This is a genomic window from Catellatospora vulcania (assembly GCF_009720385.1).
Classification (GTDB): domain Bacteria; phylum Actinomycetota; class Actinomycetes; order Mycobacteriales; family Micromonosporaceae; genus Catellatospora; species Catellatospora vulcania.
In genome coordinates this window covers 1,308,224-1,525,352 of sequence record NZ_WARX01000001.1, presented here as the reverse complement: position 1 = coordinate 1,525,352, position 217,129 = coordinate 1,308,224, and the positions used below count along the sequence as shown (strand labels likewise).

147 protein-coding genes and 2 pseudogenes (1 of these 149 only partly in view) are annotated in these 217,129 nt (G+C 72.1%); 66 read left to right on the top strand and 83 right to left on the bottom strand.

The genetic code is table 11. The annotated features are described in order from the left end of the window. Positions 1-1,256, bottom strand: a 1,256-nt coding sequence (locus F6W97_RS25850) for an extracellular solute-binding protein (protein WP_155372971.1), incomplete at its 3' end; no start/stop codon positions are given. Positions 1,257-1,525: 269 nt separating this feature from the next. On the opposite strand from F6W97_RS25850, the gene F6W97_RS25845 reads away from it, so the two are divergent. The 4 genes from F6W97_RS25845 (at position 1,526) to F6W97_RS25830 (ending at position 6,876) form a co-directional block, all read left to right on the top strand. Next, positions 1,526-3,151 (top strand): glycoside hydrolase family 43 protein, encoded by a 1,626-nt coding sequence (locus tag F6W97_RS25845; protein ID WP_155372970.1) that lies wholly within the window; start codon positions 1,526-1,528, stop codon positions 3,149-3,151. A gap of 324 nt (positions 3,152-3,475) precedes the next feature. Further along, the gene (locus F6W97_RS25840; protein WP_155372969.1) at positions 3,476-4,663 is read left to right on the top strand and encodes an endo-1,4-beta-xylanase; all 1,188 of its coding nucleotides are present in this window, start codon (positions 3,476-3,478) and stop codon (positions 4,661-4,663) included. A 597-nt stretch (positions 4,664-5,260) separates the two neighbouring features. After that, on the top strand, positions 5,261-5,851 hold the full coding sequence (locus F6W97_RS25835; RefSeq protein WP_155372968.1) for a polysaccharide deacetylase family protein: 591 nt from the start codon (positions 5,261-5,263) through the stop codon (positions 5,849-5,851). A gap of 134 nt (positions 5,852-5,985) precedes the next feature. Further along, positions 5,986-6,876, top strand: a complete 891-nt coding sequence (locus F6W97_RS25830) for an alpha/beta fold hydrolase (protein ID WP_155372967.1) — start codon at positions 5,986-5,988, stop codon at positions 6,874-6,876. 5 nt (positions 6,877-6,881) lie between these two features. Here F6W97_RS25830 and fxsT (F6W97_RS25825) read toward each other — a convergent pair whose 3' ends face one another. After that, the gene (gene fxsT / locus F6W97_RS25825; RefSeq protein ID WP_155372966.1) at positions 6,882-9,623 is read right to left on the bottom strand and encodes an FxSxx-COOH system tetratricopeptide repeat protein; all 2,742 of its coding nucleotides are present in this window, start codon (positions 9,621-9,623) and stop codon (positions 6,882-6,884) included. 224 nt (positions 9,624-9,847) lie between these two features. Here fxsT (F6W97_RS25825) and fxsT (F6W97_RS25820) point away from each other — a divergent pair, with 224 nt between their 5' ends. Continuing rightward, complete coding sequence (fxsT, locus tag F6W97_RS25820; RefSeq protein ID WP_196279312.1) at positions 9,848-13,006, top strand: FxSxx-COOH system tetratricopeptide repeat protein; 3,159 nt, start codon at positions 9,848-9,850, stop codon at positions 13,004-13,006. 55 nt (positions 13,007-13,061) lie between these two features. On the opposite strand, the gene F6W97_RS25815 is transcribed toward fxsT (F6W97_RS25820), so the two are convergent. From F6W97_RS25815 to fxsT (F6W97_RS25795), 5 genes are all read right to left on the bottom strand, one after another. Next, positions 13,062-14,393, bottom strand: a complete 1,332-nt coding sequence (locus tag F6W97_RS25815; RefSeq protein WP_155372964.1) for an HEXXH motif domain-containing protein — start codon at positions 14,391-14,393, stop codon at positions 13,062-13,064. Further along, positions 14,390-15,646 (bottom strand): FxsB family cyclophane-forming radical SAM/SPASM peptide maturase, encoded by a 1,257-nt coding sequence (locus F6W97_RS25810; RefSeq protein ID WP_230686958.1) that lies wholly within the window; start codon positions 15,644-15,646, stop codon positions 14,390-14,392. Before F6W97_RS25810 ends, F6W97_RS25815 begins: the two co-directional genes overlap by 4 nt. Continuing rightward, on the bottom strand, positions 15,643-15,834 hold the full coding sequence (locus F6W97_RS25805; RefSeq protein WP_155372963.1) for a hypothetical protein: 192 nt from the start codon (positions 15,832-15,834) through the stop codon (positions 15,643-15,645). Before F6W97_RS25805 ends, F6W97_RS25810 begins: the two co-directional genes overlap by 4 nt. A gap of 282 nt (positions 15,835-16,116) precedes the next feature. Further along, positions 16,117-16,326, bottom strand: a complete 210-nt coding sequence (locus tag F6W97_RS25800) for a hypothetical protein (protein WP_155372962.1) — start codon at positions 16,324-16,326, stop codon at positions 16,117-16,119. Between the two features lie 225 nt (positions 16,327-16,551). Beyond that, positions 16,552-19,353 (bottom strand): FxSxx-COOH system tetratricopeptide repeat protein, encoded by a 2,802-nt coding sequence (gene fxsT / locus F6W97_RS25795; RefSeq protein WP_155372961.1) that lies wholly within the window; start codon positions 19,351-19,353, stop codon positions 16,552-16,554. Positions 19,354-19,593: 240 nt separating this feature from the next. On the opposite strand from fxsT (F6W97_RS25795), the gene F6W97_RS25790 reads away from it, so the two are divergent. Then, a complete protein-coding gene (locus F6W97_RS25790) occupies positions 19,594-20,457 on the top strand; it encodes a hypothetical protein (protein ID WP_155372960.1) in 864 nt (287 codons plus the stop codon). Further along, the gene (locus F6W97_RS25785) at positions 20,454-25,745 is read left to right on the top strand and encodes an NACHT domain-containing protein (RefSeq protein ID WP_155372959.1); all 5,292 of its coding nucleotides are present in this window, start codon (positions 20,454-20,456) and stop codon (positions 25,743-25,745) included. Before F6W97_RS25790 ends, F6W97_RS25785 begins: the two co-directional genes overlap by 4 nt. 48 nt (positions 25,746-25,793) lie before the next feature. Here the strand turns inward: F6W97_RS25785 and F6W97_RS25780 are convergent, their stop codons facing one another. Continuing rightward, positions 25,794-26,078, bottom strand: coding sequence for a hypothetical protein (locus F6W97_RS25780; protein WP_155372958.1), 285 nt, complete (start codon positions 26,076-26,078; stop codon positions 25,794-25,796). A gap of 258 nt (positions 26,079-26,336) precedes the next feature. Between F6W97_RS25780 and F6W97_RS25775 the strand changes: the two genes are divergently transcribed. The 6 genes from F6W97_RS25775 to F6W97_RS25750 all read left to right on the top strand — a co-directional run bounded on the left by F6W97_RS25775 (position 26,337) and on the right by F6W97_RS25750 (position 32,788). Beyond that, positions 26,337-28,985, top strand: a complete 2,649-nt coding sequence (locus F6W97_RS25775; RefSeq protein ID WP_155372957.1) for a tetratricopeptide repeat protein — start codon at positions 26,337-26,339, stop codon at positions 28,983-28,985. 511 nt (positions 28,986-29,496) lie between these two features. Further along, positions 29,497-29,832, top strand: a complete 336-nt coding sequence (locus F6W97_RS25770; protein ID WP_155372956.1) for a hypothetical protein — start codon at positions 29,497-29,499, stop codon at positions 29,830-29,832. 13 nt (positions 29,833-29,845) lie between these two features. Further along, on the top strand, positions 29,846-30,388 hold the full coding sequence (locus F6W97_RS25765) for a sigma-70 family RNA polymerase sigma factor (RefSeq protein ID WP_155372955.1): 543 nt from the start codon (positions 29,846-29,848) through the stop codon (positions 30,386-30,388). 108 nt (positions 30,389-30,496) lie between these two features. Further along, a complete protein-coding gene (locus F6W97_RS25760; protein ID WP_196279311.1) occupies positions 30,497-31,621 on the top strand; it encodes a sensor histidine kinase in 1,125 nt (374 codons plus the stop codon). Next, on the top strand, positions 31,618-32,280 hold the full coding sequence (locus tag F6W97_RS25755; RefSeq protein WP_155372954.1) for a response regulator: 663 nt from the start codon (positions 31,618-31,620) through the stop codon (positions 32,278-32,280). Before F6W97_RS25760 ends, F6W97_RS25755 begins: the two co-directional genes overlap by 4 nt. A gap of 79 nt (positions 32,281-32,359) precedes the next feature. After that, entirely contained in the window at positions 32,360-32,788 is a 429-nt protein-coding gene (locus F6W97_RS25750; RefSeq protein ID WP_155372953.1) for a hypothetical protein, read from the top strand. A gap of 60 nt (positions 32,789-32,848) precedes the next feature. On the opposite strand, the gene F6W97_RS40230 is transcribed toward F6W97_RS25750, so the two are convergent. The 5 genes from F6W97_RS40230 to F6W97_RS25725 all read right to left on the bottom strand — a co-directional run bounded on the left by F6W97_RS40230 (position 32,849) and on the right by F6W97_RS25725 (position 41,208). Then, positions 32,849-35,551, bottom strand: coding sequence for a metallopeptidase domain-containing protein (locus F6W97_RS40230; protein ID WP_196279310.1), 2,703 nt, complete (start codon positions 35,549-35,551; stop codon positions 32,849-32,851). A gap of 284 nt (positions 35,552-35,835) precedes the next feature. Continuing rightward, a complete protein-coding gene (locus F6W97_RS25740) occupies positions 35,836-37,872 on the bottom strand; it encodes a beta-galactosidase (protein ID WP_230686957.1) in 2,037 nt (678 codons plus the stop codon). A 124-nt stretch (positions 37,873-37,996) separates the two neighbouring features. Next, positions 37,997-39,337, bottom strand: coding sequence for an extracellular solute-binding protein (locus F6W97_RS25735; RefSeq protein ID WP_155372952.1), 1,341 nt, complete (start codon positions 39,335-39,337; stop codon positions 37,997-37,999). Between the two features lie 57 nt (positions 39,338-39,394). Continuing rightward, positions 39,395-40,279 (bottom strand): carbohydrate ABC transporter permease, encoded by an 885-nt coding sequence (locus F6W97_RS25730; RefSeq protein ID WP_155372951.1) that lies wholly within the window; start codon positions 40,277-40,279, stop codon positions 39,395-39,397. 2 nt (positions 40,280-40,281) lie between these two features. Continuing rightward, a complete protein-coding gene (locus F6W97_RS25725) occupies positions 40,282-41,208 on the bottom strand; it encodes a carbohydrate ABC transporter permease (RefSeq protein WP_155372950.1) in 927 nt (308 codons plus the stop codon). A 247-nt stretch (positions 41,209-41,455) separates the two neighbouring features. Here F6W97_RS25725 and F6W97_RS25720 point away from each other — a divergent pair, with 247 nt between their 5' ends. The 6 genes from F6W97_RS25720 (at position 41,456) to F6W97_RS25695 (ending at position 47,024) form a co-directional block, all read left to right on the top strand. After that, a complete protein-coding gene (locus F6W97_RS25720; RefSeq protein WP_155372949.1) occupies positions 41,456-42,478 on the top strand; it encodes a LacI family DNA-binding transcriptional regulator in 1,023 nt (340 codons plus the stop codon). A gap of 178 nt (positions 42,479-42,656) precedes the next feature. After that, the gene (locus tag F6W97_RS25715; RefSeq protein WP_230686956.1) at positions 42,657-43,529 is read left to right on the top strand and encodes an alpha/beta hydrolase family protein; all 873 of its coding nucleotides are present in this window, start codon (positions 42,657-42,659) and stop codon (positions 43,527-43,529) included. Positions 43,530-43,628: 99 nt separating this feature from the next. Further along, positions 43,629-44,513: an exodeoxyribonuclease III gene (locus F6W97_RS25710; RefSeq protein ID WP_155372948.1), complete on the top strand. Its 885-nt coding sequence runs from the start codon at positions 43,629-43,631 to the stop codon at positions 44,511-44,513. Between the two features lie 38 nt (positions 44,514-44,551). Continuing rightward, a complete protein-coding gene (locus tag F6W97_RS25705; protein WP_155373130.1) occupies positions 44,552-45,379 on the top strand; it encodes a DUF72 domain-containing protein in 828 nt (275 codons plus the stop codon). A 35-nt stretch (positions 45,380-45,414) separates the two neighbouring features. After that, the gene (locus tag F6W97_RS25700; protein WP_155372947.1) at positions 45,415-45,846 is read left to right on the top strand and encodes an SRPBCC family protein; all 432 of its coding nucleotides are present in this window, start codon (positions 45,415-45,417) and stop codon (positions 45,844-45,846) included. A gap of 92 nt (positions 45,847-45,938) precedes the next feature. Beyond that, positions 45,939-47,024, top strand: a complete 1,086-nt coding sequence (locus F6W97_RS25695) for a DNA alkylation repair protein (RefSeq protein WP_155372946.1) — start codon at positions 45,939-45,941, stop codon at positions 47,022-47,024. Between the two features lie 209 nt (positions 47,025-47,233). Here F6W97_RS25695 and F6W97_RS25690 read toward each other — a convergent pair whose 3' ends face one another. Further along, positions 47,234-47,722, bottom strand: coding sequence for a hypothetical protein (locus F6W97_RS25690; RefSeq protein WP_155372945.1), 489 nt, complete (start codon positions 47,720-47,722; stop codon positions 47,234-47,236). A gap of 110 nt (positions 47,723-47,832) precedes the next feature. Beyond that, on the bottom strand, positions 47,833-48,288 hold the full coding sequence (locus F6W97_RS25685; protein ID WP_155372944.1) for a hypothetical protein: 456 nt from the start codon (positions 48,286-48,288) through the stop codon (positions 47,833-47,835). 364 nt (positions 48,289-48,652) lie between these two features. Here F6W97_RS25685 and F6W97_RS25680 point away from each other — a divergent pair, with 364 nt between their 5' ends. Continuing rightward, entirely contained in the window at positions 48,653-49,303 is a 651-nt protein-coding gene (locus F6W97_RS25680) for a TetR/AcrR family transcriptional regulator (protein ID WP_407924600.1), read from the top strand. 147 nt (positions 49,304-49,450) lie between these two features. Here F6W97_RS25680 and F6W97_RS25675 read toward each other — a convergent pair whose 3' ends face one another. After that, entirely contained in the window at positions 49,451-50,788 is a 1,338-nt protein-coding gene (locus F6W97_RS25675) for a TolB family protein (RefSeq protein ID WP_155372942.1), read from the bottom strand. Next, entirely contained in the window at positions 50,781-51,269 is a 489-nt protein-coding gene (locus tag F6W97_RS25670) for a sigma-70 family RNA polymerase sigma factor (RefSeq protein ID WP_230686955.1), read from the bottom strand. Before F6W97_RS25670 ends, F6W97_RS25675 begins: the two co-directional genes overlap by 8 nt. Positions 51,270-51,406: 137 nt before the next feature. Here F6W97_RS25670 and F6W97_RS25665 point away from each other — a divergent pair, with 137 nt between their 5' ends. Further along, positions 51,407-52,396: an NAD(P)-dependent alcohol dehydrogenase gene (locus tag F6W97_RS25665; RefSeq protein ID WP_155372940.1), complete on the top strand. Its 990-nt coding sequence runs from the start codon at positions 51,407-51,409 to the stop codon at positions 52,394-52,396. 47 nt (positions 52,397-52,443) lie between these two features. Here the strand turns inward: F6W97_RS25665 and F6W97_RS25660 are convergent, their stop codons facing one another. Then, positions 52,444-53,451: a winged helix-turn-helix domain-containing protein gene (locus F6W97_RS25660; protein WP_155372939.1), complete on the bottom strand. Its 1,008-nt coding sequence runs from the start codon at positions 53,449-53,451 to the stop codon at positions 52,444-52,446. Positions 53,452-53,636: 185 nt separating this feature from the next. On the opposite strand from F6W97_RS25660, the gene F6W97_RS25655 reads away from it, so the two are divergent. From F6W97_RS25655 to F6W97_RS25625, 7 genes are all read left to right on the top strand, one after another. Next, the gene (locus tag F6W97_RS25655; protein WP_230686954.1) at positions 53,637-55,043 is read left to right on the top strand and encodes a family 43 glycosylhydrolase; all 1,407 of its coding nucleotides are present in this window, start codon (positions 53,637-53,639) and stop codon (positions 55,041-55,043) included. Between the two features lie 135 nt (positions 55,044-55,178). After that, complete coding sequence (locus tag F6W97_RS25650; RefSeq protein WP_155372937.1) at positions 55,179-56,015, top strand: ABC transporter ATP-binding protein; 837 nt, start codon at positions 55,179-55,181, stop codon at positions 56,013-56,015. Further along, complete coding sequence (locus tag F6W97_RS25645; protein ID WP_155372936.1) at positions 56,012-56,833, top strand: ABC transporter permease; 822 nt, start codon at positions 56,012-56,014, stop codon at positions 56,831-56,833. Before F6W97_RS25650 ends, F6W97_RS25645 begins: the two co-directional genes overlap by 4 nt. Continuing rightward, complete coding sequence (locus F6W97_RS25640; RefSeq protein WP_155372935.1) at positions 56,830-58,044, top strand: sensor histidine kinase; 1,215 nt, start codon at positions 56,830-56,832, stop codon at positions 58,042-58,044. The genes F6W97_RS25645 and F6W97_RS25640 overlap by 4 nt, the downstream gene beginning before the upstream one ends. Further along, on the top strand, positions 58,041-58,661 hold the full coding sequence (locus tag F6W97_RS25635; RefSeq protein WP_155372934.1) for a response regulator: 621 nt from the start codon (positions 58,041-58,043) through the stop codon (positions 58,659-58,661). Before F6W97_RS25640 ends, F6W97_RS25635 begins: the two co-directional genes overlap by 4 nt. Before the next feature lie 77 nt (positions 58,662-58,738). Continuing rightward, entirely contained in the window at positions 58,739-60,061 is a 1,323-nt protein-coding gene (locus tag F6W97_RS25630) for a sensor histidine kinase (protein WP_155372933.1), read from the top strand. Next, a complete protein-coding gene (locus F6W97_RS25625) occupies positions 60,049-60,714 on the top strand; it encodes a response regulator transcription factor (protein ID WP_196279309.1) in 666 nt (221 codons plus the stop codon). Before F6W97_RS25630 ends, F6W97_RS25625 begins: the two co-directional genes overlap by 13 nt. 87 nt (positions 60,715-60,801) lie before the next feature. Here the strand turns inward: F6W97_RS25625 and F6W97_RS25620 are convergent, their stop codons facing one another. The 7 genes from F6W97_RS25620 to F6W97_RS25590 form a co-directional block, all read right to left on the bottom strand. Next, on the bottom strand, positions 60,802-61,377 hold the full coding sequence (locus F6W97_RS25620; protein WP_155372931.1) for a hypothetical protein: 576 nt from the start codon (positions 61,375-61,377) through the stop codon (positions 60,802-60,804). Between the two features lie 355 nt (positions 61,378-61,732). Next, a complete protein-coding gene (locus F6W97_RS25615) occupies positions 61,733-62,365 on the bottom strand; it encodes a DUF624 domain-containing protein (RefSeq protein WP_155372930.1) in 633 nt (210 codons plus the stop codon). 6 nt (positions 62,366-62,371) lie between these two features. Continuing rightward, positions 62,372-63,235 carry a carbohydrate ABC transporter permease gene (locus F6W97_RS25610; RefSeq protein WP_155372929.1) on the bottom strand — a complete coding sequence of 288 codons (864 nt, stop codon included), beginning with the start codon at positions 63,233-63,235 and terminating at the stop codon, positions 62,372-62,374. Further along, positions 63,232-64,173 (bottom strand): carbohydrate ABC transporter permease, encoded by a 942-nt coding sequence (locus F6W97_RS25605; protein WP_155372928.1) that lies wholly within the window; start codon positions 64,171-64,173, stop codon positions 63,232-63,234. The genes F6W97_RS25610 and F6W97_RS25605 overlap by 4 nt, the downstream gene beginning before the upstream one ends. A gap of 61 nt (positions 64,174-64,234) precedes the next feature. Then, complete coding sequence (locus F6W97_RS25600) at positions 64,235-65,500, bottom strand: ABC transporter substrate-binding protein (protein WP_230686953.1); 1,266 nt, start codon at positions 65,498-65,500, stop codon at positions 64,235-64,237. A gap of 27 nt (positions 65,501-65,527) precedes the next feature. Further along, complete coding sequence (locus tag F6W97_RS25595) at positions 65,528-67,636, bottom strand: DUF2264 domain-containing protein (protein ID WP_155372927.1); 2,109 nt, start codon at positions 67,634-67,636, stop codon at positions 65,528-65,530. Next, positions 67,633-68,643: a hydroxyacid dehydrogenase gene (locus F6W97_RS25590; RefSeq protein WP_155372926.1), complete on the bottom strand. Its 1,011-nt coding sequence runs from the start codon at positions 68,641-68,643 to the stop codon at positions 67,633-67,635. Before F6W97_RS25590 ends, F6W97_RS25595 begins: the two co-directional genes overlap by 4 nt. Before the next feature lie 331 nt (positions 68,644-68,974). Here F6W97_RS25590 and F6W97_RS25585 point away from each other — a divergent pair, with 331 nt between their 5' ends. Together F6W97_RS25585 and F6W97_RS25580 are read left to right on the top strand one after the other, a co-directional pair. Beyond that, complete coding sequence (locus tag F6W97_RS25585) at positions 68,975-70,102, top strand: substrate-binding domain-containing protein (protein WP_155372925.1); 1,128 nt, start codon at positions 68,975-68,977, stop codon at positions 70,100-70,102. 2 nt (positions 70,103-70,104) lie between these two features. Further along, a complete protein-coding gene (locus tag F6W97_RS25580; RefSeq protein WP_155372924.1) occupies positions 70,105-71,772 on the top strand; it encodes a heparinase II/III family protein in 1,668 nt (555 codons plus the stop codon). On the opposite strand, the gene F6W97_RS25575 is transcribed toward F6W97_RS25580, so the two are convergent. Continuing rightward, positions 71,740-72,510 (bottom strand): phosphatase PAP2 family protein, encoded by a 771-nt coding sequence (locus tag F6W97_RS25575; RefSeq protein ID WP_155372923.1) that lies wholly within the window; start codon positions 72,508-72,510, stop codon positions 71,740-71,742. The genes F6W97_RS25580 and F6W97_RS25575 overlap by 33 nt on opposite strands. A gap of 120 nt (positions 72,511-72,630) precedes the next feature. On the opposite strand from F6W97_RS25575, the gene F6W97_RS25570 reads away from it, so the two are divergent. Further along, the gene (locus F6W97_RS25570) at positions 72,631-74,601 is read left to right on the top strand and encodes an FAD-dependent oxidoreductase (protein ID WP_155372922.1); all 1,971 of its coding nucleotides are present in this window, start codon (positions 72,631-72,633) and stop codon (positions 74,599-74,601) included. Positions 74,602-74,728: 127 nt separating this feature from the next. After that, positions 74,729-76,129 (top strand): carboxylesterase family protein, encoded by a 1,401-nt coding sequence (locus tag F6W97_RS25565; RefSeq protein WP_196279307.1) that lies wholly within the window; start codon positions 74,729-74,731, stop codon positions 76,127-76,129. Here F6W97_RS25565 and F6W97_RS25560 read toward each other — a convergent pair. The 3 genes from F6W97_RS25560 to F6W97_RS25550 form a co-directional block, all read right to left on the bottom strand. Further along, the gene (locus F6W97_RS25560) at positions 76,126-78,276 is read right to left on the bottom strand and encodes a CRISPR-associated endonuclease Cas3'' (RefSeq protein ID WP_155372920.1); all 2,151 of its coding nucleotides are present in this window, start codon (positions 78,274-78,276) and stop codon (positions 76,126-76,128) included. The genes F6W97_RS25565 and F6W97_RS25560 overlap by 4 nt on opposite strands. 90 nt (positions 78,277-78,366) lie before the next feature. Beyond that, positions 78,367-79,008 (bottom strand): M23 family metallopeptidase, encoded by a 642-nt coding sequence (locus F6W97_RS25555; protein ID WP_155372919.1) that lies wholly within the window; start codon positions 79,006-79,008, stop codon positions 78,367-78,369. A 128-nt stretch (positions 79,009-79,136) separates the two neighbouring features. Then, a complete protein-coding gene (locus tag F6W97_RS25550; RefSeq protein ID WP_155372918.1) occupies positions 79,137-80,531 on the bottom strand; it encodes a cellulase family glycosylhydrolase in 1,395 nt (464 codons plus the stop codon). Between the two features lie 166 nt (positions 80,532-80,697). Here F6W97_RS25550 and F6W97_RS25545 point away from each other — a divergent pair, with 166 nt between their 5' ends. The 3 genes from F6W97_RS25545 (at position 80,698) to F6W97_RS25535 (ending at position 82,465) form a co-directional block, all read left to right on the top strand. Then, positions 80,698-81,084 carry a VOC family protein gene (locus F6W97_RS25545; RefSeq protein ID WP_155372917.1) on the top strand — a complete coding sequence of 129 codons (387 nt, stop codon included), beginning with the start codon at positions 80,698-80,700 and terminating at the stop codon, positions 81,082-81,084. Positions 81,085-81,165: 81 nt separating this feature from the next. Then, on the top strand, positions 81,166-81,585 hold the full coding sequence (locus F6W97_RS25540; RefSeq protein ID WP_230686952.1) for a PadR family transcriptional regulator: 420 nt from the start codon (positions 81,166-81,168) through the stop codon (positions 81,583-81,585). Continuing rightward, positions 81,575-82,465 carry a permease prefix domain 1-containing protein gene (locus tag F6W97_RS25535; RefSeq protein WP_155372916.1) on the top strand — a complete coding sequence of 297 codons (891 nt, stop codon included), beginning with the start codon at positions 81,575-81,577 and terminating at the stop codon, positions 82,463-82,465. Before F6W97_RS25540 ends, F6W97_RS25535 begins: the two co-directional genes overlap by 11 nt. A gap of 73 nt (positions 82,466-82,538) precedes the next feature. Here the strand turns inward: F6W97_RS25535 and F6W97_RS25530 are convergent, their stop codons facing one another. Both F6W97_RS25530 and F6W97_RS25525 read right to left on the bottom strand, forming a co-directional pair. After that, the gene (locus tag F6W97_RS25530) at positions 82,539-82,970 is read right to left on the bottom strand and encodes a glutaredoxin domain-containing protein (RefSeq protein ID WP_155372915.1); all 432 of its coding nucleotides are present in this window, start codon (positions 82,968-82,970) and stop codon (positions 82,539-82,541) included. Between the two features lie 164 nt (positions 82,971-83,134). Next, positions 83,135-84,616 (bottom strand): MFS transporter, encoded by a 1,482-nt coding sequence (locus F6W97_RS25525; protein ID WP_230686951.1) that lies wholly within the window; start codon positions 84,614-84,616, stop codon positions 83,135-83,137. A 198-nt stretch (positions 84,617-84,814) separates the two neighbouring features. Between F6W97_RS25525 and F6W97_RS25520 the strand changes: the two genes are divergently transcribed. From F6W97_RS25520 to F6W97_RS25510, 3 genes are all read left to right on the top strand, one after another. After that, on the top strand, positions 84,815-85,333 hold the full coding sequence (locus F6W97_RS25520) for a TetR-like C-terminal domain-containing protein (protein WP_155372914.1): 519 nt from the start codon (positions 84,815-84,817) through the stop codon (positions 85,331-85,333). A gap of 102 nt (positions 85,334-85,435) precedes the next feature. Next, positions 85,436-86,647 (top strand): FAD-dependent oxidoreductase, encoded by a 1,212-nt coding sequence (locus F6W97_RS25515; RefSeq protein WP_155372913.1) that lies wholly within the window; start codon positions 85,436-85,438, stop codon positions 86,645-86,647. Positions 86,648-86,820: 173 nt separating this feature from the next. After that, positions 86,821-87,189 carry a VOC family protein gene (locus F6W97_RS25510; protein ID WP_155372912.1) on the top strand — a complete coding sequence of 123 codons (369 nt, stop codon included), beginning with the start codon at positions 86,821-86,823 and terminating at the stop codon, positions 87,187-87,189. 85 nt (positions 87,190-87,274) lie between these two features. Here F6W97_RS25510 and F6W97_RS25505 read toward each other — a convergent pair whose 3' ends face one another. Both F6W97_RS25505 and F6W97_RS25500 read right to left on the bottom strand, forming a co-directional pair. After that, on the bottom strand, positions 87,275-87,592 hold the full coding sequence (locus F6W97_RS25505; protein WP_230686950.1) for a DUF427 domain-containing protein: 318 nt from the start codon (positions 87,590-87,592) through the stop codon (positions 87,275-87,277). Between the two features lie 2 nt (positions 87,593-87,594). Then, on the bottom strand, positions 87,595-89,082 hold the full coding sequence (locus F6W97_RS25500) for a class I adenylate-forming enzyme family protein (protein WP_155372911.1): 1,488 nt from the start codon (positions 89,080-89,082) through the stop codon (positions 87,595-87,597). A 153-nt stretch (positions 89,083-89,235) separates the two neighbouring features. On the opposite strand from F6W97_RS25500, the gene F6W97_RS25495 reads away from it, so the two are divergent. Further along, positions 89,236-89,634 (top strand): DUF3224 domain-containing protein, encoded by a 399-nt coding sequence (locus F6W97_RS25495; protein WP_196279306.1) that lies wholly within the window; start codon positions 89,236-89,238, stop codon positions 89,632-89,634. Positions 89,635-89,644: 10 nt separating this feature from the next. Here F6W97_RS25495 and F6W97_RS25490 read toward each other — a convergent pair whose 3' ends face one another. From F6W97_RS25490 to F6W97_RS25405, 18 genes are all read right to left on the bottom strand, one after another. Then, positions 89,645-90,436, bottom strand: a complete 792-nt coding sequence (locus F6W97_RS25490) for a thioesterase II family protein (RefSeq protein WP_155372909.1) — start codon at positions 90,434-90,436, stop codon at positions 89,645-89,647. Between the two features lie 2 nt (positions 90,437-90,438). Next, the gene (locus F6W97_RS25485) at positions 90,439-91,707 is read right to left on the bottom strand and encodes a beta-ketoacyl synthase N-terminal-like domain-containing protein (protein ID WP_155372908.1); all 1,269 of its coding nucleotides are present in this window, start codon (positions 91,705-91,707) and stop codon (positions 90,439-90,441) included. Further along, positions 91,704-91,946 (bottom strand): phosphopantetheine-binding protein, encoded by a 243-nt coding sequence (locus F6W97_RS25480; protein ID WP_155372907.1) that lies wholly within the window; start codon positions 91,944-91,946, stop codon positions 91,704-91,706. The genes F6W97_RS25485 and F6W97_RS25480 overlap by 4 nt, the downstream gene beginning before the upstream one ends. 9 nt (positions 91,947-91,955) lie before the next feature. After that, complete coding sequence (locus F6W97_RS25475) at positions 91,956-93,197, bottom strand: hydroxymethylglutaryl-CoA synthase family protein (protein WP_155372906.1); 1,242 nt, start codon at positions 93,195-93,197, stop codon at positions 91,956-91,958. After that, complete coding sequence (locus tag F6W97_RS25470; protein WP_155372905.1) at positions 93,194-93,457, bottom strand: phosphopantetheine-binding protein; 264 nt, start codon at positions 93,455-93,457, stop codon at positions 93,194-93,196. Before F6W97_RS25470 ends, F6W97_RS25475 begins: the two co-directional genes overlap by 4 nt. Beyond that, the gene (locus F6W97_RS25465; protein ID WP_155372904.1) at positions 93,441-94,421 is read right to left on the bottom strand and encodes an LnmK family bifunctional acyltransferase/decarboxylase; all 981 of its coding nucleotides are present in this window, start codon (positions 94,419-94,421) and stop codon (positions 93,441-93,443) included. The genes F6W97_RS25470 and F6W97_RS25465 overlap by 17 nt, the downstream gene beginning before the upstream one ends. Further along, a complete protein-coding gene (locus tag F6W97_RS25460) occupies positions 94,418-115,816 on the bottom strand; it encodes an SDR family NAD(P)-dependent oxidoreductase (RefSeq protein ID WP_155372903.1) in 21,399 nt (7,132 codons plus the stop codon). The genes F6W97_RS25465 and F6W97_RS25460 overlap by 4 nt, the downstream gene beginning before the upstream one ends. Next, complete coding sequence (locus F6W97_RS25455; protein ID WP_155372902.1) at positions 115,813-128,670, bottom strand: non-ribosomal peptide synthetase; 12,858 nt, start codon at positions 128,668-128,670, stop codon at positions 115,813-115,815. The genes F6W97_RS25460 and F6W97_RS25455 overlap by 4 nt, the downstream gene beginning before the upstream one ends. A 24-nt stretch (positions 128,671-128,694) precedes the next feature. Next, the gene (locus tag F6W97_RS25450) at positions 128,695-129,876 is read right to left on the bottom strand and encodes an alpha/beta fold hydrolase (protein WP_155372901.1); all 1,182 of its coding nucleotides are present in this window, start codon (positions 129,874-129,876) and stop codon (positions 128,695-128,697) included. Positions 129,877-129,889: 13 nt separating this feature from the next. Further along, positions 129,890-130,840, bottom strand: coding sequence for a chlorinating enzyme (locus F6W97_RS25445; RefSeq protein WP_155372900.1), 951 nt, complete (start codon positions 130,838-130,840; stop codon positions 129,890-129,892). 27 nt (positions 130,841-130,867) lie between these two features. After that, positions 130,868-132,649 (bottom strand): amino acid adenylation domain-containing protein, encoded by a 1,782-nt coding sequence (locus F6W97_RS25440; RefSeq protein WP_155372899.1) that lies wholly within the window; start codon positions 132,647-132,649, stop codon positions 130,868-130,870. 71 nt (positions 132,650-132,720) lie between these two features. Beyond that, positions 132,721-133,677 carry a DUF6039 family protein gene (locus F6W97_RS25435; protein WP_155372898.1) on the bottom strand — a complete coding sequence of 319 codons (957 nt, stop codon included), beginning with the start codon at positions 133,675-133,677 and terminating at the stop codon, positions 132,721-132,723. A gap of 154 nt (positions 133,678-133,831) precedes the next feature. Next, positions 133,832-136,243 (bottom strand): ACP S-malonyltransferase, encoded by a 2,412-nt coding sequence (gene fabD, locus F6W97_RS25430; RefSeq protein ID WP_230686949.1) that lies wholly within the window; start codon positions 136,241-136,243, stop codon positions 133,832-133,834. A 2-nt stretch (positions 136,244-136,245) separates the two neighbouring features. Further along, complete coding sequence (locus tag F6W97_RS25425) at positions 136,246-137,016, bottom strand: enoyl-CoA hydratase-related protein (RefSeq protein WP_155372897.1); 771 nt, start codon at positions 137,014-137,016, stop codon at positions 136,246-136,248. 2 nt (positions 137,017-137,018) lie between these two features. Next, entirely contained in the window at positions 137,019-138,230 is a 1,212-nt protein-coding gene (locus F6W97_RS25420; protein WP_230686948.1) for a hydroxymethylglutaryl-CoA synthase family protein, read from the bottom strand. Between the two features lie 21 nt (positions 138,231-138,251). After that, positions 138,252-139,151: a DUF6039 family protein gene (locus F6W97_RS25415; RefSeq protein ID WP_155372895.1), complete on the bottom strand. Its 900-nt coding sequence runs from the start codon at positions 139,149-139,151 to the stop codon at positions 138,252-138,254. A gap of 73 nt (positions 139,152-139,224) precedes the next feature. Further along, positions 139,225-140,541, bottom strand: a complete 1,317-nt coding sequence (locus tag F6W97_RS25410) for a cation:proton antiporter (RefSeq protein ID WP_155372894.1) — start codon at positions 140,539-140,541, stop codon at positions 139,225-139,227. Between the two features lie 89 nt (positions 140,542-140,630). Then, entirely contained in the window at positions 140,631-141,353 is a 723-nt protein-coding gene (locus F6W97_RS25405; RefSeq protein ID WP_155372893.1) for a Crp/Fnr family transcriptional regulator, read from the bottom strand. A gap of 388 nt (positions 141,354-141,741) precedes the next feature. Here F6W97_RS25405 and F6W97_RS25400 point away from each other — a divergent pair, with 388 nt between their 5' ends. Beyond that, positions 141,742-143,004: a cytochrome P450 family protein gene (locus F6W97_RS25400; protein ID WP_155372892.1), complete on the top strand. Its 1,263-nt coding sequence runs from the start codon at positions 141,742-141,744 to the stop codon at positions 143,002-143,004. Positions 143,005-143,185: 181 nt separating this feature from the next. On the opposite strand, the gene F6W97_RS25395 is transcribed toward F6W97_RS25400, so the two are convergent. Next, positions 143,186-143,854 carry a Crp/Fnr family transcriptional regulator gene (locus F6W97_RS25395; RefSeq protein ID WP_196279305.1) on the bottom strand — a complete coding sequence of 223 codons (669 nt, stop codon included), beginning with the start codon at positions 143,852-143,854 and terminating at the stop codon, positions 143,186-143,188. 248 nt (positions 143,855-144,102) lie between these two features. On the opposite strand from F6W97_RS25395, the gene F6W97_RS25390 reads away from it, so the two are divergent. Beyond that, a complete protein-coding gene (locus F6W97_RS25390) occupies positions 144,103-144,984 on the top strand; it encodes a sucrase ferredoxin (RefSeq protein WP_155372890.1) in 882 nt (293 codons plus the stop codon). Here F6W97_RS25390 and F6W97_RS25385 read toward each other — a convergent pair. From F6W97_RS25385 to F6W97_RS25365, 5 genes are all read right to left on the bottom strand, one after another. Beyond that, a complete protein-coding gene (locus F6W97_RS25385) occupies positions 144,956-146,527 on the bottom strand; it encodes an ABC transporter ATP-binding protein (protein ID WP_155372889.1) in 1,572 nt (523 codons plus the stop codon). The two genes, F6W97_RS25390 and F6W97_RS25385, sit on opposite strands and share 29 nt — an antisense overlap. Then, positions 146,524-147,315, bottom strand: a complete 792-nt coding sequence (locus F6W97_RS25380) for an ABC transporter permease (protein WP_230686947.1) — start codon at positions 147,313-147,315, stop codon at positions 146,524-146,526. Before F6W97_RS25380 ends, F6W97_RS25385 begins: the two co-directional genes overlap by 4 nt. 11 nt (positions 147,316-147,326) lie before the next feature. After that, a complete protein-coding gene (locus F6W97_RS25375; RefSeq protein ID WP_155372887.1) occupies positions 147,327-148,283 on the bottom strand; it encodes an ABC transporter permease in 957 nt (318 codons plus the stop codon). Continuing rightward, a complete protein-coding gene (locus F6W97_RS25370; protein WP_155372886.1) occupies positions 148,280-149,803 on the bottom strand; it encodes an ABC transporter substrate-binding protein in 1,524 nt (507 codons plus the stop codon). The genes F6W97_RS25375 and F6W97_RS25370 overlap by 4 nt, the downstream gene beginning before the upstream one ends. A gap of 220 nt (positions 149,804-150,023) precedes the next feature. Beyond that, positions 150,024-150,449: a DUF3224 domain-containing protein gene (locus tag F6W97_RS25365; protein ID WP_230686946.1), complete on the bottom strand. Its 426-nt coding sequence runs from the start codon at positions 150,447-150,449 to the stop codon at positions 150,024-150,026. Between the two features lie 189 nt (positions 150,450-150,638). On the opposite strand from F6W97_RS25365, the gene F6W97_RS25360 reads away from it, so the two are divergent. After that, positions 150,639-151,430 (top strand): class I SAM-dependent methyltransferase, encoded by a 792-nt coding sequence (locus tag F6W97_RS25360; protein WP_196279304.1) that lies wholly within the window; start codon positions 150,639-150,641, stop codon positions 151,428-151,430. Positions 151,431-151,564: 134 nt separating this feature from the next. Further along, positions 151,565-152,023, top strand: a pseudogene (locus F6W97_RS40925) (SigE family RNA polymerase sigma factor); the annotation flags it as partial. Between the two features lie 1,295 nt (positions 152,024-153,318). On the opposite strand, the gene F6W97_RS25350 reads toward F6W97_RS40925, so the two are convergent. Continuing rightward, positions 153,319-154,716, bottom strand: coding sequence for an alpha,alpha-trehalose-phosphate synthase (UDP-forming) (locus tag F6W97_RS25350; RefSeq protein WP_155372884.1), 1,398 nt, complete (start codon positions 154,714-154,716; stop codon positions 153,319-153,321). Positions 154,717-155,129: 413 nt separating this feature from the next. On the opposite strand from F6W97_RS25350, the gene F6W97_RS25345 reads away from it, so the two are divergent. Both F6W97_RS25345 and F6W97_RS25340 read left to right on the top strand, forming a co-directional pair. Beyond that, positions 155,130-156,935, top strand: a complete 1,806-nt coding sequence (locus F6W97_RS25345; RefSeq protein ID WP_155372883.1) for a glycoside hydrolase family 3 protein — start codon at positions 155,130-155,132, stop codon at positions 156,933-156,935. A 9-nt stretch (positions 156,936-156,944) separates the two neighbouring features. Then, positions 156,945-158,231: an exo-beta-N-acetylmuramidase NamZ family protein gene (locus tag F6W97_RS25340; protein ID WP_230686945.1), complete on the top strand. Its 1,287-nt coding sequence runs from the start codon at positions 156,945-156,947 to the stop codon at positions 158,229-158,231. Between the two features lie 45 nt (positions 158,232-158,276). On the opposite strand, the gene F6W97_RS25335 is transcribed toward F6W97_RS25340, so the two are convergent. Continuing rightward, a complete protein-coding gene (locus F6W97_RS25335) occupies positions 158,277-158,852 on the bottom strand; it encodes a hypothetical protein (protein ID WP_155372882.1) in 576 nt (191 codons plus the stop codon). Positions 158,853-158,975: 123 nt separating this feature from the next. Further along, the gene (locus tag F6W97_RS25330; RefSeq protein WP_230686944.1) at positions 158,976-159,791 is read right to left on the bottom strand and encodes an alpha/beta hydrolase; all 816 of its coding nucleotides are present in this window, start codon (positions 159,789-159,791) and stop codon (positions 158,976-158,978) included. A gap of 162 nt (positions 159,792-159,953) precedes the next feature. Here F6W97_RS25330 and F6W97_RS25325 point away from each other — a divergent pair, with 162 nt between their 5' ends. Next, positions 159,954-160,379, top strand: a complete 426-nt coding sequence (locus F6W97_RS25325; RefSeq protein ID WP_155372880.1) for a hypothetical protein — start codon at positions 159,954-159,956, stop codon at positions 160,377-160,379. A gap of 251 nt (positions 160,380-160,630) precedes the next feature. Next, complete coding sequence (locus F6W97_RS25320) at positions 160,631-162,028, top strand: MDR family MFS transporter (protein ID WP_230686943.1); 1,398 nt, start codon at positions 160,631-160,633, stop codon at positions 162,026-162,028. A gap of 138 nt (positions 162,029-162,166) precedes the next feature. On the opposite strand, the gene F6W97_RS25315 is transcribed toward F6W97_RS25320, so the two are convergent. Further along, the gene (locus F6W97_RS25315; protein ID WP_155372878.1) at positions 162,167-162,316 is read right to left on the bottom strand and encodes a hypothetical protein; all 150 of its coding nucleotides are present in this window, start codon (positions 162,314-162,316) and stop codon (positions 162,167-162,169) included. Between the two features lie 286 nt (positions 162,317-162,602). Here F6W97_RS25315 and F6W97_RS25310 point away from each other — a divergent pair, with 286 nt between their 5' ends. Beyond that, the gene (locus F6W97_RS25310; RefSeq protein ID WP_155372877.1) at positions 162,603-164,459 is read left to right on the top strand and encodes a LamG-like jellyroll fold domain-containing protein; all 1,857 of its coding nucleotides are present in this window, start codon (positions 162,603-162,605) and stop codon (positions 164,457-164,459) included. A 56-nt stretch (positions 164,460-164,515) separates the two neighbouring features. Here F6W97_RS25310 and F6W97_RS25305 read toward each other — a convergent pair whose 3' ends face one another. Next, positions 164,516-164,662: a hypothetical protein gene (locus F6W97_RS25305; protein ID WP_155372876.1), complete on the bottom strand. Its 147-nt coding sequence runs from the start codon at positions 164,660-164,662 to the stop codon at positions 164,516-164,518. 364 nt (positions 164,663-165,026) lie between these two features. Between F6W97_RS25305 and F6W97_RS25300 the strand changes: the two genes are divergently transcribed. Continuing rightward, positions 165,027-165,914 carry a LysR family transcriptional regulator gene (locus F6W97_RS25300; protein ID WP_155372875.1) on the top strand — a complete coding sequence of 296 codons (888 nt, stop codon included), beginning with the start codon at positions 165,027-165,029 and terminating at the stop codon, positions 165,912-165,914. A 42-nt stretch (positions 165,915-165,956) separates the two neighbouring features. On the opposite strand, the gene F6W97_RS25295 is transcribed toward F6W97_RS25300, so the two are convergent. Then, positions 165,957-167,120, bottom strand: a complete 1,164-nt coding sequence (locus F6W97_RS25295; RefSeq protein ID WP_155372874.1) for a glycoside hydrolase family 12 protein — start codon at positions 167,118-167,120, stop codon at positions 165,957-165,959. A gap of 483 nt (positions 167,121-167,603) precedes the next feature. On the opposite strand from F6W97_RS25295, the gene F6W97_RS41445 reads away from it, so the two are divergent. Further along, positions 167,604-169,541: a glycoside hydrolase family 11 protein gene (locus F6W97_RS41445; RefSeq protein WP_155372873.1), complete on the top strand. Its 1,938-nt coding sequence runs from the start codon at positions 167,604-167,606 to the stop codon at positions 169,539-169,541. A 79-nt stretch (positions 169,542-169,620) separates the two neighbouring features. Here F6W97_RS41445 and F6W97_RS25285 read toward each other — a convergent pair whose 3' ends face one another. Then, positions 169,621-172,212, bottom strand: a complete 2,592-nt coding sequence (locus F6W97_RS25285; protein ID WP_155372872.1) for a cellulase family glycosylhydrolase — start codon at positions 172,210-172,212, stop codon at positions 169,621-169,623. A 118-nt stretch (positions 172,213-172,330) separates the two neighbouring features. Next, positions 172,331-172,570, bottom strand: coding sequence for a hypothetical protein (locus F6W97_RS25280; protein WP_155372871.1), 240 nt, complete (start codon positions 172,568-172,570; stop codon positions 172,331-172,333). A gap of 390 nt (positions 172,571-172,960) precedes the next feature. Between F6W97_RS25280 and F6W97_RS25275 the strand changes: the two genes are divergently transcribed. The 4 genes from F6W97_RS25275 (at position 172,961) to F6W97_RS25260 (ending at position 179,290) form a co-directional block, all read left to right on the top strand. After that, positions 172,961-173,788, top strand: a complete 828-nt coding sequence (locus F6W97_RS25275) for a DUF1295 domain-containing protein (protein ID WP_155372870.1) — start codon at positions 172,961-172,963, stop codon at positions 173,786-173,788. Between the two features lie 91 nt (positions 173,789-173,879). Then, positions 173,880-175,751 carry an AfsR/SARP family transcriptional regulator gene (locus tag F6W97_RS25270; RefSeq protein WP_155372869.1) on the top strand — a complete coding sequence of 624 codons (1,872 nt, stop codon included), beginning with the start codon at positions 173,880-173,882 and terminating at the stop codon, positions 175,749-175,751. A 164-nt stretch (positions 175,752-175,915) separates the two neighbouring features. Then, on the top strand, positions 175,916-176,431 hold the full coding sequence (locus tag F6W97_RS25265) for a sigma-70 family RNA polymerase sigma factor (protein WP_230686942.1): 516 nt from the start codon (positions 175,916-175,918) through the stop codon (positions 176,429-176,431). A gap of 132 nt (positions 176,432-176,563) precedes the next feature. Then, positions 176,564-179,290, top strand: a complete 2,727-nt coding sequence (locus F6W97_RS25260; RefSeq protein ID WP_155372868.1) for an AfsR/SARP family transcriptional regulator — start codon at positions 176,564-176,566, stop codon at positions 179,288-179,290. A 44-nt stretch (positions 179,291-179,334) separates the two neighbouring features. Here F6W97_RS25260 and F6W97_RS25255 read toward each other — a convergent pair whose 3' ends face one another. Then, positions 179,335-182,664 carry a S8 family peptidase gene (locus F6W97_RS25255; protein WP_155372867.1) on the bottom strand — a complete coding sequence of 1,110 codons (3,330 nt, stop codon included), beginning with the start codon at positions 182,662-182,664 and terminating at the stop codon, positions 179,335-179,337. A gap of 81 nt (positions 182,665-182,745) precedes the next feature. Further along, a complete protein-coding gene (locus F6W97_RS41440) occupies positions 182,746-184,344 on the bottom strand; it encodes an acyltransferase (RefSeq protein ID WP_330164985.1) in 1,599 nt (532 codons plus the stop codon). A gap of 172 nt (positions 184,345-184,516) precedes the next feature. On the opposite strand from F6W97_RS41440, the gene F6W97_RS25245 reads away from it, so the two are divergent. From F6W97_RS25245 to F6W97_RS25225, 5 genes are all read left to right on the top strand, one after another. Then, positions 184,517-186,766 (top strand): tetratricopeptide repeat protein, encoded by a 2,250-nt coding sequence (locus F6W97_RS25245; protein WP_155372865.1) that lies wholly within the window; start codon positions 184,517-184,519, stop codon positions 186,764-186,766. After that, positions 186,690-187,439 (top strand): hypothetical protein, encoded by a 750-nt coding sequence (locus tag F6W97_RS40900; RefSeq protein WP_230686992.1) that lies wholly within the window; start codon positions 186,690-186,692, stop codon positions 187,437-187,439. Before F6W97_RS25245 ends, F6W97_RS40900 begins: the two co-directional genes overlap by 77 nt. A gap of 59 nt (positions 187,440-187,498) precedes the next feature. Next, positions 187,499-187,891 (top strand): VOC family protein, encoded by a 393-nt coding sequence (locus F6W97_RS25235; protein WP_155372864.1) that lies wholly within the window; start codon positions 187,499-187,501, stop codon positions 187,889-187,891. A 121-nt stretch (positions 187,892-188,012) separates the two neighbouring features. Next, positions 188,013-188,519, top strand: a complete 507-nt coding sequence (locus tag F6W97_RS25230; protein ID WP_155372863.1) for an NUDIX hydrolase — start codon at positions 188,013-188,015, stop codon at positions 188,517-188,519. Positions 188,520-188,922: 403 nt separating this feature from the next. Then, positions 188,923-189,726 (top strand): class I SAM-dependent methyltransferase, encoded by an 804-nt coding sequence (locus tag F6W97_RS25225; RefSeq protein WP_155372862.1) that lies wholly within the window; start codon positions 188,923-188,925, stop codon positions 189,724-189,726. Positions 189,727-189,846: 120 nt separating this feature from the next. On the opposite strand, the gene F6W97_RS25220 is transcribed toward F6W97_RS25225, so the two are convergent. The 6 genes and pseudogenes from F6W97_RS25220 to F6W97_RS40895 all read right to left on the bottom strand — a co-directional run bounded on the left by F6W97_RS25220 (position 189,847) and on the right by F6W97_RS40895 (position 195,694). After that, the gene (locus F6W97_RS25220; protein ID WP_230686941.1) at positions 189,847-190,110 is read right to left on the bottom strand and encodes a YciI family protein; all 264 of its coding nucleotides are present in this window, start codon (positions 190,108-190,110) and stop codon (positions 189,847-189,849) included. Positions 190,111-190,207: 97 nt separating this feature from the next. Continuing rightward, positions 190,208-191,137, bottom strand: coding sequence for a ceramidase domain-containing protein (locus tag F6W97_RS25215; RefSeq protein ID WP_196279302.1), 930 nt, complete (start codon positions 191,135-191,137; stop codon positions 190,208-190,210). Positions 191,138-191,341: 204 nt separating this feature from the next. Then, positions 191,342-191,506, bottom strand: a pseudogene (locus F6W97_RS25210) (helix-turn-helix domain-containing protein); the annotation flags it as partial. A gap of 260 nt (positions 191,507-191,766) precedes the next feature. Beyond that, complete coding sequence (locus F6W97_RS25205; RefSeq protein WP_330164984.1) at positions 191,767-192,795, bottom strand: enediyne biosynthesis protein; 1,029 nt, start codon at positions 192,793-192,795, stop codon at positions 191,767-191,769. Continuing rightward, positions 192,792-194,750 (bottom strand): CRTAC1 family protein, encoded by a 1,959-nt coding sequence (locus F6W97_RS25200; protein ID WP_155372859.1) that lies wholly within the window; start codon positions 194,748-194,750, stop codon positions 192,792-192,794. The genes F6W97_RS25205 and F6W97_RS25200 overlap by 4 nt, the downstream gene beginning before the upstream one ends. A 281-nt stretch (positions 194,751-195,031) precedes the next feature. Continuing rightward, positions 195,032-195,694, bottom strand: a complete 663-nt coding sequence (locus F6W97_RS40895) for a MerR family transcriptional regulator (protein ID WP_230686940.1) — start codon at positions 195,692-195,694, stop codon at positions 195,032-195,034. A 754-nt stretch (positions 195,695-196,448) separates the two neighbouring features. Between F6W97_RS40895 and F6W97_RS25190 the strand changes: the two genes are divergently transcribed. Beyond that, positions 196,449-197,219: a helix-turn-helix domain-containing protein gene (locus tag F6W97_RS25190; RefSeq protein WP_155372858.1), complete on the top strand. Its 771-nt coding sequence runs from the start codon at positions 196,449-196,451 to the stop codon at positions 197,217-197,219. Positions 197,220-197,355: 136 nt separating this feature from the next. Here F6W97_RS25190 and F6W97_RS25185 read toward each other — a convergent pair whose 3' ends face one another. The 9 genes from F6W97_RS25185 to F6W97_RS25145 all read right to left on the bottom strand — a co-directional run bounded on the left by F6W97_RS25185 (position 197,356) and on the right by F6W97_RS25145 (position 210,095). After that, positions 197,356-198,717, bottom strand: coding sequence for a cytochrome P450 (locus F6W97_RS25185; RefSeq protein ID WP_155372857.1), 1,362 nt, complete (start codon positions 198,715-198,717; stop codon positions 197,356-197,358). Continuing rightward, entirely contained in the window at positions 198,714-199,235 is a 522-nt protein-coding gene (locus F6W97_RS25180) for a flavin reductase family protein (RefSeq protein ID WP_155373119.1), read from the bottom strand. The genes F6W97_RS25185 and F6W97_RS25180 overlap by 4 nt, the downstream gene beginning before the upstream one ends. Before the next feature lie 27 nt (positions 199,236-199,262). Next, positions 199,263-199,703, bottom strand: a complete 441-nt coding sequence (locus F6W97_RS25175) for an acyl-CoA thioesterase (protein WP_155372856.1) — start codon at positions 199,701-199,703, stop codon at positions 199,263-199,265. Continuing rightward, positions 199,703-205,477, bottom strand: coding sequence for a type I polyketide synthase (locus F6W97_RS25170; RefSeq protein WP_155372855.1), 5,775 nt, complete (start codon positions 205,475-205,477; stop codon positions 199,703-199,705). The genes F6W97_RS25175 and F6W97_RS25170 overlap by 1 nt, the downstream gene beginning before the upstream one ends. A 44-nt stretch (positions 205,478-205,521) precedes the next feature. After that, the gene (locus F6W97_RS25165; RefSeq protein WP_155372854.1) at positions 205,522-206,493 is read right to left on the bottom strand and encodes a DUF1702 family protein; all 972 of its coding nucleotides are present in this window, start codon (positions 206,491-206,493) and stop codon (positions 205,522-205,524) included. A 147-nt stretch (positions 206,494-206,640) separates the two neighbouring features. Then, on the bottom strand, positions 206,641-207,636 hold the full coding sequence (locus F6W97_RS25160; RefSeq protein WP_155372853.1) for a DUF1702 family protein: 996 nt from the start codon (positions 207,634-207,636) through the stop codon (positions 206,641-206,643). Between the two features lie 133 nt (positions 207,637-207,769). Beyond that, positions 207,770-208,354, bottom strand: a complete 585-nt coding sequence (locus F6W97_RS25155) for a copper resistance protein CopC (RefSeq protein WP_196279301.1) — start codon at positions 208,352-208,354, stop codon at positions 207,770-207,772. Further along, complete coding sequence (locus F6W97_RS25150; protein ID WP_330164983.1) at positions 208,351-208,923, bottom strand: hypothetical protein; 573 nt, start codon at positions 208,921-208,923, stop codon at positions 208,351-208,353. Before F6W97_RS25150 ends, F6W97_RS25155 begins: the two co-directional genes overlap by 4 nt. A gap of 110 nt (positions 208,924-209,033) precedes the next feature. After that, positions 209,034-210,095 carry a carboxymuconolactone decarboxylase family protein gene (locus tag F6W97_RS25145; protein ID WP_155372851.1) on the bottom strand — a complete coding sequence of 354 codons (1,062 nt, stop codon included), beginning with the start codon at positions 210,093-210,095 and terminating at the stop codon, positions 209,034-209,036. Positions 210,096-210,491: 396 nt separating this feature from the next. Here F6W97_RS25145 and F6W97_RS25140 point away from each other — a divergent pair, with 396 nt between their 5' ends. The 5 genes from F6W97_RS25140 to F6W97_RS25120 all read left to right on the top strand — a co-directional run bounded on the left by F6W97_RS25140 (position 210,492) and on the right by F6W97_RS25120 (position 216,125). Next, positions 210,492-211,022 carry a DUF5987 family protein gene (locus tag F6W97_RS25140; protein ID WP_155373117.1) on the top strand — a complete coding sequence of 177 codons (531 nt, stop codon included), beginning with the start codon at positions 210,492-210,494 and terminating at the stop codon, positions 211,020-211,022. Beyond that, positions 211,019-212,650: an FAD-dependent oxidoreductase gene (locus F6W97_RS25135; RefSeq protein WP_155372850.1), complete on the top strand. Its 1,632-nt coding sequence runs from the start codon at positions 211,019-211,021 to the stop codon at positions 212,648-212,650. Before F6W97_RS25140 ends, F6W97_RS25135 begins: the two co-directional genes overlap by 4 nt. 71 nt (positions 212,651-212,721) lie before the next feature. After that, positions 212,722-213,774: a carboxymuconolactone decarboxylase family protein gene (locus F6W97_RS25130; protein ID WP_155372849.1), complete on the top strand. Its 1,053-nt coding sequence runs from the start codon at positions 212,722-212,724 to the stop codon at positions 213,772-213,774. Then, complete coding sequence (locus F6W97_RS25125) at positions 213,771-215,249, top strand: DHA2 family efflux MFS transporter permease subunit (RefSeq protein ID WP_196279300.1); 1,479 nt, start codon at positions 213,771-213,773, stop codon at positions 215,247-215,249. The genes F6W97_RS25130 and F6W97_RS25125 overlap by 4 nt, the downstream gene beginning before the upstream one ends. 84 nt (positions 215,250-215,333) lie before the next feature. Then, positions 215,334-216,125 carry a TIGR03084 family metal-binding protein gene (locus F6W97_RS25120; RefSeq protein ID WP_155372848.1) on the top strand — a complete coding sequence of 264 codons (792 nt, stop codon included), beginning with the start codon at positions 215,334-215,336 and terminating at the stop codon, positions 216,123-216,125. Between the two features lie 260 nt (positions 216,126-216,385). On the opposite strand, the gene F6W97_RS25115 is transcribed toward F6W97_RS25120, so the two are convergent. Next, a complete protein-coding gene (locus F6W97_RS25115; RefSeq protein WP_155372847.1) occupies positions 216,386-216,808 on the bottom strand; it encodes an SgcJ/EcaC family oxidoreductase in 423 nt (140 codons plus the stop codon). Between the two features lie 201 nt (positions 216,809-217,009). Between F6W97_RS25115 and F6W97_RS25110 the strand changes: the two genes are divergently transcribed. Next, positions 217,010-217,129, top strand: partial view of a hypothetical protein gene (locus tag F6W97_RS25110; protein ID WP_155372846.1) — the 5' portion only. It continues 186 nt past the right edge of the window; 120 of the gene's 306 nt are visible here — the first part of the coding sequence; the start codon lies at positions 217,010-217,012; its stop codon lies beyond the right edge, outside the window.

The following is a 217,129-nucleotide window of genomic DNA, read 5'->3' as shown; positions in this document are numbered from 1 at the left end:
ATCTGCTCCGGGGACTTCGAACCGGCGACCAGCTCGGCGACACTGTCGTTGACCTGCTGGCCGACGGCCGGCGGATACGCCTGGTCCAGATACAACTGGAACCCCGTCGCGCTGGCCAGACTCGCCGCGACGACCTTGCTGTTCGGATCCTTGATCGCGTCCGCGGCATCCTTGACCGTCGGCAGCACCGCACCCGTCGCCGCCGACTTACGCTGATTCGCGACGTCCAGCAGCACCTTCAGGAAGTCCACCGTCGAGGCCGGGGCGTTCTTGCCGACCACGAAACCGTTGCCGCCACCGAACGCCTCCGCCACGGTCCCCTTGCCGCCCTCGACCGCCGGGAACGCGAAGTAACCCAGCTTGTCACCCAGGCCCTTCTTGCTCGTCGAGCTCGACGCCTGCACCGACGGAGCCCACTGCCCCATCAACTCCAACGCCGCCCCGCCGTTGCCCATCGTCGCCGCCTGACCATCGGGCGACCCGTACTCCGCCCCCAGGAAACCCTTCTGGAACGGCTGCAGATCCACCAGCTCCTTCAACCGCGCACCCGCGGCGATGAAGTCCGGCGTGTCGAAGTTGTTGTCCTTCGCCGCCTGCTGAAGCGCTCCCAGACCACCGATGCGCATAGCCAGGTACGCCCAGTAGAAATGCCCTGGCCACTTCTCCTTGCCCGCCAGCGCGATCGGCACGATGCCCTTGCTCTTGATCGTCGACACCGTCGTCAGCAACTCAGCCCACGTCGTCGGCGTCGCCGTGACCCCCGCCTTGGCGAAAAGGTCCTTGTTGTACCAGAACCCGACCATGCCCACGTCGAACGGAACCCCGTAGACCTTCCCGTCGATCGTGAACGGCTGCAGCGACGCCGGCAGCAGGCTGCCGATCCACGGCTGCACATCGGCCGTGATGTCCTTCAGCAGACCCGCGTCGACCTGCTGCTTGAGCACGCCGCCGCCCCACGACTGGAACAGGTCCGGCGGCGAGCCCGCCTGCGTGGCGGTGGTCAGCTTCGCCTTGAACGCCTCGTTCTCCAGCGGCTGGATCACGACCTTCACGTTCGTGTGCGCGGTCTCGTACTCCTTGGCCATCGCCGCCCACACGGGCAGCATCGGCTCGGTGTTCTGAATGTGCCACCAGTTGATCGTCTGAGGGCCGTCCGGCGTGCTCGGTTCATCGCTGCCGCAGGCGCTCAGCAGGTACGCGCCGGCGCCGGCGCCCGCGATGCCGAGCAGCGTTCTGCGGGAGAGGTGCGCTGTCATGTGCCATCCCTTCGAGGACTTACCAGGTGCTCGGGTGCCGATCAGGTCGGCGGGAGGTGCGGAAACGCGGCTCCGAAACTTTCAGTACGCAGCCGGTATTTTCAAGTGATGGCGGGCACGTTACGACGTGGGTACGTACGGGGTCAAGGGGCTGTCGCATCTCGACTTGAACCGTTACGGTGGGCGGGATTTCTGATCGTTCCGGCCGAGAGTTTTCGGAACTTCGCCGGAAGACGGCACAGTGCCAGCCCGAACACAAGGAGCCGAACATGTCGACCGAGATCGCAGACGTGGCCACCGCCGCCCGGTCGATCCGCAACCCGATCCTGCCCGGGTTCCACCCCGACCCCTCGATCCTGCGCGTCGCCGACGACTACTACCTGGCCACCTCGACCTTCGAGTGGTACCCGGGCGTACGCGTGCACCACTCCCGCGACCTCGTCCACTGGCGCGCCCTCGGCGGCATCGTCACCGAACGCCGCCTGCTCGACCTACGCGGCTGCGGCGACTCCAACGGCGTCTGGGCGCCCGACCTCACCTGGCACGACGGCCAGTTCCACCTCGTCTACAGCGACGTCGCCAGCTTCGCCAGCGGCTACTGGGACCCCCAGAACTACCTCACCACCGCCCCCGACATCACCGGCCCCTGGTCCGACCCGGTCGTGCTGCACTCACACGGGTTCGACGCCTCGCTGTTCCACGACGAGGACGGGACCAGCTGGCTCCTGGCGATGAGCGCCGACTGGCGGCCCGGCCGCGACCGCTTCGGCGGCATCGAGATCCAGCGCTACGACCGGGACAAGCGGCAGCTCGTCGGCAACGCGCAGATCATCTTCACCGGCACCGAGGCCGGCCTGACCGAGGGCCCGCACCTCTACCGCCACGACGGCTGGTACTGGCTGGTCACCGCCGAGGGCGGCACGAGCTGGGAACACCAGGTCACCGTCGCCCGGTCACGCAACCTGCACGGGCCGTACGAGGTCGACCCGATCGGGCCGCTGCTGACCTCGGTCGGGCGTCCGGACCTGGCACTGCAGAAGGCCGGACACGGCAGCCTGGTGCAGACCCAGCACGGCGACTGGTACCTCGCCCACCTGGTCGGCCGCCCCTACACCCCGCTGGGCAACTGCGTGCTCGGCCGCGAGACCGCCATCCAGAAAGTCGACTGGACACCCGGCGGCTGGCCCAGCATCCCCGGCGGCGTCCCCGCCGACGAGATCACCGCACCCGGCCTGCCCGAACACCCGTGGCCCGCCGAACCCGCCACCGACCACTTCGACGCACCCCAGCTGGCCACCTCGTGGTCGACCCTGCGCCGCCCAGCCGGCCCCGACTGGATCGACCTGCGTACCCGGCCCTCGCACCTGCGCATCCGCGGCGGACAGTCCCCGGTCGGCAAGCAGACTCCCAGCCTGGTCGCCCGCCGCGTCGGCGCGACCCACTGCTCGCTGGACACCGTCGTCGAGTTCGACCCCGCCGACCACCGGCACCTCGCCGGGATCACCGCCTACTACAACACCCTGAACTGGTACTACCTCTATCTGACCCGGGCCGACGACGGCAGGGCGGTGCTGGAGCTGCTCAGCTCGGACAGCGGCCGGCGCACGGTGTACCCGGACCTCACCGTGGACGTCAGCGCGGCGGGCCGGGTCGGCCTGCGTGCGGAGTTCGACGGGCCCGCGGTGCGGTTCTCCTACGACCTCGGCGACGGCTGGCGGCAGCTGCCCGTCGAGCTGGACGCGACGATCCTGTCCGACGAGCATGCCGCTCTGATCATCGACGGCGAGCCGGCCGCCTGGGGCTTCACCGGCGCGTTCCTCGGCCTGTGGGTGCAGGACCTCGGCAACGACGGCGCGTACGCCGACTACGACCACGCCACCTACCTGGAGCACTGACCGACCGTCGCACCGATCGGGGCCGGCTGACGACCCGGCCTCGATCGAGCCGCGCCTCGGGCGAAACTTTCGATACCGAGCTGCGCGGATTCAACGCCGCACCAAGGCATTTCCGGAAGTTCCGCTAGTTGACGGTCCACAATGCCCATCGTAATGTTTCGGCGTAGTAACGGAAATTGATCCGCAACTACCGCGACGCTCGCGCTCGGGCTCTGACCCGCCCTACGGCCGGCGCTCGGCCGCTCACGGCGTCATCCGCACCAACGCAAACTCCCGTGCCTCTTTCGTCGACCCCGTCGACCGCCCACCACGGAAGGAACGCTTATGAAACTCAGACGTTGGATCGCCACCGGCGCCGTCGCCGTCGCGACCGTCGGCGCGCTCAACACCCTGCCCGCGTCGGCCGGCCAGCCGTACAACCCCGCCGACCAGAGCCTGCGCAACCTCGGGCTGCGCCACGACCTGTACATCGGCACCGCGGTCGACATGGCGGCCCTGAACGACGCCGCCGACCCGCGCTACCGCGAACTCGTCGCCTCGGAGTTCAACACGGTGACCGCGGAGAACGTGATGAAGTGGGAGAGCCTGGAGCCCACCCGCGGCACCTACGACTGGGGCCCGGCCGACGAACTGATCGCCTTCGCCAAGCAGCACAACCAGCGGGTACGCGGGCACGTGCTGGTGTGGCAGAACCAGCTGCCCGGCTGGCTCACCACCGGCGTGAACGACGGCTCCATCAGCACCGAGCAGTTGCGCGACATCCTGCGCAACCACATCACCAACGTGGTGAAGCACTTCAAGGGCAAGATCTGGCAGTGGGACGTCGTCAACGAGGCCGTCAGCGACCCGTGGGACACCCCGTCGACGCTGCACTACAAGGGGTTCTGGGCGCAGCACCTGGGGCCGGACTACATCGCCGACGCGTTCCGCTGGGCGCGCGCCGCCGACCCGAAGGCGCTGCTGTTCTACAACGACTACAACATCGAGGCCTTCGGCTCCGGTGACCCGGCCAACGACAAGACCCAGTTCGTGTACGACATGGCCAAGGCGCTGCTGGCGCAGCGGGTGCCGATCGACGGCGTGGGCAGCCAGGGCCACCTGGGCACGCAGTACGGCAACTACGACACCCTGCAGGTCGCGGCGGCGCTGAAGAAGTTCTCCGGCCTGGGGCTGGCGACCGCGTTCACCGAGGTCGACGTGCGCAGCCAAATCACCGATGCGGTGCAGAACGGCGACTCCAACGAGATCAACCCGCGGCTGCAGGCATCGGCGGCGAACTACAGCGTGCTGCTGCAGGCCTGCCTGGCCGACCGGCACTGCCTGTCGTTCACGGTGTGGGGTTTCACCGACAAGTACTCGTGGGTGCCGAACTGGTTCGGCAACGAGGGCCTGGCCAACATCTACGACGAGAACTACCAGCCCAAGCGGGCGTACAACCTGATGAAGGCCGATCTGATCTACACCGGCCCGCCGTACGTGCTGCCGCGCGTCCCGCAGAAGCCGCGTAAGTAGGAACGCTTCAGCCCTTGCGGCCCGGCGGTCTGGTTTCCAGGCCGACCGGGCCTTTCGTCGCTGATGCCCGCACGTGGGTGGGGCCGGGCGGCGCGACGCAGGCGGGCGGCCCTACACCGCCCGCCGCCGTCGTGTCCTCGCACCGCCCGGCGACACCGGGCCCCTCGGCACGGCCCGGCCCGCGGCCCAGGCCGCCGACCTGCCGCCCCGGTCGCGCCCGGAGACACCCCGGCGCAACCCCGTGCGGTCGCCACCGCCGGTCACAGCGCCTCCTCCAACGCGCCGGGACCTCGGCAGACGGCCGACACCTGGCCACAGCACCCGCAGTATTTTCCGCGACACCGACCGTCGTCAATGACTTTCGGAAATTATCGGACCCGGCGTCCCGGTCGGACGGTCCCCACTTCGACCTTCTCCCCTACCGGGAACCGTGGCCGCGGCCCACCGGTGGCGATCCACGCCCGCCGATAGTTTTCCGGAAATCGTTGACGACGCGTAAGCAGCCCGCTGAGAATAAGATCTGTGATGGTCGGAAACGTTTCCATCTGACCAGCGAATTGTTTCCCTCCCGCCGCCCGACCCGGAGAGAGCACCGCCATCATCGACACCGCACGCGGCGACGGCAACGTCGTCAGCTTCACCTTCGACGACGGCCCCAACCCGGCCGACACCCCGCGCCTGCTCGACGTGCTGCGCAGGCACCAGGTCAAGGCCGTGTTCTGCCTGCAGGGCGACCAGGTCGAGCAGCACCCCGAGGTGGTGCGCAGCATCGCCGCCGCCGGTCACCCACTGTGCAACCACAGCATGCACCACGACGACATGAGTGCCTGGACGCCCGAGCAGATCGCCGCGGACCTGCGCGAGACCAACGCCGCCATCCGCCGGGCGGTGCCGCGTGCGCGCATCCCGTACTTCCGCGCGCCGTTCGGGGCGTGGGGCCGGACCCCGGCCGTGGCGGCCGCGCTGGGCATGCAACCGCTGGGCTGGCGGCTGGCGATCGCCGACTGGGAGACCCCCGGCGCCGACGAGCTGATCCGCCGCCTGGAAGAGGGCATCACCCCCGGCGCGGTGGTGCTCATGCACGACGGCGGCGGCGACCGCAGCCAGACCGTCGACGCCGTCGACCGCGTCATCCCGACCCTGAAGTCCCGCCACTACCGCTTCGCCCTGCCCGAGACCGGCCGCTGACGGAGATCGCAGTCTCGGGTCAGATTCCGGGGCCGAACCGCAGGTTCCGATCCCGAGACAGCGATCTTCGACCAGTCCATCGGCCGCGGTCGATAGCGGCGGGGCGGGGAAGTACCCTCGATGCGGGGGGTGTCATGCCGAACACGCGTCGAGCGACTTCACGGCTGGTGCCGTCGCCGCGGGGTGGGGTGCTGTCGGTGGAGGTGTCGGGCGCGCCCGACGGGCATCCGGTGTTTCTCATGCACGGCACCCCGGGCAGCCGCAGCGGGCCACGGCCGCGCAGCATCGTGCTGTACCGGATGGGGGTGCGGCTGGTCTCCTACGACCGGCCGGGTTACGGCGGGTCGAGCCGGATGCCGGGTCGCCGGGTCGCCGACGCGGCCGACGACGTGGCGGCCATCGCCGACGCGCTGGAGCTGGGCCGGTTCGGGGTCATCGGCCGGTCCGGCGGCGGGCCGCACGCGCTGGCCTGCGCGGCGCTGCTGGCCGACCGGGTCACCCGGGCCGCCGCGCTGGTCGGCATCGCGCCGCCGGACGCGCCCGGCCTGGCCTGGTTCGACGGCATGGCGCAGTCGAACACGAACGACTACGACATGGCCGACCGGGACGTGGCGCTGTTCACCGAGCGGCTGCTGGCGCGGGCGGACCGGGCCAGGCGTGACCCGGAGAGCCTGATGGCGGGCCTGCGGGCCGAGCTGACGCACTCGGATCTGCGGGTCATCGACGACACGGCGATGCGGCGGCTGATCACCGACACGTACGCCGAGGCGATGCGGTTCGGCGGCCACGGCTGGGTCGACGATGCGCTGGCGTTCCGTCGTGAGTGGGGCTTCCAGCTGTCCGACGTGTCCGGCGAGGTGCTGCTGTGGCACGGCGCCGACGACGCGTTCTCGCCGGTCGGGCACACGGAGTGGCTGGCGTCGCGGATCGCGCACGCGCGGGTGCAGGTGCAGGCGGACACGGCGCACTTCGGCGCGGTCGAGATCCTGCCGCAGGCGCTGGCCTGGGTGACCGCCGGGCCGTGACCGGCTCAGCCGGGGAACTGGTCGTGGTGCAGGGCCGCGGTGTGCTCGCGCAGGTGCCTGAGCTGGCTGCGCAGTGCGGCGCGCGAAGCGGGGTCGGTGGTGTGGTCCAGCGCCCGGGTCCACAGCTCGTCGAGCCGGCGGGCCAGGGTCCGGCTCTCGCCGGTGTCGCCGCGCAGTTGCAGGTAGCGCAGCCGGTGCAGGAGCAGCTGCCGGACGGACTGGTCGCGGCACTCGGCCGCGCCCGAGGCGTCCAGGTGCGGCCACAGCGCGGCGTATGCGGTCCAGGAGCGCGGGTCGTCGACCTCGGCGCGCGGCCGGGTCGCGGCGAGCACCATGTGGGCGTGGTGGCGGTAGGCCGCGAGGTCGGCTTCGGTCATCCGGGACCGGATCACCCGTTGCAGGACCGGGTGCATGAGCACCCGTGCGCCGCCCGCGTCCTGGCCGCGTACGTCGAGGCGGACCAGGGCGAGGCGGTTGACGGTCTGCAGGAGTTTGCCGCGTTTCCAGCGGTCGGTGACGGCGGGGTCGACTTCGGCGAGGGTGCCGGCGAGCGCGTCGCTGTACACGACGTGCAGTGGGATCTCGGGGGCCAGCACGGCGCAGATCTCGATCAGGCGGTATGCGGCGGGGGTCTCGTCGCGCAGCCGGCGCAGTGACGCGTCCCAGGTCAGGTGCAGGTCGGGGCCGAGGCGGCCGGGTTCGACGAGCAGGTCGGCGGGCGGGCGTCCGGTGTCGGCGAGCCAGATGCCGGCGGCGGCGACGGCGGCGGGCAGGTCGGCGACGGAGGCGGCCAGTTGCACGGCTTCGGAGTCGCGGATGGTCGGCAGCCGGTGGCGCAGCTGGGCGATGCTCTCGACGCGGTCGAAGAGGCCGACTTCGAGCAGGTCGGCGTGTTCGGCCCAGCCGGGATTGCGGGAGGTGACCACGACGTGGCCGGTGCCGCGGGGCAGCAGGCCGACGACGGCGTCGATGTCGTCGGCGCCGTCGATGACGATGAGCCAGTGGCGGTACATGCGGCCGCGTTCGAGGGCAGCCAGCGCCGCCCGGGCGGTGGCGGCGGAGGTGGCCCGGGCGGCGACGGCCAGGTGCGGGGCGAGGGCGGCGAGCTGGTCGGTGACGTCGGCGGTGGCGTCGATCCACCAGGCGAGGTCGTAGGCGCCGGCGTAGCGGTGGGCGTACTCGACGGCGAGCTGGGTCTTGCCGATGCCGCCCATACCCTGCACGGCCACCCGCGCGCCGGCGGGCAGCAGGGTCGCGTCGTCGTGGTCGCGCAGCCTGGTGCGCAGCAGGCGCAGGTCGTCGTCGCGGCCGGTGAACCCGGGGTCGCGGGCCGGCATGCGGAACATCATGGGGGGCAGGCCGGGGAAGCGTACCGGGGGGTTCGATCCGTCCAGGACGCTGCCGGCGTGGCCGAGCAGCGTGAGCAGGTTCGTGCTGGCGGTGACGACGTCGTCGCCGTCGACGCGGACGCTGTGCGCGGCGTCGAAGGCGGGCACGTCGGCTACGTCGGCGACGTACACGGCCAGCGGCGGGTTCGCGGCGGGGGTGCGCTCGTCGCGGGTCATCCGGGCCAGGGTCGCGGCGTTGGCGGCGGAGACGATGGTCAGCCGCCGTCCGTGGGCGCGGGCGGCCGGGTTCGCGGGGTGCGGGTCGGCGACGGCCAGGCCGGCGGCGTGGCAGAGCGCGGCGACCCATTCGGCCCACACCGCGTCGGTGGCGTCGTAGTGCAGGGTCACCTCGGTGACGGCGGGGTCGGGGGTGCGCACGAAACGGGCTGCGGTGCGCCGCCGCAGGCCCTCGTCCATGATCGGAGCGCCGGTGACCGCGCCGCGGGTGATGTGGGCGACCAGTTCCGAGTACGCGGCGAGCAGGGTGCCGGGCAGGCCGGGCGGGTCGGCGAGCGCGGCGAGGACCTCTTCGAACGCGTACGCGGGCCGGTAGGGCACTTCGACGGCGGTCCAGTACCGGCGGCGCTGCGCCTCGGTCATGTTCGCGGGCAGCCCGGCCATGCGGCGCATCGCGACGGTCCGCCCGGCCTGGGCCTGGGCGGGCTGGGTGGTGTCGACGTGCATGGGGACCGGCAGGATCCGGATGGACCGGTTGCGGTAGCGGGTCGAGATCTCCTGGGCGAGCACGGCGGCGCCGTTGATCGCCTGGTCGGCGAAGGTGAAGCAGTTGACCAGGGTGTCGGGCAGGTGCGCGGTGCAGATGTCGGCGAGTTCGGTCAGCCCGGTGCGGCTGTCGACCAGGACGTAGTCGTAGTGGCGGCGCATGTCCTCGCGTAGCGCGTCGAAGAACCGGCCGCCGTGGCGGCGTTCGTAGAAGTCGTCCCAGTCGAGGTCGCCGAGCTGGGTGGCGTAGTCGCGGTTCTGTCGGCCCGCGGACAGGAAGTGCACGCTGCCGCCGCCGGGAAACGTCCAGCGCAGCGGGGTCGCGTAGCGTTCGACCTGGGCGTAGTGGGCGTACCAGGACGGCTCGTGGGGTTCGTCGGGGGTGGTGGCGTGGTCGAACTCGCGGATCAGGTCGATGACCCCGCCGAGCGAGGACAGCCTGCTCACATCGAGGAACGGGTGGAAGAACCGGTGCAGGCCGGGCGACTCGAGGTCCCAGTCGGCGGCGAGCACACGCTTGCCGGCCGCGCCCAGGATCCAGGCCACATTGGCCACCGCCATGGTGCGCCCGGTGCCGCCCTTGAAGGAGTAGAACGTGACGATCTCACCGCGTCGCGCCTCGGCGCCGTTCTGCACGGACGGCCCCCCTCATATGTTATATGTATCGATTAAAGCATCCCTGGGGAGCCCTTTCGTCCTGTCGTTCTACCGACCACCCGACAGGTGCGATTCACCGGTTCCGATGTTTTGTTCGTCGGTCGCGGTCGGATAGGATCCGCTACGGGTGTCGGTTCACAGCTGAAATGAGTGCCATGGCCGAAACGGTGGGAACCCGAGGCACGCTCGAAAACCTCGTGGAAATGCTCGTACGCGTGCCCGAACTCGCCGATCCCAACGTCCGCGATCAGCTCATCGAGCAGATGCGGCTGGAACTGCGGCGGACGTTGCGGGTCAAGCGCTTCGACGATGTGCGCCACGAGATGTCCAGCCTGGTCAACACGTCCGCGGCCTGCTCCGGCGGGCTCCGGGTGCTGGCCCGCATCGTGGCCGATCAGCACGTCGGCGACACGTCGGCGATCCAGGCCGCGGTCGCCGAGCTGAGCCCGGGCCTGCTGTCCGGACCGGACCGCGACCACCTGCGCAGCCTGCTGTCGAACCTCGCCGCCAACCAGGTCGCCGAAGCCGTCGACGGCCTCGGCGGCGCCGAGCAGCTGTACTCGATGCGCACCTGGCGCGACACGGCCGGCGCCATCCGGATCATGGAGGGCCTGCCGATCCCCGAGGACGGCGTGCCCCAGGTGCTGGCGTTCGCCAGCCGGCTGTCGGAGCTGCTGACCGGTCCGATCGCCGACGGCCTGCGCACGTGGGTGGACACCGTCGCCGGCGGCCTGGGCGTCGACCTCGCGGAGCTGGTGCTGCTGCGCGGCGGCGCGGGCCCGCTGGCCGGCCCGCCCGCGTTCACCCCGCCCTCGCCGCGCACGCCGAGTTCCCGGCGTTCGGAGACCCGGGTGGTCGGCGGCGGCGTGCCGATCCGCAACCGTAACTTCACCGGCCGCAACGAGCTGCTGGACCAGCTGTCCGACGTGCTCAGCAGCGGCGCGCAGGCGGCCGTGCTGCCGCCGACGATCCACGGCCTCGGCGGTGTCGGCAAGACGCAGCTGGTCGTCGAATACCTCTACCGCCACCTGGACGACTACGAGGTGGTGTGGTGGATCCCCGCCGAGCGCACCGCGACCGTGCTCGGCGCGCTGACCCAGCTCGCCGAGACGCTGCGCCTGACCGTGACCGAGGACCGGCAGCAGACCGCCCGCACCGTGCTCGACGCGCTCGCCGGCCTGCGCGTGCCGTGGCTGCTCGTGTATGACAACGCCGACGACCCAGACGCGCTCAAGCCGCTGCTGCCCGCGACCGGCGGCCACGTCATCGTGACGACCCGCAACCCGGAGTGGGGTACGGTCGGCCGGCCCATCGAGGTCAACGTGTTCCCGCGCGAGGAGAGCATCCAGATGCTCGAGGGCCGCGGCCTGCACATGCGTCCGGGCGAGGCGAACGCGCTGGCGGAGAAGCTCGGTGACCTGCCGCTGGCGCTGGAGCAGGCGGCGCTGTGGTGCCGGTCGACGGCGATGCCGGTGAGCGAGTACATCGAGCTGCTGGACAGCCACAGCCGCACCGACCTGCTGTCGGAGTCCAAGCCCTACGGCTACCCGGTGACCGTGACCGCGTTCGTCACGCTGGCCAGCGAGACGCTGCGGGAGACGGCCCCGGCCAGCGCGCAGCTGTTCGAGCTGCTGTCGTTCCTGTCCGGTGAGCCGGTGTCGCAGAGCCTGCTCAGCCGGGGCCGGTCCGCCGACGTGACCGAGCCGCTGCGCAGCACCCTCAACGATCCGGTCAAGCTCAGCCGCGTGGTGCGCGACCTGAACAACCGGGGTCTGGCCAAGGTCGACCCGGCGCAGCGCATCCAGGTGCACCGCCTGGTCCAGGACATTCTGCGCGACATCCTGCCGCCCGACCGGGCCAAGGACACGCTGCGCAACACCCAGCGGCTGCTCGCCGAGGCCAACCCCGGCGACCCCGACGAGCTGGGCGGCCTGGACGTGCAGGCGGAGCTGGGCCCGCACCTCGACCGCGCGCAGATGATCTATTCCGAGGACGAGGGCGCGATCAAGACGGTGCTGGACCACACCCGGTACCTCTGGCTGATCGGCGACTACGAGAACAGCCTGCGGCTGGCCACCGAGGCGGCCGAGCACTGGTCCAAGCCCAGCGACGACCCGGGGCTGGGCCCGAACGGCCTGTCGACGCTGCGGGCCCGCAGCATGATGGCCAACGCGCTGCGCGTGCTCGGCAAGGCCACCGAGGCGGCCGACCTGGCCGGCGAAACCTACGACCGGATGTGCGCCAGCCCGCGCCTGGGCGAGATGCACGAATTCACCCTCATCCACGCGAACCAGGTCGGCTGGGACATGCGTATCGCCGGCCGCTACAACGACGCGCTGGAGTTCGACACGGCGTCGCTGGAGCGCCACCGGCGGGTGTTCAACGCGACCGAGGCCTACACCCTGCGGGCGCAGGCCAACCTCGCCGTCGACCTGCGGATGATCGGCGACTTCGCCAAGGCCTTCGAACAGGACCGGGAGATCGCCAACCACTGGGAGGACACCGGCGGCACCGACCCGCGCGCCCTGGCGGCCTACATCAACCAGGCCCGTAACTACTACGGCCTGGGCGCCTACCGGGCGGGTCTGGACTGGATCCAGCAGTGGCGCGAGCCGCTGGCCGAGGCGCTGGGCGCGGGCAGCAGCCAGGTGCTGCTGGCCGAGCGCACGTACGCGATCCTGCTGCGCAAGCTCGGCTACCTCGACGACGCCCGGTGGATCCTGCGCGAGCACTTCGAACGCGCCCTGTCCCGGTTCGGCGACACGCACGAGTTCACCAACGCCGCCGCGGTCAGCTACGCCAACGTGCTGCGCCAGGTCGGCGGCACGTACGAGGCGGCGCAGCTACTTGACGAGGCGATGGCGCGCTACAACGAGTACTTCGGCGAGCGTCACCCGCTGACGCTGGCCGCGAAGGTCAACCAGGCCATCCTGATGCGCACGATGAACGAGCGGGACCAGGCGCGCGCCCTCGGCGAGTCCTGCTACACCGACTTCAGCGAGGTGCTCGGGCCCAACCACCCGTACACGCTGTGCGCGGGCGTGTCGTTCGCGACCGACCTCGCACTGGCCGGTGAGCACGCCGCGGCGTGCGAGCTGTCGGAGAAGATGTACGAGGTCAGCCAGATGCTCTCCGGTGGCGGCCACGAGGCCCGCAACGGTGCCGAGCACCCGTATCTGCTGATGCGCGGGATCAACTTCGCCCACGATCTGCGTGCCGTGGGCCGCACCGCCGAAGCGGACCGGCTGCGGCGCACGTCGCTGCAGGCGCTGCGTGAGTCGCTGGGCGCGACCCACCCCGAGGTGGAGGCGATCGAACGCGACGAGCGCACCGAGGGCGACATCGAACCGCCCCCGACCTGAGCAACGCCGGGCCGGCAGCCCGCCACCGTCACGGCGGCGGGCTGCCGGCGTGCGGTCATCCGGCTACGAGCTGTTTGTTGCGGTCGAGCCACTGGCGGTGCGAGTCGCTCAGCGCCTCCTCGGCCGCGGCGACCACGGCCGCGTCCAGCGGCTCGGCCAGCAGTTCGTCCGTGCGCTCACGCAGCCCGGCGACCAGCCGCAGCCCGGCGTCGGTGAGCGCCCCGGACGCCTCCACCGCGCCCAGCCCCCGCTCCACCTGCAGCCGCGCCTCGGCGAACCGGGCACTGGCCAGGTCGGACAGCCCGTCCTCGGCGCGCAGCGCCCGCCAGGAGTCGGCGACGCCGACGAACGCGTAGACGCCCTGCAGCAGCCCGGCCAGCGGGCGCGGGTCGGTGCGCCACGGCGCGAAGAACCGGCGGGTGTCAGCGGGGTCGCTCATCGGGGCGAGGTCGAGCATGCCGCTGAGCTTGGAATGCTGGAATTCGTGCACCATCGTGACGACGAGGTCGGCCGCGGAGCCGGGACGGGTCAGCCCGAACGCGCCGAACGCGTACTTGACGGTGGCACTGCGTGCCGAGTGCGGGTCGGTCTGCGCCAGCGGCACCAGGACCTGCAACCCGGCGGCCAGTTCCGCGGCCCGGCCGGGCATCCGGCGCGCCAGCATCGCCCACGCCTGCGCGAACACCGTCTGCCAGTGGGCGACCTCCGTGTCGTCGAGCCGGCCGGCGGGCGGCGCGTGGTGGCCGTGGCGGTACGGGTCGACGTCGTCGAGGGCGATGCCGGGCGCGCCTGCCGCCGCCAGCCGGTGGACGGGCAGCCACCCGGGCACGGGCGCACCGGCGGTGTGCTGCGTCCAGGCCGTCCCGGTGGGTGCGAACCCGCCGGGCAGCGGCACCTGACGGTCTTCGGCGGCGACGGTGAGCCGGCCACCGTCGGCGATCAGCCGCGCGCTCGCCGCGTCGCCGACCGCCAGCGCGCCGAGCCCGGGCACGGACACCATGCCGTCGCGCACCGGGACCGGCAGGTCCGCGGGCACGCCGGCGGCCGCGGCGGCGACCGCGGCGATGCCGCACAGCTGCCCGAAGTCGGAGGCGGCCGCCACGCCGCGCTCGGTGGCACGGACCACGATGCCGGTCCACGAGCCGACCAGCGGCGCGCCCACGACATGGGCGAACCGGTCCGGCGCGGCGCGGCGGGCCCGTTCCAGGGTGTCGGCGACGGCGTCGCGCTCGGCGGTGCTGCCCGGCCAATGGCGCAGCAGGTGCCCGATGAGCAGCAGGTGGCGGCTGAGCTGCGCGGCCCGCAACGCGGTGATGGCCTGCGGGCCGCCGTCACCGCGGGCGAGCGCCGCGAACTGGTCCGGGTCGAACTCGTGGAACGTCGTCATCGTTTCTCCGAAGCGGCAGCGCGTTGCAGGTCCGCCGCGACGCGCGCGGACACGTGGTCGATCAGCCGGCGCATGTCGTCGCAGTACACCGACGGGTTCAGGAAGCCCTCGCCGGGGCGGTAGCGGTGGGCGTAGTGGCCACCGCCGCAGACGCGCACGACCGGGCAGGACAGGCAGGCGCCGGACAGGGCCTGCGGGCCGAGCTGGCGGGCGGCCACACCGGCGTCGTCGAACACCGCGTCGAGTTCGTCGCGGCGCACGTCCAGGCCGGTGGCGGCGGCGCCGGGGTAGGCGGACTTGAGCGCGTCGACCTGTTCCAGGGCCCCGTCGGACTCCACCACCAGCATGCCGGCCGGGCTGAGGCCGACCTGCTCGGAGCCGCTCGCGCCGCCCAGCAGCAGGGCCAGGATGTCGTCGAACAGCCGGATCCGGACCGGTTCGCTGCGGCCGTACCAGCGGTCGAACACGGCGATCAGCCAGTCGGCGTACGGGGTCGCGCCGGGGCGGGCGTGGGTCGGCGGTTCGCCCCAGTTCGCGTGCGGGAGCAGGAAGTCGATCATCGGTGGCTCGAACGCGGACAGCGTCTCGAAGGTGCGCACCGGGTCCGTGTCGGGTGACACGGTGGTCAGGATCCCGGCGTACGCGGGCCGGTTGGCGGGTTCGCGCAGCAGGTCCAGGGCACGGGCGACGGCGGCGAAGCTGCCCCGGCCGGCGTGGGTGCGCCGGTGCCGGTCGTGGTCCTCGGCCGTGCCGTCCACGCTGACCCCGACCGCGATGCGCAGGTCGACCAGGCGGCTCACCACGGGCCGGGTGAGCAGCACGCCGTTGGTCTGCATGCCGACCCGGGTCTCGGTGCCCTCGGGCATCCGGGCGCGCAGGTGGCCGACGAGCCGCTCGATGCGGTCGAGCCGGAACAGCAGCGGCTCGCCGCCGTGCAGGATCACCTGGACGCGGCGCAGGCCGTGCGTGGTGGCGTGGCGGGCCAGGTTGTCGACCGCGGCCTGCCAGATCTCGTCGGCCATGACCGCCGGCCGGTCGCGCCAGGTCTGGTCGGTCGACTCGTAGACGTAGCAGTAGTCGCAGGCGAGATTGCACCGCTGGTGGATCTTGAGGATGAGGTCGCGGATCGGAGTGGGCCGCCAGCCGGCGGCGCGCAGCCGCTCCGGATCGAGCTCGGCGTACGGCCACGGCGCGGCCGCGCGCTGTGCCTGCCGCAGCGTCGCCGCAGCGCCGCCGACCGACAGCACGGTCACGAGGTGAACGACTGGAAGGCCGAGATGATCCCGTCCGGGTCGTCCAGCGCGCTGATCACCCGGCGGGCCGCCCTCGCGAGGGCGTCGTCACCACCTTGGATCGCATCAAGCAGGGGACGATCCGAAAGATCCACCAGCGGCGACCAGACGGCGACCGGAGGCTCGGAGATCGTTTCAGCCTTGACCATTACGGTTCCCATCGACCTTGCCGCACGGCAGGCACGCCGCGCGGACGGCTTCGCGTGCCAGACGGCGCGCCCAGCACCAAATTAATCATCCGGGCGCGATGCGGGCAGCTGCCTGGCGCGGGTTTGGCAAAGTTTGGCGATCATTTAGGGTCATCTGGGTTGCAAAAAGGCTAGATGGCCAAATCGGGCCAGCGGGTCAGATCGACGTACGATGCTGCCCGCCGAGCGGGTGCGGCCCGTGACGACGACCGCACCTGCTCGGACGACGGCGTCGCGGTGACGTCAGCTCGTCATGCTCAATGCCTCCAGCACGGTCATGACGACGGTGCGGAACCCGCCGGCGAGAGCGGTGACGAGGGTGGCCAGGGCGAGGATAACGGCCGCGAGGCCCGCCAGAGTCCAGCGCTGGCTCACATTACGCCGGGAACGTCGTGGAGTGCTCTCTTGCCGCGGCTGGCGATGCCGCGTCGGCACGGGCGGTACGGTGCTCACCAGGGTCCTTTCGCTTGAGGAGCGGAGGACGTGGATCTGCTTGCGACAGCGATGCCACGTCGTCCTGCCATGTCGCGGTTCGACATGTGAAGCTCCAACTGCGACAGAGTGGAACACGACCGTCTAGTCGAACGCCTGCCCCTGGCACGGGTTTGGCAAGGTTTGGCGATCATTCAGGTTCATCTAGGTGACAAAAAGGCCAGCCGGACAAATCACGCCGGCAGGTCAGATCGGAATCGGGTCGAGATCGCATTCGACACGTGAGCCACGCGCCCAGCGGGCGACGAACTCGTGCTCGCCGAGCAGCTCCTGCCAGCCGGCGAGCATCTGTTCACGCAGCTCGTCGTCGGGTCTGCCGACCGCGATCAGGTCCAGGGCCAGGTTGGTGCCCGCCGCGAGCGTCTCCGGGTGCTGGGGGCCGCGCACCTTCGCGGCGGTCGCGTACGCCGCCTGGGACGCCTTCACCGCCCCGGCCCGGTCACCGGTCAGCGACAGATCGGTCGCGTGGTTGACAGCCGCCGCGATCGAGTACGGGTGATCCGCGCCCAGCATCACGTTGAGCTGATCCGCGGCGTGGCGTCCGGTCTCCCGCGCGGCCGACCAGAGCCCGCGGGCGCGTTGCACGGCGGCGAGGTTCACCCGGGCCACCGCGGTCAGCGGGTGATCGTCGGAGAGCTTGTCCCGGTAGATCTCGACGGCGTTCATGACCAGCCGCTCCGCCCGGGACGTGACACCGGCGTCCCGCAGCGCGTTGGCGTAGCTGACCGTCACCGACAGCAGGTGGGCGTCGGAGCCGTCGAGCATCTCGCCGCAGCGCACGTACAGCTCGGCCAGCTCGTCGAGCGCCTGCGGCCAGCCCAGGCGGCGCCTGGCCACCGCGGCCGTCCGGCGCGCGGCCAGCATGCCCAGGTCGCCGTCGCCGAGCAGGCGGCTGCCCAGCGGCAGGTAACGGTCCAGCAGCTCCAGGGCCTGGTCGTAGCGGCCGAGCCCGGCCTGGTCCTCGGCCAGCGCGAACGCGACCCGCACCGTGGCGGCGGTGTCATCGGCCTCCAGCCGGTGGAAGTCGCGCAGGTCCAGGTCCGCGGCCTCGGAGTAGGCGCCGGCGTGGCGCAGGCTGGCGGTGAGCCGGCGGCGGCTGTCCGCGGTGCGCGCGTGCCCTGCGCCGAGGGCGTCGCGGGACCGGTCGTAGTTCTCCCGGCTGGCCGTCACGGCCCGCGCGTAGTCGCCGGCCACGAGCAGGTCGGTGGCGGCGCCTGCCACGGCGGCGAGGGTCAGCTCGTGATCGGCCCCGTGCGCCGGGCTGGCCTGCAACCGGCGTACGACATCCTCGGCCAGGGTTCTGGCCTGCGCGTACTGCCCCAGCCCGCGCAGCGTGCCGGCCAGCTCCACCTGCACCGACAGGACCAGTTCGTGGTCCGGGCCGAGGAAGCCGGGCTGCTGCCAAGCCGCGACGGCCTGGCGGGCCAGGTCCGCGGCCCCGGTCAGGTCGCCGTCGAGGGCCCGGAACCGGATCTGGTCGGCGATCAGCCGCTGCGCGTCAGGGTTGGCGGACTCGACGAGCCGGGACGGCTGCACGTGCCGGCCGATCTCCCGGTACTCACCGGCCGGGGCGACCCCCGGCGGGCCGAGGCCGGCTCGGGCCAGGATCTCGTGCACCTGATGGCGGGCGTGCGCATCGGCGTCGGCCGGCAGGATACTGCGCAGCGCCTGCCGGGCCAGCTGCGTCATCTCGACCTGGAGCTCACCCAGCCGGATCAGGCCGTAGTTGGCCAGCGCGCGCAGCGCCCGGCGCAGCTCGACCCGGTTGCGCAACGTCGCGCCCAGCGGCGACGCCATGCCCGCCCCGGCCCGCTGCAGCAGCGCGATCGGCACCGGGGCCGGACCGAACCAGCCGAACAGGTCGCACACCTCCCGGTGCTCGGCGCTCAGTTCCTGCCGCGCGACGGTCAGCGCGGTGACGACCGGCTCCGACGGTGCGTACTGCGACTGCAGCGCGGCCGGGTCGCCCAGCGCCGCGATGTCCAGGGCCAGCGGCAGCCGGCCGACCAGCCCGATGATGTCGGCGATCTCCGCGTCGGTGATGCCGGGCCGCCGCCGGGAGAGGAACTCGCTGGCCTCGTCCGGCGCGAAGTCGAGCACCTCGACCTCGAGCATCGTGGTGTCGTACGGCAGCTCGCGGTCGGTGGTCGTCAGGATCACGTGGCCGCCGCCGGTCGGCAGCAGGTCGCGGATCGCCCGCTCCTGGTCGCCGTTCACGTCGTCGAAGATCAGCAGGTGCGGCACCTCGGGAGAGCCCAGGTAGCGGCGCAGCTCGGCCAGCGACCGGTCGCCCGGGGAGCCGTTGCCCAGCCCCAGCCGCGCGGCGAGCTCCGCCATGCCCGCCCGCGCCTGGTCGACGTCGTCGCAGCGCACCCACCACACGATCGGGTAGCTCTCGCCGTAGCGGTGCGCGTACTCGGTGGCCAGCTGGGTCTTGCCGGCCCCGCTGACCCCGTGCAGCACGACCGTCGTGTGCGCGTGCTGCTCGAACGCGGTGCGGATGCGGGCCAGGGCGGCCCGTCGGCCGGTGAAGAAGGACGAGTTGCGGCCGGGCAGGCTCTGCACCGGCCAGGACACGGCCGAGTCGGGTCGGGGCGACGGCGGTGGTACGCCGCGCCCGGCGCGTGAGTTCGGCACCGTGGTCGTCTCCCCCGCACGAGTCGGTCGCTGGCTGTCCCCCTGCGCGCGGACCCACAGTGATTGGAACTCGGCGACCAATTCGGTCTCGTTCCGCTGGGCCCGGGTGCGCTTGTTGAGATCGACGATAATCGAGTGATACTTCGGCCACGAGAGCAAGTAGGCGCCGCGTAGCGCGGCACGGTAGGTCTCGTGTGAGACGACCTCCAGCGACCGGTCGTGATAGATGCTGGTGCTGACCATTCGTGCGGACGGGCAACCGGCGCGCAGATAGAGCTCGTGCAGGGCGTCTACCAGGTCACGGAAGGGTCCCAGCGGGACGGCGTCCAAACTGGGTCTGCTGATCTGCACGTGGCGGCTCCGCGCGGAAGACGGCCAGCCGAGGGTTGACGGTGGCGGAATTGAAGGTGGCGGAACACGGAGACGCCATGCGGGCCCCCGGCGAGCATATCGACGGAGGACCGGCTCGCGCCATCGACACGCGCCATGCTCAGCCGCACCCCGCGAGCGGGTGAACCACCTTGACAACGTCGCGTTCCCGACAGTCGCGGGCGGCGGCGCGATGTTGTCCCCGATCGATAGGTTTGACCGATGGCGCGGGTAGCAGCGGTACACGGCATCCTCAACACGTACGCCAGCCGGCCGCAGATGGCCGAACGCTGGATCCCCGCGCTGCAGGGCGGGCTGGACAACGCCGTCCAGGCCGGCCGGAGCCCCGCCGTCGGGCTGGCCGACTCCGAAGTGGCCTGTGTGTTCTACGGCGACGTGTTCCGGCCGCCGGGAAAGCGCCTCAGCGGCGACATCCCGCCGCTGACGGCCGACGATGTGGACTCCGGCCCCGAGGCCGACCTGCTGATGCAGTGGTGGGCGGCGGCGGCGCGGGTGGACCCCGGGGTGGTCGCCCCGGACGCGCGGACCCTGGGCCCGCGGAACTCGGCCCGCAAGGCGCTGCTGGCGCTGGCCGGCGCACGGTTCCTGGCCCAGGCGTCGGAGCGCCTGCTCGTGTGGTGGCTCAAGCAGGTCACGGCCTATTTCACCGACCCGGCCGTGCGCGCGGCGGCCCAGGAGCGGTTCGCGGCCGCGATCGGTGAGGACACCCGCGTGGTGGTGGCCCACTCGCTGGGCTCGGTCGTGGCGTACGAGGCGCTCTGCGCCCATCCCGAATGGCCGGTCACCGACCTGGTGACGCTCGGCTCGCCGCTGGGCGTGCCGCACCTGGTGACCCACCGCCTGCAGCCGTCGACGGCCGCCTGGCCCGAGGTCGAGCGCTGGGTGAACATCACCGATTCGGGTGACTTCGTGGCCCTGCAGCCGGTGCTGCGCACCGTGTACGGCGACCGCGTCCGCGACCTGGAGATCAGCAACGGGATGGCGGCCCACCAGGTGGAGCGCTACCTGTCCGATCGCGAGACCGGCGCGGCCGTGGCCGCGGGACTGCTCGCCGGCCGCCCGTGAACGGGCCGGAGGACCGCTCGGCGGTGCGGCGGTACTTCATCGGCGCGGCGACGACCGAGTACGCCCCCTCGACCAACCTCATCGACCTGCCCGAACTCGTCGCCGAGCTGCAACGCGCCACCGACCTGTTCACCGGCCTGGACTACCAGGTCGTGCAGGACTTCGGGGTGAACCTGAGCGCGGTGGAGTTCACCGGGCGGCTGCGGGCCTTCCTGCGCAGTCCCGAGCGCCGCGCCGACGACATGATCGCCGTCTACTACACCGGGCACGGCGAGGTCGCGGCGTCCAAGACCGATCTACTGCTGCCGATGGCCGATGCCACGGCCGACCGGTCGTTCAGCTTCCTGCGTGCCGGTGACCTGACCGGCCGGGTGCTCGACAGCGACACGCCCGGCGAGATGGTCGGCCAGCGGCTGCTGTTCGTGCTCGACACCTGCTACGCCGGCGCGGCAGGCGGTGCGCTGGCGGCCGGCGCGGTGGGGTTCGTCGAGCGGCTGCGGCGCACGGCCGGCGGCCCCGCCATCGCGGTGATCGTCTCGACCCGCGACTACCAGCAGGCGGGTGTCGGCACGTTCACCCAGGCACTGGCCCGCTCGGTTCAGGAACGGGCGATCGCCGGCCACGAGGTGCCGTTCCTCCCGCTGGAGCCGCTGATCACCCAGGTGAACGCGGAACTGGCCGACGCGGCGGCAGGCGGGGCCGTCAGCCAGCAGGCCCGCCTGTTCTACTTCGGGGAGCGGTCCGGGGAGTTCTTCCCGAACCGGCAGTACAGCCGGTGGTACTCCGACCTCGACGTGCGCACCCGCGAGCTGCGGCTGCAGCAGGAGGCACGCCGGACCGACCGGGAGCGGACCGCCCGCATCGGGCAGGGCCTGGACCCGCTGTCCGACCGTGACGACCTGTGGCTGTTCACCGGCCGTCACGCGGCACTGCGGCGGGCTTCGGCCTGGCTCGCCGACGCCGACCCGCCGACGCTGGTGATCACCGGCGATCCGGGTTCGGGCAAGTCGGCGCTGCTGGCACGGTTGGACACGCTGGCCGACCCGGGCCGCAGCGCCCGGGTGCCCGACGTGCACGTGCTGCCGCCGGACACCGTCCCCCCGCGGGAGTCGATCGACCGGTTCATCCACGCCCGCGGGCTGACCCCGGTGGGCCTGCTCGCCGGGCTCGCCGAAGCCTGCGGCATCGACGACATCGCCGCCGTCGACTCGCCGGGCAAGCTCATCGCGCAGCTGCGCAACCGGACCGAGCCCGTCGTCGTCGTCATCGACGGCGTCGACGAGGCCGCCGGCGAGCTCGGCGACACCACGGTCACCGGCATCGCGATGGTCGAGCAGGTGCTCGCGCCGCTGGTCAGAACAGCCCGCCGGACCCCGCTGCGCCTGCTGATCGGCACCCGCCGGCACCTGATCGGCCCGCTGGGCACGCCGGTCGACGTCATCAACCTCGACCGGGCCCGCTACGCCGACCAGCCCAGCCTGCACCAGTACGTGCACTCGTGCCTGACCCGGCTGGTCGAAGCGTCGCCGTACGCGGGGCAGCGGACCGAGTACCTCGGCGCGGTCGTCGACGCCGTCGCCGCCGCGGCCGGCGACTCCTTCCTCGTCGCCCTGATCACCGCTCGCAGCCTGGCACTGCGGGGCGAGCTGGTGGCCGATCCGTACGACGCGGCCTGGCAGGCCTCGCTGCCGCGGGAGGCCGCCGGCGCGATGCGCGGCGACCTCGACGAACGCCTCGGCGACGAGGCCGCCAAGGCTCGGGACCTGCTGCTGCCGCTGGCGTACGCGCAGGCGTCCGGGCTGCCGTGGGAGGACCTGTGGCCGCGCCTGGTCACCCGGCTGACCGGCCGCCCGTGCAGCAACCGCGACCTGGACTGGCTGTTCGAGAAGGCCGGCTACTACATCATCGAGTCGCGGCTGGGCAACAGCTCCGTGTACCGCCTCTACCATGCGGCCCTCGCCGAGCATCTGCTCATCGAACGTCAGGGCAGCGTCGGCGACGGCAGGGGGTCCGGGCTGCGCGACAGCGGCGACGTCAAGGCCGACGCCGCGGCGATCGCCAGGGCCGACCACCGGGCGATCTTCGACCTGCTCGTCGACCGGGTTCCGCGACGGCCGGACGGCACCAGGGACTGGGCCATGGCCCACCCGTACACGGCGGCCGCGATCGCGGGCCATGCCGCCCAGGCCGACTGTCTGGACGCGCTGCTCGCCGAGCCGCGGCTGCTCACCGACACCCAGGCCGAGCCGCTGCTGACCGCGCTGCACCGGGTCCGGACACCGCAGGCGCGGGCGACCGCCGACGCCTACCAGCGGGCGGTCGCCCGGATGCAGGCCCACCCGGCTGAGCGAGCCGCCTATCTGCAGCTCGCTGCCCGGTGCGCGCGGGCCCCGCACCTGGCCGACGACATCACCGCCAGCGGCCTGCCGCTGCCGTGGACCACGCACTGGGCTTCGTGGCGGATGCATCCGCCGCACCAGACGCTGACCCGGCACCGCGGCCCGGTCACCGCGGTCGCGCTCGGCGACGTCGCCGGCCGGGCGGTCGTCGCGTCGGCCAGCGGTGACCGCAAGCTGTGCCTGTGGAACGCCACCACCGGGCGACCGATCGGCGAGCCGCTCGTCGGGCACACCGACTGGGTCACCGCGGTCGCGTTCGGACAGCTGGACGGCAGGACCGTCGTGGTTTCCGGCGGCCGGGACGGCACCGTGCGGCGCTGGGACGCGGCGACCGCGCTTCCCCTGCCCGGACGCCCCTTCCGGCATCGCGGGCCGGTGCGCACCGTCGCCTTCGGACAGTTGTTCGACCGGGCCGTCATCGTGTCCGGTGGCGAGGACGACCTGGTCATGGTCTGGGACGCGGCCACCGGCGAAGTCCTGGGCCGGCCCCTGGCGGGGCACACCGGCGGCGTGTACGCGGTGGCGGTCGGCGACGTGCGCGGGCAGGGTGTCGTGGCGACGGCCTGCACGGACGGCCTGGTGCGGCTGTGGGACCCGGCCACCGGCAGCCTGTTCGACACCCCGTACAGCGGCCACTCGGGCCGGGTGAAGGCCGTCGCGTTCGGGCGGCTCGGCGACGACGCGATCGTGGTCTCCGGTGGTGAGGACCGGACCGTGCAGGTGTGGTCGGCCGAGACCGGGCGGCTCGTCACCGACCCGTACACCGGGCACGTCGACCATGTGAACGCGGTGGCCTTCGGCCGCCGCGGGTCGCAGCCGGTCGTGGTGTCCGGCGGCAACGACCGGACCGTGCAGGTGTCCGACGTGGTCACCGGCCGCCAGATCGGGGTCCGGCTCACGGGTCACAACGACTGGGTGTCGTCGGTGGCGTTCGGCACCCGCGACGGTCGGCCGGTGATCGTGTCAGGCGGCGAGGACGACACGGTGCGCCTGTGGGACGCGGCGTCCGGCGAGCCGGTCGGCGAACCGTTCACCGGGCATGCCGACACGGTCGACGCCGTCGCGTTCGGCGACCTGGCCGGGCAGCCGATCGTCGTCTCCGGCGGCGGCGACCGCACGGTGCGGCTGTGGGACGCGGCGTCCGGCCAGCCGTTCCGCGCGCCGCTGACCGGGCACACCGGCGCGGTCACCGCGGTGGCGTTCGGGGCCGTCGACGGGCAGCCGGTGGTGGCGTCGGGCGGCGACGACCAGACCATCCGGTTGTGGGACGCCGCGTCCGGCAAGCCGGTCGGCGAGCCGGCCACCGACACCGGCCCGGTCAGGTCACTGGCGCTGGGCGCCGTCGACGGCAGGACCGTGGTGGCCTCCGGCGGCGCGGACGAGACCGTCCGGTTGTGGGACGCCGCGTCCGGGCGCGCGGCAGCACCGCCGCTGCTCGGGCACGAGGGGGCCGTGAACACGGTGGCGTTCGGCGACCTCGACGGCCGTCCGGTGATCGCCTCCGGCGGCGGCGACCGCACGGTGCGGCTGTGGGACGCGGCCTCCGGCCTGCCGGTGGGCGAGCCGCTGACCGGGCACAGGGATGCGGTCACCGCGGTGGCGTTCGGGGCCGTCGACGGGCAGCCCGTGGTGGCCTCCGGCAGCGACGACGAGACCGTGCGCGTCTGGTACGCCGACTCCGGCGAACCCGTCGGCGCTGCGGCCACCGGCGCCGGCGCGATCCGGTCGGTGGCTTTCGGGCAGCTCGGCCGCCAGCCGATCGTCATCGCCGGCGGTGCGGACGCCCGCGTCAGGGTCAGTGACGCCGTCACCGGGGAGACCGTCGGCACCCTGTACGCGACCCCCGGCGGGGTGCGGTCGGTGGCGTTCGGGCGGCTCGGCCGCCAGCCGATCGTCATCGCGGGCGGCGCCGACCGTGCCCTGCGGGCCTGGGACGCGGCCACCGGCCAGGTCGTCGCGGCCCCGTTCGCCGGGCATCTGAGCCCGGTCACCGCGATCGCGTTCGGCCGCCTCGACGGGGCCCTGGTCGTCGCGTCGGGCAGCACCGACCACACGGTACGGCTGTGGGACGCGGCGACCGGGCGTCCCCTGGCCGCCCCGTTCACCGGGCACGCGGACGGGGTCCGGTCGGTCGTGTTCGGGCAGGTCGAAGGTCGGACGGTCATCGTGTCGGCGGGTGACGACCGCACGGTGCGCACCTGGGACGCCGCCACCGGCGAGCCTTTCGGCGAGCCGTTCACCGGCCATCGCAGCTGGGTCAACTCGGTCGCGTTCGGGCGGCTGGACGGGCGGCCGGTGATCGTGTCCGGCAGCAACGACCACAAGGTGCAGATCTGGGACGCGCAGACCCAGGAGCTGTGCTGTGCGCCCATCGACGCCCACCACGGTTACGTCAGGTCGGTCGCGTTCGCGTCCCTGCACGGCCGCCCGGTGGTGGTGTCCGGAGGCGACGACCACGTCGTGCGGCTGTGGGACGCGCGCACGGGCGAGCCCGTCGGCGAGCCGCTCACCGGACACACCGCCCATGTCAACGCGGTGGCGGTGGGTGAGGCCGGCGACTGCCTGCTGGTGGTGTCCGCGGGCAACGACGGCACCGTACGGACCTGGGAGGCCGCCACCGGCGAGCCGGCCGGCGCGCCGTTCACCGGCCACGAGGGCTGGGTGCACGCCGCCGCGATCGACCGGCACGGGGATCGCACGGTGGTGGTCAGCGGCGGCGCCGATCAGACGCTGTGGGTGCGGGCCGCGCCGGGCGAGACCGACACCCAACCGGCCGGCGGCACCCGCATCCGGCTCAACGCGACGGTGAACTGCGTGGCCGTACGCGACGCGACGCATGTGGTCGTCGGCACGGAACTGGGCATCGTCAGCCTGCGGCTGCCCGGTTGAGCGCCGGGGCCCTCGCCGCCACGAGGGCCCCGCCCCGTCCCCCCTGGTTCAGTTGCCGGCGGCCCGGCGGCGCTTGCGCTCGTCCTGCAGGATCTGCTTGGCCTCCTGGCGGCTGAGCCCGAGTTCGGACAGCAGCTGCCGCTGCGGGATGACCAGCAGCGCGCCGATGCCGACGCCGAGCGCCGTGCCGCACGCCGGGGACATCGTCACGTTGTTGGCGATGAGCAGGAAGAGCACCCCGATCATCCCCACGCAGAAGACCCAGAGCGAGATCTTCAGGTTGCGGTTCGACCGGACCAGCCGGTCGAGGTCCTTCTGACTCAGCGTGCGCATGGTCACCGATGCCTTCCACTCGCGAACCCGCCTGGCTGTCCGGGGCCGTGCCCCGGCGCGCCGACGCTAACCGGACGCCGCCGGTGCCCGCTGCGGCCGCCGTGTCGATACGCCGACGAATGACCTGGTCAGCACGGGCATTCCGAGGCTGCCGACGGGTCCCCGGTGCGGGCCGGTGCGGTGACCGGCGCGGGCCGACCGTCCACATCGGTACGCCTAGAATCAGGCCGACGGCGGACACGGGAGGTCGCGGGCACGATGGCGGAACGGTCGCACGATCAGGACGGCGCGCCCCGGACCGCGTTCACGGCCGCGCTGGCACAGCTGCGCCGCCGCCTGCCCGACGCCTCCGACGAGGTGCTGGCCCGCCGGGCGAGCAACGTCGCGCTGCCGTCCGGGCGGCGCATCGCCGTCAACGCCCGCCGGCTCGGCGAGTGGCTCAACGGCCGCTCCGTGCCCCGCGACTTCGAACAGGTCCACGCGCTCGTGCAGGCCGTCGAGACGGCCACCGGCGGGTCGGCGACGGGCCAGTCGCTGCAGCGGTGGCGGCAGCTGTGGCGGGCCGCGCACGAGCAGCGCACCACCGTACGCCCCGCCGCGGCCGCGGGCCCGGTGGCGGAACTGGTGGTCGGCCGCCCGCCCAGCGACGCCGCCTCGCTGCGCGAGCGCCCGGAGCTGGCCGCGGCCATCGACGACGCGCTGCGCGACGACACGGTGCGCCAGGTGCTGCTGACAGGGCCGGGCGGGTCGGGCAAGTCGCAGCTCGCGGCGGCGGCGTTTCATCGGGCGCGCGGCTGCGGGGGCCTGTTCGCGTGGGTGTCTGCGTCGTCGCGGCAGTCGCTGCTGGCCGGATACGCCCGTGTCTGGCGGGCGGTCGCGGGCGGGATGCTGGACTCCCCCGCCGCCGCAGGCGGCCGTGCGGCGCACCCGGACGGCTACGGCCACGACGAGGAGACGCAGGCCGACCTGCTGGTCGCGTGGCTGCGCTCGACGCCGCAGCCGTGGCTGGTGGTGCTCGACGACGCCGACGACCCGGCGGACCTGGACGGGCTGTGGCCGATCGGCGAGCACGGCCGCAGCATCGTGACGACCCGCCGCCGCGACGCGCTGGTGCTGCGCCCTGCGGCGCGCGTCGTGCAGGTGGGCATGTTCAGCGGCGCGGAATCGGTGGACTATCTGCGTAATCGCCTGTCGCTGGATCCGGCGGCCGGGCAGGGCGAGCCGCCGCCCGACGGCGAGCTGGCCGGCCTGGCGGCCGCGCTGGGACACTTCCCGCTCGCGCTGTCGCAGGCCGCGGCGTTCCTCATCGACACCGGCACCGGCGTGCCGGCGTACCGGCGGATGCTCGACGACGAACGGGAGCGGCTCGCCGACCTGTTCCCGCCCACGTCGCCCGCCGACGGCCACGACCGTACGGTGGCCAGCACCTGGCAGCTTGCCGCGCAGCGCGCCGCCGCGCTGGCCAAGCCGGGCGCCGCGGCCCGGATGCTGGAGCTGGTGGCGCTGCTGGCCCCGGTCGGGGTGCCGCAGGACCTGCTGCTGACCGGCGCGGCTCGGGCCCGGGTCGGCGCGGACCGGCGTGAGGCGCTGGCGGCGCTGCGTGCGCTGCACCGGCTCAGCCTGCTCACCCACGACACGTCGACGGTGGCGATGCACGCCCTGGTGCAGCGGGCGGTCCGGGAGTCCGTCCCGGACACCGAGCTGCCCGCGCTGGCCCGCGCCGCCGCGGACGCCCTGGACGAGGCATGGGCGGTCCCGGACCACAGCCTGCCGGTGGCCGCGCTCTACGACAGCCTGCTGGCGCTGCGCCGGGCGGTCGGCGAACACCTGTGGCACCAGCGCATGCATCCGGTGCTGCGGCGGCTCGCCGAGCACCTGATGGCGTTGGGCCGGACCGGCGCGGCCCGCGACGCCGCGGACGAGCTGCTCGCGCAGGCCCGTGAGAGGCTCGGCGGCGAGCACCGCGATGTGATCTTCCTGGCCGCGCAGCGGGCCCAGGCCGTCGGCGAGCTCGGCGACCCCGCGGCGGCGCTCACCGAGCTGACCGTCCTGCAGCGCGATGCCGAGCGGCTGCTCGGCGCGGACGATCCGGACACGCTGTGGATTCGGCAGCGTGCGGCGCTGCAGCCGTTCGAGCTGGGCGCGCCCGCGGCGACGCTGGCGGAGATGGTGCCGCTGCACGCGCAGGCCGCGGCCGTGCTCGGCGACGATCATCCGCTGACGCTGTCGACGCGGCGGTACGTCGCGCTGTGCCGGGGAATGTCGGGCGACCCCGCCGGAGCCCGGGAATGGTTCACGGCGCTGGCGGACGAGCTGGCTCAGCGGCGCGGCCCGTCCCATCCGGACACCCTCAGCACGCTGTCTGATCTGGGGCGGTGGATCGGCGAGACCGGGGACGCGGATCTGGCCGTCGACACGTACCAGCGGGCGGTGGAGGGGCTGGTCGCGGTACACGGGCCGCTGCACCACGACACGCTGACCGCCCGGCACAACCTGGCGTACTGGCGCGGCCTGGCGGGGCAGCCGGCTGCGGCCGTCGAGGAGTTCGGCGTGGCCACGCAGGACGCCGAACGGGCGCTCGGGCCGCGGCACCCGACCACGCTGACGTTCCGCACCAACCTGGCCTACTGGACCGGCCTGGCCGACGATCCGGCGGCGGGCATGGCGGCCCTGGCAGAGCTGCAGACGGTCGTCGAGGAGGTGTTCGGGCACGCCCATCCGCGGGCGATGCGCGCCCGGCAGCTGCACGCGCAACTGCGCCACCGCGGCGGCGACGTGGCGGGCGCGGTCGGTGAGCTGACCGGGGTGCTGGCCGACATGCGGGCCGTACAGAGCGACGACCACCTGCGTACCGGCGAGGCCGCGCAGCTGCTGGCGTCGTGGACAACCCGGCCGCACTCATCATGAGTCGTGTAGGCCTGGTGTGGCCGATGTGGACCAGACGGTTCAGGTAAGGGAAGTCATGAGGTGGTGACAGCCGAAACCTTGACTGGGCCCGCCGACCGAAAGCACTTTGGTCGAGTGAAGCCGACGGGCCCTCCCGAGACACGGCCTGAACCGCGCCCGCATAGCGACGACCTGGAGCCATTCCCGGTCGCCGACGTTCAAGAGTCGCCCAGAGGCTGAGATTCGTGCAATCAATCCGTCATGCTTCATCTCACACCTCCTAGCGGGCGGCTGCGAACGTCTACACCGACAAGTCGCACGAGCAGCCCGATCCGTGCAAGAGACGGTCGGATTTTCTTGAGGCGTTTCCGCTCGTGTCGACTTGATGTCGGCTGGCCCCTGATCTTGCTTACTTCGCTAGCATGTGTCCACTGTCGAAGACTGGGTCCGCCGACGAAAGCTTTTGGTCGAGTGAAGAAGGCGCCCTCCCGAGACAGGTCCTGTCAGCCGACGAGAAGGGCCCGACCCTCCGATGCCCGACCCCACCGGGAGTGAGAGCACGCGCGCGCCTCGAGCCGCCCGTGCCTCAGCCAAGAAGATCACCGCCGGCACGGCGGCCGACACCGCGCCAGAACCGCCCGCCGACGCAGATCCTCGGCACAAGGGCGTGACGCTGGTGGCCGGCGGTGCTCTCAGCACCGTTTTGACGTCCTCGGCCGCCCAAGCCTTTGACATGATCCCCCAGAACCTTCAGCCAGAGGTCAACGGCGCGTCGGCAGTCGTGGCCGCCGCCGCGCTCGCGTACATCATCCGTCGCTTGATCCCGCGCAAGGGCTCCGTCGGGATCAACTGGGACTTCAGCAAGTAGGCGGGCGGAAGTCATGAACCGCCACGACGCCGCCGGCGCCATGTCGATCACCGATGTGGCGCTGGCGCGCGTGGAAGAAGATCACGAGTTCGCCGATTTCTACCGCACCGAGTTCCGTAACTTGGTGCTGTTCACACGATTCGTATCCGGAGTCGATCTCCACGATGCCGTGGACATCGCCCAAGAGGCCATGATCGCGCTGCATGGCAATTGGGAAAAGATCGAGTCCCCGGTGGCGTTCGTACGCAAAGTCGCCTCTCGAAGAGCATCCGACTCGCGACGTCGGTCCCGCCGGCAGGTCTTGGTGTCACCCACCGACGTCGTGCTCGACCAATTCCAGGAGATCGATCCCTACACAACGGATGTCGATGAGGTCCGTCAGCTCATCCGGCAACTTCCGGAACAGCAGCGGATGGTATTCGCCCTGCATCTGCGCAGCTACCCGACAGCCGACATGGCTGCGATTCTCCACCTGAAGGAAGCGACCGTACGGTCCACGCTGCGTCACGCGCGGGAGCGGCTGAGGCTGCTCCTGGCCATCCGAGACCAAGCGTGACACATCCATGAACGTGGGTGGTGATCCAGCGATGCTTGATCGACGGACGGACCACGCCGGCCCGCCGTCGTCATTGACCCGGTGCGAGGGACCGGCCACAGTGGAAGCGTGCACCAGGCCCTCCATGCGCTGACCGTGGCCGCGTACCTGACGCTGGTCGCCGGGGCCGCCGTGGCGGAGCCTCCGGTCAGCATGCCGCACCATCCGGTCGCCGCGGTGGTGCTGGGCGCGGTCTACGCCGCGGCGGCCACCGCCGGTTTCGCCCGGGTGCGGCATACGTCGCGGCGGGGCCTGCGCATCGCCTACATCGTGGTCCAGCTGCTGCTGGGTTATGCCGTGTTCGTGACGTCCGGCGCGATGGTCGGGGCGATCCTGCTGCTGCTGGTGCTGGTGAGCCAGAGCGTGCTGCTGCTGCCGCTGCGCGGCGCGCTGGTGGTCGGCGGTCTGGTCCCGTTCGCGCATCTGGGCATGGAGTGGCGGGCCGGGCTGCGCGAAGGGCTGGGCATGCTCGCCGCGGCCGCGTTCGCCGCGGTGCTGACCCACCTGATCATGCGCGAGCAGCAGGCCCGCCAGGAGCTGATCCGCGCCCACGAGCAGCTGCGCGAGTATTCGCAGCAGGTCGAGACCCTGGCGGTGGCGCAGGAGCGCAACCGGGTCGCCCGCGACATCCACGACGGGCTCGGACACTCGCTGACCGTGGTGCAGATGCAGGTCAAGGCGGCACGGGCGGTGCTGGGCACGGACCCGGGCCGGGCCGACGCCGTGCTCGCCAAGGCACAGGTCCAGGCCGAGGAGGCCCTCGCCGAGGTACGCCGGTCGGTGAGCGCGATGCGTGATCCGCGGCCGCGGGCGCCGCTGGCCGAGGCGCTGGCCGAGCTGGCCGAGCAGTCCTCGGCGTCCGGCGTGCCGACCAGCCTCGACATCGCCGGCCAGGCCCGTCCGCTGGTCACCGCGGCGCAGGAGTCGCTCTACCGGGCGGCCCAGGAGGGGCTGACCAACGTCCGCAAACATGCGCGGGCGACCCGGGCCGAGCTGGTCCTCGATTACACCCTTCCGGCCGCCGTGCGGCTGGAGGTCCGCGACGACGGCACCGGTTTGGCGGACGAAACCGGCGACTCGCCCGGATACGGGCTGCTGGGGGTACGCGAACGCGCCGCGCACGCCGGCGGCCGGATGAGCATCGAGTCCGTGCCCGGTCAGGGCGCGACGCTGTGCGTGGAGGTGCCCGGGTGAGCCGGGGGCCGGTGCGGGTGCTGCTCGCCGACGACCAGTCGCTGTTCCGCGAGGCCCTGGCCGTGCTGCTCGGCGTGCACGACGACATCGTGGTGGTCGGCGAGGCCGGCGACGGCGCGCAGGCGCTGGATCGCGCGGCCGAACTGCGGCCCGACGTGGTGCTGATGGACCTGCGCATGCCGGTCCTGGACGGGGTGGCGGCCACCCGGCGGATGCGGGTGGAGCACCCGGGGGTGCGGGTCATCGCGCTGACCACGTTCGACGACGACGAGGACGTCTTCGCGGCGCTGCGCGCCGGGGCGCTGGGCTACCTGCTCAAGGACGCGTCGTCGGCGCAGCTGGTGGCGGCGATCCACGCTGCCGCCCGCGACGAGGCGGTGCTGCAGCCGTCGGTGGCGGCGAAGGTGGTCGCCCGGTTCGCCCGGCTGCCCGACGAGGATCGGACCGACCGGCCGCAGCCGCTGGTGGTGCCGCTGTCCGAGCGGGAGCTGGAGGTGCTGCGCCTGCTCGCCGAGGGCCGGTCCAACCGGGAGATCGCGGCGGCGCTGTTCCTGGCCGAAGGGACGGTGAAGAACCACGTGAGCGGGGTGCTGGCCAAACTCGACGCCCGCGACCGAACCCAGGCGGCGCTACGGGCCCGTGCCCTCAGGCTGCTCTGAACCGGCATGACCGGTCATGACCGGTGACCGTGACTTCTGGCACCTGTGTACACGGATCCGCCGGTTCAGGATGGCTGGCATGACGACTTCCACGCCCGGCTCGACCCCCTCCGCCGACCACGCGCCCGAACGGTCGACCACCCGCAAGAACCTGCGCTTCGCCCTGCATTTCGGCGAGATGGTCGTCGCCATGTTCGTCGGGATGCTCGCGCTGGGCCCGCTGTGGTCGCTGGCCTGGCCGGGCCTGTCCGACCTGACGGTCGCGAGCGTGCTGGTGATGGCGACGAACATGACCATCGGCATGGCCGCGTGGATGCGGTTCCGGCGGCACGGCTGGGTGAGCATCGCCGAGATGTCCGCGGCGATGTACCTGCCGTTCCTGGTCCTGCTGGTGCCCTATGCGTTCGGCGCGATCTCCGGCGAGGCCCTGATGATGGGCGGCCACCTGCTGATGCTGCCGGCGATGCTGGCCGCCATGCTGGGGCGCCGTCACGAGTACCGGCACTGACCGGCCCGGCCCGCCGGCGCCCCGTGGAGGGCGCCGGCGGGCCGGTCCGGTGCGGCGGTGCTACTGGACGCCGAGGTTGCCGTTGTCCAGCGTCACCACACCCGACTCGTACGGCGTCGGTGTGCCCGCTGTGGTGATGCGCAGCGAGAACGTGTCGTGGCCCTTGCCGGGATTGCCGCCGTCGACGACGGTGCCCCGCAGGGTGGCGGGACTGCCGCCGAAGCGCCCCGCCGCCTGGAAGACCGCCCGGTCACCGACGACGACGAGCCAGCTGATCGTGTCTGCGTCGAAGCGCTGCGATCCCCGGTCGACGCGGATCGACCCGTTCGGGGTGGTGCCCTGATACCGGATCGAGGAGGTCATCCGGAGCGCGGTGCCCGCCGAGTCGTCTCCCCTGCCGGTGCCGGAGACCTGTCCGGCCGGGTTGAACAGGATCAGCTCGGCGTCGACGGCGGGGCCGGTGAAGTACTCACCGGCGACCTCGGCGTGCAGCGCCCAGACGTCGGCGGCGACCGTCGCCAGCACGACCTCGGCCCGCCCGGTGGCGTCGAACGTCACGTCGAACGACCGGCTGCCGGTCGTCAGCGTCGGGGACAGCGTGAGGTGGGCTGCGGCCCGGCTGAGGTCAGCCGGGTGGCCGTCGGCTTCCTGGGTGGCCTGCAGCGTCAGCTTCGCGCCGCTCCCGGCCGCCTGGACGAGGCCGGTCACCGCGACGACGAGGTTCTCGCGGTCGACGGTCAGCGTCGCCTCGGTGGCCGCGGCCTCGTACCGCCCGTCCGCGGAAGTCTGCACCAGCACCGGGTAGCCGCCAGGGAGCTGGTCGGCGAGCCAGGTGGCTCTGGCCACGCCGTCGGGGCCGGTGGTCGCCGTGCGCACCTGGCCGGCGACGGTGAAGTCGACCTGCCGGCCCGCGACCGGCGCGCCGGTGATGCGGTCGCGGACGACGGCGGACAGCGCCGCCGGGTCGGAGTGGTCCACGGACGTGTCGCCGGTGTAGGAGATGTCCAGCTGCCGCTTCACGACGTCGACGAGGAACTGGTAGTCGGTCGTGATGTCGGTGTCGGTGGTGCTGCGCCCGCGGGCGAACAGCGAGTGCTGGCCTACCCGTTCCCCGTCGGGAACGGTGACCTTGATCGTGGCGGTGGCCTGCTGCCCCGCCGCAAGCGTCATCCGCTGCGTGGTGGCCGTCCAGGTGGATGGCACGAGTTCGGTGAAGTCGAAGGTGTCGGTGGCCTCACCGGTGTTGCGCACCGTGAACGACAGGTCGGTGGGGTTCCCGATCGTCAGCGTCGGCCGGGGCGCGTTGCCGCGCGCGTCGGCCGGGTCGACGAGCACACCCGGCCCGCGGACGTCGAGGTACACCTGCGACCACCAGATGTTGGCCGAAGTGCCGGCGAAGAACGGCCGGCCGATGGCGCGGACGGCGACCTTGGCGGGGGTGCCGTCGGCCCACGGCCGATCCATCGTGCGCTGCGGGGTGCGGGTGTCGCCCGGGTCCCACGCGTCGACGTCGCTGCCGCCGTCGCAGGCCACCGACGTCTCCGCCGGGTCCTCGTCGACACGGCCGTCCCCGTCGTTGTCCATGCTGTCGACCGGGTCCTCGTCGACGCGGCCGTCGACGTCCTCGTCGACGCAGCCCGGGGTGCGCACCCCGTCCGGGCGCAGCAGCTCCACGCCGCGTACGTGCTCCTGGTTGCTGCGCACGTTGCGCTCGTCGACGCGGAACACGACGACGCCGCTGTCCGGGACGCTCTGGTCGTAGGTGCCCGCCCTGGGCGTTCTGGCTTCGATGAGGAAGTAGTCGTCGGTGCCGCGCTCATGGTCGTAGATCAGGTACGTGGTGGCGATGCTGAGGTCCGACACGGTGACGTAGCGGTCCGAGGTGACCACGACCGGTTTCTGCCCGCCCAGGTGCATCTTCGTCCACTGGTTCGGCTCGTACCACAGTTCGCCTCCCGAGCAGGTCGGTCCGGCGAGGTCCCAGCTGCCGACGCCGAAGCCGTAGTGGTCGTAGAGGTCGTACAGCTGATGGCCGAGTTCGTGGGCGAGCGTGATGCGGTTGGTCGCCGTGCCGCTGTCGGCGGTGCGGAAGCCGATCGTCTTGCCGTCGAGCTTGCCCCCGGCGGCGACCTCCCGGGTCTGCCCGCAGTTGTCGGTGCCGGGCCGGGACGTGAAGATCGTGGCCACACCGAGTTCGGTGTCCTCGACGGTGCCGTCGCGGTCGGTGTCGTACCGGGCGAAGTCGACGAACGGGTCGGCGAGGTCGATCATCTTGCGCCGCCGCTGCGCCGGGTCCTGCGCGATGCCCGGCCCGGACGCGCCCAGGTCGACGACCACGACGCCGTTGTCGGCGTCGCCGAAGGACTCGACGGCGGGCACCATCACCCCGAGGTCGTGCTGGAGGTAGTAGTCGGCGACGTTGCCGAAGGTGAACAGCGGGAAGTACTTGGCCTCGATGTCGGCCTCGGTGACGTTGGTCAGGTCGTTGAACGTCGCGTAGACGATCAGCACCGGGATCAGCGTGTCGCCCCGGTCGTGGAACAGCGGGGCGTGCGGGCTGCCCGGGTGGCTGAAGTCGGGCAGCGGGAACGGGTAGTCGGCCGCGGCGGCACGGGCCGGCGGCGCGAACGGCAGCAGCCCGCCGAGCACGACGAGCACCAGCGCCAGCGCGCCGAGCAGGCGGGCGCGCACCCGTCCGGGTGCGCGGAGCCGGCTGCTCCTACGTGGATCTCGTAGGGACGGGGCCAATGGGAATGCTGCCATGACGGCTCCTAAGCGCAATGAAAGGCATCGACCACAGCGGAGTGGACATCACCACGATCCGGTCGCAGCGCGCGCTCGCAACAGGATCCGCAACAACGAGACAGACGGATATCTGCACGTCGGAGGGAACACGAAGCTTACGGAGCCGCCAAGCTGGGACGTCAACACTCACTGCGCAAAGGTGGCCGATCCGGTTCCACCGAAAGAGTTCCACGTTCACCGAAAGAGCGGGACCGCCCGCAGGCGGTCCCGCTCCATCCGATGTCGCCGGTGGTCGGCTGCGCTCAGCCCAGCCGTAGGACGGCCACTCCCCTTGCCTCCAGCGACAGCTCGCCGTGCGGTCCGCGGGTGCCGACGAGCGGCTCCCCGGGCAGGTCGGCGACGGTGACGGGCTGGTCGGTGCGGTTGACGAGGAACGCGAAGCGCTCCGCGCCGCGGCGGCGCACGGTCAGCTCGACGCCGCCGCGTACGCCGGCCGGCAGCTCACTGGTCACGCCCGCGGCCGCGGCCAGCCCGTCGAGCACGGCGGTGACGCCCTGCGCCCCCAGCCGGGTCGACACGTAGGCGGCCGAGCCTGCGCCGACGGTGCGGCGGGTGACGGCCGGGTGCCCGGCGTGCTCACCGGTGGCGTAGCGCGACAGCACGGCGGTGTCGGGGCCGGTGACCTGGACCCGCTCGGTCCACAGGGTGGCGGACAGGTCGCCGTCGAGGGTCACGGACTCGGTGTCCAGCAGCGGCGCGAACTCCTCGACGCGTACGCCGAGCAGGTCGCGCAGCGCACCCGGGTGCCCGCCGAGCCAGACGTGGTCGTGCTCGTCGACGATGCCGGAGAAGTACGTCGTCACCAGGTGCCCACCGGATTCGACGTAGCCGCGCAGCTCCTTGGCGACCGGCTCGCCGACCATGTGCAGCATCGGCGCGACGACCAGGCGGTAGCCGTCCAGCGCCGTGCCCAGCGGCACCACATCGGCGCGGATGCCCAGGTTCAGGAACGCGGTGTACCAGTCCAGGGCCTCCTGCCGGTAGCGCAGGCGGTCGGTGGGGTGCGAGTCGGCCTCGGCGGCCCACCACGAGTCCCAGTGGAAGACGATCGCGGCGGGCGCCTGCTCGCGGGTCGCCCCGGCGACCGGGGCGAGGTCGCGCAGGGTCGCGCCCAGTGCGGCGGCGGAGCGGAACACGTCGCTGTCGGGGCCGGCGTGCGGGACCATACCGGAGTGGTACTTCTCCGCCCCCGCCTTCGACTGCCGCCACTGGAAGAAGCAGACCGCGTCGGCGCCGTGCGCGACGTGGGTGAGCGAGTCGCGGGCCAGCTCGCCGGGCTTCTTGGCGACGTTGACCGGCTGCCAGTTGACGGCGCTGGTGGAGTGCTCCATCAGGAACCACGGCCGGCCGCCGGCGATGTTGCCGGTCAGGTTGGCCGAGAACGACAGCTCGTCGGACGCCTGCGGACCGGGCTCGACGTAGTGGTCGTTGGAGACGAAGTCGATTTCGGCGGCCCAGGCGGCGTAGTCCATGCCCTTGGTGCCACCCATGATCATGAAGTTGGTGGTGACGGGCACGTCCGGGGTGCGCCGGTGCAGGATGTCTCGCTCGGCCCGCAGGTAGTCGCGCAGTGCGTCGGAGGAGAAGCGCTTGAAGTCCAGCTGCTGGGTCGGGTTGGGGTGGGTGGTGGCCAGGCGCGGCGGCAGGATCTGCGCCCAGTCGCTGTACTCCTGCGACCAGAACGCCGTGCCCCAGGCGTGGTTGAGCGCGTCCAGGGTGGCGTACCGCGCGCGCAGCCAGTCCCGGAAGGCGCGTGCCGCGTCGTCGGAGTAGTCGTAGATGTTGTGGCAGCCCAGCTCGTTGGACAGGTGCCAGGCGGTGAGCGCCGGGTGGTCGGCGTAGCGGCCGGCCATCTTCTCGACCAGGACCAGGGCGTGCTCGCGGAACACCGGTGAGGTGGGTCGCCAGTGCTGGCGGCCGCCGGGCCAGAGGGTCTCGCCGCGCTCGTTGACCGGCAGGATCTCCGGGTGTTTCGCGGTCAGCCACGGCGGCGGCGAGGCGGTGGCGGTGGCCAGGTCGACGGCGATGCCGTTGTCGTACAGCAGGCCCATGGCCTCGTCGAGCCAGTCGAAGCGCCAGGTGTGCTCGGCGGGCTGCAGCCGCGCCCAGGAGAAGATGCCGAGCGAGACGATGTTGACCCCGGCTTCGCGCATGAGGCGTACGTCGTCGCGCCACACCTCACGGGGCCACTGCTCGGGGTTGTAGTCGGCGCCGTAGGCGATGCCGGGCGCCACGTTGTCGGGCCGGCGCAGCCACAACGGGCGGGCGGGGTGGGTCACGGAGGTGCTCCTTGCGAGGTTGTGCGATCGGGCCAGGGCCGCGCCGCGGACGGTCGGGGTGGCCGCCCGCGGCGCGGGGTACGTCGCGGGCGGGATCGTGTCCCGCCCGCGGCGCGGGCTACGGTCAGCCGACCGTGAAGCCCTGGTCCTTGCCGTACTTGGCGGACGCCTCCTGCCAGGCCTTGAGGCCGTCGGTCAGCGGCTTGTCGGTCACGTACGCCTGGCCGACGGTGTCGTTGAAGATGCTGTTGGCGTACACCTGGAAGGGCAGGTACGACCAGCCGGGCACGACGTCGGCGGCCGACTTCGCGAAGATCTCGTTGGCCTTCTGGCCGCCGAAGTACGGGAACTCCTTGCCGAGGAACGCCGCGGACTTCAGCTCGGCGTTGGTGGCGGGGAACGCCCCGTTGTCGACGCGGATCTGCACGCCCTCACCGGCGGTGGCGTACTTGAGGAACGCGTAGGCCAGGGCGTTGTTGGCGCCGGCCTTCGGGATGGCCAGCGAGCTGCCGCCGTTCTCGGCCGCGGCGTTGGCGCCGGCGGTCCACTGCGGCATGGGCGCGACGCGCCACTTGCCCTTGGCGCCGGGCACGCCGGACTCCAGGTTGGCGGGCATCCACGCGCCGATGACCAGCGTCGCGATGCTGCCGTCGCCGAGGCCCTTGTACCAGCCGTCGCTCCACGAGCCGACCGGCGCGAGCAGCTTGTTACTGATCATCGTCTGCCAGGTGGCGGCGAACTTGGCGGAGCCCTCGTCGGCCAGGTTGATCTTCACGTTGGTGCCGTCGACGGCGAACGGCTTGCCGCCGGCCTGCCAGATCAGGCTGGTGGTGAAGCCGGCGTCACCGGTGTCGTTGGTGATGTAGGCCTTCGGGTCGGCGGCGTGCAGCTTCTTGGCCGCCGCGGCGTACTCGTCCCACGTGGTCGGCACTTCGATCTTGTGCTTGTCGAAGACCTCCTTGTTGTAGAACAGCGCCATCGGGCCGGAGTCCATCGGCAGGCCGAAGGTGCCGCCGCCGGTCTTCACCGACGACCACGGGCCGGGGGTGAAGGTGCCGTCGAGCGAGCCGGAGCCGAACGCGGCCAGGTCGGTCAGCGACTTGCCGAGGGCGAACTGCGGCAGGGCGTAGTACTCGATCTGCGCGACGTCCGGCACGCCGGAGCCGGCCGCGACCGCGTTCTGCAGCGCGGTGTACTGGTCGTTGCCGGTGCCGGCGTTGACCAGGTTGACCTTGACCTTGGGGTACTTGGCCTCGAAGGCCGTGACGACCTGCTTGAGGGTCGGCTCCCAGGCCCAGACGGTGATCGAGCCGCCCTTGTCGAGCGCGGCCTGCACCTGGTCGGCGGAGACCGGAGTGGTCGTGTCGCCGCCGTCGTCGGAGCCGCAGGCGGCCAGGGCCGCGGTCGTGATCGCGGCCGTGGCGAGCGCCGCTGTGCGCAGGAACGCGCGTCGGTTGGTGAACATCGGTGTCCTCTCAAACGGGGGTGTAGCGCATTTCATGAGCGGTGAGGTCGGTGGGCGTCAGTCCTTGACGCCGCCGGCGGCCAGGCCGGACTGCCAGTAGCGCTGCAGGAACAGGAAGGCGGCCAGCAGCGGCAGGATGGTCAGCAGCGAGCCGGTGATCACGAGGTGGAAGATGGCCTGCCCGCCGGCGGTGGCGGCCTGGTCGTTCCACGCGTTGAGGCCCAGGGTCAGCGGGTACCAGTCCGGGTCCTTGAGCATGATCAGCGGCAGGAAGTAGTTGTTCCAGGTCGCGACCATGGTGAACAGCGCGACCGTGACGATGCCGGGGGCGAGCAGCGGCATGCAGATGCGGAAGAAGGTGCGCAGCTCGCCCGCGCCGTCGACCCGGGCAGCCTCCAGCAGCTCGCCGGGGATGGCGCTCGCCGCGAAGGTCCACATCAGGTAGAGCCCGAACGGTGAGATGAGCGACGGGATGATCACGGCCCAGGGTGTGTTGGTCAGCCCGAGCTTGGAGAACATCAGGAAGGTCGGCACGGCCAGGGCGGTGCCCGGCACCGCGACCGCGCCGATGACGACGGCGAACACGCCGCGCTTGCCGGGGAAGTCGAACTTCGCCAGCGCATATCCGCCCAGGGTGGCCAGCGCGGTCGCGCCGCCCGCGCCCAGCACCACGTAGAGCAGGGTGTTGAGCAGCCACCGGACGAACACGCCGTCGTCGTAGGTGAGCGTGTCGCGGATGTTGCGGAACAGCGCGAAGTCGTCGTCGAACCACAGCCCGAACGAGGTGAACAGGCCTTCCTGGGTCTTGCTGGCGTTGATGAGCAGCCAGACCAGGGGCACCAAGCTGTAGATCAGCATGAGCGCGGTGAGCGCGGTCAGCAGCGGGCTGCGCTTGGGCTTGCTGCGGCGCACGGCGTTGCGGGGGTTCGTCTGCGTCGTCATGGCTACCTGTCCTTCCGCGTGCCACGCAGCTGGACGGCGTAGGCGACGATCATGGTGAGGATGCCCATGACGATCGCAACGGTCGCGGAGTAGTTGTACTGCTGACCGGAGAACGACAGCGAGTACGCGTACATGTTCGGGGTGAAGTACGTGGTGATCGCGTTGGGCGCGAGGCTCTGCAGGATGCTGGGCTCGTTGAACAGCTGGAAGCTGCCGATGATCGAGAAGATCGTCGCGATGAGCAGCGCGCCCTTGATCGCCGGGAGCTTGACCGAGCGGATGACCTGCAGCTGGCTCGCGCCGTCGAGTTCGGCGGCCTCGTACAGCGACTTGGGCACGACCTGCAGCGCGCTGTAGAAGATCAGCATGTTGTAGCCGACGAACTCCCAGGTGACGATGTTGCCGATGGAGGCGAGCACCAGGTCCGGGGACAGCGGGTCGGGCAGCGCGACGCCGAAGGTGTCGTTGATGTTGCCGACCAGGCCGAACCGGGAGCCGTACATGAAACCCCACATCAGCGTCGCGACGACGGCGGGCACGGCGTAGGGCATGAACACGGCGACCCGGAAGAACGCCTTGCCGTAGAGCCGGCCGCTGTCGATGGCCAAAGCGATCAGCAGCGCGAGGAACAGCATGATCGGCACCTGGACGAGCAGGAACAGCGTCACCCGCCAGGTCGCCGACCAGAACTGCGGGTCGGTGAAGACCTGCTGGTAGTTGTCCAGGCCGACGAAGCTGGTGCCGCCGATGAGCCGGGTCCGGAACACGCTCAGGTAGATCGCGTAGGCGATGGGGGCGACGAAGACGAAGGCGAACACGGCCATGAACGGGCCGACGAACGCCCAGCCGGTCCAGGACCGGCGGCGACGCGCGGGTCTCCGGTCGGCTTGGCCGGTGCGCGAGATGGTCGGAGGGGCAAGCACCGTCATGTCTCCTCCTTCCGACGAGTTTCAAGAATGGCTGGTCAGACCAGATGTTTACGCAAACATAGCGCTGTCGCCACCGCCACTCCGATCATGCACAAAAGGGAATGGTTCGATCACGCTGCGTAATGTTTACGTAAACATCAGCCCGGTGATAGTGTCACCGACGCCGAACAGGCGTCAAGAAGCGGTTTCGGATTCGTTACACGAAGCACTCGACGCCCCGGCGAACACCGCATGAAGGGAGCACGCGATGAGCCGCCCGAAGGCGCCCCGGGTGTCGATGGCCGACGTGGCCCGGCTCGCCGGCGTCTCCTCGCAGACGGTCTCCCGCGTGGCCAACGGTCACCCCAGCGTCGTCGGCAGCACCCGCCAGCAGGTCCTCGCCGCGATGAAGGAGCTGCACTACCGCCCCAACAGCGCCGCCCGCGCGCTCAAGAGCGGCCAGTTCCGCACCATCGGCGTGATCCTGTTCACCCTGTCCAGCACCGGCAACAGCCGCACCCTGGAGGCCATCGCCACCCATGCGGCGCTGCAGGGGTACGCCATCACGCTCATCCCCGTCGCGATGCCCACCCAGGACAGCGTGCTCGGCGCGTTCACCCGCCTCGGCGAACTCGCCGTCGACGGCGTGATCGTGATCATGGAGGTGCACCTGCTCGACGCGGCGACCGTGACCCTGCCGCCGAACGTGCAGGTGGTCGTCGTCGACTCCGACGCCGGCGACCGGTACACCGTCGTCGACACCGACCAGGCCGACGGCGCCCGCCAGGCGGTCGAGCACCTGCTCGCCCTCGGCCACCGCACGGTGTGGCACGTCACCGGGCCCGAGGAGTCCTTCGCCAGCGACCGGCGCGCCCAGGCCTGGCGCGACACCCTGACCGCCGCCGGGCGCGAGATCCCCCCGCCGCAACGCGGCGACTGGTCGGCCGAATCCGGCTACCGGGCCGGGCTCGCCCTGGCCGACGAACCCGGCTGCACCGCGATCTTCGCGGCCAACGACCAGATGGCCCTCGGCGTGCTGCGCGCCCTGCACGAACGCGGCCGCGCCGTGCCCGCCGACGTCAGCGTCGTCGGCTTCGACGACATCCCCGACGCGACCTCCTTCATCCCGCCGCTGACCACCGTGCACCAGGACTTCGCCGAGGTCGGCCGCCGCTGCGTGGAAGGCGTCCTGCGCCAGATCGAGCGCGGCGAGACCGAACACGGCACCGCGCTGGTGCCGACCCGCCTGGTGGTGCGAGCCAGCACCGCCCCGCCAATCGACGGCCGGTAATTGCGCCGATCTGCCGCTTTACCCGCATCGCCGGGCTGCCACCGGTTCGACCGGTGATTCTGCCGATGCCCGTTCCGTTAACATCGATGAAACTGACTCCACTGCTCGATCGACCAGCCGCCCGTCCCCCGCAGCACCGCTGCTGGGCAGCTGGTTCCTCACCGTCAGGAGTGGAACAGTGCAGCAATCCATCTCGTCCCCCCGCCGGCGGATCACCCGCCTGATCGCCACCACCTTCCTCGCCACCGCGATGGCCGCCGGAACCGCTCTGGGCACCGGCGCCCCCGCGTACGCCGACGAGATCGGACAGGCGCCCACCTCGTCCAACATCACCGGCAACGGCAGCTTCTCCGTGTCCACCTACAACATCTCCAGCCTCGTCACCGGCTTCGGCGGCGGCGTGGCGTACTACCCGAGCACCGCCGGGCGCTACCCGGTCGTCGCGGTCTCCCCCGGCTTCACCGCCCGCTGGTCCAGCATCAGCTGGATCGGCCCGCGCCTGGCCTCGTGGGGCTTCGTCGTCGTCGGCATCGAGACCAACAGCGTCTACGACCAGCCCGCCAGCCGCGGCAGCCAGCTGCTCGCCGCGCTGAACTGGGCCGTGAACTCCGCCCCGAGCGTCATCACCTCCCGCGCCGACGGCAGCCGCCGCGGCGTGGCCGGCCACTCCATGGGCGGCGGCGGCACCCTGGAGGCCCTCGCGGCCGACACCACCGGCAACGTCAAGGCCGGCGTGCCGCTCGCACCGTGGAACTCCGACAAGACCTGGAACAACGTCACCGAGCCCGTGCAGATCATCGGCGGCGAGAGCGACACCGTCGCCGGAGTCAGCTCGCACTCCATCCCGTTCTACAACTCCCTCGGCGGGTCCAAGAGCTACGTCGAGCTGAACGGCGCCAGCCACTTCTTCCCGCAGACCACCAACGCGACCACGTCGCGGGCCCTGGTCTCCTGGTTCAAGCGCTGGCTCAACCAGGACGCCCGCTTCACGCCGTTCACCTGCGGCTACAGCGGCACGGCGGTGTCGGACTTCCGCACCAACGCCTGCTGAAACACCTCCACGGACACGCGGCGGGGCTGGTCCCCGCCGCGTTTTCCGTGCACCCACCACCGAGACCGCCGCCGCCGTGGCGCGTATATCGTGGATCCAATGCGGGTGACGACCTGGAATGTGAACTCCGTCAAGCAGCGGCTGCCCCGGCTCCTGCCGTGGCTGGACCAGCGCCGGCCCGACGTGCTCTGCCTGCAGGAGACCAAACTCGCCGACGCCGCCTTCGCCGAGCTGCTGAGCAAGGAGCTCACCGACCGCGGCTACGAGTACGCGGCCCACGGCGAGGCGCGCTGGAACGGGGTCGCCATCCTGTCCCGAGTCGGACTCGACGACGTCGTGGTCGGCATGCCCGGCGGCCCCGGCTTCCCCCACCCCGAGGCCCGGATCGTGTCGGCGACCTGCGGCGGGGTCCGCGTGCACTCGGTGTACGTGCCGAACGGCCGCACCCCGGACTCCGACCACTACCAGTACAAACTTGCCTGGCTGGCCGCGCTGCGCGACACCGTCGCCGCCGGACCCGACGCCGTGATCGTCGCCGGTGACATCAACATCGCCCCGGCCGACGCCGACGTGTTCGACCCGGCCGCGTTCGCCGGCCAGACCCACGTGACCCCGCCGGAACGCGCCGCGCTCGCCGACCTCCAGGCGGCCGGGCTACACGACGTCGTCCGCGACCACTGGCCCGACAAGCGGATCTTCTCCTACTGGGACTACCGCGCCGGCATGTTCCACCAGGACCTCGGCATGCGCATCGACCTCGTGCTCGCCTCCGCGCCGGTCGCCGGGCGGGTCAAGGCCGCCTGGGTGGACCGGCACGCCCGCAAGGGCACCGGGCCCAGCGACCACGCCCCCGTCATCGTCGACCTCGACGAGGCCCCCGACGGCGACATCGGCCCTGTCGTGCCGCCGCCGTCCGCGCCCGCCGCCCGGCGCGGCAAGGCCCGCCTGCCCCAGGCCGGACCGGCCACCCCGGACGACAAGTGACCGGCCCGGACATCCCGCGCCTGCACGTCGGCTGCGCGATGTGGAGCCTCAAGGCCTGGCAGGGACGGTTCCTGCCGCAGCCGGGCACGGCCGAGGAGCGCCTGCGGGCGTACGCCGGCTGGTGCAACGCGGTCGAGGGCAACACGACGTTCTACGCGACCCCGGCACGGGCCACCGTGGTCTCCTGGGCGCAGCAGACCGACCCGGACTTCCGGTTCGTGCTCAAGCTGCCCAAGCCGATCACCCACGAGCGCCGCCTCGTCGACGCCGACGCCGAGCTGCGCGCGTTCCTCGACGCCATCGAACCGCTCGGCCCGCGTACCCACGCCCTCTGGCTGCAACTGCCGGGCTCGTTCACCCCGGCCGACGTACCCGTGCTGGCCGCCTTCCTGCGCCGCCTGCCCGCCGAACACCGGTACGCCGTGGAAGTGCGCCACCGCGCGTTCTTCGACGACGACCGCTCCGCGCGGCTGCTCGAAGACGTGCTCACCGCGGCCGACGCCGAATGGGTGCCGTTCGACACCGTCGCGTTCTTCCGTTCCCCGCCGACCAGCGACGCCGAACGCGACGCCTGGACCAAGAAGCCCCGCATGCCGCACCGCTCCCGCGCGCTCACCGACCGGCCGATCATCCGCTACCTGGGCCGCGACGACACCACCGCGACGGTCGAGGGCTGGCAGCCCTGGGTCGCCACGGTCGCCGGCTGGCTGCGCGAGGGCCGCACGCCGACGGTGTTCCTCCACACCCCCGACAACGCCGACGCGCCCGAACTCGCCCGCCGCTTCCACGACGAGGTCCGCGCCCGGGTGCCGCAACTGCGGCCGCTGCCCGAGCCCGCGCCGGTCGAGCCGCTGACCCTGTTCTGATCCGGCCCATCCCTACCGGTCGGTAGAGTGCGCGGATGCGCCATCTGATCAGCGAGAGCCGGACCGTCGCCGCCACGCCCGCGGAGATCTTTGAGCTGCTCGCCGACCCCGCTCAGCATCCGCTCATCGACGGGTCGGGTTCGGTGCTCGCCGCCCGCGGTGCCCCCCGGCGGCTGGCGCTGGGCATGAAGTTCGGCATGGACATGCACATGGGCGTCGACTACCCGATCCTCAACACGGTCGTCGAGTTCGAGGAGGGCCGGTTGATCGCCTGGCGGCACTTCAACGGCCACCGGTGGCGCTGGCGGCTGGAACCGGCCGCCGACGGGCACACCCTGGTCACCGAGGAGTTCGACTGGTCGACCGCACGCAGCCCGCTGCTGATCAGCCTCAGCTGGTTCCCGCGCCGCAACCGCCGCGCGATCAGCGCCAGCCTCGACCGCCTCGCCGACCGTTTCCGCCCGTGACGTCCGTGCCGCGAGTCTGAGCATGTCAGAGGCTTACGGTCTACTGATCACACCGGCTGCGCCGCCGGCCGCGACGATGAGGAGAGACCGCGATGGCTGACTTGAAAGACCAGATCAACGAAGTCAGCCTGGACCGTCTGGCCGCGGCGATCACGCGCGTACACCCGGCGTTCCCGGCCCGCGAGTTCACCGCCGCCGCCCACGCCGGCCTGGGCGACCTCCCCCTCAAGCAGCGCGTGTCGGTCGTGTCCGCGCAGCTCGCCGCGCACCTGCCGCAGCCGTTCCCAGTCGCCGCGCACGTGCTGCGCGACACCGTCGCGGCGACCCCGCTGGACATGTGGAGCGCCTGGCCGGCCACCGACTACGTCGCCGTGCACGGGCTCGGCCACCCCGACGACGCGCTGGCCACCCTCGCCGCGCTCACCCCGCACGCCACCGCCGAGTTCGCGATCCGCCCCTACCTGGCCGCACACCCCGAACGCACCCTCGCCCAGCTGCACGACTGGGCCGTCGACCCCGACCAGCACCTGCGCCGCCTCGCCTCGGAGGGTTCCCGGCCCCGGCTGCCGTGGGCCTCGCGGGTGCCGATGCTTGCCGACCCGCAGGTCACCCTCCCGGTCCTCGACCGCTTGCACGACGACCCCGAACTCTACGTACGGCGCTCGGTCGCCAACCACCTCAACGACATCACCAAGGACCACCCCGACGTGGCGCTGGCCACGGCCCGGCGCTGGGCCGCCGGCGGCGGCGACGGCACCGCGTGGGTGATCCGCCATGCGCTGCGCTCGCTGGTCAAGCAGGGCCACCCGGAGGCGCTGGGGCTGCTCGGCTTCGACCACGGCGCGAACGTCGCCGTCACCGGCTTCACCGTCACCCCGGGCTCGCTGCCCATCGGCGGGCAGGTCACCATCGCGTTCACGCTCACCGCGGACACGACCGTGCGGGCGGCCGTCGACTACGTCGTGCACCACGCCGGGGCGCGCGGACCCCGCGGCCCGAAGGTGTTCAAGCTGACCACCGCGACCCTCGAACCCGGACTCCCCCGCCAGGTCACCCGTCGCCACACGTTCCAGCACGTCAGCGTGCGCCAGCTGTATCCCGGGCCGCACCGCATCGACATCCAGGTCAACGGCCGCGTCCTGGCCGGTACCGAGATCGTGCTGCACGACGGGCACTGATGGCTTCCGCTGCGAGCGCGAGGCCGCGCGCGACGGATCGGGCCCGGGGTTCCGCGAGGACCCCGGGCCCGATCTCCCACCCTGGCGGGACCTACCGCCGGGCCCACCACCGGCTGCACACCCCGAGCAGCACGGCGGCGACACCGGAGATAACCAGGGACACCACATCCGGGCCGGTGACCGGGAGCCGGTCGGGGGCCCGCGACCGATCACCGGACAGCTTGAAACGTCACGTCCCAGTACGTCGTCCAGGTCATGCCCTGGCATTTCATGGGGGCGTTGCCGAGTTTCACGCCGTCGACGATCGTGAGGTCGGTACTGCCGTTCTTCTCCAGGGTCGGCAACCCCGGCAGCTGTCCCTGGGTGGTGACGACGAACGCCTTGCACGTGTCCACGTCGGCCTGGGCCACACCCCCGATCGCCACGGCGCCCGGTGTGATCGAGGTGACCTGTGCTCGCACATTGGCGTTGGGGTTGGCGATCGTCAACTGCACATGTGACGCCTCGTTGGGCAGCAGTGGTGAGCTGAGCTGCTGGCCGGACACGGTGATCGCGGTGACGGTCTCGGCGCCGCCGCTCGCTCCGGCGATGACGGTGCTGCCGAAGACCGCCCAGGCGGCCGTGGCCACGCCGACGGTGCCGAGTGCGGCGACGGCGACGAGGACGCCGGTGCGGTTGGTGCTCTTCTGGTGCTTCACGGTGTCCTCCTGGACAGGGTGGATCGACCGGCGCATCCCTGCGATGCGGCGGGCAGGCGGTGTCGGATGTGGTGCGGTGCCGCGGGCGTGGCCGCCGCGGTGACGGTGGGCTACGGCTCGGGCGTGGTGACGGCCGGCATCTCGATGCCGGGTTCCGGCTCGGGCGGTGGCGGCGGCGCGGGCGATGACGGACTCGCCGACGGCGACAGCGACGGCGTGACCTGCGTCGAGGGGGCCGGCTCGGCGGAGTCCGGCTGCTCAGCTGCGTCCGGCGTGGAGGCGGCCGGGGCGGGGCTGTCGGGAACAGGCGAGATCGTCGCGCTCGGGTCGGCGTGCCGCTCGGGATCAGCGCTGCCGGAAGCCCGCGCCCCGGGAGTGGTCGTCGGGGTGGCGCTGGGGGCCGGTGACGGTGCCGGCCACTGTCCGGTGTGACCGCTGACCGCGGCCTGGGCTTTGCCCAGCCAGGCGGAGGCGGCAGCCGCACCGGCGCCGGTGGCGATCACCGCGGCGGCGGCGAGCGCGCCTGCTGTGGCGAGCGCGCGCCGGGTCGGCGACGGGACGGTCACGTTCGGTTCCTCCTGGGTAGGTGGGCGGGGCTGGTCGGCGGTGGGCACCGGCTGCGGCCACGCGGACTACCTTGCCGTATTCGCTGCGGAGGGGGACATAGAGAACACGGTGCGTTACGGCTGTCCAGTGAGGTGCTGGTCAGCGCCGTTGTCCGCCAACCGACAACCGGGCGAATTACCCAGAAAGGGTGAACAGCTCATAACAGAGTGATCTGGTCGATCGTTACGCGTCGTTGCGCCGGGCCGGCGGTCGGCAGAGCTTCGCGCGACCAGGCGCACGTAGCCTTGCCTGTACGATGACCTGCGAGTGAAGGGCTTGATGTCGTTGGCCACCCGAAGCAAGCGCACCGAGTCACGACCTGCGTTGAGCCGGGACCGTGTGCTGCGGGCGGCGGTCGACATCGCCGACGAGGGCGGCATCGCCGCCGTGACCATGCGCCGTCTCGCCGAGAGCCTGGGCGCCGAGGCGATGTCGCTCTACCACCACGTGGCCAACAAGGAACAGGTGCTCGACGGCGTGGTCGACGTCATCGCGGCCGAGATCAACGACGCCGTCGGCCGGCTCACGCTGCCGACCCGGGGCAAGGCCTGGAAGGCCGCGGCACGCGCACGCATCCTGACCGCGCGGCAGATCCTGCTGCGGCACCCGTGGGCGCCCGCGGTGTTCGAGTCGCGGACCACGACCAGCCCCGCGGTGCTGGTGTACTACGACGGGCTGGTCGGCATCATGCGTGACGGCGGGTTCTCCAACGACCTGGCCCATCATGCGATGCACGCGCTCGGCAGCCGGGCACTGGGCTTCAGCCAGGAGCTGTTCACCCCGGGCGACGGGCCGGCGACGGGTGAGCCCGATCCGGTGCTGGCGAGCATGGCCGCGCGGCTGCCGAATCTCGTCGGCATGCTGGCCGAGGTCATGCACGATGATCCTGATTCGACGCTGGGCTGGTGCGACGACCAGTCGGAGTTCGAGTTCGGGCTCGATCTGCTCCTGGACGGCCTGGACCGGCGGCGCTGACCGCCGGAACCCGGTCGAGCGCACCGTGTTCGAGCCCGCCGACCATGGCCGCCCGCTGCCCGCGCCCGCCCATGGCCCACGAGTCGGCCATGCGCGGCGGCGTGACCCCGCAGGTCCCCGACCACGCGGCTGGCCGGGCGGGTCAGGTCATGCCGTGACCTCGCTCGTTGCCGTGCGCCGCCGCCGGCGCAGTACTAGCACCGCACCGGCCAGCACGACAAGCGTGGCCGTGACGACCCGTGCCCACACCGGCCAGGGACCGCGCTCGGGGCCGGCTCCGGTCGGCGCGGCATCCCCGGCGAGGGCGGCGGCCAGTTCCAGGACCGTGACACGGCTGAACCAGCCCTCGTCGGCCGTGCTGAGCGTCGTCACCTGTCCGTCGAACGGCGCGGCCAGCACCCGCCCGGTCGCGCCCTCGGCGAGCCAGGACGGGGCGTAGAGGATCGGGGTGCTCGCGGACCGCCAGGCCAGGGCCTCATCGACCGGCTGGGGCAGCCGCGTCTCCCGAAGAACGGCACCGTCGGTCGCCGAGACCAGGCGCAGCCGAGCGTCCGCCGTATCAGGCTGGGTCACCAGCAGCGATCCGTCAGGCGCACATCCGGCCAGGCGCCATGCAGCAGGCACCGGCACGGTCCGCTTCGCCGAGCCGTCGATCGGATAGAGAGTGAACCCGGGCTCCTCGTCGTCGCGGACGCCGGCCACGACCGCCCGGCCGTCGCCGGTGAAGCAGTAGTGCTCGCCCACGGCCGACGGCACCTGGCTGACCGTGGCGAGGGCACCGGTCGCCAGATCCAGGACGACAAGGTCGGCGAGGCCGCCGGGTTCCGTCTCGTAGATGTCGCGGGTGGCCCCGGGCACGGCGAGCAGGGCCAGGGTCCTGCCGTCCGGTGACCAGCCGAGCAGGCGGTAGGCCGACGGCCGGGCCAGCGGATAGTCGTGGCGTCGTCCGGTGACCAGATCCAGCACGGCGATGTCGGTGGCGCCGCCGTGGGGGTCGCCGATCGCGACGAGGCGTCCGTCCGGGGCGAGCCTGGTCTGGGCGTGGACCCACTCGCCGTCGGCCGCGAGCGCGCCGCGCTGCTCTGCCAGGTCGAGCCGGCGGTAGGTCCGGCCGTCCGCCGCGATCACCACGACCTGGCTGCTGCCCCAGGTCGTACCGAGGTTGCCCTGATGCAGCACCGCCATGGCGGGCTGCCCGAGCGGTGCGTCCGACACTGTCGCGGTGAGCAGCGAAAGCCCGGCGATCTCGTCTGGCAGGAACACCTCGTCGCTGCCCGCCGCGGGCCGGTGCGGGGTCCCGCCGGGTTGCGGCAGCGTGATGGCGAAGATCGCCACCACCACTGCGAGAGCCGCGACGGCAGGCACCGCGTACCGGCGAAGCCAGGGAAGGCGCACGGTGACGGCGGGCCGGGGCGGCAGGGCGACGTCGGGCTCGTCGGCGATGGCGCGGATCGCGGCGCGCAGCCGCTGTTCGAGGTCAGTCACCGAGCACCTCTTTCATCTTGGTGAGCGACCGGTGCAGCAGTGACTTGACGGTGCCGGGGCGGCAGGCGAGTGCGGCGGCGACCTGAGCCTCGGGCAGGTCCAGGTAGTAGCGCAGGAACACCGCCGCGCGCTGGCGCGGGGTCAGCTGCCGCAGCGCGGCTCGCACGGCCGCGATGTCGGCCTGGGCGGGGGCGTCGGATGCCGGGGGCGCCAGAGCCGGAGCCGCGGCGTGCCGGCGTTCCAGGATCCGCCGCCGTACCCATGACGTGCATCGCGACAGCACGGCGCGGCGCAGGTACGCGGCTGGTTCGCGTACCTGCTCGCGGCGGATGCCCTCGAGCCGGAACCAGTCGGCGAAGACGTCCTGGACCACGTCCTCGGCGGCGGCGAGGCTGCCCGTGGTCACGTACGCGAGGCGTACCAGCCCCGGGTACTCGTGGGCGTACACATCACCGGGGGCACGCTGGCGTACCTCATCCACCTGCACATCCTGCCTGGCGCACGAGAAGGCGGATCGGTTCCACCCCAACCGAACCAGGGGATCCCCCTGATTGACCGCCTTACAACGTAAGGCTACCTTACAACGTAAGGCTTACAACGTAAGGTCAGGAGACCTCGATGAAGGCGTACGTGCTCCACTCCTACGGACCACCCGAGAACCTGCAGCTCACCGACGTCGACGAGCCCGCACCCGGGGCCGGTGAGGTGCTCGTGCGGGTCCGCGCCACGTCGATCAACCCCTACGACTGGCACCACCTGCGCGGCGAGCCGGTCGTCGCCCGATTCATGGGAGGCGGTTTCGGCAAGCGCCGGCCGAGCCACCCGATCCTGGGCTGCGACGTCGCCGGCGAGGTCGTGGCGGTCGGGCCCGGCGTCACCCGGTTCCGGACCGGCGACGAGGTCTACGCGCTCGTGAAGCGCGGCGCGTTCGCGCAGTACACCTGCATCGCCGAGGACCACCTGGCCGCCAAACCGCGCCGCCTGTCCTTCGAGCAGGCGGCCGCGGTGCCGATGGCTGCGGTGACCGCGCTGGTCGCGATCCGCGACGACGCCAAGGTCCAACCCGGACAGCGGGTCCTCGTCAACGGGGCCTCAGGCGGCGTCGGAACGTTCGCCGTGCAGCTGGCGCGCGCGGCAGGCGCGGCGGTCACCGGCGTGTGCAGCAGCCGCAACGTGGACCTCGTCCGGTCCTCCGGCGCGGCCCACGTGATCGACTACACCGCGCAGGACTTCACCCGTGTCGCCCGCGACTTCGACGCCCTCGTCGACATCGCCGGCAGCCCGCCGGTCCGGGCCGCCCGGCGCGTGCTGCGCCCGGCAGGCGTCTACGTCATCGTCGGCGGCGACGCCGGACGCTGGTTCAGGCCCGTCGACCACATGGTCGCCGCCGCGGCGACCGGCAGACTGACCTCCCAGCGCACGGCCCTCACCTCAACCCCGATCGGCCCGGCCAGCGCCCGCGACCTGGTCGAGCTGACCGCGCTGTTCGACAGCGGCGCCGTCGAACCCGTCGTCGACCGCTCGTTCCCTTTCACCGAGCTGCCGGATGCGGTCCGCTACGTCGAGACAGGACGGGCACGCGGCAAGGTGGTGGTCACCGTCGAGTGATTCCGGGCCGCCAGGTGCCGCGCCCGCTGCCCCGGCGGGGCGTCGCCTCACCAGGACTGCGGCGGGCCGGGGCGTCCGGTGAGCAGCGCGCGGCCCAGCGGAGTCACCACGTGCAGCATGTGCCGGCCGTACGGGCGGGTCCGCAGCAGGCCCGCCCGCCGCAGCGTCGTGGCGTGCTCGCTGGCGCTGGACAGGGAGATCCGTACCCGGCGGGCGAGGTCGGTGGTGGTGCAGCCGTGCGGGTGCGACTGCACGACGCGCAGCACCGCGGCGCGGGTGCTGCCCAGCAGCGCGACCAGCTCGCCGCCGGGAGGCGGAGTCCGCTCGGCGTCCCGATCGGGATCGTGGTCTATCGGGTACACCAGCACCGGCGGCCGGTCGGCCGCCCGCAGGGTCACAGGTGTGCCGCGGCAGAAGAACGACGGCAGCAGCACCAGCCCGCGGCCGGCGAGGTGGATGTCGCGGTCGTCGGGGTAGGCGACGTGCAGGGTGGGCGGGTCCCACCGGATCGTCGGATGCAGCGTGGCCAGCATCCGGTCGACTCCCCCGTCGACCAGGAACCGCGCCCCTCGCGCGCGTGCGCCCGCGACCTGCCCCGAGATCAGCTCCCAGTAGGTGGCGAGCACCGCCTCGAAGTAGGCGCGCATCGCGTCCGTCAGCGCGGTCATCGCGGCGCGGTCGCCGTCGGCGAGGCGTTGCGCCCGGTCGCGGGGGCAGTGCTGCGGCCGGACCTGGCGCAGGTCCGTGCGCAGGTGGTCGACCGGTGTCGCGAGGACCTCGTCGAGGCAGGCGTCGAGGCCGGTGTCGGCGTCGTGCAGGCCGCGCGTCGGGGTCAGGAAGTCGGGCGAGTAGCCGGTGGGAGGGGCCAGGCTGAGCATGGCCCGCATCTCGGGGGTGAGCCGCATGATCGCGCGCCGGCGCCATGGTCCGAGGGCGGGCGGCTCGTGGCCGCTGGTCAGCGCGTGCTGGCTCAGCAGGGATTCCCACAGCGGGTCGGCGCCTGAGGCGAGCCGCAGCGAGCCCAGGTCTGCGGCGGTGAAGTGTAAACGCAGCATGGTCAGGCCTCCGCTGCGCGGACTCTACCGGAGAAGGGCATTACGGGCAATCAGTGATGCACATGTGACGATAAGTTCCGGCGCCGGAGCACGCTTCGGCCCTGCCCGAAGCGACTGGCACAGCCCGGCGGGCCGGTCGCATGCTCTGTCGCATCCGCGCCACCTTCCCGACGGGAGCTGACCCGATGCGACGCCTGGCTGTGCTGTGCATGATGCTCGTACTGCTCTTACCCGCCGCGCCCGCGCTGGCCGCGGGCACGTTCACCAATCCCCTCAACGGCAGCGCGGACCCGACGCTGACGTTCGTCAACGGCAACTACTACCTCGCCACGACGCTCGGGGACCGGATCGGGATCTGGAAGTCGCCGACGCTGGCGGGGCTGGCCACCTCCGGCGAGCACACGGTGTGGCGCGACAGCGACCCGAGCCGCAACCAGCAGATGTGGGCCCCGGGCCTGTACCGCTTCGGGCAGCGCTGGTACGTCTACTACACGGCCAGCAACGGCGTCGACGCCAACCACCGCACCTACGTGATCGAGTCCGACGGCGACGACCCGCTGGGCCCGTACCACTTCAAGGCGCGCATCGCCGACCACGGCGAGTACGCCATCGACGGCGAGCCGTTCGTGCACAACGGGCAGATGTACTTCGCGTGGAGCGGCCCCGGCCGCGGCATGGGCGGCCCGGCGCAGATCTACCTGCAGCGCATGGACTCACCGTGGTCGACGACCGGTTCCCGGATGGCGCTGCCGGCCAGCGGCGGCTGCACCGAGGTGCGCGAGGGCGCGGTCGGGCTGCGCGGCAACGGGCGGCTGTTCCTGGTCTACTCGACCTGCGACACCGGCAAGCCCGACTACCAACTATGGATGAAGTCCATCGCCGACGGCGCCGACCCCCTGGTGCCGGGCAACTGGGTGCAGCACGCGGGCCCGGTGTTCTGGCGCAACGACGCCGCGGGCGTGTTCGGGCCAGGCCACAACGGGTTCTTCAAGTCCCCGGACGGAACCGAGGACTGGATCGTCTACCACGGCAAGACCACCTCGGCGTACACCTACGCGGGCCGCACCACCCGCGCACAGAAGATCACCTGGAACGGGGACGGAACCCCGAACTTCGGCCGCCCGTACGCGCTGGGCACGCCGCTGACGCCGCCGTCGGGCGACCCGGACAACCCGTCCACGGCCTGGTCGGCGATCGTCGACAACACCACCGAGGGCCGGTTCACCGCGAGCGCGAACTGGGGTGTGTCGTCGTACTCGGTGCAGCGCTACGGGGCCGACTACCGGTTCGCCGACCCGGTGTCGGCCAGTGACGCGGCCTGGTACAGGTTCGCGATCCCGGAAACCGGCACGTACCGGGTCGACGCGTGGTGGCCGTCGCTGTCGGGCTACAGCACGAAAGCGCCGTACGTCGTCGTCACCGCGAGCGGCAACCAGACGGTGAACGTCGACCAGCGGTTCAACGGCGGCTCGTGGCGCACCCTGGGCACGTTCACGCTGACCGCCGGGGACGAGAACAAGGTCGGCGTCAGCCGCTGGACCAACGGCACCGGCCTGGTCATCGCCGACGCGATACGCATCACCCGGGTCTAGCGCACGGCACGGCTTCCGGCCCTGGGACGGTGAGGCGTCCCGGGGCCGTCGCCGTCGTGTCCGTCGACCGGTGGACAGCCGGATTCCATCGCGCGGTCGTCCCGGGGGCGGTGGTCCGAAAGCGACGATCGACGTATGGCAGTCATCGAAGTCCACGGACTCCGCAAACGGTACGGGCGGCATCAGGCCGTCGACGGCATCGACCTCACCGTCGAGCGTGGCGAGGTGTTCGGGCTCCTGGGCCCCAACGGCGCGGGCAAGAGCACCACGGTGGAGATCCTGGAGGGGTACCGCCCCCGTGACGGCGGGGACGTGCTGGTGCTCGGCGAGGACCCGGGCACGGCGGGCCGGCGCTGGCGCGCCCGGATCGGGGTCGTGCTGCAGCAGGCGAACGACAGCGCGGGGCTCACCGTGCGCGAGGTCGTGCGGCACGTCGCCGGTTTCTACCCGGCGCCGCGCGACCCGGACGCCGTCATCGAGCTGTGCGGCCTGTCGGACAAGGCCGACGCGAAGCTGCGCACGCTGTCGGGCGGCCAGCGCCGCCGGGTCGACGTGGCGCTGGGCATCGTCGGCGGCCCGGAGCTGCTGTTCCTCGACGAGCCGACCACCGGGTTCGATCCGCAGGCGCGGCGGCAGTTCTGGTCGCTGATCCGCAGTCTCGCCGCCGAGGGCACCACCATCGTGCTCACCAGCCACTACCTCGACGAGGTGGAGGCCCTGGCCGGGCGGCTCGTCGTGCTGGCCGGTGGCCGGATCGTGGCCTCGGGCACGCCGCAGACGATCGGCGGGCGGACCGAGGAGTCGACGGTGAGCTGGCGCGACGCCGACGGCACGCACCAGGTCTCGGTCGCCGACCCGGCCGTGCTGCTGGGCGAACTGACCGGCCGCGACGACCCGCATCTCACCGACCTGCGGGTGCAGCGCCGCAGCCTCGAAGACGTCTACCTCGACCTGATCGGAGAATCCCGGTGACGACCCTGACCGTCCCCCTGCCCTCGACCCTGCGCACCGGACTGTCACGCGGCGTCGTCGAGGTCAAGCAGTTCTTCCGCGAGCGCGACGCGGTGGTGTTCACCTTCGCACTGCCCTCCTGCATCCTGATCATGCTCGGGTTCATCTTCGACGAGCCCCTGGACGGGTACGCCGACGTGCACGTCAGCCAGGTCTTCGCCGCTGGGATGATCGCGTACGGGATCGTGTCGACCGCGTTCATCAGCATCGGTGTCGGCATCAGCGGTGACCGCGACGACGGCACGCTAAAGCGGCTGCGGGCGACGCCCGCGACCGCCGGGGCGTACCTCATCGGCAAGGTCGTCCTGGTGACCGTGACCACGCTGGCGGAGATCACGCTGATGCTCGCGGTCGGGGTGGTGCTGTTCGACCTGCGGCTGCCGACCGACGCGGGACGCTGGCTGACCTTCGGGTGGCTGCTGGCCCTGTCGATCGTCGCCTGCACGCTGCTGGGCATCGCGGCCAGCTCGCTGGCCCGTTCGGCCCGCAGCGCCCCGGCGGTGCTGAACCTGCCGGTGCTGGCGCTGCAGTTCTCGTCCGGCATCTTCGTCAGCATCGCCGCGCTGCCGGCGGCGATGACCGCAGTATCGTCATTGTTCCCTGTGAAGTGGATGGGGCAGGGTTTCCGGTCGGTGTTCCTGCCCGACGGGCTGGCGGCGCAGGAGGTGGCGGGACAGTGGGAGCACGGCAGGACGGCACTGGTGCTGGCGGCGTGGTGCGCGCTCGGCCTGGTGCTGTGCCTGGCGACGTTCCGCTGGACCGACCGGCGCACCCGGTGACGTCCCCGACGCACGGCCCGGCGGTCGGCCCGACCGCCAAGCCGTGCCCGTCCCGGCGGTGGCTGTGGCGCTGGGACATCTACCTGGTCACCTGCCTCGCCGTCGTGGCCGTGTCGGTGGCCCGGCACACCGAGATCGGCGCCGCGGCGCGGACCGTCGGCGTTTCCTGCATCGTGCTCATGGCACTGGGCTGGGCCGTCGGGCGGCGCACCGCACCCGACGACGGCGACCACGGCCATGAGACGGCCGCCGGCCGCTGGTTCGTCGCCTTCATCATCGTGCTGTTCGTCGTGGCGGTGGCGGCCGACGCGATGAGCTCGTTCGCACTGTTCGCGCTGTGCCCGATGGTGTTCCTGTGCCTGTCGCAGCGGCCGGCGCTGCTGGCGGTGGCGGTGCTGAACCTGGCCCCGCTGCCGATCTACGCGCTGCGTGGGGCCGACCTGGCGGCCATGCGTACCGGCATCGCCATCGGGGTGCTGGGCCTGACGTTCTCGGCACTGATCGGCACCACCATCGACCGTGTCACGAGCCAGAACGCCGAACGAGGCCGGCTCATCGAGGACCTGGAGGCCAGCCGGGCCGAGGTCGCCGCGCTGTCGCACGAGGCCGGTGCCGCCGCGGAGCGGGCCCGGCTCGCCGCCGACATCCACGACACCCTCGCCCAAGGCTTCACCAGCATCGTCACGCTGCTGCAGGCGGCCGAGTCCGAGCTGGACACCGACCGGGCCGCGGCCGACCGGCACCTCGCGCTCGCGGTCCGCACCGCCCGCGACAACCTCGCCGAGGCCCGGGCGATGGTCACCGTGCTCACCCCGGCCGAGCTGCGGACCGCGACACTGGCCGAGGTGGCGGCCCGGCAGGTCGCCCGGCTTGCCGACGACACCGGCGCGGCCACCAGCTGCACCGTCGAGAACCTGCCGGCGGGCCTGCCCACGGCCGTCGAGGTGGTGCTGATACGGGCGCTGCAGGAGTCGCTGGCCAACATCCGCAAGCACGCGGGCGCGGCCACGGTCACCGTGGACCTGATCGGCGCCGGCGACGCGGTCGTGCTCACCGTCTCCGACGACGGCGCGGGCTTCGACCCGGCGACCGCCACGGGCGGCTACGGCCTGCGCGGCATCCTGGCCCGGGTCGAGCAGGTGGCCGGGAAACTGACCGTCCGCTCGGCACCCGGCCTCGGCACCACCCTCACCCTGGAGCTGCCCGCATGATCACGGTACTGCTGGTCGACGACCACCCGGTCGTACGCGACGGGCTGCGCGGCATGCTCAACGCCGAGCCCGACATCGACGTGGTCGGGCAGGCCGGCTCCGGTGCCGAAGCGGTCGTCGTGGCCCGGTCGCTGCGGCCCGCCGTGATCCTCATGGACCTGCGGATGCCGGGCGGCGACGGAGCGACCGCGACCGGGCTGATCCGGGCCGAGCTGCGCGACACCCACGTGGTCGTGCTCACCACCTACGACACCGACGCCGACATCCTGCGCGCGGTGGAGGCCGGCGCGTCCAAATACCTGCTCAAGGACGCCACCCGGGCGGAGCTGACCGCCGCGGTGCGCGCCGCCAGCCGAGGCGAGACGGTGCTCGCGCCCTCGGTCGCCGGGCGGCTGATCCGGCAGGTCCGCACCGGCCCGACGCAGCAGCAGCTGTCGGCGCGGGAGGTCGAGGTCCTCGGGCTCGTCGCGCAGGGCAGCACCAACGCCGACATCGGCCGGCAGCTGCACATCAGCGAGGCCACGGTGAAGACGCACCTGCTGCGCACGTTCGCCAAGCTCGACGTGTCCGACCGCACCGCCGCGGTGACCAAGGCGATGGCCCGCGGCCTGCTGTGACAGGTATGCCTGGCACTACCTCCGATCCGCCCCCTGGACGGCTGGGCCGGGCCGCCGCCGCTGGCTAGCGTGTTCACATGCCCTCTGAGCAGCCACATCACCTCCTCGCCGCCCTCGCCTCACGCCGCTACCTGATCTCAGAGTGGCCCTGGCGAGCCCTGTTCTACGTCCTGACCGCACTGCCCGTCGTCGGCGTCGCCGCGCTGCTCCTGTCGCCGGTCACGGTGCCGGGCGCAGCTCTAATCGTGCAGGCCACCAAGGGCTACCCAGGCGTCCCGTTCCTGCTGGCGGTCGCGGGGCTCGCCACGATCGGGCTGGCCGCGGTCGGCCCGCTGCTGGCGGCCCCGTTCGCCGCGCTGGAACGCCGCCGTCTGGCCATCGCCGACCCGCGCCCCGTCGAACCGGCGGCCCGGGTGAGCAGCGCGGCCTCCTGGTTCAGCGCCCGCTACGCCGAGCCCGCCGCCTGGCGCGAGCTGCTGTACCTGATGCTGCTGGCCACGGTCGCGCCGCTCGCGTACGGCGCGCTGGCCTTCGCCGCGTTGGTCGTCGGCACGCTGGTGATCAGTCCACTGCTGATACCCAGAAGTGTCGACGGCGCGATGTCCGCGATCAGCCTGGGTCCGTGGCAGGTGACGTCCTTGGCGGAGGCGATCCCGTTCGTGCTCCTGGGCCTGGCCCTGCTGCCCGTGCTGGCGTACCTGACCGGCCTGCTCGCCGCCGCCCACGCCGCGACCGCACGGGCGCTGCTCGGCGGCGGCGGGCAGGCCGAGCTGCGGGAGGTGGCCCGCTCGCGGACCAGGCTCGTCGACGCGTTCGACGCCGAGCGCCGCCGCATCGAACGCGACCTGCACGACGGCGCGCAGCACCGGCTGACCAGCCTCACCCTGCAGCTCGGCGTCGCCCGGCTGGACCTGCCCGACGACACGCCCGCCGCGGCGGCCCTGGACCGGGCGCACGCCGAGGCCAAGGACCTGATGGTGCTGCTGCGCGATCTCGTGCACGGCATCAGCCCGCAGACACTGGCCGACCTCGGCCTGCCCGCCGCACTGCGCGACCTGGCCGACCGCAGCCCGCTCGACGTCGCGGTGACCGTCGAGCCCGGCGTGGCCGACCGCTACCCGTCGCGGCTGGAGAACACCGCGTACTTCGCCGCCTCCGAGGCGCTGGGCAACGTCGCCAAACACGCCGGGGCCGCGACGGCCGCGGTGCGGCTCGCCCACCACGGCGACACGCTGGTCGTCGAGGTCCACGACGACGGTGCGGGCGGGGCCGATCCGGCTCGCGGCACGGGCCTGACCGGTCTGGCCGACCGGGTCGCGGCGGTGGGCGGGCGGCTGCTGCTGTCCAGCCCGGCCGGGGGCCCTACGCTCGTACGCGTGGAGCTGCCGTGTCTGCCGTGACCAGGGTCGTGCTGGCCGAGGACGGCGTGCTGCTGCGCGAAGGCCTGGCCGGGGTGCTGGAGCGCTTCGGGTTCGCGGTGGTGGCGGCGGTCGGTGACGCCGGCGCGCTGCTCGACGCCGTCGCGGCCGAGGACCCGGATCTCGTGATCACCGACATCCGGATGCCGCCCGGGTTCACCGACGAGGGGCTGCGGGCCGCGCTGGCGCTGCGGGCCGCGGATCCGGGCCGGGCGGTCGTCGTGCTCAGCCAGTACGTGCAGGCCGAGTACGCGGCGCGGCTGCTCGACAGCGGTGACGGGCGGCGGGTCGGCTACCTGCTCAAGGACCGGATCGTCGACATCGCGGACTTCGTCGGGGCGCTGCGCTCGGTGCTCGGCGGCGGCACCGTGATCGACCCGGACGTGGTGCGGCGGCTGCTGGCCCATCGCCGCGACCCGGTCGCCGAGCTGTCACCGCGTGAGCGGGAGGTGCTGGCGCTGGTCGCCGAAGGCCACTCGAACGCCGCGATAGCGCGGCGGCTCACGGTCACCGAGGCGGCCGTCGGCAAGCACGTCGGCAACATCCTCGCCAAGCTCGGGCTCCCCCCGACCGACGACACGAACCGGCGGGTGCTGGCCGTGCTCGCCTACCTCCGGTCCAACCCGCAGCTCTGAACCGACCCGGCTGCCTGCGTCGACAGCCCTCTGGTGAACCGGGTCTCCCGCGAGGGGCGGCGGGCTTGGCGGTGACATCACCGGGCGTCAGGCCGGCGGTGCGCCAGAAGCTCGGGCCTGCGCCTCGCGTCGCCGGCGGGACGCGGCGCGGTGTCGCAGGCGCCGCTGCTTCGCGGTCGTCGCCGGCGGATCGGGTGGCGGCGTCACCCACTGCCAGAACGCCCAGCACGCGAGGCCGAGCATGAACAGGCCTGCCGCCAGCGAGAGCGGCCAGTCGGAGTCGATCGGGTACGCGTATGCCGCGTCCGGTCCGGTGACCTGCGACGGGAACTCTCGATCGGCCGGGGCCGCGGCAGTCTGGTCCTGCTCGAATGCCGGCACCAGTTCCACCTTGTCGATGACAAGCGTGCCGTCCGCCGAGCGGAAGCGGCCCGCGCAGATCCAGTCACCGCCTTTGCGGCCGTCGTGGCGTTCGCAACTGGTGACCAGCAGGGTGCCGTCGACACCGGACACACTCGCACGCATCGCGTCGATCCCGGAGCGCAGCGGGAAGGAGGCGCAGAGCACGACGAACCCGACCCAGAGCGCACCAAGCACGTTCCGCCAACCCAACTCGGCGACGTGGGCGGCGCGGACGCGCAGCGCCTCCTTGACATCGATCACCCGCAGACCATAACCACGGGGTGCCACCCCTGAGTCACGTCATCGTTCCTGCCGCTTGACGACCCACATGCGATACAGGACGTGGAAGCCGACCTAGTCGGCGAGATTGCGGACGATGTCGACCGTCATACGCAGGCACATGGCGGCCCAGTCGACGAGGTGACCCTGGTAGCCGGCGTCGGCTTGGCCGCAGACCGGGTAGAAGGACACTGTGGGGCCTTCGGGAGGGCTTGGCGTAGACAACCAAAGCGATACATGAAGGCCCCACCTTCGTCAGCCCGAAACGCCGAAACGGGCTGATGTTCGGCCACACCTCAGCCGTCGCCCGCGTCGCTGGCATCGCTTCGACGGGCCCTTAGCGCGTGGCGGTGAGGTGGCGGGTGTTGGCCCAGACCGCGTAGAGAGCGGGGGCGGGCAGCAGGAACAGCCCGATCGCCGGTTTGGCTACGATCGCGGCGGCGAGCACGCCCAGGATCGCGAGGTTGGCCAGGCTCAGGTACCAGTGCCGGATCGACAGGTAGGCACAGCCGAGCAGAGCCCGCCGCGACAGGCGGGCGTCGACGGCCAGCAGTGCGGTCGCCGTGACGACGACCAGGGCGATGAGCAGCGCGAGCATCGGGGTGACCGCGCCGAACGGGCCGCCGAGGGCGAGCTGGAAGTCGGCCGCGAGCACGATCACGGCAGCGGATGCGGCACCCGCGACCGCCAGCGCCCGGCCGAACGACGTCCGGTACGCGGCCCAGAAGGCCCGGCTGACGCCGTGCTCGCCGTCGGACAGTTGGCGGAACGCGGCGAACGCGGCGGCGACCGCGGGTCCGCAGAGCGCCGACAGTGCGGTGTAGAACGGCCAGGCCTGTAGCGGGCTGCCGCCGACGGTGAGTGCGGCGAGCAGTGGCAGGCAGGCCGCGACCAGGCACAGGTTGATCTTCAGGCCGGCGTACACGGTGCCGAAGACGGTGTCGTAGGGCAGCCGGGCGAGCAGTCGCATGTCAGCTCACCCCTTCATGCCGGAGGAGGCGATGCCCTGGATGAAGTGGCGCTGGCCGAGCAGGAAGATGATCGTGATGGGCAGCACGGACAGCACCGACCCGGTCATGATCATCGCGTAGTCGGCGTCGAACTGGCCGACGAACGAGCGCAGGCCGAGCTGGATCGTCCACAGGTCGTTGCTGGTCAGGTAGATGAACGGCCCCATGTAGTCGTTCCAGGTGTTGACGAAGGTGAGCAGGGCCAGACTCGCCAGGGCCGGTTTCGACAGCGGCAAGATGATCCGCGCCCAGATGCCGTACTCGGACAGCCCGTCGACGCGGGCCGCTTCGCACAGCTCGTCGGGGATGGTCAGGTAGTACTGGCGCATCAGGAAGACGCCGAACGCGCCGAAGGCCTGCAGCAGGATCAGCGACCAGAACGTGTCGGTCAGCTCGGCCTTCTGCATCATGATGTACTGCGGGATCATGTACGCCTGCCAGGGCACGGCGATGGTCGCGATGTACATCAGGAACAGCGTGTCACGGCCCCGGAAGCGGACCTTGGCGAACCCGTACGCGGCGAAGCTGCCGGTCAGCACCTGCAGGAACGTGATGACCAGGCTCAGGAACACGGTGTTGCCGAGGTAGGTCGCCAGCGGCACCCGGGTCCAGATGTCGGCGAAGTTGTGCCACTGGAAGTCCTTGGGGATCCACTGGATCGGGATGGTGAACACGTCGTTGTTACGTTTGAGCGACGCGCTGACCATCCACAGGAACGGCACCAGGATCAGCAGCGCGGCCAGGGTCAGCGCCACGTACAGGGCGACCCGGCGGACGATGGCGAGCGGGCCGCGGGCCCGCGGGGCCGCGGCCGTGTCGACGGTGCTCATCGGCGCTCCCTTCGGCTGTTGAACCAGAACTGGACGAGGGTGAACACCAGCACGAGCAGGAACAGCACCAGCGAGATCGCCGAGGCGTAGCCGAACTCGCCCTCGATGATGCCGCGGCGGTAGATCTGCTGGGACAGCACCAGCGTGGCGCGGCCGGGGCCGCCGTCGGTCATGACGACGACGAGGTCGAAGACCTTGAAGCTCTGCACTGTCAGCAGGATGAGCACGAGGAAGGTGACCGGCCGCAGGCCGGGCAGGGTGACCGCGCGGAATCGCTGCCACGTGCTCGCGCCGTCGACCTTGGCGGCCTCGTACTGCTCGACCGGGATGGCCTGCAGCCCGGCCAGGAACAGCACCATGTAGTAGCCCATGTCGCGCCACACGCTGGTCAGGATGATCGCGGGCATGGCCCAGGTGGTGCTCGTGGTCCACCCGGGCGGGCTGTCGACGCCGAGGAACTGCAGGAACTGGTTGACCGGCCCGAACTGCGGGTTGAACAGCATGTTCCACACCACGGCGACGGCGACCATCGAGGTGATGTACGGGAAGAACGCCGCGGCGCGGAAGAAGCCGACGCCGGCGATCTTGCGGTTGAGCAGCAGGGCCAGGCCGAGCGCGGCGAGCATGGTCAGCGGCACGTGGCCGAGGGCGTAGAAGGCCGTGTTGCGCAGCGCGATTTTGGTGGATTCGTCGTTGAGTAGCCGCTGGAAGTTGTCCAGGCCGACCCACTCGGGCGGGTTGTAGGAGTCCCACTCCATGAACGACAGGGCGAACGCGGCGATCACCGGCACGAGGGTGAGCACGGCGAAGCCGAGGAAGTTCGGCAGGATGAAGCTCCAGCCGATGAGCGTGTTGCGCCGGGCGCGCCGTCGGTCGCGCGCCCGCGGCGAAGGGGCTGCGCTCGCGGTCGCCGGCGTCGCGGTGAGCAGGTCTGCCATCTCGTCCTCCCGGGTGCCGCGGGGACGGCCGGGCGGCCGTCCCCGCGTACCTGCGCGTGGGTCAGTTGACCTCGGTCTTGACGCGGGACTCCATCTCCTTGATCGCGTCGTCGAGCGACTTCTGCTTGGTCATGATGAGCTGGTGTTCCTCGTTGAGGATCGTGTCGATCTTCGCGGTCTTGTCGCTGACCGGCATCTCGGGGTTCACCTTGTCCGGGGTGAACGCCTTCTTCGACAGCTCGTCGGTGGGCATGCCTGGCAGCGCGAAGTACTGCTTGCTGATCTCGTCGCTCTGGTAGGCCGGGACCACGCCGATGCCGGTGATGGCCTTGGCGCCCGCCAGCGAGCTGGCGAACTCGACGAACTTCTGCGCCGCGTCGGCGTGCTTGGCCTTCTTGTTCACCGCGAAGGCGGTCGGCGCGCCGAACGTGGTGACGCCGGTCGCGCCGGGGCGCTGCGGCATCGGGGCGATGGCCCAGTCCGCGTCGGTGGTGCCCTTCTTCTTCTCCGACAGGATCTTCGCGATGTACCAGGTGCCCATCGGCAGCATCGCGGTCTTGCCGGATTCGAACATCGAGGCGTAGCCGGTCTTCTGGGTGACCGCGGTGCCGAAGTCGAGGGTGGCCCCGGCCTCCTGCAGCGCCAGCGCGGTCTTGTACTGGTCGGCGAAGAACTTGTAGTCGCCGGCGAGCTGGTCGCCGCCGGTCTGCGCGGCCGAGATGGCCTGCACGACCGAGCGCCAGGTGTGCTGGTAGGCGCCGTAGACCTTCTTGTCGCCGGTGCCCGTGGTCAGCTTCTTGGCCACCTCGACGTACTGGTCCCAGGTCAGGTTCGTCGGGTAGGGCTGCCCGGCGGCGTCGAACATCTTCTTGTTGTAGTACAGGACCCAGAAGTCCTGCCGGTAGGGCAGCGCGTAGTACTTGTCGCCGTCCTGCTTGTACTGGTCGAGCCCGGCGAGTTTCTGGCCCTCGGCCGACGTCGCCAGCGAGGTGACGTCCTTGAGCTGGCCACGGCCGGAGAAGCGCACGTAGTCGGCCAGCGTCTTCATGGTGATGACGTCGGTGGTGTCACCGCCGGCGAGCATCGTGGTGACCTTGGTCGGGTAGTCGGCGGCGAGGATGTCGACCGGCTTGATGGTGATGTCCGGGTTCGCCTGGTGGAAGGCGTCGAACAGGGTCTGGAACTCGGGCGTGGAGGCGAGGTTCCACACGGCCACGGTGAGCTCGACGGGGCCGCTCTCGGCGTCGTCGTCACCGGAGCCGCACGCGGCCAGCGGCAGGGCGACTGCCATCGCCAGGCCGACCGCCAGCATCTTCCTTCTCTTCACGAACGTTCCTTCCTAAAGGACGGCCGCTTACGCGGCGGAGGATCTGTTCTGTGCGTGGTGGTGCGGGCCGGTCGGCGGCGCGGGCAGCGCCGCCGTCGTGGTGGCCTGGTCGGGCCACGTGACCCGGACGACCGGCGCGTCCTCGGGTCCCGAGATCTGGGCCAGCGGCGCACGCGCGCCGCCGTTGAGCGCGAACGCGGCCACCTGCCAGCCGGTGTCACCCGGCCTGGTCTGCAGCCATGGGATGGCGGTCCACTCGGCCAGCGGGGTCGCGTCGTGCACGGTGTGCACTCCGGCGACGTCGAGGCCGTGCAGCCCGACCGCGGTCGAGGTGAGCGTGGTGCCGACGGCTTCGGCGACAGGCTGGCCGGGTGCCTCGACCTGCGGCGCGGGCAGACCCGGCGCCCGGAAGTCGACATCGCCCGGCGCGGCCGGATCCGTCTCCCGGGCGGCGGCGCCGGCGACCGGGCTCGACAGGTCGGCGGCGGCTGCGACCGGGACCGGCCAGCCGCCGACACGAAGCGCCGTGACCTGGTCCCAGCCGGGCGCACCGGCGGGGTCGACGTGGATCAGCCGGACCTCCCATGCGCCGCGCACCACCGACACGGTGGTGACGGTGGCCGCGTCGACGGCGTCGCCCGGCAGGCCGGAGCCGTGGTCGGGGGCGTTGCGGTCCGGTTTGACCCAGCGGCAGCGGGCACGCGAGGCCAGCACGGCGGCGTCCCCGTCGAGGGCCCGTACGTCCAGGGTGGTGAAGCCGCTGCGGTGAGTGGCTTCGCCGTGCGCGTCGAGCAGCACCACGGACTGGTCGAGCGGGGAGTCCCAGCCGTCGTCGTCCATCGCCGGGGCGGTCGCGGTCGAGTAGGCCAGCCGCGCGTACAGCGGTGAGTCGGTGCTGCGGTCACCGGGCCGGGCGTGGTCGGTGCCGTGGTTGTAGACCCGCACCACCCCGTCGGCCGCGGTCGCCGACAGCGCCCAGCCGGGCGCGGTCAGCACGGCGAGCTGGTCGGCCTGCTCGACGGGCAGCGGCTGCTCGACGGCGGTCCACACCGGATGCTCGGCGGGCAGGGCCAACCCGAGCAGGCCCTTGGACGCCCAGTACGGCGAGCCCGTGCCGGAATAGCGCTGGGCGATGCGCCGCCACGGGTGATGCCAGCCCAGGTTGAGCAGCCCGTCGGCGTCGGGTGCGCCGCGGTCGGTGAAGTGCTTGACGATCCCGGACGCGGCCCGGCGCAGCAGCCCTGGAGCGAGCGCGTCGCTGCCCGCCAGCGCGCCGGCCCAGAACGGGGCGGCGGCCGCGAAGCGGTAGGTCAGGCTGCGGCCCTGGATCAGCGGCGAGCCGTCCGCGCCGACCAGCCGCACCGCGTCGAGCAGGTAGCGGTCCAGGCGCCGGGTGTATTCGGGCAGCAGCGGCGCGGCCTGCGCCTGCGCGCCGGTCATCCGGCTCCACAGGATCGGGTACAGGTGCAGCGCCCAGCCCGCGTAGTGGTCGTAGCTGCGCTCGGCCCCGTCGCAGTACCAGCCGCCGTCGCGGGCGAACGACTCGTGCATGGCCAGGTCGGCGGCCATGTCGTCGGGTGACCACGGGCCGCCGACGGAGGCGAGGAACTGCTCGACGACGATGCGGAACCAGACCCAGTTCGTCTGCGGGTAGGTGTGGTCGCCGACGACCTGGGCCAGGTAGTCGACGACCCGTTCCTGCACGGCCGGGTCGAGGTTGTCCCACAGCCACGGTCGGGTCATGTCCAGGATCAGCGCGATCGACGCGGCCTCGACCTTGGCCTGGCCGTGCTCGCGGGGCGTGACCCAGCGCTCGGAGCAGGCCGGGTCGGTGCCCGCGGCGATGCCACCCGCGTAGCGTTCGAGCAGGTTGGCCGGGTCGTTGCCGTGCTCGCCCACGACGCGGAACCCGGCGAGCAGGAACGTGCGGGCGAAGCCTTCGAGGCCGTCGACGGCGGCGCCGTACCCGCCGGGCACGCCGGGCGGCGTGATCAGCGCGCCCGTGGGCGAGGCGTGCCGCCAGGCCGAGTCGAGCAGGTGGTCGCCCAGCGCCGCCCATTCGGCGCGGGTCCAGCCGGTATGAGGAGAGATGCTCGTGCCCCCGGCGAGACCGTTCCGGCTGCTGTGCTCGCTCATGCGATCACCTCCATGGCCTCGCTGGTGACGGCATCGAGCGGGGGTTGGCCGTGCACGAGGCGGTCGAGTTCGTCGAGGGCCTGCGCGCTCAGGCGGCGGGTCTCCGAGCCGAGAGACCCCGCGATGTGCGGCGTGATCATGACGTTGGGCAGCTGGGCCAGCAGCGATCCGGCGGGCAGCGGCTCAGGGTCGGTGACGTCGAGGATGGCGTTGAGCCGGCCGGTGGCGCACTCGCGCTCCAGCGCCGCGGTGTCGATCACCGCGCCGCGGGCGGTGTTGATGACGGTCGCGCCGTCGGGCATCAGCGCCAGCTCCCGGGCTCCGAGGGTGTGCCGGGTCTGCGGCAGTTCGGGCAGGTGCAGGGAGACGATGTCGGCGTTGGCCAGCAGCTCGTCGAGTTCGACGAGGCGGCCGCCGGCGGCGGCGACGGCGGCCGGGTCGGCGTAGGGGTCGGTGACGAGCACCTGCGCGGTGTCGAGGGTCTGCAGGCGCTCGACGACGCGGCGTCCGATGCGGGAGAACCCGACGATGCCGATGGTGCGCCCGTAGTTGGACAGGTCCTCGCGGTGGTGCACGGCGTCCCAGTCGGCCGGGCGCAGCCGTGACTCGGCGGCCAGCACGTGGGCCTTCTTACCGGCGAACACGATCGCGGCGAGGGTGTACTCGGCGACCGGGGTCGCGTTGGCCTCGGCGGCGCTGGTGACGAGGATGCCGCGCCGCCAGATCTCGTCGGAGACGAGGTTGCGCACGCTGCCGGCGCAGTGCAGCACGGCGCGCAGCCGGGGTGCGGCGGCCAGCCGGTCCGGGGTCAACGTCGGGGCGCCCCAGGAGGTGAGCAGCACCTCGGTGTCGGCGAGCCGGGCCCGGGTGTGCGGGTCGTCGAGGTCGTCCGTCCAGATCGGGTCGCCGAGGTCGGCGAGCGCCCGCAGCCGTTGCAGCTCCTGTGGCCCGAATTGGAGCCGGAACGGTTCGGGCCCCATCACGAGCAGTGCCTGCGGACGGTACATGCGGTGGCCTCTCCCCAGGTTCCCAAGAGCCTTGCTGATATGTTTGTTTATGTTCGTTCGAACAGTGCGATGAGTAGACCAGCCTGGAAACTGCACGACAAGTGCCCGTTACGAAGTCGTAACATGGAACGCGTAGACCTGCGCTTTTCTTTGTGAACGAATATCTTCGTTTGAAGCGCGAGAAGGGGACGACGGTGCGACCATCCCGCCATCGATGCCCGTCCGGGCCGGTCAAGTCCGTCCGGACGGCGGCATGCCGCGTGCCGTGCCACGGCCCGCGTCCGTGCACAATCGAGCCCGACGCGCGCGACACCACCGTGGAGGCACATCCGTGACCCTGTCCGAGCCCCCGCTGCTGCCGGACCAGCGCCGCGAGCGGCTCCTGGCCGACCTGCACGCCCACGGCACGCTGCGGGTCAGCGAGATCGCCCGCGCGCTCGGCGTCACCACCGTCACCGTGCGCCGCGACATCGCCCAGCTCGCCGACGAAGGCGCGATCGAAAGAGTGCACGGCGGCATCCGGCTGCCCCGTAACGGCGAAGGGCAGCCGCACTTCAGCGTCGCCGTCGAGGAGCCGGGCCGGTCCGCCGGCACCGACGAGGCGTCATTGCCCGCTGTGGGCATGGTCGTGCCGTCACTGGACTACTACTGGCCGGAGATCGTCCGCGGCGCCCGCGACGCCGCGCCCGACGCCGGGGTCCGCATCGTGCTGCGCGGATCGTCCTACGACGACGTCGCCGACGTGCGCCGCCAGACCGCGTGGCTGCTGGAGACCGCCGGCATCCAGGGCCTGCTCATCGCACCGCCCACCCTCGGCGACGAGGCCGCGCAGCTCATCGACTGGCTGGCCGCGCTGGACATCCCGGTGGTGTTCATCGAGCGCACCGCCACCGTCGGCCTCTACCAGGAACACGTCGAGTCCGTGTCCACCGACCACGCTTTCGGGGCGAGCCTGGCCGTGCGGCACCTCGCCGCGCGCGGTCACCGCCGGGTCGGGTTCCTGGCCTCGGCCAGCAGCCCGCACACGCCCGCGGTGCGGCGCGGCTGGCAGCAGACCACCGCCGCGATCGGACTCGAACTCGACGCCCCCGAGCTGATCAGCCCCGATCACCGCGACCCCCGCTGGGACGCCGAGATCGACCGCGGCATCGACGCCTGGCTCGCCGCCGGCACCACGGCGCTGCTGGCCCACTCCGACCGGGAGGCGATCTCGCTGGTCGCCCGGTGCGAGGAGCGCGGCGTCCACGTCCCCGGCGACCTGGCCGTGGTCGCGTTCGACGACGAGGTCGCGGGGCTGGCCGACCCCGCGCTGAGCGCGATCCGTCCGGCGAAGTACACCATCGGCGAGAGCGCGATGCAGCTGCTGTCCAAGCGCCTGCTGGATCCGGGCCGGCCCGTGCACCGGGTGCTGATCAGCCCACAGCTGATCGTGCGCGACTCCAGCGGCACGCGCGGCTGACGATGCCCGACGTCGCGTTCCCCCGCCCGGCGGGCGAGCTGGCCTCGCTGCTGCGCGACATCCGTGCCGCAGCCGCCGACGACGCCATGCCGGAGCTCACCTACACCGCGTACCGGGACTACTTCGACACCGGCAACCGCATCCGGTACGAGCGGCGCTACTTCGGCCGCCGCGCCCGGCTCGCCGCCCGCGCCGCCCAAGCGCTGCTCGACCCGGACACCGACCTCGGGCCGCTGTCGGACACGCTGTGGTCGGTCTGCGACGAGCACACCTGGGCGCTGCCCGCGCACGTGCGCCACAGCGCCGACCAGGACCGCGGGCCTGAGCAGTGCCTGGACCTGTTCGCCGCCGAGACCGCGCACACCCTCGCCGAGACCGTCGCCGGGCTGGGCGACCGGCTCGACCGGCGCGTCGCCGACCGGGTCCGCGCCGAGGTGGACCGCCGCGTGTTCGTGCCGTACACCGACGCCCGGCCGCTGAACTGGGAGGGCTACGCCAACAACTGGGAGGCGGTGTGCGCGGGCGCGGCCGGCATGGCGGCCCTGGCGCTGCTGCGCGACTCCCCCGCCGACGCCTCCCGGCTGGCCGCGATGCTGGACCGCAGCCGCCGGGCCATGGACCGCTACCTGTCCGGGTTCGGCGACGACGGCGGCTGCGCGGAGGGCGTGGACTACTGGGTCTACGGCTTCGGCTACTTCGTCTACTTCGCCGAGGCGCTGCGCGAGCACACCGGCGAGGACCTGCTCGACCGCCCGAAGGTAGCCCAGATCGCGGCGTTCCCGCACCGGGTGGCGCTGGGCGGGGGCGCGTACGCCCCGTTCTCGGACGCCTCGGAGCGGCCGTGGCTGCCCGCGGGGCTGCTCACCCGCCTGGCCGAGCGGTTCGGGACCCCGCCCGCGCAGGTCGTGCCGTCGTTGCACGACGACCACTGCTACCGGTGGGGGCACCTGTCGCGCACCCTGGCCTGGTTCCGGCCCGCCGCGCCGGCCGCGCTCGCCGAGACGACGAGCCACCTGCCGGATCTGGCCTGGGTGGTCCACCGGGGCCGGTTCGCGTTCGCCGCCAAGGGCGGCCACAACGACGAGCCGCACAACCACAACGACCTCGGCCACTTCGTACTGCACACCCGTGGTGAGAGCGTGCTGGACGACCTCGGCGCGGGCGAGTACACCGCTGGCTACTTCGGACCCGGCCGCTACGAGTACCTGCACCCGTCGGCGCGCGGCCACTCCGTACCCGTGATCGACGGCCAGGTCCAGCTGCCGGGTGCGGACCGGGCGGCGAAGGTCCTGGACTACCGCGACGACGGCGACACGGTCCACTTCGATCTCGACCTGACCTCGGCGTACCAGGTCGCCGGGCTGAGGTCGCTGGTCCGGCGCTTCCGCTGGCGGCCGGACGGGCGGCTCGAACTGACCGACGAGATCGACGCCGAGCGGGAGCTGACCGTCGAAGAGGTCTTCGTCAGCCGCCGGGAGCCGACGCTGACCACCGGGTCGGTGGGCTGGGGCGGCCTGGTCACCCTCTCGCACAGCTGCCCGCAGGCGTCGGTCGAGCAAGTGGTCGCCTCCGATCACCAGGCGCGGCCCGACCGGGTATACCGGCTGAGCTGCACCACCGTGGCTCCGGCCGGGCGATCAAGTCACCGGTTCGTGTTCGAGGTCAGCTGAGCGCGGCTGCCGCTGCTCCGTCGTCGGCCTGCGGCGAGCCGTCCACCTGGTGAGCTGGATCGCGATGGCGACGACGGCCGTTCCGGCCACGATGTCCAGGACGTAGTGGTGACCGGTCGCGAGCACGACGAACGCGGTCGCCAGGGGAAACAGCCAGCACAGCACCGCGGCGCGGGGCCTGTTCCGGCGCAGCGCCGACCACACGGCGTACGCGCACCAGGTCGTCCAGGCGATGTGCATGCTCGGCATCGCCGCGAGCAGGTTCACGCCCGGGCGGGGGACGCGGGAGGCGGCGCTGTAGAGGATGTCGTGGTTCGCCATGTAGTCGACGATGCCGTTCAGGGCGAACCGTGGTGGCGCCTCGGGGTAGAGCCACACGAGGGGCAGGTCGAGCAGCGTCGTCACCACGAGGACGGTGCGCAGCTGCCGGTAGCGCCCCGGCCGGGCGACGTACAGCCAGATCAGGATGATCGGCACCGCGATGAGGCAGAGCCGGTAGAAGTAGCCCGTGAGGTGGATCACGGCAGGATGGGCCTGCATCGTGTGGTTGAGCGGGTACTCGACCGCGATGTGCAGGGCCTGTTCCAGGCGTTGGACCAGCCGGGCGTTGCCCGTCGCCGCCGGTTCGCCGCGATCCACCGCGGCTCGCGCCAGCCCGAACAGGAGATATCCCGCGACGAGCAGCGGCGCCTCGAAGTACCACCTGGGACGCTCTCGCTGCACACGGGACGGATTCATGGCCGGTGATGCTACGCCGCGCCTCGGGCACCCCGGTACGGGACGGGCAGCGGCAGGTGTGGTTGTTCTGCCCCTTTTCTGCCTCTATCGCGGCGGGCCCACCTACCCGACAATCTCCGTATGTCTGAGCAAAACGGGCAACACCTCCCGATCGGTCCGCCAGGGCCCGGCACCGGCCCGACCCGCGTGCTGGTGATCGGGGCCGGGATCGCCGGACTGGCGGCGGCGCAGGCGCTGCGCGGGCTCGGCCATCCCGTCACGGTCCTGGAAGCCCGCGACCGCGTCGGCGGCCGCATCTGGACCGACGCCGACGGCGTCGACCTGGGCGCGCACTGGATCCACGGCACCGACGGCAACCCGATCACCGAGCTGGTCGAACGGCTGGAGATCCCCTACAGCTACGTGGGCGGCGACAGCTCCTACACCGGCGGCTTCGACAACCTCGACCTGTTCGGCGCAGATCGGCGGCTCACCAGCCAGGCCGCGAAGAACCGCACCCTGGAACTCGCCGACAGCGTGCTGCACGAACTCGAACAGCGCGCCGAGCAGGCCCGCAGGCACGGACACCCGGACGTGTCGGTCGCCGATGCCGTCGGGCAGATCCTCGCCGCCCGCGCCTTCGCCCCCGAGGACGAGCACGCCGTGCGCTACCACTTGAACGTGGTGCTGCGCGAGGACGTCGCCGAGGACGCCGGGCGGCTGTCGCTGAAATTCTGGGAGGACGGCTACCTGGTGTACGGGCACGGCGACAGCGTCCTGCACCGCGGCTACCAGTCGGTCGTGGACGCCCTCGCCGACGGCCTGGACATCCGGCTGAACCACGTCGTGACGCGGATCGAGACCGGCGACGGACCCGTGCGGGTGGTCACCGACCAGGGCGCCTACGAAGCCGACCGGGTGCTGGTCACCCTGCCGCTCGGGGTCCTCAAGTCCGGGGCCGTGGCCTTCGACCCGCCGCTGCCCGAACACAAGCAGTCGGCGATCGAGCGACTCGGCTTCGGCACCCTTAACAAGATCGCCCTGCATTTCCCGGAGCCGTTCTGGCCGCTGGAGCAGTACGCCTTCGGCTACCTGTGCCGCGACACCGACCGCTACCCGACGGTCGTGATCAGCATGTGGAAGTCGCACGGCAGGCCGATCCTGGTGATGCTGCTGGGCGGCTCGCTCGGCCGCGAGCTGGAGACCTGGTCCGACGAGCAGGTCGCCGACTACAGCGCCACCGTCGTGCAGGACCTGTTCGGCCCCGACGTGCCCGCCCCCGAGCACATCTCCCGCACCGGCTGGACCGCCAACCCGTACGCCCGCGGCTCCTACACCTGCATCGGCGTCGACGCCTCGGGCAAGGACATCGGCGTGCTCGCCGAACCGGTCGGCGGGCGCATGTTCTTCGCGGGCGAGGCCACCAACGGCCACCACTGGGGCTGCGTGCACAGCGCCTACGAGTCGGGGCTGCGCGAGGCCGCCCGGATCAGCGGCGACACCTCCCTCTACACCGCGCCGAGCGCCGAGACCCCGCGCCGCCAGCGCCGCGACATCGACCGCATGAAGCGTTTCGCGCGGATGCGGATGAGCCACATCGACGACCGCGACCTGCGCGAGCGGGTGGCGTGCCTGCGCGAGGGCGTCGACCCGTACGGGGTGCGCCTGTTCGCACCGCTGGTGGAGGCCGAGCTGGAGACCCTGGCCTCGATGTTCGACGAACTGTCCTTCGCCCCGGGCGAGGCCGTGTGCCGCGAGGACGACTCCGCCCACGGCATCTACCTGATCGCCGCCGGGCAGGTCGAGGTCGACTTCGGCGGTGTCTACGAGCGCGCGACGATGACCCGTGGCGCTCTGCTGGGCGCGCACGACCTGTTCTTCAGCGCCCGCACCGCCACCGTCACCGCGGTCGGCGACGTGGAGCTCTACTACCTCGACCACTACCGGTACAAGACGTTCCTGTACGCGTTCCCCGACGTCATGATGCTGATGATCTCGGATCTGGTCACCCGCTGGGAGCAGCTGGAGAACGCGCTGGGCGCGGCGGCGCTGCCCGGCGCGCAGCTGCTGCCCGGGCAGCAGCGTGACGGCGAGGCGATCACCGCGGGCTGACCCGACGGGCACCCCGCCGAGGTGCATCCACCGGTGTCTCCGGAATATCGTGAGGTCGTCGCGTCATGCGCGGACTCGCCCCGTCCGGCCGTCGACGCAGACCGCCGAACGAAAGGCCAGATCGCCCGTGCCACCCCAGTCCCCCGCTCCCGGTGGTGAAACGACCGCAGCCGACCCGGCCGCGCCGGAGGTGCTGGTCACCGTCCGCGGCGGCACGCTGCGCGGGCGGCGAGAGGACGGGCTGACGGTGTTGCGCGGCGTGCGGTACGCCACCGCGGCGCGGTTCTGCCCGGCGGTGCCCGAACCGGCCTGGCCGGGCGTGCGTGACGCGGTCGAGCACGGCGGGGTCAGCCCGCAGCCGCAGGCCCGGCCCGGTTCGGCGGGCGGGCGGCCCGAGATCGGCGTGCAGTCCGAGGACTGCCTGAACCTGACGATCGTCACCCCGGCGGCCGACGGGGCGCAGCGGCCGGTCATCGTCTGGCTGCACGGCGGCTCGTACCGTTCCGGCGCCGGGTCCTGGGACCGCTACCGGACCGACCGGCTCGCCCGCGAGGGCGACGTCGTCGTGGTCAGCGTCAACTCCCGGCTCGGGGCGCTGGGCTACCTGGCCGCGCCCGGCGTCTCCCCCGGCAATCTGGGCCTGCTGGATCAGATCGAGGCCCTGCGCTGGGTCCGCGACAACGCCGCCGACCTCGGCGGCGACCCCGGCAACGTGACGCTGGTCGGGCAGTCGTCCGGCGCCCACTCGATCGCCTGCCTGCTCGGCGTGGCGCGGGCACGGCCGCTGTTCCGCCGGGTCGTGCTGCAGAGCCCGCCGCTCGGACTGGGGCTGGGCGGTGCCGCCGACACCGGGCGGTTGGGCGAACGCTTCCTCGCCCGGCTCGGTGGCGATCCGCTGGCGGCTTCGCTGGAGCAGGTGCTCGCGGCGCAGCAGGCGGCCGAACGGGACGTGTCCGGACGCGGGTTCACCCCGGCGTACGGGCCGGTGGCCGGCGCGGATCCGCTGCCCGACGCGGCCGGCTGGCTGGCCGCGTGCCGGGCGGGCGCCCAGGACCTCGAGGTGGTGCTCGGCACCACCCGGCGCGAGATGGCGTACTTCCTGGCCGGCGGCCCGATCTCCCGGCGGGTGCCGTTGGTCGGGCGCGTCGTCGAGAACGGGGTCATCGGCATGGTGACCTGGACGGCTTTCACCCGGCCGACGCGGCGGTTCGCCAGGCTGCTGGCCGGGGCCGGGGCCCGGGTCTTCGCGTACGGCATCGACGGCCCGCCTTCGGCGTCGCCGTACCGGGCCGGGCACTGCAGCGACCTGCCGTGGCTGTTCGGCGACGAGGCCGCGTGGGCGCAGACACCGATGCTGACCGGTCAGACCTGGCAGGACGTGACCGAGCACGGCAGCGGGCTGCGTTCGGCGTGGCTGTCGTTCGCCGCCGACGGCGCGGCCGCGTTGACCGCGCAGGGCTGGACGCCGTACGCGGGCAGGCGCACGACCGTCCGGCGGTTCGGCCCCCGTCGGCGGGACGCGCCCTAGGCCGGTCCACCGCGCTGGATCTCGTCCTGCCCGCCCGGCCCTGGAGGCTGGGAATCGTCACCGACGCCCTGGCCGGGTTCGCCGTCACCCGGTGGGACCGGGCCGTCGTGGCGGGCGCTGGACCGCCAGTCGGCGACGCGGACCAGGGTCTCGAGGTAGGCGAGCCGGAAGGGACCGAGGCCGTCGCGGAGGGTCTTGGCCCGTTCGGTCCACGGGCCGGTCGTGAAGATGTCGGTCTGCAGGGAGCGGGCGGGGAAGCGCTCGCCGGTGGACAGTTCGATCGGCGGGGTGCGGTCGCCGTCGCGCACGCCCATGAGCAAGGGCGCCTCCTCCCCCGCCGGGCGCACGGTGATCCGCACCTTGCCGTGGTGTGCCGCGACCAGGTAGTTGATCAGCGGCTGTCCGTCCGGCAGGATCAGCGCGCTGACCAGCTCGTGCCTGAAGTGCGGCCGGCGGGAGCGGCCCGTGTTGTAGGGGGCTGCGGACTTGGCCAGCAGGCCGTCCGGGAAGTCGCCGCCGCCTGCGCGCAGCATCTCCTGGAAGACCTCGTGGCATTTGCCGAGGTCGTGGTAACGGGCCGCGCGGGCCACGGCCTCCCGCTGCTCGGCGGGCAGGCCCGGCAGGGCGTCGAGGAGCAGGCGCGCCTCCTCCTCGGTCTCCATGAGGTGCTGGTCGAGGCTGACCCACCTGGTGCAGGCGAAGGTCTGCGTGCCGGGAGGCGGGGCCAGGGCCGTCACCGGGGTGCGGCTTTCCGGGGCCCAGCCTTCGTCCGGCAGGTAGCCGCCGTGTTCGGCCTGCAGCAACACGGTCGCGCCGGGCTGGAAGTCCCCGGCCGCCGCGGGCCGCCAGTGGCCGTCCCACCGGTCCCGCACCCAGGCGTGGTCGCGCTGCCGCAGGTCGGCGAGCGGGACCTGGCAGAGCTCGTCGCGGCCGGGGCCGGGTTGCTCGTCGGAGGGTTCGCCGTCGCGCCAGGCGACCATCATCGTGAGGTCGGCGGCGTCGCAGATCCAGCGGCTGACGTCCGGGTCGGGCTCGGCGGTGTCGAACAGCTCCAGCAGGTCGCGCAGGCGCAGGACCGGACGGTGCGGGGTGTCCGGGCGGACCGGCGGCCTGTCGGGTGCGAGCAGCCAGCGTGCCGCGTCAGGATCTCCGCCGCTCGGCGGCTCGCACCAGAGCAGGTCCCCGCCTTCGGGGTGCTCGCCGTAGCGGTTGCAGCGCCCTGCCCGCTGCACGATCGCGCTCACGGGGGCGAGCTCCGTCAGGAGCGTGCGGCTGGAGACGTCGATCCCGGCCTCCAGCGCCTGCGCCGAGACGACGATACGGTCGTGCCCGGTCTCGCCGAGCTCCGAAAGCAGACGCCGGCGGTCCGCGGCCCGGAACCGCGGGTGGATCAGCAGGACGTCCCGTCCCGTGTCGCGCAGCGCCGTGTACAGCGCCCGCGCCCGCTCCACCGTGTTGAGCACGGCGATGGTCTGGGTGCCGGGGACATGCGCGGCCGTCAGCGCGTCGACGAGCCCGTCGAGGTAGTGCGCGGGGTCGACGTCCAGCCGGGTGATCCGCCGGACCGAGGCGAGAGACGCATCCGACGACATCCACATCGTACTGGTCGGCGAGGGCGTGCCGACCTCGTCGCGCAGCCGCTGGAGCTCGACGGTCACCGGCAGCGCGGGGCCGAGCAGGTCCATCTCGTCGAAGACCCACTGGGTGTCGGTGTGCAGCAGCGCGTACGAGACGGGGGCCAGCTCGGTCGCGTCGCCGAATCCGCGCATCAGGGCGCGGCTCAGCACCAGGTCATGGGTGCCCACGAGAATCGCCGTGCGCTCGGGATGACGCCGCCATCGGCCGTCGGTGATCTGGTGCAGGCCGACCTCGTCGGCGTAGCCGAGCCTGCCCAGCCACTGCCCGATCCGATCGTGCAGCTGATCGGGCAGGCTGTGCTGCGGCAGCACGTACACCAGCCTGCGCGGCGTGCTCTCCGGCGCGGCGACCAGCCGCCGGTAGAGCCAGGGCAGCACGCCCGCGACGCTCTTACCCGCCCCCGTCGGTGCGCTGAGCCGTTCGGGCAGCCCGTCGGCGGCCAGCAGCGCCTGGTACGGGTGGGGAGCGTGACCTGTCGCGGTGCGCATGAAACCCTCGAACCCGTCCACGATCCGCACCCTACCGTTCGGGATCGGCGGCTTCCGGGAGTGAATGCCTGCCCGCGAAGCGGTCGATGAGCAACGGTCCCGGCCGGTCGGCTACCGCTTCCTGCCGACGCAGTTGTTGCTGGTACGCAGGACGGTGTACTCCTTGTCGTCGTGCGTGATGCCGGAGGCCGCGCCGTCGAAGAAGCTCTCCACGGTCTCCAGGCCGCGGCGCTGCTCGTAGTGCAGGTGCGCCGCTCCCGAGTCGCCGGTGCTGCCGACCTTGCCGATCTGCTGGCCCTGCTCGACGCGCTGGCCCTGCTCGACCATCGGCGGTTCGAGCAGGTGCATGTACACCGTCGTCCACCGGCCGCCGTGATCGATCTTGACCCAGTAGCCGCCGCCGCTACCTCGCGGGCCCTGCGGGTTCTGCGGCGTCCGCCCGCCCAGCTCGCCGTTGATCCCGGCCTCGACGACCGTCCCGCCGTAGGACGCGAGCACGGGATGCCCCCAGGACTGCCCGGACATCGGGAACATGTCGACGTCGTCCGCCCCGTGGCCGGGATAGGTGCCCAGCTGCCACTTCTCGCCGCACGCGGCGGGCAGCTGGAACAGGGGGCGGGGTCCGGCCGGCCAGAGCCACAGTGCGGCGGCGGCCACGACGGCGACGGCCGCGAGGATGCCGAGCGTGCGCAGTACGCGGGTACGGCGGCTGCGGCCGCGAAGGCGCTTGCTGCTGCGGTAGACGGTCGGCACGGACCGAGCATGGCAGGTAGTGGCAAGGCCTGGTCCGGGCGGCCGTGGCGACGGCGGGCAAGCCTGCGTGGTACGCCGCCTCGTGCGGTCGAGGGCCGGACGGTGACCGCCCGGCCCTCGACCGGCGATCAGCTCGCGGTGCAGGACACCGCGGGAACGGCGTTCGTGCCGTTCCACGAGCCGAGGAACCCGAAGTTGGTGCTCGCCCCGGCGGACAGGCTGCCGTTGTAGCTGACGTTGCGGGCGGTCACCGCCGATCCGCTGCTGGTCACCGTGGCGCTCCAGGCCTGGGTGACGGTCTGGCCGTTGGCGTACGTCCAGGTCACGGTCCAGCTGGTGATCGCCGCGCTGCCCGCGGTCACCTTCACGTCGGCCTGGAAGCCGCCGGGCCATTGGCCCGTGATCGCGTACACGGCGGTGCAGCCGCGCCCGCCCGGCGACGGCGACGCGCTGGGCGACGGCGAGGAGCTCGGCCGCGGGGACGCGCTCGGCGAGGTGCTGGGCGACGCCGACGGGCGCGGCGACGCGGAGGCACTCGGTGAGGGCGTGCCACCGAAGATCGTGGCCTCCTTGGCGGTGGCCTTGATGCCGTTGGCGCCGTTGAACAGCCGCAGACCCCAGGTGGTGAGCTGGGTGGGGTCGAAGTTGACCGTCATGTCCAGGTACGGGTCGTTGTTGCCGGCCCAGGACCAGCCGAGGTAGCCCAGGCCGCGGGCGTTGGCCTCGGCGATCAGGGTCTGGTCGTCGACGTTGTTCGGCGACTGCTGCCAGCCGAACTCACCGATGACCAGCGGCCAGCCGTTGTTCTGGAACCGGTCGAGGTAGTCGCGGATCGCCGTGGCGGTGTTGAACACGTCGTACATGTGGATCGACAGCACGGTGTTGCGGGACGTGTCGGCGTTCAGCACCGTCTGGGCGTTGTCGCGCATGACGTACTGCCAGTCCTGGCCCCAGTTCGGCGCGTCGACCATGAGCAGGTGCTGGAACCCGTTGGTGCGCATCTTCTGGATGGCCGCGACGGTGGCCGCGGTCCACTGTCCGGCGTTGGTGTTGCCGATCGGCTCGTTGCCGATGTTGATGACGACGTAGTTCTCCTGGCCGACCAGCGCGCTCTTCTGGCTGATCCAGTAGTTGACGGCCTCGTCGAGGGTGGCGGCCGCGCCGTCCTCGCCGTACCCGGTGGTGTCGTGCACCTCCAGGACACAGATCAGCCGGTTCTGCTTGCACAGGGAGATGACGTTGGCGACGTCGTTGGACGGGCCCCAGCGCTTGCCGCTGCCCAGCACCACCCGGACGGTGTTGGCGCCGGCGGCCTTGATGTTGGCGAACGAGCTGGTCTGGCCGGTGAACCAGACGTGCTCGTGGTTGACCCCGCGCATGATGAAGTTCTGGCCGTTGGCCTCGACGATGTTGCGGCCGCTGATGTGCAGGCCGACGGCCGCCTCAGCGGGGCTGACGGCGACGAGGATGGACGCGGCGGTGGCCAGCACGGCGACACCGACGGATGTGAGCAGTCTTTTCATGACCTACCTCTGGAGGAGGCCCCAAGGACAGGGGCGGATCGCGTCATGCCCGCAGGCACGTGTGCCTGATCGCTGATCGCTGCCCTGACTCATCCGCGCGTCGGTCAGCGTATGCGCATTCGTCGGTACGTGCAACTAATGTGGCGTATCGCGGGATGATCGGTTCATGGATGTGCTCAGCAGCCGGATCCTGCTCCGGCCGTCGGACCCGGCGGCGTCGCGTCGCTTCTACCGGGAGGTGCTCGGGCTGGCGGTGTACCGCGAGTTCGGGCCGCCCGACGATCCCGGCCTGGTCTTCTTCCTCGGCCAGGGCCTGCTCGAGGTGTCCGGCCGCGCCGACGGCGGACCCGCCGGCCCGATCCGCATCTGGTTGCAGGTCCGTGACCTGCGGGCCGAGCATGAGCGCCTGGCGGCGCTGGGCGTGACGATCGCCCGCGAGCCGCGGCGTGAGCCGTGGGGCCTGGACGAGATGTGGATCGAGGATCCGGACGGCGTGGCCATCGTGCTCGTCGAGATCCCGGACGACCACCCGCTGCGGCGGGACCTGCGGTGATGTGACGCCAGGGACCGACCGTCCGGCGACCCCGGGACGACCCTTGCCAACTCAAGTACTTTATCTGTTACAGTACTCGACGTGCCCGAGATATCTGACAGCGATACCTTTCTGGCGAGCGACGCCTTCGCCGCCGACCTCCTGCGTGGGCATACCGACACGATCGTGTTGGCGGTCCTGAGCCGGGGCGAGAGCTACGGCTTCGAGATCTTCAAAACGATCCGGGATGCCACCGGCGGCGCCTACGAGATCAAGGAGGCGACGCTCTACGCGAGCTACCGCCGCCTGCTCAAGGACGGCCTCGTCGAGGCCTACTGGGGCGACGAGACCCAGGGCGGCCGCCGCAAGTACTACCGCATCACCGATGCCGGACGTGCCGTGTACGACGACAACGTGGGCGCCTGGGAGATCACCCGGGGCCTCATCGACACCCTGCTCAAGCTCGGCAAACCTGCCCGCACGGGCACCACGCGACCCAAAGGCGGCAGCAATGACCGATGACAGCCTGGCGATCCACCGCCTCCTCGACGAGGCGTTCGCCGGAATCGAGATGACCCCGGAGGCCCGCGATCTCAAGGAGGAGATGCGCGCCAACCTCGTCGCCCGGATGGCCGAACTCGAACAGTCCGGCGTCAGCAGCGCCGTCTCCGCGCAGCGCGCGATGGCCGAGCTGGGTGACATCCGCTCGATCGTGGCCGACGCCGCCGCGGCGCCGTCCACGGCCGCATGGCTCGACCAGCGGGTCCGGCCACGGCCCGGCTACGTCGTACGGACGCTGCTGCTGTCACTGCTGGCGGCGGCCGCACTGGGCGTGCTCGTGTGGTCCGTGTTCGACACGGCGGCGCTGGACTGGCAGCCGGTCGCCATCGCGGTGCTGGCGGTCGCCGGCGGCGTCATCGTGACCGACGCGCTGCGGCAGGAGACGACATCCAGCTATCCCCTGCCGACCGGTCGTGCGATCGGCTACGGCGTGGCCACGACAGTGGGCCTGGCCGGAGCCGGGTGCGTGGCCGCCGCCAGTCCCGAGTGGCCGGTGGGGCTGCTGGTCGCCGCCGGTGTCCTGCTGATCGCCTCTGCCGTCGCCTTCACCTACCTGGGCGTGACCCAAACCAACCGCCACAAGCCGTGGATGGTCCGGTTGCAGCGCGAGCACCAGGAGATGGGTGACGTGTTCGCGGGCGACCCGGCCGCCGCCGCCCGGTTCGGCATCTACACCGTGGTCGTGTGGACCGTCTCCTCCGCCGCCTTCCTCCTGCTCAGCTTCACCATAGGCTGGACCTGGTCGTGGTTGACCTTCCTCGTCGGCTTCGCCGTCTGGATGGTTTTGCTCGCCCGGATGCAGTTCCTCCCCCCGAAGGGCTCCGATCCCCACAAGTCCTGACACGGCGCCGAACTCCGGCCGGGTGCACCAGCACTCGGCCGGTTCACTCTTCAGGTGCTCAGCGGGCTTCGCATCATCCGATCAGCTGCCGGCGCAGCCAGCCCGGGTCCGGATTGACGTGCGGCTGCCCGGCGACCACGACGGTCGGCACCGTCTCATCGCCGCCGGTCACGGCCCGCACCGCCGCCGCGCCGTCCGGGTCGCGCCAGATGTCGACCCAGTGGGCACGACTCGCAGCGCTGCCCAGGCGGACCCGCAGGCGCAGGCAGAACTGGCAACCGGGCCGCCAGTAGACGATCGGCCTGCCGTCGGCCGCGCTGCGTCGCCGCGCCTCGGCCGCACTGATCGACCGGGGGAAGATCAGTGGCGACAGCGCCACGCCGAGCAGGACGAAGACCAGTCCCAGGGCCACTCCGGCACCGCCCGACCCGGTGCTCACCTGCTTCAGCGCCATCGCGAGCCCGATGAGCAGGAACAGGATCGGGAGCATCCATCTGCGGGCCATGCGGCCACGGTAGCCGCGGCGGACCAGCGCGGTCCCCGCGCCTGCCGCAGCGGCCCCACTCGACGTCCGTCCCGGCTCCGGCCGGTCCTCCTCGTCGACCGCGTCGTCGCGGCCGCACACCGGCCCGGTGGGCTGGTGTGCGGCCGCGCGGTCGCCCTGCCCGACTACACGGGCTGGGCGGCCTCCGCCTCGTGGACCTCGGCCGGAGCGGCCGGGGCTCCCGCCGCCGGGGGAACGGCGGGACGGACGACCAGGACGGCTATCAGGAAAGCCACCGCGGCGAAGATCGCGGCGACGAGGAAGGCGGTCGGGGTGCCCTCGGTCAGCACCGCGATCGGGTCGCCGGACACGTCACGGACGGCGAACCCGTATGCGGTGACCAGGATCGACAGGCCGAGCGAGCCGCCGACCTGCTGCATGGCGTTGAGGACGCCGGAGGCGGCGCCCGCCTCGTGCTGCTCCACACCGGACACGCCGATCATCGTCAGCGGCACGAACAGCAGGCCGGTGCCGATGCCGAACAGCAGCAGCGGGCCGAGGATGGCCTGCAGGTAGGTGCTGTCGGCCGAGATCGTCGACAGCCAGCCGAGGGCGACCGTGTTCAGCGCCAGGCCCGCCACCAGGGGCGTCTTCTGCCCGATCTTGGGCAGCAGCTTCGAGGTCATGCCGACGACCACGACGATGGAGATGCTGACCGGCAGGAACGCCAGACCTGCCTGCAGCGGGCCGTAGTTCAGCACGTTCTGCATGAACATCGTCAGGAAGAAGAACAGGCCCATCAGCGCGCCGGTCAGCGCCAGCGCGATGACGTAGATCGCGGCCCGGTTGCGGTCGGCGAACATGCGCAGCGGCGTGATCGGCTGTTCGATGATCCGCTCGATGATGACGAACAGGATCAGCATGACCACCGCCACCACGAACGAGGTGACGGCCACCGAGTCGCCCCAGCCGCCGGACGCGACCCGGGTGAAGCCGTAGACCAGCGCGACCATGCCCACTGTGGACGTGATGGCGCCGAGGATGTCGAACCGGCCGCGCTGGCGCTCCGTCTCGGCGATGCACAGCGGCGCCAGCAGCGCCAGCCCGATGGCCAGCGGCACGTTGACGAACATGACCCACCGCCACGAGAGCCACTCGGTGAGCACGCCGCCCAGCAGCAGGCCGATGGCGCCACCCGCGCCGGACACGGCCGCGAACACGCCGAAGGCACGATTGATCTCACGCTCACCCTGGAAGCTGGTGGCGATGAGCGACAGCGCGGCCGGCGCGACGATCGCGGCGCCGACGCCCTGCAGCGAGCGCGCCACGAGCAGCCACTCCGAGGACGAGGCCAGCCCGCCGATCAGCGAGCCGATGCCGAAAACCACCAAACCGGTGACGAAAACCCGACGCCGGCCCAGGATGTCGCCGGCCCGGCCGGCCAGCAGCAGCAGGCCACCGAACGAGAGCGTATAGGCGTTGACCACCCAGGACAGCTCTGCCGTCGAGAATCCCAGCGACCGCTGCACGCTCGGCAAGGCAACGTTGACGATTGTGGCGTCGAGAACCACCATGAGCTGTGCCAACGCGATGACGGTCAGCGCCAGCCCGCTGCGGCGCGGGCGGCTTGGGGAGGTTGGTGCAGCAGATACCGAACTGGTCATCATGCATCCTTGTCAGGGGATTGAGTCCGTATAGTGCACTGTTCGGCCACGACTGTAGGTGTTCTGAGTAGTGAACGCAAGTGTTCACTATCGTGTTGAGGAAGGAGAATTGTGGACGACGGCGGTCAAGACAAGCAGCCGGCGCCGACGGCGGTGCGGCGTCGCCGAGGGGACGCACTGGAGTCGGCCATCTTCCAGGCCGTGATCGACCAGTTACGGGCAGTCGGATACGCGGGGCTCACCATGGAGCGCGTCGCCGCTGCCGCCCAGACCGGCAAGGCGGCGCTGTACCGGCGCTGGTCGGACAAGGCCGACCTGGTCGTGGAGACCATCGACCACATGCTGCCGGCCGCGGAGGACCTGCCGGACCTCGGCAACGTGCGCGACGACATGGTCGAGCTGATGCGCGCCAAGGCGGCGGTGCTCAACTCGCCGGTGGGGCGTGCCGTGCAGAGCCTGCTCGCCGAGATCGACCGTGACCAGCCGCTGGTCAAGTTGGTCGACGAGCGCGTGTTCAAGCCGCGCCGCAACATGTTCCAGCTGGTCTTCGACCGGGCGGTGGGACGCGGCGAGGTGCACCCGGCGCACCTGAGCCCGCTGGTCGCCGAGGTCGGACCCGCCATGCTCATGTACCGCTTCCTGGGTGATTCCAGCCCGGTGCCCGACCAGTTCCTCGTGTCCGTCGTGGACGGTGTGCTGATCCCGTTGATCCGTCGGTAGATCGCTCAATTGTGTGCGGCGCCCTCCGCCGCCGCTGCGTACGGTGCTGATGACCCGGCGCGCGGACGCGCCTGTCCGGCGCGGCGCAGCGAGGTGGAGACGATGGATTACGACGTGATCGTCGTGGGCGCGCGGTGCGCGGGTTCGCCCACCGCGATGTTGTTCGCCAGGCTCGGCTACCGGGTGCTGCTGCTCGAACGCTCGGCCTTTCCCTCTGACAAGATCTCCACGCTCTACATCCAGCAACCGGGTGTGGCGCGGCTGAAGCGGTGGGGTGTGCTCGACGCGGTCGTGGCGACCGGCTGCCCCGAGCTCGACCACGTGGTCTACGAACTGGACGAGGTGCGCGTCGAGGGCTGCGCGGCGGCCGTCGACGGTGTCTCGTCGGCCTACGCCCCGCGGCGGCACCTGCTCGACCAGATCCTGGCCGAGGCGGCCGTGGCGGCGGGCGCGGAGCTGCAGGAACGATGCGCGGTCACCGGCCTGCTCCGCGGCGGAGACCGGGTGACGGGCGTGCGCTACACCCTGCCGTCGGGCAAGGAGGCGACGGCGCGGGCGTGGCTGGTCGTCGGCGCCGACGGCATGCGCTCCACCGTCGCCACGCTGGTCGACGCCCCGAAAACCGTCGAGCATCCGCGTCTGACCTGCGCCTACTACACGTTCTGGCACGGCCTGAAGACCTACTTCGAGCTGTACGAGGGCGACGAGGGCTGGGTCTCCGCGGTGCCCACCAATGACGCGGTGCTGGTCTCGGCGTATTTCACGCAGGACCGCTTCGACGAGGTCCGCGGCGACGCCCAGGGGGCCTACCTGCGCAGCGTCGAGGTCAACGCGCCGGCGCTGTTCGCGCAGATGCGCGCGGGCGAGCAGGTGGAGCGGCTGCGCGGCACGGGCGACCAGCAGAACTTCTTCCGCCAGGCGGCGGGACCGGGCTGGGCGCTGGTCGGCGACGCGGGCCACCACAAGGACTCCATCACCGCGCGCGGCATCGGCGACGCGTTCCTGCAGGCGGATCTGCTGACCGGCCACGTCGGCGACCGGCTGGGCGACGAGGAGCACCTGGCGCAGGCGCTGGCGTCCTATGCCGAGGAGCGGGACCGGCTGCTGACCGACAGCTACCGCGCGACCCTGCTGGTCGCGCAGGCCGACGCCCGACCGCAGCGCAAGGCGCTGCTGCGCGCGGTGAGCACGAGCCCGGATCTGACGCAGCGCTATTTCGACACGGTGGCGGGGGTGCGCCCGGTCTCCGAGCTGTACACCCCGGAGCTGCGGGCGCTGCTGAGCCCGGCGGCCGAGTCGACGCCGTCGCGCTGACGCAGCCGTGCGCAGGTCGTGCGTGGACCTGCGCACGCTGCCGAAACGCTTGATATACACCATTATGTGATACCCGTACGATTTGAGATCATCCGGGTGTTTTAGGATGCTTGTTGGGTATGGACTGAACAGTCCGGCTTTTCAGCAGGCTTCGATCTGGAGGAACCGACCGCATGCCTACGACCAAGCTCCACGCAGTGACATTGGACTGCGCCGACCCGGCACAGCTGGCCGAGTTCTACCAGCACCTCACCGGCCTGAAGATCTCCTACAGCTCCGACAGCTTCGCCGGCCTGGAGGCCGACGGCGGGCCGGCCATCGGTTTCCAGAAGGTGGCGGACTACCAGGCCCCGCAGTGGCCCGGCCAGGACGTGCCGCAGCAGTTCCACCTGGACTTCGCCGTGGACAACCTGGACGAGACCGAGGCACTCGTGCTCGAGCACGGCGCCAAGAAGGCACCGGAGCAGCCGGGCGGCGAGCGCTGGACCGTCTACCTGGACCCGGCGGGCCACCCGTTCTGCCTGTTCCCCGCCAAGAGCTGAGCCACGGCGCGGACCGACCGCGCGACGACGTACGGGCTCGGCTGCGCGGTATGACCGCGCAGCCGAGCCCGTACGTCTGCGGAAGTCATGCGGATTGTTCGGCGGGCAGCACGCGGACCTCGACGTCCTTCCAGAACGCGACCCGCTCGCGGACCGACTCCGCCGCCGCCGACGGGTCCGGGTAGAACCAGACCGCGTCCTCGGTGCGGGCCTCGCCGAGTTCCAGGTGGTAGTACGACGCGGTGCCCTTCCAGGGGCACACCGTGTGCGTGGCCGAGGGACGCAGCACGTCCTCGCGCAGGCAGCCGCGCGGGAAGTAGTGATTGCCCTCCACCACCACGGTGTCGTCGGACTCGGCTATGACCTGGCCCTGCCAAACGGCCTGCACCCTGTTACCCCGCACGGTCAGTTCTCCTCCTGCTCGATCAGCTGCTTGCGCAGCTCGTTCTTGAGCACCTTGCCGGTGACCCCGCGCGGCAGGCTGTCCACCACGAAGACATGTGAGGGCACCTGCTCCGGGCGCAGCCGCTCGGCCAGGAACGACGACACCCGCGGCAGCGCCTCGCCGTCGCTGAGCACCACCGCCGCCGCGATCGTCTGGCCCCGGTCGGCGTCCCCCCAGGGCAGGACCGCCGCCTGGGTGACCGCCGGGTGCTCGTAGAGCGCGGACTCGATCTCGACCGAGGACAGCCTGCGCCCGCCCACGTGCAGCACGTCGCTGCCGCGGTCGAAGAGGTAAAGGTATCCCTCGGCGTCGGTGTGGCCGAAGTCGCCGGTGCGGATCCAGCCGTCCACGTTGGTCTGCTTGGCCCGCTCGGTGTCCAGGTAGAGGCGCCGGGGGGCTTCCGAGCGCAGCCAGATCTCCCCCACCTCGCCGACCGGGACCGGCTCGCCGTGCTCGTCGGCGACCCGCAGCTGGGTGCCGGGCGCGGGGCGGCCCAGTGTCGCGGGCCGGGCCGGGTCGAAGGTGTTGACGATGACGGCGGGCACCGCCTCGGACTGCGCGTACGCGGTGTTGAGCTGCGCGCCGGGGAAGACCTTCAGCAGCGCCAGCGACACCGTCGGCGGCATGGGCGCCGAGGCGATCCCGATGCGCTCGACGCAGCCGACGTCGAAGTGCTCGTCGAGCCGTGCCGCGATCATCTGCATCGCGATCCAGGGGGTGAGCATGATGGAGCCGATCCGGTAGCGGTCGATCAGCTCACCCATCCGCACGACGTCGTCGAGGCGGCACACGACGACCTCCGCCGTCGCGGTCAGGGCCACGATCGCGACGGTGGTCGCGCTCGACGTGGTGCCCAGCGGCATGGGCGCGAGCAGCGGCGTCGGGTTGGTGAACTGCTGCAGACCTGCGGGCCCGCGCCCGAACGTGAGGGTGCCGTGCGGATTCGTGAAGCCCTTCGCGGGCCCGGTGGTGCCGGAGGTGTAGAGGATGTCGGCGATGTCGTGCAGCCCGATCTCCACCGAGACCGGTGTCTCGTCGCCGCTGTCGATCTCGGCGACGGTCACCGACCAGCCGCCGAAGCCTTCGGGTGTGGCCTGGTCGCCGCCGCGGATCAGCCGCCGCGAGTCGCACTCGTCGAGCCGCCGGCGGATCTCCTGGGCGGGCATGCCGTCGTTGAGGTGGACCGCGGTGGCTCCGGCGCTGAGCACCGCCAGGTAGGCCACCGCGTAGTCGATCCAGTCCATGCCACCGAAGAGCAGGCCGACCCGTTCGCCTCGGCCGACACCGTTCGCCAGCAAGGTGTGCACGGTGCGGGTGACGCGCCGCTGCCATTGTCCGTAGGTGATCGTATCCTGGCCATCGACGTTGATCGCCACCCGATCCGGGTATCCGTCCGCGCGGAAGCGGAGCAGATCGGTGACGATGGGCTGGGACGTGGTCTCACTCATGCGCGCTCCTCGACGACACGGAAGTTACACGGTATAAACCCGCTATCGACACAACCGCTCACTATTGAGCGTCATGGCCCTGAACATCCTCTTAGACTCCGACGTTGACACCTGGCCGCTGCGGGCCCGCTGCGGCCTGAAAGGAGACACGCAGTGAGCAAGGTAGCCGTCGCCCTGTGGGACCAGGACGCCTGGGACGAGCACAACTACTTCGAGCCGGCCGAAGGGCACCCGCTGATCCGGGCAGACGTCAAGCGGACCCTGCACGGTGACATCGAGGGCACCAGCGAGGCCATCCTGCTCTGCTGCCGCCCCGACGCGAAGTCCGCCGGCTACGTCGCCAACGAGCACGTCGCGGCCACCATCGCGGGCCGCCGCGGCACGTTCGTCCTGCAGCACGTGGCGGCCATGGGCGGCGAGACGCCGCACCGGCTCGGGTTCATCGTGCCCAACTCCGGCACCGGCGAGCTGGCCGGCCTGCGCGGCAGCTGCACCTTCGGGCACGACGAGCAGGGCAGGAACACGCTGCGGCTCGACTACGACCTCGACTAACAGGTCCGGTTCAGCCGCGCGGCGGCGGGCTGGGCACCAGCTCGCCGCCGGCCGCGGAGCCGCTGCGGACCCCCAGGTCGTCGCAGATCGCGCGCAGCAGCGCCGCCGGGTCGGTCTTGAGGTAGAAGTGGTCGCCGGGGAACACCCGGCTGCGGAACCCGCCGGTGGTGACCTGCGACCACGCCAGGATCTCCGGCAGGTCGGCCTCAGGGTCGGCGTCGCCGACGGAGGCCGAGATCGGGCAGGTCAGCCGGGGGCCGGGCAGCGGAACGTAGGTGTCGTTGAGCTCGAAGTCGCCGCGCAGCCCCGGCAGGAAGATCTTCAGCAGGTCACGCTGGGCCAGCACCTCGGCGGGCGTGCCGTTCATGGCGGCGACCGCCGTCAGGAACTCGTCGTCGCTCAGGTCGGCGTAGGACGGCCGGCGGGCGGGCAGGTGCGGTGCGCGCCGCGCTGACACGAACAGCCGGACCGGGGCCGGGGCGCCTTCGAGCTGGCAGCGGCGCGCCAGCTCGTAGGCGACGACGGCGCCCATGCTGTGCCCGAACAGCGCGAAGGGCCGGTCCAGGTGCGGCCGCAGCTGCTCGAACAGCGGCCCGACCAGCTGCTCCATGCGTACGTAGGGCAGCTCGTGGATGCGGCTCTCCCGGCCGGGCAGCACGATCGAACACGCCTCCACCTCGGATCCGAGCAGGTCACGCCAGGGCCGGAACATCACCCCGCCGCCGCCGGCGTGCGGCACGCAGAACAGCCTGACCCGCGCCGAGTCCAGGCTGGGCTCGGGCACCACCCATGCGCCGCGCATGCTCACGCCACCTCCCCCGCGAAGACCACAGCCGAGTGCAGCCCGCCGAACCCGAAACCGTTGGACAGTGCCAGGCCGATGCGGGCCGGTTCGGCCTGCCGGCCGGCGAACCGCAACTCGCCGGTCAGCGGCATGCCCAGGTGCGGGTTCGGGTGCACGAAGCCGTGCGTCATCTGCACGACCGTGGCGACCGCCTCGACCGCGCCGGCCCCGCACAGGCAGTGCCCGGTGAGCGCCTTGGTGGCGTTGACCCACGCGCCGCTGTCGCGGCCCAGCACCCGCCGCAGCGCGGCGGCCTCGACCTCGTCACCCAGGCGCGACGCCGTGCCGTGCGTGTTGACGTAGTCGAGCTGCTCCGGCCGTGCGCCGGCACGCGCGAGTGCGGTGGACATCACCGCCACCTCGACCTCCTCGCTCGGGTCGGCCAGGCTGTTGGCCGACAGGGCCATCGCCTCGCCGGCCACCCGGGCCAGCGGGCGCACCCCGCGGGCGCGGGCCGACGGCTCCGCCTCCAGCAGCAGCGCCGCGGTGCCCTCCCCGGCGACGAAGCCGCGCCGGGTCGTGTCGAACGGGCGGCACAGCACGTCGTCGTCGGGTGCGGCAGCGGGGTCGGCCATCGCGCCCAGCGCCAGGTAACTCTGCCGGTCCACCGGTGACAGCTCGGTCATCGCCCCGACGACCAGGCAGGCGCGCGCCGCCCCGCTGCGGACCATGCGGGCGCCGTGGATGACGGCGAGGTTGCCGCTGGCCGCCGCGCCGCCGACGGTGTACCCCTCCCCCGTGATCGCCAGGATCTCGCTGAGCACCCCGACGTGGTCGGTGTCCTGCACGTGCAGGGCGAACCTGCCGGGCACCGCGACGGGGTCGCCGCGGAAACGTTCGGCCATCCGGTACGCCGCCGCGCCGGTGACGTTGTTGCCGCCCACCACGACCCCGACCTGGCTACCGGGCAGGTCCGCGGCAGGCAGGCCGGCACCGGTCCACGCCTGCAGCGCCGCGGCCACGGCCGCCTGGACGGCGGGCAGCGAGCGCCCGGCCTTGCGCAGCGCCCGCCTGCTCAGCTCCTGCGGCAGGCCGGGCACGGCGCCGACCGCATGGGCGAAGTCGAATCCGGCCAGGGGCGCGCTGACCTGGCCGTCCTGGCGGCGGATGCCGGTGCGGCCCGCGCGCAGCGACGCGGCGAACGGCTCGACGCCGACGCCGATCGAGCACGCCACGCCGATGCCGGTCACCACGACCGGGACGCCCGCGCCGTTGGCGGCCGCGCTCACGCCGTGTGCCGGGCGAGCAGCCGTACCAGCGAGCGGATGTCGCCGGCCTCCTGGAACTCCATGACCGGCACGTGGATGCCCATGTCCGACATGGTCATCGTGACGACCTCGGCCCGGTCGATGCTGTTGCAGCCCAGGTCGGTCAGCGTCGCGTCCATGGTGATCTCGTCGGCGTCCAGTTCCGGGATCACGGTGCTGAGGTTGCCGCGCACCATCGCGAAGATGTCGTTCTGTTCCATGTCCGGCTCCTAAACCCACTCGTACTTGCGATGGAAGGCTTCGACGCCGCGCAGCGCCAGCAGCGGCCCCCGCTCGGCGCTCGCCTCGAAGAAGCGCTTGTACCGGGCGATCTCGACCTCGCGGTCGGGCACCGGCACGAGGCACTGCTTGTTCTCCTCGAGCATTTCGGCGTACTCGGCGAAGGTCAGCGGCAGGCGGGCGGCCAGGTGCTCGGCGATGCGCATGCGCGCCAGTTCGTCGCGCGAACCCTGGTCGATCAGCCCGCTGAAGAACTCCGACGCGCAGCCCGAGCCGTAGGAGAACATCCCGACCCTGGCCCCGTCGGTGTAGGGCGCGTTGTCGATGAGGCTGCACAGCGCCAGGTAGACGGCTCCGGAGCACAGGTTGCCGACCAGGCTCGGATAGCGCAGCGACGGCATCACCCGGGCCGCGAAGTCGGCGTCGACCTCCTCGACCGAGGCCCGTGCCTGCTCGCGCATCAGCTTGCGGTGCCCGGCCTTGACCAGCCCGGCGAACGGCGTGTGCAGCGCCAGGTAATCGAACGTCGTGGCGAAGTCGACGTCGTCGACCTTGGTGCGGTAGTCGGCGAACGTCTGCGACAGGCAGTCGAGGTAGGCGAACAGGGAGGCGTCGACGTCGGCGATGTCGAAGTCGGGACCGGGCCGGGCCGAGTCCAGCGTCTCGTAGCTGTACGTGCCGAACGCGCCCAGGTCGAAGGCCATCACCCGGGGCTGGTCGCTGATCAGCATCGCCGCGGCGCCGTGGCCGGTGGCCGGTTCGGCGTACCCGGCCCGTGCGTCGACCATGGCCACGTCCGTCGCGATGACCAGCGCCCTGGCTCCGGGCGACACGCCGGAGGACACGTACGCGGCGGCCAGCTGCACCGCCGCGGTGGCCGCGTAGCAGGCCTGCTTGGCCTCGAACACGCGGCAGTGCCGGCTGAGCCCGAGCAGGTCGTGCACGTAGGAGCTGATGGACTTGCTGTAGTCGACGCCCGACTCGCTGGACGTGATCAGGATTTCGATGCTGTCGCGTTCGGCGTCGCCGAGCCCGCGGACGATGGGCAGCGCCGCGTTGACGGCGTTGGTCACCGGGTCCTCGCAGGGCAGCGCGATCGACCGCGACTCCATCATCAGGTGGTCGAGCCGCTGCCGGTCCAGGCCCCTGCCGTCGAACAGGGCCGGCACGGGCAGCTGGGCCAGCCCGCAGAAGACGTTGATCGCTTCGATGCCGATGCCGGTCAGGCTCATCGCCGCTTCCTCTCCCGTACGAAGTCGATCAGTGCGCCGATGTCGGGTATCGCGCTGAAGCTGCTCATCGGCTCGTTCAGGCCGCACCGCTCGATGAGCAGCATGATGATCTCGACGCGGTCGACCGAGTCCGCGCCGAGATCCATCAGGTGGATGTCCTCACGGATCTGATCGGGCGTGACCAGCGGCAGGATGGCCGTGATCGTCTCGGTGACCAGGATGGCGATCTTCTCCCGGTCCGGTTCAGCGACGTTCGACATGGCTGCCCTCCGAGCGGATGTGAAGCGTGCAAACCGCCAGGACCCGGTCGGTGGCGCTGTCCTCGATCACGGCGTTGAACATCTCCTCGGCCGGGTCGTGCTCGGCCCGCCACGAGCGCATCGTGATCCGCAACCGGGTGTCCACATCGGCGTTACCGAGGTAGCACAGCTTCTGGTCGTGAACCACCCGGTCCAGGAACGACCGGTCACTGCGGCCAAGCTCGCGCCACAGCCCGAGCAGCGCGCCGTCGACGATGGAGAAATAGGACGCGAAGTACAGCAGCCCGACGCCGTTGACGTCACGGGAGATGTCGATCCGGTAGTCGGTGCGGTGCTCGCCGACCACCTCGCGCCAGCCGGGCTGCTGCGGGTCGTGGAAGGTCAGCTGCTGCCGGGCCCGGCTGTAGACCAGGCGCGGAGAGTACTGCGCCGGCAGTTGCGGCAGGTGCTCGTGCCGGAACCCGACCGGGGCCGCGGCGACCAGGCCCTCGTTGCTGCCGTCCCGGCCGCGCGAGACCCAGCGGTTGAAGTTCTGCACGTACAGGCAGTCGGCGCGAGGCGCGTCGTAGAACTCGTACGGTTCGAAGCCCGCGTCCGGGTCGGCCTCGTAGTCGGGCCCGACCTGGCGCAGCCGGTGCAGGGTGAGCACCGACTCGCTGCCGAACCCGAAGACGCGGGAGACGACCTCGACCCGGTGCCCGAAGCTCAGCGAGCGCGGGTGCAGGGCGTCGCCCGCCCGGACGTGGAAGTAGTAGAACGACAGGTAGGTCGGCTGCCCGGCGGCGTTGTACGCGTTGAACGCGTCGGCCTCGCACAGCTCGCTGACCGTCTCCCAGGTCCAGTCGCCGAGCTGGCCGTAGAACAGCGAGTTGTGCCCGCACATGCCGGGCTTGATCGTGACCAGTCGGCATACCGACCCGTCGGCCGACCGCCACACCTGCGGATGGATCAACGTAGTGGTCATGCGCGGGGCTCCGTCTCCTCGTGCTCGGCCAGGTAGGCGGCGATCAGCTCGTTGAGCGTGTCGGGGTCGGTCAGCATCGGGAAGTGGCCCGCCTCGATCTGCTCGAAGCGCGCGTGCGGAATGCTGCCGTGCAGCAGGTGGGCTGTCTTCATCGGGATCACGGTGTCGTGGCGGCCCTGGATGATCAGGGTGGGTACGGCGATGTCGGCCAGCCGGGACAGCAGGTTGGGCTGCCCGGCGAAGACGTCCAGGTAGCGCAGCCCGGTCTGCGGGTCCATGCTTTCGCAGCGCAGCAGCTGCTGCTCCAGGTGCCGCCGGCGGTCCTCGTCGAGGTTGGTCGACCCCGCCGCGGCGAGCCGGTCGAAGTCCTCGCGCATCACGACGTCGAGTCGGTTGACCTCGTTGGAGCGGTTGCCCGACTTGTAGGAGCTGCAGATCAGCGTCAGCGAGGCGGTCTCCTGCGGGTAGCGCAGCGCGAACGCCTGCGCGGTCAGCCCGCCGAACGACGCGCCGCCCACGTGCACCGGCCAGCTGACGCCGAGTTCGCGCAGCGCGGCGTGGTGCATCTCGGCCAGCCCGTTGAGGGTCAGGTCGGCCGAGGCGTTGGTGGCGCCGACGCCCGGGGCGTGCACGACGACCACCTGGCAGTGCTGCGCGAGTCCGGCGAACTGCTCGGCGAACAGTCCCGCCCCGATGTTGAACGGGTGCACCAGCAGCAGGGTCGGTCCGGCGCCCGCGGTGAAGACCTCGACCTCGCCCGGGTACGGGTCGTGGCCCGACAGGCGCAGCAGGCGCCGCTGGACCCGGGCGCCGGATTCGGCCAGCACCGCCTCGTTGTCGTCGCGGGCCCGCGCGCCCTCGCGCAGCGCGTTTCGGATGTCACGGGGCACGACGTGGGCCGGGTGGTAGACCGCGGTGGCGGGCGGCGCGGACGGGTCGACGGGGATCAGCTCGACCGGGTCGTCGGCCCGGTGCCAGGCGGCCACGATGCGTTTGCCGATCCGCCGGCCGTCGCCCGGTGCCGTGCCCACCGGGACGGCGAGCCGGACCAGGGCGTGCCTGCCCGCGGCCAGGTGCGGGCCGCCGCGTACGCCGGTCTGGGTGTAGAGCCAGGCCAGGAAGGACGGCACCGGATGCTCCATGGCGGCGAAGCGGGGCATCCGGGCCACGTCGAGCAGCACGCAGTGCCCGCCCGGGGACCCGACGACCGGCAGGCCGTCGGCCGCGAGCTGGACGTACAGCGACTTGACGGTCGCCATGCGCTTGCCGACCTGGGCGGCGACCGCGTCCGCGTCGGCCAGCACGGTCGCGATCAGGGCCCGTCCGGCGCGGTTGACCAGGTGGCCCTTCGTGCTGGTGTGTTCGCGCAGCCGGTCGGCCAGCGCCTGGCCTCGCGCGGCGACCAGGCCGCCGAAGTCGAGGCCGAAGTCCTTGGACAGGCTCATCGTGACCGCGTCGGCGGTGGCCAGCAGGTCGCCGACGACCTTCCACACGCCGCGGCCCTGCTGGCCGCGCTCGTTGGCGACGATGAACGCGGCGTTCTCCACGACGCGGGTGGCGTCCAGGACCAGCGGCACACCGGCCTCGCGCAGCACGCCGGCGACCTCGCGCAGGTTGCGCAGTGAGACCGGGTGCCCGCCGTGGGCGTTGTTGCTCAGCTCCAGGCACACCATCGACACCTGGCCCGGTCGCTGCGCCAGCGCCGAACGCAGCTGCGCCACGTCGAGGTCGTGGAAGACCTCGTCCTCGGCCGGGGGTTCCTGGTTCAGCGCGACGGGCTGGAAGCCGGATTCGGCCAGGCTCATCAGCCAGGTGGGGAACAGCCCGTTGTGCAGCACGGTCGCCGGTGGCGCGGGCCAGCTCTGGCACAGCAGGTGTTCGGCGGTCCGCCCCGACGGCGTCGGGACGACCTGGGCGAAGTCCAGCCAGGCCGGGGCCGGCGGGGCGGTCGCCGGGCCATGCCCGTTCAGTTGCGCCATGCGCTGCGCCACAGCCGGGGTGGACAGCTCCGCCCAGGAGTCGGTGATCAGGTCGTACTCCACCGCGTCCGCGGCCAGGGTGACGGGGTTGTGACCGGCTGCGGCGAGCACCGCCGACCGGCCGGCGACATCCGCCGTAACCGGCGGCGCGGAGGTGCCGGAAGCCGAAGCCGTGCGACCGGAGACCGCCGAGGCGGCCGGCGACGGCGCGGCGGCCAGGGCGAGGGTCGACGGCGCGGCGACCGCGCGGGTCGGGGCTGCGGAAGCCGGGACCGGCGACGTGGCGGCGGGTGAGGATGTCGCCGCCCCGGGCGCGACGACGGCGGTGACCGGCGCGGAGCCCAGCTCCTCCGGCACCACCGTGCCGAGGTCGGGGTTGGCGATCATCAGGATGATGTCGGCGACCGGGGTGGCCCGGTCGTCGTCGGGCTGGCAGAGGTAGATCGGCAGGTTGGTCGGCCGGAACTTGTTCTTGAACTGGAAGTTGCCCTCCCCGAACACGCCTACCGAACGCAGCTCCGACATGCCCTGCGCCACCTCCGGGGCGGCGTTGGGCGACTCGACCGTCTGCACGCCGAAGCTCGCCCCGAAGCTGAACATCTCCACGCCCTCGGCCAGCAGCTGCTCGATGATCCGCACGATCGCGAACTCGAGCCCGCCCAGCGGCGCCTCCTCGGGATAGAACTCCAGGTCCAGCAGGTACGCCGGTTCGGAGGGCAGCTTCGTGACGATGATCGCGCTGCACAGCGTGTCGTCGACGTGGGTCAGGAACATGCGGTGGCGGGCCGCCAGCCGCCCCTGGCCGAGTTCGGCGGCCACGACCGCCACGTACGGGTTGACCATCTGCTTCGAGTCGCCCCAGCGGCCCATCAGCTCGACGATCTGCGCGTCGGTCTGCGGCGAGGCGCCCACGGCGTACTCCTCGACGCGGCACGCACCCGACGACTGGAACTTGCCCACCATGTAGCGCAGCCGCTGCATACGGCTGCCGGACAGGGTGAACGAGCCCAGGTCCTCCAGCCGCTGGATCGCGCCGAACGGCGTGGCGGTGTAGTCGACGCCCGCCACCTGCTCGATACGTTCCATCGACAGGAAGTTGGGCCGCAGCCGGTGCCGGTCGGCGTAGGCGACGTACTGCTCGACCAGGACGGGCAGGTATTCGCGCGAGCCGACGTAGCTCCAGGCGAACAGGACGTCGTCGCGCCGGGAGAAGTTGAAGTAGCCCTCCCGTTCGGCCCCGAGGAATATCAGCGGGGCGATGTCGCGTCCGGCCAGGCCGCCTTCCTTGGCCCAGCGGCTGTCCAGGGTCGCGACCAGTTCGGCCAGCTCCGGATACTCCGGCAGGCTGCGTTTGCGCACGATGGCGCACCCGCCCGCGGGCGGTGGGGCCGCCGGGGTGAGCGCGACGCCGTCGGCGCTGCCCGCCGAGCCGGCCTCGGCCAGGTCGGCGGCCTCGGCCAGGCGGGCCACCGCGCCGGACCCGTACTGCTCGATCAGGTGACCGGCCAGCTGCGGCATCGTCGGGTGGTCGAACAGCAGCGTCTTGCGCAACGCGCCGAACCGCTTCTCCAGCACGCTCACGCTGCGCAGCATGTCGAACGAGGTCAGCCCGCCGTCGGCGAGACCGGCGTCGGCGGGCAGCGCCCGGCCGGCCACCGTGGACAGCAGCCTGGCCAGGTGCGCCTGCGCCGCGGCGTGATCGCCCCCGGTCGTGGGCCCGGCGACGGGGGCCGCCGCGGGTGCGGCCGGGGCAGGACGCACGGCGGGTGCGGGCGGCGGGGTGAGGGCAGGTGTGGGCAGCGCCTCGGCGGCCGGTGCAGGCTCCGGCACGGCGGGCGCCGGGTCGGGTACGGCAGGTGCGGCCTGCGGCGAGGCGGCGATCGCGGCCAGCACCTCCCTGGTGAGCTCGGCGACGGTGTCGAAGTCGTACAGCTCCGAGGCCTTCAGCTCCAGCCCGTAGGCGGTGTTGATGCGGCGTACCAGTTCCATGCGGAAGATCGAGTCCAGGCCGATGCCGGTGAAGGAGCTGGTCGGCGTGATCGATTCGGCGGGGAGATCGAGCACCTCGGCCAGGCTGTCCCGGATCAGGCCGTCGACCTCGGCCGCGCCGGCCGCACCGCCGCGAGCGTCGGCGTCGGGCTCCCGATGGCTCGCCGGTGCCGTAGCGGGCGCGGTGGTCTGCGGCTGCTCGGGTGCTGTCGGCGTGGTTTCGCCGCCGGCTTCGCGGGGCGGCGACGCGGCGCTGCCTGGCCGCGCTGCCAGGGTGAGACCGCCTCGGCCGCGCGCCGGGGCCGCGGCCAGCCGGATCTTCTCGCCTGCCGGGCGGCGACGGTCGGTGACCTGCGTGCCCCCGGCTGCCGCAGATCCCGGTGACGGGAGTGCCGCAGCCGCGGACGGCCCGGTCACGGCCGCGGACGGCTGGACCGCAGCCTCCTTGGCGACGGTCGCCGCAGCGACAGGGGCCGGAGCGACAGCGGCCTGAGCAGTCGCCGCCTGAGCAACGGAAGCCTGAGCAGCAGGAGCCTGAGCGACGGCGGCCTGGGCCGCGGGCACCTTGAACCAGTGGCGCACCTTGGTGAACGGGACGCCGGGCAGCGACATGAGCCGCGGACGCTGGTCTGCCCAGAGCAGCTCCCATTCCACCAGCGCGCCGTTGACCCACGCCTCGGCGAGGTCGGCGGCGTCGGCGTCGGGTTCGGCCGGTGGGGCCGCCTCGTCGGCGGTAGCCTGCAGGAAGAGCGTGTCGCCGCCGGGCAGGTCACGCGCCGCCGCCGACAGCGCCTCGACCAGCCGCTGCGCGTCGGGGGCGAGCACGGCCAGCCGCTCACGGTAGGCCTCACGACCGGTCTGCAGGGTGTACGCGATGCGGCTCAGGTCGGCGTCCGGGTTGTCCTTCACGAACCCGGCCAGGTTCGCCGCGTAGCCGCGCAGCGTGTCCAGGCGGGGAGCGGACAGCACGAACAGGTGCGACGCGACCGACGGCGTCGCGGGCGTCGCGGGCCCGTCGACCGGCGGGGCGGCGTAGTCCTCCAGCACCACGTGCGCGTTGGAGCCGCCGAATCCGAACGAGCTCACCCCGGCCCGGCGTACCCGGACGCCGTGCTCGGTCGCTCCGGTCCACGCACCGCCCTGGTTTTGAATGAAGAACGGCGTGCCCTCCAGCCGCAGGTACGGGTTGAGCTCCTGGAAGTGCAGCATGGGCGGCAACTGCTCGTGCTTGAGGCACAGCAGCACCTTGAGCACCCCGGCGATGCCCGCCGCGGACTCCAGGTGGCCGACGTTCGTCTTCACCGAGCCCAGCCCGATGTGCGGCCGCTGCGGCCTGGCCAGCCCGGCGGTGGTGTACAGGTGGTCGAAGGCGCGCTTGAGCCCCTCGACCTCGACCGGGTCGCCCAGCGACGTGCCGGTGCCGTGCGTCTCGATGTAGGTGACGGTGCTCGGGTCGACCCCGGCCCGCTCGTACGCCTGGATCAGCACCTGCGACTGGGCTTCGGGATTCGGGGCGGTCAGCGAGGTGGAGCGCCCGCCGTGGTTGACCGCGCTGGCCCGCAGCACCGCATAGACGGCGTCGCCGTCACGTTCGGCGTGGTCGAGCCGCTTGAGCAGCACCGCCCCGGCGCCCTCGCCGCGTACGTAACCGTCGGCGGACTTGTCGAACGTCTTGCACCGCCCGTCGGCGGCCAGCATGCCCGACTTCACGAACGCGACGAACAGACCCGGGCTGAGGGTGACGTTGACGCCGCCCGCGATGGCCAGGTCGCAGTCGCCGTCGAGGATGGCGCGGGCGGCACGGTGGATCGCCACCAGGGCGCTGGAACAGGCGGTGTCCATCGCCTCGCTGGGCCCGCGCAGGTCCAGCAGGCGCGACACGCGGTTGGCCAGGATCGAGTGGGACAGCCCGGTCGCGGTGTGCGCCTGCACGTCGACCCCGTTGCGGTGCAGCAGGTCGAGGTAGTCCGAGGTGGACACGCCCGCGAACAGGCCGGTGCGGCTGCCCGCCAGCGCGCTGGGGCGGTATCCGGCGTCCTCCACGGCCCGCCAGGTGACCTCCAGGAACAGCCGCTGCTGCGGGTCCATCAGGGCGGCCTCGGCGGCGGAGATGCCGAAGAACGCGGCGTCGAAGTCCGCCACGCCGTCGACGAAGCCGCCACTGACGTCCCGGGTCCTGGTGTCGGACAGCAGATCGTGGCGATCGGCGGGCACCGGCCGGACGAGGTGGTCACCGGCCATCAGGTGCTGCCAGAACTCGTCGAGGTCGGCCGAGCCCGGCAGCAGCCCGGCCATCCCGATCACGGCGATGGGCGTGGTGCCGTGGTCACGGACCCGGACGGCCGGTGCGGCGGCGGGCTCGGTCACCGCGGCCGGCACGACCTCGGCAACCGGCACGGCGATCGGCGTCACCTCCGCAACCGGCACGGCGATCGGCGTCACCTCGGCAACCGCCGCGACGGGCGCGGCGGCCGCAACCGCCGGGGTGACCTCCGGTGCGTGGTGCTCGCACAGGTAGCGGGCGAACGCCTCCAGGTTCGGGCACTCGAACAGCACGGTCGGCAGCAGGGCCAGTCCGTAGCTGTCGTTGACGGCGTTGACGAGCTGCGTCAGCGAGATGGAGTCGAACCCCTGCTCGAACAGCTCCGCCCGCAGGTCCACTTCGGCCGGCTCGACCAGCAGGAAACCCGCGGCGATGCGCCGCAGTTCAGCTTCGACGGCGGCCCGGGTCTGCGGCTCGCCGCTCACCGTCACCGCCGGTACGGGTGCCGGTACGGGCGGCGGGGCCGCCTGCTCGCCTGCGCCCTCGACGGCCAGCAGCACCGGCTCGGCACTGGCGACCGCCTGGCAGAACACGCGCAGCGCCAGCTCGGTGCGCATGGGCACCATGTTCCAGCGCTGGGCGAACATGCGCCGGGTTCCCTCGTCGACCGCCATGCCGCCGTCCTGCCACAGCGGCCAGCCGATCGACACCGTCCGGCCGTGCCGGAGGCCCTGGGCGACCCGCTGTTGCCGGTCGACGGCGAGCTGGTTGAGGAACGCGTTGGCGTACGCGTAGTCGGCCTGGCCGATGTTGCCCGTCTCGCCGACGATCGACGAGAACAGCACGAAGAAGTCCAGCGGGGACTCGCCGACGGCCTCGTCGAGCAGCAGGGCTCCGGTGAGTTTCGGCGCGAGCACCTGCTCGATGTCGGCGCGGTCCTTGCGCGCGGCCAGGCCGTCGCGCAGCACCCCGGCCGCGTGGACGATGCCGTGGATCGGGCCGTGGCGTTCGGTGGTCCGGGCGACGAGCTGCCGCACCTGTGCCGGGTCGGTGATGTCGGCCTGCGCCCAGTGCACCTGGACGCCGTCGCCGGTCAGCCGGTCCATGCGGGTGCGGGCCTGCTCGCCGGGCCCGCTCCGGCTGACCAGTACGAGGTCGAGGGGCCCGGCGTTGCGGGCGAGGAACTCGGCGACGTGCAGGCCGAGCGCCCCGGTGCCGCCGGTGACGAGGTAGGTGCCACCCGGCCGCATCGGCAGCTCGCCGGGTTCGCCGGTGGTACGCGGCGTGAACTGTTCCAGTGTGCGGAGCAGGCGGTCGCCGTCGCGGTAGGCGATCTCGGTGATCGCGGACCCGGTGTCGGACAGCTCGACGGCGACGGCGGCGGCCAGGTCGTCCGGGCTGGGTGCCGCGACCCGCAGCACGGTGCCGCGCAAGCCGCTGTGCTCCAGGGCGAGGGTCTTCATGAGCCCGCTCATCGCCGCGTGCTGTGGCTGGGCATGCCCGCCGTGCTCGGCGCAGGCGAACACCGCCCGCAGCGGTGTGGCCGGGCCGCGTGACAGCAGCGCGGTGGCCGACCACAGGAACGGGTAGAAACCGGTGTCCAGGGCCCGGTCCAGGCCGGCGGCGTCCAGCGGGGCGGTCGCGGGCAGGTGGACGATCGCGTCGGGCACGATCCCCTGCGCCTGCCACTGCTCCACCAGCCGCCGGTGGTCCTCGCGGCTACTCGCCGGTGCGGGCAGGACCCGTACGTCGTGTTCGGTCAGCCGCTTGGTCAGCGCGGTGATCAGGGCGGGGTCGTCGCCGTAGACGGCTACCGTGCGCGGCAGCGCGCCGCCCTTGGCCAGGGGCGCTCGTTCCCATCCGGGACGCAGGTAGCGGCAGGAGGTCGGCGCGCCGGTGTCGCGGCGGGCGGCCCGCAGCGCCGGGGCGACCCGTACCGCCGCCGACCGGACCAGGATCTGCCCGTCGTCGCCGACGAGTAGCACGTCGAAGAACCGGCTGCCGTCGGGAGCGTGGCCTGCCGCCTCGCGTACCAGGGCCCAGCACGGTCCGGCTGCCGGCTCGTACGCGGTGATCTTCTCGCATCCGACAGGCAGGTAAGTCCCCTCCCCCGCGACGACGGCCGCGATGACCTGCAGGGCTCCGTCGGCCAGTGCCGGGTCGAACAGGGCTCCGGCGGCGGGCGCGACCGGGGCCAGCCGCGCCAGCGCCTCGCCGTCGCCGCGCCACAGCTCGCGTACCACGCGCATGCCCGGCCCGTAGTCCAGACCGCCGCGGGCGAAGCCGGTGTAGAAGGCCTCGACGTCGGCGGCTATGGCGCACCGCCGCCGCGCCGCGGCCAGGTCGGCCCGTTCGGCTGGGGCCGCGGTCGCGGACGCCACCCGTCCCCGGGCCACCACGGTGTGCTGCGCGTCGTCCGCCTGGACCTCGAACGACGTGCCCGGCCCGGCGTGGGTGAGCGTCACGGTCGCCGCCACGGCGGTGCCGTCGAGGATCATCGGGGCGGGCCATGACACGTCCTGCAGCGTGATCGGGCCGCCTGCGCCTTGGTAGGCGGCGCCCACCAGGTCCAGGGCGGCGACGCCGGGCAGCCAGCGGGCGCCGCCGACGCGGTGGTCGCTCAGGTGCGGGCCCGTGCCGAGAGCCACCCGCACCTGCTGCTCGGCCGGTGCGTTCGCCTGCTGCGGTGCCGATGCCAGTGCCGGTGCCGGTGCCGAGGTGAAGGCCGGTGCCGTGGTCGCGTCGTCGTCGAGCCAGTAGCGGCGGCGGTCGAACGGGTACGCCGGCAGCGCCACCCGGCGCGGGCGGGGCTGCGGCCACCAGCCGCTCCAGTCGACCTTCACCCCGGCGACCCAGATCCTGGCCAGCTTGGCCAGCTGCCGGCGGGCCAGCAGCGAGCCGACGAAGTCGACGCCGTCGTCGCCGGACAGCAGGGACCGGCTGGCCTCGTCGCGGCCCACGGTTCCGCCGACGACCTGCGCGACGTCCTCGCCCCGGGCGTAGGCGCGCAGGCGGTCGCGCAGCTCGCCGACGTCGGTGGCGAGCACCGCGACCCGTTCGGCCATGTCCTTGCGCCCGACCTGGCTGGTGTATGCCAGCCGGCGCAGGTCCACATCGGCGGTGGGCCGGTCGAGCAGGTCAGCGACGTCGGCGGCGGACTGCCTGAGCTGCTCGGGGGTGCGGGCGGAGAGCAGGAACAGCTGTTCTTCGCCCGCGCGGTCGGTGTCGGCGTCGTCTGGCCGCATGTATTCCTCCAGCATCACGTGGGCGTTGGCGCCGCCCGCGCCGAACGAGCTGACTCCGGCGCGGCGCGGCAGCGGCCGTCCCGTGCGATCGGTCGGCTGCGGCCAGGCCGCGAGTTCGCGCGGCGGGTAGAACGGCGAGTCGCCGAAGTCGATCCGCGGGTTGAGCGTCTGCAGGTTCACGCAGGGGGTGACCGTCGCGTGGTGCAGGTGCAGCAGCGCCCGGGTGAACCCGGCGATGCCGGCCGCGCCCTCCAGGTGCCCGATGTTGGCCTTGACCGACGACACGGCGCACCGTTCGGGCGCGTCCCCGAGGTCGTCGAAGGCCCGGATCAGGCTGGACACCTCGATCGGGTCGCCGAGGCTGGTGCCGGTGCCGTGCGCCTCGATGTAGCCGACGGACCGGGGCTCCACCCCGGACCGGCGTACGGCCTCGGCGATGAGCTCGGCCTGGGCGTTGGGGTTGGGCACGGTGTACCCGCCGGTCTTGCCGCCGGCGTTGACGAGGCTGCCCTTGATCACGGCGATGATGTCGTCGCCGTCGCGCTCGGCGTCGGCCAGCGGCTTGAGCAGCACAGCCCCGACGCCTTCGCCGGGGACGAACCCGTCGGCGCGTTCGTCGAACACCTTGCAGGCGCCGTCGGCCGACAGCATGTTCAGGCCGGACAGGGCGACGTGGTGCGACGGGTGCAGCACCAGGTTGACGCCGCCCGCGATGGCCATCCGGCACTCGCCGCGGCGCAGGCTCTCGCAGGCCAGGTGGATGGCGGTGAGCGACGACGAGCACGCCGAGTCGACGGCGAAGCTCGGGCCGCGCAGGTCGAAGTGGTACGACACGCGGTTGGCCACCGACCAGTAGGCCGAGTGCGCCCCGGCGAGCTTGCCCCTGGCCCAGCCCGCGGCGGCCATCCGACCGTACGAGCCGTACATGACCCCGGCGAACACGCCGGTCATCGGCTCATGGGTGGTGTCGCCGAGATATCCGGCCCGGTCGAGCAGGTTCCAGCAGTTCTCCAGGAACAGCCGCTCCTGCGGGTCGATGTCGGCGGCGTCGCGGGGCAGGATCTGGAAGAACGGCGCGTCGAACTGGTCGACGCCGTCCATGAAGCCCGCCCACTTGCTGCAGCTGCGCTGCGGCGTGCCCTTCTGCGGGTCGTAGTGGGGACGCCAGTCCCACCGGTCCGGCGGGACCTCCCGGATGCTGGCGACGCCCCCGGACAGGTTGGCCCAGAACTCGTCGATGTCCGCCGCGCCCGGGTAGCGGCCGCTCACGCCGATGACGGCGATGTCGCCGCCGGTCGTCTCCCGTGGTTTCTCCACGACCCGGACCGGCCCGGCCGCCGCGACGGGCGTCGCCTCCTGCGGCGCGACGGGTCCCAGCACCGCGGCCAACCGCGCCGACCGGGTACGGGCCAGGTGCCCGGCCAGCTGCGCGATGGTGAGTTGCTCGAACAGCAGCGTCGCCGGCAGCTCGCCCAGATCCTGCTCCAGCCGGTACACGATGTTCTGGCTGAGCAGCGAGTCGACGCCGTAGACGTCGAACGTCGACTCGTCGTCCAGTTCGGATGCGGAGAACCTGAGCACCTCGGCGAAGATCCGCCGTACGTACGCGCGTGCCGCCGCGTCGCCGACCTCGCCGGTGTGCCCGCCGGCCGCCGCTCGCGGCTGCGCGACCGGTACCGGCTGCGCGGCCGGTGCGGGTTGACTGTCACCGGGACGGTCGAAGACGCCCAGGCGTGCCAGGCCGGACCGGTCTGCCTTGATCACGACTGCCTGCCCGAGCCGCCGGGCGAGCACCTGTTCGAAGGCCGCCATGGCCTCGGCCGGTTCGAGCGAGTCGACACCGAACTGTCCCATCCGCTGCTTGTGGTGGTCCTGGGCGGCCAGGCCGACGCTGCCCCAGTAGCCCCAGTTGACGGCCACCGCCGGCACGCCCCGCGCACGCAGGTGGTGGGCGTAGGCGTCCTGGAAGGTGCTGGCCGCCGCGTAGTTGGCCTGACCGGCCGCGTCCGTGAACGACACCGCCGAGGAGAACAGCGCCAGGAAGTCGAGCGGTTCGTCGCGCAGGGCCTGCGCGAACGCGGCCGTCCCGGCGGCCTTGGGCCCGTACACCGCGCCGAACGTGTCGGCGCCCAGGTTGGCCAGCGTCCTGTCCCGCAGCACACCCGCCGCATGCACAGCGCCGTTGACGGGTCCAAACCTGGCGCGGGCCGCCTCGACGGCTCGGCGCAGCTGCTCGAGGTCCACGGCATCGGCCTGTAGGTAGATCGCCTCGCCGCCCAGGGCGTGCAGCTCGTCGAGTCGCTGCTGCACCTCGGCGTCCAGCGGCCGGCGGCCGATGAGCGCGAGGCGGGCGGCGGCGGTGCGGGCCAGGTGGCGGCCCACGGCCATGCCCAGCCCGCCGGTGCCGCCGAGGATGACGTAGCAGCCGCCCCGCCGCCACAGCGACCCGTCCCCGGGTGCCGGTCCATCCAGAGGTGCCAGGCCGTTCAGGGATGCCAGGCCGTTCGAGGCCGACGGGCCGTCCGCGGGCAGCGGGCCGTTCGAGGTCGGCGGGCCGTCCGCGGGCAGCGGGCTCAGGCCGCGTGTCCAGCGGTGGCCGTCGCGCAGCGCGACCAGGCGGGTGTCGGCCGGCTCGGCGTACAGCGCGGCGGCGAGTTCGGACGCACTCCACGGCTGCGACCCGACGTCGACGCAGCCGACGGACCAGCGTGGCAGCTCGGCGGCGATGCTGGCGCACAGGCCGAGCACCCCTGCCGCGTGCGGCTGTGCCGCCTCCCCCTCGGCGACCGTGACGGCGCCGGCGATCACGGCCTTGAGGGTGACCGAGCGGTGCGCCCCGTCCCGGGCGAGCAGCCGCCGCACCAGGCTGAGCAGCGCCGCCGCGCTCTGGTCGTCCTCCGGCGGGCCGACCGGGCCGGTCTCGCACAGGAAGTAGGCGATGTCCGGCACGTCGCCGTCGGGGCCCAGGTCGGCGTCGGACCCGTGGTAGGCGACCGCGACCGCGTCCGGGCCGTGTGCGGCCGCCAACGCGTCGGCGAGCGCCTGCCCGCCCGGCGGGTGCCAGATCACGGCGCGGCCCCGTGCGCCGTCGGCGGTCACGGTCGGGAGCTGACGCCACTGCGGCACGTACAGCAGGCTCGCCGGGTCGCGCGGCGCGGGCAGCGGGCGCAGTGCCACGCCGTCGAGCCGTACGCACACCCGCCCGTCGGCGTCGCAGGCGGTGACCGTGTACGTGCCCTCGGCGTCACGGCGCACGTGGGCGTAGCGGGCCTGCGCCGGGGCGCGTTGCACGGTGACGGCGGCGACCGCGAACGGCACCAGGGTCTCGGCGCGCTCCTGCGCGGTCAGCGCGGCGATGACCTGCAGGGCCGCGTCCAGCTGTGCCGTGTCACGGACCCAGGGGTCGGCCGGGGCGGGCGCGTCCAGGACGCCGAGCGCCTCGCCGTCGCCGACCAGCACGTGCTGGATGCGCCGCAGCGCGGGCCCGTAGGACAGCCCGGCGGCGGTAAGGGAGTCGTACAGCTGTCGGCCGTCGCGGCGGGCCGGGCAGCGTGCGGTGAGCTTCCCGAGGTCGACGGTCTCGGCGGGGGCGTCGGCGGCCTGGCGCAGCGAGCCGCGTACCAGCGGTTCGGTCTCGCCCTGGATGGTCAGGTCGAACGGCCAGACGCCGTCCGGGCCGGGCTTTCCGCCCAGCACGAGCGCGCGGGGGCGGGTCAGCTCGCACGGCCGCAGCCAGCGCACGCCGGTCAGCCGCAGCGGACCGGCGATCCCGCGTGCGGCGGCGGCGTCGATCGCCAGCGCCACGCTCGCCATGCCGGGCAGCAGCGGGGTGCCGCCCATGACGTGGTCGGCGGCCAGCACGTGATCGGGGCCGATGCGCCGGGGCTGCGCCGAGCCCGGTGCCTGCACCCGGTGGTGCTCGCGGGCGAACGGGTAGGGCGGCAGCGGGATGCGGCGACCGCCCGCGACGTGCGGGGTCCAGTCCGGGGAGTCGCCGCGCAGGTATGCCTGGGCCAGCGCCGCCAGCTCCGGAGTCGCCGTCGGGACGAGGTTCGCGGCTTGCCCGGCGGCCAGCGCACGCAGCTGGGTGACCAGCTCGTCGCGGTCGGCGGCGAGCAGCGCGGCGCGGGCCGACAGGTGGGTCCGGCCGATGCTGAGGGTGTAGGCGATGTCGCGCAGGCGGTGCTCGCCGGCGGCGACGGCGGCGGCGAGCGCGGCGGCGACGGCGGGCAGTTCCTGCTCGGTGCGGGCCGAGACCGGCAGCAGGAACAGGTCCGGCCCGGCCTGCTCGACCGGTGCGCGCTCCGGTGCTTCGGCGAGCACGACGTGGCAGTTGGTGCCGCTGAAGCCGAAGCTGCTGACCGCCCCGACCCGGGCCCCGCCCGGTCCGGCCGCCCACGGCTGCAGTTCGCGTACGACGAACAGCGGGCTGTCGGCCAGGTCGAGTTTCGGGTTGGCGGCGTCGAAGCCGGGCAGCGGGGGCAGCTGGCGGTGGCGCAGCGCCAGCACCGTCTTGATCAGTCCGGCGATCCCGGCGGCGGTGGTGGTGTGGCCGATGTTCGCCTTCGCCGACCCCAGGCCGCAGAACGCCCGCCGGCTCGCCGTGCCGAGCACCTCGTTGAGGGCCTTGACCTCGATCGGGTCGCCGAGGTGGGTGCCCGTGCCGTGTGCTTCGAGGTAGCCGAGGTCGTCTGCGGCGATACCCGCCCGCTGGTGCACCTCGTGCAGCAGCCGGGCCTGCGACGCCGCGCTCGGCGCGGTGATGCCGTTGGTGCGGCCGTCGCCGTTGACGCCGCTGGCCCTGATCACGGCGTGTACGTGGTCGCCGTCGGCCAGCGCGCGGCGCAGGCTCTTGAGCACGACGACCCCGACGCCCTCGCCGAGCACGATGCCGTCGGCGCTGTCGCTGAACGGCGCGGACCGGCCGGTCGGCGAGAGCATCCCCACCCGGCTCGTCCACACCTGCATCTGCGGGGTGTTCATCAGCGCCACCCCGCCCGCCAGGGCCAGGTCGCACTCGCCGGAGCGGATCGCCTGGCAGGCCAGGTGGACGGCGACCAGCGACGACGAGCACGCGGTGTCGACGGTCATGGTGGGTCCACGCAGGTCGAGCAGGTACGCGATGCGCGCGGCGAGGATGGCGACGTTGTTGCCGAGGAACGCCTGGCCGGTGTCGCCCAGGCCCGCCTCGCGCAGCAGGTACGAGTAGTCCCCGGCGCTGGCTCCGACGTAGACGCCGGTGCGCGGCGCGGCGCCGGTCACGGCGTAGCCCGCGTCCTCCAGCGCGGCCCAGGCCTGCTGCAGGAACTGCCGCTGCTGCGGGTCCATGGCCTCGGCTTCGACCGGTGACATGTGGAAGAACCGGGGGTCGAACAGGTCCACGTCCGACAGCAGCGCGGCCCATTTGCTGTACGACCGGTCCTCGGCGCGGCGGTCGGGGTCGAAGTAGCTCGACCGCTCCCAGCGGGCGTCGGGCACCTCGGTGACACTGCACCGGCCCTCGGCGATGTTCGCCCAGTACTGGTCGAGGTCGTCGGCGTCGGGGAACCGCCCGGCCATGCCGATCACGGCGATCGGCTCGTCGGTCACGGCGGAGGGTGCACGGTCGGCGCGCACGTCGGCGGGCGCGGTGACGGCCACGGGTGCGACGGCGTGCACCGGCCGGGCCGCGGGCGTGCCCAGCGGCCGCAGCGCCACCATCCCAGGCGGTGCGGCGGCCGGCGTCGGAAGCGCGGCACGTTCCGGCTGGGCCGGCCCGGCGACGGCCCGCAGCGCGACGGCGACGGGCGGAGCCGGTTCGGCAACGGCCGGGCGCGCCGTGGCGCCGACCGGCATCGGCTCGGCGACGACCGGCGGCGCAGCGCTGACGGGTGGCATCGGCTCGGCGGCGGTCGGCGGCGCAGCGGCGACAGTGTCGACCGGTGGCATGGGGGCGGTGGCGTCGGCGTGGGCGAGTGCCGACGCGTGCAGCAAGCCGGCCTGGGCGTGGATGTCCTGCGCGTGCTCGGCCAGGCGCGGGATCGTCGGGTGGTCGTAGACGGCCACCGAGTCGATGTCGAGGCCGAAGCGGCGGTTCAGGTCGCGGACGATCTCGACCGCGCCGATGGAGTCCACGCCCATCTCGTTGAAGCTCAGCTTGGCGTCGATCTCGCCCGGCTCGGCGTAGAGGATCGCGCACAGGGAAGCGACGATGGTGCGCCGCAGGTCCTCGTCGGCCAGCGCGGGACGCTGCGCAGGCACGGGAGGGGCCGCCGTCACGGCGACGGCTGCGGGCCGTGGTGCCCGGTCGGCGGCGGGCACCACCACCGGCTGCGGCTGCGGCTGCGGGTGCGGCTGCGGCTGCGGCTGCGGCTGCGGCTGCGGGGAGTCGAAGTCGCGTACCTTGCGGAAGTGCTCCTGCACCCGCTGCATGGACTCGTCGCCGAGCACCTGCTCGTGCATCCGCGCCTCGCGCCGCACGATGTCGGGCAGCTGCGCGAGCAGCCTGCCGGCCAGCTCCTGTTTCAGTACGGCGACCGCGGCGGCGGGCTTGTCGGCGATGGACTTGGCGAGGTCCAGCGCCGTGGCCAGCACCTGGTCGGCGGGCACGACGGGCACGGTCGCGCCGCGCCGGGCGAGCTCGTCGCCCGCGTAGCTGCGGCCGGTCAGGAACATCTCGGTGGCCAGCGAGCGGCCGAACCGGTTCTCGAGGATGTGGGTGGCGCCCATGCCGGGGGTGAAGCCGTAGGTCATGAAGTTCGCGCCGTAGCTGCCGTCGGCGGACAGCACCACCAGGTCGGCGTACAGCCCGAAGGCCAGGCCGCCGCCTGAGGCGCGCCCGCGCAGGGCCGCGATCACCGGCCGGGTGCAGCGCAGCAGGCCCTCGTAGACGAAGGGCGTGTCGGTGAACCGGGTCTCCCGGGCGGCCAGCTGCTCCAGCGCCTGCGGCGTCGCGCCGAGGCTGAACACGGTCTCGGTGCCGGTCAGCACGACGGCCCGGATGTCGGCGCGGGTCTCGATCTCGGCGAAGGTCGCCTCCAGCCCGTGCATCAGGCCCGCGCTGAACATGCTGTCCCGCAGCGTGACCAGGGCGATGCCGTGCTGCAGCAGGCTGAGTTCGACCTCGGTGCCGTGGTACGGCTCGACGGCGCGCGCGATGGCCGGGGCGGCGGGCTCGGCCGGGGCCGGGGTGGCAGCCGCGAGCCGGGCCGGGGCGGCGGTGTCGGCGGGGGCCGGGGTGGCGGCCACGAGCCGGGCCGGGGCGGCGATGTCGGCACCGGCCCGCCAGGCGCCGAGCCAGTAGCGCTCCTCGCGCATCGGCGGCGTGGGCAGCGGCAGCCGCCGCCGGCCGTGCCCGGCCGGGTAGCACTGCGCCCAGGGCACGTCGGCCCCGGCCGCCCACGCGGCGGCGAGTTCGTCGAGCCTGCCCTGCTGCCACAGCCGCAGGCAGTCCTGCGGTGTCGCCGTCGCCGGGGCGGCGGCCCGCCAGTGCCGCCCCGGCGCGGGTGCTTCGCCGCCCAGGAAGGCGGTCAGCCCTTGGCACAGCTGCGGCAGGTCGGTGACCACCAGCGCCATGCGCGTGTTCAGCTGGGTACGCCCGACCTGCAGGGTGTAGGCCAGGTCGACCGGTGACGGGCCGGCGTCGGCCGAGGCCACCTGCCGGGCGAGTTCGGCGATCGAGACGCCCAGCGGCGGGGTGACGCCGGCGGTGGGCTGGTTCGCCCGCACGGTCTGCCAGATGGCGGCCAGCCCGGCCAGGTCCACGCCCAGGTCGGCGAGTGTCTCGGCCGGGTCGACGGCGTCCGCGGGCACGCCGAGCACGTCGGCGGTCGCGCTGACGATCTGGTGGCGTACCTCGGCCTCGGCGCTCGGCCCGGCGCCGTCCACCGCGGCCAGCAACTGCGAGGCGTAGCGGCGCAGCGTGTCGTCGTCGCGGGCCGACAGGACGACCACGGCCGGGCCCGTCTGCGGCACGGGCGCGGGGTTGCGGAACTCCTCGACGACGACGTGGGCGTTGGCGCCGCCCGCGCCGAAGGCGCTGATCCCGGCCAGGCGGGTGCGGCCGTCGGCAGGCTCCGGCCAGGCCCGCAGTTCGTGCTGGATGGCGAACGGGGTTCCGGCGAGGTCGATGTTCGGGTTCAGCTCAGCGGCATGCAGCGACGGCACCAGCTGCGCGTGGTGCAGCTGCAGCAGTGTCTTGGTCAGGCCCGCGACACCGGCGGCGCTCTCCAGGTGGCCGATGTTGGACTTCACCGACCCGATCGCACACGATCCGGGCAGGGCCTGCCCGTTGAGTTCGAAGGCCTTGCGCAGGCCGTCGATCTCGATGGGGTCGCCGAGCGCGGTTCCGGTGCCGTGCGCCTCGATGTAGCCGATGCTGCTGGGATTGATGCCGGCCAGGTCGAGCGCGCCGCGTACGAGCGCCGCCTGGGACACCGGGCTGGGCACGGTGAACCCGCTGGTGCGGCCGGTGTGGTTGACGCAGGTCGCTCTGATGATCCCGTAGATGTGGTCGCCGTCGGCGCGCGCCCGCGACAGTGGCTTGAGCAGCACCGCGCCGACCCCTTCGCCCGGCACGTAGCCGCTGCCGCCCTTGCCGAAGCTGCGGCAGCGTCCGTCCTCGGACAGGAAGCGGCCCTGCGCGAGCTGCAGGTACTTCTGCGGGTGCACGCTGACGTTCACACCGCCCGCCAGCGCCATGTCGCACTCGCCGCGGCGCAGGCTCTCCACCGCCAGGTGCACGGCCGTCAGCGACGAGGAGCAGGCCGTGTCGACGGCCATGCTGGGCCCGGTCAGGTTCAGCGTGTAGGAGACCCGGTTGGCGATGGCGGCGTGCATCGCGGTGGGCAGCACGCCGTCGGCGGCGCTGTCGACCAGCTGGTAGTGGTTCCACATGACGCCGACGAACACCCCGACGGCGGTCTGCGCCAGCTGCGCGGAGGGGTAGCCGGCCGACTCCAGCGTCTGCCAGCAGGTCCGCAGGTACAGCCGCTCCTGCGGGTCCATGCGTTCGGCGTCGCGGCGGGAGATGCCGAAGTACGTCGGGTCGAACCGGTCCACGCCGTCGAGGAAGCCGCCCCAGCGGCTGTAGGTCTTGCCCGCCTGGTCCTGCCCGGGGTCGAAGATCGCGTCGTGGTCCCAGCGGTCGGCGGGGACCTCGGTGATGCAGTCACGGCCTTCCTTCAGGTTCTCCCAGAACGCGACCAGGTCCGGGGCCTGCGGATACTGTCCGGCCATGCCGATGACCGCGATGGCGTCGGCGGGTTCGCGCGGATCCAGCCCGGCGGTGACGCGGGCGGCGGCCGCGGCCGGCACGGCTGCCGGGTGAGACGCCGCCTGCGCAGCGGTGTCGGGATCGGGTTCACTGCGCACGTCGAACTGCTCGGCGACCCGCTCCGGATCGCCGTGCACGACGACGACGCGCTGGTGCCCGGAGTCGAGGGCCCGCGCGAACAGGTCCAGACCCGCCCCGCTGGGCAGCGGGCTCATGCCGCGTACCCGGATCGCGTGGTCGACGACGTCGCGCGTCACCTGCATTCCCCCGTCGGCCCACAGCGGCCAGGCGATGGACAGGCTGCGCCCGGCGCGGTCCCCGCGGGCGGCGCGGGCGGCCATGAAGTGGTCCAGATAGGCGTTGGCGTACGCGTAGTCGCACTGTCCCGGGTTGCCGGTCGTCCCGGCCAGCGACGAGAAAGCGGCGAAGAAGTCCAGCTCGTCGCCTGCCGTGGCCTCGTCCAGGTGCGCGACGCCGTGCACCTTGGGGCCGAGCACGGTGCGGATCTCGGCGGGCTGCTTGCCGGTGAAGAGTCCGTCGTGCACGGTGCCGGCGCAGTGGATCACACCGTTGATCACGCCGAACGCGTCGCGGGCGTGGGCCACCAGCTCGGTGACGTCTTCGCGGCGGCGTACGTCGGCGGGCAGGTACCGCACGTCCGCGCCGAGGTCCGCCCACTGCCGCAGCTGTTCCTGCAGCGCCGGGGTGGCCTGCGCCCGGCCGGTGAGGATCAGGCGGGCGCGGTGGGTGCGGGCCAGGTGGTCGGCGAGCAGCCGGCCGAGCCCGCCGGCGCCGCCGGTGATCAGGTAGACGCCGCCGTCGCGCAGCAGCCGTCCGGCGCCGAGCGCGGCCGGGGCGTGCCGGCGTACCCGCCGTGTAGCGCCGTCGTAGTCGACCTCGGGTTCGTTCGCGCGGTCGGCGATCTCCTCGATGATCGCTGCGGCTGCCTGCGTGGCGGAGGTGTCCGCGGGCAGGCCGACGCTGCGGCAGCGCAGCATCGGCAGTTCGGCGGTGACGGTGCGGGCCAGCGCCGCGACGGCGGCGTGGGCCGGTGACGTGCCACGGTGGAGGAACAGCGCGGCCTGGGGGCGGACCTCGCGCAGGTCACCGGCGGCGGCGCAGACGGCCCAGGCGGTCAGTGCGGCCGTCTCGGGGTCGCCGTCGGCGTCGAGCATGCCCGCGTACACGATCGTCCATTGCCTGTCGCCGGACAGGTCGACGCCGGCGAGCAGCCGGGCGAGCTGCTGCCGGCCGGTGTCCCCGGCCGACGCGCCGTGCCAGGTGAGGCCGTGCAGCAGGCCGCCGGCGGCCTCGACCCGCTGCCGCAGCTCCCGCTGCAGCTGGTCCGGGGCGTCGAGCAGGATCACGGCGGGGGCCGACGTGGGGTCCGGGGCGGGAGCCTGGGCCCACGTCGGCCGCAGACAGACCGCGGTGTGCGAGGGCGGCACCTCGGCCGGCTGCTCGCCGCCGGTCCCGTCGTCGCCGCCGGGCGGTGTGGCGGGCGGCCGGAATTCGCCGTAGGTCTCGAACAGGTGCCGGGTCAGGGCTTCGATGGTGGGGTGTTCGAACAGCAGGGTGGGGTACAGCGTCGCGCCGACCACCTCTTCCAGCTCCCGGCTGACGCCGAGCATCGCCACCGACGACAGCCCCATGTCGTAGAAGCCCGCCCTGGTGTCGACCGCGCCCGGCGTGGTGTCGAGCACCACGGCGATCCGCTGCGTGAGCCAGTCCTGGTAGCCCGCGGCCGGGGCGGTGCCGTTGAGGACCGCACCGGTCGGCTGCGGCGACGGCGCAGCGGGCACGGCCGCGGGTCGCACCTCGCGCAGCAGCTCCCGGATCAGTTCGGGCTGGCGGATCCGCTTGCAGGTCAGGCGCGCGAACTCGGCGACGTACCGGCCGTGCTCGTCGTACAGGGCGAAGTCGCTGTGGTACAGCTCCCCGGACGCAGTGAGCGTCTCGGTGCCCGAGACGTGCACGTAGAACCGGCCCCGCAGCGGTCCCACGGCACGGAAGCGCTCGATGAACATCGGGATGTAGGGCTCGGCGGTCGCGACCGGGGCCTGCCCGTAGGCGGCGATCGTGGCGGCGTCGAGCTTGGCCGGGTGCAGGTGGAACGCCGCGGCGTCGGCGCTCGTCTCCTCCTGCGCCAGCTCGGCCAGCAGGTAGGCGTCGCCGATGTGCAGCGGCCCCTGGCAGCGCATCGCCGGGCCGTGCACGATGTGCCGCGACCGGGTGTGGGCGTACATGTCGGCCATCGCCCGGCGCCGGACCGCGCCGGAGGTCAGGCCGGCGACGTCCAGCGGCGGCGGCACCGGTGCAACGGCCGGGGCCAGCGAGGCCCGGAAGTTCTCGCGCCACGGCGAGCACGGTTCGCCGTCGCGCAGCCAGCGGCTCTCGCCGAGCACCGGCCGCAGGCCGCCCACGGCTTCGTCGACGACGAGCCGGATCTGCCGGTCGTAGCCCTCGGCGGTGACGATGGCCTCTTCGAAGACGATGCCGCGCAGCTCGACGGCGGCGGTGTCGACTCCCTGCGCGGCCAGGGCGCGGTACAGGATGTCCAGGAACGTGACGCCGGGCATGACGGACACGCCGTGGACGTGGTGGTTGCGCATGATGAAGTCGTCATCACGCAGCACCAGCAGGCATTCGATGCGGGAGTCGCTCATCGGTGGGACATCTCCTCAGCAGGCGTGTTCTCGCGTCGGGTGGGGCCCGAGGTGAAGTTCAGATCCAAGATCGATGCGCGGGGGCGGGGCGGGGCGGGCTCCGGTACGGCGTGCCCGGGGTGGGCCGGCGCCTCCAGCCAGTGCCGCCGCCGCTGGAACACCGGCCGGGGCAGCGGTTGGCGGGTCTGCGGCCACTGCCCGCGCAGCCGCGGTTCCAGCTCGCTGGCGATCAGGTGCGCGTTGGTGCCGCCGAGCCCGAACGCGCTGACCCCGGCGGCGCGGATGCGTCCCCGGGCGGGCCAGTCGCGCAGGGCGGTGTTGGGGAAGAACGGCGAGGCCGCGAAGTCGAAGCGCGGGTTGGGCGTGTCGCAGAACAGCGTGGCCGGGATCTGCCCGTGCTCCAGGGACAGCACGACCTTGAGCAGTCCGGCCATGCCGGCCGCGCTGAGCAGGTGGCCGATGTTGGTTTTGACGCTGCCGATCGCGCAGTAGCCCCGCTGGTCGGTCGTCTCCTGGAACACGCCCGTCAGCGCGCGCAGCTCGATCGGGTCGCCGATCATCGTGCCGGTGCCGTGGGCTTCGAGCATGCCGATGTCGTCGGCGCTCAGCCCACTGACGGCCAGCGCCCGCCGGATCACCTTCGCCTGCGCGGCCGGGTTGGGGGTGGTCAGCCCCATGGTGTGGCCGTCGTTGTTGACCGCCACCGCGTTGATCACGGCGGCGATGCGGTCGCCGTCGGCCAGTGCCCGAGCGAGAGGTTTGAGCAGCACGATGCCGCAGCCCTCGCCGGGGACGAAACCGTCGGCGTCGCGGTCGAAGGTGGCGCAGCGGCCCGACGGGGACAGCGCCCGTGCGGCGCTGAACTCCAGGTACGGCTTCTCGTCGAGCAGGATGTCGACGCCGCCGGCCAGCGCCATGTCGGATTCGCCCTCCAGCAGGCTGCGGCAGGCGGCCTGGACGGCGGCCAGCGCGGATGAGCAGGCGCTGTCGACGACCAGGTTGGGGCCGTGCAGGTCGAGGTGGTGCGACACCCGGGCGGCGATGAAGTTCTGGTCGGTGCCCAGCCCAGCCGGGCCGGTCCGTACGCCGACCCGGTCGCCGTAGTTGCCCATCCGCGCGCCGACGAAGACCCCGACGTCGCGCCCGCCGACCTCGTCCAGCGGGTAGCCGGCGTCGGCGAGGCAGGCCACGGCGCCTTCGAGGAACAGGCGCAGCGCCGGGTCGAGACACAGCGCCTCCTCCTCGGTCATGCCGAAGAACCCGGCGTCGAAGTCCTCGATGCCCTCGACGAAGCCGCCCCACCTGCTGATGCTGTGTCCGGCCTCGTGGGTCGGCCGGTAGAGGCTGCGGTGGTCCCAGCGCGACGGCGGGATCTCGGTGACCGAGCAGATCCCGGCGGCGAGGTTGGCCCAGAACGCGGCGGGATCGGGTGCCCCCGGGAATCGGCAGTCCAGGCCGATCACCGCGATACGCCGATCCTGCTCGGGCGCCACCTGCGTCCCCGATGCGACGTCGATCGCCGCTGCCGAAGCCGAAGCGGGAGCCGCTGTCACCGGCGGGGTCGCCGCGGCCTGCACCGTCGGTGTCGGTGTCGGCGACGGTGTCGGTGTCGGTGTCGGTGTCGGTGTCGGTGTCGGTGTCGGTGTCGGTGTCGGTGTCGGTGTCGGTGTCGGCGAGGCGACCGGGGCCGGCTGAGGCAGGGACTGGTTCAGGTGCGCGCCCAGCCGGGTCAGGGTGGGGTGCTCCAGCAGCAGGGCGGGTTCCACGCTGCGGCCGAGGACGTTCTCGATGCGCACCACGAGTTCGCCGAGCATCACCGACTCCACGCCCAGGTCACCGAACGATGCCGTCGGGTCGAGGTCCTGGTGGGCGATCTGCAGCGCGTCGGCGAAGATGTCGGTCAGCCACTGCGGCGGCTCACCCGGGGCCTGCGCCGCCACCGGCTCGTCGAGCCTCTCCGGGGCGGCGACCGGCTGCGGTGCCGTTGCGGCGACCGCGGATTCCAGCCCGCCCGGTTTGGCCGCGAGCATCGTCGCCGCGTCGAACCGGCCCGGCAGGGCGAGGCAGGGCACGACCTGGGTCAGGCCGGTGGTGGTCAGCACCGTGTCCAGGACCTGCAGGCCCTGCTCGACGCTGAGCGAGTCCAGTCCTGCGGCGGCGCATCCGTCGGGCCGGTCCGCGGCCATGCCGGTGTCACGCCAGGTGGGCCAGTTGACGCTGCGGTAGGCGGTGTCACCCAGCCGTGCCTGGACCCCAGCGAAGAAGTCCAGGTGGGCGTTGGCGGCCGCGTACTCGCTGACGCCCGCGCCCAGCCGCGGCACGACGGCGCTGACCGAGGACATGAGCAGGAAGAACGACGGGTCGTCGGCGGCGCACAGGCGGGCGAGCCGGCGCAGCCCTTCGTCCTTGGGCCCGAACACCTGCTCAAGGTCGTCGGTGGTCTTGTGGACGAAGGACGGCCTGCCGCGGCTGGGCCGCCCGGCGCAGTGCACGACGCCGCCGACCGGCCCGAGTGAGCGCCGGACGTCCTTGAGGAACGAGGCGAGGCCGCTCTCGTCGGACAGGCCGCCGCCGTACACGGCCACCTGCGCGCCGGCCTGTTCGAGCTGCCGCACCCCGGCCACGGCCGCCGCGACGTCGAGGGCCAGGTCCGCCGAGCGCCACCGGTCGCGGGGCGGGATCGCGGTGGTCGACAGCAGCGCGAGGCGGCGAGCGCCGCGGCTGACCAGCCAGCGGGCGATGTGCGCGCCGACGCCGCGGGTGCCGCCGGAGACCAGGTACACCTTGGCCGGGTCGGCGGCGAACGGGGCTTTGACCGGCGCGTTCACCGGGGCGAGCCGGGCGGTCAGGCGGCGGCCCGCGCGCAGGCACACTTCGGCGGTCTGCTCGCGCAGGGGCCATTCGGCGGCGGCCGCGGCTGCCGTGGCGTCGCCGTCGGTGTCGACGTCCAGGACGGTGGCGTGCACGTTGCGGTGTTCGGCGCCGAGCAGCCGTACGAAGCCGGCCAGGTGGGCGCCGGCCGTGGTCGGCGGCGCGCCGGGCGGATCCTGCAGTCCTCGGGTGACGTGCAGCAACCGCAGCGCCGCCGGGGCGCGCCGGACCAGCAGCCGCTGCAGCAGCGCCACCCGGGCCTGCCACGGGCCCGGGTCGTCGCCGGGGCGGTCGACGTCGGCCAGGTCGATCCACCCGCCGATGTCGCCGTGGCTGTCGACGAGCCGGTCGACGAGGTCGGCGGCCTGCTCGGGCGTGGTGAAACCGGGCAGGCCGTCGTGCGGCCCGTCTTCACTGACCAGCAGCACGCGGTCGGGGCGCAGCGCCTCGGCGAACCGTTCGGCGAGCGCGCGGGTGCGTGCGGAGTGGACGCAGACGACAGACCCGGCCGTCGGCACGCTCGCCGGGTCGGCTGCGGGCTCCCACACCTTGACGTGCAGCGCGACCTCGCGGTCGGGGGCGGCCTGCGGCAGCGGTGCGGCGGGTGGCGGCTCGGGCCAGTACCTGTTGCGGGCGAACGGATACGTCGGGAGGCTGACGATGCGGCGGGGGCCGTGGTGCAGGCGGGCCCAGTCGACGTCGCCACCGGCGGCCCAGTGCCGGGCGAGCGCGGACGCGTCGGCATACACGTCGTCGGCCGGTGGCGGGCCGGGTGGCACATCGGCCCCGGGGGTGCGGCCGCGGATCACGCCGGTGGTGTCGCCGTCGCCGTAGGCGGCCAGCACCGCTCGCAGCTCGGACAGGTCGGACACGATCGCGGCGAGGCGCTCGCGCAAAGGTTCGCGCCCCACCTGCAGCGTGTGGGCGAGGTCGGCCAGGTTCGGCGCGGGGTCCGCGGCCAGGCGGGCCGCCAGCCGGGTGACCGATTCGGACAGGCGCTGCTCGTCGCGTGCGGACAGCACGACGACGTGCGGACCGTCGGCCTCGGCTCCGGCGGGTGCGGGCAGCGGCAGGTGCTCCTCGACGATGACGTGCGCGTTGGCGCCGCCCGCGCCGAACGAGCTGATCCCGGCACGGCGCGGCCCGGTTCCGCCGTCGTTCTGCGGGGGCTCGGGCCAGGGCGCGGTGTCCTGCTGCACGGTGAACGGGCAGGCCGGCCAGTCGATGTTGTCGTTGAGCGACCGGGCGTGCAGCGAGGGGGCCAGGCGGCGGTGGCGCAGTTGCAGCACGACCTTGGTCAGCCCGGCGATGCCCGCGGCGGCCTCGAGATGGCCGATGTTGGACTTCACCGAGCCGATCGCGCACGAGCCCGGCGGGAGGTCGCCGAATGCCCGCATCAAGCCGTTGATCTCGACCGGGTCGCCCAGTGCGGTGCCGGTGCCGTGCGCTTCGACGTAGCCGATCGTGCGCGGATCGATCCCGGACCGGCGCAGCGCGTCGGCGACCAGCTCGCCCTGCGCGACCGAGCTGGGCACCATGTACCCGTTGGTCCTGCCGCCGTGGTTCACGGCCGTCGCGCGGATGACGGCGTGTACCCGGTCGCCGTCGGCGACGGCCTGGCGCAGCGGCTTGAGCAGCACCGCACCGGCGCCTTCGCCGGGCACGAAGCCGTCGCCACCCGCGCCGAAGCTGCGGCAGCGGTGGTCGGTGGAGCTCATGCGCAGGCGGTGCTGCTGGCGGAACTTGTGCGGGTGCAGCGACAGGTTGACGCCGCCGGCGAGCGCGACCTCGCACTCGCCGCGGCGCAGGCTCTCCACGGCCAGGTGCAGCGCGGTCAGCGACGCCGAGCACATGGTGTCGACGGTCATGCTGGGGCCGTGCAGGTCCAGGAAGTAGGAGACGCGGTTGGCGATCCCGGCGACCGCCGAGCCGGTGTCGGTCGGGGTGCCCTGCAGTGACCGCTCGACCCCGAAGTACGGGTACTCGTTGTACATGGAGGCGGCGTAAACGCCGACCCGGCCCTGGTGGCGCTGCCGCAGCCGCCGGCGGGGGTAGCCGGCGTCCTCCAGGGTCTCCCACACCACCTCCAGGAAGATCCGTTCCTGCGGGTCCATGTAGACGGCGTCGCGGGGCGTGATGTTGAAGAAGAGCGGGTCGAAGGTGTCGACGTCGTCGAGGAAGCCGCCCCACATCAGGTCGACCGGCCAGCCCGGCTCGCGCCGCCGCTCGGGGATCTGGCCGATGGCGTCGTGTCCCTGTTCGAGCAGCTGCCAGAACTGGTCCAGGGTGCTCGCCCGCGGGTAGCGGCCCGCGATCCCTATGACGGCGATGGCGTCGTCGGTGTCGTCGCCGGTCTCGGCGGACGGCCGCACGACGGCGTCCGGTGCCACCGGCGGCGCGGCCGGTGCCGGGTCGCGCCAGGGGCCGTCGTCGCGGGCGGCGAGTTCGGCGACGATCGAGGCCAGGTCGCCGTGGTCGAAGAACAGGGTCTTCGACAGCGGGCGGGTGAAGTCCGCGGCCAGCCTCGCGTTGAGCTGGGCCACGAGGAAGGAACTGATCCCGTAGTGCTCCAGCGGGGTCCGCGGGTCCAACCGGTCCGCCGGAATACCGGCGACCTGCGCATAGAGCTCAACCAGGTATCGCTGCGCGGCGTCGTGGCGTTCCGGGGCGTTCGTGGGGCTCGCGGCGGTCGCGGGCACGGCCGGTGCGGCGTGCTCCTCTGCGGCGAACGGGTATGTGGGCAGGGGGATGCGGCGTGCCCCCGCCGCACGCGGCCAGGCCACCTCACCCCCCGCGAGCCAGGTTTCGACCGCTCGGACCGGGTCGCCCGCGTCGGCCGTCCGGTCCGCGACAGACCCGGCCGCTCCGGTCGCGGCCGCCGTGCGGCGACCCGGCTGCACCACCGACTCGCTGACGGCGGGGTGCGGGGTGCGCCGCTCATACGCGTCCAGGGCGGCGAGCAGTTCGGCGACGTCCGTGACGACGACGGCCAGCCGGTGGGCCATGGCGACCCGCCCGGTCTGCAGGGTGAAAGCGAGGTCGGACAACCGTGGCGCGTCGGTCTGTCCGCGCGTGGCGGCCAGGTGGACCCGCAGCCGGCGGGCCGCCTCGCGCAGCTGCGCCTCGGAGGCCGCCGACAGGACGACCGCCTGGGGTCCGCCGGTGGCGTCGACTGCCGTGGCGGTCGGCTGCGGGCCGCGCAGCACCACCTGGGCGTGTGACCCGGTCGCGCCGACGGCGTTGACCAGGGCCCGCTGCCGGCCGTCGGCGGGCCACGGCACGCTCGCCGTGGGCACGGTCAGCGGGAGAGCCGCCCAGTCGACCAGCGGTGTGCGCTGTGCCGCGAGCAGGGTCGGCGCGAGCCGGCCGTGGCGCATCTGCAGCAGCACCTTGAGCAGCTGCGACATGCCGGAGGCGGCTTCCAGGTGCCCGATGTTGGGTTTGACCGTCCCGGCCTGCACCGGCGCGTGGGCGAAGACCTCGGCGACCGCCTCGGCCTCGGCGGCGTCGGCGACGCCCGCACCGGCTGCGGCGCACTCCACATAGGTGACGTCTGCCGGGTCGACCTGTGCCCGTGCCAGGACCTCGCGCATCGACGCGGCCAGTCCCCGGGTGTTGGGCACGCCGAACCTGCCGCTGCCGCCGGTGTGGCCGATCGCGGTCGCCTCGACGACGGCGCGCACGGTGTCGCCGTCGGTTTCGGCGCGGGCGGCCGGGCGCAGCAGCACCGCGCCGACGCCCTCCCCCGGGTTCCAGCCGGAGCCGTCGGCCGAGTAGGCCGGGGCGGCCGTCTCGGCGAGCAGCCCGGCGTCGGCGAGCAGCGCCAGGTGGTACGGGTGCATGACCAGGTTGGCGGCGGTGACGACGGCCGCGTCGCACTCGCCGCGTCGCAGGCTCTCCACGGCCAGGTGCAGCGCGGTCAGCGACGACGAGCAGGAGGTGTTGACGGCGACGCTGGGCCCGTCGAAGCCGAAGTAGTGGGAGATCCGGTTGGGGATGTCGGAGGCCAGCGCGGACACCCTGGCCGGGCCGGACGCCGCCCACGCCTGCTGGCCGACGTGCTGGTAGTCGTGCCACATCACGGCGGCGAAGACCCCGACGCGCGGCGACCGCTCGCGCAGCCGCTCAGGGGTGTGCCCGGCGTCCTCCAGGCACTCCCATACCGCGTGCAGCATCATCCGGAGCTGCGGGTCCAGGGCGGCGGCCTCGACCGGGGCGACGCGGAACAGCATGCTGTCGAAGCGCTGCGTGTCGGGCAGGAACCCGCCGGTGAGGCCGGCGGGCACGTCCGGGCCGGTGAGCTGCCGGTGGGCCGGGACGGGGCCGAGGGCGCACCGGCCGGTGCCGAGCAGCTGCCAGTACTCGTCGAGGTTGTCCGCGCCGGGGAACCGGCCGGCCATGCCGACGATCGCGACCTCCGGCACCGCCTGCGGTGTCACGGTGGCGGGCGCGAACGTCGGCTGCGCCAGGGTCCCGGCCGGGTGCCGCACCCGCCCGCCCATGAAGGCGTGCAGGAACACGTGGCTGTCGTCGAGGTCGAACTGGTCGCGGATCTGGTCGAAGGTCATCGTGCCGACCGGGCACAGCCCGACCTCGGCCGCGCCCTGCCCCATCATCAGCAGCTGTCCCATGTAGCCGGCTTCCAGCAGCAGGAAGCGCTCGCTGACGGCCTCGTAGATCGGGGCGATGCCGTGCAGCTGCCCGATGAGGTAGATGCCGAAGGCGGCGCCGTCGAACACCGGCCGGTTGTAGTAGAAGTGCACCGTGCGGTCGATCTGCGGGGTGGCGTTGACCAGGTGCAGGGCGTGCTCGCGCGGGTGGTAGTAGTAGATCCCCTCGGCCAGGCCGTCGACGGCGTCCGGGCGCACGTGGACGTAGGTCTGCACGGCGTAGGTCTCGCCGGCCGACGGGTACAGGTGCCGGGCCTGGCCGTCGACATGCGACCGGCGCAGCAGCGCCAGCAGGCCGGTGAACGAGGCCAGCGGTAGCGGCGCGTCGAGGTACTCGCGGCGGCTGCCGCGCCACCGGTAGTGCTCCGGCGGCAGGTCGTGGTCGGGCAGGCGGGTGACGGGCTGGTCGGGCCTGGCGCGGCGCAGGTTCCACGCCTGCGCCTTGAACGCGTCGCGCTGTTCCGGGGCGAACATGTCGACCTGGCCGGGACCGGCCGCCGCCGGGACCGGCTCGGCGATCGCGGTCACCGTTGCGGCCGGGGCGGCGGACGGGCCGGTGGACGCGGTGGGCAGGCCGATCCGGTCGGCGACGATCCGCGCGATGCCTGCCGCAGTGGGTTCGTCGATGAGCGCGGACACGGGCACCCGCTGCTGGTACTTCTTCTGCAGCGCGGCGGAGACCTGGACCATGGTGAACGAGGTGCAGCCCTGGTCCCACAGGTCTTCGTGCGCGTCGACGGCCGCCACGGCGAGCACCTCGGCGAACATGGCAGCGACCTCGGCCGTCAGCCGCGCCAGGTCCGCGCCGCCGGCCTGGGACACGGCTGCAGGTTGGGGCACGGATGCCGGCTGGGACACGACTGCGGGCTGGGACACGGCTGCGGGGTGGGGCACGGGTGCCGGCTGCGCGGCGGCTTCGGGCTGCGGGACGGCGTCGGGCTGCGGGACGGCGTCGTCCTGGGCGGCGGCTTCGGGCAGCGGGACGGGCGGCCACGGCAGGGCGGCGCGGTCGAGCTTGCCGTTGTGCGTGCCGGGGAACGACCGCATGAGCACGACATGGTTGGGCACCATGTACGCGGGCAGGCTCACCGCGCAGTGGGCGCGCAGCTCGGCGGTCGTCGGCGCGTCGGGCCCGGGGATGACGTACGCGACCAGCTTGTCGTCGCCGCCGTCGTGGCGCTGCAGCACGACGGCCTCGCGCACGGCGGGATGGGTGCGCAGGCGGTGCTCGATCTCGCCCAGTTCGACCCGGTGACCGCGGATCTTGACCTGGTGGTCGGTCCGGCCGAGGATGCTCAGGTTGCCGTCGGCCATCCACATCGCCCGGTCGCCGGTGCGGTACATCAGCTCGTCCGGATCGTCGTGGAACGGGTCGCGCACGAACCGCTCCGCGGTGAGCTCGGGCTGGTGGCGGAAGCCGACCGCCAGGCACATCCCGGCGGTGTACAGCTCGCCCGCCGTGCCGACCGGGCACGGGCACAGCTGCTCGTCGAGCACGTAGTGACGGGTGTTGTCGATGGGCCTGCCGTAGGGGATGCTGCGCCAGGCGGGGTCGACGACACCGACCCGGTAGATGTTGGACCACACGGTGGTCTCGGTCGGCCCGCCCAGCGCGATGATCTCCGCGTACGGGAACGCGGACCGGACCGCGTCCGGCAGCGACAGCGGGATGAAGTCCCCGGCGAGGCAGACCCGCCGCAGGCTGCCCGCGCCCCGGTCGCCACGGCAGCGCTCCAGCAGCGGGGTGAGCTGGTGCAGGGTGGTGGGCGCCGAGTTCCACAGGGTGACCGGCTCGGTGAGCAGCACGTCGAGGAGCAGCTCGGGGTCGCGCTGCTGGTCCTCGTCGGCGAGGTACATCCCGGCGCCGAGGGCGAGCAGGCCCAGCATGTCGAAGACGGACAGGTCGAAGCTCAGCGAGGTGACCGCGAGGCCGACGTCGTCGGGGGACACGGGGAACTCCCGGCCGCAGAAGGCGATCAGGTTGCGCACCGAGCGGTGGGCGACCTCGACGCCCTTGGGCACCCCGGTGCTGCCCGAGGTGAAGATGACGTAGGCGCTGTCGTCGAGTCCCGCGACCGGCTCGGGGTCGGTGTCGGCGCGCGGGTCGTGCCGCATCGCCTCGTCGCGGTCGACCTCGATGACCGAGACCTGCGCGGGCACGCTGCCCTGGGCGGTCCCGGACGTGGTCAGCACGATGTCGGCGCGGGCGCTGCGCAGCATCGTCTCGCCGCGCTCGTCGGGCAGCGACGGGTCGAGCGGCAGGTAGGCCGCGCCCGCTTTGAGGATGCCGTGCACCGCCGCGACCATGTCCAGGTCGCGGCGCATCCGCACCCCGACCACGGCTCCACGCCCGACGCCCAGGTCCTTGAGCCGCCAGGCGATCCGGTTGGCGCGGCGGTTCAGCTCGCCATAGGTCATGGTCCCGTCGCGCCGGCGCACCGCGACCGCATCGGGGGCGCGGTGCGCCCACTGCTGGCACAGCATGTGTACGGGCAGGTCGTCGGGCAGCGGGACGGCCGTGTCGTTCCACTCGTACAGGACCCGGTGCCGCCAGTCGTCCTCGGCGGGCTCCTCCGGTGTGCAAAGCGACTCCACCGCCTGCTCGAAGGCGGCGAACAGCTCGGCGGGCGCGCCCGGCGCGAAGTCGTCGGCGACGACGTCCCAGCAGTAGAACAGCTCGTCGCCCTCGGCCACCGCGATGCAGTCCAGCGCGCAGTCGGGGGTGCTGGTCAGCCACGGCCCCTGGCGCACCCCGGCGGGCAGCGACTGCTCGGTCAGATCGACCAGCGCCGTGTACACCACGGGGTAGTCGTTGGCGACGCCGCGGCGCTCCTTCATCACCAGGCGGCGCATCTCCCGCAGCGCCCCCACGTCGCGGGCGGTGAGGTCGTCGTCGAGCTGCCGGCGGTAGGCGCGGGCCGCCTCGCGCAGCGGCGTGGCCGCGTCGGCGCCGGTGATCCAGGTGAGGAATGAGAACTCGCCGGGCCGCGCACCTTCGCCCCACGACACCACCGTCACCGCGTACGGCGACCGGTGGCGCGTCGACAGCGCCCGGGTCAGCGCGGCCAGCAGCAGGTCGTCGACCGTGACGCCGTCGGCGGCGGCGCGCTGCGCCAGGGCACGGTAGCCGCCGGTGCGTGCCTGCAGCCGGGTCCGGGTGCGCCGGCCGCCGCTGCCGCCCAGCTCCGGGCCGGGAGGAATGTCGGGCAGCCGCCGCCGCCAGTATTGCGTCGCCTGCTGGTGCGCGTCGGTCCCCGGTGCGGCCGGCGGCGGCGCGTGCGGCACCGTACGTGGCTCGGCCTGCGGGTCGGCGTAGAGCCGCCACAGCTCCCGGAACAGCCCGTGGATGCTGAGGCCGTCGGCGATCAGCAGGTCCAGGGCGCAGTGCACGGTGCACGCGCCGGTCTGGTCGCGGGTGACCCGGATGTCGAACAGCGGCCACCGCCCCAGCGGCAGCGGCCGGTGCGTCATCTGCTCGCGCAGCCGCTCGTCCAGCTGCGCCCGGTCGGCGGTGTCGACGACCGGCACGACCCACCGGTCGGGGGCCTGCGGCAGCACCCGGCAGACGCCGTCCCGCCCGATCTGCGTACGCAGCACCTCGTACCCGCCCACCAGCCGCAGGACCGCGGACTCCAGCCGGTCGAGGTCCAGGTCGGCGACGTCGAAGCTCTGGTAGCACTGGCAGCCGTCGGCGTCCTCGGCCAACCTGGCGACCAGGTACGCCTGCTGCAGCTCGTGTCGCAGCGGAGCGGCGTTCTCGGCGACCTGCCCGGCGGTGAGGGAGTTGAGCAGCGCCGCGAACGCGGTGTCCACGACGCCCGGCGCGAAGCGGGTGTCGTCGACGTCCCAGCGCAGCCGCAGCCCGCCGTCGACCTCCCACATCTGGTGGTCCAGCGCGACACCCGAGGTCTGGCTGACGCCGTACTCGATCGCGGCGCCGAAACCGCCCGCGACGCCGGGCCCGGGGCCGACGTCGAGCAGGCTGGTGAACACGACCGGCGGCCCGGCCTCGCCACGGCGGCCCCGGGCGCGCAAAGCCTCGATCCCGGAGACGAGCCCGTGCCGCAGGTGCTCGCCGAGTCTGTCGTTGACGGCGCGGACCGCTTCGCCGGCCGGCCACGCCAGCGTCTCACCGATGACCATCAGGCAGGTGGACGTGAACGGGCCGACCACGCCGTCGGCGTCGGCGGGCAGCCGGGGCCGGTCGCTGGTGGTGACGACGACCGAGAACGGCTGGGTCGCGCCCGTGCGGGCCAGTGCCTCGCCGAACGCGGTCAGCACCAGGGCCGTCGGCGACACCGACAGCTCGCGGGCGGTCTCGCGCAGCGCCTGCCACTGCCGGGGCGGCACCGTGGCGTCCAGCGGCCGGCGCACCCGCACGCCGCCGGTCGGCGGGGTTGCGGGCAGCACCAGGTCGGGCCCGGCCGGCAGGTCCGCCAGCTCGGCGGCCCAGTAGGCGTGGTCGGCGCGGTGGCTGTCGCCGTCGCGCTGGGCGGCCAGGGCCGTCACGCAGGCGCGCGGCGTGACGGCGGGCGGGTGCGCCGTCACGTCCGGGTCCTGGTACCGCTCGTGCCACTGCTGTAGCAGCAGCGCGTAGCCGTGCCCGTCGACGACGAGGGTGTCCAGGCTGAAATGGACCAGGCCGCTGCCGTCGGGCAGGACCGACACCTCGATGCCGAACAGCGGCCAGGAATCCGGTTCGTAGCGGTGGTGCGACATACGCCGGCGCACCTGTTCGCGGTGCCGCCCGGCGGCCTGCTCGTCGAGGCCGGCCAGCTGGTGCGTCGGCATGTCCCAGGCCGGGGCCTGCGCCATGACGTGCTGGGTGCCGTCGGCCGACACGACGGCGCGCAGCATGTCGTGCCGGTCGACGAGGTCCTGCCAGGCCCGGCGGAGCCGGCCGGGGTCGATGTCGGCGACGCGGAACTCGCGGTAGAGGTGGCAGCCGAACGCGTCGTCGGCGTCGCCTTCCTTGGCCACGAGGTATGCCTGCTGCAGGACGGTGACGGGGAAGGGCTCGTGCGCGTCGTCGCCGGAGGGCGTGCCCGTGTCGGCGACGAAGGAGGCGTCGCCCTCGGCGGCGATGCGTGCCACGAGCTCGTCGCGGGTGGCTCCGGCCAGCCACGCCGCGGGCACGTCGACGCCGGTGGCGTTGCGGATCTCCAGCCAGAGCCGGGTCAGGGCCAGTGAGGTGAGTCCCCAGTCGCGCATGCTGCCGGCCGGTTCGCCGGTCGCGCCGTCCGGGCGGACCCGGTCCAGCAGCAGCCGCACCGTTTCCGAGGCAGCGTGCAGCGTCTCGTTGCTCGATGGCACCGACTTCTCCGTTCGTGCGTCGTTTCAGCGCTGGGCGTGCCGGCGTAGGAAGCCGGTGGCGACCTCGTCCAGGCGGCCGCCCATCTTGAACAGCGACAGGTGATTGCCGTGCGGCTCGACCTGCAGGACCGCGTCCGGCAGCCGCGCCGCGACGTGCTTGGAGCCCAGCGGATTCGCCGTGTTGTCGTCGTCGCTGGTGACCACGAGGGTGGGTTGGGGCACGTGGTCCAGCAGCGGGCTGACGTCGATGTCGGTGATGGCGCCGTTGACCCGGCAGTAGCGGTAGAACAGCTCGGGGGTGGCGAACGGGTAAAGCACCAGGTGCGCCATGTCCAGCGGTGCGCTGCCGAGCATGGTCTGCAGGAAGACGGAGTGGACCGCGGCGGCGGCCTGCCGGCTCTCCGCAGCCATCGCCATGAGGGCCTGGATGTTGCGGTGGTGGTCCAGTTTCGGGGAGTCGGGTCCGAGCTCGTAGGCGCCGTGCCACAGGCTCAGCGACGAGATCCGCTCGGGCCGTCGCCCGGCCGCGGCCAGGCCGACGACGCTGCCGCCGCAGAAGCCCATCAGGTGGGCGGTACGCAGGCCGAAGTGGTCCATCACCGCGAAGACGTCCTCGGCCTGCGCACCGGCGTCGTACGCCAGGTCGTCGAACTTCTCCTGGGGCCGGAACAGTCCCCGGCTCTCCCAGGTGACCACGAAGTGGTCCCGGCCGAGCCGGGTGAGCCAGGGCTCACACAGTTCGGCCGGCATGCCGCAGGCCGAGGCCAGCACGATCGCGGGGGCCGACGGGTCGCCGGCGGTGTAGACCGGCAGCAGGGCGCCGTCGTCGGCCACCACGTCGACCGGCGAGCGGTACCGGTCGAAGCTGCCGGCCACGGTATCCGCCACGATCTTGTCGACGTCACCGGCGAGTTCGGCCGGGACGTCCAGGGCGGCTGCGCCCAGCAGCGGTTCCAGCCAGCGGTGGATGACCACCTCGAAGGCGTCCGTCTGGTCGGCGCCGGCCTCGGGGTCGGCGACGAGTGCGACGCCCAGGTTCCGGGCGATGTGGGTCAGCAGCTCGCCCGGCCCGAGGTGGCCGGCGGTGCGGGCGCCGGCCGGGACCGGCACCCGCACGGGACGTTGCAGGGCTCCGACCAGCGGCGCCAGCGCGCGCACCGCGTCCGCCAGGGCCGCCACGGCCGGCCGTGCCTCATCGATGGTCATCGGATCCGTCGCCTCAGCGGACCGTGAACGGGTGGCCGGTGTTGGTCTCGGTGACCATCCGGTTGTGGTCGTAGTCGTTGTCGCCCGCGACGAGCACCGCGCCGTAGTTGTCCAGGGACACCGCGCCGCCGTACTCCTCGATGATGTCGGTGTCGGGGTAGATCTGCACGCAGGTGGGCACGTAGCGGGCGGCGAACCCGAGCCGCATCTCGTCGGTCTTGCCGCTGTGCGGCCAGGAGGCGTGCATCAGCGTGGACCAGAACATGATGGCCTCGCCGGGTCGCATCACCATCGAGACGGCCTTGGACTCGTCGGGCTTCCAGTTCGGGTCCTTCTGCAGCTCCCGGTAGTCGTAGCCGAAGAAGCCGCGGCGGATGCCCTCCTTGTCCATCTGGTTGATGGCGTCGGGCTCGTACTCCATCTTCTTGGTCTCGTCGTAGTTCATCTGCTCGTGCGTGCCGGGGATGAACTGCAGGCAGCCGTTGTCCTCGTTGGCCTCGGTCAGCGCGGCCCACACGGTGATGGTGCCGCCGAACTCCTTGAACTCGTCGGGCCAGAGGATCTGCGGCTTGCCGGAGGCGTTGGCGAACGTGTCGGCCTGGTGCCAGTCGGTACCCTCGTCACCGGGGTACTTGGGGAAGAACTCGGTGCGCCAGCACAGCACGTCGGGGCCGAGGGCGCCGCGGACGCGGTCGACGATCTGCGGGCGCATGATGTGGTCGGCCAGGAACGTGTTGTCCAGGTGCCGGTCGTAGTTGGAGATGTTGGTGTTGCCCGACTGGGCGGCCTCGTCCTGGTAGACGGCGTTGCTGCGGTCGAGCAGGCGCAGGCGCTCCTTGCGCCAGATCGCCTTCATCTCCTCGATCTCGTAGACCTTGAACGGGCCGAAGTAGCCGTTGCGGCGGAAGCTGTCGAGCTCTTCGGGACTCAGGCTGAACGATTCGCGGGCCGGGGCGTCAGACATTGCCGTTCCTCTCCTTGGATGTGGGGGTCACGCCTGCTCGTCGATGCAGGCCGCCAGGCAGGCGACCGTCGCTTCGTCGAGTTCGGCGCCGGTCAGCGACGTGTGGCAGCGCTGGTTGACGGAGGCGATGATGCGCATGAACGCCAGCGAGGTGGCGCCGCAGTCGAACAGGTCGTCGTCGAGGCCGATGCCGCCGCGGGCGAGCACCTCGGTGACGATCTCGGTGACCAGTGCCTGGGTGGCGGTGAGGCCGGCGGCCTGCGGCGAGTCGGCCGGGGCCTCGCGGTAGGCCAGGCCGCGCAGCGCCTCGCGGTCGACCTTGCCCTGCGGGGTGAGCGGCACCTCGGCGATGAGCCGGTAGCGCGACGGGCGCATGTGTTCGGGCAGGGTCGCCGCGCACCGCGCGGACAGGTCCGCCACCAGCGTGGCCAGCTCACCGTCGGGGATCTCGCGGCCGGGTGCGGCGACCAGGTGGGCCAGCAGCCGCACGTCGCCGTCGCCGAAGTCCTCCGGCGCCACGATGGCCGAGGCCACGCGGGGGTCGTCGACCAGCAGCGCCTCGATCTCGAACGGCTCGACCCGGAATCCCCGGATCTTGATCTGGTCGTCGGCGCGGCCGAGGTAGACGTATCCGCCGTCGGCGGTGCGCCGGGCCAGGTCGCCGGAGCGGTAGACGCGGGCGTCGCCCAGGGTCGTGAAGCGCTCCGCGGTCAGCTCGGGGCGCTGGTGGTAGCCGCGGGCGACGCCGGTGCCGCCGACGTACATCTCGCCCACGCCGCCGTCGGCCACCGGCTGCCCGGCGGAGTCGAGCAGGTGGATGCCGTACTCCGGCAGGGCGTCGCCGATCGGGCTGGCTCCCGGCTCGTCCAGGTCGGCACCGGTGATGCGCCGGTGCGTGACGTGCACGGTGGTCTCGGTGATGCCGTACATGTTGATCAGCACAGGGTTGTCGGGGTAGCGGGCGAACCACGGCTCCAGCGCCTTGACGTCCAGGCGCTCGCCGCCGAAGATCACCAGCCGCAGCGCCAGCCGTCCCTCGGGGTGGGTCAGCTCCTCGGCCACGAGCCGGCGGAACGCCGACGGCGTCTGGTTGAGCACGGTGACCCGCTGGTCGACCAGCAGTTTGCGCAGCAGCGCGGGCGAGCGGGCGGTGTCGGTGTCGACGACGACGAGCCGGCCGCCGAACAGCAGCGCGCCCCACACCTCCCAGACGGAGAAGTCGAAGCTGAGGGAGTGGAACAGCGTCCACACGTCGTCGTCGCGGAACCCGACGAGGTCGGTGGTCTGCTCGAACAGCTTCACCGCGTTGCGGTGCTCGATCAGCACGCCCTTGGGGGTGCCGGTGGAGCCGGAGGTGTAGATGACGTAGGCCAGGTTGTCCTCGCTCGCCGCGACCGGCGGCACCGCCGGCACCGGGGTCGTGTCGCGGTCGACGAGCAGCACCCGGGTGTCCGGCGCGGTCAGCCGGTCGGCCACGGCCGTGGTCGCCACGACCGTGGTGACGCCGCTGTCGCGGAGCAGGAACGCGACGCGGTCGGCGGGATAGCCGGGGTCGACGGGCACGTATGCCGCGCCGGCCTTGAGGATGCCGAGCATCCCCACGATCATGTCGATGCCGCGTTCGGCGCACAGCCCGACCATGTCGTCGAGTGCGGTGCCGAGCTCGACCAGGCGCACGGCGACGCCGTTGGCCCGCTCGTCGAGCTGGCGGTAGGTGAGGCTGCGGACGCCGTCGGTCACCGCGACGCGGTCGCCGGTGCGCGCCGCCTGTGCCGCGAACAGTTCATGCAGGGTCTTGCCCGAGAACATGGATCTCCCATCCGGTACGACGCATTCGGTCCCGCCGCGCGGCGTGCTCCGCCCGCGCGGCGGGAACGTGATCAGGCGCGGTCCTGGCCGCCGGCCGACTTGGTGGCGTACATGCCCCAGTGCTGCGGGGTGAGGGCCATGTCCTGGAGGCTGCCCTGCACGAACATGCGCTCCCAGCCGCCGCCGCCCTTGTCGTCGGCGATCCACTGCTTGGTGAACGCCTCGCGGGCCTTGGGGTCGACCCGCGCGCGCAGGCCCATCAGGTTGTAGTACGAGCTGAGCTGCTTGAGGTGGATGAACCAGTGGATCCGGTCGGACAGGCCGAACGCCTCCTCGTAGAGGAAGATCGTCGCCACGTCGCCGAGGCTGTCGTTCCAGGCGTCGGTCAGCGCGCGGGCGAACTGGCGGCCCTCGGCGCGGAACTCGTACTTCAGCTCGCCGGTGCGGTGCATGATGATGCCGCAGTTGGCGGAGTTGAACGACCGGTCCGGTGACTGCGAGGTCTGGTGCTGGGCGGTCGGCACCTCGAAGCGGCCGACCTCCCCCTCGGCCTGGGACACGGTGTCCGGGCGGGTGTCGGCGGTGCCGTACATGCCGAAGCTCTGCGGGATGAGCACGGTCTCCTGCAGCCCGGCGTCGAGGAACATGCGGTCCCAGGAGCCGCCGCCGCGCTCGGGCGCGATGCGCTCGCGGAACATGATCTCCCGCCAGCCCTCGTCGCGGGAGCCCATGGCCACCAGCGTCTCGTAGGCCTCCAGCGACTTGATGTGCATCAGCCAGTGGATGCGGTCCTTGACGCCGAAGGTCTCCTCGTACACGAAGACGCTGGCGACACCGCTGTACTTGGTGTTGATGTACTCCGACAGCTCGCGGGCGAACTGGCGGCCCTCGGAGCGGAACTCGGCGCGCAGCTGGCCCGTCCGCTCCATGATCACTCCGGAGTTGCCGGAGTGCAGGATGTCGTGCGCGGGCAGCGACGTCTGCTGCGCGGCCACGGCGATGGCGGGCGCGTCGTTTTCTGGTGGCATGAGGGCACTCTCCTGATCTGGGCCGAGCACGTCGATCGGCGCCGGCGCATGGTCCGTGCAATGCCGGACGAGCCGTGCTCGACCTGGCCATCCACTGCGTCAATTACGCCATTCACCGGGCGCTCAGCGCCGCTCAATATTGAACAGTTTCGATCTATTGATTGACGAGCAGGCCCATCCGCGCGCTGAGCACCTCGGCCGCGCCGCGCATCAGCCGCTCGGCGATCTCGTCGACGTGCCGCCCGCGCCAGTCCTCCAGCTCGGTGCCGCGCACGAAGCGGTTGAACGCACCCATGGCCGGGCCGGTGTGGATCTGGAAGTTCACCTTCTCGCTGTCGTCACCGTGGATCGCCGCCCGCGTCGTGTGCACGAAGTACCACCGGAACACCAGCGCCATCAGGTGCCGGGGATCGCGTTCGGCCCGGGTGACCTCCTCGGGGCGCCCGGCGGCCAGGTAGTACTCGCGGGTTTCCTTCCACACCTGGTCGAAGCCGCACCGGAAGTACGTCTCCTCGATCGTGGTGCGGGTCTGCGCGTCGATGTCGTCGAGGCCGCCGCACTGCCGGTACAGCTGCATCAGCTTGTTGGCGCGCGCGGCGAACAGCGTGCCCTTGCGCAGCACCTGCACCCGCGCCCCGGCCTCGAACATGTCGCCGGCCGGCGCGTACGCCGTGTCCTGCACGTCGCACTGCGCGAGCATCGTCTTGACCAGCGGCGAGACTCCCGCCTCCACCGAGCACTGGTTGACCGACCCGGTCACCACGAAGTCCGCGCCGAGCACGAACGCCGCCGCGATGCTCTCCGGCGAGCCCAGACCGCCCGCCGCGCCGACCCGGATCGGGCCCGGGTAGGCGTGCTGCCCGGCGATCTCGTCGCGCAGCCGCAGCATCGCCGGCATCAGCGCGTAGGCCACGCCGCCGTCGGTGTGCCCGCCGGAGTCGGCCTCCACGCAGACGTCGTCGCTGACCGGAAGTCCCAGCCCGGCCTCGGCCTCCTGCGGCGTCAGCGCGCCCTGCTCGACCAGCCTGCGCACCACGGCCTCCGGCGCCGGGCGCATGAACGCGGCGGCCACCTCCGGCCGGGAGACCTTGGCCAGCAGCCGCCGCGGCGCGACCGGCCTGCCGTCGGCCCCGCGGTACGCCCCGCTCAGCCGGTAGCGCACCAGGGCCGGAGTCAGCTGCACGAAGCCCGCCGCCTCGACGAACCTGACGTCATGGCGCAGGTACAGCTCGACCGTGCGCTCCTCGATCCGCGGATCGTGCATGGCGTGCAGCAGGTTCATGCCGAACCTGCCCTGCGGCCCGAGCTGCTCGCGCAACGTCAGCAGCGCCTGCTCCAGCCGGTCCGGGCGCAGCCCGCCCGCCCCGAAGAAGCCCATCAGGCCCGCCCGCGCCATCCGGACCACGAGCTCGGTGGACGCGATGCCCTTGTACATGGAGCCGGCGAGGTAGGCGTAACGGATGCCGTAGTCCCGGCGGAACCCCGGATCGCCCAGCCGCCCCGGATCCACCGCCGTCATGGATCGGCTGGTGTCGGGCCGGATCGCCACCTGCGACACACCGGCTTCCGGCCGGACGGCCACCACAGGTGCGGATGCGGGCGCGGATGCGGGCTCGGGTTCGCGCTGCTTGGGGACCTGCGGCGCAGGCTCGGCACGATCTCCCGGCTGCGGCGCGGCCGCGGCTGCGGCCGGCGGCTCGGCGGCGCGTTCGGCCAGCCACGTCCTGTGCTCGGCGGCCCACAGGCCGGTCAGCACCCGGCCCGGTCCCACCTCGGCGACCGTGTCGATGCCGTGTGCCATGAGGTAGCGCATGGTGTCGGCCCAGCGCACACTGTTGCGGACCTGGGCGGCCAGGGTCCGCGCCACCTCGCCCGGCGCGTACGGCCGGGCGGTCACGTTGGCGATGACCGGGATCCGCGGGTCGCTCATCGCGAAACCCGCCAGGAACTCGCCGAACCGGTCGGCGGCCTGCGTCATCTGCCGGGAGTGGAACGCCGCGCTCACCCGCAGCGGCACCACCCGGCCGGCCTTCGCCCGCGTCACCAGCTCACCGGCCCGGCGCACCGACTCCACCGGCCCCGACAGCACGAGCTGCTCGGAGGAGTTGTAGTTGGCGACGTCCACGTCGGCCACGCCCTCGTCGCGCAGCAGGTCGGGAATCCGCGACACCTGCGGCCCGACGGCCGCGGCCATCGCCCCGCCCACGGCCTGGGCCATCAGCTCACCGCGCCGGCGCACCAGGCGCACCCCGGTCTCGAAGTCGAACGCGCCCGCCGCCAGCAGCGCGTTGAACTCCCCCAGGCTGTGCCCGGCGAGGTAGCCGGGCATCGGCTCGCGCTCGGCGCGGTCCCAGAAGTGCAGCGCGTTGACGATGAACAGGGCCGGCTGCAGGTTCGCCGTGTCGGTCAGGCGGGCGCTGTCGTCGCCCAGGCACAGCTGCTCCACGGAGAAGCCCAGCACGGCGTCGGCGGCCGCGCACTGCTCGGGATACCTGCCGAACAGGTCAGCCCCCATGCCCTTGTGCTGCGCGCCCTGCCCCGGAAACACCCATGCCGTCGCTGCCACGACTATCCCTCCCAGGGGAAACGTTGCCGCCGGGCGAAGTCCGACAGGCGGCCTTTCACGTCGCCGGAGGACATGAGCCGGGCCAGCTCGCCGACCGCGGCCTGCTCGGTCTCCGCCGACATGATCCACATCCGGGCGTAGTAGCGCTTGAGGTCGGCGATCGTGCTCTCCTGCAGCTTGCTGCTGCGGAAGGTCAGCCTGCGCACCACCGGGTCGAGATCGCCGGACACCTGGTCGGCCAGGCTGCATGCCTCCGCCTGCAGCGCGGACACCGGCTGCGTGCTCAGGCTCATCGCGTACGCCTTCTGGAACCCGACCCGCCGGATCAGGAACGGCGCCACGCAGCAGGGCAGCAGCCCCCACAGCGCCTCCGGCAGGCTGAACGTGCTGCGCGGGGTGGCGAACACGAAGTCGCTGGCCGCCGCCAGCCCCACCCCGCCGCCGGCCACCCGCCCGTCCACCTTGGCCACCACCACCCGCGGGATCGTGGTCAGCCGTTTGAGCAGGCCGAAGAACGCGGCCCCGCCGCGGGTGGCCCGGTCGTGGTCGACCATGCCGTCGGCCGCGCCGACGAGGTCCATGCCGGTGGAGAACACCCCGTCGCCGCCCTCGATAACCACGACGCGGCAGGCGGCGTCGGCCTCCGCCTCGTCCAGGGCCTCGCCGAGCTCGCGCACCATCGTGTCGTCGATGCTGTTCTCGGCCTCGGGCCGGCGCAGCGTGATCGTCAGGGTCGCGTTGCGCGGCGCGGTCTCAATGGTCTCGTAGCCCATGGTCAGCTCCATCGGTAGCGGCGGTGGAAGCCCCGGATCCCGTCCAGCACCAGGTGGCCCCGTCCCGCCAGCGTCGCCTGGTAGGTGTCGGCGTAGCCGGACACGTCGGCGTCGCCGTCGGCGATGCCGGCCGCCGACTGGTTGCTGAATCGCGACAGGTGCTCGTACTCCGGCAGCGACAGCGGGTAGCGGGCGTCGAGTTGCTCGCGCAGCTTGTACGCGCCGAAGCGGTCCGGCGCCTCGGGGTCGACCACGCCGCTGAAGAACTCCGAGGCGCAGCCCGAGCCGTAGGCGAACAGGCCGATCCGGCGCGGGCGGCTGAAGTCGCCGTGGTCCAGCAGCGAGCACAGCGCCATGAACAGCCCGGCGGCATAGGTGTTGCCGATCCGTGCCGGGTACGCCAGCGACGGGGCCATCCGCGTGGTGAAGTCGTGCTGGATGTCCGGGGCGGCCAGCCGCTTGGTCTTGCGCAGCAGCTGCCGGTGGGCGCCCTGGACCATGCCGGCGAAGGGCGTGTGGAACGCCAGGTAGTCGAAGGTGTCGACGATGTCGGCGCCGTGCACCCGGGTCTGGTAGTCGGCGAAGGTGCGGTCCAGGCATTCCAGGTAGGCCAGCAGCGACAGGTCGGAGTCGCCGGCGGCCAGGTCCGAACGCGGCCGGCAGGTGTCCATCACCTCGTAGCTGTAGAGCCCGGCCGCGCCGGGGTCGAGGTCGAGGATCGCCGGGCGCGCCCCGACGAGCAGCGCGACGGCCCCGGCCCCGTGTGACGGCTCCCAGTAGGGCATGCCGGTCACCTCACCGCCGGCGTCGGCGGCGATGACCAGGGCGCGGGCGTCGGGGTTCGCGCTGGTGGCGACCAGACCCAGTGCCGTACGCAGCGCCGCCGTGCCGCCGTAGCAGGCGTGCTTGACCTCGAACGACCGGCAGCGGCGGCCCAGTTGCAGGTAGTGGTGCACGTAGGTGCTGATGGGCTTGCCGAAGTCCAGTCCCGACTCGGTGCCGACGATGACGGCCTCGATGCTGTCGCGCTCGCGGTCGCTCAGCGCGTCGACGAGCGGCCGGGCGGCGTTGACCGCGTTGGTGACCGCGTCCTCGTTGGGCAGGTTGACCGACTTCTGCTCCATCATCAGGTTGGCGAACCGCGCCATGTCCAGCCCGCGTGCCTCGAACAGCGTGCGCACATCGACGAACGCGCGCCCCGCGTACGCGGACATCGCCTCCACGCCGGCCATCGGCTAGGCCGCGGGTGCGGCGCGACCCGGCAGCGGCGCCCACAGGGTGTCGGCCATCGTGCCGTCGAGCACCGTCTCGTGCCACAGCCCGCTGCCCTCACCGGGGGCCACTTGCGAGCCCAGCAGCTCACGCATCTGCTGGTCGTGCTGGGCCAGGGCCTTGACCTCGGTGTAGGCCTCCAGGTCGGCCAGGTGGATGAGCAGGTGCAGGGTGTCCTGCTGGCCCCACATCTCCTCGTAGAGGAACGCGGTGGCCCGGCCGGTCAGCGCCTCGGTGACCCGCGCGCACCACCCGAACCAGAACTGGCGCGCCTCCTCGCGGTACTTGTACCGCACCTGCATCCGGCGGTGCACGGTCAGCGCGGAGTTGACCGAGTGCAGCAGCTGCTCGGGGGGCAGGGTGGTCTGGAACATGGCTGCCGGCTGGAAGGTGTCCAGCGTGTCGTCGTCGTCATCGTCGTGGTGGCCGAGGCCGTGCTGCGGGCAGATGATCGTCTCGCGCATGCTGCCCTCGACGAAGATGCGCTCCCAGTTGCCGCCGCCGCGCGACGGCAGCCGGTCCTTGGTGGCCACGTCGCGCCACCGCTTGGAGTGGTCGACCATCTCCAGCATGCGCTGGTAGTCGTTGGGCTGCTTGAGGTGCAGCAGCCAGTGCAGGCGGTTCTCAGTCCCGAACAGCTCCTCGAACGTGAAGATCGAGATGTGCCCGGCCTGGGCGCTGTTGATGAGCTCGACGAGCTCGGTGGAGAACTTCAGGCCCTCGTCGCGGAACTCGGCGCGCAGCTGGCCCACCCGGTGGATGAGGAAACCGGCGTTCGCGGAGTTCAGGAGCTTCTCCGCCGGAACGGAGGTCTGGTGGTACGCCGGGAGGGGCGCGAATCGCTTGCCGCCGTGCTCTGTCATCGGTGTGAGCCTTCCTGCTTACAGATATCGATCACCGCAACTGACACTAACCGCGGAATTGCCGTGATACTGCTCAATTCTGCGCAGATCGGTTGGCGTAGGCCGGCTGGTCCGACCACACCGCCATCTCGGTCTCGCGCAGGTTCTCCTCGGCGCGCTGCTCGACGCGCGCCATGGCCCAGCGCAGCATCGGCGGCGCCATGAGGGAGGTGACCACGGCGACCAGCACCACGATCGTGTACATGGTGGTGTTGAGCACGCCGATCTGCAGGCCGATGGTGGCCACGACGATCTCCACGGCGCCGCGGGCGTTCAGTCCGGCGCCCAGCGCCAGCCCTTCCCAGTGGCTGAGGCGGCTGAGCCGTGCGCCCAGGTAGGCCCCGGCGAACTTGCCCGCGACCGCCAGCGCCAGCACGGCTGCCGCGACCACGACGACCGACGGCTCGCCCAGCACCGACAGGTCCATCTTCAGCCCGGCTCCGGCCAGGAACAGCGGCGCGAACACGGCCAGCACGACGGTGCGCAGCGGGGCGAGCTTGGCCGCGACGGCGCTGCCCGACGAGCTCAGCACGATGCCGGCGACGAATGCGCCCAGCACGGCCTCCAGCCCGAGCGCGTGGCTGGCCGCGGCGCTGGCCAGGATGACGACCACAGCCACACTGATGGTCGTGCCGGACCCCTCGTCGTCGGCGGCCCGTTTCAGCGCGCGCCCCGCCAGCGGCCGGATGACCAGGGCCGCCAGCAGCAGGAAGCCGGCCAGGTAGAGCAGGCCCATCAGCAGGTGCGGCCCGTGCAGGCCGGCCACCGCCATGGATGCGACCACCGAGAGCAGCAGCCAGGCGATCACGTCGCCGACGGCTGCCGCGACGAGCGTCAGCTGCCCGACGTCGCGGTGGAGCATGCGCAGCTCGATGAAGGTCTTGGCGATCACGGGGATGGCACTGACCGCCATCACGACGCCCAGCAGCAGGGCGAATCGCAGGCGGTCGGCACCGTCGCCGACGAACTGCGACGGCAGGCCGTAACCGAGGGCGATGCCGAGCGCCAGCGGCAGCGCCATCGCGAACCCGCCCAGCACGACGACGGTCCGGCCCCGGCGGCGGATCAGCGGCAGATCGATGTGCGCGCCGGCGATGCCGATGAACAGCAGCACCCCCAGCTGCGTCACCGCGTCCATCATCCGCGCCTGGGCGGGGTCGTTCGGCCACAGCCAGCTGTGGCCGGGGACGAACCCGAGCACGGACGGTCCGAGCAGCACGCCGGTCATCAGTTCGGCGACGACGGAGGGTACGCCGATCCGGGCGGCCAGCCTGCTCAGGCAGAGCGCGACGGCGAGCAGGACCGCGACCTGAAGCGTGAAGACGAGGACAACATGGGAACCGATCGACATCTTTCGATCCTTTCGCCTCCGGAGGAGCGCCGACGTCCGAGCATCGGCCGGGAGGCGAGACCGCGACTAGCCACTATTGAGCATCATCGCTATGAGCAGTGCTCCACGAAGGCCGACAGCCGCTGCTCGTGCACGGCCAGCACCCGGGCGCGCACGTCGACCAGACCCGCCTGCCGGAACCGCTTGAGGAAGAAGCCCACCCGGGACCGCGTGGTGCCCACCATCTCGGCCAGTTCCTCCTGCGTGATCCGCGCGTCGATGTGCAGACGATAGCCGTCGCGGGCGCCGATGTGCTGGGCGAGCAGCAGCAGCCGGGCGGCCAGCCGGCGCTCGCTCTCCAGCGTGACCATGTCCACGATGATGTTCTGCTGGCTGAGCACCCGCTCGCCGAGGTGCGCCAGCAGCTGCTCGAGCTGGCCGCGCTCGGACAGCTCGGACAGGAAGCGCTGGGCGGGCACCTGGCACAGCACGGCGCGGCTGATGGCCACCGCGGTCTCCGTGCGCTGCTGGCCCAGCAGGCTTATCTCGCCGAAGACGTCACCGCCGACGAAGATCGACAGCAGGCACCGCTTGCCGGTCGCCGCGACGGCGAGCGTCTTGACCAGCCCACTGCGCACGATGTACACATCCCGGCCGGCTCGGCCGCCGGTGTAGACGTGCCCCCTGCGCTGCAGCACGATGGTCGGCGCGTCACGGAAACGATCCGTACACAACTTCTGCATCGTGTCGCGGAATTCCGCGGCGGCCGAGGACATCGGCACGTCGGGCTCGTAGTGCGGTGACGGCAGATGTGCGCGCGAAACCGGTGTCATGCGTTACCCCCGGTGGCAGAAAAGTCGTCGATACCCCTGGTCTACCCCGAGACCACCGCGCGTAATCATACATGTGAATTAATTAATGCCACAGATCGTTTTCAGATGCTTCATCAACCTTTAACCGCCCATGGCGCCTGTCCACATCCCCGCCATCGGCCGGTCGGCACGCGGCCGACCTCGAACGGGACGAGCGATCACACCGGGGTGGTCATCACGACGGCAGATGGCCGGCGCGGCAGCCGTTAACGATCGTAACCAGACGGTTCTGCTCAATTTGGAGCAGAAGCTCAGCGGCGACATCCGGCAGGATCCCCATCCTATCCGAAGGTCTTCGCGTGTAACCGGGCCGTCAGGGCCAGGCCACGCCATGGAACGGAGAATGCGGATGCCGACCCCACCCCCGTCGACCGAAGTACAAGAGCCGCCCATCCTGCCCACCGGTCCGCGCGTCGACCCATACCGGATGTATGCCGAGATGCGCGACGAAGCCGTGGTCCACCTGATCCGCGAGCCCAACGGCCTGCGCCGTCAGCTGGTGCTGCGCTACGCCGAGGCCCGCGAGGTGCTCAACGACCCCCGGTTCGCCAAGGACCCGCGCAAGCAGTGGGACCAGCTGCGCGCCGCGGGATACGTCAAGAGCGAGCAGGACAGCCGCTCGGACTACCTCTACCACCTGCTCAACACTGATCCGCCGGACCACACCCGGCTCCGCAGGCTGGTGAGCAAGGCCTTCACCTCCCGCCGGGTGGAGGAGCTGCGCCCGCGGGTGCGCGAGGTGGCCGAAGCCCTGCTGGACGGCATGGGCCACGATGTCGTGGACCTCGTGGACGTCTACGCCCACCCGCTGTCGACCACGATCATCTGCGAGATGATCGGGGTGCCCGACGGCGACCGGGGCATGTTCCGGATCTGGGCGACGGCGATGCTCACCGCGCCGGACATGGTCGTCGAAGGCGCCATGAGCCCGCAGGAGGGGCACGCGGCGATGCACGGCTTCTTCACCGAGCTGCTGCAGCACAAGCGCGCCGAGATCGCCGCCGGCACACCGCAGGGCGACGTGCTCACCGCCCTGATCGTGGCCTCCGACGAGGGTGACAAGCTCACCGAGGCCGAGGTCATCTCCACCGTGATGCTGCTGCTCAGCGCGGGCCAGGAGCCGACCGTCAACCTCATCTGCAACGGCATGCTGGCGCTGCTGTCCCACCCCGACCAGGTGGGCCTGCTGCGGGAGCGGCCCGACCTGGTGCCCTCGGCGGTCGAGGAGTTCCTGCGCTACGACCCGCCGGTGGAGCTGTCCACCATGCGGTTCGCCACCGAGGACGTCGAGATCGCCGGCCACCTCATCCCGGCCGGCAGCCAGGTCACCGTGTCCATCGCCTCGGCCGGGCGCGACGAGCGGCACTTCCCCGACCCGGACCGGCTCGACGTCACCCGCAACGACCATTCGCACCTGGCCTTCGGCCACGGCATCCACCTGTGCGTCGGCGCGCCGCTGGCGCGGCTGGAGGCGCAGGTGGCCGTCGAGGCCCTGCTGAACCGCTTCCCGGACATCGCGCTGGCGTGCGGGCGCGACGAGCTGGCGTGGCGGCCCACCCGGATCATGCGGGGCCTGACCCGCCTTCCGGTCCGGCCGATCCCGCAAAGCTGATCACTCGGGTGCCGCCCGGCAGCACCGGGCGGCACCCGACGGCCCCCGGACGGGCATCGCGCAGCGGAAGACAGCACGGCCGCGCGCTGTGCCGCCCGGTGCGTCGGTCGACGCGGGGGGCGGCACGGCACGCGGCCGTCACAGGCGCCCGGCCGGCCGCCGGACCCCGAGTCGTTTCGTTTCAGACGGCCTCGACGTACTGCTGCATCTGCGGCTCGTCGATGGCGAACGACGCCGAACGGTGCGGCACCACGAGGCCGTTGTCGCGGAATCGCTTGAGAAAGACGCCGATGCGCGACCGAGTCGTGCCCACCATGGCCGAGAGATCCTCATGGGTGATGGGGTGGTCGATGCGCAGTTGGTTGCCCTGCCGGATGCCCATTTTGCGGGCCAGCTCCAGCAGGGTGGCAGCCAGTCGCTGCTCGCAGTTCATCGTCACCATGTTGGTGATGACGCGCTGCTGTTCGGACAGCCTGCCGACCAGATGCATCGCGAATTCCTCGGCCAGATCCGCTTTCTGCAGGGCCTGCTTGAAACGTGCGGCCGACATGCGGCGCAGCACGGTGTTCGTCATGGCCGTCGCGGTCTCGCCCCGGGGACACGGCAGGATGCCGAGCTCACCGAAACTCTCCCCCGCCACACACACGGCCAGCAGACAGCGTTTGCCGTCTCGCGAATAAGAAACGATCTTGACCTGGCCTTCCTCAATGAAATAGATCTTGCCGTCGCTGTCGCCAACGGAGTAGGCATTCTCGTCTTTGGAGAGCCTCGTCGCCGAGGCCGAGATCCACTCCGTTCGCATCACCTCGCGAAGGTGATCGTGAAATGACCACCGGTTGTACTCCTGCATGCGTTGCCGCCTCCCCACCGACGCCAGTGCCGCTTCAGGACTATAGCCCCAATCGGGCCGCGAAGGAACGTGATCGTCTACTATCTGGGGATGCTCAGAATTGGGCGGACCCCCCATCCACCCGCGCCTAGGATCGGGCAACTCGACAGTTCCGACGCTGCAGGGGAGATCGCATGCTCGCCGGGAAGTCCGCCGCGTCCGGTGCATCTGTCCAGCCCACCGGCGGCGGGTGCGTCGGATGCCGACTCATGGGATACGACGTCCTGTCACCACAGACACCGGTCACCGCGGGGTGGATCCTCATCGAGCACCCTGGTCCGTGGGGCCAGCTTCCGGCGGCCCGCAGCGCGCTGGTCGAGCCGCGCATCCGCGAGGCCGCCGCACGGCACCGGCTGTCGCTGAACCTCATCCGCCGCTACGGCCGGCAGCGGCCGCGGCCGGACGGGCCGCCCGGCACGTTCAGCTGCTTCCTGGTCGGCCTGCGCGAGTCGGGCAGGTTCGTCGAGGAACTGACCCTCACCCACCAGGACCAGCTCACCGACCAGGCGATCGAGCTGCTGGCCCAGGGCCGGCCCAGCGGCCTCGGCCGCCTCGGCGACGAGCCGCTGTACCTGGTGTGCAGCCACGGCCGCGTCGAGGCGGCGTGCGCGGTCCGGGGCCGGCCGGTGGCCCGCGAGCTGACCGCCGCCGCACCCGGGCGGGTCTGGGAGTCGACCCACGTCGGCGGCTGCCGGTTCGCGGCCAACGTCGTCTGCCTGCCGGCCGGCGTCTACTACGGCTACGTCCCACCGGCCGACGCCGGCCGGATCGTCGAGGCCACCCGCGAGGGCCGGATCGCGCCCGCGTGGTACCGCGGGCGGGTCGGCCTGCCCGCCTCGGGACAAACCGCCGACGCCTTCCTGCGCCACGCGATCAACCTCGCCGGCACCGAGGCGATCAAACTGGTGAAGGCCCTGCACGACGGCAACGGCCTCCACCACGTGGAGTTCACCTCGGACTGGGCGCACTACACGCTGCTGCTGCGGGACCGGCCGCCGGCCCCGCACGCCGCCACCTGCCCTCCGGAGCGCCGGCAGCACTCCGGAGATCTGCAGGTGGTGTCTATGGTCGAGACACGACGTCGAGGTTGACCGAGGCCGCGCGCACCAGCTCGCGCGTCCACTCGTGCTGCGGATCGCCGAGCACGTCGCCCACCCGGCCCTGCTCGCACACCTTCGCCTCGTGCAGCACGACGACCTGGTCGGCCATGCGCGCGACGACGCCGAGGTCGTGCGTGATGAGCACGACCGCCAGCTGAAGGTCGCGGCGCAGCCCGTCGATCAGATCCAGCACCGCCGCCTGCACCCGCACGTCGAGACTGGAGGTCATCTCGTCGCACACCAGCACCTGCGGCCCCGCGGCCAGCGCCCGCGCGATGGTCACCCGCTGGCGCTGCCCGCCCGACAGTTCGGCCGGGAACCGGTCGGCCAGCCGGGCGGGCAGGCCGACCAGGCCCAGCAGGCGCAACGTCTCCTCGGCGGCCTCCTCGGCCGGCAAACCCCGCAGCACGCGCAGCACCCGGGTGATGGTGGCGGCCACCCGCCGCCGCGGGTTCAGCGAACCGGCCGAATCCTGCGGCACCAGCTGCACCCGCCGCCGCTCGTCGATCGAGCGCCGGGACACGTCCGGGGTCAGCGCCTGCTCCCCCAGCCGCACCTCGCCGGAGTCGGGCACGTGGGTGCCGATGACACAGCGGGCCACGGTGGTCTTGCCGCTGCCCGACATGCCCAGCAGCGCCACGCACTCCCCGGGCGCCACGTCGAACGACACGTCGTCAACTACCCGCCGGCGCTGCGCTCGGCTGCCGTAGCTGGCCACCAGGTTCGCCACCCGCAGCACCGGCGCGGCACCGGGCCGGTCGTCGACCAGCACCCGCTGCTGCAGCTCCGACAGGTCGGGCACGGCGGCCAGCAGCTCGCGCGTGTACGCCGCCTCGGGCTGCAGCAGCACCGCCGAGGTGGTGCCCTGCTCCTCGACCCGGCCCTCGTTGAGCACCAGGATCCGGTCGGCGGCGCGGGCGGCCACGTGCAGATCATGGGTGATCATGACCAGGGTCATGCCGCGGGTCTCGACCAGCCGGGTGATCTGGTCGAGCACCCGTCCCCGGACCGGGCCGTCCAGCCCGGCGGTCGGCTCGTCCAGCACCAGCAGCCGCGGGTCACGGGCCATGGACCGGGCCAGCGCCAGCCGGCGCTGCTGACCGCCGGACAGCTGGTGCGGGTACCTGCGCTGGAAGCGCTCGTCGTCGGGCAGGTCGACCTCGGCCAGCCGCCGGCCGACCGCGCCGGGCGACCGGTCGGCCGCGAACTCGCCGATCTGGCGGTACACCCGCAGCGTCGGGGTCAGGCTGGCCGCCGGGTCCTGCGGCACGTACGCCACGAGGTCGCGGCGTAGCCGCCGCAGTCCGGCCGGGGCGAGTGCGAGCACGTCGTCACGGGCGACGTTGACCTGCCCGCCGACCACCCGCAGCCCTGGGCGCACCGCGCCGAGCAGGCTCAGCGCGAGGGTGGTCTTGCCCGACCCGGTCTGCCCGACGATGGCCAGCCGCTGGCCGGCGGCGAGTTCGAGATGGACGCCGTCGAGCACCCGGCGGCCTTCGTTGTCTGCCACGCACAGGTCGTCAATCGAGATCATCGTGAGAACGCCTTCGCTGCGAAGCGGTCGAGGAGGATGTTCGCCGACACGGTGACGACCGCCAGCAGCACCGCCGGGACCACGACCCCCCAGGGGGTCAGCGAGATTCCCTCGATGTTCTGGCTGATCATGGCGCCCCAGTTCGGTGCGTCGGGACCGAAGCCCAGGAAGCCCGCCGACGCGGTGAGCGTCACCGCGATCGCGAGCCGGGTGCCGGCGTCGGCCAGCACCGGGTGGGCGATGTTGGGCAGGATCTCGCGCACCACGGTCGACAGCCGGCTCTCGCCGAGCGCGATCGACTGGGTGACGTAGTCGTTCTGCATCACCTGCAGCGTGGAGGCGCGGGCCACCCGGGACACGAACGGCGCACCGGTGATCACGACGATCGCGATCAGGGTCGCGGTGCTGTATCCCCAGCCGTTGAGCAGCACGAGCAGCACGAGGATCGGCGGCACGGCCAGCATGAGCGTGTCCAGGCGCGAGGTCAGCACGTTGGCGACGCCGCCGAGGTAGCCGCCGAGCATGCCCAGCGCGGTGCCCAGGACCGCGGCCAGCGCGGTCGCGAACAGCGGGACAAGCACCAGGAACCGGCCGCCGGCCAGCACCCTGGGCAGCACGTCGCGGCCGGCGTAGTCCGTACCCAGCGGCAGGCCGGGTCCGGGCGGCGAGTACGGGATCGCGACGATGCGTCCGGGGTCGCCGGACACCAGCAGGTCACCGAAGACGGCCACCAGCACCACGGCCAGCGCCACGACCGCCAGCAGCACGGTGACGGCGCGCCACAGCATCCGCGCCGCCCTCATGCCGTGGCCGTCCGCAGCTTCGGGTTGGCCAGCAGCGCCAGCACGTCGGCGATGATGAAAGCGACCAGAATGATGGTGGCCAGCAGCAGCCCGACCCCTTCCAGCACCGCGGTGTCGTGGTTGCGCACCGCGTCGACGAGCACATATGACAGGCCGCGGTAGTTGAAGACCTGCTCGACGACGGCGGTGCCGCCGAACAGGCCGCTGATCAGCCAGGCGAAGGCCTGCACGCACGGGCCGACGGTGGCGGGCAGCACGTGGCGCCACACCACGACGCGCTCGGGCAGCCCGGCCAGCCGTGCGGCCTCGACGTTGGGGGCTGCGTTGGCGTCGATGACCGCGGCGCGCACCAGCCGGCTGGCCCACGCCGTGGCGAACCCGGCCAGCGCCAGCACGGGCAGCACCAGGATCTCCGGCCGGTCCAGCGGGCCTCCGCCGACCGGGGCCAGCGACACCGCGGGCAGCAGGTGCAGGGTCGACGAGAACACGAGCACCAGCAGGCTGGCCATCACGAACTGGGGCACCGACACGGTCACCACGGCGCCCGCGGTCAGTGCGCGGTCCAGGCGGCGTCCGCGGCGAACGGCGCCCAGCACGCCGATGAGCACCGACAGCGGCACGGTGACCGCGGCCGCCAGGAACACCAGCAGGGTGGTGTCGGCCAGCGGCGCGGAGACCACCTCGGTGACCGGACGCCGGGCCATGATACTGACGCCCAGGTCCCCGCGCAGCGCCCCGCCCATCCACTCGACGTAGCGGACGGGCAGAGGCCGGTCCAGCCCCAGCTGGTCGCGCAGCGCCTGCACCTCCTCGGGGGTGGAGGTGATGCCCAGCGACGCCGAAGCGGCGTCGCCGGGCAGCACTTCGGACGCGGCGAGCAGGACCGCGGAGACCGCGATCAGCGTGAGCAGCGCGGCAGCCACTCGCCGGCCGATGTAGTACAGCATCGTCATCGGAGGACTGCTTGGTCGAACATCTGCGACGACTGGCTGACCCGTACGCCGGACACGCCGGGCACCGAGGCGTCGAGCTGTTCCTGGTATGCCCACAGCACGTCGCCGCCGGACTCGTAGAACTCCGTCTGCAGCTGCTCGAACGCCTTCTCCCGGGCCTTGTCGTCGCCGTTGGCCTGCGCGGCGGCCAGGCTCGCCCAGTACTTCTCACCGGTGCCGGTGACGTTGAACGGGGCCTTGCTGTGCGTGACCGCGGCCAGGTGCACCGCGGCCGGCCGGTTGACGTAGTAGAACGCCTGGAACGGGTAGGTCTGCAGGGCCTTGAGGTTGGTGTAGTAGGCGTCCGGCGGGATCTGCTGGAGTTCCACGGTCACGCCCGCCTCGGCCAGCTGCTGGGCGAACAGCTTGCTGGCGTTGAGCATGCCGGGCACGATCTCGGAGGTGCGCAGGGTGAGCTTGCTGACCCCGGCCGCCTGGAAGAGGCTGCGGGCCTGCGCGACGTCACGGGAGCGCGTGGCCAGCTGCGCGTAGCCGGGCAGTTCCTTGCCCACCACGTCGTCGGCGGGCAGGCCGAGTCCCAGCAGGGCGTTGTCAACCAGGGCCTGGCGGTCCACGGCCAGCCGCACGGCCCGGCGGACGCGCTCGTCGTCGAACGGCGCCAGCCGCTGGTTCATGGCGAAGCTGAGCGCGTTGGAGTTGGCCGCCCCACCACGGACGATCTTGATGGCGCTGTTGTGGCGCTCGGTCTGCGCGCCGGTGGCGCTGATCGCCACCGCGTAGTCGATCTGGCCGGCCTTGAGCGCGTTGAGCCGCGCCGAGGCGTCGCGGATGCGGGTGATCTCCAGCTCGGCGATCTTCGGCTTCTCGCCCCAGTAGGACTCGTTGGCGACCAGCCGCACCGTGGTCTCCTCGTTGGAGGCCAGCTTGTACGGGCCGGAGCCGATCGCCTTGGCGAAGTCGGTCGTGCCGTCGGGGAACACGATCGAGAAGACCACCAGCGTCGACTCGCGGAAGTCCCCGCGCGGGGCGACGAGCGGGACCTCTACCGTCCGGTCGTCGACGACCTTGATGTTGGCCAGGTCCACGGCGCTGTACACCGATGCGCGGTTGCTCGGCGGAGTGGCCAGGGTGCGGATGCTGTAGGCCACGTCGGCGGAGGTCACCGGCTTGCCGTCGTGGAACTTCACGCCCTCGCGGATGCGGATGGTCCACTTCGTGGCTTCGGCGTTGGGTTCCACGGACTCGGCCAGGCGCAGCACGTACTCGCCGTTCTCGAGCATCATCAGCGAGTCGTAGACGTGCCGCACCACGATGAGGCTGGCGCCGATGCTGGTCGTGCGCGGGTCCAGGCCGGTGCTGTTGATGGCGTCGGCCGCACCGACCCGCAGCCGGCTGGTGGGCGTGGCCGCGTCGCTGTCGTCACCGCAGCCGGCCACCAGGGGGACCGCGGCGGTGGCGCCCGCCGCCAGCAGGCTCAGCCGCAAGAGTTGACGTCGATCCATGTGCACACCGTTGCTCATGATCGGCTCCTTAGGACTTCGGGGTGGCGCCCGCGAGCCGAGGCACTGTGCTCACGGGCTGTTCAACGCATCAGGATGCGGCGGCAAACCCCCGACGTCTGCTCAAATGTGCGCGATCACCGACGCCCGGACCAATCATCGGCATGCGTGGAAAAGGGGCCGGGGGCACACGCCCCCGGCCCCGCCTGTGCAAGGTCGTCAGTTCCGGTCGGTCCTGCCGTCAGCGTCCCTCGGGAAACGCCACTTCCATGATCGCGCGGGCACCCGAGTCGTCGTGCACGAACTTGATCAGTCCTTCGTAGCCTTCCAGGTCCCCGGTGCCCGAGCCCGGGACGATGCTGCCGAACGTGCTCGGCGTCTCGCGGCCGTTGTCCAGGCCGCCGTGCTGGAACACCAGAGACCCGCGTTTGCCCATGACGGTGCCGACGAAGCGCTCCGAACCGACATAACCGCGGCCCTTCGCGGCCTGCGAGGTCAGGATCTCGGCAACGCTGGTGCCCTCGATCAGACCGGTGAACGTCTTGTCCACCTCTACGCGCGTCAGCTTCGGGCCCTCCGCGGGCTCGTCATAGGGGGTCTCGTCCCAACGGGTCACCTTGAACTCGGCGATGATCTCGGTCATGGTCGCCGACGACTGTTCGCTCATGCCGCCGATACTAAATCACGAGACTCGAAGTCCCTGCTCACGACTGCACGTCGCCCGCACTCGTTTTCCGCTGGTCCGGCACGGTGCGCGCGACGGGGAAGGGCCACCCGCGGCGAACGTGAGTGAACGCCGGGAACCAGCGCGGAAAACGCCTTGCGGGTGCCGTCGATCGTGGTGAGACTCGCCGCTGTGGATGAATCAGCCTGGAAGTTGTTCGACCGTGTCGCCGGGGACTACGACCAGGTCGCTCCGTTCTTCGCCGAGTACGGCAGAGCCATCATGGACGTGCTCGACCCGCCCGCGGGCTGCCGGGTCCTCGACCTGGGCGCCGGGCGGGGTGCGCTGACAGCGCCGGCCCTGGCGCGCGGCTGTGCCGTGACCGCCGTCGACGCGGCGCCGGCGATGGTCGAGCGGCTGTCGGCCGATCATCCGGCGGCGACCGCGTACGTCATGGACGCGGAGGACCTGGACCTTCCCGCTGACAGCTTCGATCTCGTCGTCTCGTCGTTCGTCATCCATGTCCTCGACCGTCCTGCGGCCGGCGTCGCCGAGGCATACCGCGTGCTGGCGCCCGGCGGCCGGTTCGCGTTCACCGGCGGCAGCGCCCGCACCAGCCACCGGGGCGGCGGGAAGCCGGACGCCCCGGCGTTCCCGCTCGGTCCCCGGTTGGACGCCCTGTTCGGGGAGTTCGCGGTCCATCTGCCCCCGAACGGGAGCATGGGAACGCCGGTCGACGCCGCCGAGCTGCTGGAAGAGGCGGGCTTCGAGGACCTCCGCGAGGAATCCGCCCAGGTCGCCATCGAGTTCAGGGACCACGAGACGCTGTGGCGGTGGGCGATGAGCCACGGCTACCGGGCGTTCATCGAGGACCTGCCCGACGAGCACCGCGCCGAGTTCCACCGCCGGGTGCTGGCACTTCCCGCCGAGGACCGGGTCCTGCACCGGGCCACCGGCATCTGGTCCGGCCGCAAACCCGGCTGATCCTCCCATCCGTATTCTCTGCTGGTCCGCGAGCCCGGAGCGCGCGAACGCGTCGCCCGACACCGGGCGAAAAACTCGTGCGCGAATCCCCAACCTGCCGGTGGCGTGCCGCGTGTTGGTGGCGGAGGTGACGGATGGACAGGTACGACGGTTTCCACGACTTCGTCGTCGCGCGAGGTGGTGCGCTGTCGCGCACGGCATACCTGCTGACGGGTGAGCACCACGCCGCGGAGGATCTGGTGCAGACCGCGCTGGCCAAGGCGGCGGCGCGGTGGCGGCAGATCACGGAGCAGGGCCAGCCCGAGGCGTACGTGCGCCGTATCATGATCAACGAGCGGATCACGTGGTGGCGGCGTCGCCCGGCGCGGCCGGTCGCGCAGGTGCCCGAACGGCCCGGCCCCGACGAGCCGCATCAGATCGTCGACCGGATCGCGCTCGGGCAGGCGCTGGACACCCTGACCCCGCGCCAGCGCACCGTCGTGGTGCTGCGCTTCTACGAAGACCTCTCCGAGGCGGAGACCGCGACCGCCATGGGCTGCTCGATCGGCACCGTCAAGAGCCAGACCCACGTGGCCCTCGGCCACCTGCGCCGCGCGCTGCCGCTGTTCGCCGAGCAGGCCGGCCACTACGCCGACGCGAGCGCCGCGGTGGCCGCCGCGGGCCGGCGGCGGAGCCGACGCACGGCCGTGGTCGCGGCGCTGGCGCTGGTTCCGCTGGCCCTCGGGCTGATCGTCTACGCGGCACTCGGCCGCGCGCCGGTCCCGCCGCCGCTGACCGGCACACCCTCGCCCACCTCGTCGCCTCGCCCGTCGCTCGTGGCGCCGCCCAGCTCACCCGCTCTGCCGACCAGCGTGCCGGCGGCCGGGGCGGTGGTGCCCGACCTGCCGGGCAATCGTGCTGTCGGGCGCGCGTCGCTGCTGCGCAGGAGCGTCGTCCGCGGCGTGATGACGGTGCAGATCGCCGCCGAGTCAGGCTGGTACCAGCTGCGGAGGACCCTCGAGGAGTCGGAGGGAGCCATCTGGCTGTCGCCCGACGGCCGCTGGCTTGGCTGGGGCGAGCGGGACGGGCAGGTGATGCTGCGCGACCTGACCGGCACCTCCCAGCGGCGCCTGGCCGGGACCATCATCCACTGGTCCCGCTCTGGCGACTGGGTCATCATCGACATCCCCTACCCGGCGGATCGCTATGGCACGTGGCTCGTCCCGCTGACCGGCGGGAAGGAGCGCGAGCTGACCACCAGAGGCCGGTGGGACGGCATCAAGGGCGTGCTCGACACCGGCGAGGTGCTGCGCGGCACCGACGACAAACCCGGCAGGACGTCCTTCTCCCTGTCGCTGACCGATCCGCGTACCGGCCGTTCCCGCCGCATCGACGTGGACGTGAGCGGTCTGCTGAAACCGGATGACCACGTGCTCAGCATCGGGGACCAACCGGCGATCGTCCCCGTCACCGGCAGCACCGCCGCGGTCCTGGTCCACTCGCCCGACGACAGCGGCCACCGCGCGACATACGTCGAATTCTCACTGCTGGACGGCAAGGCGGCACACCGGATAGACCTGTCGGGGCACCGCGGGTCGGCCGAGCTCTCGGCGTTCGCCTGCCTGCAGGGCCGCGACCTGATCTGGAGCGACGGGCAGGTGCTGCGGCAGGCCGCCTTCGGGACGACGACCGGCGGCGCCGCGCTCGAGCTGCCGGTCGACGGCTTCTCCTATCACCTCGCCGGTTGCCGGCTGGAGGCCGGTTACCGGAAGTCCCCCTGACAGAGCGCCCCGTGGCACCCACCACGCGGTGGGTGCCACGGGCCGTCACCAAGCGTCAGCCATGGCTCTTCTTCAGTCGTCGGGCGGGCAGGCGCCGCGTCGGGGCGCACCGTCGGCCCGGGTGAGGGTCACCGACCGGCGCAGGCCGCCTCCAGGGCGGTCAGGTACGACCGGGCCCAGGCCTGGATGTCGTGGACGCGCACGTGCGCTCGCATGGCGGCCATCGCCGGGTTCGGCTCGGCCGGGTCGGCTTCCAGCGCCTCGACGAGGGTGTCCTTGAGACCTTCGACGTCGTGCGGGTTGACCAGGTACGCCTGTGTGAGCTCCGCGGCGGCCCCGGCGAATTCGCTGAGCAGCAGCGACCCGCACCCGTCGACGCGGGCGGCGACGTACTCCTTGGCGACCAGGTTCATGCCGTCGCGCAGCGGGGTGACCGCCATGACGTCGGCGGCGCGGTAGAGCGCGGCCAGTTCGGTGCGGTCGAAGACCTGGCTCAGGTAGTGCACGGCGGCGACGCCGAGCCTGCCGAAGTCGCCGTTGATCCGGCCGACCTCGCGCTCGACCCGGTCGCGCAGCAGCCGGTACTGCTCGACGCGTTCCCGGCTCGGGATGGCGACCTGCACCAGGACCGTCTCCGGCGCCTTGAGCCGGCCGTCGGCCAGCAGCTCGCGGTAGGCCTTGAGCCGGTGCTCGATGCCCTTGGTGTAGTCGAGCCGGTCCACGCTGAGGATCACCCGCTGCGGCCCGCCCAGGTCGGCGCGCAGTTTGGCGGCCTTTTCCACGACCTCGTCGAGGCTGGCCAGGGCCTCCATCTCGGCGGTGTCTATCGACACCGGGAACGCTCCGGTGCACGTCAGACGTCCGTCGATCCGCACCCCGCGCTCGTCGATGCTCGCCCCGAGCACCTTGGTGACCAGCTGCTGGAAGTTGTGCACGGCCTGGGTGCGCTGGAATCCGATCAGGTCGGCGCCGAGCATGCCGCGCAGCAGTTCGGTGCGGCGCGGCAGCTGCATGAACAGTTCCGGGGGCGGGAACGGCACGTGCAGGAAGAAGCCGATGCGCAGGTCGGGCCGCTGTGCGCGCAGCATCGCGGGCACAAGTTGCAGGTGGTAGTCCTGCACCCAGACCACGGCGCCGTGGGCGGCGGTCCGCGCGGTGTGGTCGGCGTAGCGCTGATTGACCCGCTGGTAGGCCTCCCACCAGCGGCGATGGTGTACCGCGGGTTCGACGGCGTCGTGGTAGAGCGGCCACAGGGTCGAGTTGGCGAAGCCTTCGTAGTGGTCGCGGACGTCCTCGTCGGTCAGCTCCACGGGGATCAGGTGCACGCCGTCGACGTCGGGCAGCGGTGCGGTGGGGCCGGGCTTGCCCGCCCAGCCGACCCAGGTGGCCGGCTTGTTGATCAGCACGGGATGCAGGGCTTCGCCCAGGCCACCGGGGGTGCGGCGCCACTCGAAGACTCCCTCGGAGGCGGCGGCGTCGTTGATGGGCAGGCGGCTGGCGACCACGACTAGCGAGGCGTCCCGCATCGGGTGCCCCCTTTCCAAGCTTTCGCTGACATGAGGACGGTTCGTGCGGCTGTGCGGCATTGACCGGGTCACGCGAACTTGTACCAACCCAAAGTTACGCCGTGATTACAGAACGCACGTCCTTCGTTCGTGCCAGTTCTCCACACAGTAACCGCGGAGTTCGGGCCATCCAAACCCATCCCACTCCGAGGTACACAGTGGACGGTCGATATCCGCAGTTCGCACATGCGAGAACGTCCCGCCCAACGGGTACGCCGCGCCGGTCAGGGCCCACACCTGACCCCGCGGGCACTCACTGTCCGCACATGTCGCCATCCGGCAGCCCCGGGGGAAATGAAACTTAGCTTCTTGACCTTGTCCATATATGTAGCTAACTTTCACATAGTCGAACAACTCTCCCTCGGAGGCCGTCGATGAATCGCTTCCTCGCCGCCGTCGCCGCCCTGGCGGTCGCCCTCTCCGCACCAGCCCCGGCAGCAGCGCAACCCGCCCATCCCCCCGCCGCCGAACACGGCTGGGTGACCTCGACCCTGCGGCACATGACCCTCGAACAGAAGGTCGGCCAGCTCTTCGTCAGCTACGTCTACGGCGCAGACGCCACCGACCCCGCCCCCGCCGACCGCACCGCGAACCTGGCGACCTTCGGCCTCGAGACCCCGGCCGAGATCGTCGACCGGTACCACCTCGGCGGCGTGGTCTACTTCGCCTGGTCGCACAACCTCGACAACGTCCGGCAGATCGCGACGCTGTCCAACGGACTGCAGGCCGCCGCACTCGGCGACGGCGGCAAGGACGAGGTGCCCCTGCTCATCTCCACCGACCAGGAGCAGGGCGTGGTGCAGCGGATGCCCGCACCGGCCGCGCAGTTCCCCGGCTCGATGGCACTCGGGGCGTCCCGGTCCACTGCCGCGGCCCACCTCGCCGCCGAAACCACCGGACGTGAACTGGGCGCGGTCGGCATCCGCCAGCCGTACGCGCCGGTCGCCGACGTCAACGTCAACCCCGCCAACCCGGTCATCGGCGTCCGGTCCTTCGGCGCCGACCCCGACCTCGTCTCCGACCTGACCAAGGCGCAGGTGGCCGGGTTCGAGCAGGGTGCTGGCGTCACCGCGGTCGCCAAGCACTTCCCCGGCCACGGCGACACCGCCACCGACAGCCACACCGGCCTGCCTGTCATCCACCACACCCGCGAGCAGTGGGAGCGCATCGACGCCCCGGCGTTCCGGGCCGCGATCGCCGCCGGCGTCGACTCGATCATGACGGCGCACATCGTGGTGCCCGCGCTCGACCCGTCCGGCGACCCCGCCACCCTGTCGCCGACCATCCTCACCGGAGTGCTCCGCCAGGAGTTCGGCTACCAGGGCGTCGTCGTCACCGACGCGCTCAACATGGCCGGCGTCCGGACCAAGTACGGCGACGCCCGCGTGCCGGTGCTCGCCCTGAAGGCCGGCGCCGACCAGCTGCTCATGCCGCCGAACCTCGGCCTGGCCTACGACGCCGTGCTCCAGGCTGTGCGCGGCGGAGAACTGACCGAGCACCGCATCGACGAGTCGGTGCGCCGGATCCTGTCGGTCAAGTACCGCCAGGGCCTGGCCGGGTCGCCGTACGTCGACGCCGAAGCGGCCGTCGCCTCGGTCGGCAACAGCGCACACCTGGCAGCGGTCGCCCAGGTCACCGACCAGACGCTGACCGCCGTCCGCAACGACGCCGGGCTGCTGCCACTGTCCGGGGCCGACCGGTCCGTGCTCGTCACCGGCTGGAACAACGCGGCGTTCAACCCGATCGGCAGGCTCGCCGACGGCTTCAGCAGCCGCGGCTCGCGCACCACAGCGCTGCCCGCGACGCTGCCGTCGGCCCAGGCGATCGCGGCGGCCGCCGCCCGGGCCGCCCAGCACGACCTCACCGTCGTACTGGTCAACAAGGCCTGGGACACGGCCGTCGGCGACCCGCGAGCCAGCCAGCGGCAACTGGTCGCCGCGCTCGTCGGCACCGGCAAGCCCGTCATCGTCGTGGCCGTGCGCGACCCGTACGACATCGCCTACCTGCCCGCCGTGACCACCTACCTGGCGGCCTACACCTACACGCCGGCGGCCATGGACACCCTGGTCCGCGTCCTGCACGGCGACCTGTCCCCCCGCGGACGGCTCCCCGTCACGATCGTCGCCGCCGCCGACCCCGCGACCACCCTCTACCCCATCGGCCACGGCCTCACCTGGTAGGAGAATCCCTTGCGACGCAGAAACCTCATCACCGGCGCCGCCGCGGCCGGCGCACTCGGCGCGACCGCGTTCACGATGCCCGCGCAAGCCGCGCCCAAGCCGCGCCGCGTCCAGACCGGACTCGACCAGCTCGTCGCCGACGGCTTCGCCGTCCTCGCCGGGCAGAAGGTCGGCGTCGTGTCGAACCCGACCGGCGTCGACGCCGACTACCGGCACCTGGTCGACCTCATCCACGAATCCGGCCGGGTCAACCTGGTCGCGGCATTCGGGCCCGAACACGGCTTCCGCGGCTCCGCGCAGGCCGGCGGCAGCGAAGGCACCGGCGTCGACGCCCGCACCGGCATCACCGTGTACGACGCCTACGGCGCCTCCCAGGCCAAATGGGGGGAGCTGATGACCCGGGCCGGCGTCGAGACCGTCGTGTTCGACATCCAGGACGTCGGCGTCCGCTTCTACACCTACATCTGGACCATGTACACCTCGATGGTCGCCGCGGCCCGGCTGGGCCTGCGCTACGTGGTGCTCGACCGGCCGAACCCGATCGGCGGGCGCGCCTACGGACCGATGATGACCCCGGAGTTCACCTCCGGCGTCGGCCTCAAGGAGATCATCCAGCAGCACGGCATGACCGTCGGCGAGCTCGCCCGCTTCTTCAACGCCGAGTTCCTGCCCGCCGAGGCCGGACGCCAGGTCGACCTGGAGGTGGTGGCCTGCAAGCACTGGAAGCGCGACATGTTCGCCGCCGACACCGACGTGCCGTGGGTGATGCCCAGCCCCAACATGCCGACCCCGGACACCGCGCTGACCTACCCGGGCACCGGACTGTTCGAGGGCGTCGCCTCGATCAGCGAGGGCCGGGGCACCACCCGGCCGTTCGAGCTGGTCGGCGGCCTGGCCACCGACTTCGACTACCACTGGTCCGACCGGCTCAACGCCCGCGACCTGCCCGGCGTGCGGTTCCGGGAGGCGTACTTCGTGCCGACGATCGCCGGGCACCACCCGCCGCTGCTCAACAAGCTGTGCGCCGGGGTGGAGGTCAAGGTGACCGACCGGGCGGCGTACGACCCGATCCGCACCGCGGTCGCGATGCTGGTCGAGGCGCGCAAGTATCCGGCGTTCGCGTGGCGGGCCGACTCCTACGACCCGGTCCGGCCCTACTGGGTCGACAAGCTCACCGGCTCGACCCGGCTCCGCACGATGATCGACGCGGGTGCCGACGTGAACGACGTCGTGGACGCCTGGTCTGCGGAGGTGGCGGAGTTCGAGCGGCGGCGGCGGCCGTACCTGCTCTACTGATTCACGCGGGGCGGGCCGTCACCGGCGGTCCGCCCCGGCGCCCGGCTAGACGGGCCGGCCGGGCGGCAGGATCCGCTCCCATTCGCTGGAGTAGACCTCGCCGAACAGCCGCAGCTCGTCGCCCTTGCAGGAGTACGTCTCAGGCGTGATCGTCGCTCTGAGCTTCTCCGACGCCCGCCGGCTTCCGTTCACCTTCAGGGTGGTCGTGCCCGTCGTCTGCGGAGCGCTGTAGTTGATGGTCTTGTCATCGGCGACGTAGTGGAGCTTGGTCGTGCCGTTGTGGATCATCTCGTAGCGGTCGCCGTGCGCCGCGCCGCGCCTGATCGTCTTGTCGACGGTGGCCATCGTGCCGTCGGCGTTGATCCGCATCAGCGTGCCCGAACCGGTGAACTGGACCTTGCTGCCGTACATCATCCAATTGGCGGTGAACGAGGTCTCCCGCCAGCTGCCGATCAGGCAGGCGGCCGGAGCGGCGCTGGGCGACGGCACCGGCGAAGGCGACGGCGACGGCGACGCGGCGGTCGAGGGGCTGGGTGACGAGGCCGGCTCGCCACGAAGGGTCAGGTAGGCCGCGGCACCGCCGCCCACGCAGAGCACCAGGAGCACAACCAGCACCACCACGCCCACCACTACGGGAATGGTCCAATCACGACGCCACGGAGTCTGCTGCACCACAACAGCATCGGCAAGGAACTTCTCGACGGCAAGCCGCAACAGCGTCGATCGGCTCACCACACGCTGCGCTCACTTGCCCGGCAGCACCTCGTCCAGGAAGTCGATGCCCTGCTCGATCAACCCGCCGATGTCGCCGTAACCCTCGAAGCAGTGGTCGGCCCCGGGCACGAGCACCAGGTCGGCCCGCACCCCGACCGCGCGCAGCGCCTCGGTGAGCGCCTCCCCCTGGCATGCCGGGACGATCTGGTCGGCGGTGCCGTGCACGGTCAGGAACGGCGGCGCCGCGGCGTGCACCCGGTTGATGGCGTTGCCGAACGCGACGAACTCGCGCCGGCCGCTGACCGGGCCGCCGAACAGGATCGCCGGCGGGGACGACGGGTCGTCGAGGTCGTCGAAGGCGAAGAAGTCGACCGCGCCGTACCAGTTGACGACCGCCTGGATCGCGGTGTCGCCGGTGCCGGTCAGCCCCGCCATCGCGGCCAGGTGCCCGCCGGCCGACTCGCCGAGCGTGGCGAAGCGGGTCGGATCGATGCGCAGCTGCCCGGCGTGGAGCCGCAACCACCGCACGGCCGACTGGACGTCGAGCAGCTGCGCCGGATACGGCGCTTCCAGCGCGAGCCGGTAGTCGACGTCGGCCACGGCCCAGCCCCGGTCGAGGAAGCGCTGGTGGAACCGGTGCGGGGCGACCGGCGTCGGCAGGCCCACCCGGCTGCCCTCCAGCCAGCCGCCGCCGTGCACCCACAGCAGCACCGGGAACGGCCCGTCGCCCGGCGGCAGGTGCAGGTCCAGGTGCAGCGGCCGGTAGCCTGGCACGACCGCGACGGTGCAGTCGGCGTAGGTGACGGTGGGCCGCGGCTCGGGTGGCGGGTATCCGGTCACGGACACACTCCGATCATGATCACTACGATGGGCCCGACAATACCGCGCGGACGGCATTGACCGCCGCTGCGATGATCGCGAAACTGTGGCCCGGCCGCCTGCCGCCACAGCGGCTCCCGCACCGGCAGGGCGATCGGCCAAGTCGAGCACACATTCCGGAGGACCCCCATGAGCCTGCCCCGCCTGTCACCTGCCGGATGGACGATCGCGGCCTTCGGACTCGCGGCGCTGCTGCTCGGCGCGATCGGCCTGATCAGCCCCACGACGCTGCTGGCCTCGATGGGCTTCACCCCCGACGGCACCGCCGCCCGCGCCGCTGACGACTACACGCTCGTGTTCGTCCGGACCTCGGCGATGGCCTCGTTCAACATGGGCGTCTACTACCTGCTCGCCGCGGCCAAGGACTGGACCGCCTTCTTCGCCTTCACCGTGGCCTTCCGGCTGCTGACCTTCACCGTCTTCACCGGCCTCGTGCTCACCGACACGGCCCCCGCCGGTTTCCTCGCCGTCGCGGCCTGGGAAGGGGCGGGCGCGCTCGCCACCCTCATCGCGCTGCGCGCCGGGCGCCGGGCGAAAGTCCAGAAGCCGAAGTAGGCCTCGTTCACTCGAACGGGAATCACTATCGGTAAAAACCGGGTGATATTTGGCAGAACTTGCGGCAATGTGACTCACCGCGATGAGTTTTGTCGGTCCCGTCGGTCAGTGTTGGTATGACGACTACTGCCAGTAGGGCCGCCGATCCCGATCGCCTGCTGCCCCCCAACCCTGATCGAGGTACCGTGTCCAGCCAGCTGCTCGACTCACCCGCCACATCCGCGACCACGGCTTCAGGCCGGACCCCGCCCGTGATCCGGCTTCTGGTGCTGGCCACGTTCGTCGTCATCCTCAACGAGACCATCATGATCAATGCGATCCCCAACCTGATGGGCGCGTTGAACATCACCGAGCAGACCGCGCAGTGGCTGTCGACCGCCTTCATGCTCACCATGGCGGCGGTCATCCCGATCACCGGGTGGTTCATGCAGCGGGTGTCCACCCGCGGCGTCTACGCCACGGCGATGGGCCTGTTCCTGCTCGGCACCGCCTCGGCCATCGTCGCGCCGACCTTCGAGGTGCTCCTCGGCGCCCGCATCATCCAGGCGTCGGGCACGGCGGTGATGATGCCGCTGCTGATGACCACGCTGATGCACGTGGTGCCCGAGCAGGACCGGGGCAGGGTGATGGGCAACGTCAGCCTGGCCATCTCGGTCGCGCCCGCGATGGGCCCGGCGATCTCGGGAGTGATCCTCAACTTCGGGTCCTGGCGCCTGCTGTTCGCCGTGGTGCTGCCCATCGCCGCCCTGATCACCTGGGGCGGCCTGAAGCAGCTCGAGAACGTCGGCGAGCCCGAGGTCAGCGCCATCGACTGGTTCAGCGTGGTCCTGGCCGCCCTCGGCTTCGGCGGCTTGGTCTACGGGCTCAGCCAGTTCCAGGGCGGCAGCATGGGCGTGGCCGCCGGCATCGTCGTGGCCGGGCTGGCCGCGATCGCCGTCTTCGTCCTGCGCCAGCTGTCGCTGCAGAAGGTCGGCTCGCCGCTGATGGACCTGCGGACGCTCAAGCACCGCACCTACACCGTCGCGCTGATCCTGATGTCGGTCGCCTTCATGGCGATGCTCGGCTCGATGATCCTGCTGCCGCTCTACCTGCAGAACATCCGCGAGCTCAGCGCCCTGCAGACCGGACTGCTCGTGATGCCCGGCGGCCTCGCGATGGGCCTGCTCGGGCCGACCGTGGGCCGCCTGTTCGACAGGTTCGGCGGCCGGGTGCTGGTCATCCCCGGCTCGATCGCGATCACGCTCGCCCTCGCCGGTTTCACCCAGGTCTCGATGACCATGCCGTACTGGCAGCTGCTCGGCCTGCACGCGCTGATGATGGTGGGTCTGGCCGCGACCTTCACCCCGGTCTTCACCCTGGGGCTCGGCGCGGTCCCGCCGGCCCTCTACTCCCACGGCAGCTCGATCCTGGGCACGCTGCAGCAGGTGGCGGCGGCCTTCGGCACCGCGCTCGTGGTCACCGTGATGAGCGCGCGAGCCGATTCCCTGAAGGACGAGGGCGTCACCGCCGTGGTCGCCAATCTCGACGGCATGCGGCTGGCGTTCATCGTCGGCGTGGTCCTGTCCGTCGCCGTGATCATCACTGCCCTGCTCCTGCCGGCCAGGGCGGACAGCAGCGCCGAGAACGTCGGACACGCGCACGCTCACTGAGACAGCGCAGGGCCGGGAGCGTGGCTCCCGGCCCTGCGCTGTTCGCTGGTGCTCGGTGCTCAGCGGCTCGTCCGCCGTACTACGGGTTGACCACGCCGACGGTCAGGACGTTGCCCGACTGCCCGGTGAGCGTGGCCGTCACCCGTGGCCGGCGACCTTGCCGCTGCCCTGCGGGTTGGCGGCGCTGTAGTAGGCCGGTCCGCACGTGACGCGGCTGCCGCGGCCACGTCGCCCGCGCCGGCCGACGATGTCGACACGGAGCCGGTGGGCGAACGCGCGACGTGCCATCGGTGCGCCGGAGCAATCCTGCAACACCGAGCAGTCGCCCGGAGGACACGCCAACCCCACACCCACAAGAAATCGACGTTTGTCTCTGCAAATGCGGGCACGAACGGCGGGGACATCGAGCTCCACCAGTTGACTGAGTTCCGGCGGCTGGTCTAGCGTCGCCCGGGAATGCGCTTTCCAGCGTCGTTCAGCCGGGTCTCCGCGTCATGTGGACACCGGCACCAGGCACGTCCCATGCCGTCGCCCAACGGCGTGGTCCGCTCCTAGCCCAGAAGGAACCATCCCGATGAAACTGCTCACGCTTTCCCGTCGGCGCGGCCGCCTCGCCGCACTGGTCACCGCAACGGCCGCGGCCGTGCTGACCGTCATCGCCGGCACCGTGCTGACCACACCCGCCAGCGCCGCGACCCTGTTCAGCGCCGACTTCGAGTCCGGCGCGAGCGGCTGGTCCAAGTCCGGCGGTGACTGGACCGTCGTCGCCGACGGATCCCAGGTCTTCCAGCAGGCCAGCGCGACCACCGACCGCGCCCGCCAGTTCGCCGGCTCCGCCGGCTGGACCAACTACACCGTCCAGGCGCGGGTCAAGCCGCTGGCGTTCGGATCCGGTGGCGTCGCGGCACTGGCGGCACGGTCCAGTGGCGCCACCGTCATGTACCGTCTCGCGCTGACCGGCGGCAACCGGGTCGAGCTGCAGTACATGAACGGCAGCAGCATCACCGTGCTGGCGGGGGTGTCCCGGACCGTGTCGACCGGCGCCTGGTACACCCTGCGGATCACCACCAGCGGCTCCACGATCAGCGGCTACGTCGATGGCACCCTCGTCGGCACCGCCACCAGCACCTCGATCGCCGCGGGCCGGATCGCCCTGTTCACCGGGTACGCCAGCGCCCGCTTCGACGACGTCAGCGTGACCGACAGCGTCACCACCCCGCCCAGCAGCCCGGCGCCGTCGGCCAGCAGCGCCTCGCCGTCGCCGAGCAGTGCCTCGCCGTCGCCGTCGAGCGCGTCCCCGTCGCCGAGCAGCGCCTCCCCGTCGCCCAGCGTCAGCCAGCCGCCGTCGGGCACGCTGTACGTCGCGCCCAACGGCAGCGCGAGCGCGGCCGGCACCCTGGCCAGCCCGACGACGCTCGCCTCGGCGATCACCCGCGTCACGGCCGGTGGGACGATCTTCATGCGTGGCGGGACGTACAGCTTCTCGTCCACGGTCACCATCGAGACCGGCAACAACGGCACGTCCAGCGCCCGGAAGAAGATCGCGGCCTACCAGGGCGAGGTTCCGGTGCTGAACTTCTCCGCCCAGGCCGAGGACCCGGCCAACCGCGGGCTCGCGGTCAACGGCAACTACTGGCACGTCTACGGCATCGTCGTGGAGCGGGCCGGTGACAACGGGATCTTCGTCAGCGGCAGCAACAACATCCTGGAGCGTACGATCACGCGCTTCAACCGCGACACCGGCCTGCAGCTGTCCCGGACACTGTCGACCACGCCGCAGAGCCTGTGGCCGGCCAACAACCTCGTGCTGAGCGCGGAGTCGCACGACAACGCCGACTCCGACGGTGAGGACGCCGACGGCTTCGCCGCGAAGCTGACCGTCGGCTCGGGCAACGTGTTCCGCTACGCCGTGTCGCACAACAACATCGACGACGGCTGGGACCTGTACACCAAGACCGACACCGGTCCGATCGGCGTGGTGACCATCGAGGACTCCATCGCGTACAACAACGGCACGCTCAGCAACGGCGGCCAGGCCGGCGCGGGTGACCGCAACGGTTACAAGCTGGGTGGCGAGGACATCGGGGTCAACCACATCGTGCGGCGCAACATCGCGTTCAACAACGGCAAGCACGGGTTCACCTACAACAGCAACCCGGGTTCGATGACGGTGTCGAACAACCTCAGCATCGACAACGACGAGCGCAACTTCTCGTTCGACGCCGGGACCTCGACGTTCCGCAACAACACCTCGTGCCGGTTCAGCAGCGGGACGAACGACCGGATCATCGGCAACTCCGACACCTCGAACCAGTTCTGGTCGGGGGTGAACGGTTCCCGGTGCGCCGGCCTCGGCGGAGCGCTGGGCTGGTCGTTCGCTTCCGACGGCCGCCTCGTGGTGACGCTGGGCGGCTCGGTGGTCACGCCGTAACGACGACAGCGATGCCACGCCGAGCTCGGTGAGCTCGGCGTGGCTTCGTTTAACGGTCAGGCGGACAGCTCGCCCGGCAGCTCGAGGCCGTACTGGTGCTCGGGCTGCCCGTCGGCGGCGAGCGCCCACTCGCAGCCGTCGGCCGTCGAGCGCGCCCACAGGTCGAGTCGCTCTGCGGCCTGGTAGTTCGCTGTGGTGCTCATCTTTGCTGCCTTCAGTGACTGTTCATGACAGATCTCTTGCAAGTGGTACATGTCGTCTTCACGTGTCGCCTGGTCTGGGTGGGGCGGAACCTGAGCTGGGCCGAGCTCGTAGCGATGGGTTCGCCGCAAGGGGTGGCAACCGAGGTTCATGAGCACACGATCGCCCTGACCAGCGGTGCCGAACAACGCCGATGATCGCATCGGGGGATAAGCCCCGGTTATCGTTCGAGGTCAGGTGCCCCGTACCGCGAGTCGTGGTCCAGGTCACGGTCACCGGGCGGGTCGTCGCCACGGCCGTAGACTTCCGGATCGCGCCGTTCGGGACGCGATGCGGACGCGCGGGTGGGCGAAGGGAGGAGACCTGGTGGAGCTGCGCGACATCGAGATCTTCCTGGCGCTGGCCGAGGAGCTCCATTTCGGGCGTACGGCCGAGCGCCTGCGGGTGTCCCAGGCGCGGGTCAGCCAGTCGGTCAAGCAGCAGGAGCGCCGCATCGGCGGCGCCCTGTTCGAGCGGACCAGCCGCAGTGTGCGGCTCACGCCGCTCGGTGAGCGGCTGCGCGAGCGGCTCGACGCGGGCTACCGGGAGATCATGGCCGGGGTCGAGGAGGCTGTCGCCACGGCTCGCGGGCAGGTCGGCAGCCTGGCTGTCGGCACCTTCGACACCCATCACCGGGAGATCGCGGTCGTGCTCGACCTGTTCCGGCAGCGGTATCCGCAGTGCGAGCTGCGGATGCGCGAGGTCATCCCGACCGATCCGTTCGGCGGGCTGCGCAGTGGCCGGGTCGACGTCGCGCTGCTCTGGCTGCCCGTCCACGAGCCCGACCTCGTCGTCGGGCCGACGGTGTACTCCGAGTCGCTGGTGCTGGCCGTCGCCGCCGATCACCCGCTGGCCGGCCGGGACCGGGTGGTGCTGGAAGATCTCGGCGATCACCTGGTGGTGGACGTCGAGGGGCCGATCCCGGAGTACGTCTGGCATGCGCACACCCCGGCGGTGACCCCGGCGGGGCGGCCGATCCGGCGCGGGACCGCCGTGGCCACCCTCGAGGAGGCTTTCACGGCGGTCGGGGCGGGCGGTGTCGTCTCGCCGATCGGTGCGTGGGCGGCCGCTTCCCGGGTGCGCCGCGATCTGGTCTTCCTGCCCATCACCGACAGCCCGATCCTGCGGTATGCGCCGGTGTGGCGCAGCGCCGGCGAGACCACGCTGGTCCACGCCTTCGTCCAGGCGGCCGTGGACGCGCTGGCCGCCGGGTAGGCGCGGTGTCCGCCCGGCGGACCGGGCGGACACCTCAGACCGTCAGCTCCACGCGATGGAGAAGCTGTTGTCGGTGAACGCGGCCGAGCCGCCGGTCCCGCTGATCTCGAAGCCGAACTGGGCCTCGCCCACGGTCACGTCGCCCCACCAGTTCTGGGTGCGCAGCCAGTTCATGATGGCGCGGATGTCGACCGTGCCCGAGTTGGTCTTGCTGGTACGCAGGAACGAGAACACCGCGTTGGCGCCGTTGGAGCCCCGGTAGATGTTCCAGGTGTGCCCGCCGAGGCTGACGTTGCGGAACGCCGGCACGGCGCCGTTGGCGTCGTACTGCTCGGCGATCGGCCCGACCGCGCCGTTCCAGTTCATCCACAGCATCACTTCGTAGGCCCAGTTGTTGGCCCAGATGTCGTAGGTCGTGGAGTAGTCGCCGTCGGTGGGCACGCTGACGTTGAACGAGCTGGTGAGGCTGGCCAGCGAGCTGACGGTGCGGTTGACCGAGCCCTTGACGGTGTGCGGGTAGGACTTCACGCCCGAGGTCCGGGGGTGGTTGGCGATCACGCCCCAGTTGGTGCCGGAGCGGGCCCAGACGGTCTGCGATCCGGCGCCAGAGCCCCAGATGTTGTTGTAGACGGTGTAGCCGTTGTTGACCCAGGTGTCCCACTGGCCGGATGCGGACCAGACGGCGTCGGACGGCACGCCCGGCGTGCCGCTGCCGGACGACGGCGACGGCGACGGGGTGACCGAGCGCGACGGTGACGGGGTGACCGAGCGGGACGGGCTGGGCGAGTTGGAGACGCCGCCGGTGCAGGCGACGCCGTTGAGGGTGAAGCTCGTGGGCACGGGATTGCTGCCCGTCCAGGAGCCGTTGAAGCCGAACGACGTGCTCGCGCCGGTGCCCAGTGAGCCGTTGTAGTCGACGTTGCGGGCGGTGACCTGCGAGCCGCTCTGGGTGAGCGCGGTGCTCCAGTACTGGGTGACCTGCTGTCCGGCGGAGTAGGACCAGGCCAGCGTCCAGCCGTTGATCGGGTCGCCGAGGTTGGTGACGGCGACGGAGGCGCCGAAGCCGCCCGGCCACTGGTTGCTGACGGTGTAGGCGACGCGGCAGCCGGTGGCGGCGTACGAGGGAAGTGCGGTGATCACGCCGGTGCCGACGGCGGCCAGGACGGCCGCCGCGGCGGCCGTGGCGACGGAGGTGCGTCTGCGCATGACTGGTGACCCTTCTTGAGTCGGTCGCCGGGTTGTCCGACCGGTCGGCGCGCTGGCGCTGCTTACGGCCTTGGCCCGGACCGAGCGACCTGGCGGGATCCACCGGGGCGACACATTTAAGTTTATCGTATTAACAAACTTAAGCTCTTGACTCACCGAGGTCAACCGCTAAGGGCGCCGTCGGCACAGAAGCTCCCGGGCATCCGGGAAGGCTCCGAAACTTCCGGAAGCATCAGCCACATGAGACATTGCGGTCAAGTTAAGTGATCACTACGGACCGATAGTGGTCTGCACTTTAGCGGGCAACTTGATTCCGATAGTTCCCGGAAGTCGTTGACTTCCGAATCGGCGCTGCATGACGATGCGTCTATCGATGGACGTGAGCGCAACTCGCCGAAACAGCTGTCGGCGAGCGGCTGCCCTGTCGAACGCTCCGTCCCCACACCTCCTGGCTCGCCCAGGCCTCACAAGTAGGTGGATCACATGCTCGACACCCCCGCCCACCCGGCCGGTCGCCGGCACGGCCGCTGGAGACTGCTCTTCGGCGCTGCCTGCGCCGCGGCGCTGGCCGTCACCGCGCTGGTGCCGGCCGGCAACGCCAACGCCGACACGACCGTCACCACGAACCAGACCGGCACCGACAACGGCAACTTCTTCTCGTTCTGGAAGGACAGCGGCAACGTCTCCATGACGATGGGCGCCGGCGGCCAGTACAGCACGCAGTGGAGCGGCATCAACAACTTCGTCGCCGGCAAGGGCTGGAAGCCCGGCACCCGCCGCACGGTCAACTACTCCGGCAGCTTCAACCCTTCCGGCAACGCCTACCTGACGCTGTACGGGTGGACCCGCAACCCGCTGATCGAGTACTACATCGTCGACAACTGGGGCACCTACCGGCCCACCGGCACCCTGATGGGCACCGTCAACAGCGACGGCGGCACCTACGACATCTACCGCACCCAGCGCGTCAACCAGCCCTCCATCGACGGCACCGCGACGTTCTACCAGTACTGGAGTGTCCGGCAGTCCAAGCGGACCGGCGGCGCCATCAGCGCGGCCACCCACTTCGACGCGTGGGCGAGCAAGGGCATGAACCTCGGCACCCACGACTACCAGATCCTGGCGACCGAGGGCTACCAGAGCAGCGGCAACTCCAACATCACCGTCACCGAGGGAACCGGCGGCGGCGGTGGCGGCGGTGGCGGCGGCGGCGGCAGCAACGGCTGCACCGTCAGCGTCACCCGCGCCGACGAGTGGTCCGACCGGTTCAACGTGACCTACGCGGTCAGCGGCAGCAGCGACTGGACCGTCTCGATCGGCCTCAACGGCAGCCAGAGCCTGCAGAGCAGCTGGAACGCGACCGTCACCGGCAGCAGCGGCACCCTGACCGCCCGGCCGAACGGGTCCGGCAACAACTTCGGCACCACCATCTACAAGAACGGCAACAACACCACCCCGACCGCAAGCTGCTCCGCAGCGGGAGGCGGCGGCGGCAATCCCACGCCTTCGCCGACCCCCTCCACCCCCGGTGGCGGTGGGAGCAGCTGCTCGGCCGGTTATGTCGGGCTGACGTTCGACGACGGCCCCAACACGGGCACGACCAATCAGCTGATCAGCACGCTGCGCCAGTACAACGCGACCGCGACGGTGTTCCCGACCGGGTCGAACGCCCAGTCGAACCCGTCGCTCATGCAGGCGTACCGCAGTGCCGGGTTGCAGATCGGCAACCACAGCTGGGACCACCCGCACCTGACCACCATGAGCTCCGCCGACATCCAGTCGCAGCTCACCCGCACCCAGCAGGCGATCCAGCAGACCGCCGGGGTGACCCCGAACCTGTTCCGCCCGCCCTACGGGGAGACCAACTCCACGCTCCAGCAGATCGAGTCCTCACTCGGCCTGCGTGAGATCATCTGGGACGTCGACTCGCAGGACTGGAACAGCGCCAGCGCCAGCGCGATCCGCCAGGCCGCGGCCCGGCTGACCAACGGGCAGATCATCCTGATGCACGACTGGCCGGCCAACACGATCTCGGCGCTGCCCGGCATCCTGCAGGACCTGCAGGCCCGCAACCTCTGCCCCGGCCACATCTCGTCCAGCACCGGCCGTGCCGTCGCCCCCTCCGGCGGCGGTGGCGGTGGTGGCGGTGGCGGTGGCGGTAGCTGCACCGTCAGCGTCACCCGTGCCGACGAGTGGAGCGACCGGTTCAACGTGACCTTCGCGGTCAGCGGCAGCAGCACCTGGACCGTCACCATCCGGCTCAACGGCAGCCAGAGCCTGCAGAGCAGCTGGAACGCCGCCGTCACCGGCAGCACCGGCACCCTGACCGCCAGGCCCAACGGCGCCGGCAACAACTTCGGCGTCACCCTCTACAAGAACGGCAACACCACCACCCCGACCGCGACCTGCGCGGCAGCGTAACCCCGCAAAACGGCGGGGGTGCCGGCGTGTGCCGGCACCCCCGCCGTCGTCTGCGCAGGCCTGCGCGGCGGCTTGGCGGTCAGCGCGTGACGGTGACCGTGTACGTGCCGTGGGCGCAGCCGGTGATCTGCCAGCCGCCGGGCACCTGCACCGCCGCCGCCCCGTCGACGCCCTGGGTGGCGAGCCGGGGCTGTGCCTGGCCGGGCACCCAGATGTCGAGTTGGCAGTTCACGCCCTGCGTGTCGGCCGTCGCGGCGAACGTGAGCCCGCCGTCGGCGGGGCCGGCTTCGAGCTTGTCGAGGCGGCCGGGGAACGCCCGCGGGTATGCCCGGGTCAGGGGCCGGCTGAAGCCGGTGGGCGGTGCGATCGCGGCACCGGTCGCACAGTCGATTTTGGCGAGGTTGCCTGACGTCTTCGCGTCGGGTCCGGTCTCCGGCGAGCCGCAGCCCTGCTTCCACACCCAGAACGCGCCGCCGATGCCGAGCCGGTCCTGGGCCGCGCCGAAGCGCGCCACCTTCGCTCCGTCCACAGCCGGGTCGCCGAACCAGCCCCACTCACCGGGCCAGTACGCCGCTCCGTAGAAGGCCGCGGCTTGCGCCGACACGGCCAGGTTCCGCTCGATCGACGCGATGGTCAGGCCGAAGCTCTGATCCATCGTGATCGACTCGCTGTACGGGTGCGGCGCGAACACCAGCTGCCGGTCGTCGGTGAAGCCCGGCGGCGGCGCCACGTCGAAGGCCAGCCCCGACCAGAGCACGCTCGGCTCGAAGAAGGCCAGGTGTGCGAAGCCCTGCCCGGCCTGCTCGGCTGCCCGGATCGCGGTGATGGCCGCGGCGTAGTACCGGCCCAGTAGCAGTCCGGAGCTGATCGGCGGGTTCGCGCCGATGCCGGGCTCGTTGAGCAGGTCGTATCCGGCGACCGCCGGCTCGTCCGCGAACGCCCGCGCCACGAACGCCCAGGCGCGGACGAGTTCGGTCTGGATACCGTCGCGGTCGGTGTAGAAGTTGCCGAACGCCGTCGCGACCGCCGGGGCCAGGTCACGGGCCAGGAACTGGCAGTGCAGCGTGGCGTCGGTGACGGTCGCCCAGGCCGGTGCGCCGTCCCAGCCGGTGGTGGGGCTGGTGCCGCCGCCGCACTGCTCGTCCGGGCGGGCCAGGGCGTTGCCCCAGGCGTCCTGGTGCATGTCCAGCACGACGTAGACGCCGTGCGCCTTGGCCGACGCCACCGCCGTGCTGATCTGGCGCAGGTAGGCCTGATCGAATTCGCCGCGCCGCGGCTCCAGCCGGGACCAGGACATGCCCAGCCGTACGACGTTGAAGCCCATCGCGGCGATCTGCGCGAAGTCGTCGTCGGTGAGCGGTGCCGTGGCCGGGATCGCGGGATCGCGCAGGTGGTAGTCGATCAGCTGGTTCACGTTGACGCCGCGCAGGATCACCTGACGGCCGGTGACGTCACCGATGACCGGCAGACCGTCCTCGCCCGGGGCGGCAAGCAGGTGCAGGCGCGCCAGACCCGCCGACGCGGCCACCGGTGCCACCGGTTGCGGCCCGGGCGCCGCGTACGACCCGATCAGCAGCGGCAGCGCCGCCAGCAGCACGACGACCGGTGCGCCGACCAGCCGCCGCCGCGCCGGCCGCAGTGCCTCGGCAAGCGCCGGCCGCCACCGCCAGACCCCTGCCGTGACGAGCGCTCCGATCAGGCCGACCGTGGCGCCGTAGCCGATACCGGTGCCGACGCTGAGCAACGTGACGGCGATCCACCAGCTGTCCGGGCCGGCGTCGGCGATCCCGGCCGAGGAGGACAGCGCGGTCGTGACGGCGCCGGTCACGCCGATGCCGAGACCGGCGACGGTCGAGGCGAGCCACACCGTCACGGCTGCCGCCGGCGGCGTGTGAAACGCGAGCCGCCGCTGCAGGGCCCGGACCGTCACGCCGAACACGCCGAGGAAGACGGCCAGGCCGCACAGGTGGCCGAGAGGCCCGGCGGAGGCGCTGGGAGCGAGCAGCGTTTCGGTGAACGCGTAGCCGGCCGGGCCGCCGCGCCACCATTGCGCGCCGAAGGTGACCGCGGTCAGCGACCCGACCACGAACATGATCGCCACGGCTGTGCGTGTGCCGGAGGCGGGCCGGTCCTGATCGGTTTCGGGCGTGACCGCGTCCGGCGGGCCGAGGCGGCGCGCGAGCGCTGCCACGGCGGCGACCAGCGGGCCGACGAGCAGGAACTTCATCGCGGCGAACCCGCTGATGCCGAAGGCGAACCGCAGCGCCGCCCCGATGGACAGGTGCGGGCCGGTCAGCGGGGCGGCGGCGGCCAGGCCGGTGACGGCGGTGGCCAGGGCGGCCGCGGCGACGACCGCGGCCCAGGTGACGAGGAAGACCCACCATCCCGGCCGCCGCACCCGGCTACCGCCGATCAGGAGGATCGGCGCGGCGGTGGCGGCGAGCAGGATCGGCAGGCCGATCAGCAGCGGAGCCCACCGGTACACGCCGCCGGCGCCCGCCGGTGGCAGGCCGCGACCGCCGACGGGGGCCAGCAGACCGGAGGGGTCCCAGGTCGCGCCGGCCGCGACGATGAGGGCGAGCACGGCGAGCGCCGCGGCGGTGGCGCGGACGGCCGGGCGCCGCAGCGGTGAGCGCCGTGTGGTGGGGCTCGGGGAGATCAGGTCGGTCATGGTGATCGGGAGCGTAGTCGCCGGTCAGCGCCCGGCCTGCCGCCGATTCGGCTGATCGCCGGGCACCGTCACGTCCGTGCCCGGCGCCGAACGGCTGAGCCTCGTGCCAGGCCCGCGATTATGCGATCTTGCCGAAGACCGGGTTCACTGCCGCCGGGCCCTTGGCCTGGCAGACCGATCCGAAGCGCTCGTGGTGGTAGTCGAGGCTCTGATTGCGCTCGCTCTGCGGAACCCGCTGCCAAGCGCCCTGGCTCTCGGTCCACCAGCTGCCGTCGGTCTTGGCGATCGTGTTGATCGTCGAGGACATCGGCGTGACGAGGCCCTGCTGCCACAGCGCCACCATTGCCTCGTGCGTCATCTCCGTCAAGGTGGTCATATCGGGACGCGCGGGGGGAAAAGTCTCAGCAGGCACGGTGGTATTCCTTACTAAGGGGGCGGCTTACCTCGAACTATGCGCTGTGCGACAGCTAATGAGCAAGCGTTGGCAGGACCCGATGTGGTCTCGCCGGGCCGGAACAGGCCCCCGGATTCGGACAGGAAGGCCGAGCAAGACCGAAACACGTCGATGCTCCCTGCCTCCTGGCGTGTGCAAACCCGGCCATGACGGCCTGAGCGTCCGCGTCCTCCGGTGGTCCCGAGTCAGCCGCCGGCCCGGCCGGTGCTGACCGAACCCCACGCGCAGCCGGGATACCGCTCTGGCTTCGTGGCCGCTACCGGGACCGGACCCGGACCGCTACAGTCCCCGATCATGGACGCCCTCATCGTCTGTCTGTGGATCTGCGCGGCCGTCTGCGCCGCGACCTGGCTCGCCTCACTGGTCAGCGGCGAGCATTCGTGGGTGGACCGGATCTGGTCGATCGTCCCGGTGGTGTATGTCGCGGTGTTCGCCGCCGCAGCCGATTTCGCCGACGTCCGGTTGAACGTGCTCGCGGTGGTGGTGCTGCTGTGGGGGGCCCGGTTGACGTTCAACTTCGCCCGGCGCGGCGGTTACGCCCCCGGCGGCGAGGACTACCGCTGGCCGATCCTGCGCGCCCGGCTGTCACGGTGGCAGTTCCAGCTGTTCAACCTGCTGTTCATCACGGTGTACCAGAACATCATCCTGCTGCTGATCACGCTGCCGGCGTACACGGCGCTGACGCACTCCCGGCCGTTCGGCGTCGTCGACGCCGTGCTCGCAGTCGTCTTCCTGGGGCTGCTGGCCGGGGAGACCGTCGCCGACCAGCAGCAGTGGGACTTCCACCGGCGCAAGCACGCCGCGCTCGCCGAGGGCAGGCAGCCCGAGTCGCGCTTCCTGCGCTCCGGCCTGTTCCGGTACTCGCGCCATCCGAACTACTTCTTCGAACAGGCGCAGTGGTGGGTGGTGTTCGGCTTCGGGGCCGCCGCGGCCGGTTCGGTGCTGGAGTGGACGGTCATCGGCCCGGTGCTGCTCACCGCTCTGTTCGTCGGTTCGACAGTCTTCACGGAGAGCATCACCGTGTCCCGCTACCCGGAGTACGCCGACTACCGGAAGGCCACCTCGCCGATCATCCCCTGGCCGCCGCGGCGCAGCGCACCCCGGCCGACCGTCACCGCCTGAACAATCCCCGCCCGACCGACGTCGAGCAGGGATCACGGTTCGCGAAGACCGCCTCGATCGGGTCGCGGATCGGCCGGTTACGGTTGCCGGCGTGCGAGCGGAGGCGGGCGGGACGATCGGGTTCTCGGTGCTCGGCTCGATCCGGGTCGTGCGTGCCGGCGTCGAGCTGCACCCGGGTGCCCGCCAGCAGCGGCTCGTGCTGGCGTTGCTGCTGGCCAGGGCCGGTGCGCCGGTGTCCCTGGCCGAGCTGGTCGAGCTGCTCTGGGACGAGCAGGCCCCGGCCAGCGCCGCCAACGTCGTGCACCGGCACGTCGGTGCGCTGCGCCGGCTGCTCGAACCCGGCCTGCCCACCCGGTCGGCGGGCCGGCACATCGTCCGGGAGCTGTCGACCTACCGGCTGCGCGTCGACGAGCAGTCCCTCGACCTGCTGAAGTTCCGGTCGCTGAGCAGGCTGGCGAGCCGCAGTGTGCAGGACGGCGACCCGGAGTCGGCGCTGCGGCACTGCCTGGACGCGCTGCGGCTGTGGCGGGGCCGGTGCGCCGCGGGCCTGGAACCGGCCTCCCGACGCCATCCCGCGTTCCTGGCCGTGGAGGCCGAGCGGGCCGGGGTGGTGCGCGAGGCGGCCGACGCCGCCGAGCGCTGCGGCCGGTTGAGCGAGGTGCTGGCGCCGCTGCGGCAGGCCGCCGAGCAGCACCCGCTCGACGAGTCGTTGCAGAGCCGGCTGCTGCTGGCGCTGGCCGCCGACGGCCGGCAGGCCGAGGCCGTCGAGATGTACCGGGTGGTGCGCCGACGGCTCGGCGACGAGCTGGGCGTCGAGCCGGGTGAGGAGCTGCGGCAGGCGTACGACCGGCTGCTGCACCAGCGCACCCGGCCGGCCGGGCCCGAGTCGCCGTCGCCGCTGCCCCGGCCCGCGCAGCTGCCGCCGGACCTGCCGTCCTTCAGCGGTCGCGACGATCTGCTCGCCGACGCCCGCGTCGCCGTCGCGCGTCCGGGCGGGTCGGCCGTGCTCGCTGTCGACGGCATGCCCGGGGTCGGCAAGACCGCCCTCGCGGTCCGTCTCGCGCACGAGTTCGCCGCCGGTTACCCGGACGGGCAGCTGTACGTCGACCTTCGCGGCTACGGGCGCGAGCCGGCGATGAGCCCGGCGGAGGCGCTGCGCGGATTCCTCGGCTCGCTGGGCGTGCCCCGGCAGGGCATCCCCGCCGAGCTGCATGCCCAGGCGGGCATGTACCGCAGCAGGCTCGCCGGCCGGCGCCTGCTGATCGTGCTCGACAACTGCCGTGACGCCGAGCAGGTCCGGCACCTGCTGCCGGGCGGCCCCGGCTGCCTGACGATCGTCACCAGCCGCAGCCGGCTCACGGCGTTGCAGACAACGGCCGGCGCCCACCCGCTGCCGGTCGGCCTGCCGAGCGCCGGCGAGGCGCGCACGATGCTGTCAGGGATGCTCGGCGCGGGCCGGGTGTCGGCGGACACTGCCGCGGTCGACGCGATCGTCGACGGCTGCGGGCGGCTGCCGCTGGCGCTGGCCGTGGTGGCCGCCCGCGCGGCGAGCCTGCCGCACCCGCCGCCGGCGCAGCTCGCCGCGGAGCTGGCCCCGCCGGGCCGCCTGGACGGCTTCGACGGCGATGACCCGTGGACCGGCCTGCGTGCCGTCTTCTCCTGGTCCTACCAGGCGTTGTCGTCCCCGGCGGCCCGGCTGTTCCGGCTGCTGCCGCTGCATCCCGGCCCCGACATCTCGATCCCGGCAGCGGCGGCCCTGGCCGGTGTCGCGCTGCGCACCGGGCGGACCCTGATCGGTGAGCTGAGCCGCGCACATCTGATCAGCGAGGACCTGCCGGGCCGCTATCACGTCCACGACCTGCTACTGGCCTACGCCACCGAACTCGGCGAGGACGGCGACGACCCGGCCGAGCGGGCCGCAGCGCGGCTGCGCTGCCTGCAGTTCCACCGCGCCATCGGGTAGCAGCCACACCCGGAGCCGAACCGCTCGCGCCGGTTACGCCGCATCCGTCACCGATTGCACAGGGTGACGGCACTAAATCCGCACTTGTGCGTCAGTCCAATCGCATCGACCGTTCCTAGGCTCGTGCCTCACGCACCCGTTGCACCTGCCCCTGGGGGAACATCGTGCTGCCGGCACCCGAACAGACAGCCGCCGAACGGCTGACCGCCCTGCACGCCGACCACGCCCCGGCCGTGCTGCGCCTGCTGCTCGTACTGACCAACGGCCAGCGGCAGACCGCCGAGGACCTGCTCCAGGAGACGATGCTGCGGGCCTGGCGGCACCTGGACTCGGTGCCGGCCGAGAACGACGCCGCCCGCCGGTGGCTGCTCACCGTCGCCAGACGGCTCGTCATCGACGGTGTGCGGCGGCGGCTGCACCGCCCGGCCGAGGTCCAGCTCGTCGACATGGCCTGGATTCCCGGCCGGGACGACACCACCGGCACCGCGCTGGCGTCGTACACCGTCCGGCAGGCATTCGGGCGGCTGAGCCCGGCGCAGCGCCGCCTGCTGTGCGAGGTGTACCTGGTCGGGCGGTCACCGCAGGAGGTCGCGGGCCGGCTCGGCATGCCGGTCGGCACGGTGAAGTCCCGGACCCACTATGCGCTGTGCGCCCTGCGCACCAGCCTCGGGTCGAGCTGAGACGCGCCGCGCCCACCCGGGGTTCCGGCACGCGGACAAGTTCACAGCACGGCAAGGCCCGCTCGTCACACGAACGGGGCCCTGCCACGCTACGGCGATCGTGACAACCAGCACCCCCCGGATCGCACCGACATGACCAGCGCACTGTCCTTCGCCGTCCTCGGCCCGGTACGGGCCTGGCGCGGCCGGTCCGAGATCGACCTGGGCACCCGCCAGCAGCGGCTGATCCTCGCGCTGCTGCTCGCCCGAGCCGGCGGCGCGGTCAGCACCGCCGAATTCGTCGACCTGCTCTGGGCCGACGATCCCCCGCCCAGCGCCGTCAACGTGGTGCACCGGCACGTCGGGATGCTGCGGCGGCGCTTCGAACCGGGCCTGCCGACCCGGGCGGCGGGCTCGGTGCTGATCCGCGACGGTGCGCAGTACCGGCTGCAGGTCGACGAGCAGTCGGTGGACCTGCTGCGTTTCCGGAGCCTGGTCGCCCAGGCCGGGGCCGGCTCCGGCGAACCCGCCGTGCAGCTGTACCGGCAGGCGCTGGCGTTGTGGCGCGACCGGTGCGCCTGCGGTCTGCACACCGCCCACCCCGAGTTCGCCGCCGTCGACGGCGAGCGGTTCACGGCCGTACGGGCCGCGACCGACGCCGCGCTGCGGGCCGGATGCGTACACGTGGTGCTGCCCACGCTCCGGCTGGCCGCCGAGCACGAGCCGTTGGACGAGGCGCTGCAGGCGCGGCTGCTGCTGGCGCTCTCCGCCGACGGGCGCCGGGCCGAGGCCCTGGCCGCGTATGCCGACATCGAGCACCGGCTCGCCGACGAGCTCGGCATCCGGCCCGGCGCCGAGCTGCGGGCCGCCCGCGACAACCTGCTCGACCACGACGCCCCGACGCCGGGGCGTCCCGAGCCGCCGGCGCAGCTGCCGGCCGACCATCCCTATTTCACCGGCCGCCGTGACGTGCTGGCCGCCGCGGAGGAGCTGCTGGCCCGCGACCAGCGGACCGCCGCGCTGGTCATCGACGGCATGCCCGGGGTCGGCAAGACCACGTTCGCGGTGCACCTGTCGCACCGGCTGGCCGCCCGCTACCCCGACGGGCAGCTGCACGCCGACCTGCGCGGCTTCGACTCCGGCGACGCGGTGATGACACCGGCGGAGGCGCTGCGCGGGTTCCTGTGGTCGCTGGGCGTCGCGCCGGCCGCGATCCCGGCCGAGCTGCACGCCCAGGCGGGCCTGTTCCGCAGCGTCCTGGCGCAGCGCCGGATGCTGATCCTGCTCGACAACTGCCGCGACTGGGACCAGATCCGGCACCTGCTGCCCGGCACCGGCGGCAGTCTGGTCATCGCGACCAGCCGCCGCCGGATCACCGGCATGGCCGGTACGGCGGGTGCGCACGGGCTGCACCTCGATCTGCTGTCCGATGCCGAGTCCCGTGAGCTGCTGGCCCGGCGGCTCGGCGATGCGGTGGCCGCGGACCCGGCCGCGGTCGGGGAGATCATCGCGCGGTGCGGGCGGCTGCCGCTGGCGCTGGCGCTGGTGGCCACCCGCAGCCTCGGCCGGACCGGCCTCAGCCTGCCCGAGGTCGCCGGTGAGCTGGCGCAGGGGCGGCTGGCCGGGTTCGGGGACGCCCACGCCGACCTGGAGGCGATCTTCTCCTGGTCGTACCGTGCGCTGACACCGCAGGCGGCACGTCTATTCCGGCTGCTGCCGCTGCACCCGTGCGGGGAACTGAGCACGCCGGCGGCGGCCGCCCTGGGCGGGGTGTCGCTGCGCGGCGCGCGCGGGCTGCTCGCCGAACTCGGGGCGCAGCTGCTGGTCCAGCCCGGTGACGACCGGTGGCGGATGCACGACCTGTTGCGCGCCTACGCCGCCGAGCTGGGTGAGGAGCACGACGACGCGGCGCAGCGGGCCGCCGCCGTCGCCCGGGTCCACGACTATTACGAGCTCAGCGCATACGCGGCGCATCTGCTCTTGCTGCCGCAGGTGCCGCTGCCGGCTCCGGACCCGTCCGGGTACGGGGTCGCCGGGCGGGCTTTCGGCGGCCGGGCCGAGGCGATGGCCTGGTTCGCGGCCGAGCAGCGGGTGCTGACCGATATCGTGGCGCGGGCCCGGCCTCGTGCGGCCTGGCGGATCGCACTGGCCATGCAGAACTTCTTCCAGGACACCGCGCAGTTCAAACAGTGGACGGCCGTGGTGTCGGCGGCCCTGGCCACGGTCGGCGACGACTCCGCCGCGCGGGCGCTGCTGCACCGCAGCCTCGCGGGCGCCTGCTACTTCCTGGCCGATCTGGACGGTGGGCTGGTGCACCTGGAACACGCCCGAGTGATCTTCGACCGGCTCGGGCTGCGCGTCGAGCAGGGCCACGTGGAGAACAACATCGCCGAGATCCGCCTCGACCAGGGGCGATACGACGAGGCGGGCACCCATGCGCAGGCTGCGCGGGCGCTGTTCGAGGCCGCGGGCAATGTGCGGGGTGCGACCACGGCCCTGCTGGCCATGGCGCGGGCGCAGGGCAGGCTGGGCCGGCACGCCGAGGCGCTGGCCATGTTCGTGACCGCGCACCGGCAGTTCGAGGGCCTGGGTGACCTGCACGGGGTGGGCACCACGCAGGCGTGGCTGGCGCACACGTACGCGATGATCGACGATCTGCCGCACGCGATGGCGGTCTGGCAGCAGGCGATCGACACGTTCCGCGGCGCGGGGGCCGCCCACCACACCGCGCAGGTGCTGGTCGCCGTCGGCGACTCCCATGCCGCCAACGGGCAGGCGGCCCTGGCCCGGCGGGCGTGGCGGGAGGCGCTCGCCGAGCTCGACGGGACGGATTCGCCGATGGCTCGACAGATCCGCGACCGGCTGCTCGGCAGCAGGTGACCCGGACGCGGCGCGTGCCGGCGCCGCGTCCGGGTCACCTGGGCTCAGTACCGGTAGGCGCGGATGACGGTCTGCTTGACCGTGTTGCCGCGGTTGTCGGCCGCGGTCGCCCGCAGCGACACGAAGCCGCTGCCGGCCGGGTGGCAGATCAGGGCGGTGCCCTGCTCGCCGAACCGCATGACGGGCAGGCGGCGCCAGGTCTTGCCGTCGTCGAAGGACGCTTCGACGGTCAGCGCCTTGGTCCGGCCCGGTGCGGCCCCGACCTGGCGGTCAAGGGAGACCGGGATCGCGAACAGCCGCCCGGCCGGTGCCTTGTTGTCGATGTCGAGGGCCGGGGTGTACCGGATCGCGGTCAGCGGCAGCTTGACCAGCTCGCCGTCGGGCACGTGCCCGGACCTGAACGTCCACTCCGCCTCGACGACGGTCGACAGGGTGAACGCCGGGTCGCTGTGGAACGTCGCGGCGAGCCGGTAGTCACCGGTCTGCGCGGGCACCTGCCACACGTAGGGCACCTCGCCGGCGGTGCCGACCTCGACGCCGTCGCGGTACAGGACGACCTGCGCGCTGCCCCCGCGCACCTGCCGGAAGCCCATGTGCCCGGTGCCGTCGCCGTGCAGTGGCCCGGGGCCGCCGATGTTGTCGCCCCAGTAGCGGGTGGCGTACTGCTGGCCGAAGTTCGGCTGCGGGTAGACCGGCCCGGCGACCGCGTTGGCCCACTTCACCGTGTACGTGCGGCCGGGCTTGAAGCTGGTCCAGTCCGACTGGTAGTAGGTGTACCGGTTCTGGGCCGAGACCGACTGCCACACCGTCTGCTTGTCCTGGTTGTAGTACTCGGTGATGGTGGCGGGCACGTCGTAGGTGAAGGCGGGCTGCACGTTGCGGTCGTCACGGTAGACCGGCGAGTTGCCGGGCGCGTGCGCGACGGCGGTCCGCCCGACCGGCACCCCGGCGACGTCCGCGCTGATCTCGGACCGGACGGTCGCGAAGTCGCCCGCGCGCAGCCTGCGGGTCAGGCCGTTCATCATCCTCTGCGGCTCGTACAGGTAGACCCGGTACACGTACGGGCTGTTGTGCAGGCCGCCGTCGGGGTCGATGCGGCCCCAGATGCCGTGGACGTAGGACACGAACCCGGGCGTCTTACCGGTGCCGATCTGCGCGGTGCGCACGTGGTCGAATCCGACGTTCATCAGGGTGCCGAACGGGTCGTTGCTGCCCCAGATCTGCGGCTGCTCGGTCCGGATCGTCCACCCGGAGTCGGGGAAGACCAGGGTGGCCTTCCTGTCCGGCACCGACACCGCGATCGGCTTGGCGGTGCGGGTGTCCACGGTCAGCGCCTGGTCCCTGGTCAGGTCCAGGGTCGGGCGGACCAGGGTGGTGATGTCCGGCGTCGAGGGGTCGCCGGTCACCAGGTAGGTCTGGACCAGGTAGCGGCCCGCGCGGACCCGGTGCGTGGTGGCCGCCGGGTCGTCGAGCACCAGCAGGGTCTGCCGGTCCAGGTCCATCAGCACGGTCACCCAGCCCTGCTCGGCGGTGGGCTTGCCGCCGTCGGGGCCGATGAGCTTGAGGCTGAGCTGCCGGCGTACGACGTCGAGCGCGACCGGGGTCTGCACCTGGACGCCGCCGCCGGTGGCGGTGACCTCACCACCGAAGTAGCGGTCCGGCAGGGTCGTGCCGGCCTGCACGGTGACGGTCACGGTGGCGGTGCCGCCGGCCGGGACCGTGACCGTCGAGGCGCTGAGGCTGAACAGGCCGGCCGGTGCCGGGGCGCCGTCGGCGTCCTTGGCGTCGAGGGAGACGGCCAGGGTGAGCGCCGAGGGGCCGCTGTTCGTGTAGGTGACGGTGCGGTGCTGCGCGGTGGTGGCCCGCTCGAACGCGACGCTGACCGGGCCGGCGGTGACGGTCTGGCCGATCGCGCGGGCGACGTCGAGGAAGCCTGCGCCCTGCTCGTACACACCGATCGCGGTGTTGGGCCGTGCGGCCGCCATCAGCGTGGACTTGATCCGCTCCGGGGCCCAGTCCGGGTGCTGCTGGGCCAGGATCGCCGCCGCGCCGGCCACGTGCGGGGTAGCCATCGACGTGCCGGACAGGCTCGCGTACTGCGGGTTGGCGTCCTGGGGATACAGGTCGGAGGTCGAGCTGCGGGCGGCGACGATGCCGACGCCGGGCGCGGTGATGTCGGGCTTGATGCCCGCGTCGCCGGCGCGCGGGCCGCGGCTGGAGAACTCGGCCAGCTCACCGGTCTTGGTCACCGCGCCGACGGTCAGCGCCTCGGTCACGCTGCCGGGCGAGTTCACGGTGGACTCCCCGGCCAGGCCGGAGTTGCCCGCCGCGACGACGAACAGCATCCCGTAGCGGTGGGTGAGGTCGGCCAGGGCCGCCTCGATCGGATCCGTGCCCGCGCTGTCCGGGCCGCCGAGGCTCATGTTGGCGACCTTGACGCCCTGCTCCGCGGCCCATGCCATGCCGGCGAGGATCGCCGACTCCGGGCAGCCGTCGAGTGTGCAGACCTTGGCGCTGTACAGGGTCGCGCCGGGGGCCATGCCCTGGTACGCGCCTTGCGACGCCGCGCCGCTGCCCGCGATGGTCGACGCGACATGGGTGCCGTGGCCGACCAGGTCGGCGGGGTCGGGCTCGGCGGTGAAGTTCTCCGCGGCGGCGACGCGTCCGGCCAGGTCGGGGTGGGTCTGGTCGACGCCGGTGTCGATGACGGCGACCTTCACACCCGTACCCGTGAAGCCGGCCTGCCAGGCCTGCGGCGCGCCGGTCAGCGGGACGCTGACGTCGAGGGTCGGCCGGCGCAGGCCGTCGAGCCAGATCTTGTCGAACCCTGCGCGCAGCCGCCGCTCGGTGCCGCTCGCTGCGGTGATGGCGTTCCAGAAGGTCACGGCGTCGGTGCGGTTCTCCGCGACGGCGCTCGCGCCGGACAGCTCCCGGGTGGTCCGCGCGCCGGTCAGGCCGGGGACGGTGCCGGCGTGCTGGACGATGAGCGGCAGGGTGGGCCGGGCGTCGTCGTAGCCGAAGCCGATCAGCGTCGAGATGTCGAACAGGCGCTCGTCGAGCTTGCCCCGGTTGAGCAGGCCGACCGCGTCGGCGGGGATGACCCGCACGTGCTCGCCTGAGCTGTGGGTGAGGAACGGGATCCGTTCCCGGCCCTTGCCCGGCACGACGTTGACGGCGGTCTGGCCGTCGACGGTGCTGACGTGGACGGTGTCGCCGGTGAGCAGAGTGACCGTCCGGGGGCCGGCCACGACCGGGGGTGTGGTCGCCGGCCTGGGCGGCCGGGGCTGCGCCGAGGCGGCCATACCGCCCGGGGCGACCGCCGAGACGCCCAGCACCAGCAGTGCCAGCGCCGAAATCTTGCGAACTGACCGCATCATTCTCCTAGATCAACGCGAGGGGTACCTCGGGTGATCCAGACGTGGCCGCCGGACGAAAGTTCAGATGAGTGACCTGGATCACAACGTTCTGACGACCGGCGCGGGTTCGGGTCGGTGGACTCCACGAGGGCGGTACCCCAGTGCCCCGCTTTCGCCGAGTACGTCCGCGAGCAGCCAGATGATCGCCAGCCACATCTCGGTGCCCTGGAGGCTGGGCAGGTGTGCCGTCCCCGTGGTGACCGCGGGGCTGAAGGCGAAGCCGGCCGCGGTGTGCCAGCGCGCGAGGGTCGCGGCGAGCCGGTCGCGGGCCCAGGCCTGCACCTCGGTGCGCCGGTGGCGGGTCTGCAGGCCGCACAGCCAGAGCGGGTGGATCACGTCGAGCACGTCGCAGGCGGTGCCGCGGCCGTCGGCGAAGTAGCGGCCGTCGCGGGTGTGGGCCAGGACGGTGTCGATGGTCTGCTCGGGGCGCGGCACGGGCAGGCCGAACTGCGCGAACGTGCCCCGGGTGAGCCGGTAGTAGCCGTTGACCGGCTGCTGCCAGCCCTGCTCCACGCTCGGTGCGCCCCAGATCCCGGAGAACGGGTCCTGCCGGGTCAGCAGCCAGCCGAACAGCGTCTCGACCGGCTCCTGCGGATCGAACAGGCGGCGGTTCCAGTGCAGTCCCGTCGCGACGATGTCGACCCAGGCGCCGGCGCTCCACGCCTGCCGCGCCCAGGGCAGGCCGTCCAGCTCCGCCACCAGCCGGGCCGGGTCCTTGCGGACTGCCTGCACCGGGTGCGGCAGCCGGGCGCCGAGCAGGTCCAGGGCATAACCCACCGACAGCAGGTGGTACGCCGACCCGCTGTCGAGGCTCGGGCTGCCTTCGCCCATCTCGGGGATGAGTCCGGTGGCGTGATCCTGCATGGCGGCGAGCCGGCGGACGAGTTCGTCGCGGTCGAGCTGCGGCGGTGGCGCGTCTAGCAGCAGGTCCGCGATCTCGACCGCGTCGCATATCGCGCGGACCGTCGGCGTCGCGCCGGGCTGATCGGTGAAGGTTTCGCCGGTCCAGTGGCGGTCCAGCAGTTGCGCCGCCTGGTCCCGGGCTTGTGCGGCGAAGTCGGCCAGTGGCGGGGCCGGCTTGTTCGGGCGGGTCCGGTCGCGGCGGTCGCGGATGCGGCGGGCGGGGTTGCCGACCATCACCGACCAGGCGGCGACGTCTTTGGTGACGACCGCTCCCGCACCGATGACGGCGTGGTCGCCGATGGTGACGCCGTCGAGGACGATGGCGTTCGATCCGATCCAAACGTCGTCGCCGACGACGACGCCCTTGGCCACGATGGGCTGCTGGTGTATGGGCTTGTCGGGGTCGGCGGAGTGGTTGAAGCCGACCAGGGAGGCGTGCGCGCCGACGCGTACGCCGGAGCCGAGGCGCACGGGGCCGCGGACGACCGCGTACGGGTTGAGGCTGGTGTGGTCGCCGAGCTGGACCTCGCCGGTGAGGTAGACGTGTGCGGCGAGATAGGAGTCGGCGCCGAGGGTGAGGTCGGCCTGGTGGATCGCGGCGAGCGGGGACACGAACGACCTGTCGCCTGCGCGGCGCAGGCCGGGCAGGTCGCGCTGGTGGGCGAGCTGCGCGTCGCGTTCGTCCGGGGTGGCGTCGTCGGCGAACAGCCACGGGCAGAAGTCGAACTCGCTCATGGCGGAGATCATCTCGTATCCGGGCCCGTTGTTCCAGGTGCTGTCGGGTGGGGTCGGCGGCGTGCGCCGACGGGCCTACGCCGATCGGCTCCGGACGGCCACGACCGATTCACCTGATCGTCGCCACCCGGCGGAATCCGGACACCGGACGGGACCGGATAGTGTGGCCTATGTGGACGAACGCTCGCGCCCGGTCGCGCGGTTCTGTGCGGATCTGCGGGTCCGCTGGCAGGCCTCAGGCAGGGACCTGCCGAGCATCGCCCGGCAGGTCCGCATCAGCCGTGCCCAGCTCTACGCGATCCTCAACGGGGAGATCAAACGACCGCCGGACTTCGAGGCACTCGTGCGCCCGTTCGTACTCGCCTGCGGGGCGAACGAAGCGGAACTCGCCGACTGGCGTCGCCGCCACGACGTCCTCGTCGGTGTCCACGACGGGTTGAAGCAACAGGGCAACCTCCGGTCGGCCGCCCCGAACCAGCTGCCGGCGATGAGCGGCAGCTTCGTCGGCCGGTCCGCCCTGCTCACGACGCTGGGGTCCGCGACCGGGCCCGTCGTCGTCGTGACCGGGCCACCGGGGATCGGCAAGACGGCACTGGTCGTGCACTGGGCGTACGGCCAGTCCGCGTCGTTTCCCGACGGCCGCCTCTACGCCGACCTGCGCGGGTATGCCCGCGACGGCGACGCCGTCGACCCGGCCCACGCCATCCGCGGCTTCCTCGACGCGCTGGAGGTGCCCGCGCGGGAGATCCCCGCAGACCCGGCCGCGCAGGCAGCCCGCTTCCGCAGCCTGGTCGCCGACCGCCGCCTGCTCATCGTCGTAGACAACGCCCGCGACGCCGACCAGGTGCGCCCCCTGCTCGCCGGCGGCCCCGGTGTGCGCACGGTCGTGACCAGCCGCAGCCCGCTGACCGCGCTGGTCGCCGAGTACGCCGCCACACCCGTCGCCGTCGACCTGCCCTCCGAGGCCGAAGCCGTCGCACTGGTCCGGGCCCGCCTCGCCGACCCGGCCGACGATGACACGGCCGCCGACGCCGTCGCAGCATGCGGACGCCTGCCGCTGGCGCTGGCGTTGACCGCCGCCCGGGTACGCCAGACCGGGTTCCCGCTGGCGGCCGCCGCCGCCGAACTGCGCCGCGCAGGCTCACGCACCCACGACGACCTGCGCACCGTCTTCTCCTGGTCGTACACGGCGGTCAGCCCGCCCGCCGCGAGGCTGTTCCGGCTGCTCGGCCTCACCGCCGGGCCCGACATCGCCGCGGACGCGGTCGCCGCCCTCGCCGGAGCCCACGACGCGCGAGCCGAACTCGACGAGCTGGTCGAGGCCGGGCTGATCGTCGAACACCGCCCCAACCGGTACCTGCTGCACGACCTGCTCCGCGAATACGCCCACGAGCAGGCCCGCGCCACCGACACCGACGACGGGCGACGCGATGCGCTGACCCGCCTGCTCGACCACTACACCCGTACCGCGCACGAAGCCGACCGCGTCCTGAACCCCGTGCGCCCGGCGATCCCACTGCCCGTGCCGCCGCCCCCGGGCAGCCGCCGGCCGGACTACAAGACCGCGCTGACCTGGCTGGAGAACGAACGCTCGGTGTTGATGGCGACCCTGCGCCAGGCTCGCGACGACGGCCTCGACCGGCATGCCTGGCAGCTCGGCTGGGCCCTGGACACGTTCCTGTACGAGCAGCACCGCTGGGACGACGAAGGCGCGGCCTGGGCGGTGGCGTTGCGGGCGGCGACCGCGTCGATGGACGACGCCGCGGCCGCCCACGCCCACCGGTTCCTCGGCGCCGTCGCCGGACGCCTGAACCGCTTCGCCGACGCGTACGCGCACATGCACGAATCCATGCTGCTGTGCCGGGCCGCCGACGACCGCCCCGGCGAAGCCGAGACCGAATTCGTGCTGTCGTACGTGTGTTTCCTGCAAGGCGACATCGTGAAAGCGCTCGCCCACGTCGAACGGTCGTTGGAACTCTGGACGGGCCTGTCCGACGCCAGCTGGACCGGCCGGGCAGCCAACGCCGTCGGCCTCTACCACGCCTTCCGCGGCGACGCGGCGACCGCGATCCGGTTCTTCCGGCAAGCCGCGCAACACCAGCATCTGGCCGACGACCTCGCCAACGAGGCCATCAGTCTCGACAACCTCGGCAAGGCCCACCACGCGCTCGGCGCGTACGCCGCAGCCGTCGAACAGTACGACATCGCCCGTGACCTGGCCCGGCACCTTGACGACCCCATCCTCGACGCGCAGGTTGCCGACCACGCAGGCGATGCCTTCCAGGCGCTCGGCGATCACGCCACCGCCCGCGAACGCTGGGAGCACGCGTACAAGCTGTTCGCCGATGCCGGGCATCCGGTGGCGCACGACGTCGTCCGCAAGCTCGCCGTACCGCAACCGGGCTCCCTCGATCACCGCTGATGGTGAGACGCTGTCCGCCGTGACGGGACGAGAAGAGATCGAGGCCGGGCGTCGGACCTGGGCGACCACGCTCGAACAGGCGAAGCAGGAGTTCCGTGCGCAGACGGCGGCGGCCTATCCGGTCGAAGGACCATGGGACGGGCTGGCCTACTGGGACCCGCTGCCGGCTGCTCGAGAGCTCTCTCGGTCGATCTACGGCCAACATGAGCTGGACGTGGGCGTCGGGCGCTGGAAGGACCGCAGCAGGATCAACGTTCCGGGCCCGTTCTACGCGGGTGTCACCGACGACGGCTTGAACGGCCCCTACTACCTGCCCGAACTCGTTCTGCTCAGCGACCTGCGCCACGAGTGCGTCTTCCGGCAGCCCGCGAATTTGCGCGAGGTCGCGGCACTGATCCTCATCGCGGGCGGCGAACCTTTCGGGGGCTACGCCTGCGACGGCGACCAGCACTGGACCCCGGAATCGGTCCGACAGTGGTGGGCCGACCGTGCGTTCGTCCGCGACTGGATCGCCGCCGAACTGGCCGACGCCGGCAGCGACAACGAACCGGAAGCCCTGCATGCCTACGCCGCGTACCTGGACGACGGCCTGGAGGACCACCTGCGCGGCTACCTGTTCTGGTTGATCGAGGGCCGCGAGCCGAGGATCGGTGAGCGGCTCCCCAACGTGTGAGCAGCTGGTACTGACGCGCCGCCTTGACAGGCAAGTGACGGCTTGCCTAACGTACGGTCATGACCGCTGCCGAGACCACGCTCACCCCGTTCCTGATGTTCGAAGGCGCCGCCACCGAGGCCATGAACTTCTACGTCTCCCTGTTCGACGACGGCGAGGTCCTCACCGTGACGCCGCACCCGGGCGAGCAGGGCGGCATTCAGCTGGCCGAGTTCAAGGTGGCCGGACAGCGGGTGCTGTGCAGCGACAGCTCCGTCAGCCACGCGTTCACCTTCACGCCGTCGCTGTCGCTGTTCGTGCAGTGCAAGGACGACGCCGAACTCACCCACCTGCATGCGGCGCTCGCCGACGGCGGCCAGGAACTGATGCCGCTCGCCGACTACGGCTTCAGCACCCGTTTCGCCTGGGTCAACGACCGCTTCGGGGTGTCCTGGCAGCTCAATCTGCCGTGATCGCAGCCCGGGACCGGCCGTTCGCGCCGAGAACGGCGTTCATAGTCATCGCCCGATCTCACGGTTGCTAGTCTGCGGCGGTGCCGATCGTCATCCGCCTCGCCACCGCATCCGATATGCCATGACACCGAACCTGCGCCGCGCCGTCCGCGCGGTCATCCTTGATGAGGACGACCGCATCCTGCTCTGCCGGTTCGACTTTCCTCACCCGGCGGTGCCAGCGCAAGCGAAGGCCGTTTGGGCGGCGCCAGGCGGCGGCATCGAACCCGGTGAGGACCCGCTGACGGCTCTGCGCCGTGAACTGCGCGAGGAGACCGGTCTGGCGATCACCGCCGATCCACCGCACATCTGGCACCAGGAAATCTCGGCCGCCGACCATCCGCGGGGCTCCGGCGGCATCATCAACGACTACTTCCTCATCCGCACGAACAACTTCCAGCCCCGCGGCGAGCTGACAGACGACCAACTGGCCGCAGCGGAGTACCTGGCCGCGTTCCGCTGGTGGCGGCTCTCGGAAATCGCCGGCTGTAGGGGATCTGAGCTGTTCTCGCCCCGCGACCTCATCACGCCCTTGACATCGCTGCTCGCAGCGGGAACTCCGGACCGGCCGGTCCGACTCGGCCTCTAGGAAGTTCCGGGTGTGGGTCACCCGCACTGTGATCAACCGCGTATGAACTTGTCAGCGGGGTGCCGGACCGGTGCCTGCCCTGCACCGGTCGCGGGCATCGTCCGCAAGTTCCCCACCTTCGGGTCGAGTCCGGGGCGGCCCGGTCGCGGGAAGTAGTTGCGTTCGGTCTGCGCCGGGATTTCGCGGCCGGCTCGTGAATGTCGGCGTCAGCCGTCGTTCCTCCAGAGACCCCGTGTCGACCCCACGATTTGAGCTGATCCAGATATGGCATCAGTCAGCTTTCTCCGGACAAGGCCGAGATAATCCATCATGTGCACCAGCGCGGCCGGGATGGGATGCCCTGATCCGCCGGAACGGTGCACACCCACCGCACGACGCATCACCGACGCGGCCGGGAGCATGCATGGCCGACTGGGACGGCGCTGGTTACGCGCACATCAGCGGGCTGCAGCGGGCGATGGCGACCGCCGCCCTCGAATCCGTCGCGGTCCTGGGCACCGAGCGGGTGCTCGATGTGGGCTGCGGCGACGGCTACGTGACCCGGCTGCTCGCGGCCCGGGTGCCGGCAGGGTCCGTCCTCGGCGTGGATCCGTCGCCGCGCATGATCGAGGCCGCCCACGCTGCCGACGACCAGCTGACCAACGTGTCGTTCGAGGTCGGCGACGTCACCACCATGGCGTACGGGCCGGACTTCGACCTGGTGGTCTCGTTCAACGCGCTGCACTGGGTGGCCGACCAGCAGACCGCTTATCGCCACATCGCGGCGGCGCTGAACCCCGGCGGGCGGGTGCTCGTACAGTTCGTCTGCCACGGTTCCCGCCCGAGCGTCGAGCGCGTGGCGATGGCGATGACGCGCGATCCGCGCTGGGCGTCCGCGTTCACCGGTTTCACACCGCCCTACCTGCACATCGACCCTGATGAGCTGCCCGCGATCGCGGGCAGCGCGGGTCTGCGGGTCGTAGAGCAGCAGGTCGTCGACCGGGAGTGGGACTTCGGCTCACGTGAGCGGTTCGCGCAGTGGTGCGCGGTCGGGTTCTCGGACTGGGCGAAGCGACTGCCGGCGGCGGAGGTCGCCGCGTTCGTGGACACCGTCGTCGACCGGTACCAGGCGGTCGTCGGCCGACCGGGCTTGTTCCGGTTTCTGCAGTTGCGGGCTGAGCTGCGGCCGAGCACCGGACAGGTCACCACGCCGGGCGGGCCGGGCTGACCTCAGGCCGTTGCCGGTGCGGCGACGCGTGGGCCGCACCTGGGTCTTCCGGGTGCGGCCCACGCGTCGCCTGCCACGAGCGGACAGCAGCGGGCGAGGAGGCCTATGTCCACCGGCTGCTCAAGCGGTCGGTGGACGTTGCGCGTGGACCCGGAACCGGCGCACCTCCTGCGGCCAGCCGCAGGCGACCGCGATCCTCGCCGCCCACAGTCGCGCCGCGTCCTCGTCGGCCACGTCCACGACGGCGAAGCCGCCGAGGTGCTCCTTGGACTCGACGAACGGACCATCGGTGAACAGCGGCGTGCCGCTCGACGCGTCGACGCTGAACACGGGGGCGGTGTCGTCCAGACCGCCGGTGAAGACCAGGACCCCAGCGGTCTTCATCTCCGCCACCAGCGCCATGCGACCTCGGACTTCTCGCGCAGGCCCTCGACCGTCTGGTCGGGCACCCACTCGTCGTTGAACGCGATGAGATACTCGGTCATGTCTCCTCCTCTGCCGGAGTGACCGCCGCGGCCACCCTCCACCTTCTCCACGAACGACGAGGGCCTGATCCGACACGGGCGACGGGACCCGCTCCTGGCTTTCGCCTCGGATCTTCCAGGGAGGACCGCCCCTGGCGCGGACCGTCGGCGACCTCTTCGCCGGCGTAGTACCGGTAGAGGAAGTACACCGACACCGCGCACAGGATGTGCCAGGCCGCATGACCTTGGATGAGCGAGTGCGGGTCACACAGCCACACCTTGCCGACGTTCCAGATGACGAATGCGGCCAGCATCGATGCCAGCGAGGTGAGCGCGTAAGGGATGCGGGCGCGGACTTCGCGCCGACGGATGATCAGCACCTCGATGGTGATCGCCGCGACGAGCAGGAACGCGAACGCGGCGTTGCCAGAGTGCATAACCACAGCCAGCTCCCCTCGCCACAAGCCGACCAGCTCGCAGAATGCCAGTGCGGCGACGAACGCCGCCCCGAACAGCCGCACGTTGCCGCGAAGCCATCTCATCGCGGCGTACGCGACGGCGAAGGACGCGACGAGGTACATGCTCGACATGTCGAGGTGCCCGCCGACCGTGGACTGCGTGGCGTGCATCGCGGCGCTACCCGGTCCGAGCAGGACCACCAGGCAGGCCATGAACGTGGCCAGATACCGGTGCGCGGCCAGGCCCTTGCCGGCCTCGCCCGGTACACCGGCGTGCCAGGCGATCAGCAGACCGGCCACGACGAAGCCTGCATTGCTGAACGTATTGGCCGGCTGTCGGACCGTCCATCCGTTCGGTGCTTCGCAGAAGTTCGCACCGCGGCCGACGTCAGGGCCGAGCCAGCCGAACCAGATCGACAGAGCCAGCAGGGCACACGAAGCGATCGCGGTCGTTGCGGCGATAAGGATCGGCGTGCGGTCACGAGGCATGGGGCTCACCGTCCCGATCCTGCCCACAGGCGAGAAGGTGCTCGATGCACGGCAGCGCCCGCCCGCCACCGATTCTCCGATGGATCGCAGGTCCGGCGGAGTTCTCGGCCGGGTCTTCGGCGCTGTTCACCGCTGGAGAGTAATGCCGGTTCGACCGGAGTCGACGGTCGGCTACCCGGTCGGCCCACGGCGGCGAACAAGTGCTCAGCGGCGTCCTCGCCGAGCGCCGCGGTAGTGGCCGGGTGTGCTGGCGTACTCGCGCCGGAAGGCCTTGGCGAACGCGAGCGCGGAGCCGTACCCGATGGCGGCAGCCAACTGGTCGAGGGTCTTGTCGGTGTCGCGGAGCAGCCGCGCGGCGGTGGTCATCCGCCAGCGTGTGAGGTCTTCGCCCGTTGACGGCCGGCGCCGCTGCCCACCGGTCGGGCAGAGCGTCGCACACGTCCGGGGGCGTGTGTCGGGCTCGGTGGGACCGTCCCGGAACGTTTTCTCCGCTCACGCCATCGTCCAGGCGTGGTGGGCGGCCGAGCGACACCACGCTCGGCATGAACTCGTGGTCGGTGATGTCGCGTCTGACGAGAGGAGCCCGGTGGCGGGTCGCGCACGACCTGCCACCGGGCTCCGGGACGGGATCAGCCGGTGGCAGCCGGCCTCGGCGTGCCCGCCACGCTTGCCTGCCGCCGTTCCAGCAGCGACCTGCCCCACCAGAACATGCCGCGAGCCAGGCACACGATCGTGACCGCGAAGAAGAGCGTGTAGACGATGTTGAACTGCATGAGCACGCCGTACACCATGGCCACGCTCGAGCCGAACATGAACTGCCACTTGAACGGCGTCGGCGTCGTGCCCGGGTCGGTGATCATGTAGTTGGTGAACAGGACGAACGCGACGCCGGTCATCACCGCCAGCGACGCCCACAGGGCGACGTCCCAGATCCAGTGCCGGATCAGCGCCTGGATGACGAAGGCGCCCAGCCAGCCGACGATGAGGCCCACCTTCTTGGTGAGCATCGCGTTGAGCACCGTGCCCGCGGTGAGGATGATCAGCGGGACGGCGATACGGATCATGTCCGGCACGTTCTCGGTGAAGTGGTAGGGCGGGGCGACGTTGACCCACGAGAACGCCAGCAGGGTGATGGTGATGCCGAAGTTCGACGGGTTCATGAAGTGCCGCATCCGGCCCTTGATCGGCGCCTGGAGCACCGCCTTCTGGCCGATCGCGACGACCACGGCGAAGGCGATGGGCCAGAACACGTCGTTGGCGTAGAGCAGCATGTTCGCCGCCAGCGCCGTGATGTGGGTCGGCAGCAGGAACGTGTAGACGCCCCAGACGCCGTGCCCGCGGAAGCCCACCGGCCGCCGCTGCGCCCAGGCCGCGACGAGCTCGATCACGATCTCGGTGGTGTAGCCGACGGCCAGCGCGAACAGTGGCCATGTCCAGGGCTGCTCGAAGCCGAGCACCGTGTACCCGAGGATGTTGAAGACGCTCATGGAGATGGCGAAGTTGCGCAGTGCCTTGTAGCGGGGGTCGGCGTTGTCGACCCGGGCCGCCTTCGTCGCCGGCGCGGTGCCGGCGGCGGTTGCCGTGTCGGTGCGGGCCTGCTGCCCGGGGGATCTGCGGACCGTGATGGATGGCGTGGCCACCCGTTCGACGTGGGTCATCGCGACGGCACCTCCTGGGCCTTGTCGGTGAGCATGATGTCGTGCCAGCCCGCGGCCAGGTCCAGCTGCTGGCGGTGGACCGCGCCGTCCAGTGAGCGCCAGCACAGCTCGACCGAGACCGGCTTGCCGCCGGCCTGGCCGAGGCCGAAGAACACGTCGAAGCTGCGCTTGCCGGAGTGGCCGCCACCGCCGTCTAGCTGTGCGACGCGGGTGCTGCCGTCGGCCATGGTCACCTTCGCGACGGCGCCGTAGGCAGGGGTGCCGATCGGGCCGCCGGGCGCGCCGGACGTGACCGGGCGGTGCAGCCTCAGGCCCAGGAAGTCACCCTGCGCGGCGCCGGTGTTGCGGTAGTAGACCGGGGGTCCCCACTGCCGGGCCACGGCGAAGTCCTGGCGTCCGTCGCCGTTGGTGTCGGCGACGGCGATCCCCCGGCTCGGGGTCGTGTCGGTCATGCCGAGGTCGGCGCTGATGTCGACGAACTTCTCGCCGTCCTCGCGGACCCAGAACGCGAACGGCTGTGAGCCGGAGATGTCGTCGCCGGGCTCGGCCTTGGGCCACATGTCGGGTTCGCGCAGCAGCAGGTCGTTGGTCATCGCCAGTTCCTGCAGCCAGTTGAACCGGTTGATCTTGCCCTTCACGAAGCCGACCGCCTGCACGAGCGCGACCTGGCCGCTGTTGTCGAAGTCGGCCATCTTCGCGTCCCAGCCCCAGCCGATCCAGGCCATGTTCATCTTGGCGGCCTGGTTGCGGAACGGGGCCTCGCCGTCGGCCATGCGGCGCCGGGCCTCTTCCGGGTCGGCGGCGTCGTTGCGCCACACCATGTTGCTCTCCTCCAGGCCCCAGCTGGAGGTGATGTTGCTGACGAACATGTCGAACCGTCCGGTGCCCGCGAGGTCGCCGAACTCGATCGACATGCCCTTGAACGAGTCGTGCCCGACCACGAGCGACTTCGGGTCCAGCGGTCCGCGGCTGCCCTCTGCCAGCTCGAATCGGATCCGGCCCGGCGTGGAGGCGTTGTGGAAGAAGCGGTCGTTGCCGAAGTCGTTGGCCAGATACAGCTCCGGCAGCAGGTCACCGTCGAGGTCGGCCGAGGAGGCGCCCAGCGTCCAGCCGGTGGCGAACGCCGGGTCGATGGCCACCTGCTCCTCGAACCGGACGGAGGTCGCGTCGGCGCCCGTCCAGCGCAGCACGTGGGCGCCGCCCGCGTTCTGCGCCCGTGACATCGAGTGGTTCATCTGCACGATGGGCTGGCCCTGCGGGTCGAGCACCGCCGTGTCCGGGAAGTAGTTGAAGACGCCGATGTCGGGCCCGCCGTCGCCGTCGAAGTCCGCGACCGCGACCGCGTTGGTGTTCCACAGTTTGCCGTAGTAGACCCCGCTGGGCGAGGTCGGGCCGGGGATGAGCTCGGTCGGCAGGAAGCTGCGCATGCTCAGCGGCCCGGCCTGAGCGCGGTTGAGGAACAGCACCGGGGTGCGTCCCCAGTAGTAGACGAGGAGGTCGTGCCAGCCGTCGCGGTTGAAGTCGCCCGGGACGCAGCCCATCGGCGAGATCGTCTTGCCAGTGGGCAACGGGGACGGGTCGAGCACGAACGGCTGGTAGCTGTCGCCGCTGTCGGGGGCGGGGGTGACGATGGCGGCGTCGGAGCGGGTGTCGACCAGGCACAGGTCGTTGGGTCGCCCGCCGCCGTCGAGATCGTTGACGGCGATGGCGGCGCCGACGGACGAGATCCACGCCCGGATGTGCTGGTACTTGGGGTTGACCTCGCGCACGGTGCGTTGTGGCAGCCCGGGTGGCAGTGCGATGGGCAGTTCCCGGAACGAGAACCGGGACGCCAGTGACGCCCGGTCGGCGGCCGAGACCTCGGGAAGTTGTGCGACGACGAACAGCGTGCTGACCATGGCCAGCACGAGAGCCGCCGGGCTGAGCCGACGGAGCAGGCCGGGTGTTGGGTCCATGGAATCCCCTCGGTGGCAGCGCTCACCGCCCGAGCGCGACAACGCCGGGCGAGGAGACGGACTGGTTTTTTCTTGCCGTTGGCTACCGAGGCCGACAGAATTCTCGACGCCGTCCTCGACCTCGATATCGTGGCGTGATCCGGCGGGGCGTGTCTTCTCGGGGAATGCTCATACTGCGCTGAAGGAAGCGCCCGAGCACGATTGAAGAGGTCGCCGGGAATGCGGTCATCCCGGGATGCGCGAGGCGGCGGGGAACGTCACCCCGCCGAGCGGGAGTTTCCCTATCCCTTAGGCGCGAAAAGGGGCGCCGAAGCGCCCTGTCGGTTGCTGTCGGCGCGAGGTGCCAAATGATGACTGAAGGCCATCCTGCGCACGATGGAGAAGGCGACTTCGAACAGGACGATCCTGGCCACGATCGTCGCGGCGTCATCGATGGACTGCTGTCGGTCCACTTCCGCCGCGGTTATCCGGTCAGCCGCCTCGACATATGGCTCGAGCTCCTCGAGCAGGCCGGGCAGGCCCAGGTCCTCGAGCGTGGCGAGCACACGGACCAGGCTCTCGCGCTCGGGCGACCCCGTCGACAGCCGCCAGCCCATGCCGGCCAGGAAGCCGTCGACGCGGCGTTCGACGTCGGCGTACGCGGTCCGGCTGCCGGGTGGTACCGGGTACTCGGCCCGGAGCGCCTGGTTCACCACCTGGGCCAGGCCGGCCGGTGAGACGTCGTCGCCGTCGACGGCGGCCAGCACGTCGCGCACTGCGGCCAGGCTCATGTCACCGACGCCTGTCAGCAGCCGGATGAGGCGCAACCGGGCGAGATGGGCCTCGTCGTACTCGGCTTGGTTGCGCGCCGTCGGCACGCCGGGCGGTAACAGCTGTTCTCGTAGATAGAACTTGATGGTCGGGACCGAAACCCCACTCAGCCTGCTGAGGTGCGAAATCTTCATCGAACTCCGTCAGGTTGGAAACGCGGTCCATGGTTCCACATTGATCGAGACGGGGCAACCTTCGGGCCACCAGGCGCAGAGGCTTCGAAGCCCTGCTCAACTGGGGTTTCTTGCCCACCGACGGGCACCCGACAGGACGTCGGCGGGCCCGGCCCGACCGCGCGCCGTCGCGGCGTGCGGCCACCCGCGATGCCCGAAATATCGTTGTGTACGCACTCAACTACGGTGAGCGACTCTCGGAGAGCGCTCACCGTCGCACTTCAGCCCGTGTTCCGGCGCCCGCAGACGGGGTGCGAAGCCTTGTCGGCAGTTGCTATGAGTGACCGTAATGGATAGTGAATAGTGCCAACCGTGCCTCTCCAAATAGTTGCTTACTTGGCCGGGAAGCTACTGCCGGGTCACATTGAACGCGCTGGTGGGGTCCGTCCTTCGACCCTCGTGCGCGCACGCTGAACGATCTCGGCCGCACACGTTACGAGACGGGTGTTGTCCCGTGGATCACTTCTCCCTAACATCGACTTCGGTCACCCCCACCGGATGACCGAAGTGGAATCGACCGCACGGACGGCATCCCCGGCCATGTGGACAAGTTCCCCGGAGACGCACTCCGGAAATCGTTCAGCACGACGACAAATGCCCGATGCGCCAATGCGGTCGCGCCTATCACAGGCGTGCCCGAAAGCATTTGTCGACCCGTGCCGAGCGGTTTCCTGATGGCGCTGCGCCCTTCGACCCGAGGAGGCAGTGAGGTCCCATGAACACCCAGGCGGAAAGAGCTGTCGAGCGTGTCATCACCGTGATGCGCGACAACCTGGAAGAGCAAATGACGATAGACGACATGGCCCGCGTGGCCATGTTCAGCAAGTTCCACTTCTCCCGGATGTTCCAGCGAGTCACCGGCCTCTCGCCCGGAAGGTTCCTGTCCGCCCTGCGTCTTCAACAGGCCAAACAACTGCTGGTCACAACGTCGTTCAACGTCTCCGACATCAGCCTGCGAGTGGGCTACACCAGCGTCGGCACGTTCAGCACCCGGTTCACCCGCAGCGTCGGGCTTTCGCCCACGATCTACCGCCGCCAGCATGGCGTCACCCCCGAGATCCAGACCGGTGGGGCGTTCGTGCCGCCCGGCAAATTGGCCACGGTGCGGGGGATCGTCCGCCCGCACGACCCGGACCGGCGGGAGAGCATCTTCCTCGGCCTGTTCCGCGACCGCATCCCCGAGGGCAAACCGATCGCCTGCGCGGTGATGCAGGAGCCAGGGCCCTATCTGCTGGAGAACGTGCCACCCGGGATGTGGCATCTGCTGGCCCATTCGGTGCCCTTCGACACGGCCAGGCCCGACAGCGCCGACCGGCAGGTGTGCGTGGCCTCCCTCGGTCCGGTCACGGTCAGCCGCGACACGACCGTCGAGGGCGCCGACGTACAGCTCAAGCCGGTCCGTGCCCTGGACCCGCCGGTCCTGATGGCGCTGCTCGACGTCCGCACCGCCGCGCTGGCGCGTATCGCCGCCTCAGGCGCCGCCTGAGCCCGCCCCGCTCCGCCCTTCCCGCCGCAGCCCCCGCCCGCCCGGCGGGGGTTCCGTTTGCGGTGCGCCGGACGCGACCCGGACACGCCGGCGGGCTCGTGTCCGGGTTGGACACGAGCCCGCTGCCGCGCCCGGTTCAGGCGGCCGGGTCTACTGTCATCGGCAGGCCGCCGCGGATACGCAGCGACAGCATCGGCTCAGCCACCACCTGGCGGCCCGGGGCCAGCGTGAGACGCAGGTCGCGGGCCAGCATGGCGACCACGAACGTCGCCTCCATCATGCCCAGGTGGTTGCCGACGCAGAAGCGCGGGCCGGCGCCGAACGGGATGTAGGCGTATCTCGGCCGCTCCGACGGCAGCGACGGGTCGAACCGCGACGGGTCGAACCGGTCCGGCTCGTCCCAGAACCCCGGATGCCGGTGCAGCGTGTACGGGCTGATCAGCACATCGGCGCCGGCCGGCACGCGGTAGCCGCCGATCACGTCCTCGGCCAGCGACTTGCGTGGCAGCAGCCACACCGGCGGATAGAGCCGCATCACCTCCTCCACCACCATCGCCGTGTACCGCAGCCCGGCCAGGTCCTCGTACTGCGGCAGCCGGTCCCCGAGCACCGACACCGCCTCCTCGCGCAGCCGCTCACGCACCTGCGGATGCCGGTCGATGAGGTAGAGCGTCCAGCTCAGCGTGCTGGCCGTGGTCTCGTGCCCGGCCAGCAGCAGGGTCACCAGCTCATCGCGCAGCCGAACTCGCCCCACCTCCGGATCGGCCTCCTGGTCCGTGGAGACGATCAGGCGCGACAGGACGTCGTCCCGGTCGGCGACGCGGCTGCGCCGGCGGCTCACCAGCTCGTCGACCACGAGGCCCAGTTCCCGGCGGGCCCGCCGGAAACGCAGCTGGTGCGGCAGCGGCAACCAGGTCGGCACCGCGCTGAGCGTCTCCAGCTCGAACATCGCCTGGTCCTGCACCACCCCGAACATGGAGCCGATGTTGTCGAACTCGCCCAGGTCGGCGTCGAGTAGCGTACGGCCCAGCACCCCCAGCGTCAGGCCGGTCATCTCCTGCACCACGTCGACCGGGCCGCGGCCCTCGTAGGCCCGCAGCCGCTCCACGAGCGCGGCCCCCTCCTGCGCGAGCGCACCGGCCTGGGCCGCGATCCGCTTGCTCTGGAACGCCGGCTGGATGACCCGGCGCTGCTTGCGCCACAGCTCGCCCTCGCTGGTCAGCAGTCCGTCGCCCAGCGCGCGCCGGGCGTGGACCAGACCGATGCCCTTGTGGTAGTTGGCCGCGTTGTCGGCCAGCACATGCTTGGCGTGGTCGGGGTGGTTGAAGAAGTAGAGCGTCTTCGGGCCGACCGGCAGCTTGGCGGCGTCGCCGTACTCCTGCGCGGCCATGGTCAGCATCGCCAGCCGGTCACGGTTCATGATCGCCAGCTGACGCAGCGCGTCCGTACGCGGCGGGCCGGGCGGCGCCTGCCGGCGCCGCCCCACGGAGGTGGTCATGTGGTGGCCTCGCTTCGTTCGGATTCGACCTGCCGGAATCGGCCGTTCAGGAACAGCAGCGCCTGGTCGTCGGCGCAGCGGTGCAGCGAGACCGGCTCGGCGAGGAATATCGTGTGGTCCCCGCCCTCGTAGGTGCGCCGCACCACGCACTCGAAGTGTGCCAGTGCCCCGACGAGCAGGGGCGCCCCGGTGAGCTGGCCGCTCTGGCACGCCACCCCCGCGAACTGCTCCTGCCCCAGGGGCCGGTTGCGGTCAGCGAAGTAGCTGGCCAGCGGCCCCTGGTCCGCCGCGAGCACGGAGACGCCGAAGCTGCCCTGCTCGCAGAGGACGGCGTGCATGACCGCCTCGCGGCCGACGCAGATGAGCACCAGCGGCGGGTCCAGCGAGACGGTGGTGAACGAGTTGGCGGTCATGCCGTGCGGGGTGTCGCCACCGACGGTCACGACCGTGACGCCGGTGGCGAACGTCCCGAAGGCACGCCGCAGCACTTTGGTGTCCCCCGGTTCCCCGCGGGTCATCAATCGGGTGTTCACGTGCGTCTCCGATCACACTCGTGCGGCCGCGAGCTGGTATGGCTCCAGCGCGCGGACCAGCGGCTGCGGGACCCGGGCCGGCACCGTGCGCGTGTTGGGCCCGCGCATGCAGGCCACGCGCTGCCCGCCCCGGGCGATGAGCGTCTCGCCGTGCGGATCGAGGCGCACGTAGTCGAACCCGAACTGGATCTGCGTCTGCGCCAGCTCGATCAACCGCATCCGGATCGACAGCTCGTCGAAGGCGGTGATCTCGGCGAAGAACTCGCAGTCGACCTTGAGTGTGAACAGCTTCAGGTCGTCCTGGAGGTCGGCCAGCACCTCAGGGGCGCGGTCCTTGAGGAACATCTCCCGGCAGCGGCCCTGCCAGCGCAGGTAGTTCACGTAGTACACGTTGCCGACGATGTTGGTCTCCTCGAAGCCGACCGTGTGCAGGTACTCGAAGTAGTTGTCCATCAGTTGCGCCCTTCGGTCAGGATGGCGAGCACGACCGGGTCCGCCCACCCGCGCAGGGTGCAGACGAAGGTCGCGATCCGCAGCTCGCCGTAGGAGAAGAGGGTCCATCCGGGACGTGGCGACGGCAGCAGGGTCAGCGGACCCTGCGCCGGCTGCCCGGCCTTCTGCAGGCACTCCATCGCCGCCCACACCCGGGTCGAAGCCGTGTCGGCGTCCTCGGGCAGGGATTGGCCGGCCAGCCGTGCCAGGGTCGTGTGCGGGCCGAGCAGCCCCTGCCATTCCGCCTCGGCGCGTGCCCGCACCGGCTCGACGTCGCAGCCCAGCGCGCCGGAGCCGGTCACCGCGAGGGTGATCCCGGCGCCGTGGGCGCTGGACACGGCGTCGCTCTCGACGATCTCCGGACGGCCGTCGGGCCGGTACGCGACGGCGACCGGACCGGCGTGCGCCCGGCTCAGCGCCAGCGTGGTCGCCGCCCGCCGCCGGGCGAGGTGGTCGTCGCCGGCGACCGGGCCGTCCGGCTCCACCACCACCGCGACCTGGGCGCCGACCAGGTCCTGCAGTGAGCGCTCCAGGAACGGCCCGACCAGCGGCTCGCTCCAGGGGCCCCGCCCGTCGTTCTTGCGAACGGCGCGCAACCGCAGGCCCTCCCAGCGCTCCAGCACCCGCCCGGACTCGTCGCGCAGGGCGAGATCGTAGACGTAGGTGTCGCCGTCGCGCAGGCGCTCGAGGGCCGTGTAGCGCAGCACCGCGGCGTCGAACATCGCGTCACCGGCCGGGACCACCCGGTCGATGCCCTGCGGCAGCAGCGTCGCGTCGGGCACGCACACCTGGTTGCCGTGCATCATCGCGTCGCGTACGCCGGGATCGCCGAGCAGCAGGGTGGCGGGCAGGTAGTCGGCGAACCAGCCCGTGGCGCGGTCCGCCGCCAGGCCTGCGTCGACCCGCCGGGCCGCCGCGTGGTGGTACTGGCGCAGCCGCTGGAAGCGCCGCCCCTGGAACAGCACCGGCCCGTAGAGGTCGGTCTGCGGGTTCAGCACCACCTGGGGCAGCCCGTCCACCTGCTCCGGGGCGCCGTCTGCCGGCTCCGGCACGGTCAGCCGCAGCCGGGCACGGAAGTGGTCGGCGGCGAAGCCGGTCTCCTCGCTGTGGATCGCGACCTCGACGGTGTCCGTGCCGGTCACCACGGCGGCGATCCGGATCCGGGTGCTGCCGCCGGGCGGCACCACGATCGGGCGCAGGAACTGTGCCTGCTCCACCACCGGCGCGGTGTGCCGGCCGGTGACCGCGGCCGCGGCCTGCGCCATCGCCTCCATGCCGAAGACGGCGGGGAACAGCAGGTTCCCGTCGAGCCGGTGGTCGGCCAGGTACAGGTCGGTGCCTTCGCTCAGCTCCACCTCCGACACCAGCTCCACGCCGTGGTAGCGCACCAGTGGCCGCTCCACGAACCGCAGCAGCGGCAGCTCGGGCAGGTCGTAGCGAACCGTGTCGATGCCTTCGGTGCGCCCGCTGATCACGGTGACGGCGGGGGCGTCGGGGTCGGCCAGCAGCCGCCGCAGGATCGCGATGCCCTGCTCCGGGGTGACCGGCGTGATGCCGTCGCGGGTCAGCGACTCCACCACCGACAGGCGCTCACCCATGCCGACGCCCGACCAGACCGACCATTCCAGGCACAGGCTGCGGCAGTTCGGGAACTCCCGTCCCACCTGGACGGTCAGGTCCGCGAGCCACTCGTTGGCGGTGGCGTAGTGCGCCTCGCCGCGCAGGCCCGCCCGCCCGATGATGCTGCCGAGCGTCACCAGCAGCTTCAGGCGCTGCGGCTCGACCGCGGCCAGGACCGTGCGCAGCCCGGACACCTTCGGCGCGAACGTCGACCGGACAGCGGCCATGTCGACCCCGGTCAGTGCGGCGGGTTCGTTGCGTCCCGCCCCGTGCAGCACGGCCGTGACCGGGCCGAGGTCCTCGGCGATCCGGTGCACCGCCTGGGCGACCGAGGCGGTGTCGGTCACGTCGGCGCGCACGTAGGCGACCCGGATGCCCTGGGCCCGCATGCGGTCGAGGTTGGCCGCGAGCTCGGCGTCGTGGGCCGGGTCGGAGCGGCCCAGCAGGCCCAGCGCCGCGCCGCTGTCGACGGCCATGGCCAGCGCGCACTCGGCGGTGATGCCCTTGCCGCCGCCGGTGACCAGCAGCACGTCGGAGTCGTCGAGCGCGGCGGCGGTGCGCTCTGCCTCGATCGGCAGCGCCCGCAGGGTCGGCACCCGCCGTACCCCCTGCTCGTCGTAGTACGCCTCGGCGAAGCGGGCCGTGGCGGCCACCTCGGCGACCACCCAGTCGACGGCGTCCGGCCGGGCCGGCACGTGCACGATGGTGGTGCGCACGTGCGGCGCCTCCAGCTGCAGCGTCTTGGCCAGTCCGGCCGCGCCCCGGTCATGCTGGACCAGGACGAACCGGGTGTTGCCGCCGGCCAGCGCCGCCTTCGCACCGTCGAGCGCCAGCTCGATGTGCTGCTCGGTGCACTGCTCGGGCAGGCAGACCAGCACACCGGCGCCGAGCCCGGAGCGCTCCAGCTCCCGGCGCAGCGACGCGGCGAACGGGCTGCGCTCCTCCGCGAAGACCTGCCACTGCCCGCCTTCCTCGAGCGCGGCGCGCGCCGGGCGTGGCAGCTCGTCCAGGTCCAGCGCCCAGGCCCTGGCCCAGGGTGCCGCGCCGGCGACGAGCCGCTGCGGAGCGGCGTCGCCGGGCCGGGCGGTCTGGGCCAGTTCGTCCAGGGCGACGGCCAGCTCGGCCACCGTGGCGGTGGCGAAGTTGGTCGGCGCCTGGGCCGCGGGAACGCCGAGCCGCCCGGCGACCTCGTTGACGATCTGCCCGACGGTGATGGAGCTCAGGTGGAGGTCGTCGAGCAACCTGCTGTCCTGGCGGACCAGGTCCAGCGGCAGCTCGGCACGCGTGGCGGCGAGCCGGCGCAGCAGATCCAGCCCGGACTCGCCCTCGACGGCCTGCGCCGCGTCGGTCGCGCCGGGCGCCGTCACGGCCGCGCGGCGGCCGGCCGAGGTCACGGAGATGTCGGGAGCCGACTCGCACGGGCTGGCGAAGAACCTGAACTCTGTCCCGACCTGCAGCGGGCGCACCACACGACCCTGGAACAGGGCCGCGTCGACCTCGGCGGCGCCGAGCACGTACGCGGCCGCGACCACGCGCAGCACACCGGCCAGCGACTCGTCGTCGGTGTCCAGCGCGACGGCGGGCACGTCGGTGGCGGCGGCGGCCAGCCCGCTGAGCACCCGTCCCGGCCCCACCTCGACGAACAGGTCGACGTCCTTGGCCGCACGGGTCACCGCCTGGTGGAACACCACCGGGTCGGTGATCTGCCGGTGCAGCAGCGCCGGCACGTCGGTGTCGGCGGCGAGGATGTCGCCGGTGACGGTGGAGACCACGCGCCGGCTGACCGGCGTGAACCGCCGCGCCGCCAGCTCCTCGCCGAACGCGGCCGCGGCGGGGGCGACCAGCGGCGAGTGGAACGCGTGCGACACGGACAGCCGGGTGGCCGACAGGCCGTGCTCACGGGCCCGGGTGCACACCTCCTCGACGCCCTCGACGGTGCCGGTCACCACGGTCTGGTGCGGGCCGTTGTAGCCGCCGACCACCACGGGCAGCCCGGTGATCAGCTGGTCCACCAGTTCCGCGCCGGCGCTGATGCTGGCCATCGTGCCGGAGGAGCTGTGCCGGCGCATCGTCGCGCCGCGTACGCCCGCCACGTCGAGCAGGGTCTGCTCGTCCATCGCCCCGGCCCACTGCAGCGCGGTGATCTCGCCGAGGCTGTGGCCGACGGCGATACTCGCCTCCAGCCCGAGCGCGGACAGCACCCGCAGGCCGGCCAGCGAACCCGTGACGATGCGTGGCTGGGCCACCTCGGTGGCCACGGCGTCGGCGCCGACGGGCAGAGCCGCCCTGAGATAGGTCTCGTCCGCCTCGGCGAAACGCCGGCGCATGGCGCCGCCGCTGACGCCGCGCCCGGAACCTTGGCCCGGCAGCAGGAAACCGATCCGCCCCGGCCCGCTGACGTGGCCGAGGAAGCTGCGCCCGTCGGTGGCGATCATCGTGGTCTCGCCCGAGTCGAGCTTGGCGATCAGCCCCTCCAGCCGCGCGGTGGCGTCCTCGGGTGAGGTGACGACCACCGCGGCGCGGTAGGGCAGCTCGCGCAGCTCCTGGTGCAGCGTCGCGGCCAGGTCGGCGAGTTGCGCGTACGCGACGGTGGGCACGAACTCGGCCAGCTGCGTCAACCTGTCGCGCAGCTCGCCCGTCGAGGCGGCGTCCACCACGAGCAGTTCGGCGTCCTGCAGCGAGGCGGCCAGCGCCCGGGTGCGGGTGTCCAGCGTCGCCCGCCGGCGGGCGCCGGTGCCCTCCAGCACGATGTGGGTGTTGATGCCGCCGAAGCCCATCGCGGTGATCCCGGCCCGGGTGGGTGCGTTGGCGGGGAACGGCTCGGCCTTGCGCAGCACGCGCAGCTGGGCGTCGTCGGCGCCGAGCAGCTCGTGCGGGTCCACGCAGCCGATCGCGGGCGGGAGCACGTGCTGGTGCACGGCCATCGCGGCCTTGATGAGCCCGGCCACGCCGGCCGCGGCCTTGGTGTGGCCGATCATGCCCTTGATGGAGCTGATCGCCGCGGGGGCGGTCGCTCCGGCCGCCTGCCGGGCCAGCGTCAGCGCCTTGAGTTCGGTGGCGTCGCCGACGGCGGTGCCCGTGCCGTGGCCCTCGAAGAGGTTGACGGTGTCGATGCCGAACCCGGCCCGCTCGTAGGCCCGCCTCAGCGCGAGCTGGTAGCCGCTGACCTCGGGCCGGGTGATGCCGCCCTTGCCGTCGGAGGAGATGCCCCAGCCGGCGATCGTGGCGTAGACGCGGTGTCCGGCGGCCCGGGCCTCGTCCTCGCGCATCAGCACCACCATGCCGCAGCCCTCGCCCGGCCAGAACCCATTGGAGCCCTTGTCGTAGACCTTCATCTCGCCGGTGGCGAGCGCGCCGGTCTTGGCGAAACCGATGATCTCGAAGGGGTCGATGGACAGGTCCACGCCGCCCGCCACCACGACGTCCAGCTCGCCGTCGATCAGGCCCTTGCAGGCGGTCGCGACCGACAGCAGCGACGAGGAGCATGCGCCGTCGACGGTGTAGCCGCCGCCCTTGAGGTCGAAGTGGTTGCAGATCCGCCCGGCGATGGTGTTGGACAGGCCGCCGGCCAGCGTGTCCTCGTCGATCTCGGGGAACGGGCTCTTGAAGGTGGCCTCGAAGTCGTCCAGGAACGTGCCGAGCTGGTCGTCGTCCCAGTCCTGCTCCTTCAGCGCGGCCGCGACCATCCGCCGCACGAACGGCCAGCGCAGCCGCAGCTGGTTGGCACGGGAGAACTCGCCGGTCAGGCTGTTGCCGACGATGACGCCGGTGCGTTCGCGGGGCAGGCCCTCAGCCATCGGAAAGCCGGCGTCGGCCAGTGCCATGGCGGCCACGTCCAGGGCCAGCCAGTGGGTCAGGTCGGTGGAGCGGTACGTGCTGCCGGCCACCTTGTAGGCGATCCGGTCGAACTCGTACCCCTCGATGACGGCGGCGTTGCGGGCGTAGAAGCGGTCCGGCACGGACGGGTCGGCGTCGTAGTAGTCCGCCAGCCGCATCCGCACGTCGGGCAGCCGGCGGAAGGCACGGCGGCCGGAGACCGCGTTCTCCCACAGCTGCCGGGGGGAGGCCGCGTCCGGATACCGGCAGGCCATGCCTACTATGGCGATTCTGGTCATCGTTGAGCCTCTCTCCTGCCTGGCCGCGATGCGGCCGGGGTGGTTCAGAACTGCCGCTGCGCGGCGAGGGTGTCGGCGATGCGCCGGCGCCAGACCTCCCACGACGGCGTGCTGCCGTCGTCGGCCAGGTCCGTCAGCGCGTCGTCGGTGACCTGCTTGGCCTGCACGGGGCTCAGCCCGCAGAACAGCTGGGTGGCCGTCTCGGTGTGCGGCACCTCCAGGCCCGCCCGCACCCGGGCGCCCGCGGCGAACGCCGAGCCCTGCGCGATCTGCGGCCGGTAGGCACGCCCCAGGTCCCAGAAGCAGGCCAGCTCGTCGCGGTCGGCACCGCCGGCGTAGGTGGCCGCCAGCGCGGCGCCGGCGTACAGGTCCGCGCGGCGCTGCGCCGGGAACCGGTTGATCATCCGGGCCACGAGTTCGGCGTCGGTGCCGCCCACGAACCACATGCCGCGGCCGATGCCCTGGTCGATGGCGTGCTGGGCATACCAGCGGAACGGGTCCGCCGGCCACGGGAAGTCGGTCTCCTGATGCTGCTGGTAGACGTAGCGGTCGGTGTGGAAATACGCCTGGTGGAAGCCGTAGCCGTCGAGCACGAGCCAGCGCAGCAGCGGGTCGGGCGCGTACAGCGTGCGCCAGCGCCACCGGGGCAGCCGGGCCATGGCCCAGCCGACCCCGACGTACGCCATGTAGATGTGGTCGGCGGCCCGCCCGGCCAGGAAGTCGCGCACCAGTCCACGCCCGCCGACGGGCAGCCCTTCACGGACCGCGAAGCCCATTGCGGCGCCCTCGTAGGCGAATCCGCGAAAGCGCGTCGGGACGGTTTCGAGCCCCTGTTCGGCGTCGACCGCACGGCGCGCCTCGGCGGCGTAGCCGTAGCCTTCGAGGAAGCTGCGACCGATCGTCTCCAGCAGTTCGCGGGTTTCGGCGTTCTTTACATGAAAGCCTCTGACATCGACTTTCGTCTCGGCGATGTCAGGTGTGAGAATGCGCCTGCGTAGGCGGCGATAAGGTCCCATGAACAGCTCCCGGCCGTCGTCGTGTCGTGGTTCGATGACGTTCCAGGAAATCGTGGCAGTGAAATTCGGCTATTTCTTCTTCTGCGTTGCCGAACGCGCCAATGCGCAATTTCGCGCCGGACTTCGACCAGCCCGGCGCGACCCGGCTCAGCCCGGCAGTGGCGCGGCCCGGCGGGACAGCGCCTCCCGCAGGCGTGCGCGCCACGTCTCGTACCGGGGCAGGCCCGCCTCATCCGGGCCGTCGGAGGTCACCTCGTCGGCCAGCGCCGACGCCGCAGCCACCGGCAGACCGGCCAGGATGCCCGCCGCCTGCTCGGTGTGCACCGGCACGAAGCCCGAGAAGTCGCGCGCCTTCGCCGCGAAGACGGCACCCTGGCCCAGGTCGGCGACGTGCGATCCGGCGAACCGGCGCAGCGCCACCAATTCCTCGCAGCTGCACCCGCCGGCGAACGTGGCCGCCAGGCCCACCCCGCTCCACAGGTCACCGTGCCGGTCCGGCTCGAACCGCTCGACCGCGTCGGCGACCGGCCCCGGGCGCCCGCCGTTGATGAACCACAGCGCCCGACCGATGCCCTGGTCGAAGGCCCTCGGGAAGTAGCCGGCATGGCCCTGCCACGGGTAGGGCCGCGGCCGCTGCCTGCGCCCCACCCAGCGGTCGGTGTCGAAGTAGGCCCGGTCGAACCCCAGCCCGTCCACGGCCAGCCAGCTCATCGTCGGGTAGTACGGGGTGCCGGTCAGGTCGGGCAGCACGCGGGCCCACAGCGGCCGCGGCAACCGGGCCATGGCGAACCCGATGCCGATGTAGGTGAGGAAGACGTGCGGCTGCGCCGGGCCCCGCAGCAGGTCGCGCGCCCGGGTGCCGCGCCCGCCCGCCATCGCGTCGCGGATGGTGTACGCCATGGTCGCGCCCTCGTAGGCGAAGCCCCTCATCTCGGGCTCGACCAGGTCCAGCCGGCGCTCGACCTCCCACATCGTGCGGGCGTCGATCGCCCATTCGAACCCGCACACCACCGCCTGCGGGATCGCCTCCAACCGGCGGGTCGCCGCGGTCTCCTCGACCGGGAAACCTCTGGCGGCGAACCCGACGGAGGCCAGCGACGGAGTCATCATGAGGCTGCGCAGCGCACCGAGTGTCGTAGGCATCGTCCCTCCATAACGTGCTCGAACCCGCCGACGTTCGGCGGGCGCACCTCATCGTGGGCGAAGGAGCCGCACCGCGGCCCCTTCGAGGATGCGCAATCCGGCCGCGCGCGTGCCGACAGCCGGTCGGCACGGCTCAGTCGCGCACCGCGGGCCGGGTGAACAGCAGCGCCAGCAGCGCCAGGATGAGCACGGCGGCCACGGCGGTCAGCACGAGGTTCAGCGGGTCCGGTGCCGGCACGTGGGCGTGGCCGGTGTCGGCCAGGGCGACCGCGGCATCGGCGGTGTTCGGGGCGGCCGGTGGCGCGGCCGGGTCGACGGCGAAGCGGCTGGTGCCGGAGATGGACCTGCCGTCGTCGAGCAGCAGGTGGTAGACGACGAGGTAGGCGCCCGGCCCGCCCACGCCCAGCGCGGTGGTGACGGTGCCGCCCGACAAGGTCGGCTGCCCGGCCGACACGGTGGCGCCCGTCGCGTCCGCGACGGTCACATGGACCTCGCGGGCGGCGAGGTCGCCGGTGAACCGCAGGGCCACCGACTCCGGCACGGCGGCCAGCACCGCGTCGGCCGCCGGATCCACCGCCGCCAGCCGCACCGGGGCGGGCTCGGCGGTGAGCAGCGCGGGCGCACCCACCGCCACCAGCGCGATGACGAACGCGGCGAGGGCCGGCCGGGAAGCCGAGGTGCGCTTCCCGGTGGCCCCGCGCCCGTGGGTCTCGGTCACGCCGGCACCGGCACCGCGGCCTTGTCGACGCAGCCGCACACCGCCTGCGCCAGCTCCGCGCGGTTGGGCCGCAGGTGGAGGTAGACGGCCACCACCATCGGCAGGAACACCACGGTGTTGTAGAACAGGTGCAGCTCGACGCGGGTCACGAACAGCTGCAGGATGCTGGTCGGCACCGCCTTGCCGAAGAACGGCGTGCCGGTCTGCGCCTGCACGAACAGCAGAAGGTGCTCGATGTGGTGCCAGAACTGGATCGCGAAGGCCACCGTCCACCAGGTGCGCGCCCGGCCCACGAAGCCCTTGCGCAGCAGGAACAGGCCGACCACCATGACCAGCGCGTACCCGTAGTGCAGCCACTCCGAGCTGATCAGCCACGGGAAGAACTGGCCGAGCACGCCGCGTGACTGCGGCGCCGGCCGGCCGAGCACGTAGATCTGGAAGGCCTGGGTCAGGTGCTCGGCCCAGTGCGCCAGCACGACGAGCATGAACAGGTTCAGGGCGGTGCGGTGTCCGGCTCCGTTGAGCCAGCCGACGTTCGTGGCCGGGCTCGTGGTGCGGTCGATCGTCACGTTGCCTCCTCGGGGATGTGGACCGGGTCCGGCCGGACGCGCCGGCCCCCAACAGGTTGCCGGTCGCGGGCGGGCGGCAGGATCTTCGAAATTGCGCTATCTGCCTCTGGTCAAGGACGCACCGGATCAGGTAGGGGCAGGTGCCGGCTGCCGACGCGGCGTGCTGCCGTGTACGAGGCCCACGACGCCGCCCGCACCAGTGCCGCGTCCCCCGGGTGATGACGCCGGAACTCACCCACGACGTCGGCATCCACCTGGTACGACGCGAACGCCGTGAGCAGTGCCAGCCGTGCCGCGGCCTGCTCCGGCTCGGGCAGCGGCTGCACCAGCCGCTCGCACCAGGCGCGGCTCAGGCCCGTCTCCTCGCCCTGCCAGCTGTCCAGCCGGCTTAGCACGATTTCGCGCACCGCGGGGGTCAGCGTCTGCTGCCCCGCCGCCTCGAACGCGGCGAACGAGCGGGCCGCGGCCGCCGCCACCGATGGGCTGGCCTGCGCCCAGGCCGCGTCGGCCGGCAGCTCGGCCGGCGCCAGCAGCTCCACCGCGCGACCCGGTGCGCGGGGATCGCGCAGCGTGGGGCGCAGCACGCGGCTGGCGCCCTGCTTGAACCGGCGGCGGCCCGCCGGGCCCAGCCGGGGTGGCAGCAGGAAGCTGGACAGGAAGACGTTCACCATCCGGGTCAGGTAGTGCATGCCGACCACCACGCCGACCAGCTCCGCACGCGCCTGCTCGGCGAACGGCACCGGACCGGTGTGGCCCGGCTGCCGGGCCCAGGCGGCCAGCGTGCGCAGCCGCGGATCGGCCAGGTCGTCTATCCGGTCGCCGGCCAGCGCCTCCGCGTCGCGTTCGGTGGCCAGCTCATACATGCCGACGCTGTGCATCTCGACGCAGTAGGGGCAGATGTTGGCCACCGCCACCGCGGTCGCGACGGCCTCCTTGGCCGCCCGGTCCACGTGCACCGTGGGCAGCATGGGCTCGCGCATCAGCATCCAGTAGGCCGCCGCGAGGTCCGGCACCGGTGAGTGCAGCTGCACCGGCGGCACGACCAGGCCCATCTCGTCGAGGACCTGCGCGTACACCTGCCCCAGGACGCCGTCCACGGCCGCCAGAGGGGTCGGGGTGACGTACTTGACCTGGCGCTGGATGACTGACGACGCGATCCGCCCGACGACCATGGCAACCTCCGTGACCCGACGCCGCGCCGGCGGTGTCCGGGCGGCGTTTCCCCAGTATTCGCGCGCCGGATGAGGCGACAACGCCTGCGCGGGCAACCGCGCACGATCGGAGAAACCCGCCACACAATGGCGCACCGACGATGCCGGACAGGACCCGCACTATCGAAGAAGGCGCACCACGACGACGGCTCATTCCACCGGGATTCGCCAGCTCACCGCATTGGTGAAGGCACCCGTGCCGCGGCATCGCAGGTGCCCGGAAAGCAGTCGAAAGCCCAGGGCACTGTGGAAGATGAACCGGCCGTGAATGCCGCTGCACGATGACTCGGGTTCCCCACCAAGCAGGGAGGCGACATCGTGCAACCCGACTTTCCCGAGGCGACCGATCCCACGTCCATGACGCTGGAGGCCTTCGCCGACACCATCATTCCGGGCGAGAAACGCCATCCGCACGACCACGCCGTCGCGGGCGTGAGCGCCGGTGGCGGCGCCGTCGCCTCCGGCGCGCTCGAATTGCTGCGGCACCCGGCCGGCGGGCTGGCCGACTCGCTGGACGGCCTGGCCATGATGCTCAACGGCCACACCCAGCAGTATGCCGGCGAGCACGGCCTGGCCCTGGCCGACGACCTGCCGCCGTTCGTGGCGCTGGCGTTCGCCGACCGGACCGCGCTCGTCGCGCAACTCACCGGCGTCGACCATCCGGAGAAGGCGCTGTGGGTCGGCATGGCGCTGTTCAGCAACATGGCGTTCGACTCCGCCGCGCACCTGAGCACCCCCGACGCGCTGCGCGACGGGCACCCCGGCCTGCTGGCCATCGGCTACTCCCGGCCCGACGCCGACGGCGCCTGGCGGTTCCCCCGCTTCTCCTACGGCCGCGCGCTGGCCGACATCCATCCGAACACGACACCCACCGGGAGCCCGGCATGAGCGCCGTCGAGAGCACCGACGTCCTGGTCATCGGCAGCGGATTCGGTGGGGCGATCGCCGCCTACCACCTGGCCGCCGGCGGCGCCCGGGTGGTGGTGCTGGAGCGCGGGCCGTGGCTGAACGCCGACGAGTTCGACCACGACTTCAAACTCGGCTCCTCCTACACCCGGATCTTCGATTTCACCATCGGCGACGGGATGAGCGTGCTGAGCGGCAACTGCGTCGGCGGCGGCAGCGTGGTCTACTTCGCCACGATGCCGCGCGCGCCGCGGTTCGTGTTCGAGCGCCACGGCAGCATCGGCCGGCGGATGTGGCCGGCGGCGATCACCCGGGACACCCTGGACCCCTGGTACGACCGGGTCAGCGAGGCCCTGCCGGTGACCCAGCAGAGCTGGGACAGCATCCCCTACGGCGGCGGCCTGTGGGCGGCGGCCTGCCACCATGCGGGGCGCACCGCCAACCCGGCTCCGTCGGCGGTGGACGTCGCGGAGTGCGTCAACTGCAACTGGATGGCCGCGGGCTGCAAGTTCGACGCCAAGAAGTCGCTGCTGCTCAACTACCTGCCCGGCGCGCTGGAGCACGGCGCCGAGATCCGTCCGCTGCACGAGGTCCAGCACCTGTCGCGCAACGACGACGGCAGCTACCGCGTCCACTACCGGATCGTGGACGGCGAGGACTACCGGGTCCTGCACGACGAGGGCGCGATCGACGCCCAGATCGTCGTGCTGGCCGCCGGCACCGCCGCGACGCCGGTGATCCTGCAGCGTTCCGAGGCGACGCTGGGCCCCATGCCGCACGCCGTGGGCCGGTACTTCTCCGGCAACGGCGAGCGGCTCAACACCGCCGTGTTCGACGAGGACAAGGTGCGCGACGTGCTCGGGCTGTCCCGCGGGGACGGGATCGCGTACGAGGCGTACCAGATCGGGCGTGGCCCGACCGTGGCCAGCTGGGACCGGCTGGACGGCAGCCTGCCGGAGTACGAGCGCTACTCGCTGGAGCAGCTGTACTTCCCGCCGGGCCTGGGCACGATCCTGGCGCAGGCCGCCGACGCGGCCGGGCCGGCGTGGTTCGGCCTGGAGAAGAAGGAGATGATGCGCCGCTGGCGATCCTGGCTGACCATCTTCACGATGTCCGAGGACGACAACGAGGGTGTCTTCGGGCCGCCGCCGGAGACCGGTGCGGCGACCCGGTTCTCCCAGCAGATGCTGGGTCACAGCTCGCTGTCGTACCGGCCCACGGCGAACACGCGCCGGGGGTGGGAGCTGTCGGACGCCGACGTCAAGGACATCCTGGAGCGCGACGGTCTGGCCACGGTCACGCCGTGGACCAACGACGTGGTCGGCGCGTACACGGTGCACCCGCTGGCGTCGTGCCGCATCGGTGACGACCCGGCGACCTCCGCCCTCGACGACCGGCATGAGCTGCGCGACCATCCGGGCATCTTCGTCACCGACGGCTCGGCGGTGCCGGGCGCGCTGACGGTGAACCCGGCGCTGACCATCTCGGCGCTGGCCGAGCGGGCGATGCCGGGCATCGTGCAGGCGGCGCAGCGGCGCGGCGTGGCCGTGACCTACGTGGGCGACCTGCCCAAACCGGTGGCGTCGAGCCGGGTTCCGGCGCGTCGCTGACCGTCCGTGGCCGTGCCGGCTCGCCGGCGCGGCCATTGCTCGTACCCCGAAGCGTCGCTTAGGAGAAGATCATGGGCGCATTGCTGTCCTGGGCCACACGCGGCGCGACGTTGCGCCACGTCCGGCATGTCACGCCGGTGCACCCGGCAGCGGCGAGCGGGCTGGTGGGCGAGGTGTACCGCCAGGTCGCGGCGGAGTTCGGGATGCTCGCCCCGCCGATCGTCCTGCACTCCCCCGACCCGCCCCGCCTCGCCGCCGCCTGGACCGTGCTGCGGGAGGCGCTGCTGGCCGACGGCCTGACCACGCGCCTGGACCGGGAAGCCGTGGCCGCCGCGGTCTCGGCCGCCAACAGCTGCCCGTACTGCGTGGACGTGCACGGCAGCACGCTGGCCGGGCTGGGCGGCCGCGACGCGGTGGACGCGGCCGGGCCGGGCGGCACCCGGCTGCGTGAGCTCACCGCGTGGGCCGGACGGCCGGGCGCGGCCGCGCCGTTCCCGCCGGCGCAGGCGCCCGAGCTGATCGGCACGGCGGTCACGTTCCACTACCTGAACCGCATGGTCAACGTCTTCCTGCCCGATTCGCCACTGCCCCCGGCGGTGCGCGGCCCGGCGCGGCAGGTCATGGGCCGGATGGCGGCACGGCTGCTCGGTGCGCTCGCCCGGGGCCGGGTGACGCCCGGCGGGTCCGCGGGGCTGCTGCCCGACGCCGAACTGCCCGCGGATCTCGCCTGGGCGCGCGGGCGGCCGTCCGTGGCGGCGGCGTTCGGCGCGGCGGCCGCCGCCGTCGACGAGGCCGGGCAGAGCCTGCCTGCCGAGGTGCGCGATCTGGTGTCGGCACAGGCGGCCCGGCTGCCCGACGGCGGGCCCGGCCTGCACGCGCAGGACTGGCTGGACGGGGCGGTGTCCGCGCTGGCGCCCGAGCATCGCGGCATGGCGCGGCTGGCGCTGCTGACGGTGTTCGCCTCCTACCGGGTGACGCCCGCGGTCGTCGCGGACGCCGGCCTGGCCGACGACGGCGCTCTGGTCAGGCTGACCGCCTGGTCCAGCATGACCGCGGCGCGCGTGCTCGGGGCGCGGATGCACGCCGCGGGTCGCCTCGACGGCGCGGTGGGCGGCCCGCGGTGACCGGCGGCGGCCCGGCGGCCCGGCCGTGGGCCGCGCTGGGCGTGCTGTGCCTGGGCAACTACCTGATCCTGCTGGACACCAGCATCGTGAACACGGCCGCGCCGGCGCTGATGGAGTCGCTGGGCACCGGCGTCGACGGGCTGCTGTGGGTGCTGAACGGCTACCTGCTGGCCCTGGCGTCGCTGCTGATCGTGTTCAGCCGGTTGGGGGACCGGTGGGGCGCGCGCACGGTGTTCGTGGCGGGGCTGGCCGTCTTCGCGCTGGCCTCGCTGCTGTGCGCGCTGGCACAGGACACCGGGCAGCTCGTCGCGGCGCGGGTGGTGCAGGGGGTGGGCGCCGCCGCGATGCTGCCGCAGGCCCTGGTGCTGATCACGGCCGTCTTTCCCGAACAGCGGCGCGGTGCCGCGTTCGGGGTCTTCACCGCGGTGGGCGGGGTGGCCGCGGTGACCGGCCCGACCGTCGGCGGTGTGCTGGTCACGCACGTCGGCTGGCAGTCGGTGTTCCTGCTGAACGTGCCGCTGGCGGTGTGGGGGCTCGCCGCGGCCCGCCGGTTCGTGCCCGACGTGCGGGTACCGCGCCCCCGCGGGTTCGACCTGGTCGGGGTGGGGCTGGTGACCTTCGGCCTGGTGGCGCTCGTGTACGGGCTCATCGAGGGTGAGCGGCACGGCTGGGGGCGGCTGGCCGGGCCGGTCACGGTCCCGGCGGTGCTGGTGGCCGGGGTGCTGGGGCTCGGGCTGTTCGTGTGGTGGGAGCACCGCCATCCGGTGCCGCTGGTGCCCACGGCGCTGCTGCGCGAGCGGTCGTTCGCGGTCGCCGCCGTGATCACCCTGGTGACGTCGTTCGCGCTGCACGGTTTCCTGCTGGTCTTCGTGATCACGACGCAGCGCGCGCTGGGCATGAGCCCGCAGCTGTCCGGGATGACGGCGCTGCCGTGGACGCTGACGCTCAGTGCCGTGGCACCGCTGGCGGGGCGGTTGTCCGACCGGGTCGACGTGCGCAGGCTGCTGGGGGCCGGTCTGCTCTGCCACGCCGCCGCGGTGGCGGCAGTGGCGCTGCTGGCCGAGCGGGACTGGACGAGCTGGTCGTACTTCTGGGTGCTGATGGCGCTGGGGGTCGGGATGGGGCTGACCATCGCGCCCACCACCAGCGCGGGGATGCGAGCCGTGGCAGCGCCGCTGGCCGGGGCGGCCTCCGGCGTTCTCAACACGGCCCGCCAGGTCGGCGCGGCACTGGGCGCGGCCGTCACCGGCGCGGTGCTGCAGCACCGGCTGGACGCGGCGGCGCCGGGAGGCGGCGCGCCGGCCGGATCGCCTTCCGGCGGGCTCGCGGTGTCCGTGCCGGACGCGCTGCTGGCCGCGGCCCGGCCGGCGCTCGGCGTGTCGGTGCTGCTGCTGGTGCTGGCCGCCGTGGCGACCGCGTTGATGACACCGGTGCGGACAACGGCACGCAGCGAGAAGACAGCGGGGGTCCGCTGACCGGACAATTTATACCTATATATGCGTTGAGTCCGGCCTGCAGTGCATTGCCCGGCTCGCCGCAGCCCGAGGAGAGGAGCCCTTGTGACCAGTAACGACGTGCTCAGCGATCTCGCCGCCGAAGGCGAGGCGATCGACGGCCTGGTAGCGGCGATCACGCCCGAGCAGTGGCAGACGCCTACCCCGGCGGAGGGGTGGACGGTGGCCCACCAGATCGCGCACCTGACCGCCACCTTCCGGATGGCGGCGCTGGCGGCCGGTGATCCGGCGGCGTTCACCGCGATGACATCGGGCCTGAGCCCTGACTTCGATGCCAACGTGGTGGCCGCGATGGCGCCGTTCCTGGCGCTGCCGCCGGACGGGCTGCTGGCGCAGTTCCGGCAGGCCCGGGCGGCCGCGCAGGGGGCGCTGGCCGCCGTGCCCGAGGGGCAGGCGGTGCCGTGGCTGGTCCGCCCGCTGCCGGCGCCGGTGCTCGCGGCCGCCGGGATGATGGAGCTGTTCGGGCACGGCCAGGACGTGGCCGATGCGCTGGGCGTGCGCCGCGAGTACACCGACCGGATCGGCCACCTCGTGTTCTTCGCCGTGCGCACGTGGGACTTCGGCTACCTGGCCCGGCAGTTGCCGGTCCCGGACGTGGCGTTCCGATTCGAGCTGACGGCCCCGTCGGGGACGGTGTGGCGGTTCGGGCCCGACGACGCCGAGCAGTCGATCAGCGGACCGGCGGTCGACTTCTGCCTGCTGGTGACCCGCCGCCGCAACCGCGCCGACCTCGCCCTGAAGGCCGTGGGCGAGGACGCGGAGCAGTGGCTCGACCTCGCGCAGGCCTACCGGGGCCCGGCCGGTCCCGGCCGCCGGCCGGGGCAGTTCGCGGCGTGAGGCACGGCGAGGCTCCGGCGGCCCTGGGCCACGGCCGGAGCCTCGCCCGCACCGGCCCACTGTGCGGTCGGGCGTCGAGCCCCGCGAGTGGGCCGGCTGAGCCGTCGGTCGTCATCGAGCCCCACGGGTGGGCCGGCGAGAAGCCGTCGCTGACCCCGAGCATCTCGAAAATCTTCACCAAGCGCCGTACGGCGGCCTGCCGACGTACCGCTCCGTTGCGGTTGCCGCAGGCCGCCGTGTCATCACGCCAGGGGCGCGGATCAGTGCTCGTCGCGCGGGCAGTTCTGGTAGACCGCGATGCGCCACGCGCCGCCCTGGCGCGCCAGGATCCACGACGCCCGGATGGCGTCCTCGGCGGCGAGCTCCGTGGCCCCCTTGGCGATGACACCGCCCTGCGTCAGCAACGCGACCGCGCCCGGAGCCAGCGGCTTGATGTCGATCGGCTGACCGGTCACCGTGGTGCCCTGGTAGCGGCCCAGGTACTCGGCGGCCATGTGCGCCCGGATCGCGTCGCGACCCTTCAGGTACAGGCCGGGCAGGATCATCGTGCCGTCCTCGGCGAACAGGTCGGCGAAGGCATCGGCGTCGTGGGCGGCCCAGGCCGCCACCATCCGGGCCGGAACGGCGGCGATCGCGGCCTGCTCGGCCGGGCCCGCGACCGGTGCGGGGGTCGTCGTGGTCATGGCGCACTCCCTCTACATCATGGACAATCGTCCATTAATCGTCCAGCGTGGCCGATCAACCGCGCACCTTCGAGACTGCGCCACCGTACGACGACGCAACCGCAGGTCAGCCGGGCCGACCGCACATCGCGCAACGCCGAAGATGCGCCGCGCGCCGCCCGTGCGCGACCGTAGACAGTGACCGCCCAGGAAAGGGAGCACATGCGCACCGCCATGGTCATCCGTTACAGCACGCGGCCCGAGGTCGCCGACGAGAACGCGCGCCTAGCCGAGGAGGTCTTCGCCGAGCTGGCCGAGAGCAAGCCGGACGGGCTGCGTTAT

Coding starts and splice junctions, on each gene's coding strand:
- F6W97_RS25845 (WP_155372970.1), top strand. CDS start 1,526: ATGTCGACCGAGATCGCAGACGTGGCCACCGCCGCCCGGTCGATCCGC.
- F6W97_RS25840 (WP_155372969.1), top strand. CDS start 3,476: ATGAAACTCAGACGTTGGATCGCCACCGGCGCCGTCGCCGTCGCGACC.
- F6W97_RS25830 (WP_155372967.1), top strand. CDS start 5,986: ATGCCGAACACGCGTCGAGCGACTTCACGGCTGGTGCCGTCGCCGCGG.
- fxsT (WP_196279312.1), top strand. CDS start 9,848: ATGCTCGTACGCGTGCCCGAACTCGCCGATCCCAACGTCCGCGATCAG.
- F6W97_RS25815 (WP_155372964.1), bottom strand. CDS start 14,393: ATGACGACGTTCCACGAGTTCGACCCGGACCAGTTCGCGGCGCTCGCC.
- F6W97_RS25805 (WP_155372963.1), bottom strand. CDS start 15,834: ATGGTCAAGGCTGAAACGATCTCCGAGCCTCCGGTCGCCGTCTGGTCG.
- F6W97_RS25790 (WP_155372960.1), top strand. CDS start 19,594: ATGGCGCGGGTAGCAGCGGTACACGGCATCCTCAACACGTACGCCAGC.
- F6W97_RS25780 (WP_155372958.1), bottom strand. CDS start 26,078: ATGCGCACGCTGAGTCAGAAGGACCTCGACCGGCTGGTCCGGTCGAAC.
- F6W97_RS25775 (WP_155372957.1), top strand. CDS start 26,337: ATGGCGGAACGGTCGCACGATCAGGACGGCGCGCCCCGGACCGCGTTC.
- F6W97_RS25770 (WP_155372956.1), top strand. CDS start 29,497: ATGCCCGACCCCACCGGGAGTGAGAGCACGCGCGCGCCTCGAGCCGCC.
- F6W97_RS25765 (WP_155372955.1), top strand. CDS start 29,846: ATGAACCGCCACGACGCCGCCGGCGCCATGTCGATCACCGATGTGGCG.
- F6W97_RS25750 (WP_155372953.1), top strand. CDS start 32,360: ATGACGACTTCCACGCCCGGCTCGACCCCCTCCGCCGACCACGCGCCC.
- F6W97_RS40230 (WP_196279310.1), bottom strand. CDS start 35,551: ATGGCAGCATTCCCATTGGCCCCGTCCCTACGAGATCCACGTAGGAGC.
- F6W97_RS25735 (WP_155372952.1), bottom strand. CDS start 39,337: ATGTTCACCAACCGACGCGCGTTCCTGCGCACAGCGGCGCTCGCCACG.
- F6W97_RS25730 (WP_155372951.1), bottom strand. CDS start 40,279: ATGACGACGCAGACGAACCCCCGCAACGCCGTGCGCCGCAGCAAGCCC.
- F6W97_RS25725 (WP_155372950.1), bottom strand. CDS start 41,208: ATGACGGTGCTTGCCCCTCCGACCATCTCGCGCACCGGCCAAGCCGAC.
- F6W97_RS25720 (WP_155372949.1), top strand. CDS start 41,456: ATGAGCCGCCCGAAGGCGCCCCGGGTGTCGATGGCCGACGTGGCCCGG.
- F6W97_RS25710 (WP_155372948.1), top strand. CDS start 43,629: ATGCGGGTGACGACCTGGAATGTGAACTCCGTCAAGCAGCGGCTGCCC.
- F6W97_RS25705 (WP_155373130.1), top strand. CDS start 44,552: ATGTGGAGCCTCAAGGCCTGGCAGGGACGGTTCCTGCCGCAGCCGGGC.
- F6W97_RS25700 (WP_155372947.1), top strand. CDS start 45,415: ATGCGCCATCTGATCAGCGAGAGCCGGACCGTCGCCGCCACGCCCGCG.
- F6W97_RS25695 (WP_155372946.1), top strand. CDS start 45,939: ATGGCTGACTTGAAAGACCAGATCAACGAAGTCAGCCTGGACCGTCTG.
- F6W97_RS25665 (WP_155372940.1), top strand. CDS start 51,407: ATGAAGGCGTACGTGCTCCACTCCTACGGACCACCCGAGAACCTGCAG.
- F6W97_RS25660 (WP_155372939.1), bottom strand. CDS start 53,451: ATGCTGCGTTTACACTTCACCGCCGCAGACCTGGGCTCGCTGCGGCTC.
- F6W97_RS25655 (WP_230686954.1), top strand. CDS start 53,637: ATGCGACGCCTGGCTGTGCTGTGCATGATGCTCGTACTGCTCTTACCC.
- F6W97_RS25650 (WP_155372937.1), top strand. CDS start 55,179: ATGGCAGTCATCGAAGTCCACGGACTCCGCAAACGGTACGGGCGGCAT.
- F6W97_RS25635 (WP_155372934.1), top strand. CDS start 58,041: ATGATCACGGTACTGCTGGTCGACGACCACCCGGTCGTACGCGACGGG.
- F6W97_RS25630 (WP_155372933.1), top strand. CDS start 58,739: ATGCCCTCTGAGCAGCCACATCACCTCCTCGCCGCCCTCGCCTCACGC.
- F6W97_RS25615 (WP_155372930.1), bottom strand. CDS start 62,365: ATGCGACTGCTCGCCCGGCTGCCCTACGACACCGTCTTCGGCACCGTG.
- F6W97_RS25610 (WP_155372929.1), bottom strand. CDS start 63,235: ATGAGCACCGTCGACACGGCCGCGGCCCCGCGGGCCCGCGGCCCGCTC.
- F6W97_RS25605 (WP_155372928.1), bottom strand. CDS start 64,173: ATGGCAGACCTGCTCACCGCGACGCCGGCGACCGCGAGCGCAGCCCCT.
- F6W97_RS25595 (WP_155372927.1), bottom strand. CDS start 67,636: ATGAGCGAGCACAGCAGCCGGAACGGTCTCGCCGGGGGCACGAGCATC.
- F6W97_RS25590 (WP_155372926.1), bottom strand. CDS start 68,643: ATGTACCGTCCGCAGGCACTGCTCGTGATGGGGCCCGAACCGTTCCGG.
- F6W97_RS25580 (WP_155372924.1), top strand. CDS start 70,105: ATGCCCGACGTCGCGTTCCCCCGCCCGGCGGGCGAGCTGGCCTCGCTG.
- F6W97_RS25575 (WP_155372923.1), bottom strand. CDS start 72,510: ATGAATCCGTCCCGTGTGCAGCGAGAGCGTCCCAGGTGGTACTTCGAG.
- F6W97_RS25570 (WP_155372922.1), top strand. CDS start 72,631: ATGTCTGAGCAAAACGGGCAACACCTCCCGATCGGTCCGCCAGGGCCC.
- F6W97_RS25550 (WP_155372918.1), bottom strand. CDS start 80,531: ATGAAAAGACTGCTCACATCCGTCGGTGTCGCCGTGCTGGCCACCGCC.
- F6W97_RS25545 (WP_155372917.1), top strand. CDS start 80,698: ATGGATGTGCTCAGCAGCCGGATCCTGCTCCGGCCGTCGGACCCGGCG.
- F6W97_RS25535 (WP_155372916.1), top strand. CDS start 81,575: ATGACCGATGACAGCCTGGCGATCCACCGCCTCCTCGACGAGGCGTTC.
- F6W97_RS25530 (WP_155372915.1), bottom strand. CDS start 82,970: ATGGCCCGCAGATGGATGCTCCCGATCCTGTTCCTGCTCATCGGGCTC.
- F6W97_RS25525 (WP_230686951.1), bottom strand. CDS start 84,616: ATGATGACCAGTTCGGTATCTGCTGCACCAACCTCCCCAAGCCGCCCG.
- F6W97_RS25515 (WP_155372913.1), top strand. CDS start 85,436: ATGGATTACGACGTGATCGTCGTGGGCGCGCGGTGCGCGGGTTCGCCC.
- F6W97_RS25510 (WP_155372912.1), top strand. CDS start 86,821: ATGCCTACGACCAAGCTCCACGCAGTGACATTGGACTGCGCCGACCCG.
- F6W97_RS25500 (WP_155372911.1), bottom strand. CDS start 89,082: ATGAGTGAGACCACGTCCCAGCCCATCGTCACCGATCTGCTCCGCTTC.
- F6W97_RS25490 (WP_155372909.1), bottom strand. CDS start 90,436: ATGCGCGGCGCATGGGTGGTGCCCGAGCCCAGCCTGGACTCGGCGCGG.
- F6W97_RS25480 (WP_155372907.1), bottom strand. CDS start 91,946: ATGGAACAGAACGACATCTTCGCGATGGTGCGCGGCAACCTCAGCACC.
- F6W97_RS25475 (WP_155372906.1), bottom strand. CDS start 93,197: ATGAGCCTGACCGGCATCGGCATCGAAGCGATCAACGTCTTCTGCGGG.
- F6W97_RS25470 (WP_155372905.1), bottom strand. CDS start 93,457: ATGTCGAACGTCGCTGAACCGGACCGGGAGAAGATCGCCATCCTGGTC.
- F6W97_RS25465 (WP_155372904.1), bottom strand. CDS start 94,421: ATGACCACTACGTTGATCCATCCGCAGGTGTGGCGGTCGGCCGACGGG.
- F6W97_RS25460 (WP_155372903.1), bottom strand. CDS start 115,816: ATGAGCGACTCCCGCATCGAATGCCTGCTGGTGCTGCGTGATGACGAC.
- F6W97_RS25450 (WP_155372901.1), bottom strand. CDS start 129,876: ATGACCATCGATGAGGCACGGCCGGCCGTGGCGGCCCTGGCGGACGCG.
- F6W97_RS25445 (WP_155372900.1), bottom strand. CDS start 130,840: ATGTCTGACGCCCCGGCCCGCGAATCGTTCAGCCTGAGTCCCGAAGAG.
- F6W97_RS25440 (WP_155372899.1), bottom strand. CDS start 132,649: ATGTTCTCGGGCAAGACCCTGCATGAACTGTTCGCGGCACAGGCGGCG.
- F6W97_RS25435 (WP_155372898.1), bottom strand. CDS start 133,677: ATGCCACCAGAAAACGACGCGCCCGCCATCGCCGTGGCCGCGCAGCAG.
- F6W97_RS25425 (WP_155372897.1), bottom strand. CDS start 137,016: ATGGGCTACGAGACCATTGAGACCGCGCCGCGCAACGCGACCCTGACG.
- F6W97_RS25420 (WP_230686948.1), bottom strand. CDS start 138,230: ATGTCCGCGTACGCGGGGCGCGCGTTCGTCGATGTGCGCACGCTGTTC.
- F6W97_RS25415 (WP_155372895.1), bottom strand. CDS start 139,151: ATGACAGAGCACGGCGGCAAGCGATTCGCGCCCCTCCCGGCGTACCAC.
- F6W97_RS25410 (WP_155372894.1), bottom strand. CDS start 140,541: ATGTCGATCGGTTCCCATGTTGTCCTCGTCTTCACGCTTCAGGTCGCG.
- F6W97_RS25405 (WP_155372893.1), bottom strand. CDS start 141,353: ATGACACCGGTTTCGCGCGCACATCTGCCGTCACCGCACTACGAGCCC.
- F6W97_RS25400 (WP_155372892.1), top strand. CDS start 141,742: ATGCCGACCCCACCCCCGTCGACCGAAGTACAAGAGCCGCCCATCCTG.
- F6W97_RS25395 (WP_196279305.1), bottom strand. CDS start 143,854: ATGCAGGAGTACAACCGGTGGTCATTTCACGATCACCTTCGCGAGGTG.
- F6W97_RS25390 (WP_155372890.1), top strand. CDS start 144,103: ATGGGATACGACGTCCTGTCACCACAGACACCGGTCACCGCGGGGTGG.
- F6W97_RS25385 (WP_155372889.1), bottom strand. CDS start 146,527: ATGATCTCGATTGACGACCTGTGCGTGGCAGACAACGAAGGCCGCCGG.
- F6W97_RS25380 (WP_230686947.1), bottom strand. CDS start 147,315: ATGCTGTGGCGCGCCGTCACCGTGCTGCTGGCGGTCGTGGCGCTGGCC.
- F6W97_RS25375 (WP_155372887.1), bottom strand. CDS start 148,283: ATGACGATGCTGTACTACATCGGCCGGCGAGTGGCTGCCGCGCTGCTC.
- F6W97_RS25370 (WP_155372886.1), bottom strand. CDS start 149,803: ATGAGCAACGGTGTGCACATGGATCGACGTCAACTCTTGCGGCTGAGC.
- F6W97_RS25365 (WP_230686946.1), bottom strand. CDS start 150,449: ATGAGCGAACAGTCGTCGGCGACCATGACCGAGATCATCGCCGAGTTC.
- F6W97_RS25350 (WP_155372884.1), bottom strand. CDS start 154,716: ATGCGGGACGCCTCGCTAGTCGTGGTCGCCAGCCGCCTGCCCATCAAC.
- F6W97_RS25345 (WP_155372883.1), top strand. CDS start 155,130: ATGAATCGCTTCCTCGCCGCCGTCGCCGCCCTGGCGGTCGCCCTCTCC.
- F6W97_RS25325 (WP_155372880.1), top strand. CDS start 159,954: ATGAGCCTGCCCCGCCTGTCACCTGCCGGATGGACGATCGCGGCCTTC.
- F6W97_RS25315 (WP_155372878.1), bottom strand. CDS start 162,316: ATGGCACGTCGCGCGTTCGCCCACCGGCTCCGTGTCGACATCGTCGGC.
- F6W97_RS25310 (WP_155372877.1), top strand. CDS start 162,603: ATGAAACTGCTCACGCTTTCCCGTCGGCGCGGCCGCCTCGCCGCACTG.
- F6W97_RS25305 (WP_155372876.1), bottom strand. CDS start 164,662: ATGAGCACCACAGCGAACTACCAGGCCGCAGAGCGACTCGACCTGTGG.
- F6W97_RS25295 (WP_155372874.1), bottom strand. CDS start 167,120: ATGCGCAGACGCACCTCCGTCGCCACGGCCGCCGCGGCGGCCGTCCTG.
- F6W97_RS41445 (WP_155372873.1), top strand. CDS start 167,604: ATGCTCGACACCCCCGCCCACCCGGCCGGTCGCCGGCACGGCCGCTGG.
- F6W97_RS25285 (WP_155372872.1), bottom strand. CDS start 172,212: ATGACCGACCTGATCTCCCCGAGCCCCACCACACGGCGCTCACCGCTG.
- F6W97_RS25280 (WP_155372871.1), bottom strand. CDS start 172,570: ATGACGCACGAGGCAATGGTGGCGCTGTGGCAGCAGGGCCTCGTCACG.
- F6W97_RS25275 (WP_155372870.1), top strand. CDS start 172,961: ATGGACGCCCTCATCGTCTGTCTGTGGATCTGCGCGGCCGTCTGCGCC.
- F6W97_RS25260 (WP_155372868.1), top strand. CDS start 176,564: ATGACCAGCGCACTGTCCTTCGCCGTCCTCGGCCCGGTACGGGCCTGG.
- F6W97_RS25255 (WP_155372867.1), bottom strand. CDS start 182,664: ATGCGGTCAGTTCGCAAGATTTCGGCGCTGGCACTGCTGGTGCTGGGC.
- F6W97_RS41440 (WP_330164985.1), bottom strand. CDS start 184,344: ATGAGCGAGTTCGACTTCTGCCCGTGGCTGTTCGCCGACGACGCCACC.
- F6W97_RS40900 (WP_230686992.1), top strand. CDS start 186,690: ATGCCGGGCATCCGGTGGCGCACGACGTCGTCCGCAAGCTCGCCGTAC.
- F6W97_RS25235 (WP_155372864.1), top strand. CDS start 187,499: ATGACCGCTGCCGAGACCACGCTCACCCCGTTCCTGATGTTCGAAGGC.
- F6W97_RS25230 (WP_155372863.1), top strand. CDS start 188,013: ATGACACCGAACCTGCGCCGCGCCGTCCGCGCGGTCATCCTTGATGAG.
- F6W97_RS25225 (WP_155372862.1), top strand. CDS start 188,923: ATGGCCGACTGGGACGGCGCTGGTTACGCGCACATCAGCGGGCTGCAG.
- F6W97_RS25220 (WP_230686941.1), bottom strand. CDS start 190,110: ATGAAGACCGCTGGGGTCCTGGTCTTCACCGGCGGTCTGGACGACACC.
- F6W97_RS25215 (WP_196279302.1), bottom strand. CDS start 191,137: ATGCCTCGTGACCGCACGCCGATCCTTATCGCCGCAACGACCGCGATC.
- F6W97_RS25205 (WP_330164984.1), bottom strand. CDS start 192,795: ATGACCCACGTCGAACGGGTGGCCACGCCATCCATCACGGTCCGCAGA.
- F6W97_RS25200 (WP_155372859.1), bottom strand. CDS start 194,750: ATGGACCCAACACCCGGCCTGCTCCGTCGGCTCAGCCCGGCGGCTCTC.
- F6W97_RS40895 (WP_230686940.1), bottom strand. CDS start 195,694: ATGAAGATTTCGCACCTCAGCAGGCTGAGTGGGGTTTCGGTCCCGACC.
- F6W97_RS25190 (WP_155372858.1), top strand. CDS start 196,449: ATGAACACCCAGGCGGAAAGAGCTGTCGAGCGTGTCATCACCGTGATG.
- F6W97_RS25185 (WP_155372857.1), bottom strand. CDS start 198,717: ATGACCACCTCCGTGGGGCGGCGCCGGCAGGCGCCGCCCGGCCCGCCG.
- F6W97_RS25180 (WP_155373119.1), bottom strand. CDS start 199,235: ATGACCCGCGGGGAACCGGGGGACACCAAAGTGCTGCGGCGTGCCTTC.
- F6W97_RS25175 (WP_155372856.1), bottom strand. CDS start 199,703: ATGGACAACTACTTCGAGTACCTGCACACGGTCGGCTTCGAGGAGACC.
- F6W97_RS25170 (WP_155372855.1), bottom strand. CDS start 205,477: ATGACCAGAATCGCCATAGTAGGCATGGCCTGCCGGTATCCGGACGCG.
- F6W97_RS25165 (WP_155372854.1), bottom strand. CDS start 206,493: ATGGGACCTTATCGCCGCCTACGCAGGCGCATTCTCACACCTGACATC.
- F6W97_RS25160 (WP_155372853.1), bottom strand. CDS start 207,636: ATGCCTACGACACTCGGTGCGCTGCGCAGCCTCATGATGACTCCGTCG.
- F6W97_RS25145 (WP_155372851.1), bottom strand. CDS start 210,095: ATGGTCGTCGGGCGGATCGCGTCGTCAGTCATCCAGCGCCAGGTCAAG.
- F6W97_RS25140 (WP_155373117.1), top strand. CDS start 210,492: ATGACGCTGGAGGCCTTCGCCGACACCATCATTCCGGGCGAGAAACGC.
- F6W97_RS25135 (WP_155372850.1), top strand. CDS start 211,019: ATGAGCGCCGTCGAGAGCACCGACGTCCTGGTCATCGGCAGCGGATTC.
- F6W97_RS25130 (WP_155372849.1), top strand. CDS start 212,722: ATGGGCGCATTGCTGTCCTGGGCCACACGCGGCGCGACGTTGCGCCAC.
- F6W97_RS25115 (WP_155372847.1), bottom strand. CDS start 216,808: ATGACCACGACGACCCCCGCACCGGTCGCGGGCCCGGCCGAGCAGGCC.